Annotated in this window: 208 protein-coding genes and 17 pseudogenes (2 of these 225 running past the window's edge); 133 read left to right on the plus strand and 92 right to left on the minus strand. The window is 59.4% G+C overall.

The features are described from left to right. Nucleotides 1-402, plus strand: the final stretch of a protein-coding gene (locus AAFG16_RS07700; protein WP_342738445.1) for an enoyl-CoA hydratase/isomerase family protein. Its footprint begins 423 nt before the window's first position; the window shows 402 of its 825 coding nt (coding positions 424-825); its start codon lies off the left edge, out of view; it ends in the stop codon at nt 400-402. A gap of 105 nt (nt 403-507) precedes the next feature. Then, nucleotides 508-1,077, plus strand: a complete 570-nt coding sequence (locus AAFG16_RS07705) for a TetR/AcrR family transcriptional regulator (protein WP_342738447.1) — start codon at nt 508-510, stop codon at nt 1,075-1,077. A 13-nt stretch (nt 1,078-1,090) separates the two neighbouring features. Here AAFG16_RS07705 and AAFG16_RS07710 read toward each other — a convergent pair. After that, nucleotides 1,091-1,420 (minus strand): annotated as a pseudogene (locus AAFG16_RS07710) (transposase); the annotation flags it as partial. A gap of 19 nt (nt 1,421-1,439) precedes the next feature. On the opposite strand from AAFG16_RS07710, the pseudogene AAFG16_RS07715 reads away from it, so the two are divergent. The 4 genes and pseudogenes from AAFG16_RS07715 to AAFG16_RS07730 all read left to right on the plus strand — a co-directional run. Then, nucleotides 1,440-1,631, plus strand: a pseudogene (locus AAFG16_RS07715) (N5,N10-methylene tetrahydromethanopterin reductase); the annotation flags it as partial. A gap of 84 nt (nt 1,632-1,715) precedes the next feature. Then, nucleotides 1,716-1,931, plus strand: a pseudogene (locus AAFG16_RS07720) (aminotransferase class I/II-fold pyridoxal phosphate-dependent enzyme); the annotation flags it as partial. Between the two features lie 1,236 nt (nt 1,932-3,167). Further along, nucleotides 3,168-3,473: pseudogene (locus AAFG16_RS07725) on the plus strand (integrase); the annotation flags it as partial. Nucleotides 3,474-3,691: 218 nt separating this feature from the next. Next, a complete protein-coding gene (locus AAFG16_RS07730) occupies nt 3,692-4,411 on the plus strand; it encodes a nitroreductase (RefSeq protein ID WP_194391225.1) in 720 nt (239 codons plus the stop codon). Between the two features lie 22 nt (nt 4,412-4,433). On the opposite strand, the gene AAFG16_RS07735 is transcribed toward AAFG16_RS07730, so the two are convergent. After that, nucleotides 4,434-5,051, minus strand: a complete 618-nt coding sequence (locus AAFG16_RS07735) for a glutathione S-transferase family protein (RefSeq protein WP_194391226.1) — start codon at nt 5,049-5,051, stop codon at nt 4,434-4,436. Nucleotides 5,052-5,253: 202 nt separating this feature from the next. On the opposite strand from AAFG16_RS07735, the gene AAFG16_RS07740 reads away from it, so the two are divergent. From AAFG16_RS07740 to AAFG16_RS07760, 5 genes are all read left to right on the plus strand, one after another. Further along, nucleotides 5,254-6,210 carry a LysR substrate-binding domain-containing protein gene (locus AAFG16_RS07740; protein ID WP_208827882.1) on the plus strand — a complete coding sequence of 319 codons (957 nt, stop codon included), beginning with the start codon at nt 5,254-5,256 and terminating at the stop codon, nt 6,208-6,210. A 133-nt stretch (nt 6,211-6,343) separates the two neighbouring features. Further along, the gene (locus tag AAFG16_RS07745) at nt 6,344-7,510 is read left to right on the plus strand and encodes a VOC family protein (RefSeq protein ID WP_342738456.1); all 1,167 of its coding nucleotides are present in this window, start codon (nt 6,344-6,346) and stop codon (nt 7,508-7,510) included. A gap of 73 nt (nt 7,511-7,583) precedes the next feature. Continuing rightward, nucleotides 7,584-8,681 carry an iron-containing alcohol dehydrogenase gene (locus AAFG16_RS07750; RefSeq protein ID WP_342738458.1) on the plus strand — a complete coding sequence of 366 codons (1,098 nt, stop codon included), beginning with the start codon at nt 7,584-7,586 and terminating at the stop codon, nt 8,679-8,681. Nucleotides 8,682-8,687: 6 nt separating this feature from the next. After that, the gene (locus AAFG16_RS07755; protein ID WP_342738460.1) at nt 8,688-10,046 is read left to right on the plus strand and encodes an amidase; all 1,359 of its coding nucleotides are present in this window, start codon (nt 8,688-8,690) and stop codon (nt 10,044-10,046) included. A 61-nt stretch (nt 10,047-10,107) separates the two neighbouring features. After that, entirely contained in the window at nt 10,108-10,452 is a 345-nt protein-coding gene (locus AAFG16_RS07760; RefSeq protein ID WP_342738463.1) for a hypothetical protein, read from the plus strand. A gap of 20 nt (nt 10,453-10,472) precedes the next feature. Here the strand turns inward: AAFG16_RS07760 and AAFG16_RS07765 are convergent, their stop codons facing one another. Further along, the gene (locus AAFG16_RS07765) at nt 10,473-11,336 is read right to left on the minus strand and encodes a tryptophan 2,3-dioxygenase family protein (protein WP_342738465.1); all 864 of its coding nucleotides are present in this window, start codon (nt 11,334-11,336) and stop codon (nt 10,473-10,475) included. A 118-nt stretch (nt 11,337-11,454) separates the two neighbouring features. Next, a complete protein-coding gene (locus AAFG16_RS07770) occupies nt 11,455-12,108 on the minus strand; it encodes an NAD(P)H-dependent oxidoreductase (protein WP_342738467.1) in 654 nt (217 codons plus the stop codon). A 485-nt stretch (nt 12,109-12,593) separates the two neighbouring features. Between AAFG16_RS07770 and AAFG16_RS07775 the strand changes: the two genes are divergently transcribed. Beyond that, nucleotides 12,594-13,433, plus strand: a complete 840-nt coding sequence (locus tag AAFG16_RS07775) for a glutathione S-transferase family protein (protein WP_342738469.1) — start codon at nt 12,594-12,596, stop codon at nt 13,431-13,433. A 198-nt stretch (nt 13,434-13,631) separates the two neighbouring features. Continuing rightward, on the plus strand, nt 13,632-14,621 hold the full coding sequence (locus AAFG16_RS07780) for a glutathione S-transferase family protein (RefSeq protein ID WP_342738471.1): 990 nt from the start codon (nt 13,632-13,634) through the stop codon (nt 14,619-14,621). 277 nt (nt 14,622-14,898) lie between these two features. Here the strand turns inward: AAFG16_RS07780 and AAFG16_RS07785 are convergent, their stop codons facing one another. After that, nucleotides 14,899-15,828, minus strand: a complete 930-nt coding sequence (locus tag AAFG16_RS07785) for an AraC family transcriptional regulator (RefSeq protein ID WP_342738473.1) — start codon at nt 15,826-15,828, stop codon at nt 14,899-14,901. A 514-nt stretch (nt 15,829-16,342) separates the two neighbouring features. Between AAFG16_RS07785 and AAFG16_RS07790 the strand changes: the two genes are divergently transcribed. The 14 genes from AAFG16_RS07790 to AAFG16_RS07855 all read left to right on the plus strand — a co-directional run bounded on the left by AAFG16_RS07790 (nt 16,343) and on the right by AAFG16_RS07855 (nt 30,744). Further along, the gene (locus AAFG16_RS07790) at nt 16,343-16,984 is read left to right on the plus strand and encodes a response regulator transcription factor (RefSeq protein ID WP_342738475.1); all 642 of its coding nucleotides are present in this window, start codon (nt 16,343-16,345) and stop codon (nt 16,982-16,984) included. 65 nt (nt 16,985-17,049) lie between these two features. Beyond that, nucleotides 17,050-17,487, plus strand: a complete 438-nt coding sequence (locus AAFG16_RS07795) for a response regulator (protein ID WP_342738477.1) — start codon at nt 17,050-17,052, stop codon at nt 17,485-17,487. Beyond that, nucleotides 17,480-19,582, plus strand: a complete 2,103-nt coding sequence (locus AAFG16_RS07800) for an ATP-binding protein (RefSeq protein ID WP_342738479.1) — start codon at nt 17,480-17,482, stop codon at nt 19,580-19,582. Before AAFG16_RS07795 ends, AAFG16_RS07800 begins: the two co-directional genes overlap by 8 nt. A gap of 214 nt (nt 19,583-19,796) precedes the next feature. Beyond that, a complete protein-coding gene (locus tag AAFG16_RS07805) occupies nt 19,797-20,747 on the plus strand; it encodes an AraC family transcriptional regulator (protein ID WP_342738481.1) in 951 nt (316 codons plus the stop codon). Nucleotides 20,748-20,973: 226 nt separating this feature from the next. Continuing rightward, on the plus strand, nt 20,974-21,831 hold the full coding sequence (locus AAFG16_RS07810; protein WP_342740868.1) for an alpha/beta hydrolase: 858 nt from the start codon (nt 20,974-20,976) through the stop codon (nt 21,829-21,831). Between the two features lie 44 nt (nt 21,832-21,875). Further along, complete coding sequence (locus tag AAFG16_RS07815; RefSeq protein ID WP_342738483.1) at nt 21,876-23,081, plus strand: NAD(P)/FAD-dependent oxidoreductase; 1,206 nt, start codon at nt 21,876-21,878, stop codon at nt 23,079-23,081. Nucleotides 23,082-23,157: 76 nt separating this feature from the next. Continuing rightward, nucleotides 23,158-24,114 (plus strand): MBL fold metallo-hydrolase, encoded by a 957-nt coding sequence (locus AAFG16_RS07820; protein WP_194391241.1) that lies wholly within the window; start codon nt 23,158-23,160, stop codon nt 24,112-24,114. A gap of 84 nt (nt 24,115-24,198) precedes the next feature. Continuing rightward, a complete protein-coding gene (locus AAFG16_RS07825; protein ID WP_342738485.1) occupies nt 24,199-24,999 on the plus strand; it encodes an acetoacetate decarboxylase in 801 nt (266 codons plus the stop codon). A 33-nt stretch (nt 25,000-25,032) separates the two neighbouring features. Further along, the gene (locus AAFG16_RS07830) at nt 25,033-26,208 is read left to right on the plus strand and encodes a patatin-like phospholipase family protein (RefSeq protein WP_342738487.1); all 1,176 of its coding nucleotides are present in this window, start codon (nt 25,033-25,035) and stop codon (nt 26,206-26,208) included. Between the two features lie 42 nt (nt 26,209-26,250). Next, a complete protein-coding gene (locus tag AAFG16_RS07835; RefSeq protein WP_342738489.1) occupies nt 26,251-27,033 on the plus strand; it encodes a 3-hydroxybutyrate dehydrogenase in 783 nt (260 codons plus the stop codon). Between the two features lie 21 nt (nt 27,034-27,054). Further along, entirely contained in the window at nt 27,055-27,804 is a 750-nt protein-coding gene (locus AAFG16_RS07840) for an SDR family oxidoreductase (RefSeq protein ID WP_194391245.1), read from the plus strand. A 47-nt stretch (nt 27,805-27,851) separates the two neighbouring features. Further along, a complete protein-coding gene (locus tag AAFG16_RS07845) occupies nt 27,852-29,330 on the plus strand; it encodes an ATP-binding protein (protein WP_342738491.1) in 1,479 nt (492 codons plus the stop codon). Between the two features lie 2 nt (nt 29,331-29,332). Next, complete coding sequence (locus AAFG16_RS07850) at nt 29,333-29,725, plus strand: response regulator (protein ID WP_342738493.1); 393 nt, start codon at nt 29,333-29,335, stop codon at nt 29,723-29,725. After that, the gene (locus AAFG16_RS07855) at nt 29,719-30,744 is read left to right on the plus strand and encodes a mechanosensitive ion channel family protein (RefSeq protein WP_342738495.1); all 1,026 of its coding nucleotides are present in this window, start codon (nt 29,719-29,721) and stop codon (nt 30,742-30,744) included. Before AAFG16_RS07850 ends, AAFG16_RS07855 begins: the two co-directional genes overlap by 7 nt. On the opposite strand, the pseudogene AAFG16_RS07860 reads toward AAFG16_RS07855, so the two are convergent. Both AAFG16_RS07860 and AAFG16_RS07865 read right to left on the minus strand, forming a co-directional pair. Continuing rightward, nucleotides 30,727-30,877, minus strand: a pseudogene (locus tag AAFG16_RS07860) (Rrf2 family transcriptional regulator); the annotation flags it as partial. The gene AAFG16_RS07855 and the pseudogene AAFG16_RS07860 sit on opposite strands and share 18 nt — an antisense overlap. A gap of 68 nt (nt 30,878-30,945) precedes the next feature. Further along, a complete protein-coding gene (locus AAFG16_RS07865) occupies nt 30,946-31,860 on the minus strand; it encodes a LysR family transcriptional regulator (protein WP_342738497.1) in 915 nt (304 codons plus the stop codon). 358 nt (nt 31,861-32,218) lie between these two features. Between AAFG16_RS07865 and AAFG16_RS07870 the strand changes: the two genes are divergently transcribed. From AAFG16_RS07870 to AAFG16_RS07890, 5 genes are all read left to right on the plus strand, one after another. After that, complete coding sequence (locus AAFG16_RS07870; RefSeq protein WP_194391248.1) at nt 32,219-32,797, plus strand: flavin reductase family protein; 579 nt, start codon at nt 32,219-32,221, stop codon at nt 32,795-32,797. After that, on the plus strand, nt 32,794-33,198 hold the full coding sequence (locus AAFG16_RS07875; protein ID WP_342738500.1) for a nuclear transport factor 2 family protein: 405 nt from the start codon (nt 32,794-32,796) through the stop codon (nt 33,196-33,198). The genes AAFG16_RS07870 and AAFG16_RS07875 overlap by 4 nt, the downstream gene beginning before the upstream one ends. 12 nt (nt 33,199-33,210) lie before the next feature. Beyond that, nucleotides 33,211-34,791, plus strand: a complete 1,581-nt coding sequence (locus AAFG16_RS07880; protein ID WP_194391250.1) for a 4-hydroxyphenylacetate 3-hydroxylase N-terminal domain-containing protein — start codon at nt 33,211-33,213, stop codon at nt 34,789-34,791. Between the two features lie 374 nt (nt 34,792-35,165). Further along, nucleotides 35,166-36,089: an intradiol ring-cleavage dioxygenase gene (locus AAFG16_RS07885; protein WP_342738503.1), complete on the plus strand. Its 924-nt coding sequence runs from the start codon at nt 35,166-35,168 to the stop codon at nt 36,087-36,089. 611 nt (nt 36,090-36,700) lie between these two features. Further along, nucleotides 36,701-37,120 (plus strand): hypothetical protein, encoded by a 420-nt coding sequence (locus AAFG16_RS07890; RefSeq protein WP_342738505.1) that lies wholly within the window; start codon nt 36,701-36,703, stop codon nt 37,118-37,120. A gap of 460 nt (nt 37,121-37,580) precedes the next feature. Here AAFG16_RS07890 and AAFG16_RS07895 read toward each other — a convergent pair whose 3' ends face one another. Beyond that, a complete protein-coding gene (locus AAFG16_RS07895; RefSeq protein ID WP_342740869.1) occupies nt 37,581-38,783 on the minus strand; it encodes an aminotransferase class V-fold PLP-dependent enzyme in 1,203 nt (400 codons plus the stop codon). A gap of 249 nt (nt 38,784-39,032) precedes the next feature. Here AAFG16_RS07895 and AAFG16_RS07900 point away from each other — a divergent pair, with 249 nt between their 5' ends. Then, nucleotides 39,033-40,244 (plus strand): diaminopropionate ammonia-lyase, encoded by a 1,212-nt coding sequence (locus tag AAFG16_RS07900; protein ID WP_342738507.1) that lies wholly within the window; start codon nt 39,033-39,035, stop codon nt 40,242-40,244. Between the two features lie 26 nt (nt 40,245-40,270). Here AAFG16_RS07900 and AAFG16_RS07905 read toward each other — a convergent pair whose 3' ends face one another. Continuing rightward, nucleotides 40,271-40,753: an Lrp/AsnC family transcriptional regulator gene (locus AAFG16_RS07905; RefSeq protein ID WP_342738509.1), complete on the minus strand. Its 483-nt coding sequence runs from the start codon at nt 40,751-40,753 to the stop codon at nt 40,271-40,273. Nucleotides 40,754-40,886: 133 nt separating this feature from the next. On the opposite strand from AAFG16_RS07905, the gene AAFG16_RS07910 reads away from it, so the two are divergent. From AAFG16_RS07910 to AAFG16_RS07940, 7 genes and pseudogenes are all read left to right on the plus strand, one after another. Beyond that, nucleotides 40,887-42,002 (plus strand): ABC transporter substrate-binding protein, encoded by a 1,116-nt coding sequence (locus AAFG16_RS07910; RefSeq protein ID WP_342738511.1) that lies wholly within the window; start codon nt 40,887-40,889, stop codon nt 42,000-42,002. A gap of 7 nt (nt 42,003-42,009) precedes the next feature. Next, nucleotides 42,010-43,806: an ABC transporter permease subunit gene (locus AAFG16_RS07915; protein ID WP_342738513.1), complete on the plus strand. Its 1,797-nt coding sequence runs from the start codon at nt 42,010-42,012 to the stop codon at nt 43,804-43,806. A gap of 104 nt (nt 43,807-43,910) precedes the next feature. Further along, a complete protein-coding gene (locus AAFG16_RS07920; protein ID WP_342738515.1) occupies nt 43,911-45,053 on the plus strand; it encodes a Xaa-Pro peptidase family protein in 1,143 nt (380 codons plus the stop codon). After that, nucleotides 45,050-46,177 carry an ABC transporter ATP-binding protein gene (locus tag AAFG16_RS07925; protein WP_342738517.1) on the plus strand — a complete coding sequence of 376 codons (1,128 nt, stop codon included), beginning with the start codon at nt 45,050-45,052 and terminating at the stop codon, nt 46,175-46,177. The genes AAFG16_RS07920 and AAFG16_RS07925 overlap by 4 nt, the downstream gene beginning before the upstream one ends. A gap of 34 nt (nt 46,178-46,211) precedes the next feature. Beyond that, nucleotides 46,212-47,606 (plus strand): M20 family metallopeptidase, encoded by a 1,395-nt coding sequence (locus AAFG16_RS07930; RefSeq protein WP_342738519.1) that lies wholly within the window; start codon nt 46,212-46,214, stop codon nt 47,604-47,606. 445 nt (nt 47,607-48,051) lie between these two features. After that, nucleotides 48,052-48,492 (plus strand): annotated as a pseudogene (locus tag AAFG16_RS07935) (ABC transporter substrate-binding protein); the annotation flags it as partial. 86 nt (nt 48,493-48,578) lie between these two features. Continuing rightward, nucleotides 48,579-48,674: pseudogene (locus AAFG16_RS07940) on the plus strand (hypothetical protein); the annotation flags it as partial. A 72-nt stretch (nt 48,675-48,746) separates the two neighbouring features. On the opposite strand, the gene AAFG16_RS07945 reads toward AAFG16_RS07940, so the two are convergent. The 5 genes from AAFG16_RS07945 to AAFG16_RS07965 form a co-directional block, all read right to left on the minus strand. Further along, nucleotides 48,747-49,787 (minus strand): tripartite tricarboxylate transporter substrate binding protein, encoded by a 1,041-nt coding sequence (locus tag AAFG16_RS07945; protein WP_342738521.1) that lies wholly within the window; start codon nt 49,785-49,787, stop codon nt 48,747-48,749. Nucleotides 49,788-50,002: 215 nt separating this feature from the next. Further along, a complete protein-coding gene (locus AAFG16_RS07950) occupies nt 50,003-50,431 on the minus strand; it encodes an SIP domain-containing protein (protein WP_342738523.1) in 429 nt (142 codons plus the stop codon). Between the two features lie 338 nt (nt 50,432-50,769). After that, nucleotides 50,770-51,459 (minus strand): class I SAM-dependent methyltransferase, encoded by a 690-nt coding sequence (locus AAFG16_RS07955; RefSeq protein ID WP_342738525.1) that lies wholly within the window; start codon nt 51,457-51,459, stop codon nt 50,770-50,772. 104 nt (nt 51,460-51,563) lie between these two features. Next, nucleotides 51,564-52,259, minus strand: coding sequence for a helix-turn-helix transcriptional regulator (locus AAFG16_RS07960; RefSeq protein WP_342738527.1), 696 nt, complete (start codon nt 52,257-52,259; stop codon nt 51,564-51,566). A 225-nt stretch (nt 52,260-52,484) separates the two neighbouring features. After that, nucleotides 52,485-53,453: a LysR family transcriptional regulator gene (locus AAFG16_RS07965; protein ID WP_342740870.1), complete on the minus strand. Its 969-nt coding sequence runs from the start codon at nt 53,451-53,453 to the stop codon at nt 52,485-52,487. A 173-nt stretch (nt 53,454-53,626) separates the two neighbouring features. Between AAFG16_RS07965 and AAFG16_RS07970 the strand changes: the two genes are divergently transcribed. The 9 genes from AAFG16_RS07970 (at nt 53,627) to AAFG16_RS08010 (ending at nt 65,049) form a co-directional block, all read left to right on the plus strand. Next, complete coding sequence (locus AAFG16_RS07970) at nt 53,627-54,244, plus strand: UbiX family flavin prenyltransferase (protein WP_342738528.1); 618 nt, start codon at nt 53,627-53,629, stop codon at nt 54,242-54,244. Nucleotides 54,245-54,271: 27 nt separating this feature from the next. Then, a complete protein-coding gene (locus AAFG16_RS07975) occupies nt 54,272-55,693 on the plus strand; it encodes a UbiD family decarboxylase (protein ID WP_342738530.1) in 1,422 nt (473 codons plus the stop codon). A 124-nt stretch (nt 55,694-55,817) separates the two neighbouring features. Beyond that, nucleotides 55,818-56,657: a helix-turn-helix transcriptional regulator gene (locus AAFG16_RS07980; RefSeq protein ID WP_342738532.1), complete on the plus strand. Its 840-nt coding sequence runs from the start codon at nt 55,818-55,820 to the stop codon at nt 56,655-56,657. Between the two features lie 129 nt (nt 56,658-56,786). Beyond that, on the plus strand, nt 56,787-59,801 hold the full coding sequence (locus AAFG16_RS07985) for a molybdopterin cofactor-binding domain-containing protein (protein WP_342738534.1): 3,015 nt from the start codon (nt 56,787-56,789) through the stop codon (nt 59,799-59,801). After that, entirely contained in the window at nt 59,798-60,613 is an 816-nt protein-coding gene (locus tag AAFG16_RS07990; RefSeq protein WP_342738536.1) for an FAD binding domain-containing protein, read from the plus strand. The genes AAFG16_RS07985 and AAFG16_RS07990 overlap by 4 nt, the downstream gene beginning before the upstream one ends. Beyond that, nucleotides 60,610-61,128: a (2Fe-2S)-binding protein gene (locus AAFG16_RS07995; protein ID WP_342738538.1), complete on the plus strand. Its 519-nt coding sequence runs from the start codon at nt 60,610-60,612 to the stop codon at nt 61,126-61,128. Before AAFG16_RS07990 ends, AAFG16_RS07995 begins: the two co-directional genes overlap by 4 nt. After that, nucleotides 61,121-62,665: an AMP-binding protein gene (locus AAFG16_RS08000; protein ID WP_342738540.1), complete on the plus strand. Its 1,545-nt coding sequence runs from the start codon at nt 61,121-61,123 to the stop codon at nt 62,663-62,665. Before AAFG16_RS07995 ends, AAFG16_RS08000 begins: the two co-directional genes overlap by 8 nt. A gap of 29 nt (nt 62,666-62,694) precedes the next feature. Continuing rightward, on the plus strand, nt 62,695-63,501 hold the full coding sequence (locus tag AAFG16_RS08005; RefSeq protein WP_342738542.1) for an enoyl-CoA hydratase-related protein: 807 nt from the start codon (nt 62,695-62,697) through the stop codon (nt 63,499-63,501). A gap of 93 nt (nt 63,502-63,594) precedes the next feature. After that, on the plus strand, nt 63,595-65,049 hold the full coding sequence (locus AAFG16_RS08010; RefSeq protein WP_342738544.1) for an aldehyde dehydrogenase family protein: 1,455 nt from the start codon (nt 63,595-63,597) through the stop codon (nt 65,047-65,049). A 31-nt stretch (nt 65,050-65,080) separates the two neighbouring features. On the opposite strand, the gene AAFG16_RS08015 is transcribed toward AAFG16_RS08010, so the two are convergent. Then, nucleotides 65,081-66,034: a LysR family transcriptional regulator gene (locus AAFG16_RS08015; protein ID WP_342738546.1), complete on the minus strand. Its 954-nt coding sequence runs from the start codon at nt 66,032-66,034 to the stop codon at nt 65,081-65,083. A 209-nt stretch (nt 66,035-66,243) separates the two neighbouring features. Here AAFG16_RS08015 and AAFG16_RS08020 point away from each other — a divergent pair, with 209 nt between their 5' ends. The 7 genes from AAFG16_RS08020 to AAFG16_RS08050 all read left to right on the plus strand — a co-directional run bounded on the left by AAFG16_RS08020 (nt 66,244) and on the right by AAFG16_RS08050 (nt 72,384). Further along, complete coding sequence (locus tag AAFG16_RS08020) at nt 66,244-67,233, plus strand: ABC transporter substrate-binding protein (RefSeq protein ID WP_342738548.1); 990 nt, start codon at nt 66,244-66,246, stop codon at nt 67,231-67,233. Nucleotides 67,234-67,254: 21 nt separating this feature from the next. Then, the gene (locus AAFG16_RS08025) at nt 67,255-68,229 is read left to right on the plus strand and encodes an ABC transporter permease subunit (RefSeq protein WP_342738550.1); all 975 of its coding nucleotides are present in this window, start codon (nt 67,255-67,257) and stop codon (nt 68,227-68,229) included. 703 nt (nt 68,230-68,932) lie between these two features. Further along, the gene (locus tag AAFG16_RS08030) at nt 68,933-69,451 is read left to right on the plus strand and encodes a hypothetical protein (RefSeq protein WP_244553930.1); all 519 of its coding nucleotides are present in this window, start codon (nt 68,933-68,935) and stop codon (nt 69,449-69,451) included. 63 nt (nt 69,452-69,514) lie between these two features. Further along, the gene (locus AAFG16_RS08035) at nt 69,515-69,919 is read left to right on the plus strand and encodes a transposase (protein ID WP_080134401.1); all 405 of its coding nucleotides are present in this window, start codon (nt 69,515-69,517) and stop codon (nt 69,917-69,919) included. Next, nucleotides 69,916-70,263, plus strand: a complete 348-nt coding sequence (gene tnpB / locus AAFG16_RS08040) for an IS66 family insertion sequence element accessory protein TnpB (RefSeq protein WP_080134400.1) — start codon at nt 69,916-69,918, stop codon at nt 70,261-70,263. The genes AAFG16_RS08035 and tnpB (AAFG16_RS08040) overlap by 4 nt, the downstream gene beginning before the upstream one ends. 70 nt (nt 70,264-70,333) lie before the next feature. Continuing rightward, nucleotides 70,334-71,962: an IS66 family transposase gene (locus tag AAFG16_RS08045; protein ID WP_194482923.1), complete on the plus strand. Its 1,629-nt coding sequence runs from the start codon at nt 70,334-70,336 to the stop codon at nt 71,960-71,962. Between the two features lie 50 nt (nt 71,963-72,012). Further along, nucleotides 72,013-72,384 (plus strand): hypothetical protein, encoded by a 372-nt coding sequence (locus AAFG16_RS08050; protein ID WP_018643682.1) that lies wholly within the window; start codon nt 72,013-72,015, stop codon nt 72,382-72,384. Between the two features lie 41 nt (nt 72,385-72,425). Here the strand turns inward: AAFG16_RS08050 and AAFG16_RS08055 are convergent, their stop codons facing one another. Continuing rightward, entirely contained in the window at nt 72,426-72,920 is a 495-nt protein-coding gene (locus tag AAFG16_RS08055; protein WP_342741118.1) for a hypothetical protein, read from the minus strand. Between AAFG16_RS08055 and AAFG16_RS08060 the strand changes: the two genes are divergently transcribed. Beyond that, complete coding sequence (locus AAFG16_RS08060; RefSeq protein WP_342740871.1) at nt 72,853-73,095, plus strand: hypothetical protein; 243 nt, start codon at nt 72,853-72,855, stop codon at nt 73,093-73,095. The two genes, AAFG16_RS08055 and AAFG16_RS08060, sit on opposite strands and share 68 nt — an antisense overlap. Here AAFG16_RS08060 and AAFG16_RS08065 read toward each other — a convergent pair. The 4 genes from AAFG16_RS08065 to AAFG16_RS08080 all read right to left on the minus strand — a co-directional run bounded on the left by AAFG16_RS08065 (nt 73,057) and on the right by AAFG16_RS08080 (nt 76,791). Continuing rightward, nucleotides 73,057-73,293 carry a hypothetical protein gene (locus AAFG16_RS08065; protein WP_342741119.1) on the minus strand — a complete coding sequence of 79 codons (237 nt, stop codon included), beginning with the start codon at nt 73,291-73,293 and terminating at the stop codon, nt 73,057-73,059. The two genes, AAFG16_RS08060 and AAFG16_RS08065, sit on opposite strands and share 39 nt — an antisense overlap. A 754-nt stretch (nt 73,294-74,047) precedes the next feature. Next, nucleotides 74,048-74,578: a DUF1003 domain-containing protein gene (locus AAFG16_RS08070; RefSeq protein WP_038935046.1), complete on the minus strand. Its 531-nt coding sequence runs from the start codon at nt 74,576-74,578 to the stop codon at nt 74,048-74,050. Nucleotides 74,579-74,876: 298 nt separating this feature from the next. Further along, nucleotides 74,877-76,241, minus strand: coding sequence for an alpha,alpha-trehalose-phosphate synthase (UDP-forming) (gene otsA, locus AAFG16_RS08075; RefSeq protein ID WP_342738556.1), 1,365 nt, complete (start codon nt 76,239-76,241; stop codon nt 74,877-74,879). A 301-nt stretch (nt 76,242-76,542) separates the two neighbouring features. Next, nucleotides 76,543-76,791, minus strand: coding sequence for a hypothetical protein (locus AAFG16_RS08080; protein ID WP_225004675.1), 249 nt, complete (start codon nt 76,789-76,791; stop codon nt 76,543-76,545). 209 nt (nt 76,792-77,000) lie between these two features. Here AAFG16_RS08080 and AAFG16_RS08085 point away from each other — a divergent pair, with 209 nt between their 5' ends. Next, nucleotides 77,001-77,276: a hypothetical protein gene (locus AAFG16_RS08085; RefSeq protein ID WP_342738559.1), complete on the plus strand. Its 276-nt coding sequence runs from the start codon at nt 77,001-77,003 to the stop codon at nt 77,274-77,276. Nucleotides 77,277-77,304: 28 nt separating this feature from the next. On the opposite strand, the pseudogene AAFG16_RS08090 reads toward AAFG16_RS08085, so the two are convergent. Next, nucleotides 77,305-77,697 (minus strand): annotated as a pseudogene (locus tag AAFG16_RS08090) (IS701 family transposase); the annotation flags it as partial. Nucleotides 77,698-77,829: 132 nt separating this feature from the next. Between AAFG16_RS08090 and AAFG16_RS08095 the strand changes: the two are divergent. The 3 genes from AAFG16_RS08095 (at nt 77,830) to groL (ending at nt 80,540) form a co-directional block, all read left to right on the plus strand. Continuing rightward, nucleotides 77,830-78,096: a hypothetical protein gene (locus tag AAFG16_RS08095; RefSeq protein WP_342738561.1), complete on the plus strand. Its 267-nt coding sequence runs from the start codon at nt 77,830-77,832 to the stop codon at nt 78,094-78,096. A gap of 346 nt (nt 78,097-78,442) precedes the next feature. Continuing rightward, nucleotides 78,443-78,760 carry a co-chaperone GroES gene (locus tag AAFG16_RS08100; RefSeq protein ID WP_038958098.1) on the plus strand — a complete coding sequence of 106 codons (318 nt, stop codon included), beginning with the start codon at nt 78,443-78,445 and terminating at the stop codon, nt 78,758-78,760. A gap of 139 nt (nt 78,761-78,899) precedes the next feature. Next, a complete protein-coding gene (gene groL, locus AAFG16_RS08105) occupies nt 78,900-80,540 on the plus strand; it encodes a chaperonin GroEL (protein WP_342738564.1) in 1,641 nt (546 codons plus the stop codon). Between the two features lie 610 nt (nt 80,541-81,150). Here the strand turns inward: groL and AAFG16_RS08110 are convergent. The 3 genes and pseudogenes from AAFG16_RS08110 to AAFG16_RS08120 form a co-directional block, all read right to left on the minus strand. Further along, entirely contained in the window at nt 81,151-81,315 is a 165-nt protein-coding gene (locus AAFG16_RS08110; protein WP_018646276.1) for a DUF3309 family protein, read from the minus strand. Between the two features lie 500 nt (nt 81,316-81,815). Beyond that, a complete protein-coding gene (locus AAFG16_RS08115) occupies nt 81,816-82,163 on the minus strand; it encodes a hypothetical protein (RefSeq protein WP_342738567.1) in 348 nt (115 codons plus the stop codon). Nucleotides 82,164-83,129: 966 nt separating this feature from the next. Continuing rightward, nucleotides 83,130-83,991 (minus strand): annotated as a pseudogene (locus tag AAFG16_RS08120) (transglutaminase family protein). Between the two features lie 298 nt (nt 83,992-84,289). Here AAFG16_RS08120 and ppk2 point away from each other — a divergent pair. After that, on the plus strand, nt 84,290-85,078 hold the full coding sequence (ppk2, locus tag AAFG16_RS08125; protein ID WP_038935056.1) for a polyphosphate kinase 2: 789 nt from the start codon (nt 84,290-84,292) through the stop codon (nt 85,076-85,078). A gap of 18 nt (nt 85,079-85,096) precedes the next feature. Here ppk2 and AAFG16_RS08130 read toward each other — a convergent pair whose 3' ends face one another. Next, nucleotides 85,097-85,291, minus strand: a complete 195-nt coding sequence (locus AAFG16_RS08130) for a hypothetical protein (protein WP_038935057.1) — start codon at nt 85,289-85,291, stop codon at nt 85,097-85,099. A gap of 344 nt (nt 85,292-85,635) precedes the next feature. Here AAFG16_RS08130 and AAFG16_RS08135 point away from each other — a divergent pair, with 344 nt between their 5' ends. Next, nucleotides 85,636-86,253, plus strand: coding sequence for a hypothetical protein (locus tag AAFG16_RS08135; RefSeq protein ID WP_342738569.1), 618 nt, complete (start codon nt 85,636-85,638; stop codon nt 86,251-86,253). A 35-nt stretch (nt 86,254-86,288) separates the two neighbouring features. Beyond that, nucleotides 86,289-87,251, plus strand: a complete 963-nt coding sequence (locus AAFG16_RS08140) for a hypothetical protein (RefSeq protein WP_342738571.1) — start codon at nt 86,289-86,291, stop codon at nt 87,249-87,251. 61 nt (nt 87,252-87,312) lie between these two features. Here AAFG16_RS08140 and AAFG16_RS08145 read toward each other — a convergent pair whose 3' ends face one another. Both AAFG16_RS08145 and AAFG16_RS08150 read right to left on the minus strand, forming a co-directional pair. Beyond that, the gene (locus tag AAFG16_RS08145) at nt 87,313-87,783 is read right to left on the minus strand and encodes a MarR family transcriptional regulator (protein WP_342738573.1); all 471 of its coding nucleotides are present in this window, start codon (nt 87,781-87,783) and stop codon (nt 87,313-87,315) included. A 13-nt stretch (nt 87,784-87,796) separates the two neighbouring features. Beyond that, on the minus strand, nt 87,797-88,183 hold the full coding sequence (locus tag AAFG16_RS08150; RefSeq protein ID WP_342738575.1) for a hypothetical protein: 387 nt from the start codon (nt 88,181-88,183) through the stop codon (nt 87,797-87,799). Between the two features lie 145 nt (nt 88,184-88,328). Here AAFG16_RS08150 and AAFG16_RS08155 point away from each other — a divergent pair, with 145 nt between their 5' ends. The 9 genes from AAFG16_RS08155 to AAFG16_RS08195 all read left to right on the plus strand — a co-directional run bounded on the left by AAFG16_RS08155 (nt 88,329) and on the right by AAFG16_RS08195 (nt 96,334). Then, on the plus strand, nt 88,329-89,216 hold the full coding sequence (locus tag AAFG16_RS08155) for a LysR substrate-binding domain-containing protein (protein ID WP_312016668.1): 888 nt from the start codon (nt 88,329-88,331) through the stop codon (nt 89,214-89,216). 141 nt (nt 89,217-89,357) lie between these two features. After that, nucleotides 89,358-89,909: a peroxidase-related enzyme gene (locus AAFG16_RS08160; protein WP_342738580.1), complete on the plus strand. Its 552-nt coding sequence runs from the start codon at nt 89,358-89,360 to the stop codon at nt 89,907-89,909. A 220-nt stretch (nt 89,910-90,129) separates the two neighbouring features. Beyond that, nucleotides 90,130-90,807, plus strand: coding sequence for a DJ-1/PfpI family protein (locus tag AAFG16_RS08165; protein ID WP_220003187.1), 678 nt, complete (start codon nt 90,130-90,132; stop codon nt 90,805-90,807). Between the two features lie 107 nt (nt 90,808-90,914). Further along, entirely contained in the window at nt 90,915-91,472 is a 558-nt protein-coding gene (locus AAFG16_RS08170; RefSeq protein WP_220003188.1) for a carboxymuconolactone decarboxylase family protein, read from the plus strand. Between the two features lie 59 nt (nt 91,473-91,531). Continuing rightward, a complete protein-coding gene (locus AAFG16_RS08175) occupies nt 91,532-92,452 on the plus strand; it encodes a LysR substrate-binding domain-containing protein (protein WP_228749555.1) in 921 nt (306 codons plus the stop codon). Between the two features lie 281 nt (nt 92,453-92,733). Further along, a complete protein-coding gene (locus AAFG16_RS08180; RefSeq protein WP_220003189.1) occupies nt 92,734-93,297 on the plus strand; it encodes a cytochrome P460 family protein in 564 nt (187 codons plus the stop codon). Nucleotides 93,298-93,422: 125 nt separating this feature from the next. Further along, nucleotides 93,423-94,283, plus strand: a complete 861-nt coding sequence (locus AAFG16_RS08185; RefSeq protein WP_220003190.1) for an alpha/beta hydrolase — start codon at nt 93,423-93,425, stop codon at nt 94,281-94,283. A 44-nt stretch (nt 94,284-94,327) separates the two neighbouring features. Further along, a complete protein-coding gene (locus tag AAFG16_RS08190) occupies nt 94,328-94,714 on the plus strand; it encodes a nuclear transport factor 2 family protein (protein ID WP_220003191.1) in 387 nt (128 codons plus the stop codon). 213 nt (nt 94,715-94,927) lie between these two features. Beyond that, nucleotides 94,928-96,334 carry an adenylate/guanylate cyclase domain-containing protein gene (locus AAFG16_RS08195; RefSeq protein ID WP_342738591.1) on the plus strand — a complete coding sequence of 469 codons (1,407 nt, stop codon included), beginning with the start codon at nt 94,928-94,930 and terminating at the stop codon, nt 96,332-96,334. 211 nt (nt 96,335-96,545) lie between these two features. Here AAFG16_RS08195 and AAFG16_RS08200 read toward each other — a convergent pair whose 3' ends face one another. The 3 genes from AAFG16_RS08200 to AAFG16_RS08210 all read right to left on the minus strand — a co-directional run bounded on the left by AAFG16_RS08200 (nt 96,546) and on the right by AAFG16_RS08210 (nt 98,015). Next, nucleotides 96,546-96,743: a hypothetical protein gene (locus AAFG16_RS08200; RefSeq protein ID WP_342738593.1), complete on the minus strand. Its 198-nt coding sequence runs from the start codon at nt 96,741-96,743 to the stop codon at nt 96,546-96,548. Between the two features lie 117 nt (nt 96,744-96,860). Beyond that, a complete protein-coding gene (locus AAFG16_RS08205) occupies nt 96,861-97,121 on the minus strand; it encodes a hypothetical protein (RefSeq protein WP_342738595.1) in 261 nt (86 codons plus the stop codon). 165 nt (nt 97,122-97,286) lie between these two features. Further along, nucleotides 97,287-98,015 (minus strand): SOS response-associated peptidase family protein, encoded by a 729-nt coding sequence (locus tag AAFG16_RS08210; RefSeq protein ID WP_342740872.1) that lies wholly within the window; start codon nt 98,013-98,015, stop codon nt 97,287-97,289. A gap of 176 nt (nt 98,016-98,191) precedes the next feature. On the opposite strand from AAFG16_RS08210, the gene AAFG16_RS08215 reads away from it, so the two are divergent. Beyond that, on the plus strand, nt 98,192-99,115 hold the full coding sequence (locus tag AAFG16_RS08215) for a Ku protein (protein ID WP_342738597.1): 924 nt from the start codon (nt 98,192-98,194) through the stop codon (nt 99,113-99,115). A 52-nt stretch (nt 99,116-99,167) separates the two neighbouring features. Here AAFG16_RS08215 and AAFG16_RS08220 read toward each other — a convergent pair. The 7 genes and pseudogenes from AAFG16_RS08220 to AAFG16_RS08250 all read right to left on the minus strand — a co-directional run. Then, nucleotides 99,168-99,368 (minus strand): annotated as a pseudogene (locus tag AAFG16_RS08220) (DNA ligase); the annotation flags it as partial. 89 nt (nt 99,369-99,457) lie between these two features. Continuing rightward, entirely contained in the window at nt 99,458-99,916 is a 459-nt protein-coding gene (locus tag AAFG16_RS08225; RefSeq protein WP_342738599.1) for a DUF6527 family protein, read from the minus strand. Further along, entirely contained in the window at nt 99,897-101,093 is a 1,197-nt protein-coding gene (locus AAFG16_RS08230; RefSeq protein WP_342738601.1) for a ThiF family adenylyltransferase, read from the minus strand. Before AAFG16_RS08230 ends, AAFG16_RS08225 begins: the two co-directional genes overlap by 20 nt. Then, nucleotides 101,068-101,361: a multiubiquitin domain-containing protein gene (locus tag AAFG16_RS08235; RefSeq protein ID WP_342738603.1), complete on the minus strand. Its 294-nt coding sequence runs from the start codon at nt 101,359-101,361 to the stop codon at nt 101,068-101,070. The genes AAFG16_RS08230 and AAFG16_RS08235 overlap by 26 nt, the downstream gene beginning before the upstream one ends. Nucleotides 101,362-101,719: 358 nt before the next feature. Next, nucleotides 101,720-102,094, minus strand: coding sequence for a hypothetical protein (locus tag AAFG16_RS08240; RefSeq protein WP_342738605.1), 375 nt, complete (start codon nt 102,092-102,094; stop codon nt 101,720-101,722). A 315-nt stretch (nt 102,095-102,409) separates the two neighbouring features. Continuing rightward, nucleotides 102,410-102,805 carry a hypothetical protein gene (locus tag AAFG16_RS08245; protein ID WP_342738606.1) on the minus strand — a complete coding sequence of 132 codons (396 nt, stop codon included), beginning with the start codon at nt 102,803-102,805 and terminating at the stop codon, nt 102,410-102,412. Nucleotides 102,806-102,861: 56 nt separating this feature from the next. Then, nucleotides 102,862-102,981 (minus strand): annotated as a pseudogene (locus tag AAFG16_RS08250) (Ku protein); the annotation flags it as partial. 232 nt (nt 102,982-103,213) lie between these two features. Here AAFG16_RS08250 and AAFG16_RS08255 point away from each other — a divergent pair. Further along, nucleotides 103,214-103,621, plus strand: a pseudogene (locus AAFG16_RS08255) (hypothetical protein). A 339-nt stretch (nt 103,622-103,960) separates the two neighbouring features. On the opposite strand, the gene AAFG16_RS08260 reads toward AAFG16_RS08255, so the two are convergent. Beyond that, complete coding sequence (locus tag AAFG16_RS08260; protein WP_342738607.1) at nt 103,961-104,332, minus strand: hypothetical protein; 372 nt, start codon at nt 104,330-104,332, stop codon at nt 103,961-103,963. Between the two features lie 71 nt (nt 104,333-104,403). Here AAFG16_RS08260 and AAFG16_RS08265 point away from each other — a divergent pair, with 71 nt between their 5' ends. From AAFG16_RS08265 to AAFG16_RS08275, 3 genes are all read left to right on the plus strand, one after another. Continuing rightward, nucleotides 104,404-105,222 (plus strand): hypothetical protein, encoded by an 819-nt coding sequence (locus tag AAFG16_RS08265; RefSeq protein WP_342738609.1) that lies wholly within the window; start codon nt 104,404-104,406, stop codon nt 105,220-105,222. Nucleotides 105,223-105,421: 199 nt separating this feature from the next. Then, complete coding sequence (locus tag AAFG16_RS08270) at nt 105,422-106,513, plus strand: PIN domain-containing protein (protein ID WP_342738611.1); 1,092 nt, start codon at nt 105,422-105,424, stop codon at nt 106,511-106,513. A 94-nt stretch (nt 106,514-106,607) separates the two neighbouring features. After that, on the plus strand, nt 106,608-107,834 hold the full coding sequence (locus AAFG16_RS08275) for a hypothetical protein (protein ID WP_342738613.1): 1,227 nt from the start codon (nt 106,608-106,610) through the stop codon (nt 107,832-107,834). Nucleotides 107,835-109,080: 1,246 nt separating this feature from the next. Here AAFG16_RS08275 and AAFG16_RS08280 read toward each other — a convergent pair. Further along, nucleotides 109,081-109,986, minus strand: a complete 906-nt coding sequence (locus tag AAFG16_RS08280) for an ATP-binding protein (RefSeq protein WP_342738615.1) — start codon at nt 109,984-109,986, stop codon at nt 109,081-109,083. A 340-nt stretch (nt 109,987-110,326) separates the two neighbouring features. Here AAFG16_RS08280 and AAFG16_RS08285 point away from each other — a divergent pair, with 340 nt between their 5' ends. Further along, nucleotides 110,327-110,962: a hypothetical protein gene (locus AAFG16_RS08285; protein ID WP_342738617.1), complete on the plus strand. Its 636-nt coding sequence runs from the start codon at nt 110,327-110,329 to the stop codon at nt 110,960-110,962. 1,760 nt (nt 110,963-112,722) lie between these two features. After that, complete coding sequence (locus tag AAFG16_RS08290; RefSeq protein ID WP_342738619.1) at nt 112,723-113,019, plus strand: cupin domain-containing protein; 297 nt, start codon at nt 112,723-112,725, stop codon at nt 113,017-113,019. A gap of 521 nt (nt 113,020-113,540) precedes the next feature. On the opposite strand, the gene AAFG16_RS08295 is transcribed toward AAFG16_RS08290, so the two are convergent. Then, complete coding sequence (locus tag AAFG16_RS08295; RefSeq protein ID WP_342738621.1) at nt 113,541-114,428, minus strand: LysR substrate-binding domain-containing protein; 888 nt, start codon at nt 114,426-114,428, stop codon at nt 113,541-113,543. Nucleotides 114,429-114,867: 439 nt separating this feature from the next. Continuing rightward, complete coding sequence (locus tag AAFG16_RS08300) at nt 114,868-115,686, minus strand: YiiX/YebB-like N1pC/P60 family cysteine hydrolase (RefSeq protein WP_342738623.1); 819 nt, start codon at nt 115,684-115,686, stop codon at nt 114,868-114,870. A gap of 1,241 nt (nt 115,687-116,927) precedes the next feature. Here AAFG16_RS08300 and AAFG16_RS08305 point away from each other — a divergent pair. Continuing rightward, nucleotides 116,928-117,668 carry a Crp/Fnr family transcriptional regulator gene (locus AAFG16_RS08305; protein WP_342738625.1) on the plus strand — a complete coding sequence of 247 codons (741 nt, stop codon included), beginning with the start codon at nt 116,928-116,930 and terminating at the stop codon, nt 117,666-117,668. 994 nt (nt 117,669-118,662) lie between these two features. On the opposite strand, the gene AAFG16_RS08310 is transcribed toward AAFG16_RS08305, so the two are convergent. The 6 genes from AAFG16_RS08310 to AAFG16_RS08335 all read right to left on the minus strand — a co-directional run bounded on the left by AAFG16_RS08310 (nt 118,663) and on the right by AAFG16_RS08335 (nt 124,725). Next, nucleotides 118,663-119,064, minus strand: coding sequence for a hypothetical protein (locus AAFG16_RS08310; protein WP_342738627.1), 402 nt, complete (start codon nt 119,062-119,064; stop codon nt 118,663-118,665). Nucleotides 119,065-119,600: 536 nt separating this feature from the next. Further along, nucleotides 119,601-119,888, minus strand: coding sequence for a hypothetical protein (locus AAFG16_RS08315; RefSeq protein ID WP_342738629.1), 288 nt, complete (start codon nt 119,886-119,888; stop codon nt 119,601-119,603). Nucleotides 119,889-120,232: 344 nt separating this feature from the next. After that, a complete protein-coding gene (gorA, locus tag AAFG16_RS08320) occupies nt 120,233-121,714 on the minus strand; it encodes a glutathione-disulfide reductase (RefSeq protein WP_342740873.1) in 1,482 nt (493 codons plus the stop codon). Nucleotides 121,715-121,974: 260 nt separating this feature from the next. Continuing rightward, entirely contained in the window at nt 121,975-122,490 is a 516-nt protein-coding gene (locus AAFG16_RS08325) for a DNA starvation/stationary phase protection protein (RefSeq protein WP_342738631.1), read from the minus strand. 182 nt (nt 122,491-122,672) lie between these two features. Next, a complete protein-coding gene (locus AAFG16_RS08330; protein WP_342738633.1) occupies nt 122,673-124,262 on the minus strand; it encodes a GMC family oxidoreductase N-terminal domain-containing protein in 1,590 nt (529 codons plus the stop codon). 235 nt (nt 124,263-124,497) lie between these two features. After that, nucleotides 124,498-124,725, minus strand: a complete 228-nt coding sequence (locus tag AAFG16_RS08335; protein ID WP_342738635.1) for a hypothetical protein — start codon at nt 124,723-124,725, stop codon at nt 124,498-124,500. 546 nt (nt 124,726-125,271) lie between these two features. Between AAFG16_RS08335 and AAFG16_RS08340 the strand changes: the two genes are divergently transcribed. Both AAFG16_RS08340 and AAFG16_RS08345 read left to right on the plus strand, forming a co-directional pair. After that, nucleotides 125,272-125,889: a nitroreductase family protein gene (locus AAFG16_RS08340; protein WP_342738637.1), complete on the plus strand. Its 618-nt coding sequence runs from the start codon at nt 125,272-125,274 to the stop codon at nt 125,887-125,889. 21 nt (nt 125,890-125,910) lie between these two features. Next, nucleotides 125,911-126,456: a carboxymuconolactone decarboxylase family protein gene (locus AAFG16_RS08345; protein ID WP_342738639.1), complete on the plus strand. Its 546-nt coding sequence runs from the start codon at nt 125,911-125,913 to the stop codon at nt 126,454-126,456. Between the two features lie 244 nt (nt 126,457-126,700). Here the strand turns inward: AAFG16_RS08345 and AAFG16_RS08350 are convergent, their stop codons facing one another. After that, nucleotides 126,701-127,387, minus strand: a complete 687-nt coding sequence (locus AAFG16_RS08350; protein WP_342738641.1) for an antibiotic biosynthesis monooxygenase — start codon at nt 127,385-127,387, stop codon at nt 126,701-126,703. Between the two features lie 606 nt (nt 127,388-127,993). Between AAFG16_RS08350 and AAFG16_RS08355 the strand changes: the two genes are divergently transcribed. Beyond that, complete coding sequence (locus AAFG16_RS08355; RefSeq protein WP_342738643.1) at nt 127,994-128,911, plus strand: NADP-dependent oxidoreductase; 918 nt, start codon at nt 127,994-127,996, stop codon at nt 128,909-128,911. A gap of 671 nt (nt 128,912-129,582) precedes the next feature. Here the strand turns inward: AAFG16_RS08355 and AAFG16_RS08360 are convergent. The 7 genes from AAFG16_RS08360 to AAFG16_RS08390 form a co-directional block, all read right to left on the minus strand. Then, the gene (locus AAFG16_RS08360) at nt 129,583-130,002 is read right to left on the minus strand and encodes a hypothetical protein (protein ID WP_342738645.1); all 420 of its coding nucleotides are present in this window, start codon (nt 130,000-130,002) and stop codon (nt 129,583-129,585) included. 71 nt (nt 130,003-130,073) lie between these two features. Beyond that, nucleotides 130,074-130,367 (minus strand): hypothetical protein, encoded by a 294-nt coding sequence (locus AAFG16_RS08365; RefSeq protein ID WP_342738647.1) that lies wholly within the window; start codon nt 130,365-130,367, stop codon nt 130,074-130,076. A gap of 722 nt (nt 130,368-131,089) precedes the next feature. Further along, nucleotides 131,090-131,461 carry a hypothetical protein gene (locus AAFG16_RS08370; RefSeq protein WP_342738649.1) on the minus strand — a complete coding sequence of 124 codons (372 nt, stop codon included), beginning with the start codon at nt 131,459-131,461 and terminating at the stop codon, nt 131,090-131,092. A gap of 642 nt (nt 131,462-132,103) precedes the next feature. After that, complete coding sequence (locus tag AAFG16_RS08375; RefSeq protein ID WP_342738651.1) at nt 132,104-133,171, minus strand: LysR family transcriptional regulator; 1,068 nt, start codon at nt 133,169-133,171, stop codon at nt 132,104-132,106. A 1,067-nt stretch (nt 133,172-134,238) separates the two neighbouring features. Beyond that, nucleotides 134,239-138,927: an AAA family ATPase gene (locus AAFG16_RS08380; protein ID WP_342738653.1), complete on the minus strand. Its 4,689-nt coding sequence runs from the start codon at nt 138,925-138,927 to the stop codon at nt 134,239-134,241. A 1,235-nt stretch (nt 138,928-140,162) separates the two neighbouring features. Then, nucleotides 140,163-140,570 carry a globin domain-containing protein gene (locus tag AAFG16_RS08385; protein WP_342738655.1) on the minus strand — a complete coding sequence of 136 codons (408 nt, stop codon included), beginning with the start codon at nt 140,568-140,570 and terminating at the stop codon, nt 140,163-140,165. A 231-nt stretch (nt 140,571-140,801) separates the two neighbouring features. Beyond that, the gene (locus AAFG16_RS08390) at nt 140,802-141,806 is read right to left on the minus strand and encodes a helix-turn-helix domain-containing protein (RefSeq protein ID WP_342738657.1); all 1,005 of its coding nucleotides are present in this window, start codon (nt 141,804-141,806) and stop codon (nt 140,802-140,804) included. 324 nt (nt 141,807-142,130) lie between these two features. Here AAFG16_RS08390 and AAFG16_RS08395 point away from each other — a divergent pair, with 324 nt between their 5' ends. Together AAFG16_RS08395 and AAFG16_RS08400 are read left to right on the plus strand one after the other, a co-directional pair. Then, entirely contained in the window at nt 142,131-142,664 is a 534-nt protein-coding gene (locus AAFG16_RS08395; protein ID WP_342738659.1) for a PAS domain-containing protein, read from the plus strand. Between the two features lie 185 nt (nt 142,665-142,849). Further along, nucleotides 142,850-143,416, plus strand: a complete 567-nt coding sequence (locus AAFG16_RS08400) for a sulfite oxidase-like oxidoreductase (protein ID WP_342738661.1) — start codon at nt 142,850-142,852, stop codon at nt 143,414-143,416. 567 nt (nt 143,417-143,983) lie between these two features. Here the strand turns inward: AAFG16_RS08400 and AAFG16_RS08405 are convergent. The 3 genes from AAFG16_RS08405 to AAFG16_RS08415 form a co-directional block, all read right to left on the minus strand. Continuing rightward, nucleotides 143,984-144,370, minus strand: coding sequence for a response regulator (locus AAFG16_RS08405; protein WP_342738663.1), 387 nt, complete (start codon nt 144,368-144,370; stop codon nt 143,984-143,986). 329 nt (nt 144,371-144,699) lie between these two features. Next, a complete protein-coding gene (locus AAFG16_RS08410) occupies nt 144,700-145,356 on the minus strand; it encodes a response regulator transcription factor (RefSeq protein ID WP_342738665.1) in 657 nt (218 codons plus the stop codon). A 493-nt stretch (nt 145,357-145,849) separates the two neighbouring features. Then, entirely contained in the window at nt 145,850-146,749 is a 900-nt protein-coding gene (locus AAFG16_RS08415; RefSeq protein ID WP_342738667.1) for an AraC family transcriptional regulator, read from the minus strand. Nucleotides 146,750-147,634: 885 nt separating this feature from the next. On the opposite strand from AAFG16_RS08415, the pseudogene AAFG16_RS08420 reads away from it, so the two are divergent. After that, nucleotides 147,635-148,668, plus strand: a pseudogene (locus AAFG16_RS08420) (IS110 family transposase). A gap of 527 nt (nt 148,669-149,195) precedes the next feature. On the opposite strand, the gene AAFG16_RS08425 reads toward AAFG16_RS08420, so the two are convergent. The 6 genes and pseudogenes from AAFG16_RS08425 to AAFG16_RS08450 form a co-directional block, all read right to left on the minus strand. Further along, nucleotides 149,196-150,230, minus strand: coding sequence for an IS110 family transposase (locus AAFG16_RS08425; RefSeq protein ID WP_342738669.1), 1,035 nt, complete (start codon nt 150,228-150,230; stop codon nt 149,196-149,198). A gap of 734 nt (nt 150,231-150,964) precedes the next feature. Next, nucleotides 150,965-151,264, minus strand: coding sequence for a hypothetical protein (locus AAFG16_RS08430; protein WP_342738671.1), 300 nt, complete (start codon nt 151,262-151,264; stop codon nt 150,965-150,967). 130 nt (nt 151,265-151,394) lie between these two features. Next, the gene (locus AAFG16_RS08435; RefSeq protein ID WP_342738673.1) at nt 151,395-152,018 is read right to left on the minus strand and encodes a hydrolase; all 624 of its coding nucleotides are present in this window, start codon (nt 152,016-152,018) and stop codon (nt 151,395-151,397) included. Nucleotides 152,019-152,095: 77 nt separating this feature from the next. Next, nucleotides 152,096-152,560, minus strand: a pseudogene (locus tag AAFG16_RS08440) (Rid family hydrolase). A 219-nt stretch (nt 152,561-152,779) separates the two neighbouring features. Beyond that, on the minus strand, nt 152,780-153,193 hold the full coding sequence (locus AAFG16_RS08445; protein ID WP_342738675.1) for a cupin domain-containing protein: 414 nt from the start codon (nt 153,191-153,193) through the stop codon (nt 152,780-152,782). A 610-nt stretch (nt 153,194-153,803) separates the two neighbouring features. After that, on the minus strand, nt 153,804-154,829 hold the full coding sequence (locus tag AAFG16_RS08450; protein ID WP_271597371.1) for an IS110 family transposase: 1,026 nt from the start codon (nt 154,827-154,829) through the stop codon (nt 153,804-153,806). Between the two features lie 207 nt (nt 154,830-155,036). Here AAFG16_RS08450 and AAFG16_RS08455 point away from each other — a divergent pair. From AAFG16_RS08455 to AAFG16_RS08490, 8 genes and pseudogenes are all read left to right on the plus strand, one after another. Then, a pseudogene (locus AAFG16_RS08455) lies at nt 155,037-156,069 on the plus strand (IS110 family transposase). A gap of 1,730 nt (nt 156,070-157,799) precedes the next feature. Then, on the plus strand, nt 157,800-158,570 hold the full coding sequence (locus AAFG16_RS08460; protein ID WP_342738678.1) for a heme ABC transporter permease: 771 nt from the start codon (nt 157,800-157,802) through the stop codon (nt 158,568-158,570). Nucleotides 158,571-158,637: 67 nt separating this feature from the next. Then, nucleotides 158,638-158,727 (plus strand): hypothetical protein, encoded by a 90-nt coding sequence (locus AAFG16_RS08465; protein WP_342740874.1) that lies wholly within the window; start codon nt 158,638-158,640, stop codon nt 158,725-158,727. Continuing rightward, a complete protein-coding gene (locus AAFG16_RS08470; RefSeq protein ID WP_342738680.1) occupies nt 158,724-159,347 on the plus strand; it encodes a DsbE family thiol:disulfide interchange protein in 624 nt (207 codons plus the stop codon). Before AAFG16_RS08465 ends, AAFG16_RS08470 begins: the two co-directional genes overlap by 4 nt. Before the next feature lie 213 nt (nt 159,348-159,560). Then, entirely contained in the window at nt 159,561-160,259 is a 699-nt protein-coding gene (gene ccmI / locus AAFG16_RS08475; RefSeq protein ID WP_342738682.1) for a c-type cytochrome biogenesis protein CcmI, read from the plus strand. A 3-nt stretch (nt 160,260-160,262) separates the two neighbouring features. After that, nucleotides 160,263-160,715 (plus strand): cytochrome c maturation protein CcmE, encoded by a 453-nt coding sequence (ccmE, locus tag AAFG16_RS08480; protein ID WP_342738684.1) that lies wholly within the window; start codon nt 160,263-160,265, stop codon nt 160,713-160,715. Nucleotides 160,716-160,756: 41 nt separating this feature from the next. Continuing rightward, complete coding sequence (locus AAFG16_RS08485) at nt 160,757-162,754, plus strand: heme lyase CcmF/NrfE family subunit (RefSeq protein WP_342738686.1); 1,998 nt, start codon at nt 160,757-160,759, stop codon at nt 162,752-162,754. After that, nucleotides 162,751-163,227, plus strand: coding sequence for a cytochrome c-type biogenesis protein (locus AAFG16_RS08490; RefSeq protein WP_342738688.1), 477 nt, complete (start codon nt 162,751-162,753; stop codon nt 163,225-163,227). Before AAFG16_RS08485 ends, AAFG16_RS08490 begins: the two co-directional genes overlap by 4 nt. An 84-nt stretch (nt 163,228-163,311) precedes the next feature. On the opposite strand, the gene ccmB is transcribed toward AAFG16_RS08490, so the two are convergent. The 3 genes from ccmB to hemA all read right to left on the minus strand — a co-directional run bounded on the left by ccmB (nt 163,312) and on the right by hemA (nt 166,512). After that, nucleotides 163,312-163,974, minus strand: a complete 663-nt coding sequence (gene ccmB, locus AAFG16_RS08495) for a heme exporter protein CcmB (RefSeq protein ID WP_342738690.1) — start codon at nt 163,972-163,974, stop codon at nt 163,312-163,314. A gap of 130 nt (nt 163,975-164,104) precedes the next feature. Beyond that, nucleotides 164,105-164,731: a heme ABC exporter ATP-binding protein CcmA gene (gene ccmA / locus AAFG16_RS08500; RefSeq protein ID WP_342738692.1), complete on the minus strand. Its 627-nt coding sequence runs from the start codon at nt 164,729-164,731 to the stop codon at nt 164,105-164,107. 404 nt (nt 164,732-165,135) lie between these two features. Further along, nucleotides 165,136-166,512 carry a 5-aminolevulinate synthase gene (gene hemA / locus AAFG16_RS08505; RefSeq protein WP_342738694.1) on the minus strand — a complete coding sequence of 459 codons (1,377 nt, stop codon included), beginning with the start codon at nt 166,510-166,512 and terminating at the stop codon, nt 165,136-165,138. A 956-nt stretch (nt 166,513-167,468) separates the two neighbouring features. On the opposite strand from hemA, the gene AAFG16_RS08510 reads away from it, so the two are divergent. From AAFG16_RS08510 to AAFG16_RS08535, 6 genes are all read left to right on the plus strand, one after another. Next, nucleotides 167,469-168,143 (plus strand): cytochrome P460 family protein, encoded by a 675-nt coding sequence (locus AAFG16_RS08510; protein ID WP_342738696.1) that lies wholly within the window; start codon nt 167,469-167,471, stop codon nt 168,141-168,143. Nucleotides 168,144-168,154: 11 nt separating this feature from the next. Next, a complete protein-coding gene (locus tag AAFG16_RS08515) occupies nt 168,155-168,724 on the plus strand; it encodes a cytochrome P460 family protein (protein ID WP_342738698.1) in 570 nt (189 codons plus the stop codon). Between the two features lie 111 nt (nt 168,725-168,835). After that, the gene (locus AAFG16_RS08520; protein ID WP_342738700.1) at nt 168,836-169,888 is read left to right on the plus strand and encodes a hypothetical protein; all 1,053 of its coding nucleotides are present in this window, start codon (nt 168,836-168,838) and stop codon (nt 169,886-169,888) included. 688 nt (nt 169,889-170,576) lie between these two features. Beyond that, entirely contained in the window at nt 170,577-170,975 is a 399-nt protein-coding gene (locus tag AAFG16_RS08525; protein ID WP_271608649.1) for a transposase, read from the plus strand. Further along, nucleotides 170,972-171,319 (plus strand): IS66 family insertion sequence element accessory protein TnpB, encoded by a 348-nt coding sequence (tnpB, locus tag AAFG16_RS08530; protein WP_271608648.1) that lies wholly within the window; start codon nt 170,972-170,974, stop codon nt 171,317-171,319. Before AAFG16_RS08525 ends, tnpB (AAFG16_RS08530) begins: the two co-directional genes overlap by 4 nt. A 46-nt stretch (nt 171,320-171,365) precedes the next feature. After that, complete coding sequence (locus AAFG16_RS08535) at nt 171,366-173,018, plus strand: IS66 family transposase (RefSeq protein ID WP_342733845.1); 1,653 nt, start codon at nt 171,366-171,368, stop codon at nt 173,016-173,018. Between the two features lie 225 nt (nt 173,019-173,243). Here AAFG16_RS08535 and msrA read toward each other — a convergent pair whose 3' ends face one another. From msrA to AAFG16_RS08550, 3 genes and pseudogenes are all read right to left on the minus strand, one after another. Further along, complete coding sequence (gene msrA, locus AAFG16_RS08540; protein ID WP_342738702.1) at nt 173,244-173,756, minus strand: peptide-methionine (S)-S-oxide reductase MsrA; 513 nt, start codon at nt 173,754-173,756, stop codon at nt 173,244-173,246. A 480-nt stretch (nt 173,757-174,236) separates the two neighbouring features. Next, nucleotides 174,237-174,341: pseudogene (locus AAFG16_RS08545) on the minus strand (bacterioferritin); the annotation flags it as partial. After that, nucleotides 174,342-175,112: a caspase family protein gene (locus AAFG16_RS08550; RefSeq protein ID WP_342738704.1), complete on the minus strand. Its 771-nt coding sequence runs from the start codon at nt 175,110-175,112 to the stop codon at nt 174,342-174,344. A gap of 1,311 nt (nt 175,113-176,423) precedes the next feature. Here AAFG16_RS08550 and AAFG16_RS08555 point away from each other — a divergent pair. From AAFG16_RS08555 to AAFG16_RS08565, 3 genes are all read left to right on the plus strand, one after another. After that, on the plus strand, nt 176,424-177,455 hold the full coding sequence (locus AAFG16_RS08555) for an ATP-binding protein (protein ID WP_342738706.1): 1,032 nt from the start codon (nt 176,424-176,426) through the stop codon (nt 177,453-177,455). 30 nt (nt 177,456-177,485) lie between these two features. Beyond that, nucleotides 177,486-179,351: a Na+/H+ antiporter NhaA gene (gene nhaA / locus AAFG16_RS08560; RefSeq protein ID WP_342738708.1), complete on the plus strand. Its 1,866-nt coding sequence runs from the start codon at nt 177,486-177,488 to the stop codon at nt 179,349-179,351. 185 nt (nt 179,352-179,536) lie between these two features. Then, nucleotides 179,537-179,770, plus strand: a complete 234-nt coding sequence (locus AAFG16_RS08565) for a hypothetical protein (RefSeq protein ID WP_265442191.1) — start codon at nt 179,537-179,539, stop codon at nt 179,768-179,770. Nucleotides 179,771-180,243: 473 nt separating this feature from the next. On the opposite strand, the pseudogene hemE reads toward AAFG16_RS08565, so the two are convergent. The 6 genes and pseudogenes from hemE to AAFG16_RS08595 form a co-directional block, all read right to left on the minus strand. After that, nucleotides 180,244-181,291, minus strand: a pseudogene (gene hemE, locus AAFG16_RS08570) (uroporphyrinogen decarboxylase). Beyond that, nucleotides 181,291-182,229, minus strand: coding sequence for a hydroxymethylbilane synthase (gene hemC, locus AAFG16_RS08575; RefSeq protein WP_342738710.1), 939 nt, complete (start codon nt 182,227-182,229; stop codon nt 181,291-181,293). The pseudogene hemE and the gene hemC overlap by 1 nt, the downstream one beginning before the upstream one ends. Before the next feature lie 273 nt (nt 182,230-182,502). Then, complete coding sequence (locus tag AAFG16_RS08580) at nt 182,503-182,976, minus strand: cytochrome C (RefSeq protein ID WP_342738712.1); 474 nt, start codon at nt 182,974-182,976, stop codon at nt 182,503-182,505. After that, the gene (locus tag AAFG16_RS08585; RefSeq protein WP_265442034.1) at nt 182,963-183,205 is read right to left on the minus strand and encodes a hypothetical protein; all 243 of its coding nucleotides are present in this window, start codon (nt 183,203-183,205) and stop codon (nt 182,963-182,965) included. Before AAFG16_RS08585 ends, AAFG16_RS08580 begins: the two co-directional genes overlap by 14 nt. A gap of 9 nt (nt 183,206-183,214) precedes the next feature. Next, nucleotides 183,215-184,543, minus strand: coding sequence for a c-type cytochrome (locus AAFG16_RS08590; protein ID WP_342738717.1), 1,329 nt, complete (start codon nt 184,541-184,543; stop codon nt 183,215-183,217). After that, nucleotides 184,540-185,871 carry a cbb3-type cytochrome c oxidase subunit I gene (locus AAFG16_RS08595; protein ID WP_342740875.1) on the minus strand — a complete coding sequence of 444 codons (1,332 nt, stop codon included), beginning with the start codon at nt 185,869-185,871 and terminating at the stop codon, nt 184,540-184,542. Before AAFG16_RS08595 ends, AAFG16_RS08590 begins: the two co-directional genes overlap by 4 nt. Nucleotides 185,872-185,909: 38 nt before the next feature. Between AAFG16_RS08595 and AAFG16_RS08600 the strand changes: the two genes are divergently transcribed. Both AAFG16_RS08600 and AAFG16_RS08605 read left to right on the plus strand, forming a co-directional pair. After that, nucleotides 185,910-186,173, plus strand: a complete 264-nt coding sequence (locus tag AAFG16_RS08600) for a hypothetical protein (protein WP_342738719.1) — start codon at nt 185,910-185,912, stop codon at nt 186,171-186,173. Nucleotides 186,174-186,842: 669 nt separating this feature from the next. Continuing rightward, nucleotides 186,843-187,316 (plus strand): cytochrome b/b6 domain-containing protein, encoded by a 474-nt coding sequence (locus tag AAFG16_RS08605; protein ID WP_342738721.1) that lies wholly within the window; start codon nt 186,843-186,845, stop codon nt 187,314-187,316. Nucleotides 187,317-187,811: 495 nt separating this feature from the next. Here AAFG16_RS08605 and AAFG16_RS08610 read toward each other — a convergent pair whose 3' ends face one another. Beyond that, nucleotides 187,812-188,222 (minus strand): cupin domain-containing protein, encoded by a 411-nt coding sequence (locus AAFG16_RS08610; protein WP_342738723.1) that lies wholly within the window; start codon nt 188,220-188,222, stop codon nt 187,812-187,814. Between the two features lie 663 nt (nt 188,223-188,885). On the opposite strand from AAFG16_RS08610, the gene AAFG16_RS08615 reads away from it, so the two are divergent. After that, entirely contained in the window at nt 188,886-189,362 is a 477-nt protein-coding gene (locus tag AAFG16_RS08615; protein ID WP_342740876.1) for a redoxin domain-containing protein, read from the plus strand. Between the two features lie 160 nt (nt 189,363-189,522). Here the strand turns inward: AAFG16_RS08615 and AAFG16_RS08620 are convergent, their stop codons facing one another. Then, complete coding sequence (locus AAFG16_RS08620) at nt 189,523-190,113, minus strand: MFS transporter (RefSeq protein WP_342738725.1); 591 nt, start codon at nt 190,111-190,113, stop codon at nt 189,523-189,525. A gap of 12 nt (nt 190,114-190,125) precedes the next feature. Here AAFG16_RS08620 and AAFG16_RS08625 point away from each other — a divergent pair, with 12 nt between their 5' ends. Continuing rightward, complete coding sequence (locus AAFG16_RS08625) at nt 190,126-190,476, plus strand: hypothetical protein (protein ID WP_342738727.1); 351 nt, start codon at nt 190,126-190,128, stop codon at nt 190,474-190,476. A gap of 917 nt (nt 190,477-191,393) precedes the next feature. Here the strand turns inward: AAFG16_RS08625 and AAFG16_RS08630 are convergent. Continuing rightward, nucleotides 191,394-192,431, minus strand: coding sequence for a hypothetical protein (locus AAFG16_RS08630; protein ID WP_342738729.1), 1,038 nt, complete (start codon nt 192,429-192,431; stop codon nt 191,394-191,396). 542 nt (nt 192,432-192,973) lie between these two features. Between AAFG16_RS08630 and AAFG16_RS08635 the strand changes: the two genes are divergently transcribed. The 4 genes from AAFG16_RS08635 to AAFG16_RS08650 all read left to right on the plus strand — a co-directional run bounded on the left by AAFG16_RS08635 (nt 192,974) and on the right by AAFG16_RS08650 (nt 198,554). Continuing rightward, nucleotides 192,974-193,123, plus strand: a complete 150-nt coding sequence (locus AAFG16_RS08635) for a hypothetical protein (protein ID WP_342738731.1) — start codon at nt 192,974-192,976, stop codon at nt 193,121-193,123. Nucleotides 193,124-193,197: 74 nt separating this feature from the next. Continuing rightward, a complete protein-coding gene (locus AAFG16_RS08640) occupies nt 193,198-194,391 on the plus strand; it encodes an efflux RND transporter periplasmic adaptor subunit (protein WP_342738733.1) in 1,194 nt (397 codons plus the stop codon). Continuing rightward, nucleotides 194,388-197,561, plus strand: coding sequence for a multidrug efflux RND transporter permease subunit (locus tag AAFG16_RS08645; RefSeq protein WP_342738735.1), 3,174 nt, complete (start codon nt 194,388-194,390; stop codon nt 197,559-197,561). The genes AAFG16_RS08640 and AAFG16_RS08645 overlap by 4 nt, the downstream gene beginning before the upstream one ends. A 75-nt stretch (nt 197,562-197,636) precedes the next feature. Then, on the plus strand, nt 197,637-198,554 hold the full coding sequence (locus tag AAFG16_RS08650; protein WP_342738737.1) for an NADP-dependent oxidoreductase: 918 nt from the start codon (nt 197,637-197,639) through the stop codon (nt 198,552-198,554). Nucleotides 198,555-198,639: 85 nt separating this feature from the next. On the opposite strand, the gene AAFG16_RS08655 is transcribed toward AAFG16_RS08650, so the two are convergent. Together AAFG16_RS08655 and AAFG16_RS08660 are read right to left on the minus strand one after the other, a co-directional pair. Beyond that, nucleotides 198,640-199,209 carry a DUF1993 family protein gene (locus tag AAFG16_RS08655; RefSeq protein ID WP_342738739.1) on the minus strand — a complete coding sequence of 190 codons (570 nt, stop codon included), beginning with the start codon at nt 199,207-199,209 and terminating at the stop codon, nt 198,640-198,642. A gap of 127 nt (nt 199,210-199,336) precedes the next feature. Beyond that, nucleotides 199,337-199,714, minus strand: a complete 378-nt coding sequence (locus AAFG16_RS08660) for a cytochrome c family protein (RefSeq protein ID WP_342738741.1) — start codon at nt 199,712-199,714, stop codon at nt 199,337-199,339. An 821-nt stretch (nt 199,715-200,535) separates the two neighbouring features. Here AAFG16_RS08660 and AAFG16_RS08665 point away from each other — a divergent pair. After that, the gene (locus AAFG16_RS08665; RefSeq protein ID WP_342738743.1) at nt 200,536-201,570 is read left to right on the plus strand and encodes an AraC family transcriptional regulator; all 1,035 of its coding nucleotides are present in this window, start codon (nt 200,536-200,538) and stop codon (nt 201,568-201,570) included. Between the two features lie 484 nt (nt 201,571-202,054). Here AAFG16_RS08665 and AAFG16_RS08670 read toward each other — a convergent pair whose 3' ends face one another. Together AAFG16_RS08670 and AAFG16_RS08675 are read right to left on the minus strand one after the other, a co-directional pair. After that, the gene (locus AAFG16_RS08670; RefSeq protein ID WP_342738745.1) at nt 202,055-202,990 is read right to left on the minus strand and encodes a LysR family transcriptional regulator; all 936 of its coding nucleotides are present in this window, start codon (nt 202,988-202,990) and stop codon (nt 202,055-202,057) included. 157 nt (nt 202,991-203,147) lie between these two features. Further along, nucleotides 203,148-203,387 carry a hypothetical protein gene (locus AAFG16_RS08675; RefSeq protein WP_342738747.1) on the minus strand — a complete coding sequence of 80 codons (240 nt, stop codon included), beginning with the start codon at nt 203,385-203,387 and terminating at the stop codon, nt 203,148-203,150. Nucleotides 203,388-203,673: 286 nt separating this feature from the next. Between AAFG16_RS08675 and AAFG16_RS08680 the strand changes: the two genes are divergently transcribed. From AAFG16_RS08680 to AAFG16_RS08695, 4 genes are all read left to right on the plus strand, one after another. After that, nucleotides 203,674-204,240 carry a hypothetical protein gene (locus tag AAFG16_RS08680; protein ID WP_342738749.1) on the plus strand — a complete coding sequence of 189 codons (567 nt, stop codon included), beginning with the start codon at nt 203,674-203,676 and terminating at the stop codon, nt 204,238-204,240. 90 nt (nt 204,241-204,330) lie between these two features. Then, a complete protein-coding gene (clpX, locus tag AAFG16_RS08685; RefSeq protein ID WP_342738751.1) occupies nt 204,331-205,566 on the plus strand; it encodes an ATP-dependent Clp protease ATP-binding subunit ClpX in 1,236 nt (411 codons plus the stop codon). A 149-nt stretch (nt 205,567-205,715) separates the two neighbouring features. Next, complete coding sequence (locus tag AAFG16_RS08690) at nt 205,716-205,904, plus strand: hypothetical protein (RefSeq protein WP_128935377.1); 189 nt, start codon at nt 205,716-205,718, stop codon at nt 205,902-205,904. Next, nucleotides 205,901-206,110, plus strand: a complete 210-nt coding sequence (locus tag AAFG16_RS08695; protein WP_271587717.1) for a hypothetical protein — start codon at nt 205,901-205,903, stop codon at nt 206,108-206,110. Before AAFG16_RS08690 ends, AAFG16_RS08695 begins: the two co-directional genes overlap by 4 nt. A gap of 772 nt (nt 206,111-206,882) precedes the next feature. On the opposite strand, the gene AAFG16_RS08700 is transcribed toward AAFG16_RS08695, so the two are convergent. From AAFG16_RS08700 to AAFG16_RS08720, 5 genes are all read right to left on the minus strand, one after another. Beyond that, the gene (locus AAFG16_RS08700; protein ID WP_342738758.1) at nt 206,883-207,353 is read right to left on the minus strand and encodes a pyridoxamine 5'-phosphate oxidase family protein; all 471 of its coding nucleotides are present in this window, start codon (nt 207,351-207,353) and stop codon (nt 206,883-206,885) included. A 32-nt stretch (nt 207,354-207,385) separates the two neighbouring features. After that, complete coding sequence (locus AAFG16_RS08705) at nt 207,386-208,081, minus strand: glutathione S-transferase N-terminal domain-containing protein (RefSeq protein ID WP_342738760.1); 696 nt, start codon at nt 208,079-208,081, stop codon at nt 207,386-207,388. Between the two features lie 265 nt (nt 208,082-208,346). After that, nucleotides 208,347-209,264, minus strand: coding sequence for an NADP-dependent oxidoreductase (locus AAFG16_RS08710; protein WP_342738762.1), 918 nt, complete (start codon nt 209,262-209,264; stop codon nt 208,347-208,349). Between the two features lie 100 nt (nt 209,265-209,364). Further along, complete coding sequence (locus tag AAFG16_RS08715) at nt 209,365-210,597, minus strand: MFS transporter (RefSeq protein ID WP_342738764.1); 1,233 nt, start codon at nt 210,595-210,597, stop codon at nt 209,365-209,367. A 199-nt stretch (nt 210,598-210,796) separates the two neighbouring features. Continuing rightward, nucleotides 210,797-211,048, minus strand: coding sequence for a hypothetical protein (locus tag AAFG16_RS08720; protein ID WP_342738767.1), 252 nt, complete (start codon nt 211,046-211,048; stop codon nt 210,797-210,799). Between the two features lie 543 nt (nt 211,049-211,591). Here AAFG16_RS08720 and AAFG16_RS08725 point away from each other — a divergent pair. The 7 genes from AAFG16_RS08725 (at nt 211,592) to AAFG16_RS08755 (ending at nt 216,492) form a co-directional block, all read left to right on the plus strand. Next, nucleotides 211,592-211,816, plus strand: coding sequence for a bacterioferritin (locus AAFG16_RS08725; RefSeq protein ID WP_342738769.1), 225 nt, complete (start codon nt 211,592-211,594; stop codon nt 211,814-211,816). 156 nt (nt 211,817-211,972) lie between these two features. Continuing rightward, nucleotides 211,973-212,461, plus strand: coding sequence for a bacterioferritin (gene bfr, locus AAFG16_RS08730; RefSeq protein WP_342738771.1), 489 nt, complete (start codon nt 211,973-211,975; stop codon nt 212,459-212,461). 378 nt (nt 212,462-212,839) lie between these two features. Continuing rightward, complete coding sequence (locus AAFG16_RS08735) at nt 212,840-213,817, plus strand: AraC family transcriptional regulator (protein ID WP_342738773.1); 978 nt, start codon at nt 212,840-212,842, stop codon at nt 213,815-213,817. Between the two features lie 92 nt (nt 213,818-213,909). After that, on the plus strand, nt 213,910-214,596 hold the full coding sequence (locus AAFG16_RS08740) for a nitroreductase family protein (RefSeq protein WP_342738775.1): 687 nt from the start codon (nt 213,910-213,912) through the stop codon (nt 214,594-214,596). Between the two features lie 35 nt (nt 214,597-214,631). After that, on the plus strand, nt 214,632-215,177 hold the full coding sequence (locus AAFG16_RS08745) for a carboxymuconolactone decarboxylase family protein (RefSeq protein WP_342738777.1): 546 nt from the start codon (nt 214,632-214,634) through the stop codon (nt 215,175-215,177). Nucleotides 215,178-215,257: 80 nt separating this feature from the next. Continuing rightward, entirely contained in the window at nt 215,258-215,887 is a 630-nt protein-coding gene (locus tag AAFG16_RS08750; RefSeq protein WP_342738779.1) for an NAD(P)H-dependent oxidoreductase, read from the plus strand. A gap of 146 nt (nt 215,888-216,033) precedes the next feature. Further along, nucleotides 216,034-216,492, plus strand: a complete 459-nt coding sequence (locus AAFG16_RS08755) for a DUF3788 domain-containing protein (protein WP_342738781.1) — start codon at nt 216,034-216,036, stop codon at nt 216,490-216,492. 259 nt (nt 216,493-216,751) lie between these two features. Here the strand turns inward: AAFG16_RS08755 and AAFG16_RS08760 are convergent, their stop codons facing one another. The 3 genes from AAFG16_RS08760 to AAFG16_RS08770 form a co-directional block, all read right to left on the minus strand. Further along, nucleotides 216,752-217,120, minus strand: a complete 369-nt coding sequence (locus AAFG16_RS08760; RefSeq protein WP_342738783.1) for a hypothetical protein — start codon at nt 217,118-217,120, stop codon at nt 216,752-216,754. 223 nt (nt 217,121-217,343) lie between these two features. Next, the gene (locus AAFG16_RS08765; RefSeq protein WP_130370872.1) at nt 217,344-217,718 is read right to left on the minus strand and encodes a helix-turn-helix domain-containing protein; all 375 of its coding nucleotides are present in this window, start codon (nt 217,716-217,718) and stop codon (nt 217,344-217,346) included. After that, a complete protein-coding gene (locus AAFG16_RS08770) occupies nt 217,718-218,029 on the minus strand; it encodes a type II toxin-antitoxin system HigB family toxin (protein WP_342738787.1) in 312 nt (103 codons plus the stop codon). The genes AAFG16_RS08765 and AAFG16_RS08770 overlap by 1 nt, the downstream gene beginning before the upstream one ends. A 29-nt stretch (nt 218,030-218,058) precedes the next feature. Between AAFG16_RS08770 and AAFG16_RS08775 the strand changes: the two genes are divergently transcribed. Then, nucleotides 218,059-218,217 (plus strand): hypothetical protein, encoded by a 159-nt coding sequence (locus AAFG16_RS08775; RefSeq protein ID WP_342738789.1) that lies wholly within the window; start codon nt 218,059-218,061, stop codon nt 218,215-218,217. A 61-nt stretch (nt 218,218-218,278) separates the two neighbouring features. Here AAFG16_RS08775 and AAFG16_RS08780 read toward each other — a convergent pair whose 3' ends face one another. Next, nucleotides 218,279-218,545: a helix-turn-helix transcriptional regulator gene (locus AAFG16_RS08780; RefSeq protein ID WP_342738791.1), complete on the minus strand. Its 267-nt coding sequence runs from the start codon at nt 218,543-218,545 to the stop codon at nt 218,279-218,281. 300 nt (nt 218,546-218,845) lie between these two features. Between AAFG16_RS08780 and AAFG16_RS08785 the strand changes: the two genes are divergently transcribed. The 8 genes from AAFG16_RS08785 to AAFG16_RS08820 form a co-directional block, all read left to right on the plus strand. Then, on the plus strand, nt 218,846-219,277 hold the full coding sequence (locus tag AAFG16_RS08785) for a hypothetical protein (RefSeq protein WP_342738793.1): 432 nt from the start codon (nt 218,846-218,848) through the stop codon (nt 219,275-219,277). A gap of 118 nt (nt 219,278-219,395) precedes the next feature. Beyond that, nucleotides 219,396-219,938, plus strand: coding sequence for a hypothetical protein (locus tag AAFG16_RS08790; RefSeq protein WP_342738795.1), 543 nt, complete (start codon nt 219,396-219,398; stop codon nt 219,936-219,938). Nucleotides 219,939-220,118: 180 nt separating this feature from the next. After that, nucleotides 220,119-222,065: an AAA family ATPase gene (locus tag AAFG16_RS08795; protein ID WP_342738797.1), complete on the plus strand. Its 1,947-nt coding sequence runs from the start codon at nt 220,119-220,121 to the stop codon at nt 222,063-222,065. A 335-nt stretch (nt 222,066-222,400) separates the two neighbouring features. Beyond that, nucleotides 222,401-223,240, plus strand: coding sequence for a hypothetical protein (locus tag AAFG16_RS08800; protein WP_342738799.1), 840 nt, complete (start codon nt 222,401-222,403; stop codon nt 223,238-223,240). Then, nucleotides 223,237-225,678: a transposase family protein gene (locus AAFG16_RS08805; RefSeq protein WP_342738801.1), complete on the plus strand. Its 2,442-nt coding sequence runs from the start codon at nt 223,237-223,239 to the stop codon at nt 225,676-225,678. The genes AAFG16_RS08800 and AAFG16_RS08805 overlap by 4 nt, the downstream gene beginning before the upstream one ends. After that, nucleotides 225,678-226,667 carry an AAA family ATPase gene (locus AAFG16_RS08810; protein ID WP_342738803.1) on the plus strand — a complete coding sequence of 330 codons (990 nt, stop codon included), beginning with the start codon at nt 225,678-225,680 and terminating at the stop codon, nt 226,665-226,667. The genes AAFG16_RS08805 and AAFG16_RS08810 overlap by 1 nt, the downstream gene beginning before the upstream one ends. 61 nt (nt 226,668-226,728) lie before the next feature. Continuing rightward, entirely contained in the window at nt 226,729-228,750 is a 2,022-nt protein-coding gene (locus AAFG16_RS08815; RefSeq protein ID WP_342738805.1) for a hypothetical protein, read from the plus strand. An 11-nt stretch (nt 228,751-228,761) separates the two neighbouring features. Further along, nucleotides 228,762-228,796 carry the beginning of a hypothetical protein gene (locus AAFG16_RS08820; protein WP_342738807.1) on the plus strand. 448 nt of this gene lie beyond the right edge of the window, so the window shows 35 of its 483 coding nt (coding positions 1-35); its start codon is at nt 228,762-228,764; its stop codon lies off the right edge, out of view.

Genomic DNA, 228,796 nt, shown 5'->3' on the forward strand with positions numbered 1-228,796 from the left:
GGTGGCGCGACCGAGCGCCTACCACTCCTCGTCGGGCGGGCCAGGGCACTCGAAATCGTCCTCGGCAGTGACGATTTCGACGCAGCAACGGCAGCGAATTATGGGTGGGTGAACCGCGCACTCCCCGATAACGAGCTCGACGCCTTCGTCGACAACCTCGCTCGGCGCATCGCGTCGTTCGACAAGCCTGCGCTCGCCGAGGCCAAGCGGCTGATCAACCGTAGAACCCTGCCGTCCGCTGAGGACCTGATGGAGACACAGGACGCTTTCCTCAACGCGTTCTCTTGGCCGACGGTCCCTAAGCGGGGAGCCCGGATAGCGCAAAAGCGCGACGAAGTGGGTCCTGACTTCGAGGCACGCATGGGTTATCACCTCGGCAATCTCAGCGCCGAAACCCGATGACACCAACATCGCCCCCCTGGAGGGGGGGCGAAGCCTTGGCGTACGTTCGCCTGAACCGGATCGTTACCAAATAACGGGTGTCGCATCGGGGCCGGAGGTGCATTCATGGGTAGTTCGAAAGCTGACAAGGCGGCAAGCCACGATCGAATCGTCGACATCGCTGCGGCTCGAATGCGCCGCAGTGGCATAGACGGTGTCGGAGTAGCGGAGCTGATGCGGGAAGCCGGCCTGACGCACGGCGGCTTCTACCGTCATTTCGAATCCCGAGATGAACTGGTCGGGGCCGCGGTGGAACGCGCCTTGGCTCAGGGAAGTGCGCGGACTGTGGCTACGTCCGGCCAAGGTGGCAGACAGGCGCTCGAAGCAATCGTCGACGACTACCTCAGTCCATCCCACCGCGCCCACCCCGAGGCCGGATGCGCGGTGGCCGCGTTGGCCGAGGACATTTCGCGCGCAGATGACCGAACCCGCTCGGCCTACGGACGCCAGGTCGAGCAGTACATCGAGCTTCTGGCCGGGTTGACGCCGAGTACGGACGCCGCTGGTGATCGACGTCGCGCCTGTTTGGTGCTCAGCGCACTGGTCGGTGCCCTCACCATGGCACGAGCAATCGGCGAAGGGGGCCTGTCCGACGAAATCCTCTCCGAGACCGCGACGGCACTCAAGGAGCTCTAGGCAGTGTGGACACTTATCGCAGCCATAAGACGATGGCTGCGAGAGCGACGACGGCGAGGTAATTTTGGGCTGTCTTTTCGGAGCGGGTTGCGACGCGGCGGAATTGCTTGAGCTTGGAGAAACAACATTCGACGAGATAGCGCTGGGCATAGAGATGCTTGTCGAGCGGATGTTTGAGCGCCCGTGATGGGTTGTTGGGGATGACGGCGATCGCGCCTTTGGCAGCGATGGCTTGGCGCAAGCGATCGGCGTCATAAGCCGTATCGGCCATGACGACCTGGGCAGGTAGTCCCTCGATCAATTCGGCGGCTTGCGGTGCATCACCCTTCTGGCCTGCGGCGATCTCAGGCGACGGACCGGCGATTGCCGACGAGTTTCAGAATTGGATAGACGAAACGGATGTCGACGGATTCAATCTCAGCCGCATCGTGGTGCCGGAGAGCTATGAGGACTCCATCGATATCGTGGTCCCCGAACTTCAGAACCGCGGTCTCTACAAGAAAGCGTATTCGGAGGGCTCTTTGCGCCGCAAGCTGTTCGGTCAAGGGGACCGGCAGTTCGCGTTTGCGGCGGACTGCTGTACGTCGACCGCGAACGTGTCAGGCTGCCGGTCAGCTCATCCTCCCTGGGCGCAAGGGATCGTGGGCTACATCGCGGCGAGCGCCGATATCATCGATGCGCTGCGCTCCCATTCGCCGGGATTCATTTTTACCATCGCACCGCCGCCGTCAGTGTGCGCGGGTGCGACTGCGGCAGTTCGGCACCTCAAGACGTTGCAATGGGAGCGCGAGCGTCATCAGGGGCACGTCCCGCGAGTGAAGGCTGCGCTCAATGCCACCGGTCTGCCGGTGATCCGACCGACACGCACATTGTTCGGCTCTAGTTCGCGCGGATCGCGTTTGGCGGACTTGTCGCAAGTGGTGTGCCACAATCGCCTTATGCGCACACTCGCAGGAGCCCGTGCTGTCCTAAAAAAGCCGCGGCCACCGAGCGTTGGCTTTACGCCGCTACCACCCCCTTGTGCAGTTCGGTGTTGCTGCCCAAATCAAGTGCCGAGGCTCACCTGGAGGATCGTGGGACTCTGTCGGAGGCGGGAATCAATCCTGCAATTTCTGCGCGATGGCCGATGCAAGTAGCTCGCTCGGTGTGAACATCTCAGGTTCTTCGCTCACCAAGTGCAACGACTGCAGCACGATGACGAGCTTCCTCTTTGGCACGACAAAGATGGCCTGGCCGAAAATCCCGAGCGCGGCAAAGCCGTTATCGTCGCCAAGCTGGTAGGAGCTTCCGTCCCGCGGGGCGTTCCACCATTGGTAGGTGTAGCCGAAGCCGGATATTACACCTGCCGCGAAATCCTGAAAGGCTGAAGATCCAGCGGCGGATATCGTTGCTCTCAGCCGGCAGGATATGAGGCTTCCGTCGGCGATGGAATTATCGCCAACGCGTTCGAGGTCGGCCTCTTAATCGGAGCGATCGCAAGCGAATGGGTAGGGGCCGAGTCCGGGATCGGCATGCTCATCATTCAGTCAACGTTCGACTATCGAACGAATCTTCTCTACGCGTCTATCGCGATGTCCTCAGCGCTGCGCGGACGGCTGCGGACGCTTGGGAACGAGCATGAACAGCCTAGTTGGTGCCCCTGGCCGATAATTGCCTAGAGCCATAACCATTTGAATTTGAAGCTACTTTTGTCGTCAATTGCTGCCGATACCAGCACAAATACCAGCAGGATGACGCGCGGTATTCGCCGACAAAAATAAAATAGCAGGCTTCCGGCAGCGGGCACGCCTGTGCCGTTCCAGACTCCACAATTCACCCGACGGGAGTCGAACCCGGCTCTGGCTCGAAATCCCGCGAGGTCAAAGAAGGGTCTTGTCATGTGGATCCGTCATTCCAACGATGCCTAGCGAAACACCTGCCTCGTCCTAGAGACTTCGGAGGACTGCTCGGTTGCGCTTGGCGCAAGACCGACGCCGAAAGCGCCGATCGCGCGACGCTGATCCGCTATATGCTGGACCGCCATGCCGATGGCGTGCCAGTGTCCGGCAACGCTGCGGATCATGGGCTACAGGGACCTATGTCACCTCGGTTTGCGCCACAGCTTCGCGAGCATCGCCAACGATCTCGGCTTTACCGAGGTGACGATCGCGGCGCTGGTTGGCCATGCCAAGGGCTCGGTAACGAGCAAGTACATCCATACACTTGACACGGCCCTCATCATGGCTGCGGACACGATCTCCGGCTACATCCAAGGGCTCCTCGATGGCATCGAGTTCAAGCAGACTGCCTACGCGTTGGATCGCGATTCGCGAAAGGCCGCCCTGGCGCGCTTCCTAAAGAGAGCTTCGAGTGGCGACCAACAGCTGATCGAGCAGGAGTGCCAATTGGCGGCTTAGTTAGGGTCTATACCAGTCCTGGCGGGCTAGCCTTAGTAGCAACGAAAAACCTCCGAGGCGCGACCAGGCGCAAGAAGCAGCCTAGGACCGGGGTGCCGCATCGTTCGAATTTGTTGAACGATAAGTCCGAAGATCGGCTACTTCCCTAGATGGCAGCTGAACTCCGAAGATGGGTCATACGGCCATGCGGTCTTGGTTCAAAGGATTCGGGGGATGCAATGACACTAGAGCTTCAGCGGCACGTGCAGAAGGATGATGAGAGCCCCTTTTACATTGATGAACTCATCAAATGTCGTCGGGCGAAACGTGGCTTTACAGACAAATCCGTTCCAACCGAAGTTGTTAAGGATATCCTCTCGATCGCTAGGTTCGCCCCTAGTTCGAGCAACACTCAACCGTGGAAATGCTACGTATTGACCGGGAAGGCCCGCGAGCGCGTAGTTGCTGCAGCGGTGAAGAATTTCAATGACAACCATGACAAACTGACTCCGGAATATCCATTTTTTCCGGAACCACTTCACGAGCCCCATTTGTCGGTCTTCACCAAGTTTCGTGGTCAACTAGGAGACGCGCAGGGGGTAGAAAGAAGCGACAAGGAAAGCCGCCGCCGCGATGTAGCGAGACAGTTTATGTTCTTTGGCGCGCCAGTCGGTCTCATTTTCACGATGGACCGGAAACTGGTCCCCGCAAGCTTCATCTGCTACGGCGCCTTCCTCCAAACGGTAATGTTGGCGGCTCAGGGCCGAGGACTTGATACGCTTCCTCAACAGATTTGGTCGTTGCAATATCAAGTGCTGCGCAAGGAGCTTGGCATTCCTGAAAGCGATATGGTCGTGTGCGGCATGTGTATTGGCTACGCAGACAACGGCCTTCCCGAGAACAACATGGCGCTTGATAAGTTCGGGCCGGAGAAGTTCGCAACGTTCCTCGACGTCTAGACATCCCTGTGCTGGGTACGGATTATCTTGAAGGGGCCGTCCCTTCGATAAGCGGTACCCAGCCATCGATCGATCGTACGTCGTCCAACCATCTGAGAATTCCGGGGTATCGCTCCATCTGGTATCCGCCCTCTGCAGCCAGGGACACGTAGGCGAAGACTGCAGTGTCGGCTATCGTGTAGCCATTACCCACTAGCCAGTCTCGATTTCCAATCCAGTCCTCGAGTTTTTGTAAAGCGCTGTATCCGTCCTTTTGCCGGTAGGCGATTTCGCCTGCCATCTGGGATGCTTGGCCGCGAAGATTGTAAACACGTGGATATGCGATGGCCTTTTGAAGATCGGCTTGTTCGAAAAACAGCCAGCTGAGCACCTCCGTGCGCGCATGCCGGTCGCCAGGAAGAAAACGCGTTCCTTCTGCCAAATGCATCAATATGGCGCCGGACTCCACGATGGGGCGACCATCCTCCAACACTAATGTCGGGACTCTCGAGAACCGGCTAATTCTTTCGAAATCCGGTTGTTGAGTATCGCCTCGGACCAAGTCCAGAGTAATTCTCTCGTACTTGAGGTTCAGCTGAGAAAGCAGAATTCGGACCTTCCAACAGTTTCCAGATAGCAGGCTATCGTAAAGACGAAACATGGCTTACTCCGGCGAATGGCTTACTCCGATGGGCATCGAGTTCGAGACAGAATACGAGCCACTGGTGTCGAGAGACAAGCAAGGGGTGTGCCTGTTGAGGTCAGAACGGCGGGTGTCTAGAATAGCTTAAATCGATCTGTACATCTAAAAGTGCGAGCCGTGTCTTTTGTCAGCCTGAGGTACACATCAATCAGCTTGCGTCATGCTTGATCTCAAGGATGTCTTCTATTTTGTCCAGGTTGTTGACAGAGGGGGCTTTACCTCTGCGAGTAGATCGTTGGGCTTGCCGAAATCCACCTTGAGCCATCGGATAAGAGAACTCGAGGGCACTTTGGGCGTAACGTTACTCAACAGAACATCGCGTCGTTTCGGTATGACCGAAGTAGGGACGCAGTTCTATCATTACGCTCAGACATTGCTGCAGACGGCCGAGGTCGCGGAGGAGGCGGTGCGCCAGAGAGCAACCGAGCCCAGCGGCGTCATCAGAATGACGACGGCCGTCGAAATCGCTCAGTTCGCATTGAAGGACCTGATACCGATATTTCTCAAGAAGTATCCGAAAGTTCAGATCGTGGAGATTACTACGGATGCCCTCGTCGATATCGTCGCCGACGGCTTCGACCTGGCTTTGCGGGGCCATACCTCGCCGTTGCAGAATTCATCCCTGGTCCAGCGGGCCATAGCGCGCGCGCCGTGGTACTTGTTCGCCGGACCTGGATATTTGGACGCCAGGGGTGCCCCCACCACCCCTGAGGAAATTGCCCAACACGATACTATCTCGATAGCGAGGACGAGCTCATCGAATCTGGTATTGACGGGCCCCAACGGCCGCAGGTGCATCGTGCAGACGGCACCTCGCTTTCAGAGCAACAATCTTGTTGCGCTGAAGGAATCAGCATGCGCCAATCTGGGCATCGCCGCATTGCCAGGTTACATTTGTCGAGACGAAATTGCTGCGGGAAAGCTGAAGCAGATATTGCCGCGTTGGATTGCGGCAGACGCGCGCGTCTCGGCCCTTATCCCATATAAGCGGGGCCTTCTTCCTGCGGTCAGGGCCTTGGTCGATTTCCTGGCGTCGGAGATACCGCGCGTGACCGCATTCGAGCCTGCGCCGGCGGAGGACGTGCACGCCAAAGCGTCGAGCAAGCGATCGACCTGAAGATTTGCCGCTCCGTCCAACAAATTGAACGCTACGTCCTTCGCTGAGTATCTTCATATTCCTCAGTAGCGCTGCCATCCTTCGCGATGGGTAGAGACGCCGCTTCAGCGGCCTGTGATCGCGAGGGTTTAAGATGAACAACATGACTATCGGCGGCGTCAACAACCAGGTATTTGTGGCCGCAAATCTCGGCAGGATTGAGCACTTCTATTCAACACTTCTTGGCCTGCCAGTCGTGAAGCGGACTGTCCATCATTTGGACCCGCGATTGCCAGTCATTACTTTTGGATTTCAGGGATTCAAGGGCGAGCCGAAGCGCGGTCACACGATCAGCTACATCGAGTGGAATCCGATTTTCTACATGATGCCGCAAACTGGATTCGTGGATCCAAAAACGGCCGTCGCCGGCGTTACGTCGCCGCGGGTTGGAGACCCAAAGGGGCGTTGGGGGGCCGGTACAAACCATCATCTGGCTCTTCACGTTCCTACAAGAAACGGCCTCTTGAAATGGAAGCGGAGACTCACCGACCAGGGTATCCACGTTACGGGGCCCTACAACCGCAACTACTTTCATGCGATCTACCTCCGCGACCCCGATGGCGCGATCATCGAAATCGCGACCACCGAACCTGGGTTCGGGCACGATGAAGCGGTTCTCGGGTCTGGGTTCCGGTCTCAGCCGAAGGAGAACCTTATTGGCGGTCGCGACGAGGTGTTGACGGCAGCCGAAACTTGGCCCCGTGCCGTCCCGTCGATTACGGATGACTTTGCGCTGCGCGGTTTCCACCACATCACGTCGATCTCGTCGAACGCCGAGCGGACCGAAAAGTTCTTCGTCGAAACGGTCGGGCTTCGATTGATCAAAAAGACCGACTATTTGGATGAGCGCGGAGGTACTCACTATTACTACGCGTGCGACGATGACCTCTCGCCTGGCTCGGTCTTGACCTTCTTTGGGCTGCCTGGGTATTCCGCCGGACATTTGGGCACAGGATTATCGCATCACTTTTCCTTGGAAGTGGAGAACGACGCGGCTCTTACGCATGAGCACCAACGCCTAAAACGGGCTGACGTGAAGGTGTCGGACGTTTATGACTGCCTCTACAGCAAGCTGTTCTACTTCCGGGATCCGGATGGGCACATTTGCGCCCTTTCCACGCCAACTCAACTGACGATCGACGAGCCCGTTGAAGAGCTCGGGACCAAGCTTTGCTTGGCGCCGGATTTGGAAGATCGCCGCATTGAGATAGAGCGCAATATGGCGTTGCGCCCAGCTCCTGTACCGCTTCCTCAGAATTGAAGGAGCCGGCACCGTGCTGAAGCCAGCCGCGCCTCGCTCCGAACGTGTAATTAGCGGGGGAATCCTGCGGTGCTTGCCGCAGGAAACCCTGCGGTGGGGGATGGGGATCGTCGATGCGGCCCTCCGGGAGCTGGCTGACGACGGCCTAGAGCGGCCGATGATCTTTACGGTTGAGCCGCTGCTGCGCTCAACCGATCGGCTCATTCTTCCGCATCTTCATGACGTCTCAGGAATCATCTCCGATTTTCCGCCTCATGCGCCCGATACAGCGATCGAAAGTGCGCTTGACCGCTGCATCCTAGCGGGCGCCCGCTCGATCGTTGCCTATGGAGGCGGCTCGGTTTTGGATGCCGCCAAGGCCGTTTCTCATTTTCATTCGCTTCGTCAGGGGCGCCATCTTCCGATAGTCGCTCTGCCGACCACTCTCTCGGGATCCGAGTTCTCTCACTATTTCGGTGTCACGGAAACGTCAGGGGCGCGACCATTCAAGAGAAGCTACGCCGAGCGCGACACAGTTCCGAAGTTTGTGCTGATGGATCCGAGCTTGCTCATCAACACACCCCGGGCGTTGCTCTTGTCGTCTGCCGTCAAGGGGCTGGATCATGCCATCGAAGGTATGCGACTAGTCGACGTCGACCACCCACATGCCATCATGGCTGCGGCAGGGGCGAGGAGATTTTTTGACGTACTAGAGCAGTGGCCAACTGATCTGGAAACCGGCGAGGCCGTTCAACGAGGAGCGGTTCATCCGGACGCTCTGCTTCAGCTGCAGTTGGCCGCGTGGCAATGCTATTTCTATCCGGCATCGGTCATCTACGGGCTCAGTCATCGAATCGGACATATCTTGGGTGGGACGTTTGGATTTCCACATAGCGTCACGTCATGCATAACGCTTGCGCCTGTCGTCCGAAATTGTGAAGCGCGGTATGGCAATAAACTTCGGGTGTTCAATTCGCCAGGAGAACCTAATCCAGGGGCGGCACTCGCCGCCAGAATAGAGAGTCTTGTGGCGCACCTCGGGTTACCAAATCGGTTGCGATCGTTTGAGATAGGACTGTCGGCGCTTCCGGAGATCACTGATCTTCTGCGAGCGAATTATCAGAGCGAAGTCGCCGATCTTGGAGAAGACGCTGATCGAAAACTTGAAGCCCTGTTACGAAGCCTGTGGTGAGCCAGGATGACGTCGCCATCCGTGGCCGAGATGCTAGTTGAGCTTCAGTCGGGCGCGACAACATCGCGTCAACTTGTGCAGGTAGCACTTGAAAAGGCAAAACGTTGTGCAGCTGAGTTGAATGCCTTTGCGGCGATCGATGAAAGCGTGTTGGCTCTCGCAACCGAGAGCGACTGGCGATACGCAGAAGGTTCGGCAAGAGCTCTTGAGGGCATTCCGATCGTCGTCAAGGACATCATCGATACCGCTGGTGTTGAGACCCGGTATGGATCGGCCGCTTACATCGGTAACGTTCCGAGAGCCGACGCCCGGGTGGTTCGTGATCTGCGCAATGCCGGTGCAATCATCCTTGGAAAGACGACCACACACGAATTTGCCTGGGGCGTCACTACATCGAGCGAAGCGTTTGGCAATACGCTCAATCCAAACGATTCCGCGCGAGTTCCGGGAGGATCGAGCGGTGGCTCGGCCGCAGCAGTTGCTTACGGAGTGGTTCCGGTCGCTATTGGCACGGATACAGGAGGTTCGGTTCGAATTCCGGCCGCACTTTGCGGGGTAGTTGGACTAAAGCCGACGTACGGCGTTCTCTCACCCGATGGAGTATTTCCACTCGCTCCAACGCTGGACCATGTGGGCCTGATTTGCCAAACGGCCGAGGATCTCATCGTTCTTGCCGGTGCTTTGGGCATGAACGTAACGCCAGATGATTCCTGGCGTGACGCCAACGTGAAGCGAACGATTGGCGTACTTAAAGTGCCAAGCGATGTTCCGGTCGACGCGGCCATTTGGAGCGACCTTTGGACGGTCGTTGAAGGGTTGCGTCATGATCATAACCTAATGGAGATCGAGACACGCCTAGATGAGGCTTACTCGATCTTTGCCAACCTGGTGCTGGCCGAGGGAGGTATGATACATTTTTCGCGCAACTCCTCAGAGCTAATTCGCCAAAGCTACGGTAGAGAGACAGTGGCCAGGCTCGAGCGTGCGCGCATGCTCAGCATCGACGATTTCGCACGAGCCCAAGAGGCAAGGCGGCGGTTCTCGTCGAAGATTGCATCCCTTTTTGAGCAAATTGAGCTTCTCATTTTGCCTACGTGCCCCTGTACTGCACCCCTGGTAGGAGCGGACGATGTCCGGATTGGAGCATGGAGCGGTGACGTCCGCAAAGCGCTCATGACCTACACGGCACCCTTCAACCTCGTTGGATATCCTGTCGTGACTCTGCCCTTGCCGCGAAGAGCCGGTGTCCTGCCGGCGGGCCTGCAGATCGTGGGCCGCAGAGGAAGGGATCGCGATGTCATTAATGCCGCGGTGCAGTTCCAGAGGCTGGTCATCGAGCTCAGCTGCAGCAATGCAATTAGTTAGATCCGGCTGGCCGCCGGCGGATGATCGATGTTTCTGCGCATCGAAATAAGCGATGGCCTAGTTGCTTGGGTCGAAGGCACTCGCCGGGCTTAGGCTCTCCGATAACCTCAACGCCGGCCCCTTCGAGCGCCCGGCGGATCTTTTCGACCGTTTCGAACTGGGCGTTGATAGCACCCGTCATTCGTTCAATCCGGCGAATGGTTGCGATGCCCGCGCCGGCTGCAACGGCCAAATGAAACTGCTGCCATCCCACCAAACAACCGGCGATCTTGATTTGCTATGCCCAAATGAGCGTTCGTTCGCTCCGTGCCTGCTATCGATTCTGTGCAAGAACCGAGGAGCCTTTGCAGGCACGCCGATCCGCGTGGATTGGAGGGAAGCGGCCGTCGCGGCTGCTTCCCCCTAAACTCTGGCGGTCGCGAAAGCTCACTCCTTGGCTTTGCCCACGGGGCAGCCCGCTGGGGGGGCGCCGATGAACGTCCTGGCCGAAAAGAGTTCCGGGAATGGAATCTCTTCGAGAGTCGGCGTCAGCCACTCAATTCCGGAGACGCCGAAGTAGGCCTTACGAGATCCCAAGGTACGTCGGGTCAGCATTAGGTGGCGATATTTCCAGGTCGTGAACTCCTCGGCAATATCGGCAAGTGTCTCACCCAAGTTCTTGATCTCGGGTCGCTCATCGTACCCAATTTGCCAAGCCCGCTCGACCTCGGGGCTAGGTTGGTACGGCTGAGCGAAATCACGCTCAAACTGAGCTCGAGGAATGGGAAGCTTTTCACGATGCAGGAATGCCAGCACGTCGTCGTAGACGCTCGGAGCGTTAAGGGCCTCATTCAGTTGCTGCCATCTGCGCGGCTGCGGCTTGAAGTGCTCCAAATGTTCCCCTTGTTTGATTCCGAACAGATAGACCATGTGGCGGTAGGTCCAACCTTGGAGAGCAGTGTCGCGCCCTAACGTCGCTCCAGCCGCGCCCAGCATCGGAAGCAGGTCAGACGGGGTCAGCCACGATAGAGAACGCCACGTGGCATTGAGTGGTTCATGTGCATCGACCACTCGGCGCAAGGCTTGCTGAGCCTTCGCAAGGTCATTCTGTCTCAGACTGCTCTGTGCGGCCTGAAGTTCTCGGACAATGAGAGCCCAATAAAGCTCCATGACCTGACAGTTGACGATGAACGAGTACTCCCCTGGATGATCGCTCACCGTCCTTTGCAGCGTGTGCAGAATCTCTGTCTGCAGCCACATACTGTACGGTGTCTGTTCAAATCTGTCTTTGTCGGTGATCTGGACGTTCATCGCGTTGGTGCTCCCATTCTGCCTGAGTTTCGTTACTGGTCCGGAATGTATTTTGGTTTGCAGGATGCTGGAACGGCCAGCATCCTGAGCGATCAAATCTGTCACTCAAAGTGTGCGATCAAGCGACGGTCAGAGACTCCAAACGGTCCGTTCTCGGCCATGCTGCGGCCGCAGAGATTTCGGCATCGAACCGTTTGGCAAAATCCGCAAGGGTTGTCTCGCCTTGGTCGATAGTGAGAGTCTTGACGGCGAGAACGATGTTGACGTCGGTAATGCCGACAAACCCGAGAATCTGTTTGAGATACGAGCTCGCCACGTTGGCTGAGGCGAATGGAGCTCCAGGAGAGAAGTCGCCGCCCGTCGTGAGGATCACGGTCGCCTTTTTGCCCTTCAACATGCCTTCATAGGTGGTTGAGACCGTAACGCCGACGCGCACGATCTGATCGATGTAAGCTTTGAGGAGTGCCGGTATGGAAAAATTGTACATTGGCGTGCCGATGACGATGTGGTCGGCAGCCTTGAGTTCCTCGATCAAGGTGTTTGATGTCTTCAAGGCCGCAGCGGATTCCGGCGAATGTTGGTCAGGCGGGGTAAATGCGGCTCCGATCCACGGAAGGTCAACGAATTGTAGGTTGGATCGCGCAAGGTCGCGCCTAATGACGGAAGCATTCGGATGTAGGCGCGACCACTTCTCGACAAACTGAGCAGTCAAGATGCGGGAAGTCGAATGTTCAAAGCGTGGGCTCGCTTCAATTACCAAGAGACAAGTCATTTCTTAGCTCCAGAGTTTTGAGGAGTCAGCCGCCAACCACGTCAATGCGGCAGCCGATGGCCGTCTTGGACGTAAATACAGCGCGGGCAGGGCGGGAAGCCGGGCGTTATCGGACGCATCGTTCCATGAATTGGAACGATGGTCGCGAGATCCTGCCTTCCCTCGGCGGCGGAAGCATCGTCCGATAGCTTGAACGCTTGGTTCGAAAAATGTCGGCTTCTAGTCGAGCGGTCCGCGACTAGTCTGGCCACGGCAGAAGCGTGCGTGCCAGACCCCCAACCTCAGGAAGCGCTATGACTATCAATCTAAGAACGTCTGTCGACGCGTTGGCGGAGCAAGCGCGGAATTCCGCAATCGGAGATCCTGAGCGGAGGTGCATAGTGTCGAGTGGCGGTGTGCATCCGAAGCCGAGAGGCGACCAGTCGCTAATTCCACGACTCGAGCTTTTTCATTTCACTATGTCGATCTGCTCTCAGAAGATTCGCGTGGCGCTATTCCAGATCGGGGCTCCATTCGCCAGCAGCGAGCTGATCATTATGCCGCCGTTCAGCGAAAATTATTCGGCGGAATATGTGAAGCTCCGCATGGCGTCTGCCATCGCGCGGAGCCGACCATTCGTTAGCGGTTATTCCGGGAGCTCAAGTGTTGAGAACGAGGGCTTTGACCCCCTGGCGGTACCCACGCTGGTCGATCATGAGAAGGGAGAAGTTGTCGCGGACTCACGTCTGATTGCGGCCTATCTCGACATCTTGAGTGGAGGGGCGTTGGTGCCGCTGCAATGGCAAAACAGGGTTTGGACTGAAATAGCAATTGTCGACACAATACCACATGCCGGTTTGTTCTACGGCGCAAATCCCGACGGCGACGATCGCCCCGAAGAAATTCGCGCGGGAATGCAGGGGGCTCACAACAAGAAGATCGAACTAGTACGAAAGCGTTTGGAGGGCTTACCGGTAGACTCCATTCTTCGCGAAGCTTACAGGCACAAGATCATAAAGGAAGAAGCGGGGCGTGAATTCATATCGCAGCCGACCAATATGCGGAGGATTATCGAAGCAACGCACAGCACTATCGTGCAACTGGATCGAAGATTGGAAAGCAAAAACGAGTGGTTGATGCCCGATGGATTTACCCTGGCTGATATCTTCTGGGGTGTAAGTCTCTTCCGGCTTCTCTTTCTTGGTTACGATTGGATGTGGAAGGACTGCCCGAGGGTGTCCGAATACGCTGAACGGCTCTTTGCCTCGCCGTCGATGCAAAATGGCGTAATCAATTGGCCTGGTCATCCGCCCGGCGAGCGCATCGAACGCTTCAAGAAGCACTAGAGCTTTGGCCTTTGCCTTTGGCGCCAGAATGCGGCTCCCGATCGGAGCCGCTTTTAGTGATTGGAATACCTGATATAGGCGCGATCCAAGCACCGCCGATCGGCATTCTCGACAAACTCACCGGTGCCAGCCATAAGACTCTTGTCTCTCGTTCTTACCAGAGATGAACCCGCGAGATGATCACGCCAGGAGGACGGTATGGGACTGTTGGTCGAAGGTGAATGGCGTGACACCTGGTATGACACCGGCGCGACCGGCGGCGTTTTCGTCCGCAAGGACGCAGCTTTCCGCAACTGGATTACCGCCGATGGAAGTCCTGGTCCGAGCGGTGTTGGCGGGTTCAGAGCTGAGGCTGGTCGATATCACCTTTACGTCAGTCTCGCTTGTCCCTGGGCCCATCGAACACTGATCATGCGAGTGCTCAAGGGTCTTGAAGACAAGATCTCCGTATCCATTGTGCATTGGCTGATGGCCGAGCGCGGCTGGAGTTTCGCGAAGGGGCCGGGAGTGATACCCGACCATGTCAACGGCGCGGAATATCTGCATCAGATCTACACGATGGCCAACAGCCACTATACTGGTCGGGCAACTGTGCCAGTGCTGTGGGACAAGCAACAAGGCACTATCGTCAGCAACGAATCGTCCGAAATCGTTCGCATGATGAATTTCACGTTCGATCACCTTGGTGCGAGATTGGGCGACTTCTATCCTAGCGAGATTCGAGACGAGATCGATGCCGTGAATGCCCGTGTCTATGACACGCTCAACAATGGTGTCTACAAGGCCGGATTTGCTACCACACAAGCTGCCTACGATGATGCTGTCGGTCCGTTGTTCGAGACACTGGATTGGCTCGAAGAGCGTCTGGCAGATAGCCGCTTCCTTTTCGGCGATCGTTTGACCGAGGCGGACATCCGGCTCTTCACGACGCTGATCAGGTTTGACGTCGTCTATTTCGGCCATTTCAAGTGCAACATTCGATCTGTTGCCGACTATCCCAACCTCTCCGCGTACGTCCGTGACGTCTACCAATGGCCAGGGATCGCATCGACCGTTAATTTCGAGCATATCAAGCGTCACTACTATCAGAGCCATCGCTCCATCAATCCCACGGGTATCGTCCCTGCGGGCCCTCTGCACGATTTTGGCGCGGCGCATGGGCGCGAACGGCTCTCGGCAGATAAATAGCAATTTCCGGCCTGGGAACGGGTACCCGCCCGCCCGGGCGCAACGAGCGCCGACGGGCGTTTGGTAACCTCCAACGAGCGTTAGCACTGCTGTGCGCACAGCAGGATCAGACAAAACGTGCCTGTTTTAGGAAAGGTCGCTTCACCACTGTAGTGCGTAGAACGCGCGCATGTCGCTTGCGGTGGTCAGGAAAATACGTCACGTGCTGCTAGGGCGATCGCCATCACGAGTGTCGGTTTGACGACGCGTGGGATGAGCCGCAATAAAGTAATCAGGATCAGGTCTCGCTGTCCGATGAGCCCCGCATGTCTCGCCGCCAGGCTCCCGGGCTGACGCCGACTATGGTCGAAAAGACCTTGGTAAAGTGGCTCTGATTGGCAAACCCGGCCGATTTCGCCACCTCGGATAGAGGCACATCGCGAACGGTCATCAGCTGCGGGGCTGTCTTCACTCGCTGGCGAAGCAGCCATCGATGCGGCGGCAGACCCGTGGAGATTCGAAACGCTCGCGAAAAATGATCGACTGAAAGACCGAACTCGGCCGCGATCTGCCGTAGTGAAAGTTTTCCCGCGAGGTCGGACTCGAGCCTATCGCAAGCACGGTCTAACTGCCACGGAGCAAGGCCACCGCGGATCGGCTTGGCGTTAGGTCGGAGCCCACCATAGGCCTGAGCGACGTGCGCAGTAAGTGCGTGCAACATGTGGTCGACGAAAAGCTGGTTGGTCTCGTCCGCTCGACGGAGAGCGTCCAAGAGCGACGCTCCGAGGTTACGGACGACCGCGTCGTCGTGGCCTATACCCGGTTCATAGGCGAGTTCACCAATGCGCGGTGCACCGGCCTGCCTCGCGATGTCGTCAAGAGCCGAGCGTGGAAGATAGAAAAAGAGGGAGTGGAACGGCTTGTCGATGACGTAGCGCGGATCGCGTTTCAGATCGTAGAGATAGGTTGCGCCGCCGTGGATATTCGTCTTGATGACACTTCGGCCTCGCTCCCAGCACTCGCAGTCCGGATAGTCACGAAATTTAAGGCTGACGAGGTAAGCATCCGCGGAGGGCAGGGAACCGGAAAGGCCGGGCACCGGGCCGTCGTTTCGGGTTTCAGTCACCGCCAGTTCGGCGCTGCGCAGCGTACGTGCAATCAGCGAAGGTGCATTCTTCGCCTGCAAGGGTTGTCCGAGCCTCGATCCATAGACGCCGGCCTGTGCCATTTGAATTGATCCGGAAGGTTAGATTGCAGGCTCTGATTGGCATGCGAATTTTGCGCTGCATTATCGGAAATCGGCAAGGGGCTGTCTACGGCCGCCCCGGGATGCAACTTTTCGTGAGGGCACATCGTCGCGAAAGTCGCAACGGCTTCGGAAGCAATCTCAATGCGGTCGACCCAATCAACTGCTGCTACCAACTGCGGCGGAATCCCGAGCGCAGGTGGTAACTGTTCGCAAGCACTGGTGATTCCGTGACTCGTGGTCGCATGGTCCTCGTTTGGCACGGAATGAGCCAAAACATGACGGCTTTGGGCAAGACGCGGGCACCCTGCGAGTCCTAGAAACACGCCGTAAAAGCCAAGTGACCGTGATGGCCGTGTCATGACATGGACCTTACGGGCATCTGCGAAGAGGCAACGAAAGACCGCGGGGCAGAAGCGATCGGGAGGCCACCCAAATGCTTGGGGCAACCGTATCCACGGGCTCGCAGCCTTCTTCGCACGTAACGCGCTTACCTATGACTCTTAATTCCAACACTGCAGACCGCCCACTTGTTTTGATCGTGGACGACGACGAGGAGATCCGGTCCGCGCTTCGGGAGCTTTTGCTGTCGGTCGGCATCGACGCGTGCTGCTTTGGCTCGACGCAGGAATTGTTGTGTGCCGATCTTCCGGAGCGGCCCGGCTGCCTGATTCTCGATGTTCGCATGCCCGGAGCAAGCGGGCTGGATCTGCAGCAGCGTCTGGCCCTGAACGGCAACACCAGACCGATCATTTTCCTCACGGGTCATGGCGATATCGCCATGAGCGTCCAGGCAATGAAGGCGGGAGCCGTCGACTTCCTGACGAAGCCAGTCAGAGACCAGACGCTCCTCGACGCCGTCGCGGCGGCGATCGAAAAGGATGTCTCGCAAAGAGCCGCGGCCAGGCGCATCACGCAACACGCTGCCCGCTTTGCAACCTTGACTCCGCGCGAACGCGAAGTCCTGGGTGAGGTAGCAAGGGGCCGCCTCAACAAGCAGATCGCCTTTGATCTTGGCATAAGCGAGATCACTGTGAAGCTGCATCGCGGCAACGGGACAAGAAAGCTGAAAGCAACGTCAGTCGGAGACTTGATCCGGATTTGGGAAGCACTTCCTGCGGAACTTCGAGGGAAGTAGGTAACCCAGCCTACACCAAGGAATAGGTACAACCCGATCAACAATGGGCAGATGGTCGTCGGGCCATGCCAGCGAAAGACATCTGTTTGTCCAAAACACCCCTAGTTGCCATCGTAGATGACGACCAAGCTGTACGAGAGGCTCTTTGCGATCTCCTCCTGGTCCTGGACGTTGCGTGTCGCTCGTTTGATCGGGCGGAGGCTTTCATGGCCGAATTTGAGCCGGGCCGCTTCGATTGCTTGATCACCGATGTGAGCATGCCCGGGCGGAGCGGGCTTGAACTACAGGAGCGATTGCGAGAGCTGGGCTCGTCGATGCCGGTCATTTTTATCACTGCGGACACAAGTCCGGCGACAGAGGCTCGCGCACTGAGGGGCGGTGCCTATGCCTGCCTGACCAAGCCGGTCAATGATGAGTTGCTCTTTCATCTCCTGCAGAACGCAATGAACTGCGCAGGCCGCTCGCGACACAACCAGCGATGGGATCCACCATCAGATGACTAATCTCGCCCGACAGGTATCGCAAGGCGGCCAGCCGAATCTCGCTGCCTCTGCTCCCGGCACGGAACTGGCTGACCTTGTGTCCGAAAGCATCATCGTCAGCAACCCGCACGGTGTCATCCAGTACTGGAATGTCGCATCGGAAGTCCTGTACGGCTGGCCTTCCATGGCGATGGTCGGTCGACACATGGCAGAGATCGGTTCGCGCGGCCACTCCGGTATCGATCACATCGACATACTGCTCCGCGAAGGTCGATGGGAGGGGATCGTCTTTCGGCGTAGCCTGACCGGAGTCGAGGTTGCGGCCGCCGTTCGGCAAGTGGTGCGTCGAGACGCAGCCGGCGCCGTCCTTGACATCGTTGAGTTTGGCCGAAATGCGGGACCGCTCACCGAAGCAGCATACCTGCGCATGGATGCCGAGTTGCAGGGATCTCTGGCCGCTGCTTGGGAGCTTGATGCCTCGCCGGCCCGGCCCCTGCTTGATGCAATCGCGGAGCACAGGCGCCGCGGGGCCGCTATCGACCTTGATCAGCATCCGGACTGGGTCAACGGACTGCTTACCGCAACTCGAATTCTGGCCGCCAATGATCGCGCGGTTCGCATGTTCGGGGCACATGCAGGGCACGAGCAGATGATCGGTCAGTCGATCGGTACGTTCTGGCCGGCTGAAAGCCGCTCAATCCTGGCCGGACTAATCGAAAACGTTGCCATGGACCGCTCGCGCCTTGAGACCCGCAGAATGGTCCTGAGCGGCGCTATACGCAACCCTATCATCCGGGCCTGGCATTCTGCTGAGCCGAAACCGCCAGGCACCCTGCTCGTGACGATCAACGGCGCGATCGATGATGACCGCACGTCCTGGGAGCTGCAGGCGAGCGAGGATCGGTATCGCAAGCTCATTCAGTACCTACCGACGGCTCTCTGGCAGGTCGATTCACGACGCGCGGGCGAGGTCTTCGACGAATTGAAGGCAAAGGGCATCCGCGATATTGCCTCCTATTTGAGCCGAAATCCTGACCTAGTCGAGCACGCCAAGGACGTCGTTCGAGTGACGGACGTCAATCGCGATGCTGTCTCACTGTTTCGGGCTCATACCCTCGCCGACCTGATCAAGCCAGTTCGATACCTGTTTGCTGCCGCCCCGGGGCTCGCCGAGCGGGTCATGGTGGCTCACTTTGAAGGTCGACGCAATCTCATAGAAGAAACCAGGATCCGTGCATGCGACGGTTCGCTCATCGATGTCCTGTTCACGGTCACATATCCCGTGCCCCCCGAGCAACTCGACAACACCTTAATCGCAATCCAGGACATCAGTGAGCGCTTGAACGCAGAGCGCCAACTTCGGAAACTTCAAGCTGATTTCGCGCATGCGGGCCGCATCGCAACTCTCGGAGAGTTGGCAACTTCGATCGCGCATGAAATCAACCAGCCGCTTGCAGCCATCGTGACCAATGGCGAGACAAGCTTGAGGTGGCTGGCGCGCGCTGATCAAAACCTCGAAAAGGTCACCCAGCTCACGTCCCGAATCGTGACGAACGCGCGACGCGCGAGCGAGATCATTAATCGCATCCGGGGTATGGCGGCGAAGCATGAGCCGGAGAAGCGCCTCATGGATATAAATGAGGTCGCAAGAGAAGCGCTGCTATTCATTCGCCACGACATTGATTCAAGATCAATTGCCTTGTCGACGACCTTCGCATCCGGGCTTCCCCAGGTGCTGGGCGACCGCATTCAGTTGCAACAGGTGATCATCAACCTGCTCGTCAACAGCGTCCAGGCCATTGTGCAGTCCGGTCAGCCGATTCGCCGGATTGACGTCCAAACTTCGATCGACGAAGACGGCTCGGTCGGCCTTTCCATCTTCGACAACGGGCCTGGCATCGCTGACGTAAACCTCACGCGCATCTTCGACAGCTTCTTCAGCACCAAGGATGCCGGAATTGGCATCGGCCTCGCGATCTGCCATTCGATCATCAGTGCCCACGGCGGCAACATTTGGGGCGCGAATCGCCCCAATGGCGGCGCACATTTTCGCTTCACGCTTCCGGTGCCGGGGACTGCCGGTCCCGATTCCAGCGTTGTCGCTCTCATTCGCTAAGTGCGCCTGCGTTTGCAAGGAATGCGCCCGTGATGGGGAGTATCTCTCCCGAACTATACCGAGGTATAGGTCGATCTATCCGCTGAACCAGCGCGACCAGACCCGCTGCACGATGCCCTCGTACAGCGCTCGCCGCCATGATCGCCGCACACGGGAAGCGATGCATCCGCAGACGCGCGGAATGAACGTTCTTCCCCAATGCGAGTGGAAGTTCATGAGCAAGCCCATCTTGCGCGCCCCCCTGGACAATGCGCCCGGCGCGACGCAGTCGGATAGGAGTGATCCGCTGGCCGGTGAGCGGCGCCCCGCCAATGAAGAGATGGCACGCGTGCTCAGGACCAAGCCCTTTCGCGTTGCGTTGGAACCGTCCAGCGGCACGATCGCATACTGGAAGCACGAGTCCGTCCACGACGTCGTCAAGCCGATGGTCGATCACGTCATCATGACCTACCCGACCGGCGTACAACGGCTTGAGCGGCGCACCGGACGATCAGTTGCGATCGGAACGGCGCGTCCCGGCGTCGTGACGCTCATTCCGGCTGGCTCAACCTCTCGGTGGGATATTCACCGGCCGATGCATGTCCTTCAGCTCTATCTTCCGCACGCAACACTCTCGCGCGTTGCCGACGAAGCCGACGCGGCCGCGCCCGTCGATCTTCGGGAGCGGACAGTGCACTCGGATCCTGTTACATCCCGGTTGCTGATGAGTGCAGTGGATGTTCTGGAAGGACACGCGACGCTGGACGCGTTGTTCAGGCAGCAATTGATGGACCTTCTCGCGACGCGCCTCTTGGCGGCACATGCTGGCTCGTCGATCACGGTTCGGCCAACTCTGGGCGGTCTGTCGCCGAATGTCCTGCGCCGCGCCATCGAGCGCTTGCGCTCCGATAGCGATGCGGACGTTTCCCTCGGAGCACTCGCTTCCGAGGCCGGTCTTTCGCGCTTCCACTTTTGCCGTGCCTTCAAGGAGAGCACAGGCCTTTCGCCTCATGCCTGGCTGCGCCAGCGACGACTTGAGCAGGCCATGGAGATGCTGCGCGATACCGATGCATCGGTCGTCGCGGTGGCGGAAGCCCTTGGCTACGGCTCTCAGACCGCGTTCGCCGCGGCATTCAAACGTTTGACCGGCGAGACACCGACCAATTGGCGGCGCAGCACGCGTTAGTCGCAATCGCGCTGCAATCGGCGCAATCGCTCTTGGGCAGCGGTCCCCGAGATCCCCTAGATAGCCGTAAGCGATCTGACGACACGGAGACGAATGGATGACTTCGGAAAAACTCTTCAGCGGCCTAGCCACGTCACGTCGAAACTTGCTGGCGAGCGCGCTCATTGGCGCGACATCGCTGACTGTTCGCTCGTCTTCGGCGATTGGCAAGGAGAGGGACCATTCGATGTTGCCTGCACAAGGAAACGATCCCACGACCTCTGTCACTACCAAGGACGGCGTACAGATATTCTACAAGGATTGGGGGGCGAAGTCCGCCCAGCCGATCGTCTTTCATCACGGTTGGCCGCTCAGTTCCGACGACTGGGACGCGCAGATGCTGTTCTTCGTCAGCAAGGGCTATCGAGTCATTGCCCATGACCGGCGAGGTCATGGCCGCTCGAGCCAAGTGAGCGATGGCCATGACATGGACCACTATGCAGCCGACGTTGCGACTGTGGTCGAGCATCTCGACCTTCGCAATGCCATTCATGTTGGTCATTCCACGGGCGGAGGCGAAGCCGCACGTTATGTCGCGCGTCACGGCAGGAACCGGGTGGCCAAACTGGTCCTGATCGGGGCCGTGCCTCCCCTGATGTTGAAGACCGAAGCCAATCCGGCGGGCGTGCCCATTGAGGTGCTTGACGGATTGCGCAAGCAGCTCGCAGCGAACAGGGCACAGTTCTATCTCGAATTCGCGAGTGGCCCGTTCTATGGCTACAATCGCCCAGGTGCACAGGCGTCCCCGGCGGTGATCTGGAATTGGTGGCGCCAAGCAATGATGGGTAACGCCAAGGCGCAATACGATGGCATCAAGGCCTTCTCGGAAACCGACTTCACCGAAGATTTGAAGAGCATCGACATCCCCACGCTCGTCCTGCATGGCGGCGACGATCAGATCGTGCCCGTTGGCGATTCGGCAGCCTTGTCGGCGAAGCTTCTGAAACGAAGCACTCTGAAAATCTACGATTTGCTACCGCACGGTCTGTGTACGACGCATCCCGACATAATCAACGCAGACTTGCTCAAATTCATGGGCGCGTAGCTCGGCGCCCTCATCGAAGAGAGTCAATCCCAAGGAGTAAACAAATGCGACTCGTCATCATTGGCGCCGGATTCGCCGGCATGTATGCCGCTCTCTCTGCGGCCCGGCTGCGCGACATCCAGGGCGTTTCGCCCGAGGCGCTTGAAATTGCGTTGGTTTCACCGGAGCCGAAGCTGGTGATTCGACCGCGGCTCTATGAGCCGAAGCCGGAGACCCTGACAGCTTCGCTCCTGGACGTGCTGAAGGCCGTTGACGTTGCCTATGTGAAAGGCAGCGCCGAGTCCATCGATACCAAGTCCCAAGTGGTAGACATCGTTGCGGCCAAGGGAGCGAAGCAGAGACTCACCTACGACCGATTGATTGTCGCCACTGGCAGCCGGCTGTTTCGTCCCAGTATCCCCGGGCTCGCCGAACACGGCTTCAGTGTCGACCAGCTCGACGACGCGATCGCCCTCGATCGGCATTTGCATCACTTGGCGGGGTGGCCGGTATCACAGATGCGCGACACGGTGGTCGTGGCCGGCGGCGGGTTCACTGGCATCGAAGTCGCGACAGAAATGCCCGCACGGCTTCGTGAGATCCTCGGCAAGGATGCCAAGCCGCGTGTCGTCGTCGTCGAACGAAACAGTTCGATCGCTCCCGACATGGGCGAAGGTCCTCGTCCTATCATCGAGTCTGCGCTGCATAAGCTGGGGGTGGAGACTCGGCTCGGCGTTGGCGTCACCTCGCTCGACAAGTCCGGCGTCACGCTTTCCAGCGGAGAGCATATTGAAAGCGGCACCGTGATCTGGGCGGCCGGCATGCGCGCCGCTCCGCTAACCGCGCAGATTCCCGCTGAGCGCGACAACTTTGGACGCCTGTTCGTCGATCCCGACTTGCGCGTGCTGTCGGTGCCTGGCGTTTTTGCCACCGGCGATGCCGCGAGAGCGGCATGTGACCAGATTGGCAACTACGCGCTGATGTCCTGCCAGCATGCCACGCGGATGGGCGCCTTCGCTGGCAACAATGCGGCCGCCGAGCTGCTCGGCGTCCCCACCAAACGGTACCACCAGAAGGCCTACGTCACCTGCCTCGATCTTGGAAAAGCCGGCGCGCTGTTCACGCGAGGCTGGGAGCGCAAGGTCGAAATGGTTGGCGACGGAGCCAAGAAGACCAAGAGGGATATCAATACCGTCTGGATCTATCCGCCGCGAGCCGAGCGTGCCGCCGCTCTTGCGTCCGCTGATCCGGAGCGTGTCACTGATCTCTGAACGCCTCACGAGCACTGACCGCGCTTTCTGCGCGGGAAGCACGAGCCGCTCAGGATCGATCGCTCGAATCTCGAAGATGGATCGGATGATCCGCAATACTCAACAGGAGACAACCATGAGCTTAGACACTGCTGCACGCTCCGTTAGATCGAAAGCCGACGAATTGGTACCATCGCGCTACGCACTGAAGATCGGCGACATCGATGTTATGGTGATCAGCGACGGCGTGCTGCCGCTGCCGTCCAAGATGCTGGCGCACAATGCCGACCCGACCGCCCGCGCCGCCTGGCTGGACGACATGTTCCTGCCGCCGGACGCGTTCGACTGGGCGCTGAACGTGGTCGTGGTGCGCAGCGGAGCGCAGACCATCCTGATCGACGCGGGTCTTGGGCTGGATCCGGATCTGCACCTGCCGCGGGCCGGGCAGTTGGTCAAGCGACTGGAAGCCGCCAGCATCGATCTGGCATCCGTGACCGACGTGGTGCTGACCCACATGCACATGGACCATGTCGGCGGTTTGCTGGTCGAGGGCGTGAAGGATCGGCTGCGTCCGGACCTGCGGATCCACGTGGCGGCCGCCGAGGTCAAATTCTGGGAGGCGCCCGATTTCTCCCGCGTCTCGATGCCGCCGGGATTCCCGGAGGCGCTTCGGGCCACCGCCAAGCGGTTCGCCAACGAGTACCACAACCAGCTTCGGACGTTCGAGGATGAGCACGAGGTTGCGCCGGGCGTCGTCGTCCGCCGCACCGGTGGCCACACCCCCGGACACAGCGTGGTCCGCGTCGCCTCCGGCGGCGACCGACTGACCTTCGCCGGCGACCTCGTCTTCACCGTCGGGTTCGAGCACCCGGATTGGCACAACGGCTTCGAGCACGATCCCGAGGAAGCCGCCCGCGTCCGGATCGAACTTTTGCGCGAGCTGGCGGCGAACCGCGAACTGCTGGTGGCCACGCACATGCCGTTCCCGTCGGTCGGTCATGTCGCGGTCGCCGGCGACGCCTTCCGATGGGTGCCGGCGTTCTGGGACTACTGACCGTGCGTTGAGTCAAATCCGAACCAGGGGCGGGTGCCGATAAGCGCGATGCGCCCGCCCCCGACAAACTTGGAGCTTACCATCGTGAAACACGAGACCGTGCGTGCATCGTCGTTCGCGATGCCGCTGAGCAGCCCGGCCTTTCCTCCCGGTCCTTATCGCTTCGTCAACCGCGAGTATTTCATCATCCAGTATCGCACCGATCCCGACGCGCTGCGCCGTGTGGTGCCGGAACCGCTGGAAGTCGCCGAACCGGTGGTGAACTACGAGTTTATCCGTATGCCGGATTCCACCGGTTTCGGCGACTACACCGAGAGCGGCCAGGTCATTCCCGTAACCTACAAGGGCCAGCTGGGTGGCTTCACCCATCAGATGTTTCTGAACGACCATCCGCCGATTGCGGGCGGGCGCGAACTGTGGGGGTTTCCCAAGAAACTGGCACAACCGAAGCTGGAGGTCGAAATCGACACGCTGGTTGGCACATTGAACTACGGCTCGGTCCGCATTGCGACCGGCACCATGGGCTACAAGCACCGCACGCTCGATACCGCAGCGGAAGCCCGCAAGCTCGCAGCTCCCAATTTCCTGCTCAAGATCATTCCGCATGTCGATGGTTCACCGCGCATCTGCGAGCTGGTCCGCTTCCACCTCGAGGACATCACCGTGAAGGGCGCTTGGACCGGGCCCGCTGCCCTGGATCTGTACTCGCATGCCCTGGCACCCGTGGCCGAGTTGCCGGTGCTGCAGGTGCTGTCGGCCAAGCACCTGGTCGTGGACCTGACGCTCGGGCTCGGCGGCGTGGTCCACGACTATCTTGCCGCCGACCAGGCAACTCCGCGCCGCGGCTCGGTCTCCGACGTCTCGATCGAAGCAAATGCCGGCTGACCGAGATCAGCCCTACATCCGGAGCTTCAGAAAATGTTGAACGTCATGCGCGGGAAAATCGATCCGGCGCCGCAAGCGGCCAAGCCATTGCCATATGATGTCGTGGCCCTGGTGCTTCAGGGTGGCGGCGCGCTTGGTGCATATCAAGCCGGCGTTTACGAAGGCCTGCACGAAGCCGGCATACGGCCGAACTGGTTGGCTGGCATTTCGATCGGCGCGCTGAACGCCGCCATTATTGCCGGCTCGCCCGAGGCCGAGCGGATCGAACGGCTACGCAAGTTCTGGGAGAGCATCTGCGCGGCGGCGGTGGAATGGCCGGTCGGCGAAGGGCTTGCCAATGCGATGCCGTTCGCCTTCGATCTCCGCTCAGCGTACAATGCCCTGGCGGCGCTCAGGGCCCTCTTCCAGGGGCAACCCGGCTTTTTCAAGCCACGCTTCCCGCCACCGTTCCTGGCGCCCTTCTCGGGCAACGCGGCGACGAGTTTCTACGATACCTCACCATTGCAGCAGACGTTGGAGCGGCTTGTCGATTTTGATCGGCTGAACGCGGGGGAGGTGCGCGTCAGCGTTGGCGCGGTCAACGTCCGTACGGGCAACCTGACCTATTTCGACACGGCTGAACGCAGGCTCGGACCGCAGCATTTCATGGCATCCGGTGCCCTGCCGCCGGGCTTCCCAGCGGTCGAGGTCGACGGTGAGCACTATTGGGACGGCGGCGTCGTTTCGAACACGCCTCTATCCCGAGTGCTGTCGAGCGAGCCGCGCGACACGCTGACCTTCCAGGTTGACCTTTGGTCGGCGCGGGGCCGTGTGCCGAATGACCTAATGGAGGTGTCCAGCCGCCAGAAGGACATTCAGTATTCCAGCCGCACACGCGCCATCACGGACCAGGCGCTTCGGATGCAGAAGATGCGTCAGGCGTTGCAGCGAATCCTCGAAATGTTGCCGGATGGCGCAAAGCAGGATCCGGAAATCCGCGCCATCGCGGACATGGCTCGCCATCGCTCCTGCAACATCATCCATCTGATCTACCAGTCCAAGATCTACGAGCGCCATTCAAAGGATTACGAATTCGGGTTGAACGCGATGCGGGCGCATTGGCAGAGCGGTCTGGAGGATATCCGCCGTACGTTAGCCGATCCGCGGCGGCTCGACCCGCCAGCTCCTGAGCTCGGCATTGTTACGCACGACGTCCACCGCCGTGACTGATCTCGCGGCAAATCTCATCCCAAAGCATCGAAAGGAACTCCCATGTTGAAGGGCAGGGTAGCCGTCGTCACCGGATCGACCAGCGGTATTGGGCTCGGTATCGCTAGGGAGCTGGCCAAGCTCCGGGCTGATATCGTTTTGAACGGCTTTGGCGATGCCAGCGAGATCGAGGCGATCCGCGGCGGCATCGAACGCGAGCATGGTGTGCGCGCCGTTTACGATGGCGCCGATATGTCGAAGGAGGAGGCCGTGCGCGGATTGATCGCAGCGACGGTCGAGAAATTCGGCCGGCTCGACATCCTCGTCAACAATGCCGGCATCCAGTTCACTGCTCCGGTCGAAGAATTCCCAGCCGGCAGGTGGAACGCGATCCTGGCGATCAACCTGTCGGCCGCGTTCCACGGCATTGCGGCGGCGGTCCCGCAGATGAAGAAGCAGTGTTGGGGGCGGATCGTCAACATTGCCTCCGCGCACGGCCTCGTCGCTTCGACGCATAAGGCAGCTTACGTCGCGGCCAAGCACGGCCTGGTCGGCTTGACCAAAGTGGTCGGCCTGGAGACTGCCGGGAGCGGGGTCACGTGCAATGCAGTATGTCCGGGCTGGGTGCGAACGCCCCTGGTCGACAAGCAGATCGACGACATCGCTGCGCAAAGAGGGGTCAGCCGGACGGAAGCCGCCAGGACACTCCTGGCGGAGAAGCAGCCGTCCCTCGAATTTGTTTCTCCGGCGCAGCTTGGCGGCACTGTCGCTTTCCTATGTTCGTCCGCCGCCGACCAGATCACCGGAACCGCCGTCTCGGTTGATGGCGGCTGGACCGCCCAGTAACCGCAAAGGAGCGCGGTCAACATGCATAGCGAAGAAAAGGTCATTGTCCTGACCGGTGGCACTTCAGGAATCGGGCGAGCGGCGGCGACCCGCCTTGCCAACCAGGGCGACAAGGTGCTCGTGACCGGCCGCCGGGCGGGTCCTCTGGACGAAACGATCGCCGAGCATCCGAATATCGCGGGTATCGTTGCGGATGCGGCCTCGACCGATGATGCCAGGCGCACAATTGCCAAGGCAATGGATCTCTGGGGCAGAATAGACGCCTTGGTCAACAACGCCGGCGCCGGCGCAATCCTTCCATTGGCCGATACCACGGCCGATCGCATCATGGATATCTTCTCGGTTAATGTGCTCGGTCCTAGCCTGCTTGCCTCGGCTGCCCTTCCGCACCTGAAGGCGAGGCGCGGCACTATCATCAACGTGTCGAGTACCTTTGGCCACCGGCCCGCGGCCGGACTGTCTCATTATGCAGCGAGCAAGGCGGCGCTGGAGCACCTGACCCGTTGTTGGGCGCTGGAGCTTGCGCCATTCGGCATACGGGTGAACGCCGTCGCCGCTGGGCCAACAGAATCCGGCGCCCTCACCGGCATGATGGGGCTGACCCAGGAACAGGCCGCCGCAGTCAAGGAACAGGAGCGTGCGCGCATCCCGCTCGGACGACGCGGCGTTCCGGACGATGTCGCAGAATGGATTGTCAGGCTTGCCGGATCAACCTCGGAATGGATGACCGGCCAGGTGGTTGCCATCGATGGCGGCTTGGGGTTGGCCTAGTCCCCATCGGGCCGTGGGCGCTAAGTCCGGAAGTGATGATCAGCACAATGGATGCCGACCTTAGGAACAGGGGCGATGGGCTCGAACAACGACTGCAGAGCGGAGTAGCCGAGAATGCCCGCCTGCAGGGCGAACTCGCTATCGCGTTGGAGCGGCAGACCGTTACGGCAGGAATCCTCAATGTCATCGCCAGTTCACCAACTGACGTGCAGCCGGTATTCGACGTCATCTCCGAAAGCGCGAGGCGGTTGCTTGCCGGCCAAACGGCGCTCGTGACGCGTGTCGTCGGCGACATGCTTCATCTGGCGGCCTGCACGGCGGGAAGCGTGGCCGGCGATGAGGAGATCCGAACCTCATTTCCCGCGCCGCTCACGTCCTCCGGGATCCATAGCCGGGTCGCACTCACCTCGGCGATCGCATTTCGCTCCGATATCGAGACCGAACCGGATGTCCATCCGGCGATCAAGAGCATGGCACGCGCGAGGGGGTATCGAAGCATCGTGGTCGTGCCCATGCTCCGGAAAGGCGCGGCGATCGGCACAATCGGCGTTTCGCGCGCCGAACCAGGAACGTTCACCGCTAGCCAGATCAACCTTCTCAAGACGTTCGCCGATCAGGCCGTGATCGCGATCGAGAACGCGCGGCTGTTCGAAGAAGTAGAGGCCCGCACGAAGGAGCTCGCCGGATCCCTCGACGATCTACGCGCGGCCCAGGACCGCCTGGTGCAGACCGAAAAGCTCATTTCGCTCGGTCAACTCACAGCTGGCATTGCGCACGAGATCAAGAACCCGCTCAACTTCGTCAACAATTTCGCCGCGCTCTCGGTCGAACTGACCGGCGAGTTGAACGAGGTTCTGGCTCCGGTCATGCTCCCGGACGACATCCGCGGCGAAATCGATGAACTGAGCGGGCTGCTAACAGACAATCTTCAGAAGATCGTGCAGCATGGTGAGCGCGCCGACTCCATCGTCAAGAACATGCTCCTGCATTCGCGTCGTGGCGGCGGCGAGCATCGGCCTGCCGACGTCAATGCGCTGGTCGAGGAGAGCCTCAATCTCGCCTATCATGGCGCGCGCACTGAGAGACCACAGTTCGACGTCACCCTCAGGCGGGAGTTCGATCCGGACACCGGTATGGCCGACGTGTTCCCGCAGGAGATCACGCGGGTGCTGCTAAACGTTATCTCCAATGGTTTCTATGCCGTCGCCAAGCGTTGTGACGATGATGATCCCGGATTTGAGCCCGCGCTCTGCGCCGTCACGCTCGATCGCGGCGATTACGTTGAAATCCGCATCCGCGACAATGGCGTTGGTATTCCACCGGACGTGAAGGAGAAAATGTTCAATCCGTTCTTCACGACGAAGCCGCCAGGCGAGGGAACAGGCCTCGGACTTTCCATGAGCCACGACATCATCGTGAAGCAACATGGCGGCAGGATCAATGTCGAGACCGAGCCCGGCGAATTCACCGAGTTTACTATCCTGCTGCCGCGCAACATCGGTCTTTCTCACAGTATTGCGGGCTGACTATGACTGTATCAGTTCTTGTGGTGGATGACGAACCCGATTTGGAGGTCCTGTTCCGCCAGCAATTTCGACGCGAGCTTCGCGCCCAGCGCTTTGTGATGGACTTTGCCGGCTCGGCAGCGCAGGCCCTGAACCGCATTTCCGATACGGGCGAGCAAACGTTGATCCTCATCCTCTCCGACGTCAACATGCCCGGGATGAATGGCTTGGAGATGCTGCCGGAGCTTCGCGCTCGGCGGCCCGACGTTCCGGTGATCATGATCACGGCGTACGGCGACGCCGAAACGCGCAAGACGGCACTTGAGCGGGGCGCGCAGGCCCTGTTGACCAAGCCGATCGACTTCGGCCAGGTCCGCCAGGCGATCGAGGCGAGACTGGAACAGCACGCATGTTAAACGAAGATCACATGATGCCGCTTGTTCTGACCAACATTCTCGGAATTGCCGGTATCATCGTTTGGCATGTTCAGGGGAGCGACCGTCCGACAAGCCGATTGATCGCCCAGATTCTGTTCTTTGTCGGCATGAGCCTCGTGCTCTATCTGGGCGGCATCTCTCCGCAACGCGTCGATGTCGCTCACTTGCGGGGTTTCGACGCGTTGCTCTCCATATCGGCCAGGATCCTGTGGTGGACCCATCTCGCATGGGCCATTATTGGCCTGGTCCACATCTATATGTTGCTCAATCGCCGGCCACGGGAAGCGCATCTGATCCAGGACATGGCCGTCGGTGTCATCTATCTCGGTGTGGCGCTGTCGATCGTTGGCTTTGTGTTTGGTGTGCCGGTCGGCACTCTGGTCGCGACGTCAGGTGTTGTCGCGATCATTTTTGGCCTCGCGCTGCAAAATACCCTTGGTGATGTCTTCTCAGGAATCGCGCTGACGCTCGGGAGGACCTATGCCATAGGCGACTGGATCCAGCTGAAGGACGGTACGGAAGGTCGCGTCGTTGAGACTAACTGGCGCTCCACCAATCTGCTTACCGGGGGGTACAATGTCGTCGTTCTGCCGAACAGCATCTTGGCAAGACAGGGCGTCACCAATCTCAGCCGCCCCGACGAGACGCACCAGATCACGTTGACCGTACGCATTGCCACCACGACGCCAAATTTCGTCGAGCAAGTCATGCGGTCCGTACTGGAAGCCAGCACGCGGATCGTCCAGGACCCGTCGCCGATTGTCGCCCTGAGTTCGATCGACGCAGCCGCGATTGAAGTCGAGTTGCTATTCCGTGTGGACAGTCCCGCCGGCTGGACGGCGGCCCGCAACGAAGTCATCGACCTCCTTTACACCCAATGCAAGGCAAACGGTCTTTCGTTGGCCGCGCCGGCCGAAAGCCTTGTCTTCGGTCCGGCCCCGATCAGTGGCGAACATTCTGCCACGGCAATCGAGGCGCGTTCATCCCGAGCCGGATAAGACCCACGCGAACGTATCCTTCCAGAGCGCCGCATGCCTCCTTTGAAAGAATTTGCACGAGATCGGACAGCGTGACGCTGCGCGGTTTCTCGCGCCAAGCTTCGTCGGCCTCCCCCACGATCCGTGCGACAGCGCCCTAGTAGCCAACGCGTGGACATGGAGCTTAAGGTTGCCGTCCTCCCGTTGCCGATGTCGATCACCCTAAACGAGGTCGGCGGCTACATCGCGTAGTCGATTGCGCAGCCATGCGTGTGCGGGGTCGTTGGTATGTCGAGGATGCCAATACATGGCTTCGTGAATGTCGGGCAAAGCAATGGGGGGCTCGAATAGTTTGAGCTTCGGGCAAGAATGCAGCGCCCGGACCTCGCGCTCCAGTACGAGACTGATGAGCGGGGTACCTTCGATAAGAAACGGCACCAGCAGGAAGCTCTCGACCGTGACTTGAATGCGCCGCTGGATACCCATCTCGGAAAGGCGTTGGTCGGCCAAGTTTAGCTGCCGGTCTATTCCGATGCCATAGACGAGATGCGGCAGTTCCAGGAATTGCTCGTGGGTCAAGCAATCCTTCGCGATGTGCGGATGTTGGACGTCGGCAGCACATAACCAGCGGTCGCTGAGTAGAGGCATCGACGGGAATCCGGCGTCGCCAAACAGTTCGCTGGGTTCGATCACGAGGTCGGCCTGGCCAGTCTGCAACATGCGCCCCGGGTCGCGGGCGCGCGGCAGGAGATGAACGGTCACATTGGGCGCTTCGGTGGCGAGCGCACGTACCAGCGGCGTTAACAATACCAGGACGGCGTAGTCCGAAGCACTTATCGAAAAGCTACGCGCATTTTCGGCCGGATCGAAATGCGCCTTCTTCGAAAGCGTCTGCTCGATGCGCTCCAGCGTCTCCCGCACCGGAACGATGAGCTCTTCGGCGTTTCGCGTCAGCTCCAGCCCTCGACCGAAGCGAACCAGAAGCGGATCGTCGAACAGCTCGCGGAGACGCGACAGAGCCGCGCTCATCGCAGATTGCGTAAGGCCAATGCGCTCGCCGGCGCGACTGACGTTTCGTTCCGTCAGCAGTGCATCGAGCACGACTAGGAGATTGAGGTCGACGCTGCGAAGGTTCAAAGCCCTGCTCCCGCTGACCGGCAAGTGGCACAATACAAGAGTGTGCACTTTTCGATCGAACAAAATCAACCTGATTTGATGGTTTCGGGAGCCCGCGGCCGGGGGGATCGGTCACAATATCCATACGATCGATGTTAGACATCCACTGCATCGATAGTCGGGGCGCGGCGCCGCGTTGGCAGGCCGCCATGGTTCTAGCGCGTGCAGAACGCAGCATTCGCGTAGATGTTTGAAATCACAAATATCGATTGGACCCTTTGTAGTTCTCCCGAATAGCCTCGCGACATTGCCAACATATCGCGCACTTTCCTCCGAGCGGGGTAGGGAATAGCGCGAGGCTGCGATGGGAGGCTATACGATGAGACATCGTTTGGAGATGGGCGTCAGTACGCACGCTGCGCTTTGGGATCTCGCTTCCGGTCCGCGACCCGAGGCCTTCCGCACGGTGATGCGTCGGGTGGTGGGAGGCGTCGCCGTTGTAGGCACGCTTCGGGAAGAACGGCCATGGGGAATGACGGTGAGCGCGTACACGCCCGTCTGCATGGAGCCACCGACTCTTCTGGTCTGCATCAACGCGAAGACGGCCACGGCCGCGGACATTGAGAGAGACCGAAAGTTCTCGCTCAATCTGCTCAGCGAAGCTCAAGCCGGGCTCTCTCAACGTTGCGCACAGCCCGGCGCTTCGAAGTACCTCGAAGGCGATGTCGTGCCCGCGGACGAGCTTCCCGTCCCATCTTTTACGCCCGTGCTGCGTGAGGCGATCGCAACGTTCGATTGCGACGCCTCCGAAATCCGACGGATAGGGACCCATGTCGTCGTGATCGGTGCGATCCGCACGATCTTGGCGCCTACGTCGCTTCGTCCGCTACTGTACGGGCAGGGCCGTTACTTGAAGACGGTCGCGTTGGACCTCGCATCCGCAGGGGCGTCGGCATGAGTATCGAGAAGGTCGTCGAACGATTCTACGAAGCCCACAACGCTCGCGATGCCGCAGCGGTCGCGGCTCTTTACGCGCTCGACGCCAGTCACGAAGAGATTGCGCAACGCAAGGTCAAACAAGGTCGGAAGGAAATAGCTTCAGGCCTGGGGCGCTTCTTCGGCTGGTTTCCTGATGCTTCCTGGACGCCGGACCGGCGTGCCGTCGGTGCGAACGGCGTCGCCATGATGAGCTACCTCCTGAAGGCGACGCTCAAGAGCCAAATGGGACCGATCGCGCCGCGCGAACAGGCGATTTCGCTTCGCGGCGTGCATTTGTTGGTAATCCGCGACGGCCTCATCCACCGGAGCGAGGACTACTGGGATGCAGATACTTTTCAACGTCAACTCAACCACGTCTAACGGAGAATAGAAATGAGAAGTGGGAAGGAATACCTGGAGTCGCTCCGCGACGGCCGGAAAGTCTATGTCGGAGGCGAACTGATCGAGGACGTCACGACTCACCCTGCGACCAAGGGCTATGCCCATGCCATCGCCGGATATTACGATCTCCACCTCGATCCGAAGAACCAGGAAATTGCGACCTTCATCGACAAGGACGGCAAGCGCCAGTCGATGCATTGGTTCCTGCCGCGCAACAAAGAGGACGTCGTCAAGCGCCGGCAATACTGCGACTTCCTCTGCCGCCATTTCAAGGGCGGTATCTTCACCCGGCCGCCTGCCGGCATGAACGTCGTGATGTTCACCCAGGTGGACGATCAGAAGCCCTGGTCGGAAAACTCCCGCTTCTCCGGAAAGAAGCGCGATCTCTCGGGCAACATCCAACGGCAGTGGGAAGAAGTGACTTCGCAGGATCTGGCCATCTCGCCGATGTTCCTCGACGTGCAGTTCGACCGCGGCCGCGACAATGCGATGGCCGAGACGCCGATGCTCAAGATCATCGAGGAGCGCGATGACGGCATTCTGGTGCGAGGCTGGAAAGCGATCGGCACCTCCGTTCCGTTCGTCAACCACCTCCTCATCGGAAACCTCTGGCGCCCCGGTCAGACGCCGGAGCAGACCGTTTACGCGCTGGTACCGATCGCCACGAAGGGCATCTCGGTCGTCGCCCGTAAATCAAACGCTCAGCCGGATGCGGATCCGTATGATCGTCCGTTGGCCACGATCGGAGATGAATTGGATGCGATGGTGTACTTCGACGACGTCCTGATTCCCTGGGACCGCGTCCAACACGTCGGCAATCCGGACCATGCCAAGTGGTATCCGCAGCGGCAGTTCGACTGGGTGCATCTCGAGACCCAGATCCGGCATTGCGTCCATGCCGAACTGATGGTTGGTCTCGCGCTGCTCCTAACGCAATCTCTGGGTACCAGCACCAATCCGCTCGTCCAGGCCCAGCTCGCCGAACTCATCCGCTTCCGCGAGACCTGCCGTGCATTCATGATCGCCGCCGAAGAAACCGGCTTCGCGACGCCGGGCGGTCTTTTCAAGCCGAACAATATCTACATCGACTTCGGCCGTGCCTACTATCTTGAAAACCAGAACAAGATGGTCAACATGCTCATCGATTTCTGCGGCCGCGGCGTCGTGATCCAACCGTCGAGAAAAGAGCTGGAGGACCCCTACATCGGTCCGAAGCTTTCCGAGGCTTTGCGCGGCGCTGAGATCAGCGCGTACGACCGCATCAAGATCTTCCGTCAGATCAGCGAACGGTTCCTGACCGAATGGGGCAACAGGCACGAGATGTTCGAGAAGTTCAACGGAACGCCGCTCTACCTCATCAATCTGCTCACGATGCAGCGTACGGAGTACCAGGTGGACGGTCCGTTGACCGAGTTGGCTCGCCAGGTTGTCGGCTTCGGCGATACGGCGGAACTCGGCAAGCGGGCCGCAGAGGCGCAGAAGAATTCGCACTACGCCAATGTCCGCTTCCAACCCGAATACGCCAAGGCGCAGGACCAGCGCGACGGTTATATGTCGACGGCTGCCGAGTAGACAACATCCTGAAGCGCTCGGGCGAAAGCCCGAGCGTCGAGGGCTCTCTTCCATCAAGAGCCGGCAGTGATTTCCTGCCATCGATCAGATCCGAACACTTCGGACTTTGACTCTACTCGATCTCTATGAACTACAAGGCGCCGTGGCGTCCTCCGCGATGCCCAAGGCCGAGCAACCCGCGGATCGACCGCCTGTTGACGGTATCGATCGTGCGGCGGGCCTTGCGATTCGACGCCAATTGGAATCCCCGTCCTCCTGAGCGCGACGCAATCCGAGATCTATTCGCGCGTGCCTGGGCAGGCGAGCCGCCCGCCATGTCTTAGGAGACATGCTCTCTTCCGCCGAACAAAACGAACGCGACCCACGGAGTGACAATGCGCAATTTCAACGAAAATACGATCACCGATGCGGTGCTCGAGCGGCTGCAGAGCGCGACCGATGCCCGCGTTCGACAGATCAGCGAAGCCCTGGTGCGACACCTCCATGCTTTCGTACGCGAGGTGCGTCCCACCCAAAAGGAATGGGAATACGGCATCGACTTTCTTACGCGGACCGGTCACATGTGCGACGACAAACGCCAGGAGTTCATTCTGCTCTCGGACACGCTGGGCGTCTCGATGCTCATCGACGCGATCAATCATTCTTCAATGCACGGCGCCACCGAAAGCACGGTGCTCGGTCCGTTCTTCGTGCAGGACGCTCTGGAGATAGAATTGGGGAAGGACATCTCCAACGGCATTGAAGGCGATCCGCTTTTCGTCACGGGCTCGGTCTCGACCGTCGACGGTCTCCCCCTTTCTGGCGCGTGGGTCGACGTTTGGCATTCCGACGAGGATGGCAATTACGACGTGCAGCAACTCAGCGAGATCGGAGGGCTGGCGATGAGGGCCCGCTTTCGCACCGACGCCAGCGGTCGATTTAGTTTTTGGTCGATCAAGCCCGCAGCCTATCCGATACCGCACGACGGCCCGGTCGGCGAAATGCTGAAGGCACAGGGCCGGCATCCTTGGCGGCCGGCACACGTACATTTCATGATTTCCGCCCCGGGCTTCGAGCAGTTGGTGACACACATCTTCGTCGCAGGCGACCAGTACCTCGATTCCGATGTCGTCTTCGGCGTGAAGGACGATCTGGTCCGGGAATTCGTGCTTCGTAATCCCGGCGAAGAAGCGGACGGTCGGGCCACCAACAGAAAGTATTACTACCTGAACTACAATTTCGGTCTGAAGAGGGCTGGGGAAAGCTCGCACTCTGTGGAGTCAACGAAGATCTCGCGAATTCCCGTCGCACAGACCTGAGCGCTTTCGTCGCAGCTATGTCGACCGTCGAGCAGCCGCAGAGCGTTGGCCGCTCGATGCAGCGCGACGGTCCGAACAGCTCGATTGCGATCATTACATAAGGTGTCCACGCCGCGGCAAGGATGGTCGACGACGGAGGGGCTGCTGAAGGCACCGCCGGCTACATGGCAAGATGTGTTCTTTCCACCGGTGTCGGGAAGGCGCGGAAGCTAAGCCGGGTGGCGACCTGCATGCCTCCGCAAACCCATCAAACAGACCGTTCATCGTGGGCTGTGCTTGCCGTGGTCTGCCGACGCTTTTTGATGGGGTGCGCCCCGCAACAGCGGCGATGATCCAGCATTGCAAGTCAGGCTGATACCCGAGTCGGATCGATAGAAGTTCGGCATGGGTCATCACGGCCCATGCGAGCCCGGGCACCCGTTTCGGCGTGACGCGCGAGTCGACTCACTCACACTGATCGCCGCGACGGCGACCGGTGCTGTTGCGGATGGGAGCGCCCACGCACCGCAACTCCGGTTCGTGCTCGCAGTCATCAATCGAATATCCGACGCGGCAGCTGACTTCTTCGAGCGCGATCGGTCTCGATCCAAAAGACGGTTCGCGATTTCGATTTGGAGATTCCGAAGGTATTCGAGCGGCGCCAAGCCTATGGTCTGCTTGAAGCGCCGGTTCAGCGTTCGCTCGCTGACGGCGAGGTTGGACGCAAGCTCCCTGAGATTGAACCCGCTCGCGAGCGTCGCCTCCATCCGTTTCTGAGCGCGTGCGATCAGAGAGTCCGCGTGCCCGTGCTCGTCAACCAGCGTCGCGTACGACGCGTGGTCGGTTCATGTCTCAACAGCGTCTTCGCCGTCCTCGCCGGCGCTCCGCCGGCGAAAGTCTCCACTATAGTCAGATCTGCTTTGGGTTGGCACCCGCGCGATCATTCTTGCGGCCATCTGCTTGATTCCGTCGTTCGGAATAGCGAATTCGTCGCGGCGCGTTTGGCTTGGCGATACCAGCAAAAATGCCAGCAAATCGGACGGCTGCAGTGAGCTTTTGCTTGTATTTTCAATGCGTCGCGAAAGCTTTCCGGACAAATCCGGAATCGAACCAGCTACTTAAGTTATTGTTATTATTATGATTGTTTCCTTGGTGCCCCTGGCCGGTAACCGGGGCGGGAGCGATCACCCACCGCGCTGTGTTTCGCTTAATAGAGGAGACTAGGACGCAGAAAGTTCTTCTTCACTTTTCGCACCAGCCGACTTGACACGTGCCATCGGAGGCAAACGCCAACCAACCCTGCCGTCCAGTGCCGGCGGAAATTGATGGGTTGGGCCAGTATTGGATGCGCCACGATTGATTCCATGAAAGGATTGGAAGCGAAACCCCAGTTTCGGCCGTAGCCACAAACGGTGGGTTTTGGTCTAGGAAGGTTGACCCTGACGATTGAAGCGCCTGGTGACAGAGACATCCTACGACCGTCTGGCCAATCAGCGTCGCTTGCATGTACGGTTATGCGGCTATTTCCCTGACTGCTGACGCGAGAGTGCGGACCTCCGCAATCGTATTGTAGTAGTGCGGCGATGCGCGGACGACGTCGGGGAGACTTCTACGTGTCGCGTCCAACGGCGTACTTGTTGGTGGCGAGACTGATACGTTGATCTTCTGTGTTGCGAGGTGGCGCATGACCTCGCGTGCGCCCGCTGTGCGAAGGGTGAACGACACGATTGAAGCGGTACGTTCTCCGAGATCGCGAATCAAAACTCCAGGGATTGCGCTGAGCGACGCTCGAAATTCATTCGCAAGCTGACGGCAACGTCGTTCGATTCTCTCGATGCCGATTGAAAGCGCATAGTCCACGGCTGTCCCAAGTCCAAGGCGCGCTGCATAGTTTGCTTCCCACGTCTCGAATCGCCGTGCGTCGGTTCTAAGTTCGTAGCGCTGCGGTCCAACCCAGGGCGCTCCGAACAGGTCAATCATGGCAGGTTCGACGTCTTTCAGGAAATCGTCTCGCATATACAAGAAGCCTGTCCCCCGCGGACCGCGCAAGAACTTCCGGCCTGTTGCCGTAAGCATGTCGCAACCAAGTGTACGGACATCCACCGGCATCTGTCCAACCGCCTGGCACGCATCCAGCAAATAGGGAACGCCATGGGCGCGCGCGATTTGACCAACAGCTTCAGCCGGGTTCACCAAGCCGCCGTTCGTCGGTATCCATGTGATGGCGATAAGTCGTACGCGCGAATCGATCATGCGCTCGAGCGCCTGCGGGTCGAGAACCTGATTTGCGTCGTCAGGTATGACCTCGACCCGTGCGCCGGTGCGGCGAGCGACCTGCAAGAACGCGACATAGTTTGCCGCAAACTCGGCGGAAGTGGTGAGAATTCGGTCTCCCGCGCCAAAGCGCAGTGAATAGAAGGCGCGCTGCCATGCCAGAGTGGCGTTCTCGGCCAGCGCGATTTCTTCCCGCTTTGAGCCGACGAGCCGGGCAATACTGTCGTACACTCCTTCCAGGCGCACCGTGCTTTCGGCGCTCGCCTCGTAGCCGCCAATTTCCGCTTCGCGCTGGAGGTATTCGACCATGCCACGGATAACAGGATTAGGCATCAATGCAGCGCCAGCATTATTGAAATGGATTCGATGTCCGACGCCTGGGGTATCCTCTCGCAAACGATCGACTTCGGCATCCGAAAGATCCTTGGTCGAGCTTGCCATTTGCTCCAGATTGTCCTGCACCAGAAGTCCTTTCGTTGCTATGCGGTAGAAAGACAGACAGGTACGCGATACCGGCTTTCGATCGGCAAATCTCTGGAAACATACCTCGCAGGAAGGCCCAAACCCGCCGTTTTAGAGCCAACAATGCAGAATTCTGTCGGGTATCGCGTCCAAGTTTGCACTAAACGGCTTCGCGGGTTGGCAAAGTGGAATCCGAGATGGTCGTATTTGCTTGCCAGGAGGATGACCTTGGTACTCCCTTTGAAGCCCGCGGAAACCCCGACGGAGACGCTCGCCAATCGGCCCGTTCTGCTGCGCGATCGGTCATCCGGCCTGAAACAGGCTCCTTGGTGGTGCGACCGCAACGCAGGAGATGAGCCTCTCCGTCTCCTCCAAGCCTGCCCGCGCTATGCGCCGACGGACTTGATTTCTCTACCGCGTACCGCCGAAAGGCTGGGTGTTGGCGAAATCTGGATCAAGGACGAGACACAGCGACTTGGCATAGGCAGCTTCAAGGGACTCGGGGGAGCCTATGCGGTGCTGAAGCTCGCTATGCAACACGTCGAGAGGCGGACAGGACGGGCGATTCTTCCGGCAGCGCTGATGGAGCCTGGCGTTCGAGCCATGCTTTCGGAGCTCACCTTTTCCTGCGCTTCGGACGGCAACCACGGCCGTTCGGTGTCGGCTGCCGCGAGGCTCATTGGAGCGCGGGCCGTCGTATATCTCCACGCGGGCGTGAGCGATGAGCGCGCCGCTCATATCTCGCGGCTCGGCGCTGCGACCGTGCGTGTGACGGGAGACTATCACAACTCCGTCGAGGCTGCAGCCAAGGCTGCCTCGCAGGACGGTTGGATTGCTGTCCCGGATACAGTCGGCCCCGGTGAGGACGACACTGCTTGCACGCTTGTGGTCCAGGGGTATGCGATCCTGATCGAGGAAATCGTTGCAGCAACGAGGGGACAGTCAAAGCCGTTTACGCATGTTCTGGTTCAGGCTGGCGTAGGAGGCCTTGCAGCAAGCGTGTTCGGCCATGGCTGGGCACGTGGTCTATTCGGGCGCGATACCCATCTCTGGATCGTGGAGCCAGAACGGTCGGCATGCCTCTACGAGAGCACCCGCGCAGAGAGGCCGATACGCCTTCCGCCGGGGCCTGCTACGAACATGGCCATGCTCGAGTGCCAAAGCCCATCGCTACTCGTCTGGCCGGTTATCGATGCCTTGGCCACAGGCTTCCTCACGGTCACAGACGAACAAGCCAGCGATGCGGTCCGTCTGCTCAATGCGGGAGTGTCAGGCGACGCGCCTCTTCGGGTCGGCGAGTCGGGAGCGGCGGGATTGGCCGGTCTCATCAGGGCGGCGGATGACCGCCGAGATCAGCTCGGGCTGGATCAGTCTGCGAAAGTCCTGCTGTTCGCGACCGAAGGTCCCACGGACCTGTCAGTCTGGAGTGGAAGCCGTTAAGCCGCCGCAAGGAGCGTGCGCGTCGCTCAGGAAACGTCGAGATTGATGCGTGTCGTGAACTTGACTGTCTGCATCGCCACGAAGGTCGTGAACGACTTAATATTCTTGTCTGGGAAAAATGCCCTTTCGGTGAAAGCTCCATACTCTTCCATCGAATCCGTATTGACGACCAGAATGAAATCAGCTGCCCCGGTCACGTAATAACATTGCGTGACTTCGGGATACGCGCTCATTCGGCTCTTGAAGGTGTCGAGAAGAGGGAGGTGTTCCTGTTCGAGAGCGACGAGCACAATCGACGTCACCCGCTTTCCCGTGACCGACGGAGCTACGATCGAAACATCAGACATGATCGCGCCGCTCTCGCGTAGCCGCCGTAGTCGACGCAGGCAGGACGTCGGTGACAGGCCTACACGTTCCCCAAGCTCTTCCGAGGTCTGCTGATTGTTCTCCTGGAGTAACATCAGCAACTTGAGATCGAGGCGATCGAGATCCGCACGCGTGATGGCCATCCGGATTTCCCTCAAGATTGCAATTATCCGGCGCGCAAGAGCAAAAAACGGCGAATTCCGCCACCGGCACGTCACATTATATGCGCGAGGAGTGCCGGAGCAAGCATTGCCAACGAGGAAGGGGAGAACAGTCATGGTCGATATCGTAAGACGCAGACTTCTTAAGGGCACCGCGCTCGTCGGAGGCCTTGTCGGGACGCGCTCCCTGTTTCCGGCTCCCGCGATCGCTCAAATTCCGAAGGGGACCGGTGAAGTCGTGGTCTACGACGGTGGCGGATCATGGGGTGAGGCGAAGCGGCTAGCTTACTTTGAGCCCTTCGAGCGCGAGACCGGCATCAAGGTGATCGCGCAACCTCGCACCGATACGGGAGCTGCGCGCGCGAGCGTACTCGCGGGGGCGCCTCGGTATGACGTCATGATCCTGCCGGGTGGTAAGGCGCCGACCTTCGAGCGAGATAATTTGCTGGTCCCGATCGACTACGGCTACTTCGAGAAGTCCGACCTGGAGGCGTTTAGTCCTGTCAAGGTCGGCAAGTTCACGGTGCCTGCGATCGTCTATTCGCTCTTCATCGCGTATGACTCGTCCAAGTTTACATCCAATGCGCCGAACTCGTGGGCTGATGTATGGGATGCCCAGAAATTTGCGGGGCGACGTTCATTGATGGCCGGTACATGGGCCTCCGATGGCGGAACCTTTGAGGCGGCCCTGATGGCGGACGGTGTTGAGCCCTCGAAGCTCTATCCAATCGATTGGGATCGGGCGTTCAAGAGCCTCGGTCGCATTAAACCGAATATTGTGAAGTGGTGGAACAACGGGGCGGAAGCGCCTCAGCTTATCATCGACAAGCTCATCACAGCTGGCAGCGCCTGGAATGGTCGGGTTTCCGCGGCCAACGAACAGGGCGCGAAAATCGGTTACACGTGGAATCAGGGTATCTTGCAATACGATTGCTGGGTCGTCTTGAAAGGGACCAAAAACGCGGACAACGCGTTCAAATTCCTTGCCTTCTCCGCCCGCGCCGAAAACCAGGCGAAATTCGTGCAGCACATACTGTATGCGCCGCCAAACTCGCGCGCCTTCGACCTAATCCCGCCCGATCGCGCCAAGCTTCTGCCCACTTCGCCGGATGCACGCAAACAGCAGTTCGTGCAGGACTATGAATTCTGGACCGCCCGAGCCGCCGGTGAGCGCGCGAACAACGAAATCGCCGTGGCTCAGTGGGAGCGATGGCTTGCGGGGGCGCGGTAAGACGGCGATGTCGAACTCCAGCGTGACCATAGCATCCAATCGGAGCTGGTCCATCGGACGGGACAAGCTCACTCCCATCCTGTTGCTCCTTCCGATCGTGGTACTGTTCGCGTTCGGTTATCTGATGCCGCTGTCTCAGCTCGCGCTCAAGAGCCTGCAATCCGATGGTGCTTGGTCGCTCAAGAGTTATAGCGAAATCGCGAGCTCATCCTCGTTCTTCTGGATCGTTCTGAAGACGCTCACGCTTGCTTTGACGGTTACCATCATATGTCTGGTGATCGCCTATCCGCTGGCTTACACGATCTCTCGATGTTCGGACAGAGTGGCGACGCTCTTGCTCTTCATCGTCACGCTTCCGTACCTCACCAGCGTCCTTATTCGCACGTATGCCTGGATCGTACTGCTCAGTCCAAACGGACCGATAAACAAGGTGCTTCTTGCGCTCGGAGCGATTTCCGAGCCGCTTCAGATGGTCTTTAATTCGACCGGCGTTTACATCGGGATGGTCCAGGTCCAGCTCCCGCTGATGGTATTTCCCCTGTATGCGGCGCTGACACGAGCCAACCCGAATCTGACCAGGGCCGCGCAGAGCTTAGGAAGTCCGCCCTCGGATGCATTCGTTCGCGTTACGCTACCGTCGTCGATGCCCGGGCTTGTCAGCGGATGTACTCTCGTCTTCCTCTCCTGCCTGGGTTTCTATATCACGCCGGAGCTTCTGGGAGGCCCGGACGACTATCTCATTGCGCAGGGCATTAGCCTGAGGGTCCTGATCCTCGGTAATTTCAGCGAAGCGGCCGCTCAAGCTTCACTGCTTCTGCTCGCGGTCGTTGTGATTTTTCTTGTATTTCGACGCCGCATTGCGGAAGAACTCGACGACCGTCCGGAATCGGATGATATCCGTGCATCGAGCGCGCTCGATTCGCAGTTCACCGCGAGACGACCATTCGCAGAGCGCTTGTACTCGCTGTCGCACGGTCCCATTTTACGCCTGCACGAACTCCTGTCTAACATTCGTAAGCCGTTGCTGTACGCGTCGGCAGGATTCGCGCTTCTCCTGCTTGTCCTCCCCTTTGCGGCGGTCATTCCGCTGGCGTTCAGCGATGCTCCCTATCTCACGTTTCCGCCGCCCGCCTATTCGCTCCGGTGGTTTTCTCGCCTGTTCAGCAACACTCAGTGGCTGGATGCGCTGAGCTTCAGTTTGCGCTGGGCAGGCTTGGCGGCGCTCTTGAGCGTCGCCGTTGGCGTCCCAGCCGCATTCGCACTGGTTCGTCATCGTTTTTTGGGGCGACTTCCGATCTACCTTCTTCTGATCTCGCCACTGATCGTTCCGCACGTCGTCATGGCCGTCTCGCTATTCTTCGCGCTTGCGGGATCTTCGCTGATCGGCTCTCCCTTAGCGTTCGCCCTCAGCTACACGATCATCGGAACACCATATGCAGTCGTTGTGACGATAGCCGGCTTGAAGCGCTTCGATCGTACACTTGAGCGAGCGGCGTCGAGTCTTGGTGCGAGCCCGATAACGATCTTGCGGACCGTGACTTTGCCTCTGCTGTTTCCGACGCTCGCGAGCGCGGCAATATTCGCCTTCATTGTTGGCTTCGATGATGTGGTGTTTGGCCTTTTTCTGAGTGGGCCATCCGCTACGCCGCTGCCTATGCGGATGTGGGATAATATTCGCCTTGAGATCAGTCCGCAGATCGCGGTGATCGCTGTCTTGTTCCTGGCCGTGCTGGTTCTGCTCTGTCTCCTCCGTTTCTTCGTCGGAGCGGCCATTGAAGGCCGCCGGACGCGAGCTGGGATCTGACCTGAACATGACGACGTTGGGACGCGCCACATAGCCTTCAACAGACCCGCGTGGTGACCTTGTCGGTGTTGTCCGCAAATAGCGTAAGAGCAGAAAGTTGAAACATGATTCGCGATCTCACTTTTTCCGTCGGAGAGTACAGGCGTCGGCTGCTGTTGGTTCAGGAGCTTATCGCGGCTCGTCGCCTCGATTGCGTCATTCTCGATGAACCGGAGATGATGGCTTGGTTGTCGGGCTATACCGTCTCCGAGAACCTCTGGCGTGCGTGCGTCGTGCCGGCCTCGGGCGAACCGTTCCTTCTGGTTCGCAAGCTCGATACGCCGCCGGCGCAGCAGCGGAGCTGGATGGAAGATATCGTCGGCTTTCGTGACTGGGACGATCCCTTGGTCACCTTGGTGGATGCGTTGCGCGATCGGAAGATCGCACACAAGCATATTGGTGTCGAATTCCAGTCGAATTCGTTCACCGTTCAGCGGCACAATCGCCTCCGCGCGCTTCTGCCTGGCTCAGATGTCCGCGATCTCGAACGCTCCGCATGGAGCCTCAGAGGCTGCAAGTCAGCCGAGGAGATTGCCCACATGAGACGTGCGGGTACCCTTCTGGACAGCGCCTTCCAAGCGACAGTGAGGGAAGTCGGGTCTGGAAAGAGCCAGCGTGAGGTCGCGGCGGCCGCTGCAAGCGCCTATTACAAGCTCGGGTTTGACGATGGCTTCGTCGGTCCGCTCAATGTCGGATCTGGCTGGGACTCTCTACACGGATTTCTCGAAGAGCGACCTCTGGTCGACGGTGACATCGTTCACATCGAGCTCCTGCCTCGCCTGCGTTTCTATACCGTCCGCATCATGCGCTCTGTCATCGTGGGGCGGGCGACCGATGAGCAGAGGGCGGCTGCGGAGACCCTGATCTCACTTCAGGACCAGCAAATTGCTGCGCTTCGGCCTGGGGCGCTCGCTGCCGATGTCGATCGCATCGTGCGGGAAGGTGTTGTGGCGGCGGGTTTGCGTGACACCTATGACAATATCACCGGCTACACGCTCGGAGTGGCGCCACTCGTCTCTCAGCATACCAGTGATCTGTATCGCTGCTTCACTCCGCGCTCGGACTGGATGGTTGAGGAGGGCATGGTCTTCCATATGTACACTTCGGCCGCAGGTCTGGCGATGAGCGATTCCGTCGTCGTGACCAAGACCGGAGGCGAACGACTGACCAAGACGCCACGTCAGATATTCGAAACGGACGCAAGATGACAATCACAGCTGCGGTGACCGCCGATCATTCGGCTAATATTTCTGTGTCCAGCAAGGATAAGCGGGGCGCGGTGTCGGTCGACGCGATCACCAAGATGTTTGGTTCGGTGAAAGCAGTCGATGGTGTCTCGTTGTCAGTACGGCCTGGCGAGTTCGTGGCGCTGCTCGGATCCAGTGGATCTGGCAAGTCCACGCTCCTCATGATGATCGCGGGCTTCGAAACGCCTTCTTCGGGCGATATTAGGCTGGATGGCGTCCGGATCAACGATGTTCCCGGACATCGCCGCGGTTTTGGAATGGTGTTCCAGAACTATGCACTCTTTCCGCACATGACCGTCGCGGAGAACATTGCGTATCCTCTTCGGAGGCGCGGCATGAGCGGCCGTGACGTCGAACGTGAGGTCACTAAGGCATTGAAGCTGGTCGCGCTCGACGGTTACGGCGCGCGGCTCCCAAGCCAGATGTCGGGAGGGCAGCAGCAACGTGTTGCACTGGCCCGTGCATTGGTGTTCCGGCCGCCCCTCCTGTTGATGGATGAGCCGCTCGGGGCGCTGGATCGCAAGCTTCGACAGCAGCTTCAGATGGAGATCAAGCTGATCCATAAAGAGGTGGGCAGCACCATCATCTTCGTCACCCACGATCAGGAAGAAGCCCTGTCTATGGCCGATCGCGTGGCCGTTCTTGAGCATGGCCGTCTGCAGCAGTTCGGATCGCCTCGGGAGCTCTACGAGGAGCCGGCGACGGCCTTCGTCGCCGATTTCATCGGCGAGACAAACTTCTTGCCCGCCGAACTACGCCGGTCTGGTGAGAGTGTTGCAGTAGGAACACCGGATCTCGGACTGTGGGTTGATGTGCGCAAGGAGCAAGTGCTTTCTCAGCAGGATCGAGGGCTACTCGCAGTTCGCCCCGAATTTATCCGTTTGGAGATAGATGAAGAGGCCACGGCTACGGTGCTGGAATCCGCGTACACGGGCACCAACCAGAGCGTCTTGGTGCAAGTGGGCGGGCTGAGGCTGACCGCGCGGATTCCGGTCAAGCCGGGACAGCCGCTGTTCCAATCCGGTCAGCGGGTCCGCATCGAGATCGCGGCTGCGCATACCCGCGTGTTCCCGGCCGCCCGTTGAGCCCCTTTTGGTGGCGTGCGAGGAGCCGCCCGAAATGAGCAGGAGCGCTGCAATCTCGCGCGCGAGAAGCCATCTCGATTCTGGAGACTTCGAGACCGTTCTCTCGCGCCTCGTCGCCATTCCTTCCGAGAGCCAGAACCCGGAGCGAGCACTTCAGATTGTCGGATATCTCGACGAGCTCCGCTGCATGCTTGAAGAGCTCGGCTGCGATTGCCGGCATTTGACTGCTGCAGGCGCGCATTTCTTGTATGCGGAGCGCAGAGAAGATGGAGCATTGCCGACGGTGTTGGGATATGGGCACGGCGATGTGGTTAGAGGAATGGACGAGTCGTGGGCCGCAGGAACGTCGCCTTGGCGCCTCGCAAAGCTCAATGATCGCTGGTATGGCCGGGGTGTCGCAGACAACAAGGGGCAGCATGCCATCAACATTGCCAGCCTCCGCGCTGTCCTCAAGACCAGAGGTCGCCTGGGATTCAACCTGAAATTCATCATCGAGATGGGCGAAGAGGTCGATTCACCCGGCCTCCGCGAACTTTGCTTGACGCACAAGAATCTTCTGAGCGCCGATCTTTTCATCGCGTCCGATGGACCGCGGTTGTCCGAGCATCGACCTACAATATTCCTGGGCTCGCGCGGATGTGTCACATTCGACATTGCAATTAAGGCGCGCGAGAGCGCGTATCACTCGGGCAATTGGGGCGGTCTGCTTTCCGATCCTGCAATCCAGCTCGCGCATGCGTTGGCGACGATCGTTTCTCCGACCGGCCGCATCCTGATTCCAGAATGGCTTCCAAGCGGGCTGCCTGAGTCCGTCCGGACGGTACTTGCCGATTGTGTGATTGACGGGGGACCTGGCGGACCTGAGATCGATCGGGCTTGGGGGGAGCCGGGACTGACTACGGCAGAGCAGGTGTATGGCTGGTGTTCGCTTGATGTTCTAGCCATGAGCTGCGGAAATCCGCAGGCGCCGGTCAACGCCATTCCCGCGAGTGCCTGGGCGCGCTGCCAGCTCCGCTTCGTGGTCGGCGTCGATCAGGAGGACATTTTGCCGGCGCTTCGGCGGCACCTCGTGACGTCCGGCCTCGACATGGTCCAGGTGACGCCAAGTCCCGACGACGGTGTTTTTCCTGCCACGCGCCTCGATCCTGAGGATCCTTGGGCTAGGTGGGCCCAAGCCTCGATCGCCCGGACGACGCAGAAATCGCCGGCAATCTTGCCGAATTTCGCCGGTTCGCTTCCGAACGACATCTTTGCCAAAGTGCTAAATCTGCCTACGTTATGGGTGCCCCACGCCTATCCGGGATGCCAGCAACATGCAGCCAACGAGCACCTGCCGATCGGGCTCGCACGCGAGGCTCTGGAGATTATGGCGGGGCTATATTGGGATCTCGGTGAGCCAGATACCCTTCCTCCAGTCCGACGAGGATGAACTGATCGGCTGCGCTTTGCTGGCGCCGTGGCGCGGGTGATTGTTTTTCTGCGAAGGCCCTTGCGCATTTTCGAAGTACCGTTTCCCGACTGATGCGCCAAGCTCCGTCAAGGTGGCGCCGAGCGCCATCTTCGAGTGCGGACGCTGAAGGGGCAATGCACATGGGTGATGCATCGGACCATCATGGCCTTGGTGGCAAGAGCTGCAATTGTTGCCAGACTGACCCGGCTCAGCCGAGCCTTGAGGCTGCCGTCTCGAACCGAATCGAGCAGGCGATGCTACAAGGCCTGTTCCCGCAGCCGATATTGCGGCGCGCGAATTGCTGCGAACCGTCGGCGCCGGCGCGATCATCGGGGCGCTTTCGAGCATTCTTCCGATCGAGACGCTCAAGGCCATTGCCCAGGAGCGCAAGCCACTCGAGAAGTCGAAGCTTGCGGTTGGCTTCTTGTCGATCACCTGTGCCGTTCCGCTGATCTACGGCGAGAAGCTCGGAAGCTACAGCAGGGAGGGCCTCGAGGTCAGCCTGCAGAAGATCGCTGGAATTGCTTTGATTCGAGACAAGATGCACAATGGAGAGCTGGACGTTTCACAGCAGGTCATGCCCGTGCCCCTGACGATGACGGCAGGGCTCGGTGGAAATGTCCAGTCGATCAAGGTGCTTACCATCCTGAATCAAAACGGAAACTCTCTCGTCCTGGCCAACAAGCACAAGGATAATCGAGACCCGAAGAACTGGAAGGGCTTCACCTTCGCCGTTCCGTTCGAACAGAGCCACCAGACCCTGCAGCGTAACTATCTGGCTGCGGCCGGCCTCGATCCGGATCAGGACGTCAAATATCGGATCGTTCCGCCTACCGAGTACGTTGCGAGCCTTCGCGTCGGGAGTATCGACGGCTTCTTCGGTGGTGAGCCCGGCGGCCAGCGCGCAGTCTACGAGGGGGCGGGATTCATCCACCTCATCTCGAAGGAGATATCGGATACGGTCATCCGTGCTGCTCTGTCACTGCGTCCGAGAGCTGGATACAGCAGAACCCGAATACGTTTATGGCTTTCTACCGCGCCATCATTGCCGCCAGTCTTCACGTCTCGAAGCCGGAGAACCGCGTCGGGATGGCGAAGGTGCTGTCGGAGCCTCGATTTTCACATCGGCTCGATGCCGATCTTCTTGATGATCCCGGCCCATTTCACGGTCTCGGAAGTCATGAAATCCGTCAGGCCTTTCGGATCGAGCACCAGGGGCTCGGCACCCTGCTCGACGAAGAGCGCGCGCACCTTCAGGTCGCTCATGGCTTCGACCATCGCGGCGTAAACCTTGTCGATCACGGGCTTGCCGGTGCTGGCGGGCGCGAGTAGAGCGAGCCAAGCCGCGCTCTCGTATTCCTTGAGGCCGGCCTCAGCGGCGGTCGGTACGTCCGGCAGCGCCGTCATGCGCTTGTCGCTAGCAACCGCAAGCGGGCGCGCATCGCCGCTCTTGATCAGGCCGAGGACGTTTGGCAAGAGCTGGAAGCCGAGCGGGACCTGACCCGCGATGAAATCAGGCGTGTACGCGGCGATGTTTCGATAGGGAACGTGCGTGAGCTCGGTGCCCGTGAGCTGCTCGAAATAGGCCGCCGACAAATGCTGCGACGAGCCCACGCCGACCGTTCCGTAGTTCAGCTCGCGGGGATGCGCCTTGGCGTAGTCGATCAGCTCGGCCAGCGATGTTGGCGGCAGCCTTGAATTGATCACGATGACATTCGGCAGCGTTGCGAACAGGCCGATCGGGGCGAGGTCCTTGAGCGGATCGTAGGGGAGGTCCTTGTAGAGTGATTTGTTCGCAGCCAGCGGGCCGGAGGTGCTCATCAGCAAGGTGTAGCCGTCAGGGGCCGCATGCGCTGCGGCCGCGGTGCCGATATTGCCGCCGGCGCCGGGGCGATTGTCGACCACGAAGACCTGTCCGAGCGATGTGGACATGCGGTTGAGCAGGATGCGCGTGATCACGTCGCTGGCGCTGCCGCCGGCAAAGGGCACGAGCACCTGGACCGGCCGGGCGGGATAGTTTTGCGCGTTCGCAGCCTGCATCCCCGCGGCTGCAAGCAGGGCACCACCGCCGAGCGCGAGCAGCGATCTCCGGTCTGGACGAAATGCCGCGCGCTGCTGCTGAACGATGTCCGTGATCTTGCTGCGACCGAACCCTGTCATCTCGGACTGAATCTCCCGACTGTGTCTTGTTCTACGAGACCAAGCAGCGTCCGGACATGAGTCGTTGGGGGATCAGCGCCAGGCCGCGATTTTCTGCGCCTGGACCGTAATTAGCCGCTTGATGCGACCGTCATGCCGGCTGGTCTCAAAACTTACCAACCCGTCTCATTTTGCAGTGGACGCGACATCTTGTCCGAGTGAGACGGCCGTGATGTCTAATCCAGCCCGGTCTTGCCCGGCGCCCAATAGGCTTTTGCCTTGATCCGCGACGATGCGACGCCGGCCGCTTTCAGTGCGCGGCTGATGCGCTGGATGGATGATGCCTTGCCGGTCAGGATGAACTGCGCTCCGTTTGCAGCAAGGCGCAGCATTTCCGCCTCAACGGTCGTGAGATGGTCATCGCCGACGCTGCGCGCGATCAATCTCGCCTCGCCGAGGCCGATGGCCTCCAGCGCTTGCCGCGACTCCGTGACATCGGTGGCTTCGAACATGTGGAGCGCACCCCCGGCTTGCAAATTGTTGCGGAGAGCTGCGGCAATGCCGAACGAGGTTTCATCGCCGAACAGGACGACAGGCGCCTTGAGGCCGGCGAGATCGCGCGAGCGGCGCGGACCGAAGAACTGGCAGGTATCGCCTTCGCGCAAACCGCTCGCCCAGCGGCTGCCGGGGCCATCGCCATGCGAAGGTGAGCAGGCGTGTCCAGCCTTGGCCTGTGTCCCAGGACATCTTCGTGTAGGTGCGCGCACTCAGGCCCGCGCCCATCGCGACCTGGATCTTCTGGCCGGCGTTCCAGGCGACGTCCTTGAGCGCTTCGCCTTCGAGCTCGATGAGTCGAAAGCGCGGCGACAGCGTCTCGACAGCGGAGACGTGCGCAGGGCGCATCAGCCATCGCAGCAGCATCCGCGTGACGCGTCCTTGTGGTGCCTGCGATGGCTCGGAGATTTGCGGTGCTTGCCGGGCTCGTTCAAGGTTTGGCTCCCGATCAGGTCTTGACCGTCAATTCGTTGCCGCGCCCCGGATTGAACGGCAGCGACAATGAAAGGTAGCCGTTTTGCGGATTGCGCACGTAGTCGATATAGCCTGAGGCTTCCTCGAACGCGTTCTCGCCGACGATGAGCGTGCCTGGCTTCACATGTGGCTCCAGCAGTTTGAGAATGGGAAGATAGAGCGTAAAAGCGCCATCGAGCATCACCATGTCGATGTCGCCGCCGACGCCGGACTTGAGCGTCTCGCGTGCGTCGCCGAGGCGAAACTCGACAAAGTCGGCGAGCCCCGCGGCCGCGACGTTCTCCCGTGCCCGCTCGATCTTGCCGGGTTCGAGGTCGGTCCCGATCAGGCGGCCGCCCCCCATGTCGCGCAGCGCCGCCGCCATATAGATGGCGGAAACGCCCATCGAGGAGCCGAACTCGACGATGCGCCTCGCCTTGCAGGAGCGGACGCACATGTAGAGGAAGCGCCCCAACCGCGGAGAGACACTCAGGAAATTCCTCGCGAATCCGTGGTAGAGCCCCTTCAAGTCGCGGCTTTCGGCCTCGATCATCCGGCCGATGATCTCCTCGCGGCTGCTCGCCCCATTCGTGAAGGTTTGCGCCAGCGGCGCATCGGCCGCTTCGGCGTCCTGATGGAGGCGTTCGAGAACGTCCGCGACAAGCCCGCTGCTGAGTGAATCCATGGCTCTGGCTCCGCAAATTGCGCCTGACGGCGCTTCGGAGCCTGGATACGAAATCGTTTCTCTTGCCGCATTCCGCAAACGTGACAATCGATTGCGATTTCCGGTCAGTGTGCGCCGATGCGGCGTTCCGCCAGGTAGCGCGCCGGCGGCTTGCCCAGTGCCTTGCGGAACATGGTGACGAAGGCGCTCGCGCCCTCATAACCGAGATCGAGCGCCACTGTTTGCACCGAGGCGCCCTGGTCGAGGCGCTGAAGCGCAATGAGGATGTGGAGCTGCTGGCGCCAGCGGCCAAAGCTCATGCCGGTCTCGCGTTGCAGGATGCGGGTGAGGGTGCGCGGGGCAACGGCGATGCGCCGGCCCCAATCGTCGATCGTCGCGCGGTCCGACGGATTTTCCATCATCGCGCTGGCGATCCGGCGCAGCCTGGCATCGACAGGCATCAGGAAGCGCAGCTCTTCGACGGGCGCCAGCGAGAGCTGGTCGAGCAGCACCGTGGCGATCCGGCCGTCGGCGCCGTCGAGGTCGTACATGACGGGCATATGGGTGGCATGCACCAGCAAACTTGCCAGCAAAGGCGAGATCGACAGCGCGCAGCATTGCTGGGGGAGCGTCGGCACCGCATCCGGCTCGACGAACAGGCAATGCATCTCGACATCGCCAGCGACGCTCACGCTGTGCGGGATACGACCGGGAATCCATACCGCACAGCGCGGCGGCACGATCCAAACGCCGTGTCCGGCCTCCAGCCTGACGATGCCCCGCAAGGTCAGGACAAGCTCGTCCTTGCAATGTGCATGCATGGCGAGCTCCATGCCCTTCGTGACTATGTGGCCACCGAAACCTACGACGGCGCGCGGCACGGTTTCAGGATCGAAGTCCCCGAGGTCATCAGGGAGAATTTGGTCGGCGTTGAGCCGGAAGAAGGGCATGGTGGGCGATGATCGACCTGGGCGCGATGTATGCGTCAGACAATATCGGCCCGCGATAGCGAGTTTCAACGCAAAGGGCGCCAATCTCGATCAGTTCTAACCGGCTCGCCTCGGTGGCTTTCGGCTTTCCTTGCGGGAGGGCGAGCTCTTGCCGCCGGAGGAGGGCTCCACAAAATCTCTCGCCGCGGCGGCGGCCTGCGCCAGATCGTGGCTGATGACGTCAAGCACGGCCTTGGCCGCAACGGACACGGCTCGCCGCGGATGATGCACCCAGGCAATCGAGCGGACGATCCTTTGCTCATCGAAACGGTGTGCCCGGATGGTGCCGTTCGCAAGCGACTGCCGGAGCGCGATGGTCGGCAGCACCGTTGCGAAATCGGTGGTGGCGATGACGTCGCAGAGCGCGGGCAGGGTGTCGAGCTCGAGCCGCGGCCGCAGGTCGATGCCGACAGCGGCGGCGTGCTCGTCCAGGATCAGCCGCAGGCCGTGTCGCTTCGACGGCAGCACCAGATCGAAATTCGCGATGTGGTCGAACCGCAGTTTTGCGGGCGGCCTGGGCGGGCTGTCCTTGCGACAGGCGAACACCATCTCCTCGTCCATGACGTGATGCGCGGCCAGCGGCGTCTTCCGGCGCGGCACGTTGATCAGCGCGAAATCGAGCTGGCCGGTGTTGACCCAGTCGACCAACGTTTCCGTGTAGCCCTCGCAGACGGACAGCGTGATCTCGGGATAGCGGCTGGCGACGGTCGCGGACGAGCTGGCCATGGTGCTCTGCGCCACCGAGGTGATGAGGCCGACCGAGACGCGCCCTGAAATGCGGCCGCCAAGCTGCGCCATTTCCTGCCGCGCATACTCGGCGTCGCGCACGATCGGCGCGGTCAGCCGCAGCAGCGCCTCGCCCGCGCTGGTCAGCGTCATGCCCTGGACGCTGCGATCGAACAGTTTTTGACCGAGCTCGGCCTCGAGCTTGGCGATCTGCATGCTCAGCGCCGGCTGCACGATGTTAAGCTGGCGGGCGGCCCGTGTGACGTTTTTCTCCTCGGCGAGGCACAGGAAATATTGCATCTGCCTGAGTTCCACGGGCTTCCCCTGTCGTTCGTCGGCTTTGCTCGCGGCCATCATTTCAGATGATCGAAGGCATAATCAATCATTATTTGTGTTGATGGATGCCACTGCCTAGTCTTGCGACGGATGACGTGGCCGAGGGGCGCTCGGACCAAGGGAGCGAAACCAAAAATATGCAGGACACGCCCAAGCGGCTGATCATCGGCATTTCCGGCGCCTCGGGCGTCACGTATGGCGTGCGCCTGCTGCAGCTGCTGCGCAACGCCGGCGTCGAGACGCATCTGGTGATGTCGAAGACAGCCGAGCAGACCTTTGCCTACGAGACCGACCTGAAGATCGCGGAGGTGAGGGAGCTCGCCAATGTCAGCCATGGAATCGACGACATGGCGGCGGCGATCTCCAGCGGTTCGTTCCGCACCGCCGGGATGATCGTGGCGCCGTGCTCGATGCGCTCGATGTCCGAGATCGCCTCAGGCGTCACCACGACGCTTTTGACCCGCGCCGCCGACGTCGTGCTCAAGGAACGCCGGCGCCTGGTGCTGATGGTGCGCGAGACCCCACTCCACACCGGGCATCTCAGGACAATGACCGCCCTGTCCGAGATGGGTGCGATCATCGCGCCGCCCGTGCCGGCGTTCTACGTCAAGCCCGAAAACCTCGACGATATGGTCGAGCACACCGTCGGGCGCGTGCTCGACCTGTTCGACATCGATATCGGAATCGTGCGCCGCTGGGGCGAGGACGAAGCGCTCAAGCGCCGCTCGCCGTCGCTGCGCAAGATCGCGACCTGACCTAGAGACCAAGGGAAGACCCGTCATATGCGAATGGAAAATCTTGCGAGGCGAGGGGCGAACGTGCCGGCCGATCTGCGCGCATGGCTCGCTGACCGCGCCGAGCGTGGCAAGCTGGCGATTGCCCGCGAGGGCATCGCGCTGACCGACGAGCTCGCCGCGGTCGCCAAGCGGCTGGAACGCGATAGCGCTGTGCTGTTTCCGCGCCCCGACGGGCACGAGATTCCCGTCGTCGCCAACCTCTTTGCCGGCCGCGACTGGGTCGCCGATTCCCTTGGCGTGACCGAGGATCAGTTGCTGCCACGATTTCTCGCTGCCGCAAGCAATCCGCTGCCGACCCATGAGGTTCCGAGCGGGCCGGTGCAGGATGTCGTCCATGAGGACGTCGATCTGCTCCGCCAGCTTCCGATCCCCAAGCACAATGAGCGCGACAGCGGTCCTTACATCACGGCCGGATTGCTGATCGCGCGCAATCCAAAGACCGGGGTGCAGAACGTCTCGATCCACCGCTGTCAGATCAGCAGCAAGAACCGCATCGGCGTCCTGCTGCTGCCACGTCACACATTCTCGTACTACCGCCTCGCGGAAGAAATGGGCCAGGCGCTGGAGATCGCGATCGTCATCGGCGCGCATCCGGCCCTGCTGCTGGCGTCGCAGGCAATTGCCGCGATCGACGAGGACGAAATGGCGATTGCGGGCGCGCTGCTTGGCGCTCCCGTGGACGTCGTCAAATGCCGCACCAATTCGGTGCGCGTGCCCGCCCTCGCCGAAATCGTGATCGAGGGACGGATATTGCAAGGCGTGCGCGAGCCCGAGGGGCCGTTCGGCGAATTCCCCCAATATTACGGTCCGCGCGCCAATCGCGAGGTGATCGAGGTAGATGCAATCACGCATCGCGAGGCGCCGATCTTCCACACCATCGTCGGCGGCGGCTTTGAGCATCTGATCCTCGGCGGCGTGCCGCGCGAGGCGACGCTGCTTCAGCATTTGCGCCGCAGCTTTCCCAATGTGCTGGACGTTCGCCTTACGCGCGGCGGCACCTGCCGCTATCATCTCGCCATCAAGACGAACAAGAGCAATGACGGTGAGCCCAAGAACATCATGATGTGTGCCTTCGGCGCGCATTACGACATCAAGCAGGTGGTCGTGGTGGACAAAGACGTCGACATCTCCTCGTCCGAGGAGATCGAATGGGCGGTGGCAACGCGCTTCCAGGCCGACCGCGATCTCATGGTCGTGGCCGGCGCGCTCGGCTCGAAACTCGATCCGACCACCGATAATGGCATCAGCGCCAAGATGGGCCTCGATGCGACCGCTCCGGTCAGCGCGCCCGAGCTCGCCTTCAAGCGCATCCGCGTCAAGGGCGAGGAGGAGGTCGATCTGGCGACCGTCTTGCAGGCCGATCCCAGCGCCGCGGTCGCGCGGCTTCTGGCGGAGGCGCGGGCATGAGCTGGTTACCGGCCGACAGCAACTTGCGTCGCTTTGTGGCGTTGGTATTGTCGACTGGTGCTGCTTATAGTGCCGCGCCAATAATGCAATTATCTTGCAGCGCAACGCTGCGAGGGAGGAACTGATGTCGACGGCCCTGCGCATCGCTCATGGCGCTTTTGGCAGGGTCGCTCTGCTCGACATGGACCGTTCGCTGGTCCGCCACGCCCATCACCATTGTCATGTGCTGCTGAAGGTCGAGGGCGCCGACACGCAGTTTCTGGTGGGCGACCAGGTTACACCGCTGACGGACACGACCGCGGTGCTTGTCGACGGCTGGAAGCCGCATTCTTATGTGCACGACGCCAACCGTCCGCGCACCCTGATCATGGCGCTCTATATCGAGCCGGAATGGCTGAAGGAGTTCCGCCCCGGCTGGGCCGCGAGCGGTGCGCCGGGCTTTTTCGAGCGACCGTCGGGCGAGGTGTCGCCGCGCATCCGGCAGCTCACGCTGCATCTCGCGGCCGAAATGATGGCGAATCCGGACGCGGTGCGGACCCACGAGCAGACGCTGTCCGATCTCATGATCGCGGTGATCGAGCGTTTTACGCCGTGGCGCAGCTTCCCAACCTCGATCCGTAGCATGAGCGCGGTGAGCTGCGACTGGCGCATCCGCCGCGCGATGGATGCGATGCGGGTTCACGATTCCTATGCCAACGTGGATCAGTTCGTGAAGGGCGCGGGGCTATCGCGGGCGCAATTCTTCCGCCTGTTCGAGACCTCGCTCGGCGTCTCGCCAAAGCTCTATCTCAACGTCGTCCGCATGGAACGTGCGCTCGATGCGGTGATGCGCGAAGAGACGCCGCTCGGTGAGCTCAGCGAGCGTTTTGGCTTTCCGGAGCCCGCGCATTTCACGCGTTTCTTCCGCGATCACGCCGGCGTCAGCCCGCGTGAGTTTCGCAGCGTCTCGCGTCTCGCAGGTTGATATTGCGCTGCACACGCTCGAATGAGACGATTTGGTAAGTCGTGAGAGCGGAGGGTATGGCCTGCGCACCCCTCGTCCTGACAACTGTCACCGTCGCGTCAAAGAGCGCGTCGGGAGGTATGCCGGGACATGTTGCAGGCGGTCAAATCCGCGAACTCGGTCGATCAGGACAAAAGTGGCGACAGGCCGTGGGTCGGGCGTTCGATCGAGCGCGTCGAGGATGCCGCGCTGCTCTCCGGCCGCGGTCGCTTCATCGACGATATCGGCGTTCAGCCCGGCACGCTGCATGCGACCATCCTGCGCTCACCGCATGCGCACGCCGATATTCTCTCTATCGATGTTGAAGCGGCAAGGAGGCTGCCGGGTGTCGCGGCCGTTCTGATCGGCAGCGACGTCAAGGCCGTCACCACGAGCCTCGTCGTCGGCGTGAAGGCGCCGGTCGAGTGCTGGCCGATCGCGATGGACCGCGTGCGCTATGTCGGCGAGCCCGTAGCTGTGATCGTGGCCACCGACCGCGCCCGCGCCGAGGATGCGGCCGAACTGATCAATGTCGAGTATCGCCCGCGCGCCGCTGTCGTCGATCCGCTCGGCACGCTCGCGCCGGGTGCGCCGGCGCTGCACGACGGCTTTCCCGGCAATCTCGCCAGTGACCGCCACTTCCGCTACGGCGACCCTGAAAAGGCCTTTGCGGATGCGCCGCATCGCTTCTCCATCGATATCCGCTATCCCCGCAACTCCTGCACGCCGATCGAAACCTATGGCGTCGTCGCCTCGCACGATGCCGGCGAAGATGCGTTCGAAGTGCTCGCCAACTTCCAGGGCCCGTTCAGCATCCATACGGTGATCGCGCGCGCGCTGAAGGTGCCGGGCAATCGGTTGCGGCTGCGCACGCCGCCGGACTCCGGCGGCAGCTTTGGCGTCAAGCAGGGCGTGTTCCCGTATATCGTGCTGATCGCGGCCGCGGCCCGCGTCACGGGCCAGCCGGTGAAATGGATCGAGGATCGGCTCGAACATCTCACGGCATCGGTATCGGCGACCAACCGTGCGACGAGGTTGTCGGCGGCGGTTGCGGCCGACGGAAAAATCCTCGCGCTCGACTGGGAACAGGTCGAGGATTGCGGCGCGCATCTGCGCGCGCCGGAGCCTGCTACGCTCTATCGCATGCACGGCAATATGACCGGCGCCTACGACATCCGCCACGTCAAGATTCGCAACCGCGTCGTCGTCACCAACAAGACGCCGACCGGCCTCAACCGCGGTTTTGGTGGCCCGCAGGTCTACTTCGCGCTGGAGCGATTGGTTCAAAGGATCGCAATAAGCCTCGGGCTCGATCCGCTCGATGTCATCAAGCACAATCTAATCGATGCGGGCGCTTTCCCTTATCGCACCGCGACCGGCGCGCTGCTCGATTCCGGTAACTACCAGCAAGCCGTTGCGCTCGCGGTTGAGCAGGGCAAGCTTGCGGAGCTTAAAGCGCGGCGCGATGAGGTGCGGGCGCAGGGGCGGCTCTACGGCATCGGCTTCACCGCGGTGGTCGAGCCCAGCGTCTCCAACATGGGCTACATCACGACAGTGCTGACGGCGGCCGAGCGCCGCAAGGCAGGTCCCAAGAACGGCGCGCAGGCGACCGCGACCGTCGGGCTCGATCCGGTCGGCAGCGTCACGGTTCACGTGGCCTCGGTGCCACAGGGGCAGGGCCATCGCACCGTGCTGTCGCAGGTCGTCGCCGACGTGTTCGGCCTCCAGCCGAAGGACATTCGCGTCAACACCGAGATCGACACCGCCAAGGATGCCTGGTCGATCGCATCAGGCAATTACGCCAGCCGTTTCGCTGCGGCGGTGGCCGGCACGGCGAAGCTCGCGGCAGAGCGTGTCGCTGGCCGTCTCGCCCGCATCGCCGCCAGCCAGTTGAACGTCGAGGCCGCCGACATCGTGTTCGCAAGGGGCTTCGTCGCCTCCAAACACAATCCGGAGAACCGGATCGCGTTCTCGCGCGTCGCGGCGCTGAGCCACTGGTCGCCGGGCTCGCTGCCCGACGATGCCGGCCAGACCATTCGCGAGACCGTATTCTGGACACCCCCGGAGCTGACGGCGCCCGACGAGGACGACCGCATCAACTCGTCGCTCTGCCACGGTTTCATCTTCGATTTCTGCGGCGTCGAGATCGACCGCGTTACGCTGGAGACTCGGATCGACCGCTACGTCACGATGCACGATTGCGGCACCATTTTGCATCCCGGCATGGTCAACGGCCAGATCCGCGGCGGCTTTGCCCAGGCACTCGGGGCCGCGCTCTATGAGGAATATGCCTACGCCGAGGACGGCAGCTTTCTGACGGGGACGCTCGCCGACTATCTGCTGCCGACCACGACAGAGGTGCCGGAGCCGCAGATTATCCACATGGAGACGCCGTCGCCCTTCACGCCGCTCGGCGCGAAGGGCGTCGGCGAAGGCAATTGCATGTCCACGCCGGTCTGCATCGCCAATGCGGTGGCGGATGCGCTCGGCGTTGCCGACATCACGCTGCCGTTGGTGCCGGCGCGGCTTGCGGAGCTGGTGCGCGGCGCCGAACCGCCGCCGCCCGCAGGTGGCGCGGTTGCGGCGCCTCCGCGCGAAGGCGACCGGCGACTGCGCGGCGAGGGGCAGGCCTCGGTAAAGGGCGCGCCAGAACAGGTCTGGGCAATGCTGCTCGATCCGGCCACGCTGCAATCCGTCATTCCCGGCTGCCAGCGCGTCGACAAGATCACGGATACGCATTTCCGCGCCGACGTCACCCTCGGCATCGGCCCCGTCAGCGGGCGCTATCGCGCCGATGTCGAGCTGTTCGATCTCGACCCGCCACGTGCGGTGACCCTGCGCGGTGGCGCCACCGGTGCGCTCGGCTTCGGCAATGCCGAGGGACGCATCACACTCGCGCCCGACGGCAAGGGCGGGACGATGCTGACCTACAGTTATGACGCCGCGATTGGCGGCAAGGTTGCGAGCATCGGCGGCCGTCTACTCGATGGCGCGACGCGGGTGATCATCGGCCAGTTCTTCACCGCGCTCGCGCGAAAAGCGGGCGGTGGATGCACGGAGGGTGGGGGCTTCTCGCTGTTTGCCCTGCTGGCGAAGGTGGCCGGCCTGTTCGGGGGGCGCCGATGAAGCCGGCAGCATTCGACTATCTCCGCGCCGAAAGCATCAGTGACGCCCTCGAAGGGCTGGCGCAGCAGGGCGGCGACGCCCGCGTGCTCGCGGGCGGGCAGTCGCTGATGGCGATGCTCAATATGCGTCTCGCCAAGCCAAAATTGCTGATCGACATCATGCGCCTCGAGGAGCTCCGCAAGATCGAGCGGCAGAAGGATACCGTGGTCATCGGCGCCGGCGTGCGCCAGGCCGATCTACTGGCCTGGCCTGAGCTGGCCGAGGCGCTGCCGCTGGTGGCGCTGGCGCTGCCCTGGGTCGGTCATATGCAGACCCGCAGCCGGGGCACGATTTGCGGCTCACTTGCCCATGCCGATCCCAGTGCCGAGATGCCGCTGGCGCTGGTCGCGTTGGGCGGCGAAGTCCTGTTGCGTAGCGCGAAGCGGCGGCGGCGCGTTGCCGCAAAAGACTTCTTCGCCGGCATGATGCTGACCGCGCGCGCCGATGACGAGTTGATCGAGGGCATCTCGCTGCCGGTCATCAAGGAATCGCGCTTCGCCTTCCGCGAGGTCGCGCGCCGGCATGGCGATTTCGCCATTGTCGCTTGCGCTGCGATGAAAACCTCGACAGGGGTGCGCCTCACCGTCGGCGGCGTCGCCGACGTCCCGACCGCGCGCGACTGGCCGCGGCTCGGCGGCAGTGCCCTGGACGACGCTCTCAATGCCTTTGCCTACGAGCTCGGTGCGCGCGACGACGTCCACGCGACCGCGCGTTACCGCCGCGACCTCGTCCGCATGATCGGCCGCGATTTGATCTGCGAGGTGCTGCAATGATCCGCCTAAAGGCAGATAGCCGCCATCCTGTCCGCTTCACGCTGAACGGCAAGCCGGTCGAGGCCGAGGCCGAGCCGCGCATGCTGCTCTCCGATTTCCTGCGCCATCAATTGGGCGCGACCGGCACCCATGTCGGCTGCGAGCACGGCGTCTGCGGAGCCTGCACAATCGTCGTCGACGGCATGCTGACGCGGTCCTGTCTCACGCTCGCCGCACAGGTCGACGGTTGCGACCTGAAGACGGTCGAAGGGCTAGCGCCGTCCGCAGACCGGCTCGGCGTGCTGCAACGGGCGTTCCGCCGTAACCATGCGCTCCAGTGCGGCTTCTGCACCGCCGGCATCCTGATGTCGCTCGACCACTATCTCGCCAGGAACCCAAATCCGACGGAGGCGGCGATCCGCGATCTCCTCAGCGGGCATCTCTGCCGCTGCACCGGATACACCCCGATCATCCAGGCGGCGCTCGAAGCCGCCGCCGCGCTTGCTTCAACCACAAAAGAGACGTCCGATGCTTGATCTTGCCAGCAGCTTCATGGCCAGCGCCGCGCGCGATCCCCATGCCGTCGCGCTGGTCGACGGCGATCTCCGCCTGACCTACCGGCAATGGTACGACAAGATCTCCGGGCTGGTGGCATCCTTCGACCGCCTCGGCCTCAAGCCCGGCGATCACGTCGTCACGCTGCTGCAGAACCGCTGGGAGGCGGCGACGCTGCACTGGGCCTGCCAGTTTGCCGGCCTCGTGATCACGCCGATCAACTGGCGCGCCAAGGCCGACGAGTTCGATTACTGCATTGAAAACGCCGAAGCCTGCGCGATTGTCTATCAGGACATTTCCGCCGAAGCCGTCCAAGGCTCGGCGCTTGCCGGCCGGCTGCTGCGTATATCCGTCGATCCGGGGACAGGTGAGGCGGCGAGCTTTGCCGACATGCTCAGGGACCGCGCGCCGGACGCCGAGCCGCGTGTCGGCGCCGACGCCTGGTCGATCATGCTCTACACGTCGGGCACGACCTCGTTGCCGAAAGGCGTGCCGCGGCGGCATCGTGCTGAGCGGGCCGCGGCGATCGCCCATGTGACGCAAAACCTCTACGGCCGCGGCGAGCGCACGCTTGGAGTCATGCCGCTCTACCACACCATGGGCGTCCGCTCGCTGCTGGCGATGTCGCTGATCGGTGGCTCCTTCATTTGCCTGCCGCGCTATGACAGCCGCCAGGCGCTGGCGCTGATCGAGAAGGAAACGATTACAAATCTTTACCTGGTGCCGACGCTCTACCATGATCTCGTCCACCACGATGCCTTTGCCGCAACAGACGTGTCGAGCGTCCACAAGCTCGGCTTTGCCGGCGCGTCGATGACCGACGGTCTCCTGAAAAAGCTGAACGCCGCATTCAAGCCGGAGCTGTTCGTCAACCACTACGGCAGCTCAGAGATCTACACCTTTACGATTGACCAAAACGCTCCGGCAAAACCCGGCTCGGCCGGCAAGGCGGGGCTCAACCAGCACGTCAAGGTCGTGCGCATCGGCGCGCGTTCGGTCGCCGACCTTGCCGCAGTCGGCGAGGAGGGCGAGATCATCGCAACGCTCAAGGGCGACGAGGCTTTTGAAGGCTACTGGCGTCGCCCTGAGGCGGACGCCAAGTCCTTGCGCGAAGGCTGGTATTTCACCGGCGATACCGGCTTCGTCGATCCCGATGGCGACCTCTTTGTCACCGGTCGCGTCGACGACATGATCATCACCGGCGGCGAGAACGTCTCGCCGGTCGAGATCGAGAGCTGCCTGTCGCTGCATCCCGCCGTCGACGAGGTCGCGGTGGTCGGCGTCGCCGACGAGAAATGGGGCAAGGTCGTTGCCGCCTTCGTCAAGCGCAATCGCTCCGTGTCCGAGGTCGAGCTGGAGCAGTTCTGCCGCACCTCGGGTCTCGCCAACTTCAAGCGCCCCCGCCGCTACGTCTTCGTCGACGCCATTCCCAAATCACCGGTCGGCAAGCTGCTGCGGCGACTGCTCGTCGCCGGCGAATACGAAGCCGAGCGCCTGCCGCCGTCGGACGCCGCCTGATCATCAAGCATCAACAGAAGGAAGCACAGATGCCGTCACCCTACACATTCGCTGATCCCCGGCTTGCCAAGCTCGACGGGTTCAAGGTCGAGATCGACGAGGCGCATGAGCGCGCCGACATCATCCTGGGAAGGCCGCCTTACAATGTCGTGGCGATGCCGCAGCGCGACCAGCTCCGGCTGACCTTCGAGACGCTGGATGAGGATCCGCGCATCCGCATCATTGTGCTGCGCGGCGAGGGCGAACACTTCTCCAGCGGCGGCAATATCGGCGGCTTCATGGAGGCGAGCCCCGAGCATGTCTCCAAGCTCGCGTGGAACATCGCAGCACCCGCGCGCTGCGCCAAGCCGGTGATCGTCGCCAACCGTGGCTATTGCTTCGGCGTCGGCTTCGAGCTGTCGCTCGCCTGCGACTTCCGCATCGCGTCCGAGACCACGCAATACGCGCTGCCGGAGCAGAAGCTCGGCCAGATCCCGGGATCGGGCGGCTCGGCGCGCCTGCAGAAGATGGTCGGCATCACCCGCACCAAGGACATCGTGATGCGCTCCAAGCGCATCTCGGCGAAGCAGGCGCTGGAATGGGGCATCGCCACCGAATGCGTGCCGGATGCCGAGCTGGAGAAGGCGACCGACAAGCTCGTCGACGAGCTTCGCACCTTCTCGCCCTTGGCGCAGCGCACGGCCAAGAAGCTCCTGAATGACACCGAGGATTCGACTCTGGCCATCGCGATCGAACTCGAGGGCCATTGCTATAGCCGTCTGCGCCAATCGGCGGATTTCAAGGAAGGTGTCGAGGCCTTCAACACCAAACGTGCTCCGAAATTTACGGGGCTCTAGGCCAGGAACGGACGTGACCCGGCGGGGAGACTGCCGCTCGCCGGGTTACGTCGTGCTGCGCGCCTCGCAGGTAACATCCAGGATCAGCAATTCATGATATCAATGCAGGCTCGCAATCTCGTCGACGGTCTTTGGCAACCTGCTCAATCCGGCCGGACGGTCCCGAGCATTGACCCGTCGACCCAGCAGATATTGGGATGCTATCCAGCAAGCGGACGGGCGGACGGAGAAGCGGCAGTTGCCGCGGCGCGCCGCGCCTTTGACCGTCCGGGGTGGGCACAGAATGCACGGCTCCGGCAACTTGTGATGCTGCGATGGGCCGATCTGATGGAGAACCGCGGCGAGCAATTGGCGCATCTCCTTACATTGGAGAATGGAAAGCCGCTCGCGCACTCGCGGGGCGAGATCGCCGCTAGCGTATCGGAGATACGCTACTATGCCGGCTTGACGCGCTACATTCCCGGCCACGTGTTCGAAGTCGAGCCAGGAGCATATTCGACCCTGTTTAAGGAACCGGCCGGTGTCGCCGGGCTCATCATCCCGTGGAATGCGCCTGCCGTGCTTTTGATTCGCGCACTTACGCCTGCCCTTTGCGCGGGCTGTACCGTCGTTATAAAGCCAGCGCCACAAACCGCATTGATTACTGCCGAGCTTGTAAAATGCCTCCACGAAATCGGCGGCTTGCCCAAAGGAGTCGTCAATCTTCTCTCAGAAGAACGGCATGAGGTTGCGCAATATCTCGTCACCTCACCCGAAGTGGATGTCATTAGCTTCACCGGTTCAAACGCGACGGGCCAGCGCATTATGGCCGCGGCGGCCCCGTCCATGAAGAAGTTGTCGCTTGAGCTGGGCGGGAAGTCCGCCTGCCTTGTATTTGAAGATGCGGACGTGGCGGACGTCGCCCCGAAGCTCGCTGCGGCAGCTACGATCATCGCCGGGCAACAGTGCACCGCGGCCCGGCGCGTGCTGGTCCATGCTTCGCGTTACGAAGACATGAAGGCAACGCTCTGTTCCGCGCTTGCACGTGTCAAGGTCGGGACCGGAATAGAACCAACGGTCGAGATGGGACCTTTAATCGATGCGGCCTCTCTGGAGAGCGTCACCAAACGGATTGCGGAAGCCGTCGAGCTTGCCGATGAAGTCGTTCTTCGCGGGGGACGGCCAGACGGTGATTGTTCTCGAGGGTTCTTTTTGACGCCGACCCTTGTCGCGCACCGCGACACAGCTGCATTCTTCGTCCAAGAGGAAATCTTCGGCCCGTTGGTGGTGATTGAGAAGTTTGAAGACGAAAAGGAGGCTGTCGTTCGGGCTAATCACAGTGAATATGGCCTCTCAGCCAGCGTATGGACCAACGACGGCGCACGCGCGATGCGGGTGGCACGCGCGTTGCGGAATGGCACTGTCTGGATAAACGACCACAACAAGCTGTTTGCCGAAGCCGAGACGGGTGGCTACCGTCGCAGTGGACTTGGCCGCCTTCATGGCTATGAGGCGCTGAACGATTTTGTCGAGATCAAGCACGTGTATCAAAATTGCGGTGTGGTGTAGAGGCGGGCGATCTCCTTCGATAACGGTACCGTCAAGTCCTTGTCAGCTCAGCCGCGCCTTGCATGGTCGACAACGGTTGGCCGGCGCTTCCTTCGATCTTAAGCTTGCGCTCCATAAAATCGAGAAATGCGCGCAGGCGTCGCGACTCCTTGCGCTTGCCGAGAAATGTCGCACTGACCTGCAGTGACGGACTTTCCCAGTCAGTGAGCACGCGAACCAGTCGTTTGGCTCTTACATCGTTCTGACACATGACGTTCGGAAGAATGCCAAGTCCGACTCCACCGATTACGAGTTCGCGTGCCACGCCGATGTGATTCACGGAGATCCGTCCGACAACGTCGATCACCTTGACACCAAGCCCGCTGCGGAAATTCCAGACGCCTTCGGCGCGCTGATGTTCGGTCACGATGCAATCGAAGCGTTCGAAATCGTCGACGCTGAGGGGAACGCCTCTTCTTTCCAGGAACGACGGGCTCGCATAAACGCCGCGCGTAATGCTTGCCAGGTGGCGGATGCCGCCATGCGTCTCGGGAAGAGTGCCCAATTGTACGGCCACATCGTAGGGTTCGACCGATACGTCGATCCACCGGCTGTTGGCGTCAATCACGAGGTGGATGTCGGGATAACTGACGGCGAATGCGGCGATTGCGCTGCTTAGCCAGCCGGTGCCGAAATCCACGGGCATGCTGACCCGGAGCATTCCCCGCAGCTCGGTTTGCATTCGCGTTGTTCCGAGACCCGCTTCCTCTATCTCGGCGGCGATGCGTTCGCAGTGCTCGTAGAGAGCTTGGCCGATGTCGGTCACTGCAAGCTTGCGGCCTCCCTTTTTAAAGAGGACGGCTCCGAGCTGATCTTCCAGAAACATCAGCTTACGGCTGACTGTGGATTTTGGAATATCGAGCTTTCTCGACGCGCTGCTGATGCTGCGGGCATTGACGACCTCGAAAAACAGCAGGAGCGCGTTAAGGTCCAATTTTCTGGTCATAGCCTGCATCCCTTCCACCCGGGATCCCATTCCGATTCGTCCCATATATGGAACGGTGTGGCGTCGAAAATGCGCTATCGTCCCGACTATGGCAAGCGTAGGGTCAATTCAAGGTTCGGACCGAGATCGGATTTGGTCTTCCGGACCAGGGCGCAGCGAAGCCAAAAAGCAAAAAAGACGCGGTCCACGCACCGATCCGGGAGGAGAAAATGGCGCACCTTTCTAGGCGAAACTTACTCGCCGCTGCGGCCGCGAGCTCACTTGCGCTGCCATCATCCGTCCGGCACGCGCTGGCAGCGGCGGATATCCGGGTGCGATGGGCATCGCTGCAACCGGGTTTTACGGTACTGCCGGTCCAGTACATTCTCGCCAACGACCTCGGCAGCAAGAACGGTCTCTCCTTTCCTGATCCGGCTCCGTATACGGCCGTATCGACCTACTACAACGACTTCGTCGCTGGAAACTACGACGTCTGCATTGGGAGTTGGGATACCTTCGCTGCCCGCTACCAGGCCGGCGTGCCCATCAAGTACCTCTGTACGATCACCGACGCCAACATGATCGCCCTGTTGGCGCCCAAGGGCGGCGTCGACAACGTGTCTCAGCTCAAAGGCAAGACGATCGCGGCCCTGCAGTCGACCGGTACCTATCGCATGGTCAAAGCCCTCATCAACGAGGCGTTCGCATTCGACATCGAAAAAGAGGCGACGATCCAGAACGTCGACAATCCTGCCGCGTCGGTGACGCTGCTGATGGCCGATCGAGCTGACGCGGCCTTGTCGTGGGAGCCTAACATAACGACCGGTCTGATGAAGAAGCCTGACTTACGTGTGATCTTGAAGGCGGGCGACGTCTACAAACGGCTCTCTGGCGGGCTGGAGCTACCCTATTTTGGCGTGGCGATCCGGAAGGAATTGGCCGATGCCAGTCCTGGCATCGCAGCGAAGGTCAGCAAGGTCTTCGAAGATTGCCTCAGCGGCATCAACGCGAATACGACGAAGGCCGTCGATCTGTTTGGCAGCAAGACTGGCATTGCGCCAGATACGCTCAAGGAGGCCATGAGTTCGAAGCGCCTCGCTTTCAACTACCGGCCTATGAGCGATGAACTTTCGAGATCGTCGATACTTCTTGCGAGCGAGTTTCTAGCGCGCAACGGCCTGCTGACCAGGCCGGTCGATCAAAACTTCTTTGCCGCCTGACCAATCATGACGGAAAGACCGATGTCCATTGCGGTAGAAGCCGATCGAACCTCGCGTCCGGAGCGATCAGTCGCTGCGGAACTCGTTAAGCCGCTGGCCGGAGTGGCCGCAGCGCGGAAGAATCCTGAGGGAAGACGCGATATTTTCGCGACGTGCGCTGTTGTCGTCGTCCTTCTTGCCGCAATGGAAATCACCAGCCGCTTCGTGCCGGACTACATCATGCCGTCGCCCGTGACCGTCTGGAACGCGGCAAGGGAGCTGTTCTTTTCGGATCCCTACCACGTTGCCGTCACACTCGCCCGTCTCGCCATTTCCGTCATGATTGCGATGGTTGCGGGGGTGTTGATCGGTCTCGCGATGGGAATGTTTCCTTCCGTTCGCCCATATCTGAAGGCCATCGTCGTTATCGATACCGGAATTCCCGCGCTGTCGTGGATGCTGATTGCGGTGTTCTGGTTCAAAAATCCGGAATCACGCATTTTCTTCATTCTTCTCGTCATCCTGCTGCCGTTCTACGCTCTCAATGTCTACGAAGGCGTACGCGCGTTACCGAAGGAGCTCGTCGACATGATCGAGAGCTTCCGCCCGTCGCGTTGGCAGGTGCTTCGCTATCTCATTCTCCCGCACATTGTGGCCTACATTTTCCTTACCACGAAATCGGTGATCGGCTACGCGATCCGCATGGTGATCTTCGCCGAACTCGTTGCATCCGCAGTCGGTATCGGCGCGCGAATGAACCTCGCCCAGTCGACATTTCGGATCGATCAGGTGCTGAGACGCGGGACGAGGAATAAGTCTTTGCCATCAACCGTCCACCTGTGCACGTCTACCCAGCCCAGAGATCGGCGTGGGAAGGCAGTTTGCCATTCCGAGTTGAGGACGCGTCCTATGTCTTGGATCGCGGTCAGCCGGTCACTTTCGGTGCGCCGTTGGGCTTTTTCGGTATCAGCCATTTCCTCATGTCAGCGGCAAAGCCAAGTTGTTCGGCTTTTCTGATGGCTTCGGATCGCATCGATCCGGCCGGCAACTTCTCTGCCCGTGCCAGAGCCTCAGATGCCCGGGCAGCCCAATCGTGACTACCGAGATCGTTGCGCGGCAGCTCTGTCATGTCATGATCCTTACTGCGGCCCTCGCAGGTGGCTGTGTCCCAATCGACAGCACCGGACTTCATCGGGTCGGCGGCTATCTGCGCCTCATGAATATGGGCGCACCTGATGCAACGCAGGGTCCAGTTCTCGAACCGAGCATGGGCCACCGCAACGTTTCGCACCTCTGTACGCGACTGCCATTTGGGACAACGAGGCTGCGCCGCCGCGCGAGGTGATAGGGTCTTTGCTTGTGATCGGGCAAACTTGCCCCCTGTGGGACAGGGCGGGCGCACTATCCAACTCTCTGTCACCGATGGGTTCCAACGGTCGGCGGTGATCACAGCAGTATCGACTCGGAGCGCGGCCCGCTGGTCAATATTGCTCACTCATGAGAATTTGACGGGATGATTGTAATCAGCTGTAGCGGCGAGCCTCTTTGAGAGACACGAGCGTTAGACGCCAACCATTGCCAACTAGCGCGGTCTTTTCGTACCAGTTTATTTGTGCCCTGGGCTCGTTATTCGAACCTTTGGTCCCCATATCTATGTATGTCTGATCAACCATCGAAGTTGGTCGGAATGGGCCGCGACTTTCAACGAAAGGGGCCCGGCATGTTTAAATCTCAGCAATATCGTGCAAAGGCAGTCGAGTACGGCGAACTGATTAAGCGTTCGATCGGTCCGGCTGAGATCCGTAAATTTCAACAACTGCAGGACCGACTTGCCTCGCTCGCGGATAACGAGCAGGGTCTGGCGGACGACTATGACAATGCAGTGCACGTTGCGGAGCAGGACGGATCGAGCGGCGCAGCCCTTGCGGCCGAAGAAGAGCTCGTTTTGCGTTGTCTCGGCGCGGCCATCATCATGCAATGGAACGCCCTGCCGACGACGCTGCGGCGAGAGATCTTCGACACCGCCGGGTCGGTCGGCAAGTTGTTGGAGACGGCGGCGCTCCGCGGGCAAATCGCCCGATTTCTGCATAAGCACAAGGATGATGCCGGTCGCGGCAAACTGCCTTTAACAGAAGGCACGCCTAGCGATGCGAGAACGGTCGCTCTGGCTCTGTCACGGTGGGACAACGAGGGAGGCGCAGTCCGCGACGTGGCTGCCGATGAAAATAGACGTCAATAACAGGGTCTCCCTCCGGTGAGGGCCGCCTTGTCGGGTTAATACCAGTGCTGTGTAACAGCCCTTATGGACAGCAATAAGTTCAGTGCTCAGATTGAACGGTTCGAGGTTGTCGAGACTGGCCGTCGCCGTCGCTGGACCGATGATGAGAAACTCAAGATCGTTCTGGAGAGTTTGCAGGCCCCGCGCGCGGTCTCGTCGACAGCACGACGATACGGCATCTCGCGCTCGCTCCTGTTGACTTGGCGACGATCGTTTGGGACGCGGACGAGCAATACTGAACAACCTCAGCCAGCGTTTGTGCCAGCGATGGTGATGCCGGACCAACCGCCGGCGCCGCCAGTAACTTTAGCGGGGCCAGCGAGCGGACGCATGGAGATTGTCGTCGGCAAGGCCTGTCGGGTGATCGTGGACGCCGGCGTTGATATGACCGCGTTGTCTCGCGTATTGGATCTGCTGGAGCGGCGATGATCCCGATCGCGGCAGGGGCGAGGATCTGGATCGCAACCGGTCACACTGACATGCGCAAAGGCATGCAGGGTCTGGCATTGCTGGTGCAGGAGGGGCTGGGGCGGGATCCTTTTGCCGGCGACGTCTTTGTGTTCCGTGGTCGTGCTGGCACCCTGATCAAAGCCCTTTGGCACGACGGGATCGGGCTGTCGCTCTACGCCAAGCGACTGGACCGTGGCCGCTTCATCTGGCCGGCGACGGTGGATGGCGTGGTATCGCTGACCGCAGCTCAGATGGGCTATTTGCTGGAGGCGATCGACTGGCGCAATCCCCAACACAGCTGGCGGCCGCAGAGCGCAGGATAGGTTGCGCAATAGTCCCGTGAGATTGCAAAAAGCGCACGCCAAATCGTCGCTTTTGTGATTCCATCGGTGCATGGGTGACGGTCCCCAGAAGCTGCCGGAAGACATTGAGGCGCTGCAAGCGGCGTTGCTGGCGACGCGCGCCGAACTCGCCAGCGTTCGCGCCCAGCAGTCCGACGACCATGCTCTGATCGCTCACCTGAAGCTGCAGATCGAAAAGCTGAACCGTGATCGTTATGGCCCTCGCTCGGAGCGTACCGCAAGGCTGCTGGATCAGCTCGAACTGACGCTGGAGGAGCTCGAGGCCTCAGCGACTGAGGACGAACTCGCTGCCGAAATGGCCGCGGCCAAGACGACGAAGGTGGCCTCGTTCACGCGCAAGAGGCCGTCGCGCCAGCCGTTCCCGGACCATCTGCCTCGCGAGCGGGTGCTCGTGCCGGGACCTGTGGCGTGCGCCTGCTGCGGCGGAGCGAGGTTGTCCAAGCTCGGGGAGGACATCACCGAGACGCTGGAGGTGATCCCGAAGTCCTGGAAGGTGATCCAGCACGTCCGGGAGAAGTTCAGCTGCCGTGATTGCGAGAAGATCAGCCAGTCCCCGGCGCCGTTCCACGTCATCGACCGTGGTTGGGCCGGCCCCAGCTTACTGGCGATGGTGCTGTTCGAGAAGTTCGGCCAGCACCAGCCGCTGAACCGTCAGGCCGAACGCTATGGCAAGGAAGGCGTGCCGATCAGCCTGTCGACCCTCGCCGACCAGGTTGGTGGCTGCACTGTTGCGCTGACGCCCTTGTTCCGGCGCCTCGAGGCCCATGTGCTGAGTGCCGAGCGATTGCACGGGGATGACACGACGGTGCCGGTCCTGGCCAAAGGCAAGACCGACACCGGCCGCATCTGGGTCTATGTACGCGACGACAAGCCTTTTGGCGGGCAGGCCCCGCCGGGAGCAGTGTTTTATTACTCGCGCGATCGCGCGGGCGAGCATCCCCAGGCCCATCTGGCCGGCTACAACGGCATCTTCCAGGCCGATGCCTATGGCGGCTATGGCAAGCTTTACGACCCGAGCCGCAACGTAGGTCCGATCCTGGAAGCGGCGTGTTGGGTCCATGCCCGACGACCGTTCTTCGTGATGGCTGATCTGGCGGAGAATGCGCGCCGCAAGGTACAAGGCAAAAAGCCAGCGGTGATCTCGCCTCTGGCACTGGAAGCAGTCCGTCGGATCGACGCCTTGTTCGAGATCGAGCGAGGCATCAACGGCGAGACGCCCGAACGGCGCCGGGCCGTCCGCCAGGAGCTGAGCGCGCCGCTGATGGCCGATCTGAAAGTCTGGATGCGTGAACAACGCGCCAAGCTCTCCCGGCGCAACGACGTTGCCAAGGCGATGGACTACATGCTCAAGCGCTGGGATGCGTTTACCCGCTTCCTCGACGATGGCCGCATCTGCCTGTCGAACAACGCCGCCGAGCGAGCCCTGCGCGGCATCGCCCTGGGGCGGAAGTCTTGGCTGTTCTGTGGCTCCGACCGCGGCGGCGACCGTGCCGCGATGATGTACAGCCTGATCGTCACAGCCAAAATGAACGACGTGGATCCACAAGCTTGGCTCGCCGACGTCCTGGCACGCATCGCTGCACATCCCGTACAACGGCTCGACGAACTTTTGCCCTGGAATTGGCGCGACCGAAATAAGCAAGTCAACCAAGCAGCCTGAGTGACCGCTACGCGGTCCTCACCGGATGCTTACATAACAGGAGGACTCCCATGTCATTTACACAGTTTCGAGTTGATGACGGACCACACACCATGGACGGGCTACGGCTTTTTGCTCTGGATGGAAATGAACGGGTCGAGGCGTTCATGGGCCGGAAGGTGATGGACGTTTGGGCGGAGTCTGTCGAGCATCGTGGAGGACGACAAAGTCTGTTCCGCGATCAATACAATGCGCTTGGCAGGCTGAACCTTGCCGCACTTCAGCGGATTGTGAGCGCGAAATACCAGCGAGGCGCCGCATTCAACCGCCAGCATCCCTTTGTCGAGGTTCTATTCTCTGACATTACGGAAAGCGGCGAGGCTTTGGATCTAAGTGAACTCGTTCGGGAGGCGTTGCCGCCAGCATTTCATAGACTGGCCTGAGACCTGGACCACGAGAGGGCCGCGACTGGAGTCATGTGCGCTCAGTACCACAATCGTAGAAGAATGACCTGCGCTTGGCGATAAGCAGAGCCGCGAAACCACAGCTCGGTCGTGGCGGCAAGATCCTGGAGGATCAGTACAATACGGTTTCGACTCACAGTACATTCAACAACAATTCGGAGAACAAGATCGATATCGACCCCGACAAAAGTGCCCAATGCGACCCGGAATGCCTCCTCGGTGGCAGCTCTCTTGATCAGCAGGATGGCCATCGTCGCCGAGCCGAAGCTCCGGATGGCGACGCCCGGCCTTTTGCTTTTTTGATACAGTTCGTTGCCCGTAGGTCTCGAGATCTTATGCCGACGCCGGGAGCGGGAGGAACCGATGTTCATTCGGGTACGAGATTCCCATTTTCGCTCTATCGTCAAGGCCGTCAGTTGGAGGATTACCGGTAGTATCGACACCTTCGTGCTGAGTTTCATCTTCACGGGCAGCGTAAAGGTTGCAGGCTCGATCGCCGGCGCTGAAGCGATCACGAAAAATGATCCTCTACTATCTTCACGAAAGAGCCTGGTCCGTCATTCTCTGGGACCAGCGAGGTCCAACCGGTGGCGAGTCCAGCTCAACCTGATTCGCGCTTCGGCTCACTGCGCAAGAGCGACTTCGGCCTATTTAGCAGTTGGAGGAGCGAGCGTCGACCGACATAAGTAAGTTCTGCAAAGCGTAGAACAGGAAGATTGCGGTTAAATTCTCTCTCTCGCGCGTCGACGCCGCCTGCCTGCCCCGATAGGCGATCTTTCTGTAGGCCTCGTTGGTGCTCTCTCGCAAAGCGATCAAAGTGAGCAGCTGTGTATTGAGATCCTTTGAAATGGATTGGAGGTAAAAAAGCTTATCGTCGAGTGACTGCATCGATCCGCCAACCCCCATTTTGGCGAAATATGACCTGAAACTCTTACAGCTGCTGGTCAATATTGACCACCCCCGGATCAATAGATAGCCGTTTTGGTCGCGGGAAGGTCAATTGGTTTCATCTTCCGCAACGAGGTGACCCAAAGCGGGAGTTATTCATCAGGTGCAGAATCGGCGTAGCGTGCTGGCATGCTCGAGCGGATTGCTTGTCCGAGCGCTACCCAAAGACGGCGACGCACCGAAGTCATCGCTTCCGCCAAATGGCAAGTCAGTGCCGGCGGTGAGCCCCGAGGGCGGAGGGGCACGTCCTGAGTCTTTCGAATATTGCCCAAGTTAGGACAGGCAATATTCTCAAACGGCTGGAACGATTGATCTTGGGACTTCTTGGTCCTCCGCAATCGGAGATCTTATCTTCGAGAACCAAGCCCACTGACCGGTCGACATTTTGCCCCAATGCCCGGCGGAAGGCTTAGCGGCCTCAGATGCCCCCGCACTGGGGCCGTTGCCTTGGCCGAGGCGAAGGTGTTCACGTGGTGCGAAAAACGACTTGACGAACTGCTTCAGGAACATCGCGAGCAGCCTGTGCCTTGACTGGCGGATCCGGTCGAACTTGGCGTCGCCTCGATAGTGTCAGCGCTACAAGTGCCCTCTAACTGACAACCTCGACGATAGAGCGGGAATGAAAATCTCGTGCCCGATAAACATCAGTGCTTCCCGCTTCCCTTCTGGTCCATGACAGACAAGTCGTCACCGCCTAGGTCTTACCCGGCACCGCTTCGGCCTCGATAGCCGCGACAAGCTCGGGCGCAAGGTGCGCGGACAAACGCTGAATGATGTTGAGTAGCTGCAAGATTTCTTGCTCACGCAAGGCGTCAATCTTGTTGTGCAGCAATTCGATCTCGAGTTCAGCCTTCACATTTATTCGGTAGTCGTGTTCTGCGTGCCTGCGGTCAATCTCAGATTGGCGGTTCTGGCTCATCATGATGATGGGCGCTGCGTAGGCTGCCTGGAAAGAAAGGACCAAGTTCAGCAAAATGAAGGGATAGGGGTCCCAATGGTTGATGAATGCTATCATGTTCAGAATGATCCAAATGCCAAGAAGGACGCTTTGGATGATGATGAAGCGCCAAGAACCAACTGTTTCAGCAACCCGGTCGGCAAGCATCGCGCCCGGCGTCAGTGCGAGCTTGGGTACGTTGCGGGCTGGCTTTTGCGCCCGAAGTTCTCGCAACCGCTCCTGATCTTCGGGACCTAGGTGCACTTTGTGGCTTTGCTCGTTGGTCATTCGTTGCATCCACAGTTAAGAGGGGTATGACGATCCGGTACAGGCCGCTTTGGGATGGGAAGCAGGAGAAGTGTACTACGTTGACGCGAAAGCGGAGAACTGTGGGCGACTTGCCTTTGGTCTATCTGGTTCAGCGCGACGATGAAGCGGATGCAAGTGGTCCCGTCACTCGTGGATCATTTCCGCCGGGGAGATGATTTCGAAGTAACACCTTATCGGCGGACTGGGGCAACCTCGTTGACGAACGAGATTATCGCGACTTGCTGCACCGATGCTACGTTCCGGACGACATCCCAAGTTAGCGGCTGAGAGCGCCAAGAAAACTCTCGCGCCACGCCGCAATGCTATTGCGGCGTAGTACCGCCATCATGGTCCGCCAACGCTCGCATCGCTCCCCAAGTGGCATCCTCAGCGCTGTCTGCAATGCTTCGGCGACGGCGTCGGGGTCATACGGGTTGGCGATCACGGCAGCGTCGAGTTCATAGGCCGCGCCGGCGAAGGGTGAGAGAATGAGCACGCCGGGGTCATCGGGGTCCTGTGCAGCGACATACTCCTTGGCAACCAGGTTCATTCCGTCGCGCAACGGAGTGACAAGAGCGACGCGACTGAGCCGAAAGAAGCCAGCGAGCGAGCGCTGCGAAAAGCTCCTGTTCAAATACTGGATCGGTGCCCAATCGAGTTCCGCGAAGCGACCGGCCACGTCGCCTGCCAGCGCACCGAGCCTCTGCCGCAGCGCACGGTATTCAGGAACGTCGCTGCGCGTTGCGGTGGCGATCTGCAGGAAGCGGACGTGGTTGCGGTACGCGGGATAGCCGTCGAGAAAGGCGGCGAACGCTTTGAACCGGTGCTCGAGTCCCTTACTGTAATCGAGCCGGTCAACCCCAATGATGAGCTTGCGCCCCCGGAGACTCTCCTGCAGCCGGCGTGCCGTTCGGGATTTCACAGCGCGACCGGCCATGTCGGCGATGGCTTCAGTATCGATACCAATCGGGAAGGCGCCGGCGCGTAGATCCCGATCGAAGGCGTGAACGTGGCCATCGGACGAAACCTTGCCGCCTGCGCGGCGAAGGATGGCGTCATGGAAGGCGGTCAAATCCTCCACCGTCTGGAAGCCGACGAGATCGTAAGCGTACAGTGATTTCAGCAGGTCGCTGTAGTGAGGAAGGGTCGCCAGCACCCCCAACGACGGAAACGGCGTATGCAAGAAGAACCCGATCCGTTGTGTGGCCCCGGCGCGGCGAAGTTCCTCGGCCATCGGGATCAGATGGTAGTCATGCACCCAGACGAGGTCACTCGGCCTGAGCAGGGGCGCGAGGGCGTCGGCGAGCAGGGCGTTCACCCGTCGATAGGCGGCCAAGTCCCGGCGGGTAAAGTTCATGAGGTCAAGGCGATAGTGGAATAAGGGCCACAGTGCCGCGTTGGAGAAGCCGCTGTAGTAGCCGTCATGGTCCGCGCGGGTAAGATCGACGGTAGCGTACGTCACTCCCTCGGTCTCAAAAGCGTTCGGCTCTGGTGTTGTTTCTCCAAGCTTGCCACTCCACCCGAACCATAAGCCTCCAGCCTGATGCAGAGCGTCGACGAGGCCGGTCACAAGCCCGCCGCTGCGCTGCGCAGCTTCCGCCGGCAAGGCGACACGGTTGGAGACGATGACCAAGCGGCTCAAGCGGGTTCCCTCCGCACTGTCAGGGTTGCGTCAAGCCCAGCCGCCAAAAGATCTCGGCGAACACGGCACCGCAAATGATCGAGCGGTGACATCCGCCGGAGCCCACATTCGCCTCGGTCCTCACGCGAAAATCCACAAGTCCTTCTACCGGAACCGATGGTCACGTCATCAGGCAATCTGGGCGCTTGAGGTCGGGCGCGACGCATGGACATTGAGCCGCAAGATCAGGGTGTTACTTGTAAAATACATAAATCCTCTCGCAGTAGATACTCTAGCGACGAGCTGGATTGTTGGGCGCTGTCTAAAGCTGATCTTCGCCAGGATTGCGCCGGCAGACGCCCCGGGTGTGCCTTTCGATCTCAGCCAGTGCGGCGTCGAGCGAGGCGTGCGGCCCTTGCTGTATGCCGGCCATAGTTTCCGAGGCGTGGCCCCCCGGATAGATCATGAATTGACGGGGAGCGCTTGCCGTGATGCGCCCCATCGAGCGGCCGAGCAGGTCCGTCAGCTGCCAAACCGTGCCTCCCTCTGCGGGTGTAACGATCACATCCATGGTGAACCTTGAGTCTGTACGCCGCGCGAACAAACCGTTGCAATAACTGATGGGCGAACTACCGAGTTCCGCGGCCGCGGCATTCTCGGTACTGGAAGGATTGGCGCTTCGGATCGCCCCGCGATCGAGCGAATGGCGCTTAATGCCGACATGTGCGACTATACAGAATGGTCAAAAAGAAAGGTCGAAGGCCAACGTCGGGAGAAGAAATGGCAACCGCTCTCGACCGTTGGGACGAGGAAGGCGGAGCGCAGGAGTTGGCGTGGCCTTTACCCTATGAAGCCAGCGATTTGCGCGATGTGGAGCTCAGAGTCCTGGAATGTCTGGGTGCCGCCCTTGTCAGCGAATGGAATGATCTGCCTACTGACGTCCAGCGCAGGCTCTTCGAGCACGCGGCCTCGGGCAAATCGCACGACGCCACCGTGTTGAAGACGCGGATCGCCCGTTTCCTGCACGATCATAAAGGCGCTTCGGGTGGGCGCTAACACGACTTTGGCAGATTTTTTCACGCCTTGCTCTTCGCTGACCTGTGTTCTGCAGTATCCGTATCGCGGATCTGATGGCTGAAGAATGAGAGCGACGATGGCGGGACGCGCGGCTGGCAGGTTGGGCTGAGGTGGTGGCCGTCGATTCATTTTTGCGCCCCGTCTTGGCAATGCGGAAGTGCTGCAAGAAGGCGTAAGCAATCATCGTCATAAGAGCGTGACGATGAAGACCGTGCCAGAACCGTCCCATCGCGCCATGACGGTTGTAGCCAACCGCCGCAAGTCTATCTCGGCTGGTAGATTTGCGAGATAGCATTTCTTCTCTCCGAGTCGCGATGCTTGCCGATCGCCAACTCGCATTTTTTCACTTGGCATCAGCAAGCATTTCGTCCGCCGGCATCTATAACAAATCCGCGATGTGTATTGCCTTGTGTTTGGTGACTTCGCAGCCATCTTATGATAAAGAGATAGCTAATCTCGGCACAGAGAGCACTGTAAACGGATTGCTTCACGATCGCGCCGATGCAAAGCCGTTTCTGAAGGATAGCCGATCATGACCATGCGCTCCCGACGCGAAACGGTCACCTTCAAGCATCCCTTCCGGATCAAGGGCATCGACCGCCTCCTGCCTCCGGGTGCCTACGAGGTCATCACCGATGAGGAGATGATCGAAGGATTGTCGTTCGAGGCGTTTCGCCGCGTTGCCACTATGATCACGGTGCCGGCGGCGCCGCCGCGCACTTCAACGGTGGAGAGGATTTCCATCAACCCGGTCGATTTGGCTGACGCTCAGCGCATTGATGCCGACGCGCCTCGTTAGTGACGAGCCACTCGATCTCGACAAGCACCGCTGAATGGCTGCACAAGAAGCGACCGACGTCCGGCGTATTCTGGCGCACGTCGAGAACAACGCAATGCCCCTGCGCGATGGGAAGCTTTCTTAAATTTGATGACGCGGCGTCCAACGACTTTCGCACCACACAGCTGGCCTTCACCGGATCCTTAGCCGCCGCGGTCTTGGCAGCTATTTCGTGATGCTCTGAGCGAATATCGTTTCGGGACGGTCTTGTACGTCCCCTTGCGGCGGCTTATGTGCTGATTAGCACTCGCTGGCCACGACTGCCATTTCGTCCAAAGCAACAACAACAAGAAAACAGGAGGGCAGCATGAAATTCCGTCCGCTTCACGACCGCGTTGTGGTCAAGCGTATCGAAGCCGAAGAGAAGACCACTGGCGGCATCATCATTCCGGACAGCGCCAAGGAAAAACCTTCGCAGGGCGAGATCACGGCGGTTGGCCCAGGCGGCCGCGACGAATCCGGCAAGCTGCTTCCCATCGATCTCAAGGTTGGCGACCGCGTCCTGTTCGGCAAGTGGTCAGGTACGGAGATCAAGCTCGATGGTCAGGAACTGCTGATCATGAAGGAAAGCGACATTATGGGCGTTCTCACCGAGCTGCCCGCCGCCAAGAAGAAGGTCGCCTAAGCGCCAGTCTGTTTTCCTTATCCCAAGCAGCCAGCGTCTCGAAGGAGAAGGATAAGGCCCGCAAGTTGAACTCACGTCCCTAAAGAGCTCGCCGAGTCGCGCGGTCTTTCGGATTTGACAGTTGAAAACGGAGATCATTATGTCGGCCAAAGAAGTTAAGTTCGGCGTCGATGCCCGCGACCGCATGTTGCGCGGTGTCGAGATTCTCAACAATGCGGTCAAGGTCACGCTCGGTCCCAAGGGCCGCAACGTCGTGCTCGACAAGTCGTTCGGCGCCCCCCGTATCACCAAAGACGGCGTCACCGTCGCCAAGGAGATCGAGCTTGAAGACAAGTTCGAGAACATGGGCGCGCAGATGGTGCGAGAAGTCGCCTCCAAGTCGGCGGATGCGGCCGGCGACGGCACCACCACCGCGACCGTGCTTGCGGCTGCGATCGTCCGTGAAGGTGCGAAGGCGGTTGCCGCCGGCATGAACCCGATGGACCTCAAGCGCGGCATCGACCTCGCGGTGGAAGCCGTGGTCGCCGATCTCGTGAAGAACTCCAAGAAGGTCACCTCGAACGAAGAGATCGCCCAGGTTGGCACCATCTCCGCCAACGGCGATGCTGAGATCGGCAAGTTCCTCTCCGACGCCATGAAGAAGGTCGGCAACGAGGGCGTCATCACGGTTGAAGAAGCCAAGTCGCTCGAGACCGAGCTCGAGGTGGTCGAGGGCATGCAGTTCGACCGCGGCTACATCTCGCCCTACTTCGTCACCAACGCCGACAAAATGCGCGCCGAAATGGAAGACGCCTACGTCCTCATCAACGAGAAGAAGCTGTCTCACTTGAATGAACTGCTTCCGCTGCTGGAAGCCGTGGTCCAGAGTGGCAAGCCGCTTGTGATTATTGCGGAAGACGTCGAGGGCGAAGCGCTCGCGACCCTGGTCGTGAACCGCCTCCGCGGCGGTCTGAAGGTCGCGGCCGTCAAGGCGCCGGGCTTCGGCGATCGCCGCAAGGCCATGCTGCAGGACATCGCGATCCTGACCGGCGGCCAGGCGATCTCGGAAGATCTCGGCATCAAGCTGGAGAACGTTACGCTCGCCATGCTCGGTCGCGCCAAGAAGGTGATGATCGACAAGGAGAACACCACCATCGTCAGCGGCGCCGGCAAGAAGGCCGACATCGAGGCGCGCGTCAACCAGATCAAAGCGCAGATCGAGGAGACCACCTCGGACTACGACCGTGAGAAGCTCCAGGAGCGTCTTGCCAAGCTCGCAGGCGGCGTCGCGGTGATCCGCGTCGGCGGCGCGACCGAGGTCGAGGTGAAGGAGCGCAAGGATCGCGTTGATGACGCGATGCATGCGACCCGCGCGGCCGTCGAGGAAGGCATCCTGCCGGGCGGCGGCGTCGCCCTGCTGCGTGCCTCCGAGCATCTCAAGGGGCTGCGCACCAAGAACGATGACCAGAAGACCGGCGTCGAGATCGTGCGCAAGGCGCTATCCTATCCGGCGCGCCAGATCGCGATCAACGCCGGCGAAGACGGCTCGGTGATCGTCGGCAAGATCCTGGAGAAGGATCAGTATGGCTACGGCTTTGACTCCCAGTCCGGCGAGTACGGCAACCTGGTCACCAAGGGCATCATCGACCCGACCAAGGTCGTTCGTGTGGCGATTCAGAATGCGGCTTCTGTTGCGGCGCTGCTGATCACTACCGAAGCCATGGTGGCCGAATTGCCAAAGAAGAATGCCGGCGGTGGCGGCATGCCTCAAGGTGGCGGCATGGGTGGTATGGATTTTTAAGTCCAACTCGTTCAGAGCTCAACAATAACGAAGGTCTGGCAGAAATGCCGGGCCTTTTTTGCAGGAACCAGCAAAAAGCGGCCGCCGAGAAGCGTGATGAATTCTCGCCGTTTCATGGATTTCCGTGAGGACGACGCCTTGTGCAATATCTCAAAACCAGCACTTTAACTTTGCCGCCGGGTGGCGGGTGAGAATTGTTACCAAACCAGTCAGGACGCACCCCACCGTTACTGGATTTTGGGAAGTGCATAGCTCCGCACTGGTTGGTCGCCCCCGTGATTAGACCGAAGACCGCGATCATCTGGGACGCGGGGATCATGAGTAGCAGGCCGGCTACGATCGAGACACCCGGTGCAATAGCGACCACAGCGAGCAGCAGCATAATAGGGCCGAAGGAGCGCTTGTGTAGGCGACCCATCAGCCAGCCCAGGGTAAAGCGATCTTGCCGGTGCCTCGTCGTGCAGCCGCTGCAGCAGGACCGAGGCAGGCACAAACACCCCTTCATCGGCGGGCATTGTCGGCTTCAGCTGGTCGAGCTCGTTGGGACCCGGTACGCCGGGGAAAGGAAATTTTGGGAGGCGCCCGGTCGACACAGCTGACCCTGCGAGGGTCAGAGCCGACCCAGAAGTAGCAATACGACGAGGATGACCAGGATGGTACCGATGACCCCCATCCCACCGTGGCCATAGCCGTAGCCGTAGCCGCCGAAGCGGCCGCTGAAGCCACCAAGCAGGAAGATGATGAGGAGGATGATGAGGATAAGTCCGATCGACATTGTCCGACTCCTTTGGTGGGACCTTGTGGATATTGGGTCTCACGGTAGTCCGAGTTGAGTGCGCGATCTTCAAGCTTCCGGCGACGACTGTCGGCGGCATCACTGGGCAAGTGCTGTGCTACTTCTTCTCGATTGAAATGCCACCCAGCGCGGCGGACGCGGAGCAGGAGGCAGTTTGAGCTTGAGAGAGGCAGCCTTGGTATTGTCTGGCTCGTGGTCAGCGGTGCCCGTGGCGTTGCCGGGACGAGTCAGTCGCTTCGGGATTGCTGGTCGAGCCGATAGACCCGCCCCGCGCTCGCGCCTTTAGCTCCCTGGCGCAAGTTTTGTCTGTCTTGCGATTCGCCGACTCCTGCATAAGTCTGCAGGCGACCCCGGATGGGAGGGGCCGATGCAGTTGACCGGATCACAAGGGCGCAGCCGCGCCATCGCGCTCGAGCGCGCGTTGAGTGGGCATGGTCTGTGACAGAGGTTGCCACGCCCAAACAGCGTCGCTCGTGCGCTCAATACGGGGCGTAGTATTGGCGGCGATAGGGATACGTGCCGCCGTAGTAGCCTGGCGCATAGTAGCCCGGCCCGTAATAGCTACCACCGTAGGCTCCATAAGCGGCGGCTCCAGCCGCGGCACCCAGGATGCCAAGACCAATTGCGGTCCCCGGAGCGCCGTAGTAGCCACGACCGCGGTAGTGGCGTCGGTAGTAGATTTCTGTCACCCCGGACGAAGAAGCCGCTTGTGTCAGAAGAGTCGTGCTCGGCGAGATCGGAGCTGCCCCCGAAGGCAGCACCGAGCCGAGCATCGCCGCACCGAAGAGCGCGACCGCAATCGCGTATTTCATTGTCTGCTGGTTCATGGTCGTATCCTCTCGAACTTGGAGCATCTCAAGCGGGGGAAGTCGATTGCGTGCCGCTGGCCGATAAAGAACCTCGACCCAGAGTGCTCGAAGCGCTGGTGGGGGCGGATCCGAGGATTCGTGGTTCTAAGCGAACTCACTGACCCGCCTCTGTACTCGCGCCGCGACTTAGCCGATTACTTGGCGCAAGTTTTGTCCGCCTTCAAAGCGGCTTCTGCCGAGGCCTTTGTCGTGTGGGCGACGCCGACAACCTTCATGCTGCCGCCGGTAGCAGGCTGGCTCTCGACAATCTGACACTTCATGGTCGCAGTATCCTGAGCCAGGTAGAACGAGGAGGGCGATTGGCCAACGGTTTTGCCAGTCTCCGCCGCGAATGACGGAGAAGCGAATGCGAGAACAGCGACTGTCGCTAATAGAATTCTTTTCATAGTATCCACCAATTCTTATGCGTCCGGAATCGGACAAAGAATGAACAGGGCACGCCGACAAGAGTTCCAGCTATCGCCGATTTGTTTGTTGCGTGTGGATCCGCGTGGATCAGTGACAGCCCCGAAAGTCTGTCGACAGGTTGTGCCAATCGCCCAATTCCATTCTGCCTAGCGGCGATCCTTCAGCGGGTGTTGCCGTTAGCGGGAATCAATTGGCTATAGCCGCGGCCCTCGCAAACATTCTCTCAATCACCGATGGATGCCGAGAGCAGGGCGGCAAGAAGTATTGTGCTGCAACGCCGCGCGAGCTCATGGTCAAAATTGCTCATTCAAGAAAATTTAACGAAAGGGAATTTGCCATCAGATTAGGACGGCATCACTCATCGCAATGTCACTCTTTGGCCCAAGCCCCACTGACGAGTAGGCGCAATAGGCGATGCCCATCATGAGCAGGAGCCTGAAGGCCCTTCTAGAAAACGTGAGGGCCTTGAAGCTGAACGACTGATCAGAAAGGCTGCCGAAGGTCCAATGCGTCGATCTATGATGTGACAAGAACTTCTACGGACATCCCGGCGAAGGCGCAGATGCTGCCGACGAAGCTGCCGGACACCGGAATCGTCTGCCGGATGTCGCGCGCGACCGCGACCGGGATCAGATTGAAGCCGCCGAGGCTACGATTCGTCGGGTCGAAAGTGATCCAGCCGGCGCCCGGTACGAAGACCTCGGCCCACGCATGGGTTGATCCCGCATCGCTCGATCCGACGCTCTGTTTCTCTGGATTGTAAAGATAGCCGGAGACGATCCTGGTTCCAAACCCGAGCATGCGTGCTGCTTCGGTGAACAGCACCGCCAAATCCCGGCATGATCCCCAGCCACGATTTAATGTTTCTACCGGCGTTTGGGTACCCTCATCCTCACGGCTCTGGTACCGGACAGCTTCCGAAACGCCGACGCTCAGGTCCTTTAGCAGCGACAGCGTATCGGTCCGACCTCCTCGAATGAACATTTGTGCCCAATTTCGTAGGACCCCCGCCGTGTCCGAGTACTGGGGGAGAGCCAGGGCGCCGAGATCGGTCCAATCGTCATCCGAATAGTGGAATGGGTAAGACATGGCCGAGACAGCGATATCGAACACCGGCCATGCAACCGCGTCGAGCTGAAGCTCCGCGAGGCTGGCGATCACCAGGTTGGAGGCTGTCATCTGAAGCGTGGCCGTCGCGATTGCATTGCCAAACACATCGTGCGCCCAGGTCAAGGCCGCATGCGGCGTCATCGTGACGTTGCTCGAAATCAAGCGGAGCTCGCGGCTTTCGCGCGGACGAAGCATCAAGCGGCGGCAACAGGTGCACCTGTTCGTTGAATCGATAAGTCGGCGTGTGAAGAACCTTCAGCATAATCAACGAAAGCTCCGATCGGGGCGGGCTCTGGCCAGGCCCCTTATCCGGTGGTCCCCTCGGGAAGTATGGCCGAGTTGAAGATGCCCATGCAAATGTCGATCCAGACGACCGAAACCGGACGAGGCACCGTGCAAGAACGCTGAGATTCATTCATAGGGGCATGTTAACGGGTGTCCATGTGCAAGCACAACATCAGTTCGCGGTGCGATAGGATTCGACAAGTGTGACCTGCTGCAATGTGTGGACAGCCTCGTGTCGCGCGACATTCCTGGATAGTGAGGCGACTAGGAGGGATCGAACCATGAAGAACCGGCCACCACTTCCGCAACATTTGAGTCGCCATAGGTATCACGCGCTGCTGGTCCGGCTGCAAATCGAGCTCGTCAAGCTGCAGCGCTGCGTGATTGAGCGCGGCCAGCGTATCCTTGTCATCGTCGAAGGTCGCGACGCCGCCGGCAAGGATGGCACAATCAAGTCGATTGTCGAACATCTAAGCCCGCGTGATACCCGCGTCGTAGCGCTGGGGCCGCCGAGCAATCGGGAACGGTGTTCATGGTACTTCCAGCGTCACGTTTCGCACTTGCCCGCGGCAGGAGAGATCGTGCTGTTCAATCGCAGTTGGTACAACCGTGCTGGAGTTGAGCGTGTCATGGGCTTTTGCACCAAGGAGGAAACCGAGGAATTCCTCGAGACCGTGCCGGGTTTCGAAGCAATGATTGAGCGTTCGGGGATCACCCTGCTCAAGTACTATCTTGATATTTCGAAACAGGAGCAGAAGCGACGGCTCGCCGACCGCCAAAGGGATCCCCTGAAGCAATGGAAGATGAGCCCCATCGATGCCAAGGCGCAGAAGCTTTGGAAAGCTTATTCCGAAGCACGGGACAAGATGCTGGAGCGGACGCACACCGTCACCTCGCCCTGGACCGTGGTCCGCGGCGGTGACAAGGAACATGCGCGGCTTAATATCATTCGCGATGTGCTGTGGCGGCTGAACTATCCGGGAAAGCACCGTCGTCTCCACAGACCCGATCCGGCGGTCGTTTTTCCTTACGATAAAGCCTGCTATGAGCGCGGCCTTATCGAGGCCTAGGTGGCTTACCTTGATGCCTCAGTTTGCATCGAGCGAAATTCTGTAGCCTGCATTTTCGAGAGCGGCGAGGACAGCTGTTGCGATAGTCTTGCATTCGTTGGGCTCTTTGTAAGTTTTCGGCCACACCGTCCCGTTTCCCGCGTCTGGAAAATCAACGAAAGCTGATTGAATAGCGCGTTCGATGATCCGTTGGAGCTTCTCATCCCGTATCATTGCCTTGTCTCCCGCTCTCGACGATCGTCAATATCGCCAGTTTACCTAGAGCCGTTGCGGCGCGCCGCCAATGCGCTCGAGCGCAAAAAAACCTGTTTGAAGGAGCAAAACGTATTCTCGTTCCTCCGATCATCAGCGCAGGCGAGCGTAGCTCTCACCGATTTGCGACGCTCAGGCCAGGCCTCTTTGCGGCTGGCGACGCGGGGGACGGCGTCTATCGGCAGGCTGTCACGCCGGTCTCGGCTGCATGACGGCACTTGAGGCCACTCGCTTTCTCTTGGCCCAATGTCCTTCCAGCCGGCGCGCTTGTCCTATTGAAGATAAGCTCAACCCTTAAGCAATGCATGGCTGAATTACACAGCGATTTCAATTACATACGAGTTCGCAGTTTTGTTCTGAGTGGCGCGCCATCTTCCAAAATCGCGTTTGAAATTCCTCGACTTTTCGGTTTGATTGTCCCACTCCGGTTTTCGGTGGGACAGTATTTGTTCATCATTCTTTCTCGCATTGCTTTGACCATCGCACTCGTGGCGCGCCCCTTCATTATCGTGCCAGTTGGAGCCGAGCCGCTGGCCGGCGCGCGAGGTACGCTTGTTTCGTTCGTTCCAGCGAAAGGCGCACTTTTGGTTGCTGCCGACAGCCGCTCTACAACTTTGGGGGTCCGCTGCGACGGCCGAATTAAACTTGCTATCCCCGCAAATCCGCCCATGGCTATCGTGGCTGGCACCGGCGCCTCAGAATGGATTTCTGCGCGCGTGCCGCTCTGGCCTCACGATCCTTGCGGCGATCTCGACAAGAACGGCGTAACCTTCTTGGACGCGAAGGCGCTCGCTGTCCGCTTTCTCGAACAAAAGAACCTGCCAATTTGGCGGCTCGATCTCTCGGATTTCGCGAATTACATCACCAAAGCGATTATCCATACGAGGGCGTCGGCTCGATCCGGCGAGCCGTTGCCGACATAACCATCAGAGGTCATCGCGGCGAGCGCGGTGTCGCCGTGGCAATTCCCGCAGCCGTGACCGTCTACGGCAAGATGGTCGACGAACGCATCAGAAACGTCGAGCTTGAGATCAAAAGGCAAGAACAGGCGAACGCGATCAAGCAGCAAGAGAAGGAGTTCATGACCCGGTTTGTCAGCCAAGCCGTTGACCGTGATATCAACGCCCGCCTGCGGTTTACTGATTACTTTGCTCATCTTGCTGAAGAAACTGAGGCGAGGCGCTGGGCCAAATTTCAGGACGATCTGATCAGTCAGAAGACCAAGATAATGGACGAAATTTCAACGCTGGAAGATCGGCTCAATAGCGAAGAACTAACGCCGATCGAACGGGCGCGCTTCATCCGTCTCGTCCAAACCTACTACGACGAGATCGGCATCAATCGAACGCTCGTTGCTCCTACCAGCTCGCCAGACCTGCCCGACAAGCCGCCGCCAGCGGATAGCTCTCTCTTTCGGATCCAGCAATCCCAACAGAACAAGCAATATCTGACATTTGAGTATCTCCAAGCCAAGTTCGGAGAACCGGGCCGGCCTGGCACCGACCGGTGCGTTCGCGCGTCCAATCCCGCGTTCCTAGGCTTGCTTCGCTCCGCACCAATGCTAGATCCGCGCCAGCGCGTGACGATGTTGCAGCCACTTTGGACGAAGATGAACACTGACATCGGTCAGTTTACAAAAGAGCACCCGGACATCACCGGGAAGCTCTTAGTCGAGTCCTTCGAATGCGTGAAAATCGATAAGGGCTCCGGCAAGCTCACACCCAATTCCTACGCCATTTCCGCGAACGTCTATCTCGACGGCGACGACAAGCTCGCGCAGGACGTCGAGAACTGGTCGCCTGACAAGGTTCAAGGTTACCAGAAACTTGTCACGTTCATGAACGAGCGTGGCTGGATATGGACACCGACTTTGACTCCTCGATTTACGTCGAACTTTGCGGCATCGCGATCGGCTCTTTAAGTCGCGTACGCGATCACGGCTGCAACCATTTGGGTCACTTTCTCCCTGCTGCCAGACGTCTTCATGACGCATGACCGCTCGGCCGACCGAGTTTTTGACGTAGTGTCGCCAACGCATGCCTAAGAGAGATCGTACCGCCCGCCCCGAGATCGATAGCACGCGAGAGTTTCTCGGAGACGCTCTTCGCCCCCGGTTCGAGCGCCCGTCCGGGATCAGCGAGAGTTATGCGAACCTGTCTGTTGTCGGTCGGATCGCGTTCGCGGCGGACGTACCCAGCGGCTTCCAGCCGTTTCAGAAGGGGCGTTAGAGTGCCGGAGTCGAGGAAGAGCCGAGTGCCTAGCTCGTTGACGGTGACGTTGTCGCGCCCCCACAACACGATCATCACCAAAAATTGGGGGTACGTCAGACGAAGCGGATGAAGCAGCGACTTGTATGCTTTGTTGAACGCGAGGGCGGTCGCGTACACCGCGAAGCTCACGTCTTCATCCAGATCTATCGCTCCTGAACCGGCGTCATGGGGATCGTGTGTCATGTGCGTCTGCAGCCTAGCGCCCGCCGGCCGCGTCCGCGCGCATTGAACGTAGAGAACGGACGCGGGCGAAATTCCATGGAAGGTGAAGCGCGGCCTCCGTTGCACCGAGAACGTCCTTCACTGACCTCAAGACGCCGACCCGAAAGATCCGGACGGGTCGCATCGAACTCAGGCGGTAGGCGATGGAATTGAGAACGACCACGTTCAAGTACGCGATGGCCACCAGGTCCTGCGCGGCCAGGCTACCGGGCGGCATAATGGCGGCTGCAAGAGCCACCAACGCCCTGACGCCGACGCAGGCAGTCCGATTTCTGCCCAACTCCGTGCAGAGATCCGCGTGGCTCGGAAGAACACGTTCGACCAGAAGCGCCGCGGCGGACAGCAATGCTGTTGTTGTCATGATCGGTACTCCGTCAGCAGTCCCGCTTTCAGCGCGAGCGGACTGTTGAGCGCACCTTGCAATGTTGCGCAGGGAAAAATAATCTCTCGTTTCAGAGATTGTGGCTTCCAATAAATGAAAGTCAGGGATGGATAGGCTGGAAGCGATGTCGATCGTGCTGCAGACGGTCGAAAAAGGCAGCCTGACGGGGGCGGCCAAAGCCTTGAACATGCCGCTGCCGACGCTCAGCCGGAAACTTAGCGACCTCGAAGCCTATCTCGGGACCAAGCTGCTGCAGCGTTCGACGCGCAAGCTCACCCTGACGGACGCGGGTCAGTCTTATGTTGCTTCGATTAAGCGCATCATGGAGGAAATCGAAGAAGTCGAAAGAGCGGCATCCAGCGAGTACACCACTCCCCGCGGCGAGCTCGTTCTGACGGCGCCGCTCCTGTTCGGTCAGATGTACATTCTGCCCATCGTCACGGACTTCCTAGCGGCCTATCCCGAAATCAACGTTCGGCTCCTTCTGTCGGACAGAAACCTTCATCTATACGACGATCACGTCGATATGGCCGTGCGTCTGGGCGAACTACCGGACAGCAGCATGATCGCGACGCGCGTCGGGGCTATGGACACGGTGGTGTGCGCCTCACCGGACCTGCTGGCGGCTCACGGCGTTCCGAAACACCCGAAGGATCTACAAAGGCTGCCCTGTGTGATCTTCACTGGCCCTTCCTCCGCAATCTGGTCCTTTCGGAATCCCGCGAACAAGCGCGAATTTGGAGTCGACATCGTTCCGCGTCTATCGGTCACGGCCGCCGAATCCGCCGTTCAGGCCGCAGTCCGGCGCACCGGCCTCACCAGAGTGTACCGCTATCATTGCGCCGATGAGCTTCGATCCGGAAAGCTCGTCCAGGTGCTGCAGAAGTTCGATGTCGAACCCATTCCCGTCCACCTCGTCCACGCAGCACGCGGGCAATTGCCGCTCAAGATGCGGGTCTTTCTGGACTTTGCCGCCAGCCAGCTGCGATCGGCCCTATCGAAGCTGGGATGAGAGGATGGTCACGACGGCCCCGCTTCCCCTTCCACAGCATGAAAGAGACACTTCCATTCTTACCGGATTATTCTTTCCAATGAAACATCCGATGTTCTCCTCACCGAAGCCAAGGTGGCTCGGTTGCAAAGGAGAAACCTCATGGCTCGCGCCCCCATCCCTTCCATTCAACAGGCCCCCACCAAGTCCCAACCGATCCTTGAGAACTACGTGAAGGTTCTCGGCGTGGTGCCGAACTTCTTCTCTCTGATCTCCCAGTCGCCCGATGCCCTGAAGGCGATTGCGGATATGCACGCGACGCTCGGCAAGAGCATCGGCCACAAGACCCGCGAACGCCTGCACATCATGACCGCCGAAGTGAACGGCTGCAGCTACTGCCTGACGGCCCACAGCTATCTGGCCGGCAAGCTGAACGGTCTGACCAAGGAGGACATGGAGCTCAATCGCGAGGGTCATTCCACCGATCCCCAGGCCGATGCCGCGCTACAGTTCGCCTACAAGGTCGCCAAATCGCGCGGTCACATCGAGGATGCGGATTTCGCGGCCGTTCGCGCTGCGGGCTTTACCGAAGCGCAGATCATCGACATCGTCGCCGAGACCGCCTTCAGCTTCATCACCAATCTGTTCAACAACACCTTCAAAACAGACTTGGACCCGTCATTTCCGGAGCTTCACACCAGGAAAGCGGCTTGATCGAGGTATCGGCCTGGCCGGCGGATGGCCTTCAGCCTTCCGCTGGCCGGACCTCGCGTCGGCGCAGATCGCTTCAAGGTTTGTTCGTGAGCGACGAATTCGTTGCCGCGTTCGATACCCGAATGGGCGATGACCAAATCTTCGCGTCCCCGTTTGAGACACACGCAACCCATCCGACAACAGTCCCGCCGTCAAAGAGCACGGCTTTGAGGAGGTATCAATGACCACCGTCGTGATTCCCGTCTACAACGAAGTAACTCAGCTCGACTTCACCGCGCCTCATCAGTTTCTGACCATGATTCCTGACATCACGGTGATCGTCGCGTCGATCGGAGCAACGCCGGTAACTTCCCACGGACTCTCTTTCACAAAGCTGGCCGATCTGGAAACCATCGGTAGCTGCGACGTTTTCTGCGTCCCCGGCGGGCTCGGCTGCATCGACGCCATGGAGGATGCCCGCTTCATGTCGGCCGTGCGCCGGCTGGCGAGCACCGCGACCTACGTGACCTCTGTTTGCTCCGGATCTCTGATCCTCGGAGCGGCCGGATTGCTTAGGGGACGTCGAGCATCTTCGCACTGGGCGTGGCTCGACCTGCTGCCGGCATTCGGTGCGATCCCCGAAAAAGCCCGCGTCGTTCGCGACGGCAACATCTTGACGGGCGGTGGCGTCACCGCCGGCGCCGACTTCGCGCTGACGCTGATCGCCGAACTGCGCGGTGAGGATGCCGCACAGTGCGTGCAGTTGGCCCTAGAATATGCGCCCGCCCCTCCGTTCCAATCCGGCGACGCGGATACTGCGCCGACGCACGTCCGCTACGCAGTGATCGAGCAGATGGGAGAGATGATGGGCGACACGCGCCGACGCGTCGAGTCGGTCGCAAGCCGAGCCCACCAATAGTTGCCGCGTACGAACGCTCCTCGGAAAAGAGGCTCGATGGCGGGCGGTGCTTTGCGGCTGCGCCCGCCATCCGGAAGGAAATTGGGATGAACTTGTAAGGAGAGATCATGTCCCGCTTGCGAATATCGACCCGCGACGGTGCGCCTGCAGCCAGTAAACCCACCTTGGACAACATTTATCGGAAGCTCGGCGTCGTGCCTAATCTGTCGCGTCTGATCGGTAGCAGCCCGGTCGCACTCGAAGCGTTCGTCGCGTTTCAGGACGGATTGTCCAGGACCCTGGACTCCAAGACACGCGCACGGATCGCTCTTGCGGTGGCTCAAGTCAACGGTTCCGACTACTGCCTGTCGGCCCACAGCTATCTCGCGATCAATTTCGCCAAGCTGCCTCCGGAGGAGATCGCCCTCAATCGAATGGGCGCATCCAAGGATCCGAAGGCGGATGCGGCGGTGAGGTTCGCGGCGAAAGTGGTTCGCAAGCGTGGTCATGTCGGCGATGCCGACCTGTCCGCGGTGCGGCTCGCCGGCTACGGAGACGCACAGATCGTCGAAATCGTAGCCTTGGTGGCCGAGAACGTCTTCACGAACTACCTCAACAAGGTGGCTGAGACCGACATAGATTTCCCGATCGTGCGGACAGAAGCTCTCTCAGAACGGGGCGGGTAGCGAGCGAGCCGACGCGCTCCAAGGCGCGATGTATCCTTGCGTAAATCGGCGACGCATGAATGACCGCGATCGGCACAGCAATCATGGAGATGGCTATGAACCTCGATATCGACTGTCTCCGCACGCTTCTTGTCGTGGCGGATACGATGAGTTTTTCCCGGGCCGCCGAAATCGTCGGTCGGTCTCAGTCCACCATCAGTGCGCAAATCGCGAAACTGGAAGGGCAAATAGGTCAGCCATTGCTGTCGCGTCGCAAAGGCAAGGTTTTGGAACTCACTCCGCACGGAGACCGTCTAGTAAAGTATGCAAGACGAATTCTGCAACTTAACGACGAGGCCTGCCGGTTGATGTCGGAAGAACCTCTCGATGGTTTCGTCCGCCTGGGTGTTCCGCTCGATTTCTTCGGTCGCGACCTCACGGCCTGGCTCGCGCAGTTCAAAGCGAAGTACCCGATGGTCGGGTTGGAGGTGGAAGCCAACCAGTCGGAAGGATTGCAGAAACGAAGCACGCGCGGAGAACTCGACCTCGCTTTCTTCAAGCAGGACATGGGCGCCAAGCTCGGCACGGTGGCTCAGCGCGAGCAGTTGGTGTGGGTTTCCGGGCCGAATTTCGAGTGCGATGAGATGGACTCCATACCGCTGGTATTGTTTCCGGACGGCTGTGCGTATCGTCGTTGCGCCCTCGCTTCTCTGAAAACTCACGGTTCACCCAGCCATATCAGTTTTGTCGGCCCCAGCTTCGACAGTCTCAAATCGGCGGCGATAGACGGCATGGGAATTACCGTGCTCGCTCGCGCACTGGTCAAGCCCCCGCTTAAGATCGTCCCTCACGGACGAAGTCTCCCTCAGTTGCCTGCAGTCGAACTGGCTTATTCACAAGGGCAGCGGAGCAATTCCCGCGTGCTCAACGAGCTTACCAACCATCTTGTCGACAGCCTAGTAATGACGGACCAAGCTCCGGCAGGAGGCAGCATCTGGTAGACGCCCGCACAGCTCTGCCTACGCATGCGTGCGAAGGGGCCCAAGCGTCTGCGCCTTCAACAAGCTGAACCTGAACGGCATCGTCCAGAAGAATCTGACGCCAATCCATTTATGGGAAAGTTCGATGCTCCAATCGGAACAATCGATTTTGAGATCGGCGAGCGCCTGACTAGCGTTCCGGACAACAGGCGGCGTTCCTACGCAGGCCGTCGCGCTTTCACGCCGCGACGCCGAGAGGCGACTGCTGGATCCCAAACCGAAAACGCTGAAGGAAGCATCGTATGAATCGTAGGAGTTTGTTTGTCGTCTCGGTCGCACTCGCCTTCAGCGCCTCCGTGGCGCTCGTCCTTGCAGCCGACGAGCGGCCCGCGAAGTCTTCGAACGTGGAGGATGCCGCCGGCAACCTGCACGTCCCGGGCGACTATCGCGAGCTCTACGAATATCTGGGCAGTTGGTCGGTGGCGGATGACGACAAACCTGGCGCCAAGCAGATCCACGCGGTCTACGCATCGCCAGGAACACGCGAGGCTTTCAAAAAGACTGGAAAGTTTCCCGACGGGACCGTGCTGGTCAAGGAGCAGTTCGAGGCAAGCACGGATACCATGACCTCGGGTACGGCGAGCCACCAGGACAAGCTCAACGGTTGGTTCGTTTTGGTGAAGGATTCCACCAAACGGCACCCCGGCAATCCCTTGTGGGGCGACGGTTGGGGATGGTCCCATTTCGACGTGGGGGCTCCCACCCGCACTACCGCGACTGACTACCACAGCGATTGTCTGCCCTGTCACACTCCCGCCCAGGCCACAGATTGGGTCTATAGGCAGGGTTACCCGTCGCTACGTTGAAGTCATGCCTCTACTGCGCTGACCGATAGATGCATTCGACAGGTGCTCGCTCTCCTGTCGCTGAACGGGTGAACCGGCGCACTCCAGTTCTCTTGCGAACTCTAATCTAGCTTCAGGAAATCCACATGCCACTCAGTTTCCAAGCCATCGATGTCGACGGCCTCGAGGTCTTTTACCGTCGGGCCGGTGATCCGTCCCGGCCTACCGTTCTGCTGCTCCATGGCTTCCCGACCGCAAGCCACATGTTCCGCGATCTGATTCCGCAACTCGACGATCGCTATGACGTCGTTGCACCTGATCTGCCCGGGTTCGGCATGACCGAGCAGCCGGCACGCGATCGATTCACCTACACATTTGAGAACATCGCCAAGGTGATCGACCGCTTCACCGAAGTCCTCGGGCTGGACAAGTTCGCGATCTATGTCTTCGACTACGGGGCTCCGGTCGGCTTCCGACTGGCGGTGAAGCACCCCGAGCGGATCACCGCGATCGTCACCCAGAACGGCAATACCTATCTTGAGGGCGTATCCGACGCCTTCGCACCAGTCCGAACCTACTGGAACGAACCGATCCAGGCCAACCGGGACGCGCTGCGCGGCTTCCTGGCGCCGCAGACGACGCTTTTCCAATATACGCACGGCGTGGCGGACCCGAGCCGGGTCCCGCCCGACGGGCGTAATCTGGACGATTTCTATCTGGCGCGACCAGGCAATGACGAGATCCAGCTCGACCTCTTACTCGACTATCGATCGAACGTGGCGCTGTACGATACGATCCAAGCCTATCTGCGCCAACATCAGCCGCCCGTCCTCGCCGTCTGGGGCAAGAACGACCCGTTCTTCATTCCGCCCGGTGCCGAAGCATTCAAGCGGGACGTGCCTTCGGCCGACGTCCGCTTCGTCGACAGCGGTCACTTCGCACTCGAAACCCACGCAAGCGAGATCGCGGCAGCGATGCGCGACTTTCTCGCCAAGCACGTCGGCTGACATCCCGACACGCCGCGTCGTGCCGCCTTTTCAGGAGATCTAACGTGACCACACCCACCGCAATCGTTCGAAGCTTCTACGACAGACTGGCGGCCGGCGATGCGCCAGGCGCGCTGTGCCTGATGGCGCCCGACATCGAATGGATCACGATGTGGCACTATAAGGTCGATGGCCGCGGGCCCCAGCGCGTGGCCGAAGGTCTGTTCAAGCCGTTGGTGGCGGAGTGGTCAAGCTTTGCGCTCGTCCCCACCGAATTCATTACGGAGGGCAACACGGTCGTGTCGCTCGGCGATTTCACGGGGGTACACGGCGCGACGGGCAAAAAGGTCGAAGCCCGCTATGCGCATGTCTGGATCGTTAAGGACGGCAAGATCACCGAGTTCCGCCAGTACATCGACACGCTGGCCGTCGCCGAGGCGCGCCGGTCATGACCTATCGCGATCCTGACAGGCCAGAGCGACGACAGCTCCCTCGCGCAGGGCAGAAGCGATCGACAAGCGCAGCCCCGGTCTATCGAACCTCTTGGAGAGCCACTTTTTCAGAAGGCAATGAACACTCTGGCTGCGACAGGGCGAGAGTTGGGCGGTGCGCTCAGCTTTCCAAAATTGGTTTGCTGGCCGCCGGGGACGAAAACGAGGCGCTTCGTGCCAGGTAAACGTATCGAACGGCGGCTGGCTGCGGTAGTGGCGGCAGATGTCGAGGGCTACTCGCGACTCATGAGCGCCGACGAGGTCGGAACTCTCGCCGTCCTAAAATCCCTCCGTCGCGAAGTGGTCGATCCAATCATCGCTGCGCACTACGGCCGCATCGTTAAGACCACCGGCGACGGGATGCTTATAGAGTTCGCCAGCGCCGTTGACGCGGTGACCTGCGCGCTGGTCTTGCAGGATCAGATGAGGGCAGGTAGCGGGCGCACAGAGCCAAAGATCACTTTTCGGATCGGTATCAACGTTGGCGATATCATTGTCCAAGGCAGCGATATTTTCGGCGATGGCGTCAATGTCGCAGCCCGCGTCGAGAACGAATGCGAGCCGGGCGGCGTGTGCCTGTCTGGCAGCGCTTTTGAGCAAGTCCGCGGAAAAACCAGACTCGCCTTCTACGATCTCGGCGAGAGGTCATTGCGGAATATTGACCGACCGGTGCGGCTTTATGGGACGCGTCCTGCCGGGTTGATATCGGCCGCGAGCGCGCCAATCGCGGAAGCCACCAAGCCTCTCCCGCCGCCCGGCGGGCCGTCGATCGCGGTGCTGCCGTTTAGAAACATGTGTGCTGATCCCGAGCAGGATTATTTTTCTGATGGCATAGCGGAAGACATCATCACGGCGCTGTCGCACTTCGAGTGGTTATTCGTTATCGCCCGAAATTCGAGCTTCAACTATAAGAACAAGGCAGTTGACATCAAGCAGATCGGGCGAGAACTCGGCGTGCGCTATGTCTTGGAAGGCAGCGTGCGCAGGGCGGGTGAGCGCATACGCGTCACTGTCCGGCTCGTCGAAACGGCCACTGGCGCGCATTTGTGGGCCGACAAGATAGATGGCGCGCCAGACGACGTGTTCGCGTTGCAGGACGAGGTGACTTTGAGGGTCGTAGGTGCGATCGAGGTCTCCATCACACAGGCCGAGATCAGCCGCGCGCCGGTGAAGCCAAGCTCCAGTGGTCACGTTCGGAGTGGGGTGGGAGCCCTCGACAGTGCCATAGACCATTCTTTGCGTTCCATAACGTTGAGTCCGCTAGACCTACAGCTCGGATTTGCGCACGGCGGCCTCGCTTACGCCTACATCGCGAAGGGGAAATACGAAGAAGCTCTTGAGTACGCGCGTCGAGCGGCTCATGAGATGCCACGATGGGTTTTTGGCTGGGCCGCCATGGCCATCGCGACGGCGTATCTTGGCGACTTTGAAGCAGCGAGAAACGCTACTCAGCGACTCCAACAACTCTCGCCGAGCTTTTCGATTGGCGCATGGGACGGAGCCAAGGCTGGTCGAGAGCAATGGATCTACGAAAAGTTCTATCATGGTCTGCGTCTTGCCGGTGTTCCGGAAAACTTGTAGGTCGTGGCCTCATTAGCGCGGAGCAATAGCCTGATTGATGCGGGTTGGACGATGGCTACGTAGTTGGCCTCAAGTTTGTCGTAGCGCGTTGCCCCCGATGACATCGCATGATTCGCTTGAAGAACCGCTCAACCTGATTGCGGGCGATTTAGATAAGGACTGGGCTGGCTGCAATTGCTTTTGGACCGGATGTTAGTCCGCGCGCCTTTATTCAGGACCCGTTCTTTTTGACGAAGATCAGGTCCGGACACTGTCGCTTAGCCCTCACTGAGGGCATTGCAGAGCGAACTCCGAATTTGCGGGCTTCGTAACTCGCGGCGGCGACGGCTCCTCGAGCCGCCCACCGCGGCCGGCCTTCCGCGCAGGTCCGGGCGTCGCGCTGTTCCACGGATGCATAGAATGCATCCATGTCGATATGGATGATCTTGTGGTAGGGCGCGTTCGAGTGGCCTTGCGCTGAATCGGACCGGAACCAACTGTAGATTACAGATATCGCAGTGCTCTCGTCGCAGCGTTAGATCCTGTTCTAAGGCGGACACTCCGGGCAAGTATCGCCGATAGAATCCAGTACCTCGCGGACTTCTGCAACAGCATCGTCCGGAGAAACCCCGCTCGGCGACTCTTCACGAGCGATCTCGACGGCGCGCTCGCGCGCGTGCGGGTCGGCACGATCCTGCATCCAGCCGTGCTCCTCGCATTTGCGGATGGCGCCGGCTTCCTGCAGCACGGAGATCGCCCAGCCGCGCAGGGTCCGAATCGCCGGTCTTCTCTGTTTCGTCATCAGCATCGAGATCGCTCCCGCGGAACGAATCCTTGTGCCGCCCGCGTCGTTCCCGGCGGTTAGCACAAGGCAGGGATTCGAAATCGCTAGAGCTGCCGCTTGTCCACGTGTTCCGCCGGCATGTGCACAGCCGCGAATTCCAACGCGCCAGCAGCTGGCTATGACCCGCGCTCAGGAGGCGGGCGCTGGATCTTCCTTCTCGCCCGTGGCGACGATCGTCAGCGCTCCGTCGGGCAGCGGCCGCTGTAGCGCCTTAGCCGCCTCCCAAGGGGCGCGCATCCAGGCGTGGTACTCCTCGGGCTTCGTCAGGATCACCGGCATCGCCTTCGGATGGACACGGCCGACTTCAGCGTTGGGCTCCGTAGTGAGGAATCCGAACACGTCGATCCTGACCTCACCTTCCTTGGCCTTCCGGACCGATGTCCAGTTGGTCCACAAGCCGCCGAACGCTAGCAGCGGCCGGTTCTCGTCCGCAGCGAACCAGACCGGCACCTCCTTACCGTCGACGGTGTCGTACTCGCTGAACGAGGTGAACGGCACCAGACAGCGGTTCTCCGGACCAAGCCACCGTTTCCAATGCGCGCTGTTCACGTTGCGGATGTTGGTTGTGCCGCCATCCGGCTCCATTCGGAGTAGCCCCTTGAAGTCGACGGGCTTCCCCTTCGCCTCGAGTTTCTCTGCTCGCTTTTTCGTCGCGTCCATGAGCGCCTTGGCCGACGAGGGCATGCCCCACCGAGCCATGACGATCTCGCGTCCCTCGGCACCGTTGCGTACGATCGGTGCAGGGTAGTCAGGAAAAATGCCTGGCATCGACGGCAGGTTGCCGACGTGGCTGTTCAGTGCGCCGAACAGGCGGCGGATCGCGTCCACGTTTTTTGTCATCGAGTAGAGATTGCACACGATCAAGTCTCCGGAGCGGCCAACTCGATCGGTCATGCCCAATTAGAACATAACAAGAACAAAAGAGTCGAGTCCCGGACCGAAAAATTGGCCCCTATGGCGAGGCAGCCGTTGTCGGAACCATGGTCTGCCGTTCGTCTTGAATCCAGGCCGTCTCGAACCGGAGTTCTGCGTACATGGCCCCCCGTGCCAACTGGAAAGGCTTCCTGCGTTTGTCGCTCGTGACGTGCCCGGTGGCGCTCTATCCGGCCACTTCCGAGTCGGAGAAGATCAGCTTCAACCAGCTCAACCGGCAGACCGGCCACCGCATCAAGTATCTCAAGGTCGACGCCGACACGGGCGACGAGGTGCCCAACGAGGACATCGTCAAGGGGTACGAACTCGACAAGGGCCAGTACATCGAGGTCACCAAAGATGAGCTCGAGGACATCGCGCTCGAGTCCACGCGCACCATCGAGATCGACGAATTCGTCGACAAGTCCGACATCGATCCGCGCTATCTGATCCGCCCCTACTACCTGCGTCCGGACGGAAAGGTGGGCCACGATGCCTTCGCCGTGATTCGCGAGACCATCCGCGAGATGGATAAGGTCGCAATCGGCCGGGTGGTGCTCACCAATCGCGAGCATATCATCGCGCTCGAGCCGCTGGACAAAGGTCTCGTCGGCACGCTGCTGCGCTACCCGTATGAGGTGCGCAGCGAGCAGGAATATTTCGACGAGATCCAGGACGTCAAAGTGACCAAGGACATGCTCGACCTGGCCCGGCACATCGTGAACCAAAAGGCAGGGCGCTTCGAGCCCGAAAAGTTCGAGGACCACTACGAGACGGCGCTCATTGACCTGATCAACAAGAAGCGCGCCGGCAAGCCGATCACTCCGAAGGAGCGGCCGGCGGCGACCAACGTGGTCGACCTGATGGAGGCGCTGCGGCGGAGCGTCGGCCGGGAAGCCTCGCCGGCAAAGGCCGCAAAGCCAGCCAAGAAACCGCGCAAGGCATCGAGTGGTCAGAAGGAGATGCTGATGCCGATCGAGGGCAAGAAGCCCAAGGAGACGGCGGCGAAGAAGTCGGCGGCCAAGCCGCAGCGGAAGTCAGCGTGAGGTCGGAATAGGAGGACCGCATGGATATGAAAGAAGCTTCTGCGATGGCCTACGCGCTGTCGCGGACCTTCGAGACCACTCCCTCCAGTCCGACCTTGCAGGCGTGCGCGAACATCTCGCGACCATCGATCTCGAAGCTCTCGCTGAACTGGATCTCGGTGCCCTCTATGATCTTCTTGAGCTCGGTTTTGCGCTTGACGAGCGGCAGCTTCCGGAGATCGCGGCCGTTCAGGTACAGGAGGTCGAAGGCGACTCCTTCGGCGAGTAGCCGCGGACTTTCAGCGTCATTGAAGACGAGGAGACCTACGGCGAGCGCTTTACCTGAGCGTCGTTTTGCGACGCTCACTTCCAAAGCGAACGGAAGAAGGCGACCACGCCATCGATGAATTTGCGGATTCCTGCAGCAAACCATCCAGCCGGGCGCCGTGGCGGAGGCGGCTTGATCTCACCTGTGAATACCTTGCTTGCGTATTCATCTGATCGCTGCGCCCAAGCCGTCTGTTCGTCCGTCATGTCAGCGTACCAGTCTATTCGGGACTGGCGTATCCAATAGTGAGAACGGCACGGAAGGGTACCCAGACCGATTGAGGGGTCAAGCGAGACGGTCGCGCCGTGGACAGTCAGTCGCCACTTCGCCGGATTAAGCGGAGTGACGACTTTCTGGCCGCAGCCGCAGCAACACAGATGCGACGCGGTTTTGAACCGCTGCGACACATAGATAATCCCCTCGTCCAGTTCTTTCGGTATGTACTCGACGAATTTGGGTTCGATGTGATGCCGTCTAGCCAGACTGTTCCTCATTGCACAGTTCACCCGTTGCGATCTGATAGCTCGAGAAAAATTCCTTGCCGGCGTCGCGGTAGAAGCCAAGGAAGCGCTTCCACCGGATAACAGCGAATGCAGCGTTCAAGGCATTGAGCTCCGCAATCTGGATGTTCGTCTCGTAGTCGTTTTCTTCTTCCGCCTCGTCGCCAAACGACATCCGCCGATCGATGTGGTCGCGCTTTTGAGCCGTGCTGGAAACGACCTGCACGATGCCTTGCAAGCCGTTCGGCCCTCGAATGATGCCGAGACCCACGTCAATGAACGAGATGCCATGCGCACCCAGCCAATCAACAATGGCTCGCTTTGCCTTTCCTGCATCGAGGCAGAGAAAGACGAAGTTCAATCCTTCCAGCAGGTGAAGATTATCCGGTCCCAGGGGGACCGAATGCTTCACCAAGCCCTTCCGTCGCAGCTTGCTATAGATGCCGAACAGATTATCCACCTTCGACTTCTTCTGCTCCAGCTCCGCGAGCGACCAGGCACCCGGAGCACGGAAGGCGTTGTGTGGATCGAAGGTGTCGCCGTCGAACAGCCGAATTTCAGCAACCCGTGTCTTGGCGACCAGATCGAGCACATAGGAACCGGTGCCGCCGACGCCAACGATTGCGACGCGGTGACCCTCCAGTTTTTCGTTGTCGGCAGCAATGTGAACGCGACTTGCGGCGGTGTCGATGTAGTTGAATACATCGTCATCCTCTGCGTCGGTCGCGTACACCGGGAACGTCTCGGCCTTCACCTCGGGTCGAAGTTTTTGCGCTTCGCCGACGATCCAGCCGAGGTACGCTCGCATCTTGTGCCAGTAGTCCTTGTAGTCTGCCTTGGCAGAGAACGTGAAATTCGATTTCAGTCCGCCGCCAAGGTCCTCCGGTCCACTGGGGTTTTCGAAGCTACGAATCTTATCGCCATTGGCATGGCAAGGGTGCTCGCCAATCCAGTAAGCGACATGCTTCGTGGGTTTCGCAGCGACCTCGTGGCCGTCGGCCACGGTGGTCTCCAGTTGCGAGATGAGGACTCCATCCTCGCGCACCACACCAACCGCTGTCACATAGGGCACGTCCCTGATGTGCAAGTAGCCGTGAAGGATTGCAAGGTGGAGCCCTTCATTCCGTAACTGAAGGAGATCGCGGCTATGAGCGATTAGCCGGTGTGACATCGAACTCCATGTCTTTCTTCACTTGCACCGATTCACCTTCGAGCAGCGTGCCGGTCGGCTTGCCCGAGTTGCCCTTGCTGTACACGACCGAGTACCGCTTACCTTCGGGCAGGGGCGGGGCACCGATCAGCTGAAGCAACTCCTCATAGGAGATCTTCTCTTTCGGCACTTCATAGGCAGTACCGTTCACAATAATTGTGACCGGTGCCGGTCCGTGGCCGGGACTGTCACCGCCATGGCCGGGGTTATTCTCATTTGGATTTGGCATTGATAGTTGTCCTTGTGACGCGCGAGCGGAGCCTGTAGCAGGCGATGAAGCTCGCTATGAATGAAAACAAGTTGTGATGCGCTCGCGCTCGTCTTAAAATCGAAAGATCAAGCAAAGTCGTCGTGTCGCTTGACACGAGTTGCGAACACAATATGTATGGGAGCCGAAGGAGCGCCCGAAGACGCTCCGAACGGTAGATCAGGCTATTATGAGCCTCGGAACGTACAGAAGGGTTGCAGCCCCAAAGTACCCGCCGAAGCACGGATCTAAACTCATAGTCGACCTACCAATCTCCGCTCTGGCGACGACATCGCCGGTATGCACCCGACCAGGTGAGGGCCTCGGACAATCCGGGGCCTTAACTTTTTGGCGGAAACAACGATGGTTCGTCTGGTAGACGGAACCAGCGGTTGCCCCGCAGTTCCACTTTCTTGTCGCGATCCTTCAACCGCGACAGTTGCGGCGAAAGACTGTGCCGCGCGATCTTCCCGTCGAAGTACTTCTCGTTCAGCTCCGCCAGGATTTCCTGCGCCGTCATGCCGAGTGGCTTGTGTCGCAGAATTTCCAGCACAGCTTCCATGATCGTCGGCGGTTTCTTCTTCACGCTGTCCTCGTCGAGCTTCTTCAGCAGCGCGAGGATTTGACGAAGCTCGTCTTGGATCTCGTTGATCAGTCCTTCCTTCTCGATCAGTTCTTTCCGCAGCCGCGCAGTCTCGGGATAGAGCGGCTGCATCTTGGCCTCCAGCTCACCCTTACGCGCCACCAACATGTCTCGAACACTCGCCATCGGAATCGGAATGTAGTCTTTCTCGATTCCGAGCGCAACACACGTATGGTTAACGGACTCCAGAATATGGTTAACGAATCGTTACCGGAGTCCGCAGACCCGGCATAGTTATTGCTACGCGCGCGAAATACCTTCCGAAGTTAATATAGGTATCTCAATACCTAAATCAGCGTAGCTGACGTGCGACCGATCTTCAGGCGAGAATTACAAATCCGAGCCAGGCAAGGGAGCCGTCCCCCGTGGCCGGAGACGGCTCAGGTGTCACGGCGTGTACCTCATACGGCCAGTCTTGCCTGGGAAGGCTGCCTTTGCCTTGTCGTCCCAGATGAACACGACATCCAGCGACAGTCCGAGGGTGCGTACGAGGTGGTAGATCGTCTTCCAGGCGGGATTGGCCGCCTGCCCTTGGACTGACAGTCCGGCCTCCTTGATGAACCGGTAGCCCTGTGAAGCGTCCGCCTCGCCGTCGACGAAGTTGCAGAGCAGCATGTGCTTCAGCTTTTCGCCTTTGACCCCTTTGAGACCAGCCATCCGGACGAGCTCGAACAGGAGCGGATTCCAGTAGAGGATGCCCTTGTCGAAGGTCTTGCCTTCTAGCTCGATCGACATCGGGCGTGTGAAGGTGAGGTCGGGGGCATTGTCGGGCTGGAAAACCATGGGGCCTCCGCTGGCCGGGGCCGGCGCCTCTACGATAAAACCACAAGAGGATTCTACGCCGCCTTGCGCCGCTTTTTTCCTGATTTCTTGGGTGCCTCTGTCGCGGTCGCCCCCTCTCTTCCGATGCTCTTGCGCAGCGCGTCCATCAGGTCCACGACGTTCTCACCTCGAGGACGTGTGCCATTTTCCATTGACGCGATGTGCCCCTGGCGCACGCCTGATCAGGCCTGCGGCCCTCGGTAGATGGCGCAGCGTTTCGCCGCGCGAGATCGGAGCGCGCACGCATGTCGCTTCCAGGATTCTGGAGGCCGCCACAAAGGGGGCGGTATCTCCCGAGGCTCTCAGGCAGGTCGGCCGCGATGCCCTCATGCGGGCGCTCACGATGTGGCGCTGACCGGACGGGGCGAGGTGAACTTTCAGGTCACGGTGCTGAAGGTCCTGGTGAGCTATCCGGAGGGATTCGCCGTGATGGCCGATCTCAAGCGCGATATGGCAATCCTGGCTACCAGCGGAAAGGACTGGTCGGATCGCACCAAGCGGCTACATCGCGAGTGCCGGACCTCGATATCTTTTCGCAAGGGCTGGTCGAGCGCGAGAGCGGTGGTTGGCAGATCGCCGGTAGACAGCGGTGCGATTTTGGAATTCATGGAAGCCCGCCCTGGTGTCGAGCAAATCCTCGAGACGGCTCCGCCCGAAATGGCCGACGCACCGGTGCCTCCGTTGCCGCAACGTTCCGAGCGAGCGAAGCTTCGGCGCGAGCGCCGTAGAGAAGCACGTGAACGCGCGCGGGCTATGCTTCCTAGCTCCAGGCGTTGAAATCCGGCTTTCGGGAATGAAATCAGCTCCTAAAACTTCTTCAGCAGGAGGTTGGTGTCCCTGAGGAAGTTCCGAAGCGAGAGAGCGGCTGCAGGCCGTGATGCGAAGTGTGCGTTAGGATAGGCAAGGCCGCGGCGAATGCGCGGTACCGATTCCGGTATTCCGCGCTTCGCGTCCGCGTTCGGGCAGGCAACGCCGGAAACCGCGCTGAGATGGCAGATGGCTCGTTATTGCTGGCTCCCTCCTCGAACTGGGCTCGAATTCGGACGACGGTTCAAAACGACCCGAGCGTGAGGGAGTGTGGTCGCCATCGCTCCCTCTGCCGCGGGTCGGATGAAACTATGATTGCAGCGCCTTAGGCCCGGCCGACGCGCTTTGACCAGCTATCTGGCCACCGTTCTTGCCGACAAGGCGGCATTCATACCTTGATTGTTTCGATGATGTGCGGCAATTTTCAATTGCATTCCAATGGTTGGGGGCCAGCATGGTGCGTTCGTCTGTCATTGCAATTCTTCTTGTTTTTAGTTTTTCGCGTTCAGCTATCAGCGATGAGATCCTCTGCCCGAGGCAGAAGGAGCCGACCTGCCAGGACATCCTTCCCGCGCGAGAAATGAATTGCGAAAGGGCATCCTGCAACGTCGCCAAAAGCACCGATAGCGGGCGGACCTCCTGTCTTTGGACCTGCGCCGCGCACTTCGATAACTTCAGCATCAACGGTGTCCCTCTGCAATCACTCTTCGACGCGCTGAAGAAGTCGCAGCAGCAGTGACTGGGAGGACATCATGAGGCAAAAAAAGGCCGCCTTGGCAGCATTGACTCTGGCGCTGTCTCTGGCGGGATGCGGAACATACGTGCCGCAGATGCAGGAGGCATGGGAAACCTCGCGCACACCCGTGCTGACCGCAGGAGGTGATCTCGAATTCAAGGTACGCGAAAAGATCTACTGTGACATCGTCCAAGCGGTGCACGACAATGACACGCTGTTGCCCACTCGATGGGGCGTGCAGACGACCGTCGATCTCCAGGTCGACGAGACTGGCGCCCTGAACCCAGGGGTATCCTTCATAGAACCTTTGGCAGATAGTCAATCGCGCTCGCTGGGGCTCGGCGGGACGCTCTCTTCCCAAGGCACGCGGGAGGATAAATTTGGAAACTATTGGAATCTCGACAAGCTTCGGAAGTTTTCTGGAGGCACCTGCGATCAAGACCGTCCTTCGTTTCACGGCTCGTCGCTCCTCTTAGAGAGCCAATTGGGAATATCCGAGTGGCTGCGCGATCGGTTGCAGTCCGAATTAGCGCTTCCGTCCTCGGCTCTGCCGAAGGATGCCGGAGACACGTTCAAGCAAGACGTACTGTCCTACCACGTCAAGTTCGTCGTGATCTCTACCGGCACGATCAACCCCGTGTGGAAGCTCGTCCGGTTCTCCGCCGGCGATGGATCCACGCTCGGATCCTTGAACCGTACGCGGACGCATGATCTCCTGCTCACGTTCGGCCCCGCGTTCAAGCCTGGAAGCGCGAACGTCGCATTGCTCTCGCACCATGCCCAGGAAATTGGTATCGCCGTCTCGAACGGCAACCGGTCCCTGGTGCCAAGATAACAGGTATCGCGGCGACGATGCCTCGCTCCGCGGAACGTAACCGGGAGAAAGGCGTCGCGGGGCGTCTCTGGGCGGTCGAGCGACCATAATTTGGTTTTAAGGCTGCCGCACCGCGTGCAAGTTTGTCATCAGCGTCAGTAGGCCGGGTGGGCTTCAGAAAGACGCGCAATTCAGTACGTCGGTGAAGAGGAGCGCAAGCGTGAAATACGATGCTGTCACGCTGGATACCAACATATTCAAGCAGAAGCACTTGAATCTCGAACGCGGTCTCCTTGCGCAGTTCAAGCAGTTCGCCGAAGGCTCGGCGAGGTTCGTGCTGTCCGAAATTGTTCAGAAGGAAGTGCTCCGGCATCTCAAGGAGGAGGCCGACCTCGCCAAGAAGGATCTGGAAGTCGCCATACGCCGTAGCGGTCTCTCACAACTATTCGATGAGGGAACGCTGTCATCGCTCAGAAGTCTCACGCAAGATGGTCTCGACGCCTCAGCCGCAGCGGACCGCAACCTTAAAAAGTGGATGGAAAGCACGGCTTGTGAGATCGTCCGCGCTTCGGGCGCCGACATCGAGCGCTTGATCGCCATGTATTTTGCGATCGAGACGCCATTCGAGGAGGGCAAGAAACACGAATTTCCGGACGCCATCGCTCTTATCACACTAGAGGATTGGGCGAAGAGCAACAGCAAGAAGCTGCTGGCGATCACGCGCGACAAGGGCTGGATCGCATTTTGCGGCAGGTCGGAGTGGATCGACACGGAACAGGATGTGTCGAGCGCGCTCCAGGGCTTTCAGGCACACACCGAAAGCGCCCGCCGGTTGGTCGCGTCATTGCTGGGCGCGATATCTGCGGGAGGTCGGCAAGACTTCAAAAGCGAATTGGACAAGCGCCTGGCTAGAGAGATCGAGGAAATCGAGCCCGAGATCGAGGCATATTCCGACGAATTCTACTGGGACGTGGTCGATTACGCCATCGAACCGAAGCACATCAGCCTAATTGCGACGAACGACTCTTTCAAGATCATACAAACTCAGAAGGATGGTTTCGTGGTCCAGATGACGGTCGAGATCTCCGCTCGCGTGAGGGCCGAGTTCTATCACTACGCCGATGCGGCCCATGCCCACAAGGTGGGAGCGAGCCGCGAGAGCGTTATGACGGAGTTTCGCGTCAATGTTCTCGGGAGCATACGAGCGGAAGCCCCTGATGACTGCACTTTAGCTCACCTTGAATTGGATGACCCATCCGTGAACGTAGATTTCGGCGACATATTCCCAGAGATCGAAGGTTGCGAGGAATGATGGTCCGTTCCTTGTCACCGACCGGACGCACTACCGACCAACTTGTAGCCTCTCTTCCAGCCATATCGCAGCTCGAGCAAAAGTTGCTGACGCCATGAGCGAAGATCCGTTTTTCGAACTTTCCGGTGACAGTACCTGGAACGCCTGCATCGGAAGTCAGGGCGATGAGCTTCATTACGTAGATGGTTACATTGAAGCAGCCTGGGAACTCGCCAACGCGATCATCGAGAAGAAGATGTTGGGCAAGCGCGACACTCTCGTACTTCCGATTCTCTATAATGCGAGGCACGCTGTCGAATTGATTCTGAAGTATGTCGTCGGCCAGCTCGCGGCCTTCGGCGCCATTCCGAGCGGACATCCCGTAAATCATGACATCCAGAGCCACTACGACTTCCTGGTCGCGGGCGATGTGGGGGATGAGAAAATTCGCCAACACCTGCAGGCTTTGCGACCTTTCGTTGAGAGCCTCGCCCGCATCGACGACGACGGGCAGGAACTCCGGTATCACGTCAATCGCAAGGGCGAAACAAGCCTAAAGGGCGAGTCGCTCGCCAATATCGGAGTGATCCGAGACAGCCTCAAGCAACTGAACGAGCTGATCGAAGCCTTCAAGAACCGAACGATCGATTTCGTGGACGAATGCGCCGGGAAGGCGCACACGCCACGGTGCTCCCGCTCCGACCTCGTGTCGATCGCGAAGATGATGCCGGCCCTTTCGGAATGGCGATCCGATGCTTTCATCATCGCCAAGGAGGCAGTCAAGGAGCGTTTCAGGTTGAGTAACAAGCAGTTCGCCAAAGCCATCGACGCCATCAAGACGAGCCGCGAGATGATGGGAATGCTGGGAGCAGAAACGGAGCTTCCGAATCTGACCGATGAGGAGATCCTTCTCGTCGTCCGGGAGTGGCGCAAGCTGCACCCGCCGCCGGCCGACAGGAAGCCGAGAATCATTCTTGGTTCGGACATCAAGGCCGAAGACCTGATCAAGCATTCGAAGGAGCTGCGAGCGGCGACGAAGTCGCTCTCCGCCGTGATACGCCGCGAGGAAGCGGCCGACCTTGAGGCGCTTTTCTACCTGGGCCGCGACGGCTGGTTCCCGGAGCTCTTTGACGAGAAGGCTGCCAGGATACGGGAGCGGTTGGGGGACGATGAGAACCTGGCCGAGCAGATCGCCCGACTTCTCGACAAGAAGAACTTGTTGCAGTGCCTGCAGAAGGGAGCTCGCAGAGCGGGGCGCCTAGCGCTGGCCGACACTTTGGCGAACTCGATCGCGGAACACTTCGGAGGGCCGGACGATGAACTGAGCTCGGCCGCGAAGTAAGAGGCGCCGATTTGCATCGTTTCGATGACAACATCTTCCGGGCGATGAGATTCCGCGGGGAGTGGAGTTTCTTTTCAGTCTCAATCGCATCAATGTTGCCATCTCGCGTGCCCAGGTTCTCTCATTGGTGTTCGCGAGTCCGCGGCTGCTCGAAGTGCCGTGTAACAGAATCGAGGACATGCGCCTTGTGAACGGTCTCTGTGCGCTCAAGGAGTATGGAGCCAGATTACTTAAGCGGTGCAGGCCTTAAAGAATGGAATTTAGAGGTCGACGTTCGTTGCTAACGGCCGGCTTGGTGCACCGGCCATTCATCAGATAGCAAAATCGCCTGATCGGAATTGCGGCTGATGGTCTCGCAGACCTAAAAAGGGTCAAGCCGCTTCTGAGGAATCTATTTCAACAAAGGAACACGCTTTCGACCTGGCTGGTGCTCAGCTAAATTCACCAGAGCAGCCCGCGTCTGTTCCGGCAGTACGATCCAGGCCCGTCGCCTACGCCGTGGTCAACTAGCTTCTTACACGGCATGAAGTGCGCCCGTTTCAGGCGGGGGCGACGAGAAGTCGTCGCTCCATCCCCTGGTCATGGAAGTCGCGAAATTGTCGAGCCTTTCGGAGCCGAACGTCGCTGACAGATTGCTAGTCAAGCCCAGCCCGGTCTCGTCATCTATAGTGATGGCGGGAAAGTGATAAAGGCGGACGAGTACTGGTTCCAGGATCGCGCATGCATCGAGCGCACCAGTATCGATATTCTGGAAGAGCAATTGTCAAAGGATATCATCTTACCGGACGCGGATGTCACAGAGCTTGTGAGCAAGATAAGAGCATCAGCGAATTGATCGATGCTGTGGCATACTGTTGTACACGATGGATGAGCAGAGAGCCTCGTGTCGTGAGATCGAGGTCAGTGCCAAGGCAGAGCCGGCTCAATCACCCCTGGGCGGTAGGGCGCGTCCTGCCAAAAATGGTGAAAGAGCGATTATCCGATTTGCTTAGCATTATCTGACTTAATGAGAATTTGACGTCGCCGCCAACGGCGAAAAAGGCTCATTCGCGCCCGGTCCTGCCGGGCGGATGTCGGCTTGCTCACGCCCCACTTTCCGGTCTCATTCAAACCCGATGCCGTGTTGATCCGGTCGGGCGATGAACTCGACCAGGTCTATTTTCCTCACAAGGCGCCATCGCCTTCATGGTCGATATTGCCCGACCGTCCTCTCCCTGCCCTGCGGATCGGCCGCGCTGATGCCATTCTACGCGCAGGGAAATAGCATACTCACGGTAGTTCCTTTGTTTTCCGCGCTATGGATATTAATCGTTCCATTGCAGCGTTCGACGAGGCGTTTGACTTGCGTGAGACCCAACCCTGTGCCTGTGCCGATTTCCTTCGTCGTGAAGTAGGGCTCCAAGGCTCGTTCGAGCACTTCCGGGCTCATGCCGGTCCCATCATCGGAAACCGATATCTCGACCCAGGGAGCGTCTATCTGCGCGCAGACGTTCCGCGCGCTAATACTGATCGTCCCACCTTCGGGCATCGCGTCGCTTGCATTCTTGCAGAGATTGAGGAGTGCAAGATGCAGCTCCTCCGGATCAGCTTGGAACTGCCCGAGGCCCGGGTCGATGTGCGTGTCGACAACAACGTCAGCGCGTAGCGTCTGGTCGACCAGATCACCGATGTCCACAATTTGGTCGTGGGAGACGGGCCGAGTTGTGCCGCAATACGGACGATCGCTGTCCAGCAGTTTGCGGCTGAGCGCCGCGCCGCGCTCAATTGCGCGGCGGAGCCTTTCAACGATCACAGCGCGATCTTGCGCGTCAGTCTTTACATCAAGCAGCCGCAGGCCTTCATCGATAACTGCCAAGACATTTGCGATGTCATGGACGAAGATCTTCGTGGTGTCTCGATCGATGTCTGCGGGCCCGCAGATCGGAATATCGATGGAAATAATTTTGCACAGGACGCCCGTGGTCTCTCCATCTGCTCCTTGCAAAGGGATCTCTGCCCGACCATTACGGACATTTGCAGATGTCGCCTCTGTCACGGCGGAGAGATCTATCGCGAACGCGCCGTCTCCGATAGGAACGGGGGCCGCATCTGGTAGCGAAAGAATAGCTCCCAATGCTGACTTCAACGTTTCTCGCAAGCTCACGACCGACATTCGCGCCTCCCTCAAGTTCTCGTCACAGCGCCGACATGCGACACCCGACGAGAACGACTTTGGACCGATTTGGAGACATCGGTCGCCATAAGTTCTATATCCTGACGTTATCGCGGCCCCTCGCGAGGCGCGGGTCCGGCTTCGCGACACCAGAAGGGATCCTTACAGTCAATCGACTTTAAAGGAACAGCCGCGCCTGATTAGACGCCGGCCGAGCGCGGTAGCCTCGAAACACAATAGCGATAGGTTAGGGCGCACGCGAGCGCGGCGATAACGGCGGTGAAGATGCTCGCCTCGCTGAAATCAGATGCGTATGAGGTAAGCCCGGTGATCTTCAACGTTGATCTCAATTGCTTGTGATGGTCATCAACAGGCAATGCGGGCTGCAGCCGACTTCGTTCCCGACGCAGTCGCTTTGAATGCGGCGCAACATCTTGAGCATGGCAAGCAAATCCAGATTGGCCCGTTTGCGATTGTCCCGCGCCTTGTGGATCATTCGGGGTTCGATGCCTACGCCATCGAAGTCGAGGCAGATGGAAAGCGTCTGTTCTATTCCGGCGATCTGCGGGCGCATGGCCGCAAACGCAAGCTCTTTGAGGTGCTGCTTGCGCACCCGCCTCGTAACATCGATGTCATGCTGATGGAAGGCTCGAGCCTTGGGCGCCTGGCCGATGACGGGGAATTTCCTACTGAGGAGGCCCTTGAGGACGTCTTCGTCGACAGGTTCAAGCATACTGCTGGAATGGCGCTCGTTACGTGTTCGGCTCAGAACATCGATAGGGTGGTTACTGTTTATCGCGCAGCCAAGCGAGCCGGCCGAACCCTTATCGTGGATGCTTACGCCGCGGAGGTCCTGAAAGCGACCGGATTACGACAGCATTCCAAAGCCTATTTCAGGCTGGTCGAATCTGGCGGTTTTCATACCGCAAAAGCAACGCTACCAATTGAAGAAGGGCATCGCCCCTCTCGTAGATAGCTATCGAAAATTTAGCCTCTGGCCGGAAGAGCTTGCAAAGAATGCTTCTCGTTCGGTCTTGTTGTTTCGCGGTTGGATGATGGGCGATCTTGATCGGGGAATCGAGTGCGCGTCCGAATTGATGCTATCATGCAGCCGAACGCGAGCGCCGCCTGGTGCCACCGCCAATCGAGGTCGAGCCGCCATGGGTGCGCGTTGATCTGCACGACAACGTCATACTTGGCGCAGGCCCGCAGCACCCTCTCGACGTCCATTTCGTAGCCTGGGGGCAGGTGCATCACTGCATGATGGTCGACTTGGCCTGCCATTACTAGTTCCAATGCGCACAGACTTACTGTGACATCGTGGTCGCGTTGAGGGACGTCCATGCATATCGATCGACGAGGCTTGGACCGATGGCCAACGAGTTGCCGCGAACCCGGCCGACTTTGATGCCTCTGGCTCTTTGAGGCGGGAGCGCAAGTTCAGCTTTCAAAGGTACAGAATTCGAGGAACATGTTTGAAGCTGCGCACCCGGTCATGCGCTCAGGCTATCGGACGAATGTTTGGCCGCATCAGCACGCGAAGCGTTCTCAACTCGCCACTCGTAATAGTCGGCAAGGTCCTTAAGGTGACCCGCGATCGCTGAGTCGGTCATGGTTTGGGCTGCGCGGAGCCAAGTCCATGCTGTCTCTAAATATGCCTTGCCTCGTTGTGAGATCTGGACCATCACGAGACCCTCGCGCGGTTCTCTGGCAGCTGGTTGAAGGTGATCTGGAGCCAACTCACCCAATTGCGGTCACTTTCACTGCGAGCTCTGAAGCGATCGACGCACTTCTTGGAACAAAGAGGTGTTCGCCACGAGTAGTGCCGGACGAGACCAAACTTGCCACCACAAACTGCGCATCGCGCGGCACCGCCGGATCTAGGACTTTCGGAGAAGTTGGGCATTGTAATCTCCTCTTGGCTTTATCGCAGTTGTTAGTGGATCATCCTTTTTTCACGATCGCACTTCATGAGGCCATGCGCTTTTCCAACGCATGCATGCTAGGGCGATTGAGATCAGCAACTCAATTGAACGTTTAGTCGTCGCGTCATCCAAATGGTGCCGGGGACCGATACGAAGGTATAGGGTGTCCCCTCAATGCCAACCACTTGCGCAAATGGTCTTTGCGTGCGCAAACGGACGAAACCTTGGTCGACAATCGCTTCGGGCCGCGCGTTTCAACGAACGCATCGATCACATGGACCACGTTGTCCTCGCTTACCCAATCCTCCAGGCAGTCTGGCAAGAGCGATACGGATGGGACGCTTCGCTGAAGGCGCGGACAGATCCCGGTCGGCCCAGGAAACGGAGAAGGGTTCGCGTATCCAAAAATCCTGAGTGTCATTTGGGGGCACTATCTAGGTCACCACCACAAGATCCGAGTTTGGATTCGCGAAATGTTTCTATTGACGTCCTCCTCAATTTGCAAAGTCGCGATAGCTTTCGCTCTCTTACCTGGTGCGGCACCCGGTCGGCGAAGTCGCGCCGACAGATCCATCGTAGGAGCGGCGTCAGAGTCAAGGACGGCGGCGCGCGTTGGCATGCGCAACCTCGATTGGCCCAAGGGCGGCAACGGGTTTCGGAGTCCCTGCAGAGGCAGGTGGCATTCCTCGCTACGCCATCACGCGGTCAGCCGCCAATAACGATCTTCTATCAACTCTATGGCGAGAGGTGATTCCACTCGTCGGCGTTGCGATGTCGCTCTCGTCATGTTCAACATGACCAGGAGCTACAAATGTCAGCCCAGCAGCCGGTTCTCACGCCGCCCCACGCCGGCGAGACGGTGACCTCGAACGGCGGTTCGAGCATCGAGCTGAAAGTGGAGAGCAGCCAGTCCGGAGGCGAATATGGCACTGTCCTGTGGACGCTGCGGGCCGGTGAGGAGCCGCCGCTGCACACCCACACGCGCGAGGACGAGCTGCTCTACGTGGTGCAGGGGAAGCTAATCGCGCGGGTCGGCGATGCCGCGTCGAGGTGGGGCCGGGGGCCTACGCGGCTCTTCCCCGCGATGTGCCGCATACAGTCGAGGTGATCGGCGATCAGGCGACCCTGCTGGTCAGCTTCGTGCCGGGTGGGCTGGAGCGCTTCTTGGTCCCCCGGGACGGCGAGAAGCCCGATCCGGCTGCTTTCGGCCTGGCGTTCCCCTAGGGGCGAGGACCGGGACGCGCGGCGTTCGTCACCGTGCGACCGCACGGGGCCTGGCCGCCGGCCGCTCGCGACTGCGCCAGATGACTGATTGCACGCGCGCCGATCGTCGGCATCGCAGCTCCGAGCAGCGGGGTGTCACGTGATCTGCGGCTGAAGTTCAAGCGGCGGCACCGGCATGAATTGGAGGCGGCTGTCCAGACGGACGACGTCCTGGGAGCCCGAGCGCATCATTTCCGCGTGCGCTCGTTGGCACGACGCAAACGGCGCCGCTGAGCTGCGCAACGCCTTTAGGGGGCTTTTGAAGTAGTCGCAGTGAACGAATGCGCCAAATCCTCTCGTGGGATGCTAAACACGCTCCACGATTTCATGCCATGCGAACGACGATCGGCCGACGAACGGCGGGACTCACGGGTTGGTCTTGAGGCTCTTCGCAAAATGTTCAACGAACGCGCGCGCCGCGAGTTTCGCTCCGCGTCCGGCCGGGAATATGGCGTTTACGTCGGCGGCGCCCATGGTCCAATCCTTGAGGATCTGCACTAACGCACCCGACTTGAGTTCGGCGCGACAGCCCCAGAGACTGCAGGCCACGATCCCGATTCCGGCGACGCCGCCAGCCACGGCCGCTTCGTTGATGTTCCCCGACAGAGGAGCTTCCACCTTTATGGAAACGGTTCTTCCGTTCCTCTCGAAGCAACAGATGCCATTCGAGCCCGGGACACCAATCAACACGGGATGTCCGGACAGATCGTTCGGCGTTTTCGGGTAGCCAGCCCGTTTCAGGTAGGCCGGCGAGGCGGCGATGAGCAGAGGATTTGATCCTACCCGTCTTAGAGTCGCGGAGGAATCCTCCAACTTTCCGGACCGGATCGCGACGTCGATGGCGCTCCTGATAAGGTCTTGGCGACCGTCGTCCATCGCCAAATCGATCCGCAGCGCAGGGTGCTTCGAAATGAAGGCGGGAAGTCGCGGTATGACCTCCCGGATCGCCATGCTAGGCGACAACCCTATCCGGAGCACGCCGCGAAGCACGCCCTTGCCGTGAATGGCTTGGGTTGCTTCTTCCAGAATGGCAAGCGCGGGCTCGACCTTCGCGAGGTAGTCCGCTCCGGCTTCGGTGAGCACAACGGCCCTTGTCGATCTCGCGAAGAGGGCCGCGCCTACCTCGCGTTCGAGCGACGCGATGTGTCGGGATGCCGAAGGTTGCGAAAGTCCGAGATCCTTGCCGGCCCGCGAGAAGCTACCGGTATGTGCGACACGGACGAAGAGTGTTAGAGCAAGGAGGCGATCAGTCATTTCGTCTTTGCGCAGAGATTGGTCATGTTCGAGCTTAGTCTCGGATCCAACTTATGCGAAAACCGAATGAGTGGCGAGCGTCACACAAGGCGGTGAGCTTCACGCCTCCCGGTGTATAGCCCGACGAGGGCTATCAGGGCTAGGGCGGTCGAAACGTACGGCGTGCGGCGTACGGAGGCGAAACGGCTGAAGCCGCCCCAATCCTTGGAGCGGAAAAGACCCAGCTTTCTCCGGGCGCGGGGTCAAGAGCTGCCGATGCGTCAGTAGCCGCTGATCATGGCGCGCTGTTCCGAACCGGTCGCTGCTTGCTTTGAACCTTTGAGAGCAGCGAAGAAGTTGCCGATGAGTGGTAATCGGAGTTCAAGCCTATTGAAAGAGCACGATGGCGACTAATGACAGCAGCACAACCGATTCCGAAGTCAATAGTCTGGCCCTGACCTCACGGAATGTCGGGCTGTACCATTGCCGCGATCCTGCGTTCAATCTCGGGCGCAAGTGTGGCCTGTGCGGCGTCAACTTGGAGATCTGCCCAGCGCATGTTTTTATAGTTGAAGCCGGCGGGTAGCGTGGGCTTCACCACCATGAAGTAGGGCGATAGATCGAAGTCGCGCGGCGCATATAGAGACGAATGACGGATCTCGGCGATCTCGCACCGTCCGGACTTGTTCTCCATGTGCGTGATGTTGGGCAGGATCGGGTAACGCACGGCGTCGAATGCCTGCGCAATCAGAGACGAACAGATGATCCGACGCGAATCGCCGGAGCCGAGCGCGATGGTTCGTTGACGCCGACGTTGCGTGAATGGACAAGGGAATAGGTAGCGCATGAGGTCGACGACGTTTTTGAAATCGTAGCCGAGACCTATCCGTTCGAATGCGTAACGGCAGACCTGTTCGCGGTCCGCATCGCTCAGGCCGACTGGCCGGCATATGCGGGTTTGGCAATGCAAATACTTCGACAGAGGGGCCGACACGACCCCTTCGTCGATATTGGCTTCAATCAGGACGTGCGGCTCGCCGCAATTTGTGGCGCCCGATATCGGTCCGACGTACAACGCCGAATGCGACCATGTCGACTGAGTGATATATTTGATGCTGCTGGAGATACGACCTTTGCCCTCGACCAGCAGGACGTCACCGGGTTGAAGAGTGTGGCGTAGGGCAGTCGTTGCATCGTCCGAGGTGAGGGGCTCACATCGATTGGCCGGCTTCAGCAGCCGGGCCATCAAACGTTCGACGTTGTCGAACATCCAGCCCATCACTCTTTCCTTTCTTTTTGGCCGTTTCCGTATGGCAGTTCCAGACGACTATTCCCTCTTATCCAAGCCTATTCAGGAAAGACGGACCGGACCATTACACTGAGGTCGATCTGCGCGCTGCATTTGTCTGAAACGACCATACCAAAGGATACGATTGACCACCCGGGCCGTTCCCAGTGATGGGAAAGCCGCACTTGGTCCGGCGGCTGCTATCGACGGTGCTCTTCATCGGGAGCACGTGCGAGATCGCGGGGTCGACCGAGGTGACCAATGAGGGCACTCAACGCCTCCATCGACTTTGCACTGGGGCTAATTTCGAGTTTTGACCTTCGCGTCGTTTCTCCTACGTGCAAGGGTCATGTCGCTTCAGTGGACAACAATGGCAGGCAGGACCGCCTGGCTCCGTCGAGAATGACGCAAGAACCAGTGCGCATGACCGCGGAAAGCTAAAACTTTTCAAACAGGCGTTCGCCTTTCTCAAACCGGAAGCATGTTGATCACTGTACCAAGAACAAAGCACAGCGACCCGATAAGATAAAGCCAGTTCGCTAAATTGCCCATGCAACATCCCGTCGATTGGCCGGCTGGGGTTCTGCAGCCTTGTTCATTTCAGCATCTCTCCTCAGGAGAACGCAGGGGAAGTTTATCCATACGGCGGACACGTCGGCGTATCGGTCCAGGACGCCGTCGAAGAAGCGCCGAGGTTGATAACCTCAGTACTAACCATCGGATGACCCCGCTGCGCCCAATAGCGCACGTCCGTTGTCACGGCCGGTATCGCTACCTTGATCGATCTGGCATTGATCAGTGCAGCAGACGATTTAGCGGAGGCGGTCCACCACTCACGATAATTACCTTCGAGTGCTGCGGAGGGAAATCACGTCCCGCCATAGAATCGATAAACGATCGTTATTGCCGCCGCGATCCGCAAGTGCCAAAGCTAAGAATTCAGCTGGCACCAACTGTAGAGACTCCGTTGCCGCCGGAAACCAATTCGAGGCGCGCGCTTATGCATCGATCTTTACAATGTTGATCATGAAGCAGCTGCTCCAGTCGACTTGTCGTGCACTGTCCTCGCATACTCAGGACTGATAGCGGCATGAGCCAAGTCCTCGTCCTCGAACCTCAAGAAATGCGAGCTGACCCACGAGCGTTACGTCGCTCTCCGGCTCAGTTTTTTGGTACGAAAACGTACAGTTGGACAGCTCGTTTACTCAAAAAGTATTAGGACGTTGAATCTGATGTATGAAGTTCGCAACAGATTATTACGTCTGCTCCCACCTGATGAACTCAAGCACGTTCTGTTGCTCTCGGAAGAGGTGCCGCTTACGAAGCGGCAAGTTCTTCATCGCTACGGCGTTCGCATGCAACACGTCTATTTCGTCGAGAGTGGTCTTGTGTCGGTCGGTGCCAAGGTGGGTCCGCAACAGTTCGTTGAGGTGTGGCTGATCGGCTCGGAAGGGCTTGCCGGAATACATCTCGCGTTGACAGCAAAAACGCAGCCGATGCACCGTCGAATTGTGCAGGTGGCCGGCGCGGCCAATCGCCTCACCGTAGATCGCTTTCAGGAGGCGATTGCCCGTCTGCCGACGTTCCGCAGCGTGGTGCACGCGTATATCGCTTCCGTGCTTATTCAGACTGCCCAATCAGGGGCATGTAATACGGCCCATCAACTACAGCAGCGCCTGGCGCGATGGCTCCTGCTCGCTCGCAATGCCTTGGGCTCTGACGAGATCCCTCTTACACACCAAGTGCTCGCTCAGCTTCTCGGAGTGCGCCGTGCAGGCGTTACGGATTGCCTTCTTCAGCTCAGGAAGGATGGGCTTATTGAAATGATGCGTGGCTGCCTCGTAGTCCGTGACGCATTTCGGCTGGCGCAGATCTCCTGCCATTGCTGGAGCTTGATCGAGCGCGAGTACGAGCGGCAACTGCTGAATGTTGGCACTCCGAATAGCGAATTGTTGGTGCATGCGAACCGATAGTTATTTGCGATGCCGAGCCAAAATAGCTGGTTCCCAAGGTTGTTGCAGTTGGCCCACCGACACATCGATCTGCGTCTTCAAGCGAGCCCTCATAGTTGGCCTCGAGGATCCGTCGTTCACTTCGCATGCGGATCCGAAGCGAGTCTGGTCATCCTTCAGTATGTCCAACTTCGTCAGGGCTAGTAGACGATAGGCACGCTTGTGTGCGCTTTTGCAGGACTACGCTGTCAAGTGGCAAGGCAGGCGCACGCCCCGGCGCTACCTGACCACACGGGAATTAGGAGCACGGGAATGGAAGAACAAGAGGCGTTGCGAGTGATGCGGGTTCTCATCGAGCATGGGTGCGGAGCGGATATCGATATCGAGGACGCTATGGCGCAGTCTTGGCTCACAGAGGCAGGTCTCAGCGATTACGAATCCGAGCGTGGAATTGGGTTTGCCGGCGATTACAGATGGATAGTTCTGAGTGGGTGGGGGCGATTTCGGATCACCCAGGCCGGACTTGTCGCTGCTATGGGAGCAGTAGGTGTAACCCGAAGCTAAAAGTGAAATCGATCTAATGCGTCCAAGGGGGGTCGAAGCGACGAATGCGAGTGTCGATCACTACTCTTCTTCGGAAGCAACGTGAAGAATCCCGACATGATGCTGAGCTGCATGAGCCATCGTCTCGGGTCTCGCGCACATCGGACAGCATCGGCTTTTCCTCTAAAAAGGCGTACTTCGGCCCGCTAGCGAGGTCTGGGAAGGCATTACCAGAGTCGACGTGAAGACATTGAAAGCCGCATCCCGGACCTCTTAGCGGCTCTCAAGTAGAAGAGCGAGCTGCTGGTGATGCAAAACGCGACGCGCATCAACCGGTTTCGGGCGTGAGGAAAGTCGACGACGTACTACTCTTGGCGCCAACCGGAAAGCGAATTGGGATAATCTTGGATTCTCCAGGTAATGACCCATTGCGACGGAGACGCCGCTATGACGCATCGACTTTGATGGAAGTTCAACCGCCGTGGCGTCCATACAATCTTGAAGGCGTCGCAACCGGCTCCTCAGGCGCATTGAAAACTGACGTGGTGAGCAGGATGGCGGCAGCGAGAATCCAGTAGTACTGGGCATCTAGCTGAGCGAATTTAAAAGCAAACGGCACGATCGCAAATACAATGGCGACTGCGCGATCAACCCAAAGGTGCAGCCAATAGGGAATAATGCGGACCAGTCCGGTGGGATGGTCGGTCATAGCAGCCAAGAGCAGCGCGGCGACACCGACTATAACCGAAAGCCATATTGCGAGCGGTCCGCTCTGGCCAAGTTTCAGCATGAACGGCGCCACGATTAGCAGGAAGGCGACGGGGTAATCTATCAGATAGGCGTGGAAAGACTTGGTGATGAGGCGGAACGACATCGGCGACTCCTTTGCGATTGCTGGCGGCGGCGCTTGCGCCACGGAGATTGCCTCCATCCAAAAGGACGATGGGGCCGCTCGATGGCGGCGGGCACTCTGCACACAAACGTCGCGAACCTGGTTATAGGCACCGAAAGCTATGCGGGAACGCCAACCATTAAAAATGCCGGATCGTTATCATTTCCATTCCACTCGCACGCCGCAATGGGCAAGTGAAATGCCGCCGGTGTTCCTCGCCCTTGCTTGTGTGAGCGGTGACAGAAATACGCTCCTCCAGTCTTCAAGAACAGGACGACCTGGCCGCCTCGAGTGTCGGGTTCAATAGATGGGAATGGTGGCATCCTCTGCCAAGCGCATTCACGACTTTTCCCGGCGGAACATCGCTCACACTGCTTGAGCCCAATCAACCGCAAAGATGACAAATGCATACTTTCAAGCAAGCTTTCAGAGATCCGTCGTCTCCACGACTCGCATGGCAGCGGTGAATCGCGGTCGCAGTGCGACGCCGCTTGATCCGCCGCTGCGCGCGGAGCAGATCAAAACTCAAGGTCGACGTCTTTCGCGACCTGGCCTTTGCGACGGATGAGTCTCGTGCCGAAGTCGTCTTCGAGCGCCACCTCCGCTAGCGCGTACTCGATAAGCTCGGTGTCGGACGATATGCCGGATTGTTTCTTCGCAGCTGCCACCAGATCTTGGCAAACGCGGCCGCCGATCCGACGGTTTTCGCCACCGAGCAGACCAAGTTTCCGTGCCGTTTCCAAGACAGCACGCCGCCTGGCGTTCGGCTGTACCGATATGTTTGGACTGTCGCGGGTCGACTTCAAAATGATAAATCTCCTGCTTGGAAAATAGAGATTTGGCGAACGGGTTCAACGTCACTATGGCCCAAAAGACGTCAATCTTTTCCGGCCTGATGAAAAATGCCGAACCCGCGGGGAGACACGATCACAGCTATCCGGCTCGGATTGGGCCAAACTCGACTCCAAGGGAACGACTAACCCCGGACTGAACATCAAAACCGTCTTGCGGCAAACACAGACCAAACGAAAACGACAGATCCAGCCAGGGTCTTCACCGGATGCGTACGTTGCTCCAGTCCCTTTGCATTTAGGGAGCTCAAGGCCCCACGCAACTCCGAGCGGGCCCCTCCGAGTCAGCTGCGGCTGAGTCAAACAGCGGCGCTTGAGATGAGTGGTGCAGAGGCGTCGCGCCGATTGTAACGCACGGTGGGCGTACGCATCGCGACGATTTCCTCCCCAACAGTTGGATGCACGGCCATGACTGACATTAAGTCTTTCATGGTTGCTCCACTGCCGATCGCGATCGCAAGCATCTGGATCATCTCGCTGGCCTCGTGAGCGAAGATATGGATCCCAAGGATCCGGTCAGACTCACCCTCCGCGACGACCTTCAGAAGAGAGGCCTCGCAATCCCCTGTTACGGCCGCCTTCAGCGGGCGGAAGCGGACCTTGTAGACGTCGACTGCAACATATTGCGCTCTCGCTTCCAGCTCCGTCAGACCAACAGTGCCGATCTCCGGGCTGGAGAAGACGGCGGTTGGGATGTTGGAGTAGTCTACCTGCCGAGCAGTGTTGTTGCCGAACACCGTTTCGGCGAACGCGTGGCCTTCGCGAATCGCGACGGGCGTTAAGTTGAATTGATTCGACACATCGCCCACAGCGTAGATATTCCCGATGTTCGTGCGCGAGTTAGCGTCTACGATGATTGCGCCGTCTGCCGCAGTCTTGACGCCGGCGCGATCAAGTCCGAGGGAGCCCGTGTTCGGTGCGCGCCCGAAGGCGAGCAGCACCTGGTCGGCCACAAGCCTCGCGCCCTGTTCGGTCGTAACGTCAATCCTTCCTGCGTTGTCGCCGCCGCCGACGGCTCCGGTCCGTCTCTCGAGGCGACAGATGCTGTCGCAAAACATCAGCTTGATGCCGCGGTTCGTATAGGATCCCGTCATCGCTTGACGCACATCCTCGTCAAAGCCGCGCAAGACATTGCTTCCGCGACACACGACGCTGACGTCGCTTCCCAACGCTGCAAACAGACCAGCGAACTCCATCGCAATGTATCCGGCGCCGCCAATGACAAGCTTCCTGGGGAACGTCTTCATGTCGAACACGTCATCCGAGGTGATGCCAAGCTCAATGCCGTCGAAGGGAGGCAACTCGGGCCGTGCGCCTGTCGCGATCAGGATCGTGCGCGCCCGCACGCGACGGCCGTCCTGGAGGAGGCGCACCGTATGCGCGTCGTCGAGCACAGCGCGAGACCTCACGACCTCGACGCCCGCACGTTCTTGGCCCTCGCCGTAGAGCCTTTCAAGGCGTGCAATCTCGCGGTCCTTCGCCGCCACGAGCGATGGCCAGTCGAAACGCGGCGCCGGCAAGTGCCAGCCGAATGCCGTAGCTTCGTCGAACGCGCCGCGGAAGCGGCTCGCGTAGACAAACAGCTTCTTCGGCACGCAACCGCGAATAACGCACGTTCCTCCCAGCCGGTACTCCTCGGCGAGCATCACCTTCGCACCGTACCCCGCTGCAACGCGCGCGGCTCGAACGCCGCCCGAACCGCCGCCGATGACGAACAGGTCGACGTCGAATTCCGGGTCGCGGGGAGGCGGCTCTGAAGCGTCGGCCGTCGGTCTCGACACGCCTCGGAGGCCCTGCAACCCATTTGCGTCGCTCAAGTCAGGTATCCAATTCATTCTGTTAGGATGCTCGAGATGCGTGCGCCGATCGCTTCGTCTACGCACGCGCGCTGGCAAATGTCGCCTTGAATGGGTGCCTACTGTGGATTTGAACGGACCTGAGTTCTGCCGGGCACGCTGTTACTTCGGACTGGGGATCGCCAGGGGCCCTCCTTATTTGTGGATTGCATCCGGTCGCCCCAATTGTGCGAATGGCCTTGCGCTCAAGCCCTCCTGGTCGCCTCGAACAGGAACCATGTGCGACGTTCCGCTTGATCGATCCAATTTTCGATCAGGCTGGCCGAGGCAACATCGCCATGTTCGTCGCAGATGTTACGTGTCTGCCGCAAGCGCTGGGTGAGTGCGAGGTTGTCTCCCTTCAGTTCGGCTAGCATGTCGTCGGGTGAAACGAAATCAGCGTCATTGTCCTCGATATGTCTCGCCCTGGCGATGTGGCCGATCGAACGGATCGCTGTGCCCCCGATCTTGCGGGCTCTTTCCGCTATATCGTCAGTCATCGCGAAAATCTGCGCAGCTTGCTCATCGAGAAGAAGGTGATAGTCCCTGAAGTGCGGACCTGAAATGTGCCAATGGAAATTCTTTGTCTTGACGTAAAGCGTAAATACGTCTGCGAGGAGCACCGTCAGAGCAGCCGAAATATCTTTGGTAGCATTGGAGCCGAGAGTGGTCGGAGTGTCGAGTGGTGCCTCGCGGCGCTTTCTGGCGTCTTCTAAACTCATTTTGGTCTGTCCTTCCAGGTGCTGCTGTGTTGCTCTTCATCGTTGATGGCTCTGAATAAGAATGCTTCGCGAATCAGAGACTGCCGGTTCGCAAGGTGGGCCCTTTGACGTTGACGCGGCTGGGTCGGTGCGTGTCAAAAGACCATCGACGTCTGCCTATGCCGGCTTGCCCCCGGAGTGTCTTAGCTCTGCTTGAGATCCTCGACCAGCATCGCGGTGGCGTGGCGGGCGAGTGCTTGTGTTGGAGCGTTGGTATTGCCGCTGGTGATGTTCGGCATTATCGAGGCGTCGATCACCCGTAGCCCGTCGATCCCGCGAACTCTAAGCCTCGCGTCAACCACCGCTCGCGCATCCTTGCCCATTCGGCAGGTGCCTACGGGATGCCACATCGTGGTCACGACGTGCTTTATCCATTCGCCGATCTCGTCGTCCGACTGGATGGTCGGCCCGGGCTCCATCTCTTCCTCGATGACGCGCGCCAGCGACTCTTGGGCCATAACCTTGCGAATTGCGCGCGCCGATTCCACCACGGCCCTCAAGTCGTCCTCCTCGCCGATGAAGTTCGGATTGATGAGGGGCATCGACATCGGGTCACTGTCGGCCAACCGCACCCAACCGCGGCTCTTGGGCTGAAGCACTACGAGTTCGAAGGTGATGCCGGATCGGTCGCCCGTCGGGCTGAGTTCCTGGTTCGCAATAATAGGAGCGTGATAGCATTGTATGGTGGGTTCGGCGGTGAAGTCCGATGGATTCCAGTGGGAAACCGTCTCGATGCCATTGCCCGCTGCGGGGCCATCCTTGGTGACGAGATAGCGAAGGCCCGCCTTCACGGTGCCGAGGCCTTGCGCGACGGCCTGATAGCCGAGATCGCCCTTCACATAGGCACGCACCGGTACCATCGGATGGTCTTGCAGATTTTCGCCGACCTCTGGAGAATCCACGATTACGGCGATACCGTGCTGGCGAAGCTGCTCGGCTGGACCGATGCCCGAGTGCATGAGGATCCTCGGGCTATGGACGCTGCCGGCTGACAGCACGACCTTTCCGGCTGTGATCCTGGCGCCTTCCATGAGCTCGACGCCAACAGCCTGTTTGTTTTCGATGAGGATGCGGACGACCGTCTTGCCGGTGATAAGGGTCACGCGGCCCGACGTCAGGTGTGGACGCAGATAAGCGTCGACCGCGCTGCAGCGCTGCTGGTTTCCGACCGTGGACTGCACGGGTGAGACGCCGATCTGGCTCTTGCCGTTATAGTCCGGATTGAAGGGTAGCCCATATTCCTGGAAGGCCTTTAGGCAGTATTGGTTCAGTTCATTGATGCCTTTGGGTTGCTGGACCGCTAGGCCGCCATCGATGCCGTGAAATTCGTCGTGAAAGGTGTCATTGTTCTCCTGCGCCATAAAGACGGGAAGCAAGTCGTTATACGACCAGTTGCCGGTCTCGCCGACCGCGTCCTGCCACGCTGTGTAGTCGCGTATCTGACCGCGAACGTAGGCCATAGCGTTGATCGAGGAGCCGCCGCCAAGTACCTTTCCTGAGCGATAGGCTCGCTTGGTGCCGTGCTGGGGAATAGTCTCATATTTCCAGACATGCCGATCGTGTGCCAATATCTTGGCGAAGCCGGCGGGAATGTGGATGAACGGATCGCGATCTGTGTCGCCTGCTTCGATCAGCGCGATCGAAGCATCGGTGTGTTCGGCAAGATAACTCGCGACCACACATCCCGCTGCCCCCGCACCGACAACGACAATATCGTAGGCTTGTTGAGACATCAGCGGCTTTTCTCTCTTGCGCCAATCTGCATCGTTCGAGGCCGTCTACCGCGGAGCGCCATCGAATGATCCTGAGACTGATCGCACCATGCGGGTCAAACAGTGACTTCGCGTCGCGAGCGAGGGAAATGATCTCTCGACATGAAATTAATAGACGATCGTTATTGCCGCCGCCGTCCTAATGATGCCGTAGCTAGGAAGGAGATGAGGCGTAGCGCAAGCAAAGCCATCGCTTCTATTCGGCAGCGATTTCTAAGCTATGTTTGGTCGCTAAATCGACCATGAATGACGTAGCGGCCTGCTCGACCAGAGGGTGCGAAATTCCTAGGGTCTGTCGGCCCGAAAAACAATTCAACAATACTGATCCCGCGAACTGGACGATCAGGTAATATTGTTTTCTGACCGGCGTGAGCGAGATAGAGATCCCGAGTGCCTGATCATGCGTTCCGTTATAGATCTCCATCGAAATGTTGTGTGCCTGACAGGCTAGATCGAAAGCCAAGACACGGGTTCTCTCTTTCCCGGCGTTCATCTTGCTTGTTTGGGAAAGTGTTCGCCTTTCTCTCGGATGTCCCTTCCGCGCAACTATTAGGCGTCTCTGCTAGTTGCCTCTCAAGGCTCTCCGTCCAACAAGAGAGTCTGTTTCGTCGCAGGAAGCACATGTTTGCAAAATCCGATTGAGTGCTGCGCGCCACGTCGATGGCATCGATTTCATAACCAAAGATCATTGGCCGAGCTAGGGCTGCCAGAATAGTGTTGTTCGCATGCAAATGAATGTGGAAGATGATTAACCACAGCGCGCCAGCGTGGGGACGATCAAGACTGTAGTGCGCCAGGCGAGGGGCCGGCGGCTGGTGCCGACCAAGTCCACCTACCGGGTCTTATCGAATCCGCCGGGGCAACCTGGGCCCACCCACCGGTATGAGTGTCGAAGGGGCTCGTCACCGCAATAATGCCAGCACGTAAAGCAACCACCATGACCGGAAGTATCATGACCAATGGAATAGCCATGACCAACGCCGTGATCGAATGTATCCAGAGCCGAAGCGCGGCGAAGTACTATGACCCCGCCGCCGTGTTGAGCGACGACCAAATCCGCGAGCTCGTGCGTATCGGCACCACCGCGCCGACGTCCTTCCACTTGCAGAACTGGCGATTCATCGCCGTGCGCACTCCGGAAGCCAAGGCGCGACTGAGTCCGATCGCTTGGAGTCAGCCTGCGATCACCGAAGCGGCCGTTACCTTCATCGTCTGCGGTCAGCTGGCCGATTCGACCGTAATACCGGAGCGTCTAGCACCTTTGGTGGAAGCAGGGATTATGCCTGAAGAGATGGTGCCGGAATGGGAGATCCCTGCGCGCGACCTGTACATGGAGTACCCGCAGCGCCAACGCGATGAAGCAATACGCACCGGTACCTTCGGCGCGGCTGCGATGATCTATGCGGCCCGTTCGCTGGGGCTGGGCTCGACGCCGATGATCGGTTTTGATGCTGAGGCGGTGCACCGCGAGTTCGGACTGAGCAAGGAGGAAGTACCCGTCATGCTCTTGTCTGTAGGGGCCGAGCGTCCGGGAAATTGGCCGCAGAAGCCGCGTCGTCCGGTGGCCGATGTGCTGGAACTCGCTTAGAAGTTATTTTCGGGAGCCAAGATGCCAAGAACTGCAGCCTTAAAGCCAGAAGACGTGCCTGCGGATTGCAAACTAACCCTCGATGCGTTCACCCGGGCGATCGGCTTCACGCCAAACATGATGGCAACCTTCGCACAGAGCCCGATTGCGTTCAACGCCTGGGCCGCACTGCTCGGGTCGTTGAGCAAGGCGCTCGACGTGAAGACGCGGGACAGCATCGGCCTCGCCGTGTCCGAAGTGAATGGCTGCAACTATTGTCTGAACGTTCATAGTTTTACTGCGGAGCATAGGGGCAAGCTGCCGGCGGATGAAATTATTCTCGCTCGGAAGGGGCATGCCATCGAACCGAAGCGGGACGCCGCCGTCCAGTTTGCGCGCAGGGTCATTGAGAGCCGGGGTAAAGTCAGTAAAGCCGATCTGAAGGCCGTGCGCGATGCCGGCCATACGGACGCGAACGTCATGGAGATCATCGCGCTGGTGGCCATGTATTCTCTGACGAACTTTTTCAATAACGTGTTTGATCCCGAGAAGGACTTTCCCGTTGTTCCGCCGGCCGGGTCGCTCTGAACTCTATCCGTGAATTGGCCGTCTCGAGAGACTGTGGGTGATGTGGAGGGCAAAGGGAAACTCGCAAAAAGGAAGTGAGCTTACACGAGGTGCAATTGCGACGCCTGAAGCTGAACTGTGGTTTGAGACCAAATCGCCTTACGGAGGTGCGTATGAATCCCGACAACTTCAAACTCCCAACTTGGCATGCGGGTATTAGCCGAGGGAGATCGGGGTCGCGGTTCAGCCGCTCGGGCTCGCAGTGTCACGCGTGGGTGGTTACACGGCCGCTGGCATCTGCGAAATACTGGGGCGCCTCACGGCGGTCGTACATCCCGTAGTCACGCACAATCCGCACTCTCCGGAACCTAGCCTTGTCGTCCAGCACGGAAGTGTCCTCGTAAGCCAGCGCTGCAGCCGCGTCCTTCCAAGATATGAGCAAAATCAATTCGCCGGGCGTGAGCAGGGTCTCGAAGATGTCCCACGACATACAGTCGGCGGCCCACGGGTTTAGGCCGAGCCACTCGGCACATTCGTACGGATTGTTCGTCTGCTTCCACTCTGTCGAGCGATTCGCACTAATCAAGGTGACCGTCGTCCCCTCGCCGAATTCGGTCTCCTCGAGGCTCTGGTCCGTGAGGGCGTACCCCGGCGGCACTCGATTATCAGCGGTGATCTGGCCGACGCGGAGGTGGTAGTCAGCGAGGATTTCGTCGCGGCCCTTCTGCTGAACCTCATGATGAGGCAAGCGGATACGCCAGCGTACGAGTGACTTCTCGTTTCGCCAAGTCGAAAGCGAAAGGATCCAGCCCTCTCGGGTCAGACTTTTGTAGCGCGTATTTTCCACGAAGCCATCAATCTGCTCCAACCCGGGGCGAAGCACCCTGACCTTGTCGAGGTAGTCATCCCACTTCTCTCGATTTGGGAGCGTCTCAAAGATCACCGAAAACATATAGTATCTCGCTCTTGAGTGGCGACTCAGTCGATCTCGTATGCCCCCGCCGCGAGTGTGTCTGCAATTTTAATCGCTGCGAACTGTACGCCCTCGACTACAGTCTTATGATCGCGCCCATCCTGGTCGCCCTGTTGATAAAGAACCGAACCGTAAAGGCATGATTTCGATGATGGCGTGGGTTACAGGCGCGCCTGGAGGATAGGTCACTGAACATCTCATCCCAGTTGTCGAGAGTTCCGCGCGGGCGACTTCTTGAGCAGGAGGAGCTGCTCCGACATGGCCCTCGAAAAGATCGACGCCGCACGCCTTCCAGCCGATCTATGGCAGACTTCAACGACCCGCCGCCAGTTTCCGCAACGAGCAGGCGCGCGGCTGAGCGACGCCGAAGCTGCATAGAAATAATCATGTTCCACCCACTCACGATTCGGTTTCGTCGTAAGAAGCAGATATCTGCATCTGTACCATACCTTTGCATCTTTGGGCGCCGGGTCGATGGCATCGATTCCATAGCTATAGGTCATTAGACGAACGAATCTTGAATCGTATTTTGGTGGCTCGCGAACAATACGAACATCACGACATACCACGCTCAAGAGGTGGACGATGAAAGCTATTGCAGTGAGCAGCCAGGCTGCGGGAACGGCCGGAATGAAACTGGTGGAGCGGCCGGAGCCGCAGGCAGCGATAAACGATGTCGTCGTTCGGGTTCATGCGTCGGGATTCGTCGGGACCGAGCTGGCGTGGCCCTCGACCTGGACCGATCGCCTCGACCGTGAGCGGACACCGTCAGTTCCTGGGCACGAATTGGCCGGAGTGGTCATCGCCCTCGGCTATGGCACGACAGGGCTGTCGGTCGGACAGCGAGTGTTCGGCCTCGCGGACTGGTATCGCGACGGCACCCTGGCGGAGTACGTGGCGGTCGAGGCACGCAATCTCTCGCCGCTGCCGGGAGATGTTGACTTTACAGTGGGTGCGAGCTTACCCATCTCGGGCCTCACCGCATGGCAGGGATTGTTCGACCACGGCCGCTTACGGGCGGGCCAGAGCGTCCTCGCGCATGGGGCTGCCGGCGCAGTCGGATCGATGGTGTCCCAGCTCGCACGTGAGGCCGGCGCCTACGTCATCGGCACCGGACGGGCCGCAGACCGTCAGAAGGCGCTCGACTTCGGCGCGCAAGAGTTCGTCGACCTCGAGAACGATGCCTTGGAAGACGTCGGCGACGTCGATTTGGTGTTCGATCTCATTGGTGGAGATATTGGGAAACAGTCTGCGCGGCTGGTGAGAGCCGGAGGAACGCTGGTGTCGATCGTCGGGCCCGTCGAGATACAGCCCGCCAACTTCTTGGCGATCGACTTTGTCGTCGAGCCCGATCGCGCCCAACTGGGTGAGATCGTCCAGCGGGTGCGAGACGGGCGACTACGGCCGAACATCGGAATCGTCTCGCCGCTCCATGACGCTGTTGCCGTCTTCAACCAGGCTAAACGGGTCAACGGGAAGAAGGTCATCCGCGTTTGTCCGTGAGTGACACGCGCGCGCCGATGCATGCGGCGTCCCTTGCCTAGATCGATCCGCCCCTTCAAGCAAGCACGTAAGCCATTTCACCGCGCTTTAGCGGATCAGCTTTCTCGGCTCGGCCGAACGGATCTAGCCCGGAGTTCATTGGCTTGAGCTCTTAGAGGTCCCGCGAATTACTCGTAGCTCATTGTCGATGGTAACCTAACGACGATTCTGCGCGTATTACGCGACTCTTGAGGACTACATCGCGTTCCGGAAAGGAGCGATTACAACCTAACGGGTAAAACCCGGTCCTCGCGCTGTCAGCCGCGACAGGATCTCGATGGAATGCCGGCTACTCGGATGGCGGTCACGCCCGCTGGTCCGGACGGAGTCCATGAGCCTGCTTAATCCGGTCGTTTAGCGGTTCGCTATCGACCGCGCGTACCTGGTTTGACGGCCAGTCGCCCAGCCGTCTGAGCCTCGCAAGTAGCGTGTCAATCAAGGGAAGAGCTCCGCGTTGGGCAAGGCCGCCACGCAGAATGGAGGCGCTGGCCATCTCCGCCCACATGCGCTTGTCATGTTTGATTGAAAAGGTAAGTCGCTATGTAAATCTTCGCAATCGCATTCTCTCCGGGATATGATCGATTCATTCTGAGGCGGCGCGACATATCGTTTCTCTGCGACGGAATACTGCGCTAAAATTGAAGCGGTCGCCCCATGATAGCCCGAGTGCCGAGATGGGCTACCACGGCAGTGCTCGTCTCGATCGCACTGACGGCTGGGGCCGTCAGCAAGACCGCAGCGGCGAGAACAGGGTAGCAACAGATGTCGATCCCACCAAAATGGAGGGCAGACGGGGGAGTAATGGATATCGCGCCAAATGCGCCATCCATCCACGGATGCAGCCAGTAATGGATGACCCGGACGAGCCCCGTCGCGTGGTCCGCGAGAGTGGGCGGCAGAAGCGCCGTAATGCGGGTCACCGCCCAAAGCCAGAGTGCGACAGGACTGTTCTTGCTAAAGTTCAACCGGAAAGGTGCGATCATCAAGACGCTGGCTGCAGGATAGTCGATGAGGTAGGTGTGGATAGACTTTGTGATGCGGCGAAAGGGCATAGCGCAACTCCTGCATGCTGGTCTGCTCATTTGAGCTCTTGAGACATCGAGAGTAGGAGCGGCGAACGAGATCAATCGCGTTGTGATTGATGCGCGACGCGGTTTGCCACCGAGTATCGATGAGGTGTATGGGGAAAGTATTCTTGTCTGTGCGCCGTTAGAAATGCAGGATCGTTATCGTTTTCATTATCTGTGGCGGCCACGTCTGAAGCGCCTAATTTCAAACGGAAGGTACGAGCGTTCAGAAAGGGCTCGCGCAGATCTCTTCCATTTGAACGCTCCCGGTTTGTAATGGCCGGCTCGCGGGGCAGACGGCGAAACCGCGTCCGCCGCACCTCTAACTCGATCAGATCGGGGGCCGTCATTCGGCGAGCCCACGCTGCCGTGGCTCTTTGATTTAAAACTTCCTCAGACGCTTACTCATCGCGCAGACCCGTTCTTCCACGAAACGCACGGCCAAGTCCTACAATGGAATGTTCCATACGCGTGCCCCTGGCTCGCGCTGAAATGCGCTTGCGCTCTTATAGCGTGGATTGTACGCCGCCTCCGGGATGTCAGCTTGTTGACCCGACGCTGCCTGACTTGATGCAACTTTCGGCAGTTGCGAGTATAGACCGGAAGCGGCTGCCGAGGAGATGGTGTTCAAGTTCGAAGACGATCGGCCGCGTCAGGCTGCCTGGGCGACGCTCAGCAGCTCCTCCACTCTCGCAGATCGGCGGGTTCAGGAGGCGTCGTCCGCCCATCATGGAAGCGATGTCGATCTTTGAGTATTAACCGGAAATGATCCGACCCTTCGAAGCACTACTGCTGATGCCCCAGCGGGCGAAAAGCGGAGAGCTGAAGCACGCTAACAACTCAAAGACGTCGCAGCTAGCGCCGGCTTGAGGGGCCGCGCGCTGCCGAGCTTTGCTGTCACCATTCGTCCCGCCCGGTCCCAGAGGAGTTGGGACACTAATAGTTCTGAAGGCTCCAATGTAAAAATCAATACATTGGATTTCGAACGCGGCGATCCGATCGCGGGTTGCCTGGAGGCCGCATTATTCTCTCTGCATGTTCGTCCAGCCCCCCGGAAGCGTAGGAGATCTCATCAATACGGCGCACACGTCGGTGTGTCAGTCCAGGGCGCTGTTGCAAATGCGCCGACACGCGGTCCGGGCAAGCAACCTGACCTGTAATGTCCGTAATCGTAGGCCGCATCGTATGATTCGTCAGTCGGGTAGCCCCAATACGAACCGTAGGCCGGATAGCCCCAGCCTGAATAAAAGGCGGGGTAGCTCCAGTGCTGAGGGTAGGGATGGCTCCGCCGTACCCGGTAGCGCACCTCCGTCATCCCGGTAAGTACACCCGCCTTGATCGAGGTGCCATTGATCGGCGCGGCCGACGAGTCAGCCGTGGCGACGACTGCGATAGAAACAGCAACTGCAAGCGCAGCCGCGAGGCCGCGGATTTGAGTCTTCATGGTAACTCCTTTTCGTTTTGGAAACACCCAACGAGATTAATCTTGCAACCTCGGCGATGAAAATCACCTCTCGCAATCAAGTCGATAGACAATCATTATTGCCGGGCTGCGTCGGGGACTGGCGATAATCTGCATTCGGCGGAGAGCTCTGGTGTTGTTGTAGCGCTTTGTGCTGCTGTTGAAGGTAAGCAAACTCCGATTAGAGTGTCACTGGCCCGAGGTCGGCAACGACCGCTCTTTCAAGAAGGCGAGCAAATTCGCGGCCACGCATCAGAGTCCATGTGAGAAATGGCACATCGCTCCGACATGCGGACTGCGACAACGCAGCTGGGACGACCGTCTATGAGGCGGAGACGTAGAAGTAGGGCTCGCATGCGAGCTTGGTTCGGGAGTGCCTTTGTGTAGCCCTGAGCGGCTGGAGCACCCTTCGAGAAAAGCGGCGTGACTTGATCCTCATTTCGTGCCGTGGATTTGCTCAAGCGGGGAGCATGAAAAAAATGGAGTCGCGATGCGTCTGCTCTTGCGCGGGCTGCTGCCCCGAGGATCGCGCTAGTAGCGTTGGCTTCATTCTGAGCAGCTGACCGAAGATCGTGATCGCGACTGCCAAGGCCACACCGCGCATTTCGCGAGCAGTCACCGCCGCTATATTGATTGCGGTTGGCGGGATGGCCGCGCTTCCAGATCTTCGCTCCGAGTCGTCTGACAATCGCCTGGGCGATCGCCCCGGATTCGTGGCTCAAAAAAGGAGTCGCCATGTTGGGAGCCAGCGTTACGAATGTTGTCGTTGTTTGAGGTAGCGGCAGTTGCGTTTCGTAGTGTTTCCAGCGCACTCGTCCAGTCGCGAGTGCGCACAATCTTGATAAACGCGTCAAGTGCCGGCGAATACTGCCTCCCCGCCACGGCCAAGAGCTGCACCTCACGCCGAACTGGGTCGCCCTCAATCGGAATAGCAGCGAGCGACGGCAGCCTAGGAGCGTGCTCTGGGACCAAGATGGCTCCAAAACCAGCGGATGCCATTTGCTGGAGATGCCTTTCCTGATCACTGGTGTGCACAACTTTAGGGCCAGGATGGTCGACAAAACACTCCCGCATGAATCTGCCCACGACGTCGCATCCGAGCCTTTCGAGAAAGACCACCTCGCGCAAGTCTTGGATCGGGATGGCGGTTTGCCTCGCCATCGCATGTTCTCGAGACAGGACAAGCACGTACCGTTCTTGGAAGAGCGGCCAACGGTCGATCCGCTCAGGTAGCTCCGCAGCGTCGCCGACGAGAGCCGCATTAATTTCGCCATCCAAAAGCAACGTAACGAGCTCGTCGGCATCGGCTTCGCGTAAATCGAATCGCAGTTCAGGAATGATCCTGGCGAGTTCCAGGAGCAATTCCGTAATTAGCGCGGCGGAAATTGACGGCGCCAGCCCAATCTTGAGCCGGGCGATTGCCTTCTTTTGATAGCTTCGCGCCCGAAGCCTTACCGCCTCCGCGGCGAGAAATACCTCCTCCAGCGCAGGCAGAATTATTTTTCCCAGCTCGGTGAGCTGGGTGAAACGACGTTCACGGTGAATCAACGTACCGCCGAGCTCGTCCTCCAGCTTATGGATCGCCTTTGTCAGTGCCGGCTGGGTTACATTACATTGCTTAGCAGCCTGCGTAAAATTGAGCGTCCTCGCGAGGGCCAAGAAGTAGCGCACCTGATGAAATTGCAGATGCATGCTCACACCCGAAAGAGTTGCCAAGGTCCGAACCATTCAAGTTCGTAGCCGTGATGAGGAGGGGCGATGGTCAGAGGGTCTGTCGCGGAGCAAAAACAGATGATGTGCACTGGCCTAGAATTAGCGACCTGCATATTGCGGAAAGTGTTCGCACTGACGCTGCTTCCGACTAACTTCGCGGACTGTGAAATCAGCCTAATCCGCGGGTCCGAAAAACGCGTTCGATCGTACAGACTTTGCATTGCCTCGATCCAATCTCGATGTGCTGATGGCGACCGTAAATTTCGCGCTATATCTATCGGATGTTTGGTCAGCTGATGTCGGCGTTTGTCATGTGGAATCGCGGACGCGCCGGCGGCCGATGTTTGTGATTTCTATAGTGCCCTTCCTGGCAAGGGAGCTTTGAGCGATTCCAAGCAGCGGAGTCGCTTGGCAGCACTGGATAGGGCAGGATCGGAACTCATTCTCTCACTGGAAATTCCCGAGTCGCGCATTTTCATCCTCCAGCTCTAGCGTGGCGGCCCGAGCGTTTGGCCCCTGTTGATTAAAAGCGCAGTAGGCGCACAAGGTCGTCATAGCACTTGGCGTTCTTGATCATTACAAGGCCCCGGTAGACGATGCTGTTGGCGCAGTGAATATGGTGCGCATCCTGGTTGCCCGCAGCTTCGGTGTTCGGTGGTCTTGCTAGCAATAGATAGAGCGGCTTGATTGCGGCGTTAAGCGCAGTTCTTGCTATAGCGTTATCATTCTTGCGGGTTTGTTGAAGTCTATTTCGTGGTGCTCGCGTCCCGGCGTACCCACTGCCTCAATAGTCGCGATCATCGGTTCAACCCAATTGCTCCAACAATCCGCTGTCGTTTGGAGGTCAGATCGGGTAGTTGAGGCGGCGCGAGTCTGAACTCGAAATCAAATGAGGCTTTCCAGTGTAAGGTCACCACCGGGTATTGCATCAAGCCTGCTCAGCGGGCGAGGGTGATAGTTGGTGCGACTCTGTCGCCGGCGCCACCGGGGTGCGCTTGAAGTCGCAAACGAGATCACACCAAGGGGACCCGCTCCTTGTTGCCGGTTCACGCCACCCGATCTGACTGTGAGGGAAGCGTGAATCGAAAAATTGCGCCCCGAGGTTCGGCGGTTGAGGCCCACAGTCGTCCCCCGTGCGCTTCGACGATGGTGCGGCAGATCGATAGACCCATCCCCAAGCCACTGGGCTTGGTCGTATTGAACGCCTCGAAAACACGCTCGAGGTCCAGGGAACTCAGACCCGGACCCGAATCCTTGACCTCCACAAGCACGCCATCCGGCTCACTGTTGCTAGTGGTGATCACTAGTTCTCGCATCCCCTCACAGACCGAGCTCATGGCTTCGACCGCGTTGATGATCAGGTTCATGATCACTTGTTGCACCTGCACCCGATCCCCTTGAACGAGCGGCAAGCCGTGCAGGAGGAGTGACTGCACCGAAATGCCATTCTTCATGGCTTCACCACGGGTCAGGGCGATGACCTCGAGGATTGCTGCGTTGATGTCCACGTCTTCGTTGCGGAGAGGTGCCTTTTTGAAGAGAGCGCGCATGCGGCCGACTACTTCGCTGAGGCGATTGCCATTTGCAAGGATCCGGTTGAGGGCCTGCCGAGCGTTCTCTAGATCCGCTGGTTCTTTGCTCAGCCAGCGCAACGCGGCGGAGGCATTATTGAGTGTCGCCCCAATTGGCTGGTTGACTTCATGGGCAATGGAAGCGGACAAGTGGCCCATTGTTGTGACACGATTCGCGTGCACAAGCTCCATCTGCATCTCACTGTAACGTCGCTCGCTCTCGCGCATTTCCTCCTCTGCCCGCTTGCGCTCGGTTAAGTCGATCACGAAGGCAACGCCCTGTTCGCGTCGTTCACCGAGCGTCGCTGCCCCGACCAACACTGGCACCCGGCCGCCGCTCTTCTGGAGGTACTCCTTCTCATAGGGTTGCGCGGTTCCGGTCGCGTCCAGCTCGGCCACTCGTCGGTCGTCGGCATCACGCCATTCGCTAGGCGTCAGATCCCGCCAGCGCAGTCGACCGGAGACGAGATCGTTGCGGTCATATCCGACAATGCGGAGAAAGGCGTCATTGGCATCGATGATCCGACCCTCAAAATCCCAGACGAAAATGCCGATGATATTGGCGTCCACCAGCCGTCGGATCCTGGCCTCCCGCTCAGCTAGCTCGCGGTACAGGCCGGCGTTCTCAATTGAGAATGCCGCTTGAGAAGCAAGTAGTGTGAGGACCACCATTCGAGCAGGAGTAAACGCGTCAGTCGCGAGATTGTTCTCCAAGTACAGCATCCCGACTAACCTGGTCTGCTTCAGTATCGGGAGACAGAGCACGGAACGTGAGCAGCGGTCGCGAATGTAAACATCCGTGGAAAACGAGCTCTGGCCGGAAGCATCGTGCAGGAGAACGCTTTCTTTAGTCCGAAGGACGTAGTGAAATACAGAAGTCGGCAGATCTGCGGCCGTGACGCGTGCCTGTTTGAGGACAACGTTCACGTTGCCGTTGCTGGTTGTGGCCTCTGCCTCAATTTCAAAGTTGCCGCCTCGCGGCAAAATTAAGATACCTCGTTCGGCACCCGCATGTTCGATTGCCAGACTCATGAGCGTGTTGATTAGTTTCTCGAAAACAATCTCTCCCGACACCGCTTCCGAAACTCTGATTACGGTAGCCAAATCAAGCTGCTCGTTGGGTGTCACCATCGTCGCCGTGGAACCCGAGATTGACTTGTCCACTTTGAGATGTGGATGAAGCTCCTCGAGTTGGCGAACTTTCCCGTCGGCTCCCCAGCGGAGATAACAGGCCCGCGCCGCCCGCAGATAGGTGGCCGCAATCTCCTCATGGCCGCGCTCCGCGTAGAATCGCGCAGCAATCTCGTTGGCAATTGCCTGGTTGTGTACGAACCCATATTTGTGAGCCTCGCGGATGGCCTGGTCGTACAGCTCCTGAGCGTTCAGCACCCGGCCTTCAATGCGGGCGATTTCGGCGGCGACCAAGGCAGCGCGGTCTTCAAAAGTGTCGGGGTCGACCTCCGCCCACGCTTGGAGCTGCCTGTGATGGTCCAGCACAGAATCGAAATGCAACGATCTCTGCTCCAGTGTGGCGTGAACCCAGACTGCCGCGTGCGCCAACGCGCCATAGAATCGATACTCCGCTAACTCGAACGTGGCCGCCGACGTCCAAAGCAGAGGTTCAGCGTGCAGCGAGGCGTCCACAGCCGCCGTAAGGTCCCCGGCCAAGAAGTGCGCCTGCAGCTTTCGCGTCCAGTAATGGAACTCAGCGAGCAGTAGATCGGGGCTGTTAGCCAAGCGGCGTTCGGTATCCACTTCGCTGTATCCCTCATGATCCAGGCGCCCGAACTGTGCAGTTAACCCGCGCAAGGTGAGGATCAGACCGAGTTGAGCTCCGCAGCGCTCTATGACGAGGCCAAAACGTACCCGCCTAGCAAATGCCAAGCCGTTCTCGCACTCCTTTTGCACTTCCTCGAGCGGATCCCCGGCTGCGAGGCCAACTGTGACGGCCAGCAGCTCGCACTCGGCTGTCAGATACTCGATTGAGTAAATCAGCCGGTGATTTCGTTCCCAAGTCTCATCTGGAAGAAGGGCTCTGCCGGCTCTGAGATATTTGAGTGCGGAGTCGTATGCCGTCGAGAGTTTCGCACGCCGGCCGGCGATCAAATTGAGTTCTGCGACGCGTTCCCGATCCTCTACAAAGGTGATGAGATGAGAGCCCCGATTGAGTTGATTGACGATCTCAAATATCGCTTCCTCACGTTTCTCAGCGGGCGTGTGCCTGGCGAGGAGCATTCCCATCCGAAGGTGAGCCTCGCCACGCAGGTCCATCGGTATAAGCGAATAGGCTGCTTCCTGGACGCGGTCGTGCGCGAATCCATAGGAATTATCCGTACGGAAAATTAGGCCCAAGCGTACGGCCTCCAAGAGACGGTCGTGCATGCTCTCAAGTGAGCCTTGATAGCCTATCCGAAGCGTCTCGAAATCTACGGTGTTGCCCAGGCAGGCTAGTTGCTGGAGCACCTTCTGCGTTGCGGGCTGAAGGCGCTTCAACTTCTCGATCATCAGCTCTGCGACGTTATCCGTGAACCCTTTGGCACGGATGCGACGCAGATCCCATACCCAACGCCGCCCGCTGTAATCAAATGTCAGGAGGCATTCATCCACCAGAGTAGAAATGAACTGGATCGCGAAGTACGGATTTCCAGTGGTCTTCTCGTGAATCAATTCCGCCAGCGGGGCAGCACGCGCCAGTTTGCATTGAAGGGTGTCTGCTAGCAGTCTACTTAGATCGCCGCGACTGAGTGGCGTGAGAACGATGTCCCGCACCGCCGCTCCGGCCTGACGGATCGCGTCTAGCTTCCGTACTAAAGAGTGGGTGGCATTGACCTCGTTGTCCCGATACGCCCCAATAATCAGGAAGTGCCGCAAATCGCTGTGCGTCAACAGATCTTGGAGGAGGTCAAGTGTTGCGACATCCAGCCATTGCATGTCATCTAGGAACAGGGCGAGGGGATGTTCAGCCCGCGCAAACACGCTGATGAAGTGTCGAAATACGGTTTGAAAACGTTTTTGCGCCTCCTGCGGCGGCAATTCAGGCACTGGCGGCTGCTCGCCAATGACATGCCTTAATTCAGGAACGAGATCGACAAGGAGAAGTCCGTTCGCATCCAGCGCCTCACGAAGTATGTCCTGCCATTTGCGCAGGTCTTCCTCACTTTGGCTGAGGAGCTGCTGGACCAGGCTCTGAAACGCCTGGGCCAAGGCGGCATGTGGAATGTCGCGCTTGTCACGTTCGGATTTGCCTGAGGCAAACAAGCCTCGTGGTGGTACGAGCGATTTGTGGAGCTCGTTGACGACCGCGGATTTGCCGATGCCAGAGTGTCCAGAGACTAGCACAAGTTCCGCCCGGCCACCGCCAACGATGCGGTCGAAGGCAGTGAGCAGACAGTCGACCTCCCGGTCTCTCCCATACAGCTTTTCGGGGACCCTGAGACGATCGGGGACGTCTCGAGCGCCAGGAGCGAAGTCATCGATCCGTCGCCGGGACTGCCATTGCGTCAAGCAGCGCCGAAGGTCGCTCTCAACTCCCGCCGCTGTCTGATACCGTTCCTCCGCCGTCTTGGAGAGCAACTTCATCGTGATCGCAGACACCGAGGCCGGCACGGCTTCGACTCGCTCCCTGGGTGCGGGTGGTTGTTGGGCGATGTGGCAGTGCACCCATTCCATCGGATCGGAGGCCGCGAATGGCAGGCTCCCGGTCAGCATTTCGTAAAACGTCACTCCAAGCGAGTAAAGATCGCTCCGAGAGTCGATCGAACGATTCATTCGTCCCGTCTGCTCGGGTGCCATGTAGGCGAGCGTTCCCGCTATGAGCTCAGGAGCTTCGGGCGACTGGCGCTCGCGCGGAAGTTGGGACGCAATCCCGAATCCCGTGAGCCACGCGTTGCCGGTGTCGTCGACGAGGACATTCGCAGGCTTGATATCCTTATGTAAGAGGCCCTGCTGATGGACTTGACCGAGTGTCCTTGCCAACCCAATGGCGGTGCTAAGGAAACGAGTTAGGTTGAGCGGTTGCCCCTGGTCACGCACAAGAATCCGATCCAGCGGCTGACCGCCAGGGTCCTTGAGTAAGAGGATCGTCCGCCCTTCGTGACGAGTAATGGCCAGAGGCTTGGCAGCCCACGCGGGATCGAGTTCGGCTCTGAGCGAGTATTCGTGCATGAGCCGTCTGATACTCTGAGGCGACGGCTGTTCGAAGAGTGCGATCGCTAGGACCGGCGAGGGGTCGTCGTGCTTTCGGCCGCGGTAAAGGGTAAAGTCCGCGCTTTCTCGCAGGGGTACCAGCACGTACCCCGAGAGCTCCGGGATAGGCGACATTCTTGTTGCCACAGCATCACCACTTCAGAGTATTCATGGATAGGATGCTCACAGGAACTAAGTATCAATGGCCGAGCGTAGACTTGGTTCAATCTTTCTAACGAAGTGAAACGTTCTAGCGAGAGCCAGCCAGGATGGCGACGGCCCCTAGTGCTCTGGGGTTATCTTCTTAGGATCATTGTTCTCTGGACGGCGTTGGGGAGCGCCGCGACAAAGGTCTCGACGCAGACATCATCTCCCTGCAGGACGCCGCTGCGCCAATCCCTTTAGTAATTCGCCAAAACGGGCGAGCGTACGACGCGCGGCACGGCCATGCGCATTCTCCAAGTCGGTCATGGCGGCGCCGCAAAGAATATTCCTCGGCGTAATGTAGTAGGCCTGAGCCATCTTATCGCACCATGATTTATCTACCATCATCTCGCGTGCTTAGCATTCCAGCCTCAGAAGGCCCGATCGTATTTGTGATCGGTGATGATCCGTTCACTCGCGGTTCGCTCAGCATCTTGTTCTGTTCGGTCGGGTTGAAGGTCAAAGCGTTGGCTTCCGCAGCCGAACTGCTTGCAGGCATTCCGGCCGGCGTGTTCAACCTCGTCGTCGGCTCGGCTCGACGTCTTTGCCCGGATCGCCGATCTTCCCGATTCGCGCCTGCACGAACTGCTGCCCTGGGATTGGAAGCTCCCGCGCCAAGCCGACGAACCCACCGATCAGCGAGCTGCCTAACCTTCACGCAGCGCCATCATAGCGCTACCCGGCTCTCGCGCGCATGCGTCAATCAGGCGGTCTTCGTCGTATGCGTACGATGCGCAACACGCCCGGATCAACAGATATCGCTGACCGATCGGATGCCCGTTCAATGGCCACCAGCGGACGCGGATAGGGTGTCGTCGGCTATAATGTCCAGGTCGCGGTGGACACCGCGACACCAACTGATTGTTGCGCGCGAGGTCATAAACGTCGGCCGACAACGGCCGCGCGCCGATCCTATCCGTTTGCACACAACCAAGACCCAGAACGGACATATCGGGATCACTGCCTCCAGAGACGAAAAATTCGCTTAGTGCCAGGCGGGAGATCGTAAATCAGACGCCGGCCGCCGCCTTCATTTCACCCGCGAGCTCATCGTAGCAGACCGTCCACGCCTCACGAACGGCGGGCGTGAGATCCTCTCCAAGCGCCTGTTCGAGGGTCCAGAGCAACGCTTCCCGCACCGCGTCGTAGTCGGCGAGCTTAACCCCGTACTCGACATGGCGGACGGCAAGGTCACGGATCGCAGGCGAAAGTTGATCCAGCGCGGGTAGATTGTAGACGACCATAGCGAGCATGGTCATTAGCTTGACGCCCTGAATACGCATGTTGTTTCTGAATAGCGGCCGGAAATTCGGATTAGTGGCGAATAGCCGCTCGTAGAACAACGCCCCGGCGACCTCAGGCATCGCCGCCAGCCGGGCGAAGGTGGTCTGAACAAGCTCCTGCTGCACAGCATCCACGATGTCATTTCCTTTGCGTGCGGGCGCGGCTCACTCGGCTGCGCGCGACACATGATAGCAATCGGATGCGACACCCCAGGCGCATAGAAGCGTCGTGCAACCTGACGCATCTCATTGGCGCGCGATTTCCGTGGGTCACGACATCATTCACACGGAAGCAGTTGCGAGGTCGTCTCATTTCGCGCCAAGCAACGTCTCATTTAGCGCCAAGCGGGAGATCGCCCCGAACATTCACGATGTGTCCTTCCCTGTCGTGCGCTGGCCATTCACTCGTCCTTGCGATGCCGCACGCAGCATGGTGGGCGGGCTACCGAACTCGCTTGCGAACGCGCGATAAAATGTCGCCATACTGTTGAACCCCCAGCCAAAAGCTATATCGATCACCGATCGGCCGGTTCCCGTCGCGTCGGCGACGGCGTCGCGGCATCGCAGCAGTCGCTCGCGCAAAACGTATCGGGCGAAACTGACATTGTTTGCCTCGAACAGCCGATGCAACTGGCGCGCCGAGATGCCGAGTGCGGCCGCGGCGCTGGCGGGGGTCAGGGAAGGATCGGCGAGATGCAGGTCGACGTAACGCTTGGCGGCCGCGAGCCGCGCCGATTGTAGCGAATCCCGTTCCCGACTGATGCCTTCGTTGGAGATGTTACAGCTCAGTGCCACGAGACCGCAGAGATTGCGCAGCACGGCTTCACAGTGTTCGTTCGAGAGCAGCGGGGCTTGCGCCTTCGCCGCATCAATAGCTGCGCCGAGCAGCGAGCCGAGCGGCGAGGCACCGGCCAACCGATACGGGCGTTCCAGTCGGCCCCCGGTTATAATCGGCGAGAGTGCAGCCCGCGGGATGATCAGCATGTCGAACGACGCTGGGCCTTTCCATTCCGCGTCGAATTGCCATTCGGTCGAGCTTATGCAGAAATCACCGGGCTCATGAATCAGGTCGACTGGCGTGCTGCGTGCCGCGGCCCTCCAGATGACCGGCGCGCGAAATCGGCGGACGAAAAACGCTTCGATCTTGTCCCTGGCAACGTCGGCCGCCGTCCGTTGGACCCTCTCAAGTCCCGAACTTATCTCCAGCAGCGCAAATTCGCCTACAATCGATCCACTCGCTTCCGCGCGAAAGGCGGCGGGATCCGGAACCTCGCCCGGCGTGATGCTATGGGCCTGCTTCGCGAAATAGTCGCACCAGAACCTTACGCGGTCGCGCGGCGCAATATGGTCCGTGGAAAAATGGACTTGCATGACCATCCCGTAGGCCGACCAAATGCCTTGGAAACTAACCTTAGACCGGTCACATGGGCAAAGCGAGCGTGCCACACTTTGGGGACTGCCACTTTTTGAGGCGGACGTGGAGAGTTCCTTTGCGTCTCGTTTCAGCGGGCGAGCTGATCACCGCACCCGCCTCTCCGTGGCCAATAACAACCGAATGGCGATCGGCGCAAAATGAGACATCGTGCGGCGCACGGTGAGACGACTGTAATGATCTGCGAGACTATGCTTACTCAAATTCGAGTGTAAGGCCGAATAGGTCTTATGAACAATGTGGGTACGCAAAGGAGGTTGAAAATGGCAACCAACGCAACAAGCACGATGATTTTGCAGGGTGACTTCGACAAAATCGACTTCCGAGGAGAAATCGTCGATGGGCACCTCGTCGCAAAAGGAATTCTTGCAGACCAGGCGGCAATGGATTCCATCCCAGTAGGAATATACGTTCTCGAAAAGGATGCGACCGTTGTCAAGTGCAACAAAGCTGCGATTGCAGGTTGGGGACGCACGCCGTCTCTGGGAACTTCGGAGAAGTTTTGTGGGTCACACCTTCTGCGTTATCCCTCAGGAGAAGTGATGCCGCACGAACATGCACCACCCTCCGTGGTGATCAATAACGGCGGCACTGTTCGAAACGCCGATGTGATTTGCGAGCAGCCCGACGGTTATCGTCTTCTAGCTCTCGTGAATGTCTTTCCTATTCGTGACAACGAGGACGAAGTGATCGGAGCAGTTAATATTTTCCGTCACAACACCAGCAAGACTGTTCCTGGCCTTGAGCCCAAGTCTGCAAGTCGTTCTGATGTCAGAGCTGATGAAGACGAGCAGTGAAGATCGTTTCGCCGCTTAGAGATTCACCGGCAATTTGACGGGTTGCTGCTCGAAAACCCAATATTTGGCGTCTCTGCCGCAACCCGGCTCGCCGTTGCCCAAATTACGTGCGCCGACTAGACGCACTATAGCTCGTGGTGGAGGTAAGTGTGGGATCGAAGCATCGAGGCGAACGGGAGCGCGAGATGCTTGCCGCCGGGCGGCTCCCCCCCGGACAGTCGCTGACGCTGAAGTCGCCGGTGATACATGTGGGCTCGGTGCCGCTCTTTCGTCCTGGGTCGTGGGATTTTCGCGTATTCGGGCTAGTAGAGGTGCAGCTGCGGCTTTCGTGGGAAGAGTTTTCTAATCTGCCGCAGACAGAGCTATCTGCGGACATGCACTGCGTCAATGGCTGGAGCCGCTTCGACAACAATTGGGGAGGATTGCTCGTCACAGAATTGATGAAGCGAGTGAAGTTGCGGCCAGAAGCGCGGCATGTGATGGTCCATGGCGAGAACAAGTACACGGCAAACCTACCAATCGCGGATTTTCTGCGCCCGACTACAATTTTAGCCCTGCGGCATGACGGCGAACCCCTTACGGCCGAGCACGGGTACCCGCTGCGGCTCTTGGTACCAAACCTCTATGCGTATAAGAGCGTGAAGTGGGTGCGCGGGATCCAGTTCTTGGATCGCGAGTCGCCGGGTCTATGGGAATTTAATGGCTATCACATCTATGGTGACCCGTTCAAAGAGCAACGATCTTCGAGCTGAGTATCCGAACCCAATGTTAGACCTTCACCTGCGGGCGTGAACTATTCTGAATTGAGCACGTGTGGCTCGGCTTTCGTCCCCCCCGTAGAAATTATTTCAGGTGTTGAGCAGCGGCTCCGCGCGCATAGTGTGGTGGCCAAGATGGTTTGCTTGATCATTCGCGCCGCTTTTTCCGCCCATGTCCGATGACGTTAATAGACGCCATGGAAGAGGGGCATCGTTCAATCGGAAATGATAGCCCAATAGCGGTTCGCCTGATGCCTCTAGTCGGTCGAGCTTATGACTAGCCCGTGGACCGTACCTCCGCGCAAACTGTTCAGATATGTCTCTTCCTCAGGTGAACTGATCGCGAAAACCCAATGAGAAATCGGGCCTTTCGCGTATTGTCCTAGCCATTGCCGTTTTGGGCTCTTGATCACTTGTTGAAATTCGGAGCTCCTTGCGAAGCTCGCACGGACGAGTAAAGGCAGCGATTTCTTAGTCCATACTTCACGATAACCGGGCCGAACGCTAACCACAGCATAACCGAACTTCTCGTCAAGCGCCGGCAACCCATTGAGCGGTCGTTCAAATATTATCTGGTTTCGCGCGCTGCAGAGCAGATTGGACGCATCCGAGCAAATCCTCGTCGTCGATGGGTTTGGCCAGGTAGCAAACGACGCCGTGACGCAGAGCCCGAACTCGCGCGCTGTCATCCGGGTAAGCTGTAATCAGAATCGTTGGAAGGTCATAGCCAGATCGGGTCAAGAAGCTGTGCAGCTCCATCCCTGTCATTTGCGGCATATGGACATCAACGATCAAACAGGAGGCATGGCAGAAGTTGGGAGACGCCAAAAAATCCGCTGCGGAGGGGAAGGCCTCAATCTCAAACCCCATCGCCTGCATGAGGCCCGTCAATGCCGCGCGAGATTGGTCATCATCATCGATGATCGAAATGCGAATCTCGTTAGACATATCCCCACCCTGATTGTTGGGGATGCGGTGCGCCGCATCTCTCGTCTGTGTCCATCTCCAGGAGCGCACGGTGACTATGCAGTCAGCGTAACATAACGACAAGGCTCTGGATCGGCGATTATACGGCGGACGGGAAACACCACACTTCGGAACAATCGGTGCTATACTTTGGGATAACTGATGCAGAGCTTCTGACAGTCCAAGCCGGTTCTGGCTGGCCTGAAGTCTGACCCGGGGTCGTGCAGGGCCTTCGTGAGATCGGGAACATCGATTGAGTTGCGCAGCCAACAAGGTCCTCGCTGATGGAAACATATGCCATCGCAAAGCGATCAGGACCCTCGCGACTTTATGCCGAGCGTCTCCGCCATTTTGACAAGCTCGGCAAGCGATTGAGTACCCATCTTTTGCATCACATGGGCACGGTGCGCCTTTACGGTGATCTCAGCGACGCCTAGTTCGAAAGCGATCTGCTTGTTTCTTAAACCAGTGGTCACGAGAGCCAATACTTCTCGTTCGCGCGGGCTCAATCGCTCGTAACGCGACCTAAGGTCCGTGAGCCGCTGCTCAGTCTTCCGCCGCGTTCGATCCCGATCCAGCGCGATCGTCACCGCATCCAGCATGTCTTGCTCTCGGAACGGCTTGGTCAGAAAGTCCACAGCCCCTGCCTTCATGGCCTTGACCGACATCGGAATGTCGCCGTGGCCAGTCATGAAGATGATAGGAATCGAAGCGCTCTTTTTCGACAGCTCCGTTTGCAAATCGAGGCCGCCCAAACCCGGCAATCTGACATCAAGTACGAGGCAGCTCACCACGTCGGGGAACAAGCCGGTTTCGAGCAGTTCCGCGGCCGACCCAAACAGCTTGACCTTGAACCCGACTGAGCTGAAGAGAGCTCCCAGTGAATCGCGGAAGTCCTTGTCGTCGTCCACAACGACAATAGTTGTCTCCTCCGCTACCGCAAGCGTTCGAATAGAATGCTGCGCCACTGGTGCTTCTCTCCTGCACGCGAACAAATCGTGTGCTTCGCGAAGGTCATTCAACGCATGACGCGCACGCGAGTTCCAGGGTGGAACGCCGCATTATTAGTCGCGAGAAGTTCGCCTGGTTAATGATCGCCAGCGCCCAAGATTTGCGGAGCGCCCTAGAAGTAGGGCCGGAACGACGCCGTCTGTGCTTTGTGATTCGTTTTCGGCAAGATTCTTCCGGCGCGCAGCCACAGAATGACAAGATCGACCTCACAACTGCTGGCGGCTATGGGAGCATCGCAGGCCCAGATCTCCGTATCGGCGCGCGTTAACGGATTTGGCGGTCTGAGGACCTAGTGGGATTTAGGCGCTCGAAGCTACGGTTGCGGCAACGGCTGCGCCTAAGGCTGCCCCTCCTGGAGGCATCTCCTCAGCTGCTAACGGGCCGCGAAAGCCCGATCGTTCTCATCGCAATGTTGCGCCGAGATTCCTTCACCTCCCGATTAGTCTCCGGTCATTCTTCTGTCATACGAGAATCCAAGCTCCGGCGGTAATCGGCGGGTGCGATTCCTGTTGCCTTCCGGAACGCCGTCGCGAACGCGTTACGACTGTTAAAACCTAACGCTCGCCCGATCTCCGTCATCGAAGCCGACCGGCCCGCCAGCAGTAACTTAGCTTGCTCAACACGCTGGTTGGTCTGATAGCGATGTGGTGGCATTCCGAGAGATTGCTTGAATACCCGGCAGAAATGATGCGGACTGAGACGCACCAGCTGTGCCAATATGCGGATAGGTATTCGCTCATTGACATGCTCGCGGATGTAGGCGGTGACAAGCCGTTGCTGCCACGGGGCAAGGCCCCCTTGGAGTTGAGGTTTAATGCTGGGCAGCCCGAAAGTGAAGCGTACGAATTCGTGTATGAGCAGAGTACCGAGACTGCTGAAGTAGAGTGGGTCTGCTGCAGGGCCATCCACGAGCGCCTTCAGCTTGAGTGCGGTGTGGCAGAGTGTGTCGTCCTCGAATAGCAGACGTGGAGCTACCGAGGATCCAGCGAGACCTGGATTAGAAAGGCCCGAAAGCTTGTCCGGCTCGAAGTAGAAGTACATGAGCCGCATCTGGGAACCGCGCAGCTCGTGCCAGTCAAAAAATTCGCGGCCCGCCGGTACGAATGTCAGTTTCCGCTCGAGTTTTCGGAGCGCAGATCGCGGCAGCCCCTCCACGAATGTCTCTCCGTCCCGGCGCTCTCCCTTCTCGTACATCACGAGCATATGCATTGGAGCCCGGAAATGGTTTTGGATTTTGCCTCGTCCGGTGAATCGCACGGATTCGGCCGCCATTCCGCGCCCGTTTACCTTGAGGCGTGCCACGTCGTGGGAGGGAGAGATTTCAACGACAGGATGGATCGCGTCCGCCACGAGGTGACTGTCCAATCGGCGGGTTGTATCAAAAGCGGAGGAGGCATGGTCGTCTTCAATGTTTCGGGACCGGGTTATCGGGAGCAACACTTGCGAATTTGGAACCTGTTGCCGATCGTCATGGCCCCGCGAGGAATCGCGTAGCGTCTCCGAGTTGCTGCGTAAACGGACTTGGTGGAGTTTGACTCCCCGTTTGGGCGTCGGAAGTAGTAGGTTGCCTTCTGAGATCACTTCTCCTGTTCGCTTAAATTGCGTTCGTGCTGTCAACTGCCTTCTATCGGCTAGACGCATGGGTTCGACCTCCGGGTTCCTATTCAGGCCTTGTTCATCCGTTCGTTTGTCACGGTGGCGGTGACCGTGCGTGGGGAGCAGGTCGAGCGCCGGTTTTCTTCGCCCGAAATGCGCGGCGAATGGCTCGAGGTGAGCTTGCCGTGCGACAGCCTCGCCCTCAATTGCACTCGCATTTGCGCGTCTGATAGGAAGGGCGAAACCGGGATAAACCTTCGCGGAGCCGGACTGCGACTTTCGCATATCCAAGCTTCGACTTAGTTCGTGCGGGCCTGAATCACCAACGCGGAATTCTGAACCATCGTGCGCGCCCCGATTCTGCTAGATGTCTCTCAAAGTCGCGCGCATGCTACAAAGAAGCACAATACCAGAGAGGAGGGGCGGCGGGTCCTTGCCTGCAACGGCTGTTATTCCAGTTCCTATTGTGGGCGTGGACCCCAATTTTGGTGCAGCCCTACTTAGTCGCGCCGCCTAGCTAGATGCGGTAATGGGCCCGGCTCCGGAGCAAGGGGTCATGATGGTGGCTGTCCCCCGATAGATGATGAAACGGGGTCACGACTTGAGTCGGCCCCAAGCATCTGGAGACGGAGGACAGCCGTGGAGAATTATGCCGGAATCGACGTGTCATTGGAACTGTCGAGCGTGTGTGTTGTGGACGCCCAGGGTAAGATCCTGAAGGAAGCGAAGGTCGCAAGCGAACCCGACGCCTTAGTTGAGTTTTTTGAGACGCTCGGCTTTGCAGTGAAGCGGATCGGGCTGGAGGCTGGGCCGCTGTCGCAATGGCTGCATGCAGGCCTGAAAGGTGCAGGATTTGAAACAGTTCTGCTGGAAACGCGGTACGTGAAGGCCGCATTATCTGCAATGACGGTCAAGACGGATCGCAAGGATGCCGCGGGATCGCCCAGTTGATCCGGATGGGATGGTTTCGGCAGGTACACGCAAAGTCGGTTGATGCGCAAGAGATCCGGGCACTCCTGATCGCACGCAAACAGCTTCTCGGGCGGCTGATCGATGTAGAATTAAGTATCCGAGGGATTTTGCGCGGCTTCGGTCTGAAGGTTGGCCCGGTGACGCGAAGGAATTTCGAAGCGCGGATTCGAGAGTTGGTTGCAGGCCAGGCGACATTGGAGCGCATTGCTGGTGCGATGCTTTCGGCACGATCGGCCCTGAAGGCAGAATACGGAAGACTACACAAGGCTGTGCTGGCAATTGTGCGTGATGATGCAGTCTGCCGCCGGCTTATGACAGTACCAGGCGTTGGTCCCCTGGTGGCCATCACCTACAAATCGGCGATTGATGATCCTCATCGCATTGTAAAGTCAAAGGCAGCAGGCGCGCTGTTCGGGCTCACGCCAAAGAAATATCAATCGGGAGAAAAGGACGTCACGGGCGGAATCACGCTGGCCGGCGATGAGACGGTGCGGACGGCCTTGTATGAAGCCGCCAACGTTCTGCTATCGCGCATCACGCGGTTCTCAAAACTCAAACGCTGGGGGATGGACGTCGCCAAGCGGAGAGGCTCGAAGCGCGCAAAGGTCGCCTTGGCACGCAAGCTCGCAGTGATCCTGCATCGGATCTGGGTCGATGGCACGACTTACCGATGGGCCGAAGCGGGCTCAATCGCAGCATAGAAGACGTGGAGGAGATCAAGAACGCAACCGGGATGAACTGAAGCCCGGTGCCCGAAGTCCCGTCGCCGGGACGGTGGATGCGGTGAAGCCGTTACACGCCCAGTGGCGTCGTCCGACGAACCACGCGTATCTAGATAGGCTCACCGCTCCCTCTGACAGCATGATGTGGCGGCCAGGCGTCGACCACGAACAGAAGCATGAGCTCGGCGGCGTGGCGTTCACTCGGGAGGCTTGACATCATCGGGCCCATTACAGAAGGGCGTGTACTCATCTGTGGACGCCCCGCGAGATGCAAGCGATTTTTGAAGAAGATCGGCACTTAGTCGGATGCTGCCATCTGTCCGGCCTCTGATGGTGCAGCGATGAAGCTGCGGGCCCGTATGGGAGTTCGCGGACCGAAACCAAATCATAAACGCGTGCTCTGGGCATGATGGGTACACCTGGTTCTTCCGGCCCCGTCTCGCCGACTGTTGCGCCATACCCTCCTTCGACCGACTACATCTCTGACGACCTCAGGCCCACCAAGATCAAGCCTTGGCTGAGACCGGAGCCCTGTAGTTTTCGCGCTTTACAAGTAACGCCCAGACGATCCGGGCCATCTTGTTCGCAAGCGCGACCGTTACCAGCATGCGAGGTTTGCGAGTCAACATCTGTTCGAGCCAGGAACCCTTCGGCGCTCCGCGTTTGCTCGCCTGTTGCACAACAGCGCTGCTGCCGATGATGAGGAAGCGCCTGAGCGTTCGCTCCCCCATCTTGGACGTCGCGCCAAGCTTCTGCTTGCCACCCGTCGATTTTTGAAGAGGCGTGAGGCCCAACCAGGCGGCAAAGTCGCGGCCCTTGGCGAAGGTCTCGATCGGCGGCGCTAGGGCGGCGATCGCGGTGGCGGAGATCGGGCCGATGCCAGGAATGGTCATCAGCCTGCGCGATACCTCGTCCTCGCGAGCGCGCCGCGCGATCTCCTTGTCGAGATCCGCGATCTTGCCATTCAACTCGGCGAGAAGGTCTAGCATCACTCGGAACATGGGACGGGCCGCTTCGGGAAGGGAGCTGGCCATCGCTTCTTCCTCGATCAGGTCGGCAAGCGTCGCCACATGCGATGGCCACTTGGGCGCTATCCAACCATATTCCGTGAGGTGTCCTCGGATCGCATTGATGAGCTGGGTTCGTTGCCGCACCATCAGGTCCCGGGTTCGAAACACCAGACCCGCAGCCTGTTGCTCTTCACTCTTCACGGCAACGAACCGCATGCTCGGCCGCTGCGCAGCTTCGCAGATTGCCTCAGCATCGATCGCGTCGTTCTTTTGCCGCTTTACAAACGGCTTTACATAAGCGGGCGGGATCAGCCGAACCTCATGGCCAAGCTGCGTGAGCTGTCGGGCCCAGTGATGGGCTCCGCCACATGCCTCTAAAGCTACCGTGCAACTCGGCTGGGCTGCGAAGAAATCCAAGAGCTTTCCTCGGCTGATCCGTTTGCTGAATACAGCCCGTCCTTTCCCGTCCGCTCCATGAACGTGGAAAACATGCTTAGCGATATCCAGACCGATTGTGCTAACCTGCAACACGGACGCCTCCCTTAAGTGGTGCTAAACACCTCCACTTTGGCACATCGATGCCGTCGGCGGGGCGTCCACCCCATCATAAAGGCGCAGACGTCGGCTTTTTGCGATCTAAGCTGAAATTTCTGCTCAATCAGAGCTTTGCCCGGCTTGACCCATCTCCGACATGACAGCCAAAGAGCGTGAATAAACTACCCGGCTTTGCCGTCGATGGTGCCGGCACCAGCGCCGAAGGCTATCACGTAGAGGAACCACCCGTCATCGCTAGATTCTTGTGTCCGCGATCCAAATTGCCGCATTCGGTAGCGGAACATGCACGCTCCCGCAATATTGCGCGAAGAGGTATGGATTGAGCAGCTGATTGATGCCGTCACAGATGAAAAGGCTCGACATCAATAAGCGTGCGAGCGGAGGCACGTAAGTTTTGAGATTTCCGCAAGCGTCGCCGACTCGGCAGTGGGAGTTTCGGTACGACGATGATGTGGAGCATGACCTTGCAACACCTGCGAGGGAAATTAACTCTCGCCATAGAGTCGACAGACGATCGTTATTGCCGCCCCGCCGTGTGATGCCGTAGCGAGGAATGCCATCAGCCGCATCGCCGGGCCGGAGCCGTCCGGCATGAGCCTGCGGTAGGCTCATTCGTATGGGGGTCATTCGGTTCTTTCCTCGGATCTGAAGCCTTAGCACCCCAGCCTCTTCAGTTAAGCCCAAACGGAAAACCTACCGAAAACGTACAGCTAAGGAAGACCTGCAGCTGCAGCAGTATCCCGGTCGGCTTGCTTCTGTCGAACAATTGCGAGCTGTTGGCTGCATACACCAAAGTCGCTGCTGTGAGCGCGTATACCGACCGTTTCACAGAATGCGACATTTTCAGTTGCGATCTCGCGATCGAGGTGGAGTTTCGCGTTGGCCCGCATCGCGGGAGCGGAGATGAAAATGACGTACGCACCAAACGACACGAGCACGGCAAAGAACAATGAAAGCGGACGCCACGAACCCTGACTACTGTCGACAGCATTGGCATTGACATCGATCATCATAGAGTTCCTTCCAAATGGCTTTCACGATGAGATATTCGCAGTGTGATTTCCCGCGCTCGGAATCCTGCCCCATGTACCAGCGCGCAGGTGCCTAGGTACAATTTCAATAAATAATCAGCGCGTTTCATTACGCAGGCTTGATCATCTCTCGCGCATAAGCCAGGCCGATACCGTAGCCGCCGCCATGAGCCTCGACGATCGCTCGCGCTCCATCGTAGGTCGCATGCCGGGTCCAGTCGCGCTGAAGCTCCAGAAGCACCTGGATCCACGACATCGGCTTCGCGCCCGCCGCTTCCATGCGTCGCAGGGCCAGATCGTGACTGACTGGAGTGAGCCCGCCGCAAGCGTCGCCGACGACATGTACCTCATACCCAGCGGCGAGAGCGGAGAGCACAGGAAAGGTCACGCACGCTTCCGTTAACAGTCCCGAGAAGATCAGCTTCCGCCGCCCGGTTGCGACGATTGCGCCGCGCGCAGCGTCGTCCTCCCACATGTTCATATTACGGCGATCGATCGCAACCACTTCGGGAATCGCGGCCTGAATTGCGGGCATCAGAGGACCGCTGTAGACCTTTGTGGCAGACGTGGACACCACGATCGGTATGCCGAAAGCAGTGGCAGTGCGCGCTAGAGCGATCACGTTATTCAGAAGCATTTGGCGATCGATCGATCCCACACCGAAAGCAAGTCCGGCTTGTTGATCGACCAGCACCAAGGCACAATCCTTCGGCTCGATCAGGATTTCGGACATTGTTCTCTCGGTTTTAGGTCCTTGGGTCACGATTTCACTACCTCCAAATCGGGGCTTCATCATCGCGCCTTTCGCTTCTACTCCCAGCAGATAGCCTTGAAAGTGATTTCGATGAGCTGTTGAGGAAAGGCCAGCCTCGGCACACCGATCAGGTTGCTGGCGCACAGAGGTCGTGCTGTGCCGTAGGCCTCCTTGCGCACGTTGCCCGCGACGGCGAATGCGGCGTCGACATCGAGGACATAGAGCGTCTCCTCGACGACGTTGTCCAGCGTCGCCCCGAAGCGCGCTAGAAGCTTGGCGGCATTGGCTTAAGTCACCCGCATCTGCTGTTCCATCATCGAAAAGTCGGCCGGCTTGCCGGATTCATCGAGAGAAGCAGGCGCGATCAGGTTCCCCTTCTCGTCGTGGCTGAGCTGGCCGGAGACATGGATCGTGCCACCAACCTTGATCGCCTGTGCGTATCCGTAGGCATCTTCCCATGGCACACCGAAATAGTTGGCTTCTTTCCCATTCAAGGCGGCCTTTACGTCCTTGCTTTTCATATCGAGCCTCATAGCGTCTCAATCTCGCATCGCGTCTCGGTGGTGGCACTGAATGCCGGTGCGACGATGCCTTGGAGCGTGACCTTGCAACGGTGGCGAGGAAAATCACCTCTCGCCACAGAGTCGATAGTCGTTCACTATTACCGCCGCGTCGCGTGATGCCGTAGCGGAATGCCACTAGCCGCATCAAAACCGCTGCACACTTTTCCGGATCAAGCTCTAGGCGAGCGCTATGCCGAAATCCGCTGGGTTGGGCTCCCTGCCGTCCTTTGGGACCAAGAAGCGCTCCAACCCACCCGGTACGAAACTGACGAGCAGGGTCGCCTGGTCGCCGACCACCTCGATCGTATGCGGTATACCGCGGGGAAGAGCCGCGTAGGCGCCTGGCCCCACCTCGACGCGGTTATCGCCGACCCGCGCAATGAGCTTCCCCTCAACCACGAAGACGAGCTCGTCCTCGCGCGAGTGGGTGTGGAGTGGTGGCTCCTCTCCGGCCCGCACCTTCCACAGGACAGCGCCATAGTCGCCGCCGGACTGACTGCTCTCCACTTTCAACTCGATGGCCGAGCCTTTGCTCAACGTCACCGTCTGACCGCCCTTGGCCGCCGTGAGAACTGGCTTTTGGACTGGCATTTCTAACCTCCTGTTGTCGACTGTCGATTGTCGCGCTTGCCTCATGGCCCAGCCCGACCGAACCGCGCAGTGCTGCCTGCCACAGCACAGCGGCCTTAATTGCATACTGCGGGGTGGAGGATGCCGCCGCGGCCCGAGAAAGGGAAATGTCGTGTGACTATCTATCCGATAACCATTTATCATAGACCTTCAATTCGGGCGGCGATTGCGTCGCGCGGCGCCGCCCGCTGCGCTTGCCCTGGCCACTTCGCCCTATCTTCAATCCAAGTTCTCTCCGTTGCCTCAGATTCCGCCGGGACGTAGTGCACGGCGATGACGCATGCGATCGACAGATAGAGACACACAACACCTGAGCGAAGGGGCTGCTTCTGATGCTGTTGTCTAATCGCTGCCGGGGCGTCAAGCATATAATCGCTGAGGAGACACTGCCGGGTGCATGGTTGTCTTCGCGGTCGGCATCAGCCGCCGCATGATGGAGCTTCGCGGGACGAGCCTTCAATGTGGACGACGCACTTTGCTGAGTCAGCAGTGCAACAGCATCAGCGGAATGGCTCGGCTCACGTCCCGGCAGGGACGCCTTAGGCGTTCGGGTTCCGAACGCGATCTGGACTTATGCAGCGGCTCCGGCGTTCGGGTTAAACAGCTCGCCGGTCTTAAGCATCGTATGCATTATTACCGCCAGTTTGCGGGCCACAGCCACGGCAGCTCTCTTGAAGCCGATCCTCTCCCGAAGCTGCAGACCCCATGTGCGCAGCGTGCTGTGAGTTGAGCTGCGCGTCAGAATGACCGCTGCCGCTTCGTAGAGAAGCCCTCGCAAAGGGCGGTCGCCACGTCGGGATATATGGCCGTCATAATCGACTTCTCCGGATTGGTAGCGGCGCGTTGTTAGGCCGATCCACGCGCCAACAGATCGGGATTTCCTGAAGTTGTCAGGCTCCTCAATAGCGGTGGTAAAGGAGGTCGCGGTGATAGCACCGATTCCAGGAATCGACATGAGGATGCGGCAAGCACGACTTTGGCGCGCGTCCCGCACCAATTGGCGCCCGAGTTCGGCGGCGCGGAGGCGAATGCCGCGCCAGGCTTCCAGCATCGGCAGCACAATGGATGCAAGTCTGTCCTGGTCGGCAAGAAGGCTCCGCACATTCTTCTCGAAGGTGCTTCCTTTTCCGGCGGGAACGAGCAGACCGAAGGTTTTCATGACGCCGCGGATCTGATTGGAAAGCTCGGTAGTGATTCGGACCAGCCGCGTCCGCGCTGCGACAAGCGTGCGGGTCAGCATGCTGTCGAATCCCTTCACACGCACCTCACGAAAGAATCCGACTTCCGCGAGTTGCGCCAGGCCATCGGCGTCGTTTGCGTCCGTCTTATTGGTCGCCATATCGAGCGCCGCTTTAGCATGGCGCGCGTCGATACAGATCGCCGGCAGCCCTTCGGTGTGCAGAGAATGATAGAACCATACCGATAGCGGTCCGGTCTCGAATACGACGCGTTTCACGGATGGCGCCCGCTTGCGGATGAGCTCGGCGACGATACTCGGATCAGTTGCGCACTTGCCGCGCCAGATCCGCTGACCTCCTCGGCGGATCGAGACTGCCGTCTCTTTCATCGACACGTCGAGACCAATATATTCTTCCATGGCTGTTCTCCATTCGATGCTTGGGCCCGGCGTCCAGTCGTGAGCCCGTATTTCCATCCTATCGGGGAACAGCCACCAGTTTCCATTCTCGGTTGATCGGGGGCGACTCGCTCCTGCGATTACCCCATGTGGACGGCTCCTCCACCGGCACGAGAGTGCCATGGAGTGGGCGCCGTGTAAGGCTCCCACGTTTCGGAGGAGCTGCCTATGCAGACGATAGCAACGATTGATCTCGACATCGCGAAGTCGGTTTTTCAGGTGCATGACGTTGATGCGGCTGGGCAAGTGGTTGTCCGCCGTCAGTTGAAGCGTCGGCAAGTTTTGACGTTCTTTGAGAAGCTGCCGGGTTGCTTCATTGGGATCGAGGCGTGTGCGTCATCGCATTACTGGGCGCGTGAGCTGCAGGCGATTGGGCACATCGTGCGGCTGATACCGCCGGCCTACGTTAAGCCGTATGTCAAACGACAGAAGAATGACGCGGCCGACGCTGAGGCTATTTGCGAAGCGGTCACGAGGCCCAACATGCGGTTCGTGCCGATTAAGACAATTGAGCAGCAGGGCTGCCTGGTCCTTCATCGCACGCGCCATCTCTTAATTCGCCAGCAAACTGCCCACCATCAACTCGATCCGAGCGCATCTCGCAGAATTTGGGATCGTCGCGCCGGTCAGGCGTCGAGGTGTAGAGCACCTGCACGAAGTCGTCGCCGACACTAATGACGCCCGGGTGTCAGAGGCTGCGCGAGCGTGTGTTGCCATTCTCGGGGTCCAGCTGCGGCAGCTCAAGGCCCAGATTCTGGATCTCGATTGTCGGATCCTGGCTTGGCATCGATCGAGCGAGGCTAGTCGGCGGCTCAATCACATTCCTGGCGTCGGCCCACTGCTGGCCACGGCTCTCGTGGCGAGCATTGCCGAACCCAAGGTGTTCCGGTCAGGTCGGGACTTCTCAGCCTGGATCGGGCTGCTTCCGAAGCAAAACTCGAGCGGTGGCAAGGAAAAGCTCGGCAACATCAGCAAACGAGGGGATCGCTATTTGCGTAGCCTGTTCACGGCCAGAGCGCTGGCTGTCATCCGCTATGCCAAAATCCATGGGACCAAGCATCGGCCCTAGCTTGTGGCATTGCTGGCGAGGAGGCCGACCAAGGTTGCGGCTATTGCCCTTGCGAACAAGCTTGCGCGGATTGCGTGGGCCCTGATGACGAAAGGTAGCCGGTACCGGCAACCCGCCGCGCTTATGGTCTAAAGAGATCGCGTCGGGCGTCCGACGTGATGTGACGGTTGGAAAGGGGCAAACAGCACGTAATGCAGAGCCGGTCGATTTGGCGATCAGGACAACCCACACGGGCCACAGCATCATCGTATGCGAGGTTTTGACCGGGACCTGATCCGCGGAGGGCATTATGACCAGCGGCCAAGTGTGCCGCGCTCAAAGGCCGAACACATGGCTGCTCCGACCAATCCTGCAGACGTGAAGAAAGTCCTTGCCAACCCGGAGCCGTCCACACATAGCCCCTTAGCGGACTTTCACTTGAGCACCGTCGATGTCTGCCTTTGAGGGCACTGCGAACTTCGCCATCCCGGACGATGCTCGAATTATGAGTACACGCCGTAGTCCGACCTGAAGCAAGTCGAGTCTGAGGTGGTAGCATCGCGTCCGCCCTGGCTTGCGACCTTTCGAGTGCAACCGAGATGCGTTCCTAATCTTCTCGCGGTCACAACAATATCGGCCACTCATGGTTGGCGCGAGATCCCTGACGAGTTCGATCAGGGAGGGTGGCTTCGAAGACGCGTGGCCGATTGTCTACCGGTGCACTGGACCGCGATGGCCATTTAGAAAGGTACCGATGATTGCGGCCCCCCTGACCACGCATTTTCTACCGGGCTCATGAGACCTGGTAAGCCGATTTCGATCTCCCTAACTCCCATCGTGCTGGTCATGATCGTAGGCCTGCAGGATGCGGACAAAGTCGGCCATGCTGGATTGATCCCGATTTTCGGCCATAGGCCCAAGTTGTGTGTTGGGCGCTGGCGGGCTCCCTCGCCAAAACCAGATTAGGAGATGCGCGATGTTTTTCATGGCCGGTTCTCCGCAGCGAATCATCGAACTAAGGGCTTGCGGGATCGGCGAAGCACGTTTCGGTCAGGGGAAAGGTCGGTCGGGCGCTACGCCGCCGGCCTTATCCTGCAACTGCCTGCTCGCGGGCCGGTTCCGTTGCGTTTCATTCCGTATCAACAGCTAGCACGGAGCGCGTGATTGACGCTATTGGGCGCAGGTATCAAGTGACAGTACAGACGTATTGGTTGAATAAAACGCCAGTCTAATCGGAATGGGCAGTACGCAAAAGGAGGGCCGCCTGCGTTGCCACAAGCGGCCCAAGTCTAGGGAGGCGCCCAAGGTGGGCAGCGATGGCGGGGGGAGGGGAGGACCATCGCGGCTTTATACATACGATGATCGCGACCGGCGGCTCAATTGAACGCCGGTACAGAACCAGTCATCCAAATGGAACGAGGGTCCTATACGAAAGCTTAAGGCGCTCCCTCCACACGACGAACCGCTTCTGCAGACATAAGCCGCTAGCTTTACCGCACTCGACTATCCGCCTGGCCATAACTGCCCCTCCGAGTCCAGCGCCGCGAGCGAGGAGTGCGAATAGCTATTGCATGCTTCGATCATCATCACGATAGGCATGCGTCAGACGCGAGGCCGTTTCTCCAGCTGATCGAGGATCAGAGCGTGGCTAAATCCACTTCGTGCAAAGTCCGCGCGATGGACTAAGCGGACCTCTTGATAGAAATGTCTAATCTCCGATCTTCGGGCATCGAAATGATAACCGAGGGTAATTTGCGAACCCGTGCCGCGTGTGATGCAATACTCATCGGCTTTGCAGGCGAAATGAGAGCAGATCCCTACGCGAGTTGCGTTAGGAAGCGAGCGATTCCCCGCCTGCGGGTTGGCTTCGAGGAGATCGAAAGTTGAAGCTGAGCTTTAGCGCCTATAGCAACCCAGGCAATTTCGTGCGCCTCGCCGCAAAGCTGCTGCCTTTGCTTTGGGGTTCGACAGCAATCGCCTTCGCGATTGGTCTATTTGGAACGTTCGACGCGCCCCCCGACTACCAGCAAGGTGAGACTGCGAGAATTATGTACATCCACGTCCCCGCCGCCTGGACCGCCATGCTTGCCTATTCATTCATGGCGATGTCTGCGTTCGGATCCTTGGTATGGCGTCATCCACTCGCCGATGCGGCTCAAAAGGCGGCAGCGCCCCTCGGCGCAGCTTTCACTTTCATTTGCCTCGTCACGGGCTCGCTATGGGGCAAACCAATGTGGGGCACTTATTGGGTCTGGGACGCACGGCTCACCTCCATGCTGGTTCTGCTTCTCATTTATCTCGGTCTCATCGCGCTCTGGCAGACAATCGAGGACCCGAGTAGGGCGGCACGAGCAGTTTCGATTATGACCCTGGTGGGTCTTATCGATATTCCGATTGTGAAGTTCTCGGTTGATTGGTGGAACACGCTTCACCAGCCGGCGTCGGTGTTCCGGATGGAGGGCGCGGCGATCGCTGGCTCGATGCTCTGGCCGCTGATTGTTATGGCGCTCGCATACACGCTCTTGTTCGTGACGCTCCACGTTATGTCAGTTCGCAACGAGATAATGCGACGCCGAGCCCGGCGGCTTGCGATCACGCAGGCGGCCAGTGGCGAAACGGCGATTCGCATGCTGGCTGCCGAATTAGGTTCCTGAACCTATGTTGCGGCATGACGGATTCATAATGGCGGCATTTTTGGTGACGGGCACCGTCCTGGCGGGAATGATCGTGGCGATTCTTATCGACTATGGTCTTCAGCGCCGTACCTTGGCTCGCCTTCTCGATCACTCGGATCGGCGGGGTCGCGCATGAGCAACATCCCGACCTCAACTCACCTATCATTGAGCGCGTCGACGCGTCGACGCGCACTGGCCCGCTTGTGGGTGGTTATCCCTTTATTGGTCTTCTGCGGAATCGCGGCATTGTTTCTAGTGCGGCTCGGGGCAGGTGATCCTTCACTGGTGCCCTCTGCTCTGATCGGCAGGTCAGTGCCGCAATTTGCGCTGATGCCGCTCGAAGGGCTTTCAACAACCGGTCCACCTGGTTTGTCGAGCGCAGATTTGCGGCGAGGGCACGTGACAATCTTGAACGTGTTCGCATCATGGTGTGTTGAATGTCGGGAAGAAGCAGGGGCCCTGATGGCGTTGGCAAGCGACCCCACGCTGCAGCGGCGGGGCGTGAAACTCTCCGGGATTGTCTACAAAGACGATCCCAAAAGTGCGCTGGCCTATCTTGCCGCTCACGGCAACCCGTTCGCACAGGTCGGCACTGATCGCTCGGGCCGAACGGGGATCGATTTCGGTGTCTATGGCGTTCCCGAGACCTACGTGATCAAGGGTGATGGCACCATTGCGTACAAACTGGTTGGTGGCATCTCGGACGCAAGCCGGCCTGGTTTGATGGCCGCGATTGCCGAGGCTGAGCGTCTATGACGACTGCATTGCACGCTCTCCATCCTTCCGGGGGTGAATGCAAGAAGGAGCGTTTCTTGCCTCAGCATTGTAGTGCTTCGTCCGCAACATTGTTCGGTAATTCCGAGTGGGCAATGAAAGCGGCACAGTCAGGTGGTACGAGCCTCAATGGCGGCGCATGTCGGCGGGTGGTGCGCTGTGCGATAGCGAGGACGAACGGAGGTCTTTGAAGACGTGCTGTGGGCCATTTTTGCAATGATGACGTCGTCAGTCGTGCTGGCGCTGGCCCGGCCGCTCTCAGAGCGGCGCAAGGCCTTTCGCGCGCGCGATCCCGACGTGACGTTCTATCGCGATCTTCTAACCGAAGCGGATGAGGACGTGCGCAGCGGAATGCTAGTACCTGAGGAATCTGTGACGACTCGCGCCGAGATCGAGCGCCGGCTACTCGCGTCACTCAACTCGGCGCCCGAGAGCTGGTCGCATACGTCGCACCGCAGAGGTCAGCGACGCGCCGCAGCGGCTTTGGCGATCGTCTTAGTCCTGCCGCTCGTCGCGCTCGCGTCGTACCTCAAGGTCGGCGCTCCCGGCCAGCCTGACATTCCGATCGCATCGAGGCCGTCCAATGCAGATTTTAGCCTCGCTGCCGCGGTTCGTGACATCCACGTTGGCCAAGCCCGAGCTGACATTGAAGGGCTTCCTCCAGAGCAACGAAGCAACGCGATCCGGGGAATGGTAGCGGAGCTCGCCGAGAAGCTCTCGAAGGACGGCCATCACCTTCAAGGATGGTTGCTACTTATTAGGTCTTACGTGGCATTGGGTGAGCGAAAAAAGGCCGAGGCGGCTGTCGCAACCGCACGTGCTCAGCTCGCAGGCGATGCGCAAGCGTCGTCCCGCGTGGATGAACTCGTCCGACAGCTTCGTTTAGAGGAGTAGATCTTGACGCGAAAGGGCAGGCGCCTCGCTATCATCGGCGCAGCTGGGGTCACTTTGGCGATGGCGATAGGGCTCATCCTGTTCGCGTTGCGTGACAGTATCGTCTTCTTTTATGGGCCGAGCGAACTGGCCGCAAACGCGCCGCAGCCAGGCACCCGGCTGCGCATCGGCGGCCTAGTGAAACGTGGTTCACTTACTCATGAGGGTTCGTCGACTGTCATCTTCGCGGTGACAGACCTAAAGCACGATGTCAAAGTCAGCTACACCGGATTTTTGCCGGATCTCTTCCGTGAAGGACAGGGCATCGTCGCTGAGGGCACCGTGGAAGGACCGAGCCTTTTTCATGCCGACACTGTGCTAGCAAAACACGACGAGCGATATATGCCTAAAGAGGTAGCTGACAAGCTCAAGCAAGAAGGTACTTGGCGCAACGAAAGATCTGCGCGAGCGCAATAGCGCCGCGCCCACGAAACATCCCAGCTGATGGGACGGACAAGATGATCATCGAAACCGGACATTACGCGCTCGCTTTGGCTCTCGCCGTCGCGCTGCTTCAATCAGTTCTGCCACTCTGGGGAACCCGTACTGGTGATTCGGCACTTACTTCAATCGCGGTCCCTGCCGCAATTACCCAGTTCCTGCTCGTAGGTTATGCCTTCGCAGCACTGACTTACGCCCATGTGGCGTCTGACTTCAGTCTCGTGACAGTCGCCGAGAACTCACTCACCACCAAACCGCTTATATACAAAATCGCGGGCGTCTGGGGCAATCACGAAGGATCCATGCTGCTTTGGGTTCTGATTCTCGCAGCTTTTGGAGCGGCTGTAGCGATTTTCGAACGCGCCATGGCGAACGAACTACGCGCGAATACGCTGGTGGTCCAAGGCTGGATCTCGCTTGCCTTCCTTTGCTTCATTCTGTTCACCTCCGATCCTTTCTTGCGACGATTTCCGGCGCCGTTTGAGGGCCTGGACCTTAATCCGCTGCTTCAAGACCCGGGCCTTGCCATACACCCGCCGCTCCTTTACGTCGGCTATGTCGGTTCTTCGATCGTGTTCTCCTTCGCGGTAGCCGCGCTGATCAATGGCCGGCTAGACGCCGCTTGGGCCCGCTACGTTCGGCCCTGGATACTGATTGCCTGGATATTTTTGACGCTTGGCATCGCCATGGGGTCGTACTGGGCCTATTACACCCTAGGTTGGGGCGGATTCTGGTTCTGGGATCCGGTCGAAAACGCGTCACTGATGCCCTGGCTAGCGGGCACCGCGCTCCTCCATTCGGCTGCTGTTATGGAGAAACGTGAAGCCCTCAAGATTTGGACGCTGTTCCTGGCAATACTTACGTTCTCGCTGTCGCTGCTGGGTACGTTTCTCGTGCGCTCCGGGGTACTGACCTCCGTCCATTCGTTCGCCAGTGACCCGGCTCGCGGCGTCTTCATCCTGGTCATACTGACTGTATTCATCGGCGGGCCACTCGCGCTCTACGCGTGGCGCGCGCCCTCCCTGAGCGAACGTAGCGTGTTCGCAGCCGTTTCACGCGAGAGCGCGCTGGCAGTCAACAACCTGCTGCTGACCACCTGCTGCGTTACGGTTCTGACCGGCACGCTCTATCCGCTCGCGCTTGAGGCGCTGACCGGAGACAAGATCTCGGTCGGCGCGCCGTTTTTCAATTTAACGCTTGGCCCGCTCGTGGCGCCTATCGTTCTGCTGATGCCGCTCGGTCAGTCGATCGCCTGGAAGCGCGGCGACCTGCTCGGCGCAGCGCAACGGGTAACGGTCGCAGCCTTGGGTGGTCTTGTAGTCTCAATTGTGCTCGTTGCCGTCATCCGGGGCGGCTCCGTCTTCGCCGCAGTCGGTCTCGGCCTTGCCGTCTACCTCATCGTCGGTTCGTTCACCGATGTCGCATCGCGTATCTGGGCACGAGGGCAAGGCGGCCGGGTTATGCTAGCCCGCGCGATCGGGCTGCCGCGCTCCGCGTGGGGTGGGGCGATCGCTCACGCCGGCCTTGGCTTGACACTCATGGGCTTGGCGGCGACGGGTTGGGGTGTGGAGCGGATCGCGACCGTCAAGTTAGGTCAGAGGATCGATCTCGGCCCTTATCAAGCCACCATAGAGAATTTTCAAGCGCGGCAGGGCCCGAATTACACGGAGCTCGTCGGTCATACGGTTATCAGCAAAGGCGGCGCATACGTGACAGCCGTCGAGCCAGCCAGGCGCAGCTTTCCCACACGACAGACAACCGTCACCGAGGCAGGTATCGTAACGCTGAATTTTGGGCAGATCTACATTTCGCTTGGGGACCGCCACGCGGATGGTACGGTTGATGCGCGCCTGTTCTGGAAGCCGCTCGTGACGAGCATCTGGATCGGTGCGGTCATTATGGCGTTTGGAGGGATTGTGTCCTTATCCGACAGACGCCTCCGAATTGGCTTCGCGCGCCGCGCGGCTCGCCTCCGCGTCGTCGACAGCCCCGCAGCGCCGGAGCCCGCCGAATGACGTGGCTTCGTCGCATTCTTCTGCTTTCGATCGTACTCGCAAGCGTCGCCCCTAGCTTGGCGAGGGCGGTTCAGCCGGATGAAATCCTGACAAACCCGAAACTCGAGGCACGCGCGCGCGCTATTTCCGCCGGACTGCGTTGTCTGGTCTGTCAGAATGAGTCTATCGACGATTCCAAGGCAGAGCTCGCTCGAGACCTTCGCCTGCTGGTGCGCGAGCGCCTTAAGCTCGGAGAAAGTGATGAGCAGATCCGCGCTTTTCTGGTTAAGCGTTACGGAAACTTTATCCTGCTGAAACCGCCACTCGACTTGGAAACCGCTCTTCTTTGGGCAATGCCGGCTTTGGTGCTCGGAGCGGGCGCCATCGCTCTGCTATTCGGATTGCGCCGCCAGCAGTCCACGCAAGCGGCACCATTGAGCCAAGCCGAGCGGGATCAGCTTGCCGCTGTGTTTGACTCCGATACCCCGCTGTAGGCTCCTCCTGGGGTCAAGTTCGGGCAAGGCAAGTCATTTCACATAGGGTACCCCGTAAAGAAAACTCAATCGTTGCATGCCTATTTATTCACCTGCGCTACGAAGAGCTGCGGCCGCAGCTATCGGAGCGAGCGCGATGGAGGCGAGTCCGAGCGCGCAGAGGACCAGGAACGGTGTCAAAAAGGGAATTGTGGCACTTTGCGCCGCGGAGACACCGAAGATCAGCACCGGTACGGCTAGTGGCACGACGAGGATCGATAGCAACAGACCGCCGCGCCGCAGAGTGACCGTAAGGGCTGCCCCGATCGCCCCTAGAAAGGTGAAGGTCGGCGTACCAACCAACAACGTTGCTGCTACCGATCGGAGGGCCGAGCCATCCAAATCCAACATCAGACCAAATAGAGGCGAGAGCATAACGAGCGGCAGCCCCGTCACAAACCAGTGAGCCATGCACTTCACAAGAACAATGAGTTCTAGGGGCGCCGGCGACAGGAACATTTGGTCCAGCGAACCGTCCTCTTGATCAGCCTGAAACAACCGGTCGAGGCCCAATAGACTCGCGAGAAGTGCCGCTATCCATAGAATTGCCGGGCCGATCCGCGACAGCAAACGCAGGTCGGGCCCGATCGCGAATGGTACGACCGTGACGAGACTGAGGAAAAAGACCAGACCGAGAATCCCGCCGCCACCGACGCGGCGGGCTAGCATGAGATCGCGAACAAAAACGACGAGGAGAATACGGGTCATGATGCCCGTCCGGTATCGCTATTGGATTGACACCGCTCCAGTGAAATCGGAGGATCAACTTGATCTCTTCTTTCCCGACCTCGAGACAGACAGCTACGCGGGCTGCGACCGCACTTCGGCGAAATGGCCATCACCTGGTTCCAAGCCTGACTTGGATTGTCCCTGGCAGACCAAGAGGTTCGTGGGTCGCAGCCAGCGCCAATCCTCCGCCTCCGAGATGGCTCGCGACGATAGCCTTCAGTAAGGCGCGCGCGCGCCCGTCGAGCGCAGTTACCGGTTCGTCGAGCAGCCATAGAGGGCGATCGACGATCAAGAGCCGGGCCAATGCGACGCGACGACGCTGCCCCGCAGAGAGATAGCCGACTGGCAGATCGAGAACATGAGCCAACTCCACGCGGTCCAGCGCCTGTAACGGCGTTCGCCGGCCTCGCCCCAGGAATCCCAGGCCGATCTCGAGGTTTTCGCGGGCGGTCAACGCCGATTTCAGCCCATCGAGATGGCCCACGTAGTGGAGGCGTTCTGCCAGGGGCGCCGAATCCGCGGCTTGGGATTCCACCCATGATATGCGGCCAGATCTGAGTGGAAAAAAACCGGCGATCGCCCGCAAGAGTGTAGATTTACCCACTCCGTTGGGACCCGTCACTTCGGCGATCTGGCCCGAGCCTAGTCGCAAAGATATCCCGCCGAGCAGGATGCGCTCGCCGCGCGCCACGGATAGATCTTCGATCAGCAGATGGGACCTCTGTGTGTTATCCATTTTCAGGTTTCGTGTCCTGTTTCGCTCTGATCGTTTTCAACCAACCCTCGTTTGGAGGCTTATCGAAATGATCGACGACTCTGGACAAACGAGTTCGAGCGGCGAAGTTGGGGAGAGCTGCCCACAAGAATGAGGAGGTTCTGCTCTTCGGGGGCTGCCCTTTGAACGGATGCCAGCCCAATTGTGGAAGTCGACGGCAAAATGTGCCACGCGATCGCCTGTAAAGGGCGGGTACGCAGTCGAATGACTTTCGTTGGATGTTCCATTGTCACAACTTGCTGCGTGAGCTGCACGATCCAGGACGCGCGCCGCCTTCCCAGCGTACTCTGCACCGTCGGTTAGCCGACGCTCCGCCGATGAATCCGGGTAGGTGGTCGCGAAGAGAGCGCTCCCAAGCACCTTTCTCAGGAAAGAGAGAGGGCGTCCCAGGTCTCAGTGAGCGCAGCTGCGAGTTCCGCTATGTGGTTATCCCCATGATATGGCGACGGCGTGATGCGCAGACGCTCCGTCCCACGGGGGACCGTTGGATAGTTTATCGGCTGGATATAGATGGCGTGGCGCTCCAGAAGTCGATCGGCTGCCGCCTTGCACAACTCCGCATCGCCGACAATCACAGGCACGATGTGCGTTTCGGTCGGGAGAACCGGAAGCCCAGCGGCGTGGAGCGCCCGTTTCGTTGCAGCGGCCTGTCGTTGGTGTGCTTCGCGCTCGGCAGACGAGTGTTTCAGGTAGCGAACGGATGCACGCGCTGCGGCTGCAATCGGTGGAGGGAGCGCGGTGGTGAAGATGAATCCGGGCGCGAAGCTGCGCACCGCGTCGCAAATCGATCGCGACGCCGAAATATAGCCGCCGATGCAGCCGAATCCCTTGGCGAGAGTACCCTCGATTATCGTTAAGCGGTGCATCACACCGTCGCGCTCGCTGATTCCGCCGCCGTGGGCGCCGTAGAGGCCGACGGCGTGAACCTCATCGAGATAGGTCATCGCGCTATACCGCTCCGCGAGGTCGCAGATTGCGTCGATCGGCGCCACATCGCCGTCCATCGAGTACACGGATTCGAACACGACAAGCTTGGGGCGGCTCCCTGCCTCACGCAGCAAGGCCTCGAGGTGACCAAGATCGTTGTGGCGGAAGATCCGTTTTTCGCAACCCGATTGACGGATGCCCTCGATAATCGAATTGTGGTTGAATGCATCAGAAAGGATTACGCAGTCCGGGATCAGCTTACCGATCGTGGAGATGCTGGCTTGGTTCGAAACGTATCCGGAGGTGAAGACGAGACTCGCCTCCTTGCCGTGCAGATCAGCAAGCTCGCCTTCTAGATCAACCAAGGGCGAGTTATTTCCGGCGATGTTGCGAGTTCCACCTGCACCCGCACCGCAGCGGTGTGCCGTTGCAGTGAGCGCGCTCACGACTTCCGGATGTTGTCCCATGCCGAGATAGTCATTCGAGCACCAAACCGTTATTTCGGTAACGGATCCGTCAGGGCGGCGCCATTTGGCAACTGGGAAGCGGCCTGAGACGCGTTCGATGTTAGCGAAGACACGATAGCGTTGTTCCCCACGCAGGCGCTCGAGAGAGTCGTGGAAATGACGTTCGTACGTTTCGGCCGCACAATTGACTTCGGCCCTAGCGACGGCCGCGTCGGGCCTCGTCAGCGCTCTTTTCACGCACACCGTGTCCGCGCACGAATGTGTCTCCGTACACGAATGTTTAGTATCGGAGCTTCCGTGCGCTGGATGCTTGGCTTGACGCCCAGCCGATACGTCCAGGTCTTCCATGTCAACCCTCCCTAACCGTCGCTTGAGCATACGTCGACCATAGCCCATCACGCAGAGCACTTCGCGCTCGTCTCAGTTATGATTTTCAAATCCTCCGGTTATGATCAGGCGCCGCAGCCTGAGGTAGCTCAGACGTAGGCTAAGCCCGTCCATTTGCATGGCGCACAAGCCGCCCAGATCATACGGACGATGCCGCTTGAGGGCTGTTCACCAGTGAAGAGCTGGGTGATCCGGATCGGCGGCCGGGCGGCGATGAACAAGGCCGAGGCGTGGCTCACCCCGCGACTGGTAGTGTCATGCACCGAATGTTTACCGTAGGAGCCCTCTTCAACGCCGGCGCGGTGAAAAGTCGCCCGTCACGACAATATTCCTTCTCGGAGCGAATCGCTTTCGCCACCACGATGGAAGCACACACTAGTCCGTAAGCTGCGATGACATGACAAGCGTTTGGAAAGGCTAGCCGCCGGCGAGCGAAAAAGGATTGATACCGATCGAGGCTCGTTACGGAAGCGAAGAGCTTCAAACCGCGATCGAGCAAGTGAATCGACACATGATGCATGTTCGCTCGGAAAGCGACGTTCGACATTGCTGTTGTCGACTGGGAAATTTCATCGGCCGTTTCCGTGGGATCGCGGGCGAGATTTGGAACGACAAGAACTTTGGGAGACTCAGTGGCGAAATCTGCGGCTGGGCAAAGAATCTAGCTCGTCAGCAAAGACTGGAAGTGGCCACCTATCGCTACTCGCGCAGCGTTGCGAGGGAGTAGAAAGTATTCATGATCAAACATCAACATAGAGCGCGTCATTTCCATTGGGCATCGATTTCATGCCCCCTTGTTGCTTTCGCACGTTGGCATCCACGCATAGTCTGATCTGCGCGCAGTTAATGAGACCACCTGCGCAAGAATGCAGTCATCGCCATATGGGCAATATCGAGCTGGTCGAAGGAGAGAGATTATGAGACGCACTGTACTGGCACTTTCTGCCGTCCTCAGCGTTGGCGCTCTGGCAACCGCAGTCTTCGCACAGCAACCACAGCTTCCGCCACCCGACGATTGGCACGCCACTGGCCGCTATCTTCCTGAATACACGAAAGACGGCGACCTTATTCTGCCGAAGAATTTTCACGAATGGGTTTACGTTGGATCCCCAACAACACCCAATTTCTTAAACCCGCCCCAGGCAAATTTCCCGGAATTTCACAACGTATATATCGAGCCTGGCTCCTACGAGATCTACAAAAAAACGGGAATCTTTCCTGAAGGAACGATCTTTGTGAAGGAACTGCAGCTCTTGCAGCCCGCCACCAATCCGGACGGTTCGAGAACTGAGCCATCGGGTAAAGGGTTCTTCCCGGGTGCCTTCAACGGTGCGGATGTGACTGTCAAGGACACCGAAAGATATAAGGCAAGCGACGGCTGGGGCTATTTCAACTTCAACCATTTTGAACCAAAGGCGGCCTCTGCGAAAGTTCGGCCCGTCGAGGAATGCGGTTACTGCCACATCGCAAGCGCGAAGCGCGATGACGTATGGACGCAATTCTATGCGTTGCTGGACCAGGTGCCGCCACCGCCCGGCCAGAATCACTCCAAGAAAATGCCGCCCAACGAGAATCCGTCTATCAAGAAGTAGGGAGAACCGTGATGAAATTTCTCGGAAGTGCGGTCGTTGCGTCCGCTTCATTCATAGCCGTGACCGTCGGCTGCCTCGTATCGCAGCTCGTACCGAGCCAGGCTGCGCCTGCGCAGGAGCAACTCGTCGACGGGGCAGGCAACATGCATATCCCGAAGGACTACCGAACGGCCTACGAATTCCTTGGGAGCTGGTCTGTTGCAGGTGACAAAGGCGCTAAGGAGATGCACGTGGTCTACGCGTCGCCTGGCACTGCGGCGGCCTATCGGGCGACTGGCAAGTTTCCCGAGGGTTCGATCCTGGTGAAGGAGGTGTACGCCGCGGGCACTTCGGAGATGACGACTGGGACCGTTAGCCATCAGCAAAGCCTCAAAGGATGGTTCATGATGGTGAAGGACAGCAAGGACAGCCACCCCGATAATAAGTTGTGGGGCAATGGTTGGGGCTGGTCCTGGTTTGATGCGGGTGACCCGATGAAAACGACCTCAACGAACTTCCGCTCAGATTGTCTAGGTTGCCACATCCCTGCGAAAGCGACCGACTGGATCTATGTTCAAGGCTATCCCGGTCTCAAAAAGTGACAGGCCGTCGGCGAACTAGCTGCAATATCACCTGTGCAAAATCAGACGGGATGCAAGGAAGGTAGCGTCATGAAGCCTAGCGGGAAGATCGTCAGATGCGTTTGCGGGTCGATGGTGATGCTTGTGGTGTCGTTTTCGATATCTCATGTAAGTCTCGCGGCCGATCCAACCGCTGGCAAAAAGCTCACGAAACAATTTCTTACGTCGGGCCAGGTGGACCTAGTACGAGAGGTGGTGACGCTACCGCTCCATCGCGGCCGTCTTGCGTCGGGAGAGACCGTTTGGTTCGTGCTCACCGACGTAAGCGATTACGCTACTTCAAAAGAGATGGGGCTTACTTGGGCGCCGAGTCTCGCTGATGCCAAGGACCTGAAGAGCACACGGGTTGCTGAAATGGACGACACGGGTAACTTCACGTTTGAATCGGGGCGGGTCGATTTCTCGCCTTCGCAGAAGTTGGTCGGTGGGGACGCGCCCAAGTTTTTTCCTCCGAAGACAGCCCGAGCCGGTTCTATTGGGGATGCGCACTACAGCCCACTGGTGCGGGTAGCTAATCGTATGAATATTGTTTTCAATGCGCCGATCGTCGCGTTCGATGTCGGGCCGGATAAAATTTCATTCTGCAACGGCAGCCCTGATTACTCCCTCGTGACGGACTCCGTATCAAGTATTTGTCCTGATAAGGGCACTGTCGATTTGAAACTTCGGTTTGGATTCGCGAACGGAAAACACCTGCGTTATCTTAGTTTTGACGCAAATTCCGAGGAATCGGCGACCCTTGAGTCGTCCACCTTTGCGCCTGCGGAAAGCGACATTCTACAGAGCGGCGCGATTGAGGTGATCTATACGATTGTGAACGGCAGCATGGGTGCGAAAGATCCGAATCGCCAGGGACTCAACAGTGCTATCAAAGGAGAGGGGCCTTCGCTCGACATTCTCGCGCACTTCACAGAGATCAGCGCCGGATACTCTCCGATGTGGGACGTGCGGCTAGCCGAGTGGACCAAGGAAGCTATCGTAAAGGATCAAAGGAAACTGATCACTGACGGCGACGATCTTGAAGCCAAAAGCGCGGCGGGCTTACTGGTGAGCCCTGCGGGAGGGCCGGTGAAGACGACGGGCAATCTAGTGAATTGTCCGGTTGTGGGCTTTACCAATGAATAGCCCCCGACTGCATAATTTGCGGGTCCCTGCGGAGCCGGGGACCGCAATGTCTCTTCGCCTACTGGGGCTTTACTTCGCGCTAAGGCCCCGCGCCATACCGCAGGGTCGATGCTCTGGCGGGCCTCGCGGCTGGTGGCCCGACCGGAAGACGGGGCCGTCGATCTCAGTCCAGGCATAAGCGCTAGCCGCCCGATACCAACGGACGCTGCGGGGCGGTCGGCAGTCGGACGGCGACGCGGCTAGCGCGGCCGCTCTGGCCTCCCAAATAACGGAGGACCGCGGGGTGATGGTGTAAGAGTCGTTTTAGCGCCACATGCTGCAAGCGAGGTCCGTATCGCGCCGGAGGCCGCCGACGCGGCCTGTCGATCCGGGGCGACCCTGTTCTAACCGTATCTTGTCCGTCGTGATGCCGATCGTGGAATAGGCCGGGCCTGAGAATGCCTAAAAGAAGGACCGGATAGGAAGGTGCACGGCTCATCGAAAAGGCTGTAGCCCTTCAGGATCGCTCAAGTAAGCGGGGTCCGCGGGGGCTCGCATTTCTCACATCGGCTACATGCACGTTCGCGCCGGGGAAAGAGGGTGGTCCAGCCTCTTGCTCGTTTTTCGGACCGTATCCCTCCGCCAAAGGCCGTCTTGTTTGAGGGACGCGAGGGCTGCAGGTCCTAGGGGTAATCCTAGGAGAAGCGCTATGACGATTTCGCGGGCAGAGGTGATCACATCGGTCGAGCGGCGGCGCCGGTGGTCGCAGGATGAGAAGGAACGGCTTGTTGCAGCATCGCTCGAGCCCGGAGCCAGTGTTTCCGAGGTGGCTCGCATGGCCGGCCTTCATGTGAGCCAGCTGTTCAGGTGGCGCAAAGAGCTTTGCAAGCACGGTGAAGCGAGTATAGCGCCGTTCGTGCCGGTCGAGATTGGGCCGTCTGTGCCGCCGCGGGAGGTGGCCGAAGCGCCATTGACGACGGCGGCGCGTCGACGGAAGAGCCAGGGCATCATCGAGATTGATCTTGGTAGCGGGCACCGCATCCGGGTCGATGGCGACGTTGATGGAGACGCGCTACGTCGCGTTCTCGATGCTCTGGTACGCCGATGATCCCGGTTCCGACGGGCGCGCGAGTGTGGCTGGCGACAGGCTACACGGACATGCGCCGAGGCTTTCCGTCGTTGGCACTCCAAGTGCAGGAGGTGCTGCGCAAGGACCCGCTCAGCGGTCATCTGTTCGTGTTCCGCGGTCGCCGAAGCGATCTTGTGAAGGTGATCTGGCACGATGGCCAGGGAGCATGCCTGTTCACCAAAAGACTCGAGAGAGGAAGGTTCATCTGGCCATCGGTTGCGGGCGAAGCGGTGACGATCTCACCGGCGCAGATGAGCTACCTGTTGTCCGGAATCGATTGGCGAAACCCTCAAGAAACGCTGCGACCAACGCGGGTCGGATAGCCGTTTTACGGTTTGAATCTGCAACGTGATCTGATTCAATGGCTTCATGATATCGAAGCCGGACGACCTTCCATTGGACCTCGTGAGTGCCCTGGCGGCGCTGCAGGCCGAGCGTGAGGCGCGGCTGCAAGCCGAGGCGGTAGCTGCCAGTGCGCGGGCGGAGCTGTCGGCCAACGAGGCGCTGATCGTGCACCTTGAGCTGCGGATCGAGAAGCTCAAGCGCGAACTGTACGGGCAGCGCTCCGAGCGCACGGCGCGGCTGATCGAGCAATTGGAATTGGAGCTCGAAGAACTCGTCACCACGGCGAGCGAGGATGAGCTTGCCGCACGTACCGCCGCGGCGAAAACCCAGGCCGTGCGCGCCTTCACACGCAAGCGGCCGGTGCGCAAGCCGTGGCCGGACGACATCGAACGCGAGCGCGTCGTCATCGAGGCCCCGACGAGCTGTGCCTGCTGCGGCGGATCGCGCCTGGCGAAGCTGGGCGAGGATGTGACCGAGACGCTGGAGGGGATCCCGCGCCGGTTCAAGCTGATCGAGACGGTGCGGGAAAAGTTCACCTGCCGCGATTGCGAGAAGATCAGCCAGCCGCCGGCACCGTTCCATGCCACGCCGCGCGGCTTCATCGGTCCGCAATTGCTGGCGACAATCCTGTTCGACAAGTTCGGCATGCATATCCCGCTCAACCGCCAGAGTGTGCGCTTTAGGGCCGAGAGGATCGACCTGCCGTTGTCGACGCTGGCCGACCAGGTCGGCCACGGGACCTTCGCCGTCATGCCGCTGTTCCAACTGATCGAGCGGCATGTGCTGTCGGCCGAGCGCCTTCATGGCGACGACACCACCATCCGCATCCTGGCCAAGGGCAAGTGCACGACCGGGCGGATCTGGACCTATGTGCGCGACGATCGGCCCTACGGTGGGCCTGCGCCGCCGGCGGCGGTCTATTACGCCTCGAGCGACCGACGGGGCGAGCATCCCCAGAAGCATCTGGCCGCCTTCGCCGGGATCCTGCAGGCGGACTGCTACAGCGGCTTCGAGCCGTTGTTCGACCCACAAAGGAAAGCGATACCGATCACGCCGGCATTTTGCCTAGCCCATGCGCGGCGGGGCTTCTTCGAACTGGCTGACATCGAGAAGAATGCCAGAGACGGCCGCAAGGGCAAACCGGTCTCCCCGATCGCGCTGGAGGCTGTCAGGCGCCTCGATGCGTTGTTCGAGATCGAGCGCGCCATCAACGGCCGCAGCGCCGACGAGCGGCGTGCCGCGCGCCAGGAGAGAAGCAAGCCGCTTCTCGACGACATGCACGCCTGGCTACTCCGTGAACGAGAAACCCTCTCGCGCTCCTCCGAGGTCCTGAAGCCCATGAACTACATGCTCAGGCGCTGGGACGATTTTGCCCGCTTCCTCGACGATGGCAGGATCTGCCTTAGCAACAACGCCGCTGAAAGAGCGTTGCGCGGCATCGCCTTGGGGAGGCGCAACTGGACCTTCGCCGGCAGCCTACGTGGCGCTGACCGCGCCGCCATCATGCTGACGATGATCACGACCTGTCGCCTGAACGACGTCGATCCCAAAGCCTGGCTCGCCGACATCCTCGCCCGTATCGCCGATCTTCCCGCATCGCGTCTGCACGAGCTGCTGCCCTGGGAATGGAAGCTCCTGCGTCAGGCCGACAACCCCACCGATCAGCAAGCCGCCTGACCTTCACGCATCGCCATCATAGAACTCGCCGTGCCCGCGCGCATGCGTCAATCAGGCGGTCTTCGTCGTATGCGTACTTCGGACCTCGCCGTACAACCACTCAAGCTCGCGCGAGCGCCGCCTGGCGACCAGGCCCCCCAGGTCATTGCTAGTCATCACGAGATGAATTCTGGACGCGCCTTCGCAACGCACGTACGTTGCGTACGCCGCCGAAGGCGCGATTGCTCAGACAGTGGTCCTGCGTGGCAACTTCCACTGGGGACGGGCGAAATGGCAGGTGTAGCCGTTCGGATGGCGTTCCAGGTAATCCTGGTGCTCAGGCTCGGCCTCCCAAAACTCGCCAGCGGGCGAAAGCTCCGTCACGATCTTGCCCGGCCACAGCCCGGAGGCTTCGACGTCGGAGATGGTTTCTTGGGCTACGCGAAGCTGTTCGTCGCTCGTGTAGAAAATCGCCGACCTGTAGCTTGTACCTCGGTCGTTTCCTTGCCGGTCCAGGGTCGTTGGGTCGTGGATCTGGAAGAAGAACTCGAGCAACTCTCGGAAGGTCGTCTGACGCGGGTCGAACATGATCTCGAGCGCTTCGGCGTGCGTGCCGTGATCGCGGTACGTGGCGTTCTTGACGTCGCCGCCCGAGTAGCCCGCCTGCGTTGAGATGACACCAGGCAATCGTCTTAGCAGTTGCTGCATTCCCCAGAAGCAACCCCCTGCCAGTATTGAGCGTTCTGCAGTCCCTGCCATGGTAAGGTCTCCTTCTTTGCAAAGAGCCTTGCTGTTGCGGTCGCGTTCACTTAGCCGCGGCGGACGGAGCGAACGAAGGCGGAGTCAATTCAGTATCTCAACCCGCTGTCGCTCGATGTAGCTGGTAACGTTCTCCGTGACGCTGCATCGATAGCCGCAAATGCAGCGCCAGCGCCGGCCCTCGCGGGGAGCACGACGCAGGTGCTCAGCAGCGCAGGCAACTGGCAGTACTTTTCTGTTGTAGAAAGATAGACGCCCGGTCACGGACCGTCCAATCACCTTCGGCTATCGAGACTATGCCGCTAGGATCGGCGCTGGGGAGGCAGTCTGCCGAGCTGAGGCTCCTGCTTCAGGGGACCGGTCCGACATTGCTGGAATATAACTGAGTTTGGAACGGCGCTCTCGACGACGTCGCGCGGCGGGAGCGTGTACGAGCACCTGCGGTATGATGCCAAAGCTTAGTACTCCCCGCTCCATAGCTTGGGTGTAAAGTGCGAGACCAACGCGCTTGATCAAATCAAGCTGCGTCTCGAGGGAAGCGATAAGGTTCTCCTCGTCCATCGTCAGGTTCTCGAAGAGGCGCCGTCACCGATGACCACTAACCGCAGAGCCGACGGAGTACGCGGGAGCGCCGATCTGCGCCGGCGAAAGATGGAAACTCTCCGTCAGCGTAGATAACACAACTGGAATCTGTTGGCCCCGAGTAGCAGCCACCACCGCGTTTCGAGTATTATTGAAGACTTCCTTGATCTCCCTTGAGGTTTCCATCTGCACAAGCAGAGCGCTAATCAGCTGACTATGCAGTCCTTCAGGATCTGCGACTACTTCACCAGGCCCGGCTGAACTCAGGACAAGCGCGTTCTCGGCCGGTAGAATGGGGGCCAGCCCATGTGAATAAGTTCGAAAGCGTCGCTCGTACGGATTGCGGCGTGAGGCCTCAATCACTGCGAGCCTAACGCGTGCTCCGGAATTTCGTAGTTGCGAAAGGAGGTGGTCGATGCTTACACCTTGTCGACGAACGTCCGCTTCACTCCAAATCGTTGCATCGATGGGGATTAGGTAATTCTGTCCGTCAGATTGGATGCCGTAACCTCCAAAATAAACCAACACAGTTGAGTTCGAACGCAGTCGTTTTTTTAGATGATCGATTGCACGGGTCATTCCGAGACGCGTCGTATTCTCAAGTGCATCGACCAAAAAGCCGTCCTCGCGAAGAGCATTTGTCAAGGCTTCCGCATCGCGTGTTATTTGAGGAAGAGGAAAGTCCGCATCGGGATAGGCTGAATTGCCAATCACCAACGCCAGTCGACCAGTATCAAGGGGCGCGACGTCGCCCGGCTGGATGGACTCGCTCATGGAACGAGGCGTCTGCGGCCGCATTGCCCCGTCGGAAGCCGCTGAGAGCAAGCTAAGCAGGACGGCAACGCTAGCTAGTTTGGGAGATCTCATTCCATTATGGTTTCCGGCTCACCCTCCGGTAAGATGGCATAGCGGCAATAGCGTTCCGGCCAAAGTCGAGTAGGGTGCGTGGCGACATTGCGTCTTCAATTACGTTGTGCCGACCAGTAGCCTGAGCAGCGCGCTGATCCTGAGTGGCCGCTCCAGGTCCCTCGACCGGTGGTCGCGAACAGTTTGCCAGTACCCGCGGCATATTTGTCGTGGACTGTCACGGAGGCGCGAACCGCGCCCGACCTTGCGACGTAACCCCGAAACTTCACGAGATTTGGATGCGTAACAATGCCGTTGGTCACATCGACAGTAAAACTGTAGCTGGAATCGCAGGTTCCTCGTTGCGTCACGAAGACGAGGTCCCAAGAGCCATCGTAGGCCGAGCGACCGTATGTTGCCGGTTCAAGAGGATGACCAGGCCGCACCCTTAAGCGCACATCTGTCGTCAACGATGGTATGGCCGCCTTGATGGGCGTACTAACAATTGGGGCGGCTGATGATTTGGACGACGCGGCAATTGCGATCGGAATCACAAGTGCGAGCGCAGACGCGCAAATGCGAAGTCGAGCGTTCATAGCACCTCCTATAAGAGTGGAACTCTGCGAGAGAATGACATTGCAGCGCGGGCCAGTGAAATCACCTCTCGCCATGAAGTCGATAGACGACCATTATTGGCGGACCGCTAGGGCCCACGGGAGCGCAGCGCGATGGTGCCGCTAGTCGAGGAAATTTGTCGCGCGCATTGGCATTGGTGCCTGAACGCGGTCGGACTGCTGCTTCGCCCGATGTCATCGGCGTCCGCATATCCGTGCGAGTGGGGAGCCGCAAAGTAAGGGCAGCTCGCCGCAAATGCTCTGACGCACTGGCAATCGCGCTTCCGACCGCAGCGGAACGGGCGGGCGCTTTTTGGCTAACGGGACGCCCACGGCACCATTGCTATTGCTGAGGCTTGGAACCAGGGCAAAGGATCGTCGCGTGAACACCCGTTCTTGGCCGCGAAGAGTTCTACTGGACCGAGGCGACTAGGTGCAGCTGGCGCCCGCAGCACGCCGCACACTTCTGAGCTATTCCGATAACAGTCGGCTATCGACTTTATGGCGAGAGGTGATTTTGGTTTCGACCGTCGTTGGCCCAATGTAGATGCATCGTCGCCCGTCCGCGGCGGCGGCTGGAGTTGCCGACGTTTCCTCGAACGATCCGATGCCAGGAGATCCCGAAATGCATATCGGCGAGACAATCCCCGGCCGCGTCGAGGGCCCGCCGTTGGAGGACGTGGTCGTGCTCGTGGACGGGAACGGTGCTGCGGTTGGAGTGGAGCGTGCGGTCAGAAGGATGAGCTGCGTGCACGATGATGGTGGCGGCCGCTCGTTCAGATGTGTGGAGATCCAAGTCGTCGGGTCCGACGGCGAGGTATCGGGGATTTTGCGCCATACCGATCCGCCGCGCGAGGCGCGAGGCGCGGTCGGGGGGACAATGGCGGAGACGATAGCGGACGTGAGGCAGTTCGTTCACGACATCAATAACCTTCTCACCGTCATCGGGAGCGGTTTGCGGGAAATCGAGCGTCAGAGCGATGCTGCGTACCGGAGGGCCATCGTTGATAGAATGCAGCATGCGATCACACGAAGCGCGTCGCTCAGCCGGCAGCTCCTTGACGCAGCGAGGCCGCGCCCCAAGTCCAATGGTATAACAGGCAGTCAGCTCGCAGTGATAGCGGGAACGCTTGATGGGGTGCCGCGTCCAGTCGTTTCCGTCCGCACGGAAATCGTCCCTGCGTTATGGACCTTCAATGCCGACGCGGAAGAGCTGTACTTCGCCTTGCTCAATCTCTGCCGAAACTCGGCCGATGCAATGCCAACCGGCGGCGTGATTACTATCGTGGCGCGGAACATCGAGGCTTCCACCGTAACTGCGGGAGAGTTTGTCGAGATTGTCGTCGCCGACCGTGGAGAGGGCATGACCGAGAATGTCCTTTCGCAGGCCTTCAACCCATACTTCACGACAAAGCTCAAAGGTAGCGGGACCGGACTCGGACTCCCCCAGGTCCGGCAATTCGCTGAGAGACAAGGTGGCGCGGTCTGGATAGAGAGCGAGCCCGGTGCCGGAACGGTGGTGCGCCTTTTCCTGCCGCGCGTGCAGCCTACTGGGCTCTCCTGCAGCGTCGTCGAAACAAGGACTTCATACACGCCGCCAACCGGTGGTGGCATATTCACAATCTTCAACACCGCGACGGCCGCGCCAAGGTCGTAGCCAGGCGCGAACACTCGGGACCGCGCAGCGATGAAGCTCATATTTCCGTCAGGCCGACTTGATCGACCGGTCGATCACGATACGGAACATGTGCTCGGCCCTCCCGACGCCGAGGTCTCGCTGGTCGAGTACGGCAGCTACGCGTGTCCGCACTGCAGGGCTGCCAACGATCGCATCGCGCAGGCGCGCGATCAACTCGGCGACCGCATCTGCTATGTGTTCCGTCACAAGCCGCTCGCGAACAACAGTCTTTCATTCTGGGCTGCACAGATCGTTGAGCTCGCTCGGACGCCCGAAGCGTTCTGGTCCGCGCACATCAAGCTTATGACGAGATCGGCGCAGCTCACGGAAGACGATCTCTTCGCGGTGGCCGCAGACCTCGGTGTGAACGCGGACCTCTCGCTTGGCGAGAGCGAAGCCGTACGGCGGGCGAGGTCGAGAGTGGAGTCGGACATCGCAAGCGCGCGCGCGAGCGGAGTGAGATTCACGCCAAGTTTCTACATCAACCGTCGGCGCTACGACGGGCCGTGGGACGAGAGTTCTTTCGTCGATGCGATGCTTGGCACGCTCGGTCACCGCGTTCGTACGGCTGCCTTGGACTTTGCGAGCTGGGGCCCGTCAGCCGGCATTCTGCTCGTCCTCGCGGCCGTGGCGGCGATCATCTTGACGAACTCGCCCATCGGGCCGCACTTCGAGGCGCTCTGGCGCCGCGAGTTCGGCGTGAGCTTGGGCAACATAACCTTTCGGAAGCCCATCTTCGATTGGGTCAATGACGGGCTGTTAACAGTGTTCTTCCTGGTCGTTGGATTGGAAGTCAAGCGCGAGATGACGGTGGGCCATCTCGCAAGCCGTCGTTCGGCCGCGCTTCCGATCGTGGCCGCGCTCGGCGGCATGGTCGGACCGGCGCTTCTGTATGCGCTGATCATCCCAGCGGGGCCGTGGTCGCGCGGATGGGGTGTCCCGATGGCGACCGACACCGCGTTCGCGGTTGCTTTGATTGCGGTGATGGGCTCCCGCGTCCCCGTGGAGCTGCGTATCTTCCTCACTGCGGCGGCCATCGTTGACGACATCGGCGCGATCGTCGTCGTCGCTCTGTTTTACTCTGGTGAGATCCATCTGGCTTACCTTGCTGCGGCCGCCACAGTTGTAGTTGCGCTGGTGCTGCTGAGCCGATCTGGAGTCTACTTTCTGTCGCCCTACATCCTGTTGGGCGTTGCGCTTTGGGCGTCCGTATACGCTGGCGGCCTGCACCCTACGTTGGCCGGGGTGGTACTTGCGTTGTTTATTCCGACGCGACCGCCCGCCAACTTAGAAGCCCTGATGACGCAGGCGAGCACCATCATCGCGTCCGAGGCTCGGCGCGAGGGTGAAGTTCTTAGGAACGTCCCCTCTACTTCGGCTCTGCACGCGCTCGAGGCAATCTACGAGAGACTTGAGTCGCCCGCCGATCGGCTGCTGCGACATGCCGGCGCGCGATCAAGCTACGCTATCCTCCCAATCTTCGCATTGGCGAATGCGGGAATGATGATCAACCCAGGCGTCTTCGTCGGCCATGGCCGGCTCATGGCCGCGATCGTCGCTGGTCTCGCTTTAGGAAAGCCGCTCGGCGTCTTCCTCGCGGCCGCCGCGGCTGTGCGCACAGGCCTAGCCGTCAAGCCGGACGAGTACTCGTGGCGGCAGTTGGGCGGGGCGGGAGCCCTCGCTGGGATTGGCTTCACGATGTCGCTCTTCATCGCCGGTCAGGCATTTCCAAACGCCACTGACTTCTCGGCCGCAAAAATTGCTGTGTTCGCCGCCTCGATTCTCTCTGCCGCCGTTGGGACTGTCCTGCTCTGGGGAGCTTCGCACCGGGAGCTTATCGGAGACGCGTCGCGGAGCCTCGGCATGAAATTATAATAGCAAGCCGGACAATGGAAAGGAGATGGTTCTTCCTGCCCACCAGCGGCACGAGGCAGTCCCCCGATGCACAACCACGCGTGAAACCTGGGGTGCACCTAACCGAAATCTCCTGGCATCCCATCATCAAGGAAACCGGCAACGCTGAAGTATCTTGGCAAACCGTTGCGTTTGAAGGAGCCGAAGTGACGCACGTATATTTCCACTGTTCGAACACCAAGAAGGTTTTCGTCGATCGCCGCGGCGCAGTGGTGGAAGATATTGCTGATGCGCGGGATCATGCGAACCGTATCGTTCAATCTCTCACTAGAGAGCGCAGCCTCGAGGATTGGCGTGACTGGATTTTGCATGTCAGTGATGATCAGGGCGATGAACTCTTCGTTGTGCCCTTCACGTTCGTGCTCGGCGAACCGAATTAAGGTCCCGGTGTTCCGGGCGACCCTCGGACCAAGGCCCGTAGGTCCCACTTGAAATGCAAGCAGATGGAACCTGACAAGGTTAACTTCAGCGTCAGCGCAGCTCGATCAAGATTTGATTTAACCTGCCGACACAAAATGAGGAGTTCTCGCGCGCGCTGGGCAACAAACCCGGTCGCCAGCTTTGAGATTTAGGCGGCGTACTCACTCGGCGACGTGATGCGACGAAAGCTACGAAGGCCGTGGCATCAGCAATGCCGGCGACCACAAGCTGTTGCCAGCGTGGCCCGACGCCGGGAATCGCGTTCAGTTATTTGCTCGTCGCGCTTGATAGATGCCGAGCGACGGTACTGCTGATAGGTGCGGACATTATGGGCCAAGTACGATGTGCTTGTGCGAGCATTGTTGCAGCGATACGGATACGGCACTGATTTGATTTCGATTAGGATCCAGGTAGCTCAACCTCTGCCATCGAGCTATTGCGACTTTATGTGACGCACCAAGGATTGGACATGCTCGGGGCGTGTGGTCTTCAGAATGCCATGACCGAGATTGAAAATGAACGGTCCCCGGCCCAAGGCCGCCAGGATGCGGTCGGTTTCTGCGTACATCGCTGCGCCTCCCGAGTAGTTGGTTGTCCAGGCTGCCCTGCACGCAGCACCCAAGGGCGCCCTGTATTCTGTCGGCAGCCCAAGCGAGCGGGACGGTGCTGTCCAGGCCTACACAATTGACCCCGGTCGCTTCGGCGTAGCCAACGTAAAGCAGACCGGCGCCGCGCGGAAAGGCAATGATCGGGGTGTCGGGATATTTGGCGCGAAGGGCGCTCACGATCGCGGCTACGGGCTGCACGCACCAGCGCTGGAAGAAAGGTTCAGGGAGGATACCCGCCGAGCTCTCAAATAGCTGGATGGCTTCTGCGCCCGACTCGATCTGTCGTCCCAGGAACTGAGTGATGGCTTCGGTCAACAGGTCGATCAGTGGCTGAAACTCCTCTGGGTCGCTCAACGCCCATCGCTTGATAGTGGCATGGTCGGTGGCACCGCCGCCGCGACCCTCAACCATGTAAGTAGCCACTGTCCAGGGCGCCCCCGCGTAGCCAATCAAGGCCACGTTGGGAGGGAGGGCGACGGTGAGTCGTCGCACCGTCTCATAGATCGGCGCCAATTTCTGGTGCAACCAAGTACGACTAAGGCGCGCCACATCCGCAGCCGTACGGATCGGGGGCGACAGAACCGGCCCATCGCCCTCCTTGTATTCGAGCACTTGGCCAAGCGCTGCGGCAATCTGCGGAAGGTCCGCGAATAGAATGGCCGCATCGAATCCAAATCGCCGGATCGGCTGAAGCGTGACTTCTACCGCGTGGTCCGGCGAGTTGCACAGCTCCAGCATTCCGCCGGCTGCGGCCCGCGTTACAAGATACTCTGGCAGGTACCGGCCAGCTTGTCTCATAAGCCAGATTGGCGGTCGTTCCGTACGCTCGCCGGCAAGCGCACGCAGAAGCAACTTTCTTGGCTCGTAAACCACTATGGAAGCACTCCCTGTACTTCCATCATACGATGCACGGCCTTCAGTATCTCGCCTGCACCTTGCTGAAGAAGCTTGTGCCCGAGACGTCTGCCGATTGCCTCGGCCTGATCGGCCGGACCAACGCATTCATCAGCAATCTTCGATTGACCATCTGGATGAGTCACCTGTCCTCGAAGCGTTAGTGTCCCGGCGACCCACGTGGCGGAAACGCCGATGGGTAGGCTGCAACCCGCATCGAGACTTCTCATCAGGGCGCGCTCTGCATCTACTTCAGTGCGCGATTTCCGATCTTCTATCTTTTGAAGCAATGCTATGAGTTCCGTATCTTCTTCGCGAGCTTCGGCCGCGAGAGCGCCTTGGCCGGCTGCATACGGAAAGACATTCGCGTCTAGAACCTGTGAGGCCTCATGTAGCAACCCTAACCGGGACAGTCCCGCCGCTGCCAATAGAGTAGCGTCTATTCCGTCCCGGATCTTTGCCTTACGAAGCCTTGGAGAAACGTTCCCGCGGATGGGTCGAACATCGAGACCATTGCATAGAGCGAGAAGTTGCGCTTTGCGGCGAATTGATCCGGTGCCGACGCGTAGCCCCGGTCGTAGCTGATCTAGTGTAACGCCACAAATGGCGTCACGAGCATCCTCTCTCTTGGGAACAGCCGCTAATACCAAGCCTTGCCGCAATCTAGTCGGAAGATCCTTGAGAGAATGAACGACCAGGTCAACTTCCTTTCGCATAAGCCTGTCTTCGCCCTCCTTCGTGAATGCTCCGACGCCCCCAAACTGATGAAAGGACGACCTTCGATCTCTATCGCCAACCGAACTTGTGAAAACAATCCTGACCTCAGCGGCCGGCTCGACGCCGCGAATAAGATTGGCGACGTGACTGGCTTGCCAGCGGGCCAGGTCACTTCGCCTGGTGCCGAGGCGAATTTCCATGATCAAACCTCTTACTTGTTGGGTAGCTCGTCGCAGGATGCTGACCGGTGGTCCCTGGACGATATGGCGATGATTTTTCAGCCTTCATTCGTTGATATTCTGAAGCGGCCTCTTCGGCTGTCGCGAAATTCTTGCTATAAATGAAGGTTTCGCAACCAGTGCTGATGCGGGCGTAGTAGGGCTTTCGCCGCCTAGCATAGTCCGAGCGCTTCCTGACGCCGGGGAAGCCGTGTTTGTTGACTATGATGCGTGGCATTAGTTGCCTCGGGCGCGCTATTTGAAGGGATTCATGGACGTGGAGTAGGTTGGCGTTTTGGCGTAGTCCGTCGGAACGTTCCAAAGCGTTGCAACATACCAGGCGGTCCAAGCAACGATGAGGAGGCTCAGCACCCACACCCAAACAGGGATTGGCGAGGGCGATTCCGCCCGGTGCGGCTCAAATGGCTCTTCGGCTCCAAACGCGTTGACTATGAAGCGGAGCGTACCGTGAACGAGGGCCCCATCACCAAGCCCGCTAACTGTGATCCCGGGGCCGTTGCGAACCTGAAATTGGAGGCGTCGGATGCCGACCTGGCCGGTGGCGTCCTGGGCTTCGATGCGCAGGGCGTGCTCGCCGTCGACGAGGCTCTTTGTGTCGAGCGATATCTGCGCCGGCGGCCGCTGATCGGTCACTGGATCGGCCGCTTCGTCGAGATAGATTCGGATGCGCGGATCGGGCACGTGCTGCATTCCTTTAACGGTCGGCATGCAGGACGCGATATTTGGGATGATCGGGGTCTCGTTCGCCCGGGGCGATAAGCATCGACACGGCCGCCACGATGCAACTGACTGTCACGAGCCCGGCTCCGCCCGCCACTAGCACGTTGCCGAGCAGTGGTCCGGCAAGATTCGGACCGCCAGCACCACCAGCGGTCGCAGGCGAGGTGCAGAGGTAGCCAAGCGCCGAGAGAATCCAGGCGGTAATCGTATCGGTCATTCTCACCTCCTATTTTTTGCTGTGGAGCTTCGTGACCTCGGCAGGTGTCACCAACGCCCCGTGGTTACCCCAGGACGTGCGCTCGTGATTGATGATATCGGCGATCTGCTGATCAGAGAGTCGGTCAGCGAACGGCGGCATCTCCACTTCGTACTTCTGGCCGTCGATTACCTTGCCGCTGAGGCCGCGCAGCATGGTGACGATGTGTTCGGCGGGATCAGTGGCATTAACGACCGGATCGCCCGCAAGTGGCGGAAATGTGCCAGGAACGCCTTTGCCCTCCGCACCGTGACAGACGCCGCAGTTGCCGGCGAAGAGCTTCGATCCTTCCGCAGCATCGAACGTCGATGCCGGGGCCGCTACCGGTGAGGCCTCTTTCGGCGTCGCGGCTTGCTTCTGCAATGGTTCATTGGCACGGGCCGCGACGACATCAGCCGCACTGATTAAGGCACCACGATTGCCCCATGAGGATCGTTCGTGATCGATGATGTCAGCAATCTGCTGATCAGACAGTTGATCGGCAAACCCCGGCATTTGCGCTTCATAGCTCTGACCGTTGATTACGCGCCCGCTAAGTCCGTGCAGCACGGCGCCAATGTGTGCAGTGGGATTGGCGTCGTTCACCACCGCATCTCCAGCAAGCGGCGGAAACGTTCCCGGCACACCCATGCCTTCCGCGCCATGGCAGGATGCGCAGTTGTCGGCGAACAATGCAGCGCCCTTGGTGGCGTCAAACCCCAGGGATCCAGTCGAAGAGCTCTTAGTCGCGGCGCGGGTCTGTGCCGGAGCGAGTGGGGGCTGCTTCAGTGATAACAGATAGGCAACTAGCGCCTTGCCGTCGTCGCTGGGGATGACGATATCGCCTGACGAGAACTGGGGCGGCAATGGCACCGCTTTCTCTCCTGGTGGCAGTCTGCCCACAATCCTAAACAGCCAGGGGAAGGCCGGCATGATCGATTGTGGTACAACTGCACGCGGTTGATAGAGATGGATGTACTGCCATATGCTACTCGATTGCCGCGCGCCGATATTGCTCAAGTCTGGACCAGTGCGCTCCGAACCTAGCAATTCCGTAGTCTGGTAGGCGTAATCGCCCGGCGCAGACGGGCGGCCAAACGGCTTATCACCGGAGAGCGGGCGTACTTGCTGGGTATGGCAATAGAAGCAGCCTTCGGAGACATAGACGTCTCGACCCCGCGCCTCAATCGGGGTTAGTGGCTTAAGGCCCGGCGTCGGCGGCACCTTCGACAGCCAGATCCCTGGCAGCACGCCCATAAGAACGGCTAATCCAGTGTAGATCAGCGTTGAACCGCCAGAAATGGCCAATGTCCTGTTCATGCTGACACCGTCTTGGCTGTGGCGAGCTCGGCGCAGGACCTACCGTAGGTCATCGTCCAGACGTTGAAAGCGAAGACTAAATGACCGGCGAACATCAGGGAGCCGCCCACGGAGCGCCACATCCAGTATGGCGCGGCATCTTCGACCGACTGGATGAAGGTGAGTCCTCGGAACCAATCGAGCCCCTGAATGGTGCCGGCGGCCGACAGCGCCGCAACATAGATGACTACACCGACGGCAGACAGCCAAAAATGAATGCCCATCGCTAGATTGTAAGGATACTTCCCGGTTGCGCGCGGCAACAGTGCATAGATGCCGCCCCAGATCGCGAAGGTGACGAAGCCATACATCGTGAGGTGCGAGTGCCCTACCGTGTAATTAGTCAGATGCCAAAGCTGCTGCAGCGAGCGAAACGCCTCGAATGTGCCTTGCGTCGAACCCAGTAAATAGCCGTAGACGCCGACTAGGATGAAAACCGCTGGCGAGCGATATATCCATTCGTGAGTCCCCCGGAAGGTGAGAAGAAAGTTTGCTGAGCCACTCAATACTGGAACGAGCATGGCCACACTGAAGACGATGGCCGTAGTCTGCAGCCACCATGGTAGTGGACTGAATTCAAAATGATGCGCGCCAATGATGGGATAAAAGATGAGGTTGGTCCAGAATGCAAAGACGCCTAGAGAATATGAATAGATCGGCCGGTTCAGGAGCTTCGGCAGCGCATAGTAAGACACACCGAGTGATAGAGGCGTGAACCATAGTCCGACGGCGTTATGCATGAAGAAGGCCTGTACCGCGACCTGACCCAGGCCGTACTGATACCAGGGCAACATCGACACCAGGACCATAACAATCGTCCACAGCGTGCCCCCGATAGTATACCAGTTAGAAATATAGATATGTTCGCCATCCCGGCGCTCGACAGTGGCGATCATATTCCAGGCCGCGGTGATCAAGCCGAGTCCGAGGATTACGCGAATCCACCATAGCCATTCGCGATACTCCTGGCCGTAGGTGAACCCGAGATCGAGCGTGACCGTGCCCATTACCGCGGCAAGATTAAGGAGCGCAAGACTGATCCATGCGAGGCGCTCGCTGTAGAGCCTTGCGCCAGAACTGCGAGCAGCGACGAACAGCGCAAGCCCAATCAGCGCTTGGCTCGCCCAGGCATAAAATGTTCCGCTGGTGTGTATGGCGCGCAGCCGACCGAACGACAGCGCCGGCGTGGTCGCGAAATCAGGGTAAGCGAATTTGAAGCTGACGAGGAGCCCCACGGCCGTGGCGAATACAAGCCAGATTGTGGCCGACGCCACGTAAGCCGCGAGCACCCGCGCCAAAACGCGGTCATCCGGAGGGAGCGCGCGAAGTGGAATTGCTGCAGGGCTACCTGACATCATCCGTCTCCTCGACGACGCTGTTCAGCGTTGCCCTGAGGGGCACCAAAAGCGTGACGCCAGCGGCGCTGCAACCGGGCGGCTTGATCGAGAAAATCCGGCGCGATCAAGTTGTACACTTCTTTGTGGCTGGGCTGGACGAAGGCACGGAGCGTCTCGCCAATCTTGGTCGCCGTTGCGCACCGGTCACCATCTTTCCATGGCCTACCGAAATAGGCGACCTTACCAGCTGCTGAGGTCGGTGTTACGCCGTTGCTTTGCATATCGAGCCTCCCGGCTTCTCGATCTGATCGCGTGTTGGTGACGCACTTTGAAGGCTGCGGTACGACGATGCGTTGCAGAATGAGCTTGCAAGACCGCCGAAGGAAATCACCTTTCGACATAGAGTCGATAGACGACCGTTATTGGCGACCGACGACGTCGTGGCGAGGAATGCCACCCGTCGCGTCTCCAGAGATCCAGGTTGCCGTATGCCGATCGCCTTGTTGGCGACACGGTAAGCGAGCGGCGTCGTGGAACGAGCCAAGTCGAGTTGTCCGAAGGCGCGAGCGCGGATCTCTTGGGCCTGCAGGCGTTCCACGCTAGGGCGTCGCCACGCCGCTGAGGCGGCAATAACGATTGCCTATCGAATCTATGGCTAAAGGTGAGTTCACGCGCCGCAGTTGCGGGTCATTCTTCAACCAGCGTGTTCAAATGCTAAATGCCGCCAACGGGACGCGACCAAGCGGAAGGCAACGAGTTGTCCGCCGGCATATTGAACCAGAGGTAATCCGCGCTCACATCTCTCGCGACGCGCCGCAACAGTTCATCAAATGCCACGGCGCCCTTAAGGTTAGGTAATCGCTTTGCGCAGCACTTCTTCTCGCTACGGCGCCGGCGCCCGATTGTTCCATTGGTTGACGGTCATGCTGGTTCTTGTTGCTTTTGTGCTGAGCAGTGGCGATGGCTACTCGCTCTATTCCGCCTCCGCGGACGGGCTCCGAAGGATACACGAAGCGCTCGGGGTTCTTGTCTTCGGTATCGTCGCACTGCGGTTGATATGGCGCCTGATCGGCGGCGCGCCAGTGAAGCAGCCGATGCGGCGATGGATGACCCTAACCGCGCAGCTCGTCCACTTCGCTCTTTATGCGTTGCTCATTGCGATTCCTACCACGGCCGTGCTTGGTACCTGGCTTGAGGGGATCCCCGTCACCCTTCCGGGATTCGACATCGCTCCCCAGATCACGAAGGCGCGTGGTCTTGGTCATGTGATCATGGGAATACATACCACGCTGGGTTACAGCATCCTCTGGGTTGCCTGCGCGCATACAGCCGCGGCTCTCTTCCACTACTTTTATCTGCGCGATGACGTGCTTCAGTCTATGTTTCCCGGCGCATGAATGATTAGTCCGAGCACCGCGGAGAGCTGTGTTCTCTCTGAACTTTGCGATGTATGCTTGCAAACTCACTTAATCTAAGCGCCGCCGCTCCAACCGACGGGAGCTCCTTGAGACGGTGCACTGATACAAGTACGGTAGATGTGTCAAAGTCCGCGCAGTCTTGCAGGATGCCGAAGCCTCCTCAGACCGCCGTTGTTAGCTGGCGCACTTTGAGTGGCCGAATTGCTGGTTATCAACAAGTATAGCAATATTGAGGTTCGTTGGTTCTAAGTCGCGCAGTAGTTTAAGCAATCGACGCAAGTGAAGATCTGCGTTGGGGTTATCAATATTACCGCAAATCGCCTCGAAGGCGCGGGCAATTGGCTTTCCGTGAATGTGCAGGCGGTGTGGCCAAGATCGTTAATGCGATGCAGGCCGGGTGAACCGAAGTGAACTCTTGCACTCGTCTATGTTTGGCTGCTTGAGAACCGTCGTTGTCTCACTGCGCCTAAAGCGTCAGTTGCTAGGCGTGGTGAGCTGGCTGTCATTGGTGTCAAGGACGAACACAGCGAGCAGCTTCGCCGGCTCGGTCTTGCTTGCGTTGCGGCTGATCGAGTGGAGCGCACCCGGAGATTCAGACCAGCTCTCGCCGGCCCGATAGATGCGCGTCCCGCTATCATTTACCTTCGACTCGATCGCGCCTGAGATCACATAGGCATAAATAAAAGCCGATTTCGCATGGGTGTGGGGCGGAGAGGCCGCACCCGGCGCGTAATCGACTTCCACAGCAATCAGCGACTTGCCAGAAATATTGGGAATAGTCGCCTCGAAGTTCTTCGTGACGGTCTGCGCCCGGCTATCATGGGCGCAAATAGAGCCGGGCAATGAGAAGCCTAGAGCGGCGCTGATGATGGTGCGGATCTTCATGAGCTTTAATCCTTGCTTTGCGCGCCTCGGGGTGGCTCGTTTGGCTCGAGCGATGCTAAGCTGGCGTAATCTCCCGGGGAAATGTCTGACTGTTATGGTTTCCATTCCAACGCGACAACCGTCTTTATGAGGTCGAAGGTGCACGGAGAGGCGGCTCCTTTCTGATCGTTCGGCGGGAGGGACCCACGTGCCGCACGAACCCGTCGATTAGGCGTGCCACGTCAACGTCACGCACGACATCATTGACGTGCTGCGATGTCAGTGCGGAATGATAGGCGGCCGTTTCTTGCAGGCTGGGACGGTGACCGGTTGCCGAGGCGGTGAGTTTCTGCAGACGCGGACACTCGCATCTGGCTCCGAGTGGTACTGCGCAGCTGGCGGCAATAACTATCGTTTATTGACTTTATGGCGACAAGCGATTTTGCATCCCCGACGTTCTGGGATCATTCTCCAAGCCAACGTCGTAGAATTCGATCCTGAGACCGACATGCAATGTCGGCCTGAGAAGTTAGAAGGCTCGATATGCCAGACAACCGCCTCTCCAAATCGGCGCGCCGGAGATTGGATCAGCGAGTTGACGTGGTCCTTGGATGCGCGGGCCGTTCTTGACGAAGCCGCGGGCGGTTTGAGCGCCATGCGGTTCAAACAGTGAGACCAATAGTGATGCTACAGAACGGCGACAGTTTTCCCTCTCTTACCTTTGCTCGCGTCGGGGGCGGCAGAATCAACTTGCCTACGGATCTGGCAGGTTGGTTCGGCGTGGTTATATTCCACCGTGGTTCCTGGTGCCCGTACTGCAACGCTCAGCTGGCCGCTTTCGCGCGAGCGGCGGACAAATTCGCCGATGAAGGCATCAAGGTCGTCTCGGTATCGGTAGACGACAAGGAAAAGTCGGAGATGCTCGTCGAAAAGCACGAAATTGGTTTCCCTGTCGCGTACGATGCTGACGCGCGAGCGGTTTCCGCGGTGACCGGCGCCTTCGTCAATGACGATCCCGTCTGCCTCCAGGCCACCGGCTTCGTCCTGAACCCCGAAGGTCGGGTGGTGACGGCCGTCTATTCGACCCGCGCGATCGGCCGTCTGATGCCTGACGATGTGCTCGGCTTTGTCCGCCACCTCAAATCTTTAGCAAAAAAATGAAAGCCAGCGGAGGATTAGCTGGGAGATAGATAAATGCGCAGGTGTCCGGATGGTGCTCGGCTCGGGGCATGATCTAGGGTCCCACCACGCGGTCTACAGCGGCCCACCGCCTAGATAACTGCAACACAACTTTCGACGAAGTGCGGCATTCCGCGTTTGACTATTTGAGTTGGCGAACGCTGCTGGTAGCAGCTCCCATCAGAGCAAACGCCATTCCTGCAACCAAACAAAAGATCGCGCTATGATCTCCGCCTACGCCGAAGATCAGCGAAATCAAGGCGGAACCCAGCGACCATCCGACGTAGCGAGCCGCAGCATTCATCCCACTTGCGGCCCCGCTACGTCCGATTGGTCCAGCCGTCATCATCGCAGTGTTGTTCGGGGTCTGGAAAAGACCGAAACCGATACCACAAAGGGCTAATCGCCACGCGATATCCGACTTTGCCGGATTTGTTGGCAAGAAGACCATGAGAAGCAAGCCGGCCGCCAACAACGTCAAGCCGATGCTGCAAATCAATGACGTTGGGAAGCGGCTTGTCAAGCGACCGGCGATCGGGGCCGTGACGGCAGTCATAAACGGCCAGGGCGTCAAGAGCAAACCTGTTTCTACGGCAGAAAGATGCATCTGCGTCTCAAGTAGGAAAGGTAAAGAGACGTAGGCCAGGATTTGCGCGGCATATGAGCAGACAGATGTCCACACCGATAAGCTAAATAGCGGTATTCGATAAAGATCGAATGGCAGCATTGGCATGGGGTGCTTCTGTTGTTGTCGAATGAAGAGACCAAAACAGAAAAGACCTGCGACGATCTCTCCGATCCCAACGCGCGCGTCGCTGCTACCCAGCGTACCGACGCCGATGACAAAAAAAGCCCGAATCCAAGCGTGTTGAGAGCGGTCCCGGTCAGATCGAAGGCGCGAGTGAATCGAACGTCTGGTGGTGCGGCGTTGATAAAGAACGGTACGGCGAGGCCGAATGGAAAATTCACCAGAAACAACCACGGCCATTTTGCAACGGCAAGTATTGCAGCAGCGATGGTGGGTCCCAATGCACCTGGTATCGCCACCGCCAACGCAACCAGTGCAAGGCCTTTACTGACCATGCCGCGCGGATAGACCACGCGTACGAGGGCAACGCCGGCGACAGAAAGCCCAGCCGCTCCGGCTCCCCTGAATCAAGCGGGCACCCACCAGCACAGGCAATGTTGGAGCGAACGCGCAGGCCAAAGACGCGAGAACAAAAATGGTCAGACCGGCGGCATAGATGCGTTTTAGGCCGAGCGATTCAACCATACTTGAGGCGGGCAACAAGCAGACTGTTGCCGAAAGCTGATACGCATTTACGACCCAAACGGTCGCCGCGTCATTACCCGCAAAAGAACGTGAGATATTCGGCAGGGCGATATTCACGATTGCGCTTCCGAGGGAGCTTAGACCACGTCCAAGCAAGATGCAGAACGTTGTCCTGCGTCGTTTTGATGGCGCTAAACATTCCGCTCCGCCCATCAGGAAGCAATCCCCTGCAAGAGCTCTGAAGAGTGGACCTTGCGCGCATTCTCAGCAGCGGGCTTCTTAGATCGAAACTTGATGTCCATCAGTCGTTTTGACCAAAATTGCGAACGTTCAACCGGCTTCTCCGCAACATTCGTATCCATCTTCGAAACAGCTTGCGATGCGACTTGCAAGACGACCTGATAAAGCGGCGCCTCGACCAAGCCATTGCGCAGTGGTGCCGAGACTCGACTACGATGTGTCGCCAAGCGACCTATATGACTCGCCAAGAACGGATACCTAAGCCATATAGGTTCTTTGCAGGAGGGTTCTCCGAGGTGAGACCGTCGGATTGCATGCGCATCAAGAATCGCAAGTGATCTTTGCTGCTTCGGGAAGGCAGCAGGTCTATACCTCATCAGCGGTCGCCGGATCGTAGCCATCGTTCGGCGGCGCCACACTAGGAATGGTTCGCTTGGAAGCATCGACAGGAGAGCAAATCAATGCCTTGTCCAAAAGACGTATGCCAGAGCTGACGAAACTCACGAGATGAATGCGCCGATCCGAACTCCAGACATTCCCGCGATGATTGCTGACGCTACGACCGCGCTTATAGCGAGGCAGGCACCCCAAAGACGACCGGCAACACGTTGATCAACACCGTGTGCGATCAGCACCACCCTTAATCCTGAAGCGAGATGGCTCAGGACAAAGAAGACACCGAGCGCGTAGTGAGGCAGTAGACGGATGTTCCAAGCGTCATGAATGAGCCCAGTCGGAGCTCCGATTGCGAAGTTCCAATCCGTGGGTATGCCGAGAAAGCTTCGAGCGTAGACGAAGACCGAATTCATGTGGCCGAGAATAAAGACTGAAAGATAGGCTCCCGAAGCGACCTGATAGGTCCTCTGGAAGTTATGCGCCGAAGCGCTCCAGCGCCACGTCAGAAGGAGGCCGGTGCCGATCTGGAAAAGCATCGTTGCAGCTAACAACGGTTCACCTACGGCAGAGCGATAAACTATGCGTCCGATCTTCATTACTGCGGCGTGCGCGTCAGGACCTATCAAGCCGAACAGATGGTTGGCGAGATGAAACACCACATATAGGCTGAGCACCAGGGCCGTTACTCCGTGGACACTCCGCCAACCTCCGATCACAGGCTCAGCTGATTTAACCGGATCTCGGGCAGACTGCGACCATTTCGCGATTGCGAGCCAGAACGCGCACCAAATGACCTCATCGGGAATAGGGCTCTTGATTAGGGCTTGCACAACGCCGAGAAACACATAGAGCGTCGGCGACACTACACTCGCATAGGCGAGGCGTCTTGAACCGGGACCGTACATTGGTCGACAAGCTAGGGCGATCCCGAGAAACGGCACCACGAACGCAACGGCCAAGACAAATGTCGCGCCGGCGACTGCGAAAGATGGCAGACTTACGACTTGCGTACCGACGATAGCATGGAAAGCATCGAGCAGAAATGGATAACAAATCGCTGCCGCCGCCGGTGCAAGAGGGAGATAGCTGTATCGCTTCTTGAGATGCGTCCTGCGATTTTGCTCGCCAACACTTGCGTCCATCATCAACCCTACAGAGTCACGGGTGCGAGAAACCGAGTACGAGACGACTTCCGAGGAAGGCAGGTAGTTCAAAGCGTCAGCAGAAGGCAAGTAATGCCTAGATAGAACGGCGCGGTTAGCACGCAAGACGCCAAACCCGCTAGCCGGTCAAAATGTATTTGAGTTATTCATGCGCATTATGAATGGCTGACATTAGAGTTCTTCGTGCGTTTCGCTCACGCAGATTACGGATAGAGCGTCTCTCCGGGCTCGCGACCTAAGTAGCGTCGACGTTGTGGGGGGTCATGACGGCGTTCATTGCGGATTCGGTGACTCAGCGTGGCTCAGAGCTCTCTGCTGACAGGATACGCCGGGCCCAATGTGCGATGTGGTCGTGCATCCCGACTACAGAATCCTGCCACTCGGAAAGCAGCGATAACAATCGTTTATCAAGTCCATGGCGGATTTTAATTTCCCTTCACCGCGCTGCAAGGTCACCCTCTCGTACCGCAACTGTCAACGTTGAACCGATACGCGGAACACGTTGCTATTGGAGACTCGACATGCAACGCAGCGGCGCAATTGAGGCTGTCGCGGCTGACGGCGATGCGATCAATCAAGTTATCGACCACGCAAATATTGTTGCCGTTCCTGCAGCAACTGCCTTTGGATCGGTCGAAAATGACCGCAAACGCCACATTGCCGCAAGATGACAGTGTCGACCCGTCTCAGCCACTCCAGCGTTCTAGTTCGTTTGAGAGAGTCAGGAGTGAGTGGCGCTGACGGAATGGCTATGGCGATCCGGATCATCCGACCTCGGCTCCGTCGCTCTCGCCGATGCATCGGCGCATCGATCTGTATGCTGTTTGCGCTTGTGTTGGCGGGGTGCAACGAGGACGCGCAGTCGCAAGCAGCCGCGCCTCCGCCGTCGGTGACGGTGGCACAACCGGTCAAACGGACCGTCACCGACTGGGACGAGTTCACTGGTCGGTTCGAGGCGATCCAGGAGGTGCAAGTCCGCGCCCGCGTCGGCGGCTTTGTGACCAGCGTCGAGTTCAAAGACGGCGACATGGTGCACGCTGGCGATCTGCTCTACGTCATCGATCCCCGCCCGTTCGAGGCGGTGGCGACCCAGGCCGATGGTCAGCTTGCCGATGCGCGCGCCAAGACAGAGCTGGCCAAGCGCGAGCTTGAGCGCGGGCTCACCCTCGTAAAGACCAGTGCTGTCTCCGAGCAAGTTGTCGACCAGCGTCGTGAGGCGTTGGAGGCAGCTCACGCCGCCGAGACTATCGCCCAAGGCGCGCTAAAGGCCGCCCAGCTTAACGTCGAGTTCACGCATGTGGTGGCGCCGATCACCGGCCGCGTCAGCCGTCATTTCGTGAGCGTCGGTAACCTCGTGCAGGGGAACGACAATGGCGGCTCGACGCTACTTACCACTATCGTGTCAATGGACCCAATGTACATTTATTTCGACGTTGACGAGGCGACCTATCTCAAGAACAGCAAGCTGTGGTTCGAGGGTAAGCGGCCGAGCTCACGCGATACGCCTAATCCAGTGCAGGTGGCGCTGACCGGCGAAGCCAAACCATCGCATGAAGGCCATATGGATTTCATCGACAACCGGCTCGATGTCTCCACCGGCACGCTGCGCAGCCGCGCGATCATCCCGAACCACGATCTATCCATCCTGCCCGGCCAGTTCGGCCGCGTCCGGCTGATTGGCTCCTCGCCGTATGAGGCGCTTCTTTTGCCAGATGTAGCGATCGCGACCGATCAGTCGCGCAAGATCGCGTTCGTGGTCAAGGATGACAACACTGTGGAAGCGCGTGCGGTCGAACTCGGTCCGTTGGATCAGGGGCTGCGCGTTGTTCGTACAGGCCTGAAGCCGGAGGATCGTGTCATCATCGACGGCCTCCAGCGAGCACGCGTTGGCGCTAAGGTGAGCCCGCGCAGTGTCGAGATCAGCGGCAGTAAGTCATGAATCTCGGACGTCTTTCCGTCAATCAGCCCATTTTGGCGATGGTGCTGTCGATCGTGCTCTTGATTGTGGGCGCGATTGCGTACCAGACGCTGCCCATCTCTGAATATCCGCAGGTCGTGCCGCCTACGGTTACGGTCACCACGCAATACCCCGGCGCCTCGGCACAGACTGTGTCAGACACGGTCGCAGCTCCCATCGAGCAGGAGATCAATGGGGTCGAGGACATGCTGTACTTGTACAGCCAGGCGACCTCCAACGGCCAGCTCACGATAACCGTGACTTTCAAGCTTGGCACCGATCTCGACAAGGCCCAAGTCCTGGTGCAGAACCGCGTCGCGATCGCGCAGCCGCGGCTGCCGGAGGAGGTGCAGCGCAACGGAGTAGTCACCCGCAAGAACTCACCCGACATCCTGATGGTCGTGTTCATGCTGTCGCCCGACGATAGCTTCGACCAGCTCTACATCTCAAATTACACGCTGTTGCAGGTGCGCGACCAGCTTCTGCGGCTCGATGGCATCGGCGACATCCAGATGTTTGGCGCGCGCGACTATTCGATGCGGTTGTGGCTCGATCCTGACCGGATCGCCAATCTCGGCATGACCTCAAGCGACGTCATTGCCGCGGTCCGGGCCCAAAACCTGCAGATCGCGGGCGGCCAGATCGCAGAGCCACCGATTGCGGATCGCGCATTCCAGCCGAACCTGGTCTTCACTGGGCGGCTCAAGGATATCAGGCAATTCGAGGACATCGTGGTGAAGGCTGGTTCCGACGGCCGTACAGTACGGCTGCGCGACGTTGCGCGGATCGAGCTTGGCGCGCTGGCCTACACTACCAACAGCTTCATACTACGAAAGTCAGCCGTTGCGATGGTGGTGACGCAGCGGCCCGGATCGAATGCGCTGGCCACCGCGAAGCATATTTCCGAGACGATGGTCAAGCTCAAGGCGAGCTTTCCAAAGGGGCTCGATTACAACATCGGCTACAATCCGACCGAATTCATCGCCCAGTCGGTTCATGAGCTGATCAAGACGATTTACGAGGCGATGGCGCTCGTGGTCATCGTGGTGCTGGCGTTCCTTCAAGGTTGGCGGCCTGCGATCATCCCAATTGTCGCGATCCCGGTGTCGCTGGTCGGCACATTTGCAGCGATGGCTGTGCTCGGCTTCGGCATCAATAACCTTACGCTGTTCGGCCTCGTACTTGCGGTCGGCATCGTGGTAGACGACGCCATCGTGGTTGTGGAGAATGTCGAGCGACATCTCCAGGCAGGTATGAGCCGGCGCGAGGCGGCTCTCAAGACGATGGAGGAGGTCGGCGGCGCGCTGGTCTCGATCGCCCTCGTGCTCTGCGCGGTGTTCGTACCGACCGCGTTCCTCGGCGGCATTTCCGGGCGATTCTTCCAGCAATTCGCCGTCACAATCGCGGTAGCGACCGCGATCTCTTGCTTCTGTTCGCTAACGCTGTCGCCAGCACTGGCCTCCCGGATTCTTACTCCGCATGAGCAGAAACGTCCAACGGCGCGCTGGAACATCGTTGCACGTGGTTGGGACGGCTTCACCGCGCTTTTCAATTGCATCTTCGAGCGCCTAGCGCATGGCTACGCGGCCGCCACCGCCATTGTGATCCGACATACGGTGGTGATGCTGGCAATCTACCTCGCGCTGATCGGCGGTGCTGGCTGGCTGCTCGCCACCACTTCTCAGGGCTTCATTCCGGCGCAGGATCGTGGTTACCTGATCATCTCGGTGCAATTGCCGGGCGCCGCGTCGCTGATGCGGACCACCGCGGTGGTGCGGGAAATCGAGCGAATTGCGCTGGATACGCCAGGGATCATCCGTGTCGCGGCGTTTGCTGGCTTCTCTGGCGCGACCCGCACGCAGGCGGGCAACGCCGCGGCACTGTTCCCCGTCTTCGATGAGCCCGAGGCGCGAGTTAGGAAGGGCCTGACTGCCAGCGTGATCACTGCGGATCTGCGAAAGCGGCTGTCGGCGATCCAGGGCGCCTTCATCATCGTCATCCCACCGCCTGCGGTGCCAGGCATCGGCACCGGCGGCGGCTTCGCCATCCGCATCCAGGATCGACAGGGGCGCGGTCCCGAGCTGCTCGGAGCTGCCACGGACGAACTCGTGGCCGCCGCGCGGAAGTCGCCAAACCTAACGTCGGTGTTCTCGCCGTTCACGGCGAATACGCCGCAGCTATTCGTCGACATCGATCGCGTGAGGGCGCAGAAGCTCGGTGTTCCCATCGCCAGCATTAACGACACGATCCAAACCTACTTCGGTTCGACCTATGTCAACGATTTCAACCTGTTTGGGCGCACCTATCATGTCACCGCGCAGGCCGATCTGCCATTCCGAAGAGAGGCCTCTGATTTGGCGCGGCTGCGTACCCGCAACGCGGCCGGTGACATGGTTATGCTGGGGAGCGTAGTGGACTTCAAGGATATCTCCGGGCCCGATCGTGTCGCGCGCTACAATCTCTACTCAGCATCCGAGCTGCAGGGCGAGCCGGCGCCAGGCGTGAGCTCGAAGACCGCGCTCAACACCATCAAGCTATTGGCCAACAAAACATTACCGAGCGGTTTTTCTTTCGAATGGACCGATCTGTCCTATCAACAAGTGACGGGTGGCAGTGCCGGGCTCTATGTGTTCCCGATCTGTGTGCTGTTCGTCTATCTGGTGCTGGCGGCGCAGTACGGCAGTTGGACGTTGCCACTCGCGGTGATCCTGATCGTGCCGATGTGCCTCTTCGCGGCCACCATCGGCGTGCGCATCATGGGCGAGGACATTAATATCCTGACCCAGATCGGCTTCGTGGTGCTGGTGGGACTTGCGGCCAAAAACGCGATCCTGATTGTCGAGTTCGCGCGGGACATCGAGCTTGAGGGCAAACCGCGCCTGGAGGCGGTGATCGAGGCCTGCCGGTTGCGACTGCGGCCGATCCTGATGACCTCGTTCGCCTTCATCCTCGGCGTGCTGCCGCTCGTCGTCTCCACCGGTCCCGGATCGGAGATGCGCCAGGCCGTCGGCGTCGCCGTGTTCTTCGGTATGCTCGGAGTTACGCTGTTCGGCCTAATCTTCACGCCGATCTTCTACATGGTCGTGCGCAACCTCGCGGAAGGAAAGGATGAGGGCAAGCCGACCCACGCGATGGCCGCCGCGGCGGAGTGAGTTGCGGTTACGCCGATCGAGATGAAGCCGGAACGGCCGCCGCCGAAGAGGCAAATGACCGAGGAGAGAATTCCCATGAAGGCGATCATTGTGACGGACCGGGCTGCGGGAACGGCCGGTATGAAGCTGGTGGAGCAGCCCGAGCCACAGGCAGCGATAAACGACGTCGTCGTTCAGGTTCGTGCGTCGGGTTTCACGTGGGATGAGCTGACGTGGCCACCAACCTGGACCGATCGCCTCGATCATGACCGAACACCGTCGATCCCTGGGCACGAGTTGGCCGGAGTGGTCACCGCGCTCGGCTACGGCACGACGGGGCTGTCGGTGGGACAGCGCGTGTTCGGCCTCACGGACTGGTATCGCGACGGCACACTGGCTGAGTATGTCGCGGTCGAGGCGCGCAACCTCGCGGCGCTGCCGGGCGATGTCGATTTCACCGTCGGCGCGAGCCTGCCGATGCCGGGCCTGACCGCGTGGCAGGGACTGTTCGAGCACGGCCGCCTTCAGGCGGGGCAGAGCGTCCTGGTGCACGGTGCGGCTGGCGTAGTCGGTTCTATGGTAACCCAGCTCGCGCGTGAGGCCGGCGCCTACGTCATCGGTACCGGACGCGCTGCGGACCGTCAGAAGACGCTCGACTTCGGCGCGCAAGAGTTCGTCGACCTCGAGAACGATGTTTTGGAAGACGTCGGTCCAGTCGATCTGGTTTTCGATGTCTTCGGCGGCAATATCGGTAAGCGGTCCGCGGCCCTGGTTCGAGCCGGAGGAACGTTGGTGGCGATCGCCGGGCCGCCCGAGGCACGGCCCGCCAACGGCTTTGCGGTAGATTTCGTCGTCGAGTCCGATCGTACCCAACTGCGTGAGATCGTCCAGCGGGTGCGGGACAGACGACTGCGGACGAACGTTGGCGCCATCTCGACCCTCGACGATGCCGTCGCAGCTTTCAACCGGACCGAGCGGCGCAACGGGAAGACGATCATCCGCGTTCGCCCGTAGGGACGTGCTGGCGGAAAACGGCGGCCGCGACGGTCTCAAGCGTGCGAACCTGCTGCTCGTCCTCGAGGCGAGGAAGTTAGTTGTGTCACCGCCAAATCGTGTACGGATGTCCTCTCGCAGCGCGGCTAACTACGGCATCCGCCAAACTCGCCTCGCTGCTTTGAAGGGCCCGGATCGTGCCACGCGCAGCGCCGCCTCTCACGAGTAGTCTCACCGCCACTCTTCTGAGCAAGATTGCCGAGTAGTCGCGCTTTCCGATTTTCGCTCCGAGCTTCCGGAGGATCGCGTGCGCAACTGAGATATGGAAAAAGAAGTCCCGTAGTACTAGGTGCCGGATGTAGTCGTCGCCGCCCAACCATCCACGAACGGTAGGCAGCGTAAGTTCGTACGTGTGGGACTGCGCACCGGCAATCTCGTCTGGCTGCACAGTTTTCAGGAAGCTGCGAGTTTCGATTAGTCTAATGTTCAACGCCGGATATGACATCGCGATGTCGCGTGGTTCCGGCGGGGCGTCTCGCATTAATTTTGCAATGTGTGCCTCGACCTTGTTGCAAATCACGGAGAACTGCTCTCCGAAGGTGATCATGTCTGGCGCGAGCCTCTCGCCAAGAATCGCCCCGGCCTCAAACCCTTTGAAGCTTTCGAGCGCCTCCACGTGTCGGTTCCCTCGAACATCAGTCGATCGACATAGGACCGCGATTCGGACGCTTGCACAGTCGGCAGTAAGGACGTTTCACATCAAAAACGGGCCGCACCTTGCTGAGGTCTCGCCTAACGAGCTCCTATTTCAGTGTTGCCAGATAGCCGACGAGGTCGGCCCGATCGGCTGGGTTCGTCATCCCCGCGTAGGGCATCTTGTTTCCGGGTACCACTTTCTGGGGCGATTCAAGATACGCATCGAGAATCTTGGTGTCCCAAACAATATCGGACTTCTTCATCGCGTCACTGTAGTGGAATCCCGGGGCGGTACCTGCCTTCCTGCCAATGAGTCCCCCCAGACCGGGTCCAACACGGTTGGTCTGATCCGTAGTGTGGCACGTAGCGCAAGCTTGGAAGACGATTTTTCCGTGCTCAGCGTTCTGCGCGTAGCCCGGATCGGCAGCTGCTCCCGCAAATAAGAGCGTCGCGAAAAAAGCTCCAACCTTTCCTGCGTTGTTCATTGCGAACATCCTGTTTTACCTAGCTCAAAGTTGGCGCAGCCGCGCAACGAAAGTTGAAATCGTCGTCGAGTTAAAGCATGAGAAGTCCTAGCCACTTGATATCGGGGGAACGGCGAGCCGATAGCTGGTAATTTCATCGGGACTCCTTTGCCCGCGCGCCGCGCGAATTGGCGCGATTGTCTGCAGTCGCTTTAGGTCGTTGGCATCCGGTGGCCGGGCCCTCGAGGCCTAGGATCGGATACAGCGGAGGAAATTGAAAATTCCTTTTGGATATGTATTCGATAGGTACGGGTATCGCAGAGTGCTGTGCGCGTCTGCCCTGGCTTTGTTGCGATCAGCAGTTGAAGGCTGTGCTGTCGTCGAGGTGTCGGTCGTCATAGCAGGACATGAAAGGGCAGTTTGCGGTCTTACGGTTAGTCGCATAAGTATCGCGGGGCAGACCAAGCAGTGGAGGGTGACAAGGATTACCTGCTTGCTCGACACTGTACATCCGGGGTTGGTTGGTCTCGAACCGCTGCGATTGGGCTGAGGTTCCTGTCGACGCGCGTTGGTGCGCGTTCGCGCGAATTTATGCTAGTTCGCAGGTAGGTTGCGACGCTCAGCCGGATTATTCATGTCGCGGCTGAATATATCTAATTCGGCTGCAACCACTACTCCGTGAGCCGCAACTGGCTATTTCCTCAGCGTTCAGTCGAACGCAACGAAGACCGAACCAATCAAAATCCTAGATCAGATCAGAGCGCGGAAGGCCCGTTCGCTCGATTTTGATGCTGGCTGCTCGCGTGAGGTGGCGTTGTCCCGCCGTCCGGAGCTGAGTTCATATGAATCTGAGCAACAAAAGGTTTTTGGACGTGGCAGGTGAGCCGTTCTGGCGTATATCGCGAAAAGACCTCGACAAGTTGATGACCACATTGGACATTACCTTCGTGAGGCTGTCGCAATGCTTGCTTGCGGCTGGTGCCCACTTGGCCGTTGCCCGCGTGGACGCGTGCACTATCCACTACTGCCTTCGAGGCGTCGGTTTCATCCTGATGGACGGGGAAAGCCCCATCCGTCTGACGCCGCATACATTGGTAATCGTTCCGCCCGGACGCGCAATGAGTATCGTCGCCACGGAGCGCCCGACCGCACTACGAAATGTCGGCAAGGGCAGCGTAGGCCTTTTCGTGCCCGGCTCGTCGTACCGGCACACTGTCGGAGATGGCCGACCGACACTCGTACTTGCGTGCGGCACGTTTCGAGCGACTTACGGCCCAGCGCTTGACTTGTTCGCATCCCTTGCAGCGCCGATTGTTGAGACATTCAACGTAAATGACCAGCTCGACCAGGTGATCGCTTGCGCATTAGCCGAGCTAGTGGCCCAGGATGTCGGTGTGGGGCCAATGTCGGCAGCGCTGCTGAAGGTCGTATTGCTCGCCCTGCTTCGACGTTGCCTGGTCTCGACGAAAGCCTGGGTGGAGCGCTTCGCGATCTTAAGTGACCCGCCAATCGCACGAGCTTTCGCTGAGATGGCCTCGCGTCCCTCCCTTCCGCACACGGTTAAAAGTCTGTCGCACGCCGTCGGTCTGAGCCGCTCAGCTTTCATGTCGCGATTCTCCGCTGCCTTCGGAGAGGCACCCATGTCATTGCTGCGCCGCCTAAGGATGCGCCACGCTGCTGATCTCCTCTCGGCCAACGCGCTATCGATCGACCAAGTCGCCCTAAACGTCGGCTACCAGAGTCGGAGCAGCTTTACGCGCAGCTTTCGTAGATACTACGGGAGCGACCCGTCAGAATACCGTTCCAATGCGCAGAGCGAACGCTCGCCAAGGGCTGCTCCGGCCAAAGATGCGATAGAGCAATCCGACGCCGCGTGAGGATAGTTCGTTCTGCAAGAGTGTTGGCACGCCCGCCGGCAATATAAGTGGCGCTGGTGGTGACATCTGAGCTCGATCTACTCGGTGTCCTCCGGGATTGGGCGCGGCGGCCTCGTGAATGTCTGGCGACAGGCCACGAGGTGCGGGGCTGCCTAGCAAGAGATGGAAGGGCAACTCGAGATCACGTCTCCGTTCCGCCGCAACGCTTCGAAGGATTCCGATCGACCCAGGGCGGGAAGGCCCGCAAGCAGTGGTCTGGCGGCCCACAGACGTGACGCGGGTGAGGAGTGCGCGTGGACTAACGACGGCGTGGTTTAGTCGAGATGCCCCGGTTGTATCGCGCATCCTGTCGAGAAATGCGGCGGCGCTGAAAGCACTCACCGGCTCGGATCCCGGCTAGCATCTCATAGGTCTTGGTTGGAACGGGTGAGGCCTCAAGCGATGGGATCGATGCGCTGGAATCGGTTCGTTGTCGACGAGCGTGTCAGCGCGGGTGAGGTCGGCATCTCCAGGGTCCTTTCGGCGGCATGTCTCCCTGGCGGACTTCAATCGACCAGTCTCGAAGCCGCGCGACCTTGATGAAAGCGTCCTGTGCCGGCGAGTAGCGGCGCCCCTGCACAGCCAGCAGCCGCACCTCCCGCGAAATCGGGTCCCCCTCGAGGGGAATGGTCTTTAGCGTCGGAAGGCGTGGCATGTGCTCGGGCGCGAGTATCACGCCGAAGCCAGCTGCGGCCATGTATTGAAGGTGCAAGTCGTGACCGCTGCAGTGGCCCAGATGGGGAGGTTCCTTGGGGAAATACGACCGTTGGATCTTCGGAGCGACGTCGCATCCTAAGCGCTCGAGCAAGACGGTCTCGCGGAGGTCGTCAATCCCAATTGAGGGGCGATTTGCGAGTTGGTGTGTCGCCGCCACAACCGCGACGTAGCGCTCTTCGAAGAGCAACCAGTCGTCGATGCGCGCGGGTATGTCCTGAACGTCCCCGACGATTGCGGAGTTGATCTCTCCCTCAAGCAGCAGGTCGATGAGCGTCTCCGCCGCGCCTTCGCGCAGCTCGACGGTAAGTCCTGGGACAAACTTTGCGATCTCAGCTATCAGATCAAGGACGAGCGAAGCCGAGATGGAGGGGGCGAGGCCGATCTTGAGTGGTGCGACCTCCTTGCGTTGGAATTTTTTAGCTCTGCGACGCGCCGTCTCTGCCGAGGCCAGCGTGCGCGCCAGCATCGGATGAACTTCCTTCCCGAGGTCGGTGAGTTGCGTCAGCTGGCGCTCACGGTAAATCAACTGGCCCCCGAGTTCCTGCTCCAGCTTCTGAATCCCCTTAGTCAAAGCGGGCTGTGTTACATTGCACTGCTCGGCCGCGCGGGTGAAGTTAAGCGTGGACGCGACCGCGAGGAAATAGCGAATTTGATGAAGTTCCATGGGTCTCCGATAACTTGCTCCTGTCTATGCACTTGACGCGGTGACGGGGGCCGCCGAAATGACGGCATATGGATGCCACTTGCATGCACACGTTGGCACGGCTCAGTCTATTGGTTTGGACGCACGGACACGCTTTCTGGAGGCTCTGAGAGCCGGGCTAGTGCGCAGCGAGGTGGGCGGAGCTCCCTGACGAGGAAATCGGCAAATGCCCTGCGGCAGGCTTTATGGTCTTTCCCCACACGAAAAGCGCATTCAGTTCTATCGAGCCGAAATCCCATTCAGGCAGCACCCGCACGAGCTGCCCAGTCTCCAGCTCTGCCCGCACGCTGATTTCGCCCGACGCGGCAATCCTGAGCCCGGCGGCGGCGCTTGCTGTGGCTCCTTCGCTGGTGGTCATCGCGAGCTGACTCTAAACGCGCTCGGAGGTGATACGGCCGTCTTTGCGTAGGCGAAAATCCGCGTCACGAATCTGATCCGAAGGTTCCGTCGAGCCGATCCTCATCGACGAGTGCGCCCTCTCCCCGCGACAAGGCGTGCCTCAGCCCCTCAGCGACGGTCGGCTGGCAACTCCAAGACGAAATATAGTTTTTCCTTCAACCGGTCTCATCGAAAATATGGAACCTAGCATCGCGCGCTCATCGTGTACGGCCGAAAATCGGTTTCGCGCGAAGGTGCGAGCCTGATTGCGAAGCAAATCCCGCATGGATTGTGGGCGTCCGCCGTTCGAAGCGGACGAACTCTACGATTTGTTCGAGTGCATTAAACCTTCGGATCGTCGTCCCACGCCCTTTTGGGTGCCCGAGCTCAACCGGCGCTCAATTGAGCCGCTCGTGACAATCGCCTTAGGCTTGGCGCAACGGAGATCAAAGAAAGACCTGGATGCGTTATCGCCCGGCCGAAATGTAAGTCCCTCGCAACACCTGCCATTCTGGAGCCTGATCATGAGAAGAATCACTGTTCTCGTCGCCTCGGCTCTGATCATTGCATCTACTAATGCCGGGCCTGCCGCAGAGTCCAACTTAAACAAGGATGTTAACGCCGCTCGCGCGGCCTTGGCGACGGTGCACAGCAAACCCGCCAATGCGGCCGACAAAGATGAGGCTTGCCGCGTCTACCTCGCCTCATTCTATCAGTCCGCGATGCTGCGGCAAGCCGCTGCTGGCGGCGTCGACGGCGCGAGGGTGTTAACTGCGCTCGATTCCGTGATCAATATTTTCAACGATCTGTTGGCGCCGAAATGCGGCGGTTGACCTCACTGTTCTCTGACAATGACAATGGGCGCGGGGCCGCAGATGATCGTATTCCCGTTTACAACCACCTGGATATGGTTTGAGACCGCCATGGCAATTCACTCAATCTCCAACACTACACTCCACAATTTGATCGCAGGTCCCACGATCTTCATCTGCGACGAGTGCGTCGAGCTCTGCAGGGACGTCATCCGCGAGGAGAACAAGTCCTCGCTGGTCAAGTCGCGCGACGGCATTCCGACGCCGAAGGAAATCTGCAAGGTGCTCGATGACTACGTCATCGGCCAGAGCCATGCGAAGAAGGTCCTGTCGGTCGCAGTGCACAACCACTACAAGCGCCTCAACCACCAGACCAAGCACAACGACGTCGAACTCGCGAAGTCGAACATCCTGCTGATCGGTCCGACCGGTTCGGGCAAGACGCTGCTCGCGCAGACGCTCGCCCGCATCCTCGACGTGCCGTTCACCATGGCGGACGCGACCACGCTGACCGAAGCCGGCTATGTCGGTGAGGACGTCGAGAACATCATCCTGAAGCTGCTCCAGGCCGCCGACTACAATGTCGAGCGCGCCCAGCGCGGCATCGTCTACATCGACGAAATCGACAAGATCAGTCGCAAGTCCGACAATCCCTCGATCACGCGCGACGTGTCGGGTGAGGGCGTGCAGCAGGCGCTGCTGAAGATCATGGAAGGCACGATGGCTTCGGTCCCGCCGCAGGGCGGCCGCAAGCATCCCCAGCAGGAATTCCTGCAGGTGGATACCACCAACATCCTGTTCATCTGCGGCGGTGCGTTCGCCGGCCTCGAGAAGATCATCTCGGCGCGCGGCCGGTCGACCTCGATCGGTTTTGCCGCCCAGGTGATGGCGCCGGAAGATCGCCGCACCGGCGAGATCTTCCGTCACGTCGAGCCCGAGGATCTCTTGAAGTACGGCCTCATCCCCGAGTTCGTCGGCCGTCTGCCGGTCGTGGCGACGCTCGAGGATCTGGACGAGACCCCGCTGAAGAAGATCCTGACCGAGCCGAAGAACGCGCTGGTGAAACAGTACCAGCGGCTGTTCGAGATGGAGAACATCGAGCTGACCTTCGCCGACGAGGCGCTTGGCACCGTCGCCCGCAAGGCGATCGAACGCAAGACCGGCGCGCGTGGTCTGCGTTCGATCCTCGAAGCGATCCTGCTCGAGACCATGTTCGACCTGCCGGGCCTGGAAGGTGTGGAAGAAGTCGTGATTTCCCGCGAAGTTGTGGAAGGCACGGCGCGTCCGCTCTACATCTACGCCGATCGCTCGGGGCGCATGGTGGGAAGCCGCGCTATAGCGTACTAACTCGACCGGGCCAAACGACTGACGCCTACAACATCCGATCCGTTACTTGTGCTTACCCCCTCGTTTGCTAACTGCACCGGTGCCCAAATCGACGTCAACGAACCTTAATCGCTAAATAGTACGATAATGTACCATGATAGGGGTGAAACGTGGGTGAGATCATTCGATTTGCACCAAAGTCAGAGCGAGAGCGAGCTCGCCTTGTTCGAGAAGCTCGAGCAATCTATGACAGCGTCTTCCCGCCGTCTGAATTCGCCTGCGACCAGTCGGACAATGCATGCGCAAGCCACATGCGCGTGGGCGCAGACATCGATCGCGGCGATGGGGGCGTATCATGATCGCGATCATCGCCGTACTCTGCAGCCTTTCTTCTCCAGCAAATTGCCACGAGCAGACCGTCACCACCTCGAACTTCGCTGACATCTCGATGCAGTCCTGCCTGATGGGGGCACCGCAGCTTGCCGACTGGATGAATCAGCATCCGACCGAGCGCCTCGCGGCATGGCGCTGCGTGCTCGGCAAAAGGGATGGCAGGGGCGCTTAGGGTCCCCGGGCCGATTTTGCTCCTCAAATAGGTTCCGCGACTCCGCGCTCGATCAGCGAGGAGTCAATTTGCTTGGGTCCAGGCGGGCATGAGGAAATCCGCCAGGACTGGGATGAGATAAGTGCGGCCGAGCTCGACCAAGGCGGTCATGATCAGTTTTCTGATCGGAGTGAAGTATTCGCCGTAGGCGGCAGCTAACCGGTCACGTCAGCGACAGACCACCTGCGCGCCGGCCGTGGCTCTTTGGCCATCTCCAGTGACGATGTTGATGCACACGACGACGCGACGATGTCATGCCCCCTGGAGTAGAACGATCTTCGAGCTAATGATGCCTGTGCCGCCGATCACTATCTCCACAGGTTACTTTCCCTCGACGGTCGCGGGACGTTCACATTGTTTCGATACGCCACCGAGGAGCTGTTCCTGGCACGTCCAGTAGAAAGTAAAGAAAACAAACTTCGTAAACGCGCCCATGGAAGCTCCCACCGTCGCGGTTGAGGCGTCGCGAGTAAATTCGATGGCATGGACCGCTTCCGCCCTACGACGAAAGACCCTCGCTCCTCTTAAGTCCTAAGGGGGTTATTTGATGAGCGCGGTAAGCGCCTTGTCATTGGTGTCGAGGCAGTAGACAGCGAGCAGCCTCGCGCCTGAACTCACATCAGCGTGGGGCGGCCATCGATAAGGCTGCGCTACGCGGCGGTCGAGATAATGGCTCGGATCTTCGCGGACTTTCTACCTCTGGGTATCGGCCGGCCTTTTTCGAAGCCGGCACTTATGCCCCGATGGGCTTCACACCGTACTTTTGATAGTAGGTACTCCTGATTTCGTCCTGACTTCGAGGAGGGCGGGCGAAGACATGGGCTGGAGATAGCAACGGGCTGATTGAAGTGGTTTCGATTTTGACAACGTGATCGACAGGATACTCTAGGCCATTCGTCGCCCGAACCCAGTCGGCGATCATTAAGGACTCGCCATCTTCTGGCGGCAGTATCAACGCACGGCCCTTGAATCGGTAGCCGCGCCTCTGGAAGATGTCGACTACGTTAATTTCGACAGCGGGATTGCGCTTCAAGTTCAATATCGTCCGAGGCGAGGCGATGTCGGCGAAGTATAGAACGCCGTTTCTCACCGTCAAAGACGCCTTCGGGGAAAGATTTGGCGTTCCATCCTCGTTGACTGTCGCCACAAACGACAATATCGCTTGTTTGATGATTGCCTCCATGTCGGCAGTGATTTCAATCATAGATACCATCTCCTTGCTCTTCGCGAGCGCTTCTAGCCAGCTGTCACTTGCAGCCCGCGTTGCACCGCCGGCCGCGCGAGGCCACGGGTAAGCCACGCCTGCACATGAAGAAAGCGGTCGAAGCCGACGAGATCGCGTGCTTCGTAGAAGCCGATCAAATTGCGCACCCAGCCGAGCAGCGAAATGTCGGCGATGCTGTAGTCGGCCCCCATCACCCAGTCCCGGTCCGCGAGCCGTTGGTCCAGGACACCGAGCAGCCGCGCTGATTCGTTCGCGTAGCGGTCGCGCGGGCGCTTGTCTTCATAGGCCTTACCGGCGAATTTGTTGAAGAACCCGACCTGGCCGAACATCGGCCCCACTCCGCCCATCTGCCACATCACCCACTGGATCGTTTCATAGCGGGTGTTTTCATCGGACGAGATGAATTGTCCGGTCTTGTCGGCAAGGTAGAGGAGAATCGCGCCCGATTCGAACAGCGCGAGCGGTGTTCCGCTAGGCCCATCAGGGTCGTAGATTGCGGGAATCTTTCCGTTGGGGTTGAGCGCGAGAAACGCCGGGTCGTGGGTTTCGTTCGCCATGATGTCGATCCGGTGCGGCTCGTAAGGAAGGCTCGTTTCCTCAAGCATGATGCCGACTTTCACTCCGTTGGGCGTGGAAGTGGAAAAGAGTTGCAGCCGATCGGGATACTGCGCCGGCCAGCGCGCAAAAATTGGATGATCGACGGTCACTTTCTTCCTCCTAGATAAGCGGGCCGCGCCGGGCCGGGGCAAAGGCGAATTCTCCGCCAGGATGCGAGCCGAGCTTGCCCGCTGGTGCATCCAGAAAAGCAGGCAACGATACGGCCGCGGTATGGCATGGGTATCCGGGCACGACCTTGGAAATCATGCTGAGAGACGACGGGATGGATGGGCACAGCCTGCCCCACGCACAGGCCCGCGGGGAAGCGCTGACAATCCATGGGGGAGGGGAGAACCGCTCGCCTTCGCTGCTTCCTCACGGACGAACTCGGATGATCGTTTTCCCGCTGATCCGTCGCGTCGGATTGAAAGCGGCGACAGCCTCATCAAGGGGCGCGATGTTTCCGATGTTTGTACGCAGTCGTCCGTCCCGTACCCGCTGGACGATCTCACCCAGTTGCGCGCGATCGGACACCAGAACAAAGTCGATCGCCAAGCCGTCGGCGGGCCGCGCTTCGGTCGGCCCGGCGATGGTTACCAACGTTCCTCCGGTTCGAACCAGGCCGGCGGACCGCTTACCGATCTCGCCCCCGATGACGTCGAAAACCAGATGGACACCGCCGGCGCCTTCGAGATCGTCGTTCTCGAGGTCGACGAACTCCTGCGCGCCGAAGTCGATCGCTTTCTGACGGTCGGCGGCACGTCCCGTGCCGATGACGTAGGCACCGGCCTCTCGTGCGAGCTGTGTCACCATCGAGCCGACCGCGCCGGCCGCGCCGTGCACGAGAACGCTCTGCCCCGCCTGAAGGCGACCGTGCACGAACAGTCCCTGCCAAGCAGTCAGGCCCGGCATCGCCACGGCCGCCCCCACCGAGAACTCGACGTCTCCTGGCAGCGGTGCGAGATTGCGTGCCTCCACTGCCACATACTCGGCCAGAGTGCCGCCGCGATACGAGTCCGAGAGACCGAACACCCGTTGTCCTACCGACAGTCCGGTCGTGCCATAGCCGAGAGCGGTGACAATACCTGCCAGCTCCTGGCCGGGAATCGTTGGCGACCGGTCACGGTCGAGACGATCGGTCCAGGTCGAAGGCCACGTCAGCTCGCCCGAGGTGAATCCAGACGCATGAACCTGAACGACGACGTCATTTATCGCTGCCTGCGGCTCGGGTCGCTCCACCAGCTTCATCCCCGCCGTTCCCGCAGCCTGGTCCGTCACAATGATCGCTTTCATGGGAATGATCTCCTCTGTCATTTGTCTCATTGCTGGGTATGCTGTGGCGATAATCTGCGCTTCAATCCGGATAAAGCGGCGCCCAGAATAGCGACGATTCTCATGACACTGTTCCCTGTACTGGTGAACCGCTAGCGATCGAGCCGTCGGACGTGCTCTTCCCGGTCCTGTCGATGTGCGGATTGCGCGCACCGAGAAGGGTGAATAGGGTGGCGACGACGGCAAGTCCGCCGTATCCGAGCGTGATCTGCGGAAGCGAGAACAGACTGGAAAGTTGCCCGGAGATGAGGCTCGGGAAGGCGGCGCCGCTGTAGCAGAGAAGGTAGATCGCGCTGAAGATTGGTGCCCGTTCGGCGAGCGTGCTCCCGTGCAGCAAGCCGCGTGTGGCGGCGCTGATGGCGATGCCCTGGCCGGCACCGGCAACCATGGTCGCGGTGATGAACAACGCCAGTGCGCCGGCTAAGATTGCAGTGCTGATGCCGATCATTCCGGCCACGAAGGTGATCATACCGACGCGTTGGGCTACCGCGGATGTGAACCAGCCACCAATGGGAGCGCCGAGAACGCTGGGGGTCATATAGGCAGCGAACACTAGCCCGAGGATCAACGGGCTGCGGGTGTGGAGTTCATCTTGTACAAGCGCAGGCATGAACGCTTGGTAGAAGCCCCCGCTGGCCCAAGTAGTCAGAAACACCGCCGCCGCGACAGGGAGCAGATGCCTGACCCGCGCCGGTACGCTGACCTGGGGTAACAGCGATCGCCAAGCGCCCGGAGTCGGAGTTGCTGTTTCCGGACTGATTGCGACGAGTGCAACAGACAGTAATAGGAAGCAAACGCAGACGAGATAGATGAGTTCGCGCGGCCAGGGGCCGAACTCAACAAGCGCGCCGGATGCTATGGCGCCGATAGCGACGCCGAGCATCGGTCCTTGACTAGTGACAACGGACGCCAACCATTCCGGTCTGCTGGGTGCCGCATCGACGATGTAGGAGGTCAGACTGCTGCCAGCCAACCCGGTGCCGAGGCCGACGAGGAGCCGACCAGCCAGCAGAGTGTCGATGTCGTGCACATTCAGCAACAGCAGACACCCCAGCAGGAGAAGACCGAGGCTAGCGATCGCAGTGACCCGGCGGCCCAGATGATTGGACAGCCGTCCCAGTACCAACAGTGCGGATATGGTGCCGACGGCGTACGCGACGACGGCCATCGAAATACCGGCGTTAGTGAACCCGTCTTCTGTCCGGTAGGTGTTGTAAAGGGGGATCGGAGCGGCCGCAGCGGCGAATGAGACCACCAAGGAAACTACCGCTGATAAAAATGCCAGCGGGAGCATTCCGCTCCTGTAAGACTGGCTGATCACTGGTGGCAAGTTTTGCATCGAGTAGCGAATCGATCGTCTTCCAAAGAAATCGGGCGCGCAGATCCGAGTTCTCCGGTTGGTTTGCTTCACTAGGTGGCGGTGATATTGGTGCCAAGCTGACGAGTGGCCCCATCGCTGAGAGCTGCCACATCCGTCCTTTGGATATTGTCGATCAGGTACTGCCATCGTCGATCCGCGCGGCGTACGACGCCCTCGCTGAGCCTTCAACGTGTTTGCGACTTAGACCGTTGCCATCAATTGACCGATCCAGCCCGATCAGCGCGAAATCGCCGGCAACGTACACATGACGCGCGCTGGCCTTGAGCGGCAAACCGTACTTGAGATCGCACTCGAGTCGAGCGGCGATTTCGGTGGTAGTAGTTCGCCCGTCACTCGTAATGAAGACGGGCTTTGGGTCATACATTGGCATCATCGCGCCGACCTTCGGAGTGAAAACGCTCGAGCAGCGACGTCAGAATGTTTTCGGGTTTGGAAGCGAGCGGATTGGGTCCGGACATCAGGGGTTTCCTGCTCGTGTTGGCTGAAACGGTTGTCCTGGTCGTTATTCGACTGAGTGGCTGTCAAGGTCGCAGCGCGGCTCGAAAGTTTCCAATAGCCAGTACTTATGGTTTCCATAGCGGCGGGAATTGTGCGGCGACAGTCCTCAATCCCGTTCTTAGATCAGGACAAGTTGCTTAGCCGCGGCTGTGTCATCTACGTTAACCGAAAGCGTTGATCTTCGGCCGGCGTGGAGCGGTGCTTCTGTGTCCTCCGCCCGATCTGCAGCGACCGGTCGCCCCCGATTGACCAAGCAGAGGTTTTGCTGGCCTCCAAAGATCAAAGGTCAAGGCTGACTTCCCATAGCGGTCTAAACGCGCCATCTCCTCCTTGTTTGGAGCCTCCGACGCGCACTGGCTTCGTCTCCTATTAGTGACGCCGTATCACTGAGGGTCTTCCTTCGAGTTTCATGATCATCTGCTCCTGTAATGTCCTCAGCGACAGGGATGTTCGCCACGCAGTGAACACGGCTGACGCCGCGCGGCGCAATGCCAAGCAGATCTATGGGCACCCCGGTTGCACCGAATGCGGCCGCTGCGCGCACACCGTGAGGACGATTATCGACGAGGCGTACAGCGAGCGTGCACTAGCCTGTCAGGCTGGCTGCCCGCATGGTGGGACCAAGGATGAATGAGCCCAAACTCGCGTCGAAAATGGCCTAGTTTCCCTTGATTTGCTGGACAGGCGCCTCTCGGTTTCACGACCAGAGAATGCCTGTCTGCTTGTTCTTCGTCAGAATCGTTCTAAACTTGCGAGGGTCAAGAACGGGCCTCAAGTCTTGGAGTTCATCATGCAGGGCGACCCGAAAGTCATCGAGTATCTCAACAAGGCACTGCGTCACGAGCTCACGGCAATTAATCAGTACTGGCTGCACTACCGCTTCCTGAATAATTGGGGTCTCCTAGAGATGGCTAAGGTCTGGCGCAAGGAGTCCATCGAGGAGATGGAGCACGCTGACAAGCTCACCGACCGCATCATCTTCTTCGATGGTTTCCCAAACATGCAGGTGCTCGATCCCCTGCGTATCGGCCAGAACGTCAAGGAGATTATCGAGTGCGATCTCGCCGCGGAGATGAGCGCGCGTGCCCTATATGAGGAAGCGGCGACCTATTGCCACAGCATAAAGGACTACGTTACGCGCGACCTCTTCGAGAAGCTGATGAACGATGAGGAACATCACATCGACTTCCTCGAAACCCAGCTCGATCTAATCGGCCGCATCGGCCTCGAGTTCTACACCCAGAAGCATGTCGGCGGGCTCCAGACCGAAGAGCACTGAATTGTTGCGCCGTCCACGGCAATCGATCGCAGGCAACCGTGCGCTTTGCGACCACGACGTTCCGGCGCCGCGGATGGCGGTTCAAGGAGGGCCGTGGTTTCGCCGCTGGCAAATGACGGGTTTTCCATGATTCTGATCGCCGACCGGGTCCGTACGACGAATGGCCCCGGGGTATTCTGTCCATCCTCTCGTCAGAATTGAAACCACTTCCTTCGCGGCTTCTTTCTCCCGCTCATGTCTTTGCTGATGCGCCTTGGGAGCCAGGAAGAGATCAGGAACACATACGGGAAATACGAGCTGACCTCCGGGCCGTGGTAATCAGAAGCGCGCTCGGCGCAATACGATATGCTGCGTGGCAATTCAGGTTCTCGAGGTCTTATGTCTCAAGTCGACTGGTTGAGTCATCTCCTGCAAATCATCACCGTTACTGGCCAGCTTGAGGTCCGCTGCGCCTACGGCGCGCCATGGCGTGTTATCTGGCCTAGGGCGGCGGCGAACGAGATCCCCTACCATGTCATAGTCAAGGGCCGGGCGATTTTCGAGGACCCTGAATCGAGAACGGTGCAGGAGCTTGGGAGCGGGGATATCGTGCTGCTCCCTCACGGTTCGGCGCATGTGCTGCACGACGGCAGCGGCAAAACGCCAATCAACACGCACGAAAGCAGGGGCTCCGCAGGATGGATGTTGAGTGAGAACAATGGACGGGGTGAGCAACTAGATCTGCTGTGCGGACGATTTTTTGTCGTGCCACCCCATGATCGATTAGTCCGCAACTACCTGCCAGCAAATCTGGTCGTGCGGGCTCTGAAAAACCACGGGGAAGAGGACATCGCGTCGGCATCGAGTCAACTTTCCGGACTGGTGAGCCTAATGCGAATGGAGTCCGTTGAGGATAGAGCGGGAGGACGCGCCATTCTGAACGCGCTTTCTTCGGTCTTGTTCACTCTCGTTCTCCGCGCCGCGAGCGAAGCCGGCAAATCCACCGAAGGCTTATTGGCCCTTGCTGGCAATCCGAGATTGGCAGCGGCCATTGCTGCGATGTTCGCTGATCCGGCGCGATCCTGGAAGCTTCCCGACCTCGCCGATCTATGCGGCATGTCACGCGCAACGTTCATGCGCCAATTTCAGGACAAGTTAGGCCGCTCCGCCCTCGACCTATTGACCGATCTTCGCATGAGCATGGCGGCGAACGAGCTCAAGAAGCCAAGGATCAGCACGGAAGCTGTGGCTGAGATGGTCGGGTATCTATCGGTTTCGGCATTCCGGCGTGTGTTTGCGGAGAGGATGGGGATGACACCAGGGGAATGGCGCCGACTGGCGCACAACGGAGATGAGTCCGAACCGTCGCCAGAATGATCCTTTTGAGCACCAATTTGAGCCAATAGAGGCTCGAAACGATCATGCCCAACGGTAAATTGGGCTCCGTCACTTGATAACGGAGCAACCCAATGAACCAAGCCGCTACAACTGTTGCCGTTGCCGATCCGGAGCCCTGCCGTTCGCTTGGGCAGCCGCTGCCGACAAACGCCGTGATCGAAACTATTCTGAGCCGCAGGGCTGCGAAGTATTACGACGCGACGGCCGTCCTCAGCGACGATCAGATCCGCGAGCTCGTGCGGATCGGCACGTCAGCGCCGACCTCCTTCCATCTGCAGAACTGGCGCTTCATCGCCGTGCGCTCGCCCGAAGCAAAGGCACGGCTGCTTCCGATTGCCTGGAATCAGCCCGCAATCACCGAAGCAGCCGTGACCTTCATCATCGTCGGCCAATTGGCCGATGCCAGCATGGTCCCTGAGCGCCTGGCTCCGGTCGTGGAAGCCGGGATCATGCCGGCACATCTGGTGCCGGAATGGGAGGGGCCTGCCCGCGGCTTGTACGACAATCATCCGCAGCGCCAGCGCGACGAGGCCGTGCGCTCCGCGAGCTTCGGCGCCGCAGCCATCATCTATGCGGCCCGCTCGCTAGGCCTGGGGTCGACACCGATGATCGGTTTCGATGCAGAGGCCGTGCACAGAGAGTTCAGCCTGGCCGAAGATGAAGTCCCAGTGATGCTGCTGACCGTCGGACCGGAGCGGCCCGGCAATTGGCCGCAGAAGCCGCGCCTGCCTGTGGCCGACGTGCTGCACTTCGCCTAACCAACCCTGAAACCAATCATCCAAGGAGAAATACCATGGCCAGAGCTGCCGCTCTGAGGCCGGAACACGTGCCGGCCGATTCGAAACCGACCCTCGATATGTTCACCAAGAACATCGGGTTCACGCCAAACATGATGGCGACCTTCGCGCAAAGCCCGATCGCGTTCAACGCGTGGGCCGCTCTGCTCGGCTCCTTGAGCAAGGCGCTCGACGTCAAGACGCGCGACAGCATCGGCCTTGCGGTCTCCGAAGTGAACGGCTGCGATTACTGCCTGACGGTGCACAGCTTCACGGCGGAGCATATGGCCAAGCTGCCGGCCGAAGACATTGTTCTCGCCCGAAAGGGTCATGCCAGGGATCCAAAGCGGGATGCCGCCGTCCAGCTTGCACGCAAGATCATCGAGGCCCGTGGCCACGTCACAGACGCCGATCTGCAAGCCGTCCGCGATGCGGGCTACACGGACGCGAACATCATGGAGATCGTCGCGCTTGTGGCCATGTACTCGCTGACGAACTTCTTCAACAACGTGTTCAATCCCGACAAGGACTTCCCCGCAGTCGCACCGGCCGACTCGATCTGAGCCTGCCAGTGGTATCAACCGCCTCCAAGGAGCTTGGAGGCGGTTGATGCAAGAGCTTCCTAGCCATTTGGATCGGTCGCATGAACATCCTCCACATTGATAGCAGTCCTCGCCCGAAATCGCACAGCCGTGAGGTTTCGGCCGCGATCGTCAAAAAGCTTCTTCAAGTTGCGCCGGATGCGAGCATCAGGCGGCGCGATCTTGGAGCTGATCCTCTGCCTCACGCCACGGCGGACTACGCGGATACGCTGTCATCGCCGGACACACTGGCGGCACCGTTGAAGGGCGCTCTGGACTTTGCCGAAACGCTCATTCGGGAAGTCGAGGCGGCCGATGTGATTGTCATTGGAACGCCGATGCACAACTTCACTATCCCTTCGGTTCTCAAAGCGTGGATCGACCAGGTCCTGCGCGTTGGCCGCACGATGGAGTCAACGCCCGCCGGGAAGGTGGGAGTGCTTCCGGATCGTCCGGTTTTTATCGGCGTCGCTTCCGGCGGCGTCTTCACCGGAGACCGAGCAAATCAGCCTGATTTTCTCACGCCCTATCTGACGCTGGCACTGAACTCTATTGGGCTGAAGACGCTGCAATTCCTTCCGCTGCAGGCCACCGCATTTATTGAAGAGGGACAAGCTCCGCTAGCGAGCGAGAAGGTAATTGACGCTATCGACTTGACAGTCGTGCGAGAGCTTCGAGACGTAGCTGCTTGATCAGCCGTGCTCGCGAGGATCGCTAGAACGTATCGCAATCTCTGGACAAGGTCGCACCGGCGGCATTCTGAGGGCCCATGGCAAGCCTTGAGAAGCGCCCGTTTAACCTCCGGCCCTCCGCGGGACTATCAACACGAGGTCTTCCGATGATTAGTACGCTTCCGCAAATCGGCGACAGGATCACCGACAAATCAGCATCGCCCGATGAAAGAACCGTTCGCGAGTGGATCGGAGCAGATGGCTTCGAATACTGGGCCAAGCTGCGGACCTGGATTGATGAATCCTACCCAGAAGTTTTCGCGCCGGATTGGCTCTACGGTGGAAAGAGCCGCGGTTGGTCCCTGCGTTACAAGAAGACCAAGGCGTTCTGCCACCTGGTGCCGGAATTCCGACGAGTTTCAGCTGTGGTGGTCATGGGTAGAGCAGAGCGAGAGAAGTTTGAGGAGCGGCGCTATGTTTGGCACCCGCAATTGATCAAACTCTACGATGACGCGAAAACATACATCGACGGAAAATGGCTAACAATTGCCGTCGCATCGGCAGATGATCTGCATGATGTGATGAATCTTCTGACTATGAAGCGCCCGCAAAAGTCGCGCGGTTGAACAGGAGTCTCTCGGTGAGTCTACCTACCGGCGCGACAGTGGCAGTCGCTGACAGCGAGACAGTCCGTCTGTTCTACAAAAAGGGGCGTGAAGCCTGGGTGTGACGGTCCCCTATAGCTCCTGCAAGCTGTTGAAAACCTGATCTCGACTTCAGCGACGGGCCGCGAAAACTGGCGACTTCCGACCAAAGCACGTCTCCTGGCGACTTCTTTAGAAAGGGATCGTAGGGGCGCCGGCCGGGAGACCTTGCAATAAGTCGCTACGAAGAGGCCGGTCTGCCTGCTCCCTCCATCATTCGACCTTGTAAGATCGCGACGATCGAGGCCCGCCACGCGGAACGGCTCGGTCGCATCAAGCCTCGTTTGATGATCGAAGTTGTATCAGAGATGCGCGCATTCTGGGTAGCTGATCCGCCGAGAGTAGCCGGCCTCGTGCCGACCACGTTGCCGAGCAGCTGGCGGAGCGTGTCGACTCCTCGTGCGGCGGCGAGCTGCTTGACGTCGGAGACGAATTTCGCATGCCGTTCGAAGAATGCGATGGCTCGCTCGGATGCTTGTTCCACTTCTCGCAGAAGTTCTCGCCCGCGGTGGTCTGATTTCAGAGATACCACTTGGTCCGCGCCGACCATTCGCCGCTCGATCGTGTTCGGCAGGCAACCGAATGACGTCAGAGAAGCGGAGGTGTCGTTTCTGGTTCAATCGGAGTTTCGGAGCAAGAAAGCCCAGTAGTTTCAGTTCACGGATTATGGCCCTTCAGAGTCCATTCTGGTTGCACCCGAGTCGGTTGGCCGTTCCATCCGAGTCTGCTCCTTGCCGGCAAATTCGACTCAGACCGTCACAGTCCCGATCGACCTAAGCAGCAACACTTCCACTCGCTGAAATCAGCAAATCCGCCGGAATATTGAAACGCTCGCGCAGACGCTTCACCATCGTCATGCTCAATTCGCGCTTGCCGGACATGACCTCACTAACGCGACTCGCAGTGCCCAGAAGCGGCACAAGATCAGCACGCGTCAAACCATGTTGCTCCACCAAATAGGCCAACAAATCTGGCAACGGCGGCGCTTTGCGCGGCCAGCGCACACGTTCATACGCCTCGATAAGGCGAGCCTGCGCGACCATGCGGGCTCGATCGACAGCCTCGTTCGATTGCATCAGCTTGCCGACAAGCGCCTTGGCCGCCTCATGATCGGCCTGGTTCTGGATAATTATCAATGTTGCCTTCATCACACCGTCTCCGCGTTGACCTTGTCATAGTCTTCATGACTGCCGAAGAAGCGGATCATCAACACGCCATCACGATATTGAACTATGGCGATCAGACGGTAGTCATTGGCCTTGATGTTGAACACCACACGTCCGCCTTTCAGGATGCTCGCCTTGGGATGCGATCTCTTCACCTGTTGCGGCGTCCGCCAGTCCGAACTCTCCGCAATCGCAAGCCATGCCCTGTATAGAGCGCGCGCCGCATCGATGCCCCGATGACCGGAGCGCTCGGCAAAATAGCGCTCCACAATGTCCGTGCCGATCACCAGCATGAAAGGATACTACCCGGGAGTTCCCAAAAATGGAAGAGGCTTTTCCATTTTTGGGAATTTTTATCGCCCGGCCGAACGCGATCTACGGGCCGTCCCTGGAGGAAGAAGAAATTGGACCTTCGGGCGCCGCGGCGTTTGAATCAGATGTGTCCGATGGTGGCAGCGCTGGCTCGCACGCTTTAGATTGATATCTCGACTTCGACTGTCAGTTCGGACTCATCGTGACGACGGGCGTGTCGACAGCCAAGCTCAATGATGACTTGCCTCGCCGTTCACAATCGATATTCCAGTCGCAACCATCTTCCGAAACTGGAATTCTATTCCCGCTTCCTCCAATGTTTTCCGCAGACGACCCGACGTCTCCGAGTTGAGGATCGACAGACCCTGCTCGAAGCGATTCAAAGTCGTCTTCGACAGGCCTGCCTTTCTCGCCAGAAAATCTTGATTCCAATTGAGCCACGCTCGGGCGGCTCTCACCTGGGCAGGAGATATGCTCGGCTCCGACGCGTTAACCATGATCCTGGACTTTTCTTCCTTTCGGCATGCGGATTTGCTATTATTAAGAGGTCGTTAAGCATGGCGTTCGGGCGGGCGGGACAGAGGCGCCATTAAGACAGCAATCGAATCCTACAATGTAATCCTTGCTAGGTCATTTGCCTGGAAGGAATGTCGTTGCTCGACCCATCTCGCCGGGAGGAGTTTGGGCAAATGAGTCCTTGGCGATAGGCGACGCGGGGCGAAGTCCGGCGCCGCATCAAAAAGTCGGAATTGCATAAAAGTCGATCGAGGGAACCCACCTTGCGATTGGGGGAACGCATGCGCACGACCAATGGAAGCGTCTTTCCCGGCAATCAGCTGCCGAATACCAACGCCCGGGAGCAATTAGCTCGCCGTATGGCGGCCCCACTAACTCATTGGTGGCGGCTTCGAAGCCCTCACGACTTGAGTATGCGCGATGTAAGAGCGATCCGTGAGGCACTCCTAGAGACGGATTTGGTGAGGGACTGCGACTGGTTTCGGGCCGTTGCCGGAGATGCCGCGGCGGCAATCGGGATCGCAATCAAAGGACTCAAAAGTCATGGGATGAAAGATCCCGTGACAGACGCTATCGTGTCGGCGGTGCTCTGCTGCGCCGTCGAAGGAAACCCTGGCGCAAAGGTCGTGATGATCTCGGCGCTATGGCGTCGGGCAAGGATTGACCCGGTCTGCTACGGACTCCGCGTTCGCTGGCTGCATGCCAAGTTCTGAGTCGCTCAAAATCGCCGGTCAGGTCCGAGATCGGCCGATTGCCCTGCCAGTGCTCTTCGCGGCTGCGCGAACTCGCGAGGTGCCTTCCATTCGAGTCTGCAAAGTCGGGGAGTATCTGATGAGCACTCACGTATGTGGCTGGCGCATTGAGTTGATTAATGCCTACCGCAACTTGTTTCGTCCTCCTCCAAGGGCACCTATTCTCGCGCAAGGGTATCCGGAGTGCGGGCCGGGTTGGCGCGATCTCATCGAAAGGGCTTGCGGCCGCATCACCGCGATGCTCGGCCCGGAAGAGCGCCTCGAAATTCTGCAGATCAAGGAAAAGTATGGCACCGTGCGAGTCTACTGGCGCGGCAAGCTCTCGGAGCACTCCAGACAGACGGTAGAGGGGATCCTAGCCTTGGCGGAGGCTAGGTCTGGCACGACTTGCGAGCAGTGCGGTGGAAAGGGCCGCCTTTACCGTGCGGGCGGCGTTCTAATGACGCGATGTCCGGCGCACGCAAAAGGTCAATCGGTCCCGATTAGGGCGGGACTTGAGAACGTCTATATCGTCCAAAAGGTTGTCGACGGGCGGCTGAGCGTCACGTGTCGGCGCTACGATCGGGACACCGATTCCTTCATCGACGTCGGTCGGCTCTCATCGGGAATTGAGAACTGGTGATCTGTTGTCCACTTCTGCGAAACGCTTGGATCGGATGCAGATGAACATGGAACGTGGCCGGTGAACACCTAGGAGAACGCGCTTGAGGCCCCGACAAGAGGTATCGAGTCGTTGGAAGCCCTGCCGGTGTCACGTCACACGGCACTGACCAAATAGTGTTTCGACACATTAAGGCCCTTCGTGTCCGATCAACCCGAAACTCTCCCTGAGCCGGATTTCGATCTCCACGATGTGGAGGAGGTGCGTCCGGCGCGGTCGAAGTATAAGCGACCGGACGCGATGACTGCAGTCATCGGTGTCGCCTTCGATGCGGCGATCTCCAAAGAGAGCCGTCGGCGTCTGAAGCACGGCAAGGGGTTGGCTGTCATCTTGCTGGTGCCCACTGCCACCTGGGTGGTGCCGATAACTAAGTATGTCCAGTCGGTCTTTGGATCCAGGTGGAGCCTGCATACGCGTGACGGATCCGATCGAAGGCGCAATGCGTCGGTCGGCTCGGACGAGGTTTCTCACGATCTTTCGCGCGGGCTATGCGTGCTTGGCATCGCCGCCGACCTCGGCCTCCTACCGGCGGCGCTCACTGCTGCCGCCGACATTACCGTTCGGATTGCCGCTCCGACCGGGGCCGTGCTGCGTACCGCAATCACCCGTTTCGCCGGCCGCGACCCGGGCGAGATCCCCGACGGCATCGCGGCCGGTCTCGATCTCCACGAGATCCTCTCGGCCTTCAGGCTGGGGACGGGGGCGCGGAAGATCGCGCAGCGGCTGGCGGCGGCAAGCGCCGGCGCAGGCGTCCTGGATCGCGTCCCCGCACTCGAGACCGCCGTCGAATATGGCGAGGCGCGCGTCTGGGGACTGAATCTCGCCCGCGACATCGCGGCCTATCGCGCCGACAGGATCAACTGGCGCGAGGTCGACCGCGGAATCTGCCTGCATTCGGCGCCGGGCATGGGCAAGTCGCTGTTTCCCAAGGTGCTGGCGAGGGCCTGCGGGGTGCCGCTCGTCACGACATCCATCGGCGAGCTTTTCGCGTCCGGGCCTGGGTACTTGGACTCCGTGATCAAGAACATGCGCGGCGCGTTCGCGCGGGCCGCCGCGCTCGCATCGCCCTGCAGCATTCTTCATATTGACGAAATAGATGCGCTACCCAATCGCGAGACGTTGTCCGAGAGAGGAAGGGACTGGTGGACCCCCGTGATAACAGACACCCTCACCCTCTTGGATTCCACTTTGACGGGAAGGGTTGGAATCGTGGTTGTTTGCTCGACTAACGCGATCGACCGGGTAGATCCCGCGTTGTTGCGGCCAGGCAGGCTCGAGAAGGTCGTGGAGATCAAGCGCCCGGATCTGGCGGGCACTATGAATATGTTGCGCTTCCACCTCGACGGCGAACTCGCTGCCTACGACTTATCCGAGGTTGGCGCCATGATGGAGGGCTCGACCGGCGCCGAGATTATGCATGCCGTGCGTCAGGCCCGCCGGACCGCACGATATGCGGGCCGCCGCATGGCAGTCGACGACATCAAGAGCGCGGTAGTGCCTCTCGAGGACATTCCGCAGGCGAAGTTGTTTCGGATGACGGTGCACGAAGCCGCGCACGCGGTGGTGACGCTCGCGATTCCGGTCGGTACCCTCAAGCACGTTACTATCCGGACCAGCGGAACGTCGGGCGGGCAGACGGCTGTCGAGTTCAGTGAATTCGGCCTTGCGACGCGACAGATGATCGAGGACCGCGTCGTTGTCGGTCTCGCCTCGCGCGCCGCGGAGCGACTTTTCACCGGAGCGGTGTCGACCGGGACCGGCGGAAGCACGAGTTCGGATCTAGGGTCAGCAACGACCTTTGTCGCCGCTCTGCATGCATCCTTTGGCATGGGCGACGACCTCGTCTATCTCGGCGCCGGAGACGATCTGCTGCACGAGCTCGGCGCGAACCGCGAGCTGCGCGAACGCGTCGAGCGGCACCTTCGCGAACTCGACGTGCGCGCAACAGAGATCGTCAACGAGAATCGCGAGGCCATCCTTGCGGTAGCGGAACGGCTCGCCATGAAGCGCTATCTTCGCGCCTCCGAAATCGAGGAGATTGTGCGCGGGGTCCGCAAGCGCACGTATGGCAAGACTGATGAATCCTGATCAACCCGAGCTGTTGGCTGCAAGGCCGAATGCTGAGGATCACTATGGAGTTCATGCCGGGCTGTTTTGGGCCGCTCAGTCGCGCCATCGCGACTGTGCAGATCTCGAAGGGGTCGAATTTCGGTAAGCTTTCAGACTGTCGGGTGCTCATGACTGAAGGCTAACAACCCGACCGGAAATGCCCCAGGCCTATGTGAGGGCGGAATTCATCGAACTCTGGCGGGAGAACGCGAGGCAGACCACAGCCAAGATTCGATTTTGGAATCATCAAAGCGTTGATCGGCGATTGCCGAACCGATGAACTCCGATCGGGCTGTAGACCGCGAGTAGTGAGAATGGGCAAGATCTGGAATACCATCCTGCAGCGGGAGTTCGAATTCCGCCAGGCACGTACGTTGGCCACGATTCGAGAGTCGGAAGCCGGCGGCGCCGCCCGCCGATTGATAACGGGTCGCGAGCCGCATCCGACTGGCAGCCCAACATGCATAAAATCAGGATTCCGTGCTGTCACTTGGGAATCGATGCAATCAGAATGGCCGCTAATCCGCCTGGCGGAAGTGGCAAGCCCGTTCCGCTACATCAAGAGCCAACCTCACAGGCTGGACATGAACGTCGTCGGCGGCCGCGACCGCGTCCTGACCTTCTACCCAGATTTTCAGTTCGCCGTCGACGCGAGATTCCTGGACGACCTTACAGGCGGCAAGCCGTTTTGGGCGGCCGCACTCGACTGGAAACCCACTTCCGAATCCTTCGATTGGCGAACGTTGATTGTCGAGACGAAGACGGATGGTGATCGGCGCGCGGTCGATCCAGCCTATCTGCACAAGTTGGATCTGGCGCGCGAGATCTATCGCTCGATCGGATGGTCGTTCGCGCATCTCCTGCAATCGAAAGACCTTCAGAGCGGTCGTATAGCGCTGGGCATTGACAAGATCTGGTCACGCGCGCTTACGCGCGTCACGATGGTCGATGTCGGACGCGTGTCGCACGCGATCGAGCGGGCGGGTGGCCGCCTCCCGTACGAGGAGACGGCCTGGGTCCTGGGATCAGGACCCATCGGCAAAGCCAAGCTGTCGGCGCTACACGTGCGGCGAGTCGTAAGCATCGATCTCTCGAAAGGCCTGACCCCCGAAAGCATCGTGATGCTCATCAAAGATCGCGGAGCAATCCTGTGACCGGAATCCTGCTGCCCCAAGCCGCCGTCGCATCGACTGCTACGCCGAGCGGCTTCGACGTCGATCTGAGTCCTTGTGACGTGAAAATCGGCGAGAAGTACGCTGTCATGGTCCCCGGTCACGAAGCCGTCCTGGTGCTGGAGTTCAGGAAGCGGCTCTCAAATGGAGTCCTGCGATTCACGCTGTTCGGAACGGACCAGGAGTTCAACTTTCCCATCCCGCAATGGGACGACATGCGCTCGGATCGGCGCGCCTGCCGAATATCGGACGTGCGGCGGGGAAGGACTGCCGAAGAAATCGAAGACATCGATCCACTCGCGCTTTTGGATCCGGACGAGCCCAAAATCACGCTCAAGGAGTCCGCTCAGCGTCGACTTGCCGCTAAGCGCCTCGAGCGTGCGCGCACCCTGCGATTCTACGTTACCCGATACGACGAAGCACCCCCGGGCAGAGGGCGCGTCGGTATCCGAGAATTCATCGACGATTTCTACAAGGTCGCGCGCGACGACTACAAGCTTCCCTTGAAGCCTTCGCCGCAACAGGTTCTGCGCGCCGTCGACGAATGCGGCGTTCCCGGTGAAAGGCCCCTTTCGTGCTTCCTCGCCAGAAACGGCCGTCATGACCGCGGGCAGCGCTGGCCCGAGTTCACGCTCGAACTCGCGGTCACAATGAATACCAATTTCTGGTCGATTCCCACGAAGCGCAAGTGCGACGTGATCTCCGACTTCTACGACAGGTTCGACAAGGAGAACGACAGACGTGCCGAGGAGCGAAGGAAGCTCGAAGAGTCCCGCGCGAAGGAAGAGCATACGGGGCAGATTGATGACTTGATTCCCTGTGATCTGCGCGAACTGACGCGCCCCACAAAAGAGACGCTGAGACTCTGGATCAACAGTGGTGAAAACTACTGGTCTTGGCGCGAGAAGTACGGCGAACCTTCCGCGCGTCGCCGTTTCAAGGCGCATGGTCGCGCCATCGAGGCCACAGAGCCTCTCCAGTACGTCATCATCGATCATACTCGCATCGACACCTGGGCAGCGGTGTACGACAAGAACGGAACGCGCGTCTTGGTCGAGAGACCGTGGTTGACGTTGGCCATCGACGTTTACTCGACAATGATCCTTGGAGCGGTGTTGACCTATGAAGGACCCTCGGTCTACTCCGCTCTACGGTGCCTGCGGCAAGTGGTACGAAAAAAGTCCTTCCTGACGGAGAAATACGGATATCACAAGGGTGCGACCGACGGGTGGGGAAAGCCGCTCACCGTGATCGTTGATAACGGGTGGGAGTTCACGGGCATTTCGTTCCAGGTCTGCTGCGAGGCGGCGGGCATTCACGTCATCTGGGCGCCCGTCAAGTCGCCTGAATTCAAGACGTACGCCGAGCGGGCCTTCGGCGTCTTGAACGCGCTGATCTGGCACCGGCTCGATGCGGGCGTTCCGTACAAACCTCAGGAGATGACTGCCAGGGGACTCGATCCCCGGCCGAAAGCCATTCAGACGCTCGAGTGGCTCGATGACCGTATGTGGGAAGCCATAGTAACCGTTTATCATGTGGAGGAGCACGGCGAAAGGAAACTTGTTCCAGCGCTTCGATGGCGCGATGGATTGCTGACGGCGGATGGCAGACCCACGATGGACGACGTCGGCGAACTCGACAAAATTCTCGGACGATCGGCGACTTGCATCCTCACCACATCTGGGATCACCTGCAACGGCGAACGATTTCACGACAACGTCATAACATCGGATCTTCTAGATCGCCTGCTAAGGCACGCGAAGAAACGCGGTCAGCGCAAGGGCTTATCGAGCGGCAAGGTCGCGGTCCTGGTCACCTGGGATCCCGGCGATTTCTCATTCATCCATGTGTGGGACTGGGTACGGCGCAAGAACGTCAGGCTGCCGAACTGGTATCCGGAATTCGCAGACGGCCTGTCCTGGAAGGACGCCGAAGACATCCGAAGGTTCGCTCACGACCGGAATATGTCGTTTCATTCCGACAAGGAAATGCACGCAGCGCGAGCGGCCTATGACAGATCGCTGCGCGAGAACCATCCTCACCTGCAATATGGCAAGGCGCGTAAGAATGCCGCCTATCTCTCCAAGCCGCAACTCGTTGCCGGCGATCATGTCGTCCTCACTGAGGAGCCGGTGGCGGCGATCGAATATCCTGACGTTGACGTGCCGCAGACAATCCCTGCTAGCGAACGTACGGACGATCGACGTCCGGAGAAAGGTGTGCGCCGCGGAGGCGAGAAAGCGACCCGGAACGCAGCCGTCGCACGCGAACGAAACAAGGCCCGCAAGGCAGAAGAACAGCCGGCGGCGTCTGCTCGACAGCCAACCGACCGCAAGGCGGGCTCGGCGGCGTCGGCGGAGATCGGTCTCACCAAAGCAGAAGCGCTGGAACGGCTCTCACAACTCGAGGAGGACCTGTGATGACGGACAAGAATACTCATGGCCGCATACTCGCCGAATTCGAGAAGATGCGCATCAAGCACAGCCGCCTAGAACGGGCTTACGCGGTGTTCGACAACCTTCGGGAAACGCGGCGCGACGCGCCGTTTGAGCCGAAGCGTTGGGCGTGCATATTCGCGCCCACGCACAGCGGCAAGAGCACGGCCGTCCGCATGTATCTCGAGACGATCGTTGCCAAGGATGCGATCGTGCGTGGGCTTTATCCGGCCGACATGGACCCGAAGCAGATCGCGCTCAAGCAGAGGATAGTGCTCCACATCTCCCTCGAGGGTGTGACCAACATCAAGAACCTCGCACAGGAGATATTGCGAGCGTTGGGCGGCCCAACGAAGGGAACGACGTCGGATCTCTTGCGACTTGCATACGACTACCTCAATGAACACAAGGTCGAATTGTTGATTATCGACGAGCTGCAACATCTGATGAGAGAAAAGGACAAAGAGAAAGACAAGAGAGGGCCTTCCGAGGAACCGACCAATCTCACAAACACGCTGAAGACCATGTTGATCCGAGGGCTCGTTCCGATGGCCTTCGTTGGCATCGAGGAGGCGCGGTCGGTGGTCTTCAATGATACCCAGTTATCGGGTCGCTGCATAAAGGAGATCGACTACTCTCGCTTGGATTGGAAGATCCGTGCTGAACGCGAAATATTCGAGAACTACTGCGGCGCGGTGGGACTGAAACTGAAGCAGCATCGCCTGTTCGAGCACAAGTCCGATTTCATGTCCGGCGATGTTCCAATCTGTCTTCACGCAGCGAGTTCGGGGCGCGTCGGTATCGTGTCGCGCATCGTTGAGCAGGCCGCGCTCATCGCGGTCGACGACGGCTCGTCCCAGGTACTGCGTGATCATCTTCTGCAGGCCGTCGATTCCTGGGCGATTCCTAAGAACATGAGCCCTTACAACCCCTTCCGCGAGGGCTTGAGGAAGGCCCAAGTGTTCAGGAAGTGAGTGCATCGCCGATGCGGCGATAGCAGCCCTTCATTCCGCCTTTAGCAAAAGGGGAGCAGAGATGCCGCTCGCTTTTCCAATCGAACCTGCTACCGACGAGGGCCTCGCCGGCTTCGTTGTCCGCGCGACCGCTACGAACTTCCTCAGAAGTCCGCTCGGCGCACTGTCTTCAATTGGCATCAGGACCGTCCACCCCGGTTCGCTCAGCAGCCGATCGTCGGCATTGGCGGCTTCGATCGCCGAATGGGCGGGTACCGAGGACATCGGAGCCATCACGCGCATGTTCCACGGGGGCATCGAAGGACGGAAAGGCTGGATCGACTTCTTCGGCGAACCTCTTCGCGCCATGTACCGTCAGCCCCAACTCAGGCGCGTTGCGCCGGGCGCGCTGAAGAATGGGGACTACATAAGAGCGATATGGTCACTCAGACCGTTATCGTTCGACCCTGCGACCAAGGAGCTGCTGATAGATTCGTGTCCGCAGTGCAAGCGCTCCCTCGGTTGGACCCGCACCTACGGTGTCTCCTACTGCGAACATTGCAGTCGTCCAGAGGTTTTCGGGCAGTTTACCTGGTATTATCCTGGGCTCGATCTACGCGACTTCTCTCAGTCGAAGATACAGGTCGACGACGAGGAGGCACTGGACTTTCTGACCGGGCTCATCGACCCGTCAACCGAGCGTAAGGACCGATCGCGGAGACTGGTGCCTGAGATGTGGTCGTCATTGTCCGCCGGCGACCTCTTCGAGGTCGGCCTCACCTTCGCGTGTATGCTGGGCTTGGAGCACTGGGACAAGCAGCAGACCGTCAGCCGGCGGAAGGGAGGAGAGAGTTGGAGCTGGCTGACGCCGCGAATGCTCTCGATCGGAGGCCGCGCCATCCTGGGAGGTCAGCCAGGCTTTGAGATGTTCGGAGACATCCTGCGCCGCGAAGCCGTAGGCAAGCCGCGGGAAAAGAAGTACGGCAAATGGGCCGAGCTCGGTCCTCTCTCGATCGTAGAACCGAGCCTCTGCAACGCGGCGAAGACCATACTCGGTCATGCGACGGAAGCCTACGTTGCGGCCAGATGTGATCCAGACATGCACCCGCTACAAAACCTGGCAAACAAGTACGGCATCACGCGGGCATCCTTAGCCCTTCTGGCGGAGAGCGGCCTCGTTCCGACTACGAAATTCGAGGGTGTCAAACGCGCACCAACAATGATGTCTGAAGCCGCGCTCAAGCCGCTCCTACGCGAGAAGGAAAACACGATTTCGGCGATCCGCGCCGCGGGCGCTATCGGCGTTCATCCGGCCCATATGGATGAATTGCAGAAGCTAGGGCTGCTGGAGAAGGTAGAGGGAGCCGTGCTCAAGCTTTTGAAAGGGGAAGAGTATTATACCCGTCAATCGGTCAATGTGCTCAAGCAAAACATCCAGCGCCGCATCGCGCGTCGCGCGCCAAAGGATTGCCTCAGGCTGAGGGTCGCTGTGTGCGCGTGCGAGGTCCGGGCTGTACCCTGGGCCGGAATCGTCCAGTCGATTCTGGACGGCAATCTCGAAGTATTCCGCATCAAGGCGGCCAAGTCGCGCAAGTCCCTTGGCGATCGGCTGGCGGTACGGGATGCGAGCGCGCTCGCTTCGCTGGTCCAGCGTCTGACTTCGGCAGAGCCCGATACCAAGCCAGAATGGATCGGAAACGCCGCGGCTTCCGAGTTGCTCGGGATCAACGAGGTGGCGGTCTGGCGGCTCGCGAAGGCGGGAGCGCTGAAGAAGTATGAGGACGCCGCGCAGCATTCCCACTTCAAACGCCGCGAGGTGGAACTGTTGAGCGTTCAAATGATCTTCATCCCGGAAGTCGCACGAACCGGGAATTTCAGTACGTACCGCGAAGCTTCGGCGTGGTTGAAACAGCACGGAATTACTCCCCGATTGGAGCTCAAGCACGGAGGCTGGAAAGTTTACGCGCGCGCCGAAGTGGAGAGAGCCTTGCAGCGGCGTGTCGACGAGCTATCGAGGCAGCGAGTGCCCAGATCTGATTCGCCGGGCCAAGGACGTAGACCGGATAGCCTCTCGGTAAGCTCGCCGCGGCTCAAGAGCGATTAGATGCCTCGAAGGTGGGTCACGCCACGGCCGCTTCCATTCTTGGTTG

Source organism: Bradyrhizobium sp. B117, from assembly GCF_038969555.1.
In the GTDB taxonomy this organism is placed as follows: domain Bacteria; phylum Pseudomonadota; class Alphaproteobacteria; order Rhizobiales; family Xanthobacteraceae; genus Bradyrhizobium.

What these genes read in the sequence shown, in the direction of transcription:
- AAFG16_RS07705 (WP_342738447.1), top strand. Translation starts at nt 508, where the DNA reads ATGGGTAGTTCGAAAGCTGACAAGGCGGCAAGCCACGATCGAATCGTC.
- AAFG16_RS07875 (WP_342738500.1), top strand. Translation starts at nt 32,794, where the DNA reads ATGAGTATCGAGAAGGTCGTCGAACGATTCTACGAAGCCCACAACGCT.
- AAFG16_RS08510 (WP_342738696.1), top strand. Translation starts at nt 167,469, where the DNA reads ATGAGACGCACTGTACTGGCACTTTCTGCCGTCCTCAGCGTTGGCGCT.
- AAFG16_RS07765 (WP_342738465.1), bottom strand. Translation starts at nt 11,336, where the DNA reads ATGAACGTCCAGATCACCGACAAAGACAGATTTGAACAGACACCGTAC.
- AAFG16_RS08585 (WP_265442034.1), bottom strand. Translation starts at nt 183,205, where the DNA reads ATGACCGATACGATTACCGCCTGGATTCTCTCGGCGCTTGGCTACCTC.
- AAFG16_RS08035 (WP_080134401.1), top strand. Translation starts at nt 69,515, where the DNA reads ATGGACAGCAATAAGTTCAGTGCTCAGATTGAACGGTTCGAGGTTGTC.
- AAFG16_RS08695 (WP_271587717.1), top strand. Translation starts at nt 205,901, where the DNA reads ATGATCGCGATCATCGCCGTACTCTGCAGCCTTTCTTCTCCAGCAAAT.
- AAFG16_RS08675 (WP_342738747.1), bottom strand. Translation starts at nt 203,387, where the DNA reads ATGACCACCAGCGAAGGAGCCACAGCAAGCGCCGCCGCCGGGCTCAGG.
- AAFG16_RS08300 (WP_342738623.1), bottom strand. Translation starts at nt 115,686, where the DNA reads ATGGGCTGGATGTTCGACAACGTCGAACGTTTGATGGCCCGGCTGCTG.
- AAFG16_RS08155 (WP_312016668.1), top strand. Translation starts at nt 88,329, where the DNA reads ATGTCGATCGTGCTGCAGACGGTCGAAAAAGGCAGCCTGACGGGGGCG.
- AAFG16_RS07785 (WP_342738473.1), bottom strand. Translation starts at nt 15,828, where the DNA reads ATGGCACAGGCCGGCGTCTATGGATCGAGGCTCGGACAACCCTTGCAG.
- AAFG16_RS08405 (WP_342738663.1), bottom strand. Translation starts at nt 144,370, where the DNA reads ATGTCTAACGAGATTCGCATTTCGATCATCGATGATGATGACCAATCT.
- AAFG16_RS08100 (WP_038958098.1), top strand. Translation starts at nt 78,443, where the DNA reads ATGAAATTCCGTCCGCTTCACGACCGCGTTGTGGTCAAGCGTATCGAA.
- AAFG16_RS08375 (WP_342738651.1), bottom strand. Translation starts at nt 133,171, where the DNA reads ATGCATCTGCAATTTCATCAGGTGCGCTACTTCTTGGCCCTCGCGAGG.
- AAFG16_RS08185 (WP_220003190.1), top strand. Translation starts at nt 93,423, where the DNA reads ATGCCACTCAGTTTCCAAGCCATCGATGTCGACGGCCTCGAGGTCTTT.
- AAFG16_RS08205 (WP_342738595.1), bottom strand. Translation starts at nt 97,121, where the DNA reads ATGCTGATGACGAAACAGAGAAGACCGGCGATTCGGACCCTGCGCGGC.
- AAFG16_RS07810 (WP_342740868.1), top strand. Translation starts at nt 20,974, where the DNA reads ATGTTGCCTGCACAAGGAAACGATCCCACGACCTCTGTCACTACCAAG.
- AAFG16_RS08165 (WP_220003187.1), top strand. Translation starts at nt 90,130, where the DNA reads ATGACCACCGTCGTGATTCCCGTCTACAACGAAGTAACTCAGCTCGAC.
- AAFG16_RS08145 (WP_342738573.1), bottom strand. Translation starts at nt 87,783, where the DNA reads ATGACACACGATCCCCATGACGCCGGTTCAGGAGCGATAGATCTGGAT.
- AAFG16_RS08110 (WP_018646276.1), bottom strand. Translation starts at nt 81,315, where the DNA reads ATGTCGATCGGACTTATCCTCATCATCCTCCTCATCATCTTCCTGCTT.
- AAFG16_RS08580 (WP_342738712.1), bottom strand. Translation starts at nt 182,976, where the DNA reads ATGCCGACCGTTAAAGGAATGCAGCACGTGCCCGATCCGCGCATCCGA.
- AAFG16_RS08770 (WP_342738787.1), bottom strand. Translation starts at nt 218,029, where the DNA reads ATGCTGGTGATCGGCACGGACATTGTGGAGCGCTATTTTGCCGAGCGC.
- AAFG16_RS08025 (WP_342738550.1), top strand. Translation starts at nt 67,255, where the DNA reads ATGTCCATTGCGGTAGAAGCCGATCGAACCTCGCGTCCGGAGCGATCA.
- AAFG16_RS07795 (WP_342738477.1), top strand. Translation starts at nt 17,050, where the DNA reads ATGCCAGCGAAAGACATCTGTTTGTCCAAAACACCCCTAGTTGCCATC.
- msrA (WP_342738702.1), bottom strand. Translation starts at nt 173,756, where the DNA reads ATGGCAGGGACTGCAGAACGCTCAATACTGGCAGGGGGTTGCTTCTGG.
- AAFG16_RS08740 (WP_342738775.1), top strand. Translation starts at nt 213,910, where the DNA reads ATGAACCAAGCCGCTACAACTGTTGCCGTTGCCGATCCGGAGCCCTGC.
- clpX (WP_342738751.1), top strand. Translation starts at nt 204,331, where the DNA reads ATGGCAATTCACTCAATCTCCAACACTACACTCCACAATTTGATCGCA.
- AAFG16_RS08775 (WP_342738789.1), top strand. Translation starts at nt 218,059, where the DNA reads ATGGAAGAGGCTTTTCCATTTTTGGGAATTTTTATCGCCCGGCCGAAC.
- AAFG16_RS08000 (WP_342738540.1), top strand. Translation starts at nt 61,121, where the DNA reads ATGCTTGATCTTGCCAGCAGCTTCATGGCCAGCGCCGCGCGCGATCCC.
- AAFG16_RS08700 (WP_342738758.1), bottom strand. Translation starts at nt 207,353, where the DNA reads ATGATTGAAATCACTGCCGACATGGAGGCAATCATCAAACAAGCGATA.
- AAFG16_RS07815 (WP_342738483.1), top strand. Translation starts at nt 21,876, where the DNA reads ATGCGACTCGTCATCATTGGCGCCGGATTCGCCGGCATGTATGCCGCT.
- AAFG16_RS08275 (WP_342738613.1), top strand. Translation starts at nt 106,608, where the DNA reads ATGAGCGAAGATCCGTTTTTCGAACTTTCCGGTGACAGTACCTGGAAC.
- AAFG16_RS08215 (WP_342738597.1), top strand. Translation starts at nt 98,192, where the DNA reads ATGGCCCCCCGTGCCAACTGGAAAGGCTTCCTGCGTTTGTCGCTCGTG.
- AAFG16_RS08010 (WP_342738544.1), top strand. Translation starts at nt 63,595, where the DNA reads ATGATATCAATGCAGGCTCGCAATCTCGTCGACGGTCTTTGGCAACCT.
- hemA (WP_342738694.1), bottom strand. Translation starts at nt 166,512, where the DNA reads ATGGAAGACCTGGACGTATCGGCTGGGCGTCAAGCCAAGCATCCAGCG.
- AAFG16_RS08800 (WP_342738799.1), top strand. Translation starts at nt 222,401, where the DNA reads ATGGGCAAGATCTGGAATACCATCCTGCAGCGGGAGTTCGAATTCCGC.
- AAFG16_RS07995 (WP_342738538.1), top strand. Translation starts at nt 60,610, where the DNA reads ATGATCCGCCTAAAGGCAGATAGCCGCCATCCTGTCCGCTTCACGCTG.
- AAFG16_RS08490 (WP_342738688.1), top strand. Translation starts at nt 162,751, where the DNA reads ATGACGTGGCTTCGTCGCATTCTTCTGCTTTCGATCGTACTCGCAAGC.
- AAFG16_RS08450 (WP_271597371.1), bottom strand. Translation starts at nt 154,829, where the DNA reads ATGGAAGAATATATTGGTCTCGACGTGTCGATGAAAGAGACGGCAGTC.
- AAFG16_RS07820 (WP_194391241.1), top strand. Translation starts at nt 23,158, where the DNA reads ATGGATCGGATGATCCGCAATACTCAACAGGAGACAACCATGAGCTTA.
- AAFG16_RS08470 (WP_342738680.1), top strand. Translation starts at nt 158,724, where the DNA reads ATGAGCAACATCCCGACCTCAACTCACCTATCATTGAGCGCGTCGACG.
- ccmB (WP_342738690.1), bottom strand. Translation starts at nt 163,974, where the DNA reads ATGACCCGTATTCTCCTCGTCGTTTTTGTTCGCGATCTCATGCTAGCC.
- AAFG16_RS08330 (WP_342738633.1), bottom strand. Translation starts at nt 124,262, where the DNA reads ATGTCTCAACAAGCCTACGATATTGTCGTTGTCGGTGCGGGGGCAGCG.
- AAFG16_RS08665 (WP_342738743.1), top strand. Translation starts at nt 200,536, where the DNA reads ATGAATCTGAGCAACAAAAGGTTTTTGGACGTGGCAGGTGAGCCGTTC.
- AAFG16_RS08640 (WP_342738733.1), top strand. Translation starts at nt 193,198, where the DNA reads ATGGCTATGGCGATCCGGATCATCCGACCTCGGCTCCGTCGCTCTCGC.
- AAFG16_RS07955 (WP_342738525.1), bottom strand. Translation starts at nt 51,459, where the DNA reads ATGGATTCACTCAGCAGCGGGCTTGTCGCGGACGTTCTCGAACGCCTC.
- AAFG16_RS07915 (WP_342738513.1), top strand. Translation starts at nt 42,010, where the DNA reads ATGTCGAACTCCAGCGTGACCATAGCATCCAATCGGAGCTGGTCCATC.
- AAFG16_RS07730 (WP_194391225.1), top strand. Translation starts at nt 3,692, where the DNA reads ATGACACTAGAGCTTCAGCGGCACGTGCAGAAGGATGATGAGAGCCCC.
- AAFG16_RS08615 (WP_342740876.1), top strand. Translation starts at nt 188,886, where the DNA reads ATGCTACAGAACGGCGACAGTTTTCCCTCTCTTACCTTTGCTCGCGTC.
- AAFG16_RS08170 (WP_220003188.1), top strand. Translation starts at nt 90,915, where the DNA reads ATGTCCCGCTTGCGAATATCGACCCGCGACGGTGCGCCTGCAGCCAGT.
- AAFG16_RS08150 (WP_342738575.1), bottom strand. Translation starts at nt 88,183, where the DNA reads ATGACAACAACAGCATTGCTGTCCGCCGCGGCGCTTCTGGTCGAACGT.
- AAFG16_RS08485 (WP_342738686.1), top strand. Translation starts at nt 160,757, where the DNA reads ATGATCATCGAAACCGGACATTACGCGCTCGCTTTGGCTCTCGCCGTC.
- AAFG16_RS08660 (WP_342738741.1), bottom strand. Translation starts at nt 199,714, where the DNA reads ATGAACAACGCAGGAAAGGTTGGAGCTTTTTTCGCGACGCTCTTATTT.
- AAFG16_RS07910 (WP_342738511.1), top strand. Translation starts at nt 40,887, where the DNA reads ATGGTCGATATCGTAAGACGCAGACTTCTTAAGGGCACCGCGCTCGTC.
- AAFG16_RS08635 (WP_342738731.1), top strand. Translation starts at nt 192,974, where the DNA reads ATGCAACGCAGCGGCGCAATTGAGGCTGTCGCGGCTGACGGCGATGCG.
- AAFG16_RS07740 (WP_208827882.1), top strand. Translation starts at nt 5,254, where the DNA reads ATGCTTGATCTCAAGGATGTCTTCTATTTTGTCCAGGTTGTTGACAGA.
- AAFG16_RS08785 (WP_342738793.1), top strand. Translation starts at nt 218,846, where the DNA reads ATGCGCACGACCAATGGAAGCGTCTTTCCCGGCAATCAGCTGCCGAAT.
- AAFG16_RS08710 (WP_342738762.1), bottom strand. Translation starts at nt 209,264, where the DNA reads ATGAAAGCGATCATTGTGACGGACCAGGCTGCGGGAACGGCGGGGATG.
- AAFG16_RS08310 (WP_342738627.1), bottom strand. Translation starts at nt 119,064, where the DNA reads ATGTCGTTCCGCCTCATCACCAAGTCTTTCCACGCCTATCTGATAGAT.
- AAFG16_RS08235 (WP_342738603.1), bottom strand. Translation starts at nt 101,361, where the DNA reads ATGCCAAATCCAAATGAGAATAACCCCGGCCATGGCGGTGACAGTCCC.
- AAFG16_RS08435 (WP_342738673.1), bottom strand. Translation starts at nt 152,018, where the DNA reads ATGTCCGAAATCCTGATCGAGCCGAAGGATTGTGCCTTGGTGCTGGTC.
- AAFG16_RS07970 (WP_342738528.1), top strand. Translation starts at nt 53,627, where the DNA reads ATGCAGGACACGCCCAAGCGGCTGATCATCGGCATTTCCGGCGCCTCG.
- AAFG16_RS08355 (WP_342738643.1), top strand. Translation starts at nt 127,994, where the DNA reads ATGAAAGCTATTGCAGTGAGCAGCCAGGCTGCGGGAACGGCCGGAATG.
- AAFG16_RS08605 (WP_342738721.1), top strand. Translation starts at nt 186,843, where the DNA reads ATGCTGGTTCTTGTTGCTTTTGTGCTGAGCAGTGGCGATGGCTACTCG.
- AAFG16_RS08065 (WP_342741119.1), bottom strand. Translation starts at nt 73,293, where the DNA reads ATGCAGTCACTCGACGATAAGCTTTTTTACCTCCAATCCATTTCAAAG.
- AAFG16_RS07925 (WP_342738517.1), top strand. Translation starts at nt 45,050, where the DNA reads ATGACAATCACAGCTGCGGTGACCGCCGATCATTCGGCTAATATTTCT.
- AAFG16_RS07735 (WP_194391226.1), bottom strand. Translation starts at nt 5,051, where the DNA reads ATGTTTCGTCTTTACGATAGCCTGCTATCTGGAAACTGTTGGAAGGTC.
- AAFG16_RS07800 (WP_342738479.1), top strand. Translation starts at nt 17,480, where the DNA reads ATGACTAATCTCGCCCGACAGGTATCGCAAGGCGGCCAGCCGAATCTC.
- AAFG16_RS07965 (WP_342740870.1), bottom strand. Translation starts at nt 53,453, where the DNA reads ATGCAATATTTCCTGTGCCTCGCCGAGGAGAAAAACGTCACACGGGCC.
- AAFG16_RS08715 (WP_342738764.1), bottom strand. Translation starts at nt 210,597, where the DNA reads ATGCTCCCGCTGGCATTTTTATCAGCGGTAGTTTCCTTGGTGGTCTCA.
- AAFG16_RS08345 (WP_342738639.1), top strand. Translation starts at nt 125,911, where the DNA reads ATGCCAAGAACTGCAGCCTTAAAGCCAGAAGACGTGCCTGCGGATTGC.
- AAFG16_RS08445 (WP_342738675.1), bottom strand. Translation starts at nt 153,193, where the DNA reads ATGCCAGTCCAAAAGCCAGTTCTCACGGCGGCCAAGGGCGGTCAGACG.
- AAFG16_RS08535 (WP_342733845.1), top strand. Translation starts at nt 171,366, where the DNA reads ATGATATCGAAGCCGGACGACCTTCCATTGGACCTCGTGAGTGCCCTG.
- groL (WP_342738564.1), top strand. Translation starts at nt 78,900, where the DNA reads ATGTCGGCCAAAGAAGTTAAGTTCGGCGTCGATGCCCGCGACCGCATG.
- AAFG16_RS07975 (WP_342738530.1), top strand. Translation starts at nt 54,272, where the DNA reads ATGCGAATGGAAAATCTTGCGAGGCGAGGGGCGAACGTGCCGGCCGAT.
- AAFG16_RS08815 (WP_342738805.1), top strand. Translation starts at nt 226,729, where the DNA reads ATGCCGCTCGCTTTTCCAATCGAACCTGCTACCGACGAGGGCCTCGCC.
- AAFG16_RS08230 (WP_342738601.1), bottom strand. Translation starts at nt 101,093, where the DNA reads ATGTCACACCGGCTAATCGCTCATAGCCGCGATCTCCTTCAGTTACGG.
- AAFG16_RS07855 (WP_342738495.1), top strand. Translation starts at nt 29,719, where the DNA reads ATGTTAAACGAAGATCACATGATGCCGCTTGTTCTGACCAACATTCTC.
- AAFG16_RS07960 (WP_342738527.1), bottom strand. Translation starts at nt 52,259, where the DNA reads ATGCATGCACATTGCAAGGACGAGCTTGTCCTGACCTTGCGGGGCATC.
- AAFG16_RS08745 (WP_342738777.1), top strand. Translation starts at nt 214,632, where the DNA reads ATGGCCAGAGCTGCCGCTCTGAGGCCGGAACACGTGCCGGCCGATTCG.
- AAFG16_RS08720 (WP_342738767.1), bottom strand. Translation starts at nt 211,048, where the DNA reads ATGTATGACCCAAAGCCCGTCTTCATTACGAGTGACGGGCGAACTACT.
- AAFG16_RS07850 (WP_342738493.1), top strand. Translation starts at nt 29,333, where the DNA reads ATGACTGTATCAGTTCTTGTGGTGGATGACGAACCCGATTTGGAGGTC.
- AAFG16_RS07770 (WP_342738467.1), bottom strand. Translation starts at nt 12,108, where the DNA reads ATGACTTGTCTCTTGGTAATTGAAGCGAGCCCACGCTTTGAACATTCG.
- AAFG16_RS07980 (WP_342738532.1), top strand. Translation starts at nt 55,818, where the DNA reads ATGTCGACGGCCCTGCGCATCGCTCATGGCGCTTTTGGCAGGGTCGCT.
- AAFG16_RS07790 (WP_342738475.1), top strand. Translation starts at nt 16,343, where the DNA reads ATGACTCTTAATTCCAACACTGCAGACCGCCCACTTGTTTTGATCGTG.
- AAFG16_RS08200 (WP_342738593.1), bottom strand. Translation starts at nt 96,743, where the DNA reads ATGGATGCATTCTATGCATCCGTGGAACAGCGCGACGCCCGGACCTGC.
- AAFG16_RS08045 (WP_194482923.1), top strand. Translation starts at nt 70,334, where the DNA reads ATGGGTGACGGTCCCCAGAAGCTGCCGGAAGACATTGAGGCGCTGCAA.
- AAFG16_RS08645 (WP_342738735.1), top strand. Translation starts at nt 194,388, where the DNA reads ATGAATCTCGGACGTCTTTCCGTCAATCAGCCCATTTTGGCGATGGTG.
- AAFG16_RS08590 (WP_342738717.1), bottom strand. Translation starts at nt 184,543, where the DNA reads ATGAACAGGACATTGGCCATTTCTGGCGGTTCAACGCTGATCTACACT.
- tnpB (WP_271608648.1), top strand. Translation starts at nt 170,972, where the DNA reads ATGATCCCGGTTCCGACGGGCGCGCGAGTGTGGCTGGCGACAGGCTAC.
- AAFG16_RS08750 (WP_342738779.1), top strand. Translation starts at nt 215,258, where the DNA reads ATGAACATCCTCCACATTGATAGCAGTCCTCGCCCGAAATCGCACAGC.
- AAFG16_RS08370 (WP_342738649.1), bottom strand. Translation starts at nt 131,461, where the DNA reads ATGAAGACTCAAATCCGCGGCCTCGCGGCTGCGCTTGCAGTTGCTGTT.
- AAFG16_RS08465 (WP_342740874.1), top strand. Translation starts at nt 158,638, where the DNA reads ATGATCGTGGCGATTCTTATCGACTATGGTCTTCAGCGCCGTACCTTG.
- AAFG16_RS07985 (WP_342738534.1), top strand. Translation starts at nt 56,787, where the DNA reads ATGTTGCAGGCGGTCAAATCCGCGAACTCGGTCGATCAGGACAAAAGT.
- AAFG16_RS08430 (WP_342738671.1), bottom strand. Translation starts at nt 151,264, where the DNA reads ATGATCGATGTCAATGCCAATGCTGTCGACAGTAGTCAGGGTTCGTGG.
- AAFG16_RS08240 (WP_342738605.1), bottom strand. Translation starts at nt 102,094, where the DNA reads ATGCAGCCGCTCTATCCCGAGACTGCGCGGCTGCGGAAAGAACTGATC.
- AAFG16_RS08050 (WP_018643682.1), top strand. Translation starts at nt 72,013, where the DNA reads ATGTCATTTACACAGTTTCGAGTTGATGACGGACCACACACCATGGAC.
- AAFG16_RS08760 (WP_342738783.1), bottom strand. Translation starts at nt 217,120, where the DNA reads ATGGTCGGCGCGGACCAAGTGGTATCTCTGAAATCAGACCACCGCGGG.
- AAFG16_RS08630 (WP_342738729.1), bottom strand. Translation starts at nt 192,431, where the DNA reads ATGGACGCAAGTGTTGGCGAGCAAAATCGCAGGACGCATCTCAAGAAG.
- AAFG16_RS07840 (WP_194391245.1), top strand. Translation starts at nt 27,055, where the DNA reads ATGCATAGCGAAGAAAAGGTCATTGTCCTGACCGGTGGCACTTCAGGA.
- AAFG16_RS08020 (WP_342738548.1), top strand. Translation starts at nt 66,244, where the DNA reads ATGGCGCACCTTTCTAGGCGAAACTTACTCGCCGCTGCGGCCGCGAGC.
- AAFG16_RS08070 (WP_038935046.1), bottom strand. Translation starts at nt 74,578, where the DNA reads ATGACCAACGAGCAAAGCCACAAAGTGCACCTAGGTCCCGAAGATCAG.
- AAFG16_RS08520 (WP_342738700.1), top strand. Translation starts at nt 168,836, where the DNA reads ATGGTGATGCTTGTGGTGTCGTTTTCGATATCTCATGTAAGTCTCGCG.
- hemC (WP_342738710.1), bottom strand. Translation starts at nt 182,229, where the DNA reads ATGGAAATTCGCCTCGGCACCAGGCGAAGTGACCTGGCCCGCTGGCAA.
- AAFG16_RS07870 (WP_194391248.1), top strand. Translation starts at nt 32,219, where the DNA reads ATGAGACATCGTTTGGAGATGGGCGTCAGTACGCACGCTGCGCTTTGG.
- AAFG16_RS08765 (WP_130370872.1), bottom strand. Translation starts at nt 217,718, where the DNA reads ATGAAGGCAACATTGATAATTATCCAGAACCAGGCCGATCATGAGGCG.
- AAFG16_RS07905 (WP_342738509.1), bottom strand. Translation starts at nt 40,753, where the DNA reads ATGGCCATCACGCGTGCGGATCTCGATCGCCTCGATCTCAAGTTGCTG.
- AAFG16_RS08290 (WP_342738619.1), top strand. Translation starts at nt 112,723, where the DNA reads ATGTCAGCCCAGCAGCCGGTTCTCACGCCGCCCCACGCCGGCGAGACG.
- AAFG16_RS07990 (WP_342738536.1), top strand. Translation starts at nt 59,798, where the DNA reads ATGAAGCCGGCAGCATTCGACTATCTCCGCGCCGAAAGCATCAGTGAC.
- AAFG16_RS08160 (WP_342738580.1), top strand. Translation starts at nt 89,358, where the DNA reads ATGGCTCGCGCCCCCATCCCTTCCATTCAACAGGCCCCCACCAAGTCC.
- AAFG16_RS07880 (WP_194391250.1), top strand. Translation starts at nt 33,211, where the DNA reads ATGAGAAGTGGGAAGGAATACCTGGAGTCGCTCCGCGACGGCCGGAAA.
- AAFG16_RS08305 (WP_342738625.1), top strand. Translation starts at nt 116,928, where the DNA reads ATGTATGAAGTTCGCAACAGATTATTACGTCTGCTCCCACCTGATGAA.
- nhaA (WP_342738708.1), top strand. Translation starts at nt 177,486, where the DNA reads ATGAAGCTCATATTTCCGTCAGGCCGACTTGATCGACCGGTCGATCAC.
- AAFG16_RS08650 (WP_342738737.1), top strand. Translation starts at nt 197,637, where the DNA reads ATGAAGGCGATCATTGTGACGGACCGGGCTGCGGGAACGGCCGGTATG.
- AAFG16_RS07845 (WP_342738491.1), top strand. Translation starts at nt 27,852, where the DNA reads ATGGATGCCGACCTTAGGAACAGGGGCGATGGGCTCGAACAACGACTG.
- tnpB (WP_080134400.1), top strand. Translation starts at nt 69,916, where the DNA reads ATGATCCCGATCGCGGCAGGGGCGAGGATCTGGATCGCAACCGGTCAC.
- AAFG16_RS08135 (WP_342738569.1), top strand. Translation starts at nt 85,636, where the DNA reads ATGGCTGAATTACACAGCGATTTCAATTACATACGAGTTCGCAGTTTT.
- AAFG16_RS07835 (WP_342738489.1), top strand. Translation starts at nt 26,251, where the DNA reads ATGTTGAAGGGCAGGGTAGCCGTCGTCACCGGATCGACCAGCGGTATT.
- AAFG16_RS08390 (WP_342738657.1), bottom strand. Translation starts at nt 141,806, where the DNA reads ATGCAAGTCCATTTTTCCACGGACCATATTGCGCCGCGCGACCGCGTA.
- AAFG16_RS08610 (WP_342738723.1), bottom strand. Translation starts at nt 188,222, where the DNA reads ATGAAGATCCGCACCATCATCAGCGCCGCTCTAGGCTTCTCATTGCCC.
- AAFG16_RS08080 (WP_225004675.1), bottom strand. Translation starts at nt 76,791, where the DNA reads ATGGATGTGATCGTTACACCCGCAGAGGGAGGCACGGTTTGGCAGCTG.
- AAFG16_RS08265 (WP_342738609.1), top strand. Translation starts at nt 104,404, where the DNA reads ATGAGGCAAAAAAAGGCCGCCTTGGCAGCATTGACTCTGGCGCTGTCT.
- AAFG16_RS08555 (WP_342738706.1), top strand. Translation starts at nt 176,424, where the DNA reads ATGCATATCGGCGAGACAATCCCCGGCCGCGTCGAGGGCCCGCCGTTG.
- AAFG16_RS08325 (WP_342738631.1), bottom strand. Translation starts at nt 122,490, where the DNA reads ATGAGTTTAGAAGACGCCAGAAAGCGCCGCGAGGCACCACTCGACACT.
- AAFG16_RS08180 (WP_220003189.1), top strand. Translation starts at nt 92,734, where the DNA reads ATGAATCGTAGGAGTTTGTTTGTCGTCTCGGTCGCACTCGCCTTCAGC.
- AAFG16_RS07895 (WP_342740869.1), bottom strand. Translation starts at nt 38,783, where the DNA reads ATGGCAAGCTCGACCAAGGATCTTTCGGATGCCGAAGTCGATCGTTTG.
- AAFG16_RS08335 (WP_342738635.1), bottom strand. Translation starts at nt 124,725, where the DNA reads ATGGAGATCTATAACGGAACGCATGATCAGGCACTCGGGATCTCTATC.
- AAFG16_RS07920 (WP_342738515.1), top strand. Translation starts at nt 43,911, where the DNA reads ATGATTCGCGATCTCACTTTTTCCGTCGGAGAGTACAGGCGTCGGCTG.
- AAFG16_RS08550 (WP_342738704.1), bottom strand. Translation starts at nt 175,112, where the DNA reads ATGAGCGAGTCCATCCAGCCGGGCGACGTCGCGCCCCTTGATACTGGT.
- AAFG16_RS08400 (WP_342738661.1), top strand. Translation starts at nt 142,850, where the DNA reads ATGCTTGCCGCCGGGCGGCTCCCCCCCGGACAGTCGCTGACGCTGAAG.
- AAFG16_RS08525 (WP_271608649.1), top strand. Translation starts at nt 170,577, where the DNA reads ATGACGATTTCGCGGGCAGAGGTGATCACATCGGTCGAGCGGCGGCGC.
- AAFG16_RS08030 (WP_244553930.1), top strand. Translation starts at nt 68,933, where the DNA reads ATGTTTAAATCTCAGCAATATCGTGCAAAGGCAGTCGAGTACGGCGAA.
- AAFG16_RS07930 (WP_342738519.1), top strand. Translation starts at nt 46,212, where the DNA reads ATGAGCAGGAGCGCTGCAATCTCGCGCGCGAGAAGCCATCTCGATTCT.
- ppk2 (WP_038935056.1), top strand. Translation starts at nt 84,290, where the DNA reads ATGAAGAACCGGCCACCACTTCCGCAACATTTGAGTCGCCATAGGTAT.
- AAFG16_RS08350 (WP_342738641.1), bottom strand. Translation starts at nt 127,387, where the DNA reads ATGTTTTCGGTGATCTTTGAGACGCTCCCAAATCGAGAGAAGTGGGAT.
- AAFG16_RS08365 (WP_342738647.1), bottom strand. Translation starts at nt 130,367, where the DNA reads ATGACGGCCCCCGATCTGATCGAGTTAGAGGTGCGGCGGACGCGGTTT.
- AAFG16_RS08735 (WP_342738773.1), top strand. Translation starts at nt 212,840, where the DNA reads ATGTCTCAAGTCGACTGGTTGAGTCATCTCCTGCAAATCATCACCGTT.
- AAFG16_RS08725 (WP_342738769.1), top strand. Translation starts at nt 211,592, where the DNA reads ATGATCATCTGCTCCTGTAATGTCCTCAGCGACAGGGATGTTCGCCAC.
- AAFG16_RS08225 (WP_342738599.1), bottom strand. Translation starts at nt 99,916, where the DNA reads ATGAGGAACAGTCTGGCTAGACGGCATCACATCGAACCCAAATTCGTC.
- AAFG16_RS08015 (WP_342738546.1), bottom strand. Translation starts at nt 66,034, where the DNA reads ATGACCAGAAAATTGGACCTTAACGCGCTCCTGCTGTTTTTCGAGGTC.
- AAFG16_RS08395 (WP_342738659.1), top strand. Translation starts at nt 142,131, where the DNA reads ATGGCAACCAACGCAACAAGCACGATGATTTTGCAGGGTGACTTCGAC.
- AAFG16_RS08620 (WP_342738725.1), bottom strand. Translation starts at nt 190,113, where the DNA reads ATGCCAATGCTGCCATTCGATCTTTATCGAATACCGCTATTTAGCTTA.
- ccmA (WP_342738692.1), bottom strand. Translation starts at nt 164,731, where the DNA reads ATGGATAACACACAGAGGTCCCATCTGCTGATCGAAGATCTATCCGTG.
- AAFG16_RS08245 (WP_342738606.1), bottom strand. Translation starts at nt 102,805, where the DNA reads ATGGTTTTCCAGCCCGACAATGCCCCCGACCTCACCTTCACACGCCCG.
- AAFG16_RS08085 (WP_342738559.1), top strand. Translation starts at nt 77,001, where the DNA reads ATGGCAACCGCTCTCGACCGTTGGGACGAGGAAGGCGGAGCGCAGGAG.
- bfr (WP_342738771.1), top strand. Translation starts at nt 211,973, where the DNA reads ATGCAGGGCGACCCGAAAGTCATCGAGTATCTCAACAAGGCACTGCGT.
- AAFG16_RS08175 (WP_228749555.1), top strand. Translation starts at nt 91,532, where the DNA reads ATGACCGCGATCGGCACAGCAATCATGGAGATGGCTATGAACCTCGAT.
- AAFG16_RS08260 (WP_342738607.1), bottom strand. Translation starts at nt 104,332, where the DNA reads ATGCTGAAGTTATCGAAGTGCGCGGCGCAGGTCCAAAGACAGGAGGTC.
- AAFG16_RS07945 (WP_342738521.1), bottom strand. Translation starts at nt 49,787, where the DNA reads ATGACAGGGTTCGGTCGCAGCAAGATCACGGACATCGTTCAGCAGCAG.
- AAFG16_RS08790 (WP_342738795.1), top strand. Translation starts at nt 219,396, where the DNA reads ATGAGCACTCACGTATGTGGCTGGCGCATTGAGTTGATTAATGCCTAC.
- AAFG16_RS07745 (WP_342738456.1), top strand. Translation starts at nt 6,344, where the DNA reads ATGAACAACATGACTATCGGCGGCGTCAACAACCAGGTATTTGTGGCC.
- AAFG16_RS08780 (WP_342738791.1), bottom strand. Translation starts at nt 218,545, where the DNA reads ATGGTTAACGCGTCGGAGCCGAGCATATCTCCTGCCCAGGTGAGAGCC.
- AAFG16_RS07805 (WP_342738481.1), top strand. Translation starts at nt 19,797, where the DNA reads ATGAGCAAGCCCATCTTGCGCGCCCCCCTGGACAATGCGCCCGGCGCG.
- AAFG16_RS08380 (WP_342738653.1), bottom strand. Translation starts at nt 138,927, where the DNA reads ATGCACGAATACTCGCTCAGAGCCGAACTCGATCCCGCGTGGGCTGCC.
- AAFG16_RS07830 (WP_342738487.1), top strand. Translation starts at nt 25,033, where the DNA reads ATGTTGAACGTCATGCGCGGGAAAATCGATCCGGCGCCGCAAGCGGCC.
- AAFG16_RS08755 (WP_342738781.1), top strand. Translation starts at nt 216,034, where the DNA reads ATGATTAGTACGCTTCCGCAAATCGGCGACAGGATCACCGACAAATCA.
- AAFG16_RS08115 (WP_342738567.1), bottom strand. Translation starts at nt 82,163, where the DNA reads ATGAACCAGCAGACAATGAAATACGCGATTGCGGTCGCGCTCTTCGGT.
- AAFG16_RS07755 (WP_342738460.1), top strand. Translation starts at nt 8,688, where the DNA reads ATGACGTCGCCATCCGTGGCCGAGATGCTAGTTGAGCTTCAGTCGGGC.
- AAFG16_RS08810 (WP_342738803.1), top strand. Translation starts at nt 225,678, where the DNA reads ATGACGGACAAGAATACTCATGGCCGCATACTCGCCGAATTCGAGAAG.
- AAFG16_RS07780 (WP_342738471.1), top strand. Translation starts at nt 13,632, where the DNA reads ATGGGACTGTTGGTCGAAGGTGAATGGCGTGACACCTGGTATGACACC.
- AAFG16_RS08005 (WP_342738542.1), top strand. Translation starts at nt 62,695, where the DNA reads ATGCCGTCACCCTACACATTCGCTGATCCCCGGCTTGCCAAGCTCGAC.
- AAFG16_RS08095 (WP_342738561.1), top strand. Translation starts at nt 77,830, where the DNA reads ATGACCATGCGCTCCCGACGCGAAACGGTCACCTTCAAGCATCCCTTC.
- AAFG16_RS08295 (WP_342738621.1), bottom strand. Translation starts at nt 114,428, where the DNA reads ATGACTGATCGCCTCCTTGCTCTAACACTCTTCGTCCGTGTCGCACAT.
- AAFG16_RS08340 (WP_342738637.1), top strand. Translation starts at nt 125,272, where the DNA reads ATGACCAACGCCGTGATCGAATGTATCCAGAGCCGAAGCGCGGCGAAG.
- AAFG16_RS07885 (WP_342738503.1), top strand. Translation starts at nt 35,166, where the DNA reads ATGCGCAATTTCAACGAAAATACGATCACCGATGCGGTGCTCGAGCGG.
- AAFG16_RS08280 (WP_342738615.1), bottom strand. Translation starts at nt 109,986, where the DNA reads ATGTCGGTCGTGAGCTTGCGAGAAACGTTGAAGTCAGCATTGGGAGCT.
- AAFG16_RS08515 (WP_342738698.1), top strand. Translation starts at nt 168,155, where the DNA reads ATGAAATTTCTCGGAAGTGCGGTCGTTGCGTCCGCTTCATTCATAGCC.
- AAFG16_RS08670 (WP_342738745.1), bottom strand. Translation starts at nt 202,990, where the DNA reads ATGGAACTTCATCAAATTCGCTATTTCCTCGCGGTCGCGTCCACGCTT.
- AAFG16_RS08360 (WP_342738645.1), bottom strand. Translation starts at nt 130,002, where the DNA reads ATGCCCTTTCGCCGCATCACAAAGTCTATCCACACCTACCTCATCGAC.
- AAFG16_RS08130 (WP_038935057.1), bottom strand. Translation starts at nt 85,291, where the DNA reads ATGATACGGGATGAGAAGCTCCAACGGATCATCGAACGCGCTATTCAA.